This window comes from Erythrobacter sp. EC-HK427, assembly GCF_902498745.1.
In the GTDB taxonomy this organism is placed as follows: Bacteria; Pseudomonadota; Alphaproteobacteria; order Sphingomonadales; family Sphingomonadaceae; genus Alteraurantiacibacter.
The window spans coordinates 114,619-342,370 of the sequence record NZ_LR701479.1 but is presented as its reverse complement, the minus strand read 5'-3'; the positions used below and the strand labels follow the sequence as shown (position 1 = coordinate 342,370).

At 63.4% G+C, this 227,752-nt stretch carries 209 protein-coding genes, 4 tRNA genes, 1 other RNA gene and 1 pseudogene (2 of these 215 running past the window's edge); 123 read left to right on the top strand and 92 right to left on the bottom strand.

The genetic code is table 11. From position 1 onward, the window contains the following. The 3 genes from GC121_RS01685 to GC121_RS01675 all read left to right on the top strand — a co-directional run. Positions 1-112 carry the end of an amidohydrolase family protein gene (locus GC121_RS01685; RefSeq protein ID WP_151972462.1) on the top strand. Its footprint begins 1,205 nt before the window's first position, so only the last 112 of its 1,317 coding nucleotides appear in the window; its start codon lies beyond the left edge, outside the window; it ends in the stop codon at positions 110-112. After that, positions 109-1,323 carry an amidohydrolase family protein gene (locus GC121_RS01680; RefSeq protein WP_151972461.1) on the top strand — a complete coding sequence of 405 codons (1,215 nt, stop codon included), beginning with the start codon at positions 109-111 and terminating at the stop codon, positions 1,321-1,323. Before GC121_RS01685 ends, GC121_RS01680 begins: the two co-directional genes overlap by 4 nt. Before the next feature lie 69 nt (positions 1,324-1,392). After that, on the top strand, positions 1,393-2,712 hold the full coding sequence (locus GC121_RS01675) for a hypothetical protein (RefSeq protein WP_151972460.1): 1,320 nt from the start codon (positions 1,393-1,395) through the stop codon (positions 2,710-2,712). Between the two features lie 183 nt (positions 2,713-2,895). Here GC121_RS01675 and rimO read toward each other — a convergent pair whose 3' ends face one another. From rimO to serS, 4 genes are all read right to left on the bottom strand, one after another. Further along, positions 2,896-4,263, bottom strand: a complete 1,368-nt coding sequence (rimO, locus tag GC121_RS01670) for a 30S ribosomal protein S12 methylthiotransferase RimO (RefSeq protein WP_151972459.1) — start codon at positions 4,261-4,263, stop codon at positions 2,896-2,898. Positions 4,264-4,299: 36 nt separating this feature from the next. Further along, positions 4,300-5,385, bottom strand: a complete 1,086-nt coding sequence (locus GC121_RS01665; protein ID WP_151972458.1) for a TrkA family potassium uptake protein — start codon at positions 5,383-5,385, stop codon at positions 4,300-4,302. A gap of 7 nt (positions 5,386-5,392) precedes the next feature. Beyond that, positions 5,393-6,160, bottom strand: coding sequence for a 5'/3'-nucleotidase SurE (surE, locus tag GC121_RS01660; protein ID WP_151975535.1), 768 nt, complete (start codon positions 6,158-6,160; stop codon positions 5,393-5,395). A gap of 133 nt (positions 6,161-6,293) precedes the next feature. Continuing rightward, a complete protein-coding gene (serS, locus tag GC121_RS01655) occupies positions 6,294-7,574 on the bottom strand; it encodes a serine--tRNA ligase (protein ID WP_151972457.1) in 1,281 nt (426 codons plus the stop codon). Positions 7,575-8,031: 457 nt separating this feature from the next. Between serS and GC121_RS01650 the strand changes: the two genes are divergently transcribed. From GC121_RS01650 to GC121_RS01630, 5 genes are all read left to right on the top strand, one after another. After that, positions 8,032-9,510: a DUF11 domain-containing protein gene (locus tag GC121_RS01650; protein WP_199857702.1), complete on the top strand. Its 1,479-nt coding sequence runs from the start codon at positions 8,032-8,034 to the stop codon at positions 9,508-9,510. A 35-nt stretch (positions 9,511-9,545) separates the two neighbouring features. Continuing rightward, a complete protein-coding gene (locus GC121_RS01645; protein WP_151972455.1) occupies positions 9,546-11,189 on the top strand; it encodes a CshA/CshB family fibrillar adhesin-related protein in 1,644 nt (547 codons plus the stop codon). A gap of 64 nt (positions 11,190-11,253) precedes the next feature. After that, positions 11,254-13,839 carry a DUF11 domain-containing protein gene (locus GC121_RS01640; protein ID WP_234421296.1) on the top strand — a complete coding sequence of 862 codons (2,586 nt, stop codon included), beginning with the start codon at positions 11,254-11,256 and terminating at the stop codon, positions 13,837-13,839. 89 nt (positions 13,840-13,928) lie between these two features. Then, positions 13,929-16,106 (top strand): DUF11 domain-containing protein, encoded by a 2,178-nt coding sequence (locus GC121_RS01635; protein WP_199857700.1) that lies wholly within the window; start codon positions 13,929-13,931, stop codon positions 16,104-16,106. A gap of 5 nt (positions 16,107-16,111) precedes the next feature. Then, positions 16,112-20,365 (top strand): hypothetical protein, encoded by a 4,254-nt coding sequence (locus tag GC121_RS01630; protein ID WP_151972452.1) that lies wholly within the window; start codon positions 16,112-16,114, stop codon positions 20,363-20,365. A 7-nt stretch (positions 20,366-20,372) separates the two neighbouring features. Here GC121_RS01630 and virB11 read toward each other — a convergent pair whose 3' ends face one another. The 10 genes from virB11 to sppA form a co-directional block, all read right to left on the bottom strand. Next, positions 20,373-21,347, bottom strand: coding sequence for a P-type DNA transfer ATPase VirB11 (gene virB11 / locus GC121_RS01625; protein WP_151972451.1), 975 nt, complete (start codon positions 21,345-21,347; stop codon positions 20,373-20,375). Continuing rightward, the gene (locus GC121_RS01620; protein WP_151972450.1) at positions 21,347-22,408 is read right to left on the bottom strand and encodes a TrbI/VirB10 family protein; all 1,062 of its coding nucleotides are present in this window, start codon (positions 22,406-22,408) and stop codon (positions 21,347-21,349) included. Before GC121_RS01620 ends, virB11 begins: the two co-directional genes overlap by 1 nt. Continuing rightward, positions 22,405-23,118: a TrbG/VirB9 family P-type conjugative transfer protein gene (locus tag GC121_RS01615; RefSeq protein ID WP_151972449.1), complete on the bottom strand. Its 714-nt coding sequence runs from the start codon at positions 23,116-23,118 to the stop codon at positions 22,405-22,407. Before GC121_RS01615 ends, GC121_RS01620 begins: the two co-directional genes overlap by 4 nt. Further along, a complete protein-coding gene (locus GC121_RS01610) occupies positions 23,115-23,855 on the bottom strand; it encodes a virB8 family protein (protein ID WP_151972448.1) in 741 nt (246 codons plus the stop codon). The genes GC121_RS01615 and GC121_RS01610 overlap by 4 nt, the downstream gene beginning before the upstream one ends. After that, on the bottom strand, positions 23,852-25,090 hold the full coding sequence (locus GC121_RS01605; RefSeq protein ID WP_151972447.1) for a type IV secretion system protein: 1,239 nt from the start codon (positions 25,088-25,090) through the stop codon (positions 23,852-23,854). The genes GC121_RS01610 and GC121_RS01605 overlap by 4 nt, the downstream gene beginning before the upstream one ends. Further along, on the bottom strand, positions 25,090-27,465 hold the full coding sequence (locus tag GC121_RS01600; protein WP_370513760.1) for a VirB4 family type IV secretion/conjugal transfer ATPase: 2,376 nt from the start codon (positions 27,463-27,465) through the stop codon (positions 25,090-25,092). The genes GC121_RS01605 and GC121_RS01600 overlap by 1 nt, the downstream gene beginning before the upstream one ends. Then, positions 27,444-27,731, bottom strand: coding sequence for a type IV secretion system protein VirB3 (locus GC121_RS01595; RefSeq protein ID WP_151972445.1), 288 nt, complete (start codon positions 27,729-27,731; stop codon positions 27,444-27,446). Before GC121_RS01595 ends, GC121_RS01600 begins: the two co-directional genes overlap by 22 nt. 136 nt (positions 27,732-27,867) lie before the next feature. Further along, positions 27,868-28,203, bottom strand: coding sequence for a TrbC/VirB2 family protein (locus tag GC121_RS01590; protein ID WP_151972444.1), 336 nt, complete (start codon positions 28,201-28,203; stop codon positions 27,868-27,870). A gap of 71 nt (positions 28,204-28,274) precedes the next feature. Next, a tRNA-Val gene (locus GC121_RS01585) sits at positions 28,275-28,349 on the bottom strand. Positions 28,350-28,422: 73 nt separating this feature from the next. Further along, entirely contained in the window at positions 28,423-30,327 is a 1,905-nt protein-coding gene (sppA, locus tag GC121_RS01580; protein ID WP_151972443.1) for a signal peptide peptidase SppA, read from the bottom strand. Between the two features lie 115 nt (positions 30,328-30,442). Here sppA and GC121_RS01575 point away from each other — a divergent pair, with 115 nt between their 5' ends. The 4 genes from GC121_RS01575 (at position 30,443) to GC121_RS01560 (ending at position 33,896) form a co-directional block, all read left to right on the top strand. Beyond that, complete coding sequence (locus GC121_RS01575; RefSeq protein ID WP_151972442.1) at positions 30,443-31,474, top strand: aspartate carbamoyltransferase catalytic subunit; 1,032 nt, start codon at positions 30,443-30,445, stop codon at positions 31,472-31,474. Beyond that, positions 31,465-32,700, top strand: coding sequence for a dihydroorotase family protein (locus GC121_RS01570; RefSeq protein WP_151972441.1), 1,236 nt, complete (start codon positions 31,465-31,467; stop codon positions 32,698-32,700). The genes GC121_RS01575 and GC121_RS01570 overlap by 10 nt, the downstream gene beginning before the upstream one ends. Beyond that, positions 32,693-33,454, top strand: coding sequence for an SDR family NAD(P)-dependent oxidoreductase (locus GC121_RS01565; RefSeq protein ID WP_151972440.1), 762 nt, complete (start codon positions 32,693-32,695; stop codon positions 33,452-33,454). Before GC121_RS01570 ends, GC121_RS01565 begins: the two co-directional genes overlap by 8 nt. Before the next feature lie 154 nt (positions 33,455-33,608). Next, complete coding sequence (locus tag GC121_RS01560) at positions 33,609-33,896, top strand: hypothetical protein (protein ID WP_151972439.1); 288 nt, start codon at positions 33,609-33,611, stop codon at positions 33,894-33,896. A gap of 316 nt (positions 33,897-34,212) precedes the next feature. On the opposite strand, the gene GC121_RS01555 is transcribed toward GC121_RS01560, so the two are convergent. The 3 genes from GC121_RS01555 to GC121_RS01545 are packed head-to-tail and all read right to left on the bottom strand — an operon-like array spanning position 34,213 to position 36,904. Then, the gene (locus tag GC121_RS01555; protein ID WP_151972438.1) at positions 34,213-35,712 is read right to left on the bottom strand and encodes an SPOR domain-containing protein; all 1,500 of its coding nucleotides are present in this window, start codon (positions 35,710-35,712) and stop codon (positions 34,213-34,215) included. 17 nt (positions 35,713-35,729) lie between these two features. Further along, entirely contained in the window at positions 35,730-36,194 is a 465-nt protein-coding gene (locus GC121_RS01550) for a hypothetical protein (RefSeq protein ID WP_234421059.1), read from the bottom strand. Then, on the bottom strand, positions 36,194-36,904 hold the full coding sequence (locus GC121_RS01545) for a ParA family protein (protein WP_151972437.1): 711 nt from the start codon (positions 36,902-36,904) through the stop codon (positions 36,194-36,196). The genes GC121_RS01550 and GC121_RS01545 overlap by 1 nt, the downstream gene beginning before the upstream one ends. A 292-nt stretch (positions 36,905-37,196) precedes the next feature. Here GC121_RS01545 and GC121_RS01540 point away from each other — a divergent pair, with 292 nt between their 5' ends. The 4 genes from GC121_RS01540 to bfr all read left to right on the top strand — a co-directional run bounded on the left by GC121_RS01540 (position 37,197) and on the right by bfr (position 40,630). Next, a complete protein-coding gene (locus tag GC121_RS01540) occupies positions 37,197-38,348 on the top strand; it encodes an SPOR domain-containing protein (RefSeq protein WP_151972436.1) in 1,152 nt (383 codons plus the stop codon). A 64-nt stretch (positions 38,349-38,412) separates the two neighbouring features. Continuing rightward, positions 38,413-39,693, top strand: a complete 1,281-nt coding sequence (locus GC121_RS01535) for a DUF418 domain-containing protein (protein WP_151972435.1) — start codon at positions 38,413-38,415, stop codon at positions 39,691-39,693. 104 nt (positions 39,694-39,797) lie between these two features. After that, positions 39,798-39,992 (top strand): bacterioferritin-associated ferredoxin, encoded by a 195-nt coding sequence (locus tag GC121_RS01530; protein ID WP_151972434.1) that lies wholly within the window; start codon positions 39,798-39,800, stop codon positions 39,990-39,992. A 155-nt stretch (positions 39,993-40,147) separates the two neighbouring features. Next, positions 40,148-40,630, top strand: coding sequence for a bacterioferritin (gene bfr / locus GC121_RS01525; protein ID WP_151972433.1), 483 nt, complete (start codon positions 40,148-40,150; stop codon positions 40,628-40,630). Between the two features lie 23 nt (positions 40,631-40,653). Here the strand turns inward: bfr and der are convergent, their stop codons facing one another. From der to GC121_RS15180, 4 genes are all read right to left on the bottom strand, one after another. Continuing rightward, a complete protein-coding gene (gene der, locus GC121_RS01520) occupies positions 40,654-42,168 on the bottom strand; it encodes a ribosome biogenesis GTPase Der (protein WP_151972432.1) in 1,515 nt (504 codons plus the stop codon). Positions 42,169-42,229: 61 nt separating this feature from the next. Then, on the bottom strand, positions 42,230-42,667 hold the full coding sequence (locus GC121_RS01515; protein ID WP_151972431.1) for a VOC family protein: 438 nt from the start codon (positions 42,665-42,667) through the stop codon (positions 42,230-42,232). Between the two features lie 112 nt (positions 42,668-42,779). Continuing rightward, a complete protein-coding gene (locus GC121_RS01510) occupies positions 42,780-43,529 on the bottom strand; it encodes a TorF family putative porin (RefSeq protein ID WP_151972430.1) in 750 nt (249 codons plus the stop codon). Positions 43,530-43,664: 135 nt separating this feature from the next. Further along, positions 43,665-43,817, bottom strand: a complete 153-nt coding sequence (locus GC121_RS15180) for a hypothetical protein (protein WP_199857699.1) — start codon at positions 43,815-43,817, stop codon at positions 43,665-43,667. Here GC121_RS15180 and GC121_RS01505 point away from each other — a divergent pair. Further along, entirely contained in the window at positions 43,816-44,631 is an 816-nt protein-coding gene (locus GC121_RS01505; RefSeq protein WP_151972429.1) for a metallophosphoesterase family protein, read from the top strand. The genes GC121_RS15180 and GC121_RS01505 overlap by 2 nt on opposite strands. A gap of 49 nt (positions 44,632-44,680) precedes the next feature. Here GC121_RS01505 and rnpB read toward each other — a convergent pair. From rnpB to GC121_RS15170, 7 genes are all read right to left on the bottom strand, one after another. Continuing rightward, positions 44,681-45,110: RNase P RNA component class A (rnpB, locus tag GC121_RS01500), an RNA gene on the bottom strand. A gap of 62 nt (positions 45,111-45,172) precedes the next feature. After that, positions 45,173-45,892 (bottom strand): aquaporin Z, encoded by a 720-nt coding sequence (gene aqpZ, locus GC121_RS01495; RefSeq protein ID WP_151972428.1) that lies wholly within the window; start codon positions 45,890-45,892, stop codon positions 45,173-45,175. 83 nt (positions 45,893-45,975) lie between these two features. After that, positions 45,976-46,341, bottom strand: coding sequence for a carboxymuconolactone decarboxylase family protein (locus GC121_RS01490; protein ID WP_151972427.1), 366 nt, complete (start codon positions 46,339-46,341; stop codon positions 45,976-45,978). An 89-nt stretch (positions 46,342-46,430) separates the two neighbouring features. Further along, positions 46,431-47,069 carry an N-acetylmuramoyl-L-alanine amidase gene (locus tag GC121_RS01485; protein WP_370513759.1) on the bottom strand — a complete coding sequence of 213 codons (639 nt, stop codon included), beginning with the start codon at positions 47,067-47,069 and terminating at the stop codon, positions 46,431-46,433. Between the two features lie 75 nt (positions 47,070-47,144). Further along, positions 47,145-47,798 (bottom strand): histidine phosphotransferase family protein, encoded by a 654-nt coding sequence (locus GC121_RS01480; protein WP_151972425.1) that lies wholly within the window; start codon positions 47,796-47,798, stop codon positions 47,145-47,147. Between the two features lie 172 nt (positions 47,799-47,970). Next, the gene (locus GC121_RS15175; protein WP_234421058.1) at positions 47,971-48,357 is read right to left on the bottom strand and encodes a Mov34/MPN/PAD-1 family protein; all 387 of its coding nucleotides are present in this window, start codon (positions 48,355-48,357) and stop codon (positions 47,971-47,973) included. Continuing rightward, positions 48,350-48,706: a GIY-YIG nuclease family protein gene (locus GC121_RS15170; RefSeq protein WP_199857697.1), complete on the bottom strand. Its 357-nt coding sequence runs from the start codon at positions 48,704-48,706 to the stop codon at positions 48,350-48,352. Before GC121_RS15170 ends, GC121_RS15175 begins: the two co-directional genes overlap by 8 nt. 60 nt (positions 48,707-48,766) lie before the next feature. Here GC121_RS15170 and GC121_RS01470 point away from each other — a divergent pair, with 60 nt between their 5' ends. Next, positions 48,767-49,732: an RluA family pseudouridine synthase gene (locus tag GC121_RS01470; RefSeq protein ID WP_151972424.1), complete on the top strand. Its 966-nt coding sequence runs from the start codon at positions 48,767-48,769 to the stop codon at positions 49,730-49,732. A gap of 123 nt (positions 49,733-49,855) precedes the next feature. Continuing rightward, positions 49,856-50,758, top strand: a complete 903-nt coding sequence (gene rpoH / locus GC121_RS01465; protein WP_151972423.1) for an RNA polymerase sigma factor RpoH — start codon at positions 49,856-49,858, stop codon at positions 50,756-50,758. Positions 50,759-50,818: 60 nt separating this feature from the next. On the opposite strand, the gene GC121_RS01460 is transcribed toward rpoH, so the two are convergent. After that, a complete protein-coding gene (locus GC121_RS01460) occupies positions 50,819-51,613 on the bottom strand; it encodes a hypothetical protein (RefSeq protein WP_151972422.1) in 795 nt (264 codons plus the stop codon). Between the two features lie 81 nt (positions 51,614-51,694). On the opposite strand from GC121_RS01460, the gene mtgA reads away from it, so the two are divergent. From mtgA to GC121_RS01420, 8 genes are all read left to right on the top strand, one after another. Next, entirely contained in the window at positions 51,695-52,366 is a 672-nt protein-coding gene (gene mtgA, locus GC121_RS01455; protein ID WP_151972421.1) for a monofunctional biosynthetic peptidoglycan transglycosylase, read from the top strand. A gap of 5 nt (positions 52,367-52,371) precedes the next feature. After that, the gene (locus tag GC121_RS01450) at positions 52,372-53,325 is read left to right on the top strand and encodes a cation diffusion facilitator family transporter (protein ID WP_151972420.1); all 954 of its coding nucleotides are present in this window, start codon (positions 52,372-52,374) and stop codon (positions 53,323-53,325) included. Continuing rightward, positions 53,322-53,609, top strand: coding sequence for a hypothetical protein (locus GC121_RS01445; protein ID WP_151972418.1), 288 nt, complete (start codon positions 53,322-53,324; stop codon positions 53,607-53,609). The genes GC121_RS01450 and GC121_RS01445 overlap by 4 nt, the downstream gene beginning before the upstream one ends. Before the next feature lie 40 nt (positions 53,610-53,649). Beyond that, a complete protein-coding gene (locus GC121_RS01440) occupies positions 53,650-54,390 on the top strand; it encodes a polysaccharide deacetylase family protein (protein WP_151972416.1) in 741 nt (246 codons plus the stop codon). A gap of 177 nt (positions 54,391-54,567) precedes the next feature. Further along, positions 54,568-55,146: a sigma-70 family RNA polymerase sigma factor gene (locus GC121_RS01435; RefSeq protein WP_151972414.1), complete on the top strand. Its 579-nt coding sequence runs from the start codon at positions 54,568-54,570 to the stop codon at positions 55,144-55,146. Further along, positions 55,143-55,889 (top strand): anti-sigma factor domain-containing protein, encoded by a 747-nt coding sequence (locus GC121_RS01430; protein WP_151972412.1) that lies wholly within the window; start codon positions 55,143-55,145, stop codon positions 55,887-55,889. Before GC121_RS01435 ends, GC121_RS01430 begins: the two co-directional genes overlap by 4 nt. Before the next feature lie 255 nt (positions 55,890-56,144). Then, on the top strand, positions 56,145-56,696 hold the full coding sequence (locus GC121_RS01425) for a fasciclin domain-containing protein (RefSeq protein WP_151972410.1): 552 nt from the start codon (positions 56,145-56,147) through the stop codon (positions 56,694-56,696). Between the two features lie 228 nt (positions 56,697-56,924). Then, complete coding sequence (locus GC121_RS01420; protein WP_151972408.1) at positions 56,925-57,824, top strand: hypothetical protein; 900 nt, start codon at positions 56,925-56,927, stop codon at positions 57,822-57,824. Positions 57,825-57,978: 154 nt separating this feature from the next. On the opposite strand, the gene GC121_RS01415 is transcribed toward GC121_RS01420, so the two are convergent. From GC121_RS01415 to GC121_RS01405, 3 genes are all read right to left on the bottom strand, one after another. Beyond that, positions 57,979-58,230 carry a hypothetical protein gene (locus GC121_RS01415; RefSeq protein WP_151972406.1) on the bottom strand — a complete coding sequence of 84 codons (252 nt, stop codon included), beginning with the start codon at positions 58,228-58,230 and terminating at the stop codon, positions 57,979-57,981. 18 nt (positions 58,231-58,248) lie between these two features. After that, entirely contained in the window at positions 58,249-59,526 is a 1,278-nt protein-coding gene (gene clpX, locus GC121_RS01410) for an ATP-dependent Clp protease ATP-binding subunit ClpX (RefSeq protein ID WP_151972404.1), read from the bottom strand. 212 nt (positions 59,527-59,738) lie between these two features. Next, positions 59,739-60,428, bottom strand: coding sequence for an ATP-dependent Clp protease proteolytic subunit (locus GC121_RS01405; RefSeq protein WP_151972401.1), 690 nt, complete (start codon positions 60,426-60,428; stop codon positions 59,739-59,741). Positions 60,429-60,627: 199 nt separating this feature from the next. Here GC121_RS01405 and GC121_RS01400 point away from each other — a divergent pair, with 199 nt between their 5' ends. From GC121_RS01400 to GC121_RS01390, 3 genes are all read left to right on the top strand, one after another. Beyond that, a complete protein-coding gene (locus tag GC121_RS01400; RefSeq protein WP_199857695.1) occupies positions 60,628-62,727 on the top strand; it encodes a TonB-dependent siderophore receptor in 2,100 nt (699 codons plus the stop codon). Between the two features lie 89 nt (positions 62,728-62,816). Further along, positions 62,817-64,337 (top strand): amidase, encoded by a 1,521-nt coding sequence (locus tag GC121_RS01395; RefSeq protein ID WP_151972397.1) that lies wholly within the window; start codon positions 62,817-62,819, stop codon positions 64,335-64,337. 78 nt (positions 64,338-64,415) lie between these two features. Next, positions 64,416-66,503 (top strand): TonB-dependent siderophore receptor, encoded by a 2,088-nt coding sequence (locus tag GC121_RS01390; protein WP_151972395.1) that lies wholly within the window; start codon positions 64,416-64,418, stop codon positions 66,501-66,503. Positions 66,504-66,566: 63 nt separating this feature from the next. On the opposite strand, the gene tig is transcribed toward GC121_RS01390, so the two are convergent. Together tig and GC121_RS01380 are read right to left on the bottom strand one after the other, a co-directional pair. Next, positions 66,567-68,102, bottom strand: a complete 1,536-nt coding sequence (gene tig / locus GC121_RS01385; RefSeq protein WP_151972393.1) for a trigger factor — start codon at positions 68,100-68,102, stop codon at positions 66,567-66,569. Positions 68,103-68,161: 59 nt separating this feature from the next. Next, positions 68,162-68,246, bottom strand: a tRNA-Leu gene (locus GC121_RS01380). Between the two features lie 153 nt (positions 68,247-68,399). On the opposite strand from GC121_RS01380, the gene GC121_RS01375 reads away from it, so the two are divergent. Continuing rightward, on the top strand, positions 68,400-68,735 hold the full coding sequence (locus GC121_RS01375) for a DUF3297 family protein (protein ID WP_151972391.1): 336 nt from the start codon (positions 68,400-68,402) through the stop codon (positions 68,733-68,735). A 64-nt stretch (positions 68,736-68,799) separates the two neighbouring features. Here the strand turns inward: GC121_RS01375 and nhaA are convergent, their stop codons facing one another. Continuing rightward, positions 68,800-70,056 carry a Na+/H+ antiporter NhaA gene (nhaA, locus tag GC121_RS01370; protein WP_151972389.1) on the bottom strand — a complete coding sequence of 419 codons (1,257 nt, stop codon included), beginning with the start codon at positions 70,054-70,056 and terminating at the stop codon, positions 68,800-68,802. 167 nt (positions 70,057-70,223) lie between these two features. Between nhaA and GC121_RS01365 the strand changes: the two genes are divergently transcribed. The 5 genes from GC121_RS01365 to GC121_RS01345 all read left to right on the top strand — a co-directional run bounded on the left by GC121_RS01365 (position 70,224) and on the right by GC121_RS01345 (position 76,457). Further along, on the top strand, positions 70,224-71,645 hold the full coding sequence (locus tag GC121_RS01365; RefSeq protein WP_151972387.1) for a glycosyl transferase family protein: 1,422 nt from the start codon (positions 70,224-70,226) through the stop codon (positions 71,643-71,645). After that, positions 71,642-72,808 (top strand): hypothetical protein, encoded by a 1,167-nt coding sequence (locus GC121_RS01360; RefSeq protein ID WP_151972385.1) that lies wholly within the window; start codon positions 71,642-71,644, stop codon positions 72,806-72,808. Before GC121_RS01365 ends, GC121_RS01360 begins: the two co-directional genes overlap by 4 nt. A gap of 54 nt (positions 72,809-72,862) precedes the next feature. Further along, entirely contained in the window at positions 72,863-73,780 is a 918-nt protein-coding gene (locus tag GC121_RS01355) for a sulfite exporter TauE/SafE family protein (protein ID WP_151972383.1), read from the top strand. Positions 73,781-73,899: 119 nt separating this feature from the next. Then, positions 73,900-74,634 carry a TIGR02186 family protein gene (locus tag GC121_RS01350; protein ID WP_234421057.1) on the top strand — a complete coding sequence of 245 codons (735 nt, stop codon included), beginning with the start codon at positions 73,900-73,902 and terminating at the stop codon, positions 74,632-74,634. A gap of 83 nt (positions 74,635-74,717) precedes the next feature. Continuing rightward, positions 74,718-76,457, top strand: a complete 1,740-nt coding sequence (locus GC121_RS01345) for an ATP-binding protein (RefSeq protein WP_370513725.1) — start codon at positions 74,718-74,720, stop codon at positions 76,455-76,457. Here GC121_RS01345 and GC121_RS01340 read toward each other — a convergent pair. Together GC121_RS01340 and GC121_RS15595 are read right to left on the bottom strand one after the other, a co-directional pair. Next, entirely contained in the window at positions 76,454-77,188 is a 735-nt protein-coding gene (locus GC121_RS01340; RefSeq protein ID WP_339389824.1) for a 7-carboxy-7-deazaguanine synthase QueE, read from the bottom strand. The two genes, GC121_RS01345 and GC121_RS01340, sit on opposite strands and share 4 nt — an antisense overlap. Positions 77,189-77,333: 145 nt before the next feature. Beyond that, complete coding sequence (locus GC121_RS15595) at positions 77,334-80,282, bottom strand: valine--tRNA ligase (protein WP_234421055.1); 2,949 nt, start codon at positions 80,280-80,282, stop codon at positions 77,334-77,336. Positions 80,283-80,368: 86 nt separating this feature from the next. Between GC121_RS15595 and GC121_RS01325 the strand changes: the two genes are divergently transcribed. The 4 genes from GC121_RS01325 to GC121_RS01310 are packed head-to-tail and all read left to right on the top strand — an operon-like array spanning position 80,369 to position 83,900. Further along, on the top strand, positions 80,369-81,478 hold the full coding sequence (locus GC121_RS01325; RefSeq protein ID WP_151975531.1) for an ABC transporter permease: 1,110 nt from the start codon (positions 80,369-80,371) through the stop codon (positions 81,476-81,478). Then, the gene (locus GC121_RS01320) at positions 81,475-82,338 is read left to right on the top strand and encodes an ABC transporter ATP-binding protein (protein WP_151972379.1); all 864 of its coding nucleotides are present in this window, start codon (positions 81,475-81,477) and stop codon (positions 82,336-82,338) included. Before GC121_RS01325 ends, GC121_RS01320 begins: the two co-directional genes overlap by 4 nt. Before the next feature lie 10 nt (positions 82,339-82,348). Further along, entirely contained in the window at positions 82,349-83,299 is a 951-nt protein-coding gene (locus tag GC121_RS01315) for an MlaD family protein (protein WP_151972377.1), read from the top strand. 16 nt (positions 83,300-83,315) lie between these two features. Then, complete coding sequence (locus GC121_RS01310) at positions 83,316-83,900, top strand: ABC-type transport auxiliary lipoprotein family protein (protein ID WP_151972375.1); 585 nt, start codon at positions 83,316-83,318, stop codon at positions 83,898-83,900. Positions 83,901-83,906: 6 nt separating this feature from the next. On the opposite strand, the gene GC121_RS01305 is transcribed toward GC121_RS01310, so the two are convergent. Genes GC121_RS01305 through crcB form a run of 5 tightly spaced genes read right to left on the bottom strand, consistent with a single transcriptional unit; the run spans position 83,907 to position 87,036 of the window. Then, positions 83,907-84,605 carry an ATP12 family chaperone protein gene (locus GC121_RS01305; protein ID WP_151972373.1) on the bottom strand — a complete coding sequence of 233 codons (699 nt, stop codon included), beginning with the start codon at positions 84,603-84,605 and terminating at the stop codon, positions 83,907-83,909. After that, positions 84,602-84,829: a hypothetical protein gene (locus GC121_RS01300; RefSeq protein WP_151972371.1), complete on the bottom strand. Its 228-nt coding sequence runs from the start codon at positions 84,827-84,829 to the stop codon at positions 84,602-84,604. The genes GC121_RS01305 and GC121_RS01300 overlap by 4 nt, the downstream gene beginning before the upstream one ends. Next, a complete protein-coding gene (locus GC121_RS01295) occupies positions 84,822-85,472 on the bottom strand; it encodes an HAD-IA family hydrolase (RefSeq protein WP_151975530.1) in 651 nt (216 codons plus the stop codon). The genes GC121_RS01300 and GC121_RS01295 overlap by 8 nt, the downstream gene beginning before the upstream one ends. A 5-nt stretch (positions 85,473-85,477) precedes the next feature. After that, positions 85,478-86,626 (bottom strand): RluA family pseudouridine synthase, encoded by a 1,149-nt coding sequence (locus GC121_RS01290; protein WP_151972369.1) that lies wholly within the window; start codon positions 86,624-86,626, stop codon positions 85,478-85,480. Then, a complete protein-coding gene (gene crcB / locus GC121_RS01285) occupies positions 86,623-87,036 on the bottom strand; it encodes a fluoride efflux transporter CrcB (protein ID WP_151972367.1) in 414 nt (137 codons plus the stop codon). Before crcB ends, GC121_RS01290 begins: the two co-directional genes overlap by 4 nt. Positions 87,037-87,245: 209 nt before the next feature. Here crcB and rpsU point away from each other — a divergent pair, with 209 nt between their 5' ends. The 6 genes from rpsU to GC121_RS01255 all read left to right on the top strand — a co-directional run bounded on the left by rpsU (position 87,246) and on the right by GC121_RS01255 (position 93,516). Beyond that, the gene (gene rpsU / locus GC121_RS01280; RefSeq protein ID WP_120048079.1) at positions 87,246-87,452 is read left to right on the top strand and encodes a 30S ribosomal protein S21; all 207 of its coding nucleotides are present in this window, start codon (positions 87,246-87,248) and stop codon (positions 87,450-87,452) included. Between the two features lie 139 nt (positions 87,453-87,591). Next, a complete protein-coding gene (locus tag GC121_RS01275) occupies positions 87,592-88,185 on the top strand; it encodes an FKBP-type peptidyl-prolyl cis-trans isomerase (RefSeq protein ID WP_151972365.1) in 594 nt (197 codons plus the stop codon). A gap of 95 nt (positions 88,186-88,280) precedes the next feature. Then, positions 88,281-90,059 carry a DUF4153 domain-containing protein gene (locus GC121_RS01270; RefSeq protein WP_151972363.1) on the top strand — a complete coding sequence of 593 codons (1,779 nt, stop codon included), beginning with the start codon at positions 88,281-88,283 and terminating at the stop codon, positions 90,057-90,059. A 37-nt stretch (positions 90,060-90,096) separates the two neighbouring features. Beyond that, positions 90,097-90,399 carry an Asp-tRNA(Asn)/Glu-tRNA(Gln) amidotransferase subunit GatC gene (gatC, locus tag GC121_RS01265; protein WP_151972361.1) on the top strand — a complete coding sequence of 101 codons (303 nt, stop codon included), beginning with the start codon at positions 90,097-90,099 and terminating at the stop codon, positions 90,397-90,399. 128 nt (positions 90,400-90,527) lie between these two features. Then, positions 90,528-92,009: an Asp-tRNA(Asn)/Glu-tRNA(Gln) amidotransferase subunit GatA gene (gene gatA, locus GC121_RS01260; protein WP_151972359.1), complete on the top strand. Its 1,482-nt coding sequence runs from the start codon at positions 90,528-90,530 to the stop codon at positions 92,007-92,009. 358 nt (positions 92,010-92,367) lie between these two features. Beyond that, the gene (locus tag GC121_RS01255; protein ID WP_151972357.1) at positions 92,368-93,516 is read left to right on the top strand and encodes a glycosyltransferase; all 1,149 of its coding nucleotides are present in this window, start codon (positions 92,368-92,370) and stop codon (positions 93,514-93,516) included. On the opposite strand, the gene GC121_RS01250 is transcribed toward GC121_RS01255, so the two are convergent. Further along, positions 93,513-94,307 carry an FkbM family methyltransferase gene (locus GC121_RS01250; protein WP_234421054.1) on the bottom strand — a complete coding sequence of 265 codons (795 nt, stop codon included), beginning with the start codon at positions 94,305-94,307 and terminating at the stop codon, positions 93,513-93,515. The two genes, GC121_RS01255 and GC121_RS01250, sit on opposite strands and share 4 nt — an antisense overlap. Before the next feature lie 88 nt (positions 94,308-94,395). Here GC121_RS01250 and gatB point away from each other — a divergent pair, with 88 nt between their 5' ends. The 5 genes from gatB to GC121_RS01225 all read left to right on the top strand — a co-directional run bounded on the left by gatB (position 94,396) and on the right by GC121_RS01225 (position 98,651). Continuing rightward, positions 94,396-95,892, top strand: a complete 1,497-nt coding sequence (gatB, locus tag GC121_RS01245) for an Asp-tRNA(Asn)/Glu-tRNA(Gln) amidotransferase subunit GatB (protein WP_151972352.1) — start codon at positions 94,396-94,398, stop codon at positions 95,890-95,892. A gap of 31 nt (positions 95,893-95,923) precedes the next feature. Next, a complete protein-coding gene (locus GC121_RS01240; RefSeq protein ID WP_151972349.1) occupies positions 95,924-96,649 on the top strand; it encodes a hypothetical protein in 726 nt (241 codons plus the stop codon). Between the two features lie 129 nt (positions 96,650-96,778). Then, a complete protein-coding gene (locus tag GC121_RS01235) occupies positions 96,779-97,525 on the top strand; it encodes an OmpA family protein (RefSeq protein WP_151972347.1) in 747 nt (248 codons plus the stop codon). 114 nt (positions 97,526-97,639) lie between these two features. Continuing rightward, positions 97,640-98,155: a hypothetical protein gene (locus GC121_RS01230; protein WP_151972344.1), complete on the top strand. Its 516-nt coding sequence runs from the start codon at positions 97,640-97,642 to the stop codon at positions 98,153-98,155. A 40-nt stretch (positions 98,156-98,195) separates the two neighbouring features. After that, on the top strand, positions 98,196-98,651 hold the full coding sequence (locus GC121_RS01225; RefSeq protein ID WP_151972342.1) for a tRNA (cytidine(34)-2'-O)-methyltransferase: 456 nt from the start codon (positions 98,196-98,198) through the stop codon (positions 98,649-98,651). Here GC121_RS01225 and GC121_RS01220 read toward each other — a convergent pair. From GC121_RS01220 to GC121_RS01205, 4 genes are all read right to left on the bottom strand, one after another. Then, complete coding sequence (locus GC121_RS01220) at positions 98,648-100,000, bottom strand: AarF/ABC1/UbiB kinase family protein (protein WP_151972339.1); 1,353 nt, start codon at positions 99,998-100,000, stop codon at positions 98,648-98,650. The genes GC121_RS01225 and GC121_RS01220 overlap by 4 nt on opposite strands. A gap of 81 nt (positions 100,001-100,081) precedes the next feature. Beyond that, positions 100,082-101,269 carry a chromate efflux transporter gene (gene chrA / locus GC121_RS01215; RefSeq protein ID WP_151972336.1) on the bottom strand — a complete coding sequence of 396 codons (1,188 nt, stop codon included), beginning with the start codon at positions 101,267-101,269 and terminating at the stop codon, positions 100,082-100,084. A gap of 23 nt (positions 101,270-101,292) precedes the next feature. Next, on the bottom strand, positions 101,293-101,601 hold the full coding sequence (locus GC121_RS01210; protein WP_151972333.1) for a hypothetical protein: 309 nt from the start codon (positions 101,599-101,601) through the stop codon (positions 101,293-101,295). Between the two features lie 36 nt (positions 101,602-101,637). After that, positions 101,638-104,532, bottom strand: a complete 2,895-nt coding sequence (locus GC121_RS01205) for a pitrilysin family protein (RefSeq protein WP_151972331.1) — start codon at positions 104,530-104,532, stop codon at positions 101,638-101,640. Between the two features lie 181 nt (positions 104,533-104,713). On the opposite strand from GC121_RS01205, the gene clpB reads away from it, so the two are divergent. Beyond that, positions 104,714-107,293: an ATP-dependent chaperone ClpB gene (gene clpB, locus GC121_RS01200; RefSeq protein ID WP_151972329.1), complete on the top strand. Its 2,580-nt coding sequence runs from the start codon at positions 104,714-104,716 to the stop codon at positions 107,291-107,293. A 171-nt stretch (positions 107,294-107,464) separates the two neighbouring features. Here clpB and GC121_RS01195 read toward each other — a convergent pair whose 3' ends face one another. Next, positions 107,465-110,737: a TonB-dependent receptor domain-containing protein gene (locus GC121_RS01195; protein ID WP_234421053.1), complete on the bottom strand. Its 3,273-nt coding sequence runs from the start codon at positions 110,735-110,737 to the stop codon at positions 107,465-107,467. A gap of 509 nt (positions 110,738-111,246) precedes the next feature. Between GC121_RS01195 and GC121_RS01190 the strand changes: the two genes are divergently transcribed. The 4 genes from GC121_RS01190 (at position 111,247) to GC121_RS01175 (ending at position 117,060) form a co-directional block, all read left to right on the top strand. Continuing rightward, the gene (locus GC121_RS01190) at positions 111,247-114,684 is read left to right on the top strand and encodes a TonB-dependent receptor domain-containing protein (RefSeq protein WP_151972325.1); all 3,438 of its coding nucleotides are present in this window, start codon (positions 111,247-111,249) and stop codon (positions 114,682-114,684) included. Between the two features lie 142 nt (positions 114,685-114,826). Next, positions 114,827-115,612 (top strand): SDR family NAD(P)-dependent oxidoreductase, encoded by a 786-nt coding sequence (locus tag GC121_RS01185; RefSeq protein WP_151972323.1) that lies wholly within the window; start codon positions 114,827-114,829, stop codon positions 115,610-115,612. Between the two features lie 15 nt (positions 115,613-115,627). Further along, complete coding sequence (gene mtnP, locus GC121_RS01180; RefSeq protein ID WP_151972321.1) at positions 115,628-116,515, top strand: S-methyl-5'-thioadenosine phosphorylase; 888 nt, start codon at positions 115,628-115,630, stop codon at positions 116,513-116,515. A gap of 68 nt (positions 116,516-116,583) precedes the next feature. Beyond that, positions 116,584-117,060 (top strand): MarR family winged helix-turn-helix transcriptional regulator, encoded by a 477-nt coding sequence (locus tag GC121_RS01175; protein ID WP_151972319.1) that lies wholly within the window; start codon positions 116,584-116,586, stop codon positions 117,058-117,060. A 93-nt stretch (positions 117,061-117,153) separates the two neighbouring features. Here the strand turns inward: GC121_RS01175 and GC121_RS01170 are convergent, their stop codons facing one another. From GC121_RS01170 to GC121_RS01140, 7 genes are all read right to left on the bottom strand, one after another. After that, positions 117,154-118,194: a type II secretion system F family protein gene (locus tag GC121_RS01170; protein WP_151972317.1), complete on the bottom strand. Its 1,041-nt coding sequence runs from the start codon at positions 118,192-118,194 to the stop codon at positions 117,154-117,156. 13 nt (positions 118,195-118,207) lie between these two features. Next, positions 118,208-119,179 carry a type II secretion system F family protein gene (locus GC121_RS01165; RefSeq protein ID WP_151972315.1) on the bottom strand — a complete coding sequence of 324 codons (972 nt, stop codon included), beginning with the start codon at positions 119,177-119,179 and terminating at the stop codon, positions 118,208-118,210. An 89-nt stretch (positions 119,180-119,268) separates the two neighbouring features. Beyond that, positions 119,269-120,567, bottom strand: coding sequence for a pilus assembly protein CpaE (locus tag GC121_RS01160; protein WP_151972313.1), 1,299 nt, complete (start codon positions 120,565-120,567; stop codon positions 119,269-119,271). A 1-nt stretch (position 120,568) separates the two neighbouring features. Then, positions 120,569-121,231 carry a CpaD family pilus assembly protein gene (locus GC121_RS01155; RefSeq protein ID WP_339389816.1) on the bottom strand — a complete coding sequence of 221 codons (663 nt, stop codon included), beginning with the start codon at positions 121,229-121,231 and terminating at the stop codon, positions 120,569-120,571. Between the two features lie 5 nt (positions 121,232-121,236). Beyond that, the gene (locus GC121_RS01150) at positions 121,237-122,787 is read right to left on the bottom strand and encodes a type II and III secretion system protein family protein (RefSeq protein WP_234421052.1); all 1,551 of its coding nucleotides are present in this window, start codon (positions 122,785-122,787) and stop codon (positions 121,237-121,239) included. A gap of 65 nt (positions 122,788-122,852) precedes the next feature. Next, positions 122,853-123,914 carry a Flp pilus assembly protein CpaB gene (cpaB, locus tag GC121_RS01145; protein ID WP_151972309.1) on the bottom strand — a complete coding sequence of 354 codons (1,062 nt, stop codon included), beginning with the start codon at positions 123,912-123,914 and terminating at the stop codon, positions 122,853-122,855. Between the two features lie 75 nt (positions 123,915-123,989). Next, positions 123,990-124,499 (bottom strand): prepilin peptidase, encoded by a 510-nt coding sequence (locus tag GC121_RS01140; protein WP_151972307.1) that lies wholly within the window; start codon positions 124,497-124,499, stop codon positions 123,990-123,992. A gap of 152 nt (positions 124,500-124,651) precedes the next feature. Between GC121_RS01140 and GC121_RS01135 the strand changes: the two genes are divergently transcribed. From GC121_RS01135 to GC121_RS01125, 3 genes are read left to right on the top strand one after another with little or no spacing between them, the layout of a single operon-like run. Then, positions 124,652-125,569 (top strand): alpha/beta fold hydrolase, encoded by a 918-nt coding sequence (locus GC121_RS01135; protein WP_234421051.1) that lies wholly within the window; start codon positions 124,652-124,654, stop codon positions 125,567-125,569. Further along, entirely contained in the window at positions 125,569-126,675 is a 1,107-nt protein-coding gene (locus GC121_RS01130; RefSeq protein WP_199857693.1) for an FAD-binding oxidoreductase, read from the top strand. The genes GC121_RS01135 and GC121_RS01130 overlap by 1 nt, the downstream gene beginning before the upstream one ends. Positions 126,676-126,732: 57 nt before the next feature. After that, positions 126,733-126,909 carry a YegP family protein gene (locus GC121_RS01125; RefSeq protein WP_151972301.1) on the top strand — a complete coding sequence of 59 codons (177 nt, stop codon included), beginning with the start codon at positions 126,733-126,735 and terminating at the stop codon, positions 126,907-126,909. A gap of 75 nt (positions 126,910-126,984) precedes the next feature. Here the strand turns inward: GC121_RS01125 and rnhA are convergent, their stop codons facing one another. Genes rnhA through ispH form a run of 3 tightly spaced genes read right to left on the bottom strand, consistent with a single transcriptional unit; the run spans position 126,985 to position 129,378 of the window. Further along, positions 126,985-127,425, bottom strand: coding sequence for a ribonuclease HI (rnhA, locus tag GC121_RS01120; protein WP_151972299.1), 441 nt, complete (start codon positions 127,423-127,425; stop codon positions 126,985-126,987). Next, complete coding sequence (gene thrB / locus GC121_RS01115) at positions 127,422-128,393, bottom strand: homoserine kinase (protein ID WP_151972297.1); 972 nt, start codon at positions 128,391-128,393, stop codon at positions 127,422-127,424. Before thrB ends, rnhA begins: the two co-directional genes overlap by 4 nt. Before the next feature lie 10 nt (positions 128,394-128,403). Next, positions 128,404-129,378 carry a 4-hydroxy-3-methylbut-2-enyl diphosphate reductase gene (gene ispH / locus GC121_RS01110; RefSeq protein WP_151975528.1) on the bottom strand — a complete coding sequence of 325 codons (975 nt, stop codon included), beginning with the start codon at positions 129,376-129,378 and terminating at the stop codon, positions 128,404-128,406. Between the two features lie 104 nt (positions 129,379-129,482). Between ispH and GC121_RS01105 the strand changes: the two genes are divergently transcribed. Continuing rightward, entirely contained in the window at positions 129,483-130,133 is a 651-nt protein-coding gene (locus tag GC121_RS01105) for a hypothetical protein (RefSeq protein ID WP_151972295.1), read from the top strand. A gap of 6 nt (positions 130,134-130,139) precedes the next feature. Here GC121_RS01105 and GC121_RS01100 read toward each other — a convergent pair whose 3' ends face one another. Continuing rightward, entirely contained in the window at positions 130,140-130,358 is a 219-nt protein-coding gene (locus GC121_RS01100; RefSeq protein WP_151972293.1) for a hypothetical protein, read from the bottom strand. 126 nt (positions 130,359-130,484) lie between these two features. On the opposite strand from GC121_RS01100, the gene argS reads away from it, so the two are divergent. From argS to tatC, 8 genes are all read left to right on the top strand, one after another. Next, on the top strand, positions 130,485-132,233 hold the full coding sequence (gene argS, locus GC121_RS01095) for an arginine--tRNA ligase (RefSeq protein WP_151972291.1): 1,749 nt from the start codon (positions 130,485-130,487) through the stop codon (positions 132,231-132,233). Between the two features lie 3 nt (positions 132,234-132,236). Continuing rightward, entirely contained in the window at positions 132,237-132,977 is a 741-nt protein-coding gene (locus tag GC121_RS01090) for an SPOR domain-containing protein (protein ID WP_151972289.1), read from the top strand. Between the two features lie 85 nt (positions 132,978-133,062). Then, positions 133,063-134,082, top strand: a complete 1,020-nt coding sequence (nagZ, locus tag GC121_RS01085) for a beta-N-acetylhexosaminidase (RefSeq protein WP_151972287.1) — start codon at positions 133,063-133,065, stop codon at positions 134,080-134,082. Between the two features lie 23 nt (positions 134,083-134,105). Beyond that, positions 134,106-134,897, top strand: a complete 792-nt coding sequence (locus tag GC121_RS01080) for a ScpA family protein (RefSeq protein WP_151975527.1) — start codon at positions 134,106-134,108, stop codon at positions 134,895-134,897. Then, positions 134,894-135,556: an SMC-Scp complex subunit ScpB gene (gene scpB / locus GC121_RS01075; RefSeq protein WP_151972285.1), complete on the top strand. Its 663-nt coding sequence runs from the start codon at positions 134,894-134,896 to the stop codon at positions 135,554-135,556. The genes GC121_RS01080 and scpB overlap by 4 nt, the downstream gene beginning before the upstream one ends. A 34-nt stretch (positions 135,557-135,590) precedes the next feature. Continuing rightward, on the top strand, positions 135,591-135,836 hold the full coding sequence (tatA, locus tag GC121_RS01070) for a twin-arginine translocase TatA/TatE family subunit (protein WP_151972283.1): 246 nt from the start codon (positions 135,591-135,593) through the stop codon (positions 135,834-135,836). Between the two features lie 24 nt (positions 135,837-135,860). Further along, on the top strand, positions 135,861-136,322 hold the full coding sequence (tatB, locus tag GC121_RS01065; protein WP_151972281.1) for a Sec-independent protein translocase protein TatB: 462 nt from the start codon (positions 135,861-135,863) through the stop codon (positions 136,320-136,322). A gap of 3 nt (positions 136,323-136,325) precedes the next feature. Beyond that, on the top strand, positions 136,326-137,162 hold the full coding sequence (gene tatC / locus GC121_RS01060) for a twin-arginine translocase subunit TatC (protein ID WP_151972279.1): 837 nt from the start codon (positions 136,326-136,328) through the stop codon (positions 137,160-137,162). Positions 137,163-137,270: 108 nt separating this feature from the next. Here tatC and GC121_RS01055 read toward each other — a convergent pair whose 3' ends face one another. The 3 genes from GC121_RS01055 to GC121_RS01045 form a co-directional block, all read right to left on the bottom strand. Continuing rightward, positions 137,271-137,510 carry a hypothetical protein gene (locus GC121_RS01055; protein ID WP_151972277.1) on the bottom strand — a complete coding sequence of 80 codons (240 nt, stop codon included), beginning with the start codon at positions 137,508-137,510 and terminating at the stop codon, positions 137,271-137,273. An 83-nt stretch (positions 137,511-137,593) separates the two neighbouring features. After that, entirely contained in the window at positions 137,594-139,300 is a 1,707-nt protein-coding gene (locus tag GC121_RS01050; protein WP_151972275.1) for an amidohydrolase, read from the bottom strand. Further along, positions 139,297-140,190, bottom strand: a complete 894-nt coding sequence (locus GC121_RS01045) for an NAD(P)-dependent oxidoreductase (protein WP_151972273.1) — start codon at positions 140,188-140,190, stop codon at positions 139,297-139,299. The genes GC121_RS01050 and GC121_RS01045 overlap by 4 nt, the downstream gene beginning before the upstream one ends. Before the next feature lie 120 nt (positions 140,191-140,310). Between GC121_RS01045 and GC121_RS01040 the strand changes: the two genes are divergently transcribed. The 4 genes from GC121_RS01040 to GC121_RS01025 all read left to right on the top strand — a co-directional run bounded on the left by GC121_RS01040 (position 140,311) and on the right by GC121_RS01025 (position 148,965). Beyond that, positions 140,311-141,531: a threonine ammonia-lyase gene (locus tag GC121_RS01040; RefSeq protein WP_151972271.1), complete on the top strand. Its 1,221-nt coding sequence runs from the start codon at positions 140,311-140,313 to the stop codon at positions 141,529-141,531. A gap of 189 nt (positions 141,532-141,720) precedes the next feature. Next, positions 141,721-142,572, top strand: a complete 852-nt coding sequence (locus tag GC121_RS01035; protein ID WP_151975526.1) for an arginyltransferase — start codon at positions 141,721-141,723, stop codon at positions 142,570-142,572. Then, positions 142,517-144,733, top strand: coding sequence for an autotransporter assembly complex family protein (locus tag GC121_RS01030; RefSeq protein WP_151972269.1), 2,217 nt, complete (start codon positions 142,517-142,519; stop codon positions 144,731-144,733). Before GC121_RS01035 ends, GC121_RS01030 begins: the two co-directional genes overlap by 56 nt. Beyond that, positions 144,733-148,965, top strand: coding sequence for a translocation/assembly module TamB domain-containing protein (locus GC121_RS01025; RefSeq protein WP_199857692.1), 4,233 nt, complete (start codon positions 144,733-144,735; stop codon positions 148,963-148,965). The genes GC121_RS01030 and GC121_RS01025 overlap by 1 nt, the downstream gene beginning before the upstream one ends. Here the strand turns inward: GC121_RS01025 and GC121_RS01020 are convergent. Continuing rightward, complete coding sequence (locus GC121_RS01020; protein WP_234421049.1) at positions 148,962-149,585, bottom strand: lysozyme; 624 nt, start codon at positions 149,583-149,585, stop codon at positions 148,962-148,964. The genes GC121_RS01025 and GC121_RS01020 overlap by 4 nt on opposite strands. 137 nt (positions 149,586-149,722) lie before the next feature. On the opposite strand from GC121_RS01020, the gene GC121_RS01015 reads away from it, so the two are divergent. From GC121_RS01015 to GC121_RS01000, 4 genes and pseudogenes are all read left to right on the top strand, one after another. Beyond that, positions 149,723-149,929: a helix-turn-helix transcriptional regulator gene (locus GC121_RS01015; RefSeq protein ID WP_151972265.1), complete on the top strand. Its 207-nt coding sequence runs from the start codon at positions 149,723-149,725 to the stop codon at positions 149,927-149,929. Then, positions 149,926-150,603, top strand: a complete 678-nt coding sequence (locus GC121_RS01010; RefSeq protein WP_151972263.1) for a hypothetical protein — start codon at positions 149,926-149,928, stop codon at positions 150,601-150,603. The genes GC121_RS01015 and GC121_RS01010 overlap by 4 nt, the downstream gene beginning before the upstream one ends. Before the next feature lie 39 nt (positions 150,604-150,642). After that, positions 150,643-150,840, top strand: a pseudogene (locus GC121_RS01005) (helix-turn-helix transcriptional regulator); the annotation flags it as partial. A gap of 5 nt (positions 150,841-150,845) precedes the next feature. Beyond that, positions 150,846-151,493 (top strand): hypothetical protein, encoded by a 648-nt coding sequence (locus GC121_RS01000; protein WP_151972259.1) that lies wholly within the window; start codon positions 150,846-150,848, stop codon positions 151,491-151,493. 79 nt (positions 151,494-151,572) lie between these two features. On the opposite strand, the gene GC121_RS00995 is transcribed toward GC121_RS01000, so the two are convergent. Further along, entirely contained in the window at positions 151,573-152,523 is a 951-nt protein-coding gene (locus tag GC121_RS00995) for a calcium/sodium antiporter (protein WP_151972257.1), read from the bottom strand. Between the two features lie 295 nt (positions 152,524-152,818). Between GC121_RS00995 and GC121_RS00990 the strand changes: the two genes are divergently transcribed. Beyond that, positions 152,819-154,741: a hypothetical protein gene (locus GC121_RS00990; protein ID WP_151972255.1), complete on the top strand. Its 1,923-nt coding sequence runs from the start codon at positions 152,819-152,821 to the stop codon at positions 154,739-154,741. 164 nt (positions 154,742-154,905) lie between these two features. Here GC121_RS00990 and glnA read toward each other — a convergent pair whose 3' ends face one another. The 5 genes from glnA to GC121_RS00965 all read right to left on the bottom strand — a co-directional run bounded on the left by glnA (position 154,906) and on the right by GC121_RS00965 (position 159,764). Beyond that, complete coding sequence (gene glnA / locus GC121_RS00985; protein ID WP_151972253.1) at positions 154,906-156,315, bottom strand: type I glutamate--ammonia ligase; 1,410 nt, start codon at positions 156,313-156,315, stop codon at positions 154,906-154,908. Positions 156,316-156,373: 58 nt separating this feature from the next. After that, positions 156,374-156,712, bottom strand: coding sequence for a P-II family nitrogen regulator (locus GC121_RS00980; protein ID WP_151975524.1), 339 nt, complete (start codon positions 156,710-156,712; stop codon positions 156,374-156,376). 292 nt (positions 156,713-157,004) lie between these two features. Further along, positions 157,005-157,931, bottom strand: coding sequence for an N-acetyl-gamma-glutamyl-phosphate reductase (argC, locus tag GC121_RS00975; RefSeq protein WP_151972251.1), 927 nt, complete (start codon positions 157,929-157,931; stop codon positions 157,005-157,007). After that, positions 157,928-158,287 carry a hypothetical protein gene (locus GC121_RS00970; RefSeq protein WP_234421048.1) on the bottom strand — a complete coding sequence of 120 codons (360 nt, stop codon included), beginning with the start codon at positions 158,285-158,287 and terminating at the stop codon, positions 157,928-157,930. The genes argC and GC121_RS00970 overlap by 4 nt, the downstream gene beginning before the upstream one ends. 82 nt (positions 158,288-158,369) lie before the next feature. Then, positions 158,370-159,764, bottom strand: a complete 1,395-nt coding sequence (locus GC121_RS00965; RefSeq protein WP_151972249.1) for a M17 family metallopeptidase — start codon at positions 159,762-159,764, stop codon at positions 158,370-158,372. Positions 159,765-159,813: 49 nt separating this feature from the next. Between GC121_RS00965 and GC121_RS00960 the strand changes: the two genes are divergently transcribed. The 3 genes from GC121_RS00960 to GC121_RS00950 all read left to right on the top strand — a co-directional run bounded on the left by GC121_RS00960 (position 159,814) and on the right by GC121_RS00950 (position 161,978). Further along, a complete protein-coding gene (locus tag GC121_RS00960) occupies positions 159,814-160,647 on the top strand; it encodes a DUF4163 domain-containing protein (RefSeq protein WP_151972247.1) in 834 nt (277 codons plus the stop codon). 69 nt (positions 160,648-160,716) lie between these two features. Continuing rightward, positions 160,717-161,544, top strand: coding sequence for a type I methionyl aminopeptidase (gene map / locus GC121_RS00955; protein WP_151972245.1), 828 nt, complete (start codon positions 160,717-160,719; stop codon positions 161,542-161,544). Between the two features lie 62 nt (positions 161,545-161,606). Further along, on the top strand, positions 161,607-161,978 hold the full coding sequence (locus GC121_RS00950; RefSeq protein WP_234421047.1) for a c-type cytochrome: 372 nt from the start codon (positions 161,607-161,609) through the stop codon (positions 161,976-161,978). 4 nt (positions 161,979-161,982) lie between these two features. Here the strand turns inward: GC121_RS00950 and GC121_RS00945 are convergent, their stop codons facing one another. Together GC121_RS00945 and ccmA are read right to left on the bottom strand one after the other, a co-directional pair. Beyond that, a complete protein-coding gene (locus tag GC121_RS00945; protein WP_234421046.1) occupies positions 161,983-162,633 on the bottom strand; it encodes a heme exporter protein CcmB in 651 nt (216 codons plus the stop codon). A gap of 8 nt (positions 162,634-162,641) precedes the next feature. Beyond that, complete coding sequence (gene ccmA, locus GC121_RS00940) at positions 162,642-163,226, bottom strand: heme ABC exporter ATP-binding protein CcmA (protein WP_151972241.1); 585 nt, start codon at positions 163,224-163,226, stop codon at positions 162,642-162,644. Positions 163,227-163,279: 53 nt separating this feature from the next. Here ccmA and GC121_RS00935 point away from each other — a divergent pair, with 53 nt between their 5' ends. From GC121_RS00935 to GC121_RS00925, 3 genes are read left to right on the top strand one after another with little or no spacing between them, the layout of a single operon-like run. Beyond that, positions 163,280-163,573 (top strand): 4a-hydroxytetrahydrobiopterin dehydratase, encoded by a 294-nt coding sequence (locus GC121_RS00935; protein WP_151972239.1) that lies wholly within the window; start codon positions 163,280-163,282, stop codon positions 163,571-163,573. Then, positions 163,570-164,727, top strand: coding sequence for a hypothetical protein (locus GC121_RS00930; protein ID WP_151972237.1), 1,158 nt, complete (start codon positions 163,570-163,572; stop codon positions 164,725-164,727). Before GC121_RS00935 ends, GC121_RS00930 begins: the two co-directional genes overlap by 4 nt. Beyond that, the gene (locus GC121_RS00925) at positions 164,724-165,230 is read left to right on the top strand and encodes a DUF1697 domain-containing protein (RefSeq protein WP_151972235.1); all 507 of its coding nucleotides are present in this window, start codon (positions 164,724-164,726) and stop codon (positions 165,228-165,230) included. The genes GC121_RS00930 and GC121_RS00925 overlap by 4 nt, the downstream gene beginning before the upstream one ends. Here GC121_RS00925 and GC121_RS00920 read toward each other — a convergent pair. The 4 genes from GC121_RS00920 to GC121_RS00905 all read right to left on the bottom strand — a co-directional run bounded on the left by GC121_RS00920 (position 165,227) and on the right by GC121_RS00905 (position 169,823). Further along, complete coding sequence (locus GC121_RS00920) at positions 165,227-166,057, bottom strand: SDR family oxidoreductase (protein ID WP_151972233.1); 831 nt, start codon at positions 166,055-166,057, stop codon at positions 165,227-165,229. The genes GC121_RS00925 and GC121_RS00920 overlap by 4 nt on opposite strands. Before the next feature lie 128 nt (positions 166,058-166,185). Continuing rightward, positions 166,186-167,001, bottom strand: coding sequence for an SDR family oxidoreductase (locus GC121_RS00915; protein ID WP_151972231.1), 816 nt, complete (start codon positions 166,999-167,001; stop codon positions 166,186-166,188). A gap of 59 nt (positions 167,002-167,060) precedes the next feature. After that, a complete protein-coding gene (locus GC121_RS00910; RefSeq protein WP_151972229.1) occupies positions 167,061-169,013 on the bottom strand; it encodes a S9 family peptidase in 1,953 nt (650 codons plus the stop codon). 183 nt (positions 169,014-169,196) lie between these two features. After that, entirely contained in the window at positions 169,197-169,823 is a 627-nt protein-coding gene (locus GC121_RS00905) for a TetR/AcrR family transcriptional regulator (protein ID WP_151972227.1), read from the bottom strand. 109 nt (positions 169,824-169,932) lie between these two features. Between GC121_RS00905 and GC121_RS00900 the strand changes: the two genes are divergently transcribed. From GC121_RS00900 to GC121_RS00890, 3 genes are read left to right on the top strand one after another with little or no spacing between them, the layout of a single operon-like run. Beyond that, positions 169,933-172,275 carry a TonB-dependent receptor gene (locus GC121_RS00900; RefSeq protein ID WP_151972225.1) on the top strand — a complete coding sequence of 781 codons (2,343 nt, stop codon included), beginning with the start codon at positions 169,933-169,935 and terminating at the stop codon, positions 172,273-172,275. Between the two features lie 27 nt (positions 172,276-172,302). Then, positions 172,303-173,172 carry an alpha/beta hydrolase gene (locus GC121_RS00895; protein WP_339389806.1) on the top strand — a complete coding sequence of 290 codons (870 nt, stop codon included), beginning with the start codon at positions 172,303-172,305 and terminating at the stop codon, positions 173,170-173,172. Beyond that, on the top strand, positions 173,169-174,452 hold the full coding sequence (locus GC121_RS00890) for an MFS transporter (protein WP_151972223.1): 1,284 nt from the start codon (positions 173,169-173,171) through the stop codon (positions 174,450-174,452). The genes GC121_RS00895 and GC121_RS00890 overlap by 4 nt, the downstream gene beginning before the upstream one ends. 13 nt (positions 174,453-174,465) lie before the next feature. On the opposite strand, the gene GC121_RS00885 is transcribed toward GC121_RS00890, so the two are convergent. Both GC121_RS00885 and GC121_RS00880 read right to left on the bottom strand, forming a co-directional pair. Continuing rightward, positions 174,466-175,221, bottom strand: coding sequence for a ferredoxin--NADP reductase (locus tag GC121_RS00885; RefSeq protein ID WP_151972221.1), 756 nt, complete (start codon positions 175,219-175,221; stop codon positions 174,466-174,468). A gap of 80 nt (positions 175,222-175,301) precedes the next feature. Further along, positions 175,302-175,919 (bottom strand): DNA-3-methyladenine glycosylase, encoded by a 618-nt coding sequence (locus GC121_RS00880; RefSeq protein WP_151972219.1) that lies wholly within the window; start codon positions 175,917-175,919, stop codon positions 175,302-175,304. 77 nt (positions 175,920-175,996) lie between these two features. On the opposite strand from GC121_RS00880, the gene GC121_RS00875 reads away from it, so the two are divergent. The 32 genes from GC121_RS00875 (at position 175,997) to GC121_RS00720 (ending at position 209,236) form a co-directional block, all read left to right on the top strand. Next, on the top strand, positions 175,997-176,314 hold the full coding sequence (locus GC121_RS00875) for a 2Fe-2S iron-sulfur cluster-binding protein (protein WP_151972217.1): 318 nt from the start codon (positions 175,997-175,999) through the stop codon (positions 176,312-176,314). A gap of 216 nt (positions 176,315-176,530) precedes the next feature. After that, entirely contained in the window at positions 176,531-177,544 is a 1,014-nt protein-coding gene (locus tag GC121_RS00870) for a cysteine synthase A (RefSeq protein WP_151972215.1), read from the top strand. Between the two features lie 19 nt (positions 177,545-177,563). Continuing rightward, the gene (locus GC121_RS00865; protein ID WP_234421045.1) at positions 177,564-177,953 is read left to right on the top strand and encodes a hypothetical protein; all 390 of its coding nucleotides are present in this window, start codon (positions 177,564-177,566) and stop codon (positions 177,951-177,953) included. Between the two features lie 4 nt (positions 177,954-177,957). Continuing rightward, positions 177,958-178,782: a DUF4350 domain-containing protein gene (locus GC121_RS00860; RefSeq protein ID WP_151972213.1), complete on the top strand. Its 825-nt coding sequence runs from the start codon at positions 177,958-177,960 to the stop codon at positions 178,780-178,782. 197 nt (positions 178,783-178,979) lie between these two features. Continuing rightward, complete coding sequence (locus tag GC121_RS00855; RefSeq protein WP_151972211.1) at positions 178,980-179,486, top strand: division/cell wall cluster transcriptional repressor MraZ; 507 nt, start codon at positions 178,980-178,982, stop codon at positions 179,484-179,486. Further along, the gene (rsmH, locus tag GC121_RS00850; protein WP_151972209.1) at positions 179,483-180,433 is read left to right on the top strand and encodes a 16S rRNA (cytosine(1402)-N(4))-methyltransferase RsmH; all 951 of its coding nucleotides are present in this window, start codon (positions 179,483-179,485) and stop codon (positions 180,431-180,433) included. Before GC121_RS00855 ends, rsmH begins: the two co-directional genes overlap by 4 nt. Next, complete coding sequence (locus tag GC121_RS00845) at positions 180,430-180,993, top strand: hypothetical protein (RefSeq protein ID WP_151972207.1); 564 nt, start codon at positions 180,430-180,432, stop codon at positions 180,991-180,993. The genes rsmH and GC121_RS00845 overlap by 4 nt, the downstream gene beginning before the upstream one ends. Then, a complete protein-coding gene (locus GC121_RS00840; RefSeq protein WP_370513724.1) occupies positions 180,990-182,750 on the top strand; it encodes a peptidoglycan D,D-transpeptidase FtsI family protein in 1,761 nt (586 codons plus the stop codon). The genes GC121_RS00845 and GC121_RS00840 overlap by 4 nt, the downstream gene beginning before the upstream one ends. Beyond that, positions 182,750-184,219: a UDP-N-acetylmuramoyl-L-alanyl-D-glutamate--2,6-diaminopimelate ligase gene (locus tag GC121_RS00835; protein ID WP_151972205.1), complete on the top strand. Its 1,470-nt coding sequence runs from the start codon at positions 182,750-182,752 to the stop codon at positions 184,217-184,219. Before GC121_RS00840 ends, GC121_RS00835 begins: the two co-directional genes overlap by 1 nt. Continuing rightward, a complete protein-coding gene (murF, locus tag GC121_RS00830; RefSeq protein ID WP_199857690.1) occupies positions 184,186-185,673 on the top strand; it encodes a UDP-N-acetylmuramoyl-tripeptide--D-alanyl-D-alanine ligase in 1,488 nt (495 codons plus the stop codon). The genes GC121_RS00835 and murF overlap by 34 nt, the downstream gene beginning before the upstream one ends. Before the next feature lie 24 nt (positions 185,674-185,697). Continuing rightward, positions 185,698-186,768 (top strand): phospho-N-acetylmuramoyl-pentapeptide-transferase, encoded by a 1,071-nt coding sequence (gene mraY, locus GC121_RS00825; RefSeq protein WP_151972201.1) that lies wholly within the window; start codon positions 185,698-185,700, stop codon positions 186,766-186,768. Then, positions 186,765-188,144, top strand: coding sequence for a UDP-N-acetylmuramoyl-L-alanine--D-glutamate ligase (murD, locus tag GC121_RS00820; protein WP_151972199.1), 1,380 nt, complete (start codon positions 186,765-186,767; stop codon positions 188,142-188,144). The genes mraY and murD overlap by 4 nt, the downstream gene beginning before the upstream one ends. Then, complete coding sequence (locus GC121_RS00815) at positions 188,144-189,373, top strand: FtsW/RodA/SpoVE family cell cycle protein (RefSeq protein WP_151972197.1); 1,230 nt, start codon at positions 188,144-188,146, stop codon at positions 189,371-189,373. The genes murD and GC121_RS00815 overlap by 1 nt, the downstream gene beginning before the upstream one ends. Next, positions 189,370-190,644, top strand: a complete 1,275-nt coding sequence (gene murG, locus GC121_RS00810) for an undecaprenyldiphospho-muramoylpentapeptide beta-N-acetylglucosaminyltransferase (RefSeq protein ID WP_151972195.1) — start codon at positions 189,370-189,372, stop codon at positions 190,642-190,644. Before GC121_RS00815 ends, murG begins: the two co-directional genes overlap by 4 nt. After that, on the top strand, positions 190,641-192,077 hold the full coding sequence (gene murC / locus GC121_RS00805; protein WP_151972193.1) for a UDP-N-acetylmuramate--L-alanine ligase: 1,437 nt from the start codon (positions 190,641-190,643) through the stop codon (positions 192,075-192,077). Before murG ends, murC begins: the two co-directional genes overlap by 4 nt. A gap of 68 nt (positions 192,078-192,145) precedes the next feature. Continuing rightward, positions 192,146-193,039, top strand: coding sequence for a UDP-N-acetylmuramate dehydrogenase (murB, locus tag GC121_RS00800; protein ID WP_151975518.1), 894 nt, complete (start codon positions 192,146-192,148; stop codon positions 193,037-193,039). Continuing rightward, positions 193,009-193,995 (top strand): D-alanine--D-alanine ligase, encoded by a 987-nt coding sequence (locus GC121_RS00795; protein WP_151972191.1) that lies wholly within the window; start codon positions 193,009-193,011, stop codon positions 193,993-193,995. Before murB ends, GC121_RS00795 begins: the two co-directional genes overlap by 31 nt. Beyond that, positions 193,995-194,909, top strand: a complete 915-nt coding sequence (locus GC121_RS00790) for a cell division protein FtsQ/DivIB (RefSeq protein WP_151972189.1) — start codon at positions 193,995-193,997, stop codon at positions 194,907-194,909. Before GC121_RS00795 ends, GC121_RS00790 begins: the two co-directional genes overlap by 1 nt. After that, positions 194,906-196,201, top strand: coding sequence for a cell division protein FtsA (ftsA, locus tag GC121_RS00785; RefSeq protein WP_151972187.1), 1,296 nt, complete (start codon positions 194,906-194,908; stop codon positions 196,199-196,201). Before GC121_RS00790 ends, ftsA begins: the two co-directional genes overlap by 4 nt. Before the next feature lie 124 nt (positions 196,202-196,325). Beyond that, the gene (gene ftsZ / locus GC121_RS00780; RefSeq protein WP_151972185.1) at positions 196,326-197,966 is read left to right on the top strand and encodes a cell division protein FtsZ; all 1,641 of its coding nucleotides are present in this window, start codon (positions 196,326-196,328) and stop codon (positions 197,964-197,966) included. A gap of 75 nt (positions 197,967-198,041) precedes the next feature. Continuing rightward, complete coding sequence (locus GC121_RS00775) at positions 198,042-199,634, top strand: lipopolysaccharide assembly protein LapB (RefSeq protein ID WP_199857689.1); 1,593 nt, start codon at positions 198,042-198,044, stop codon at positions 199,632-199,634. A gap of 161 nt (positions 199,635-199,795) precedes the next feature. Then, positions 199,796-200,302 carry a YbjN domain-containing protein gene (locus GC121_RS00770; RefSeq protein WP_151972181.1) on the top strand — a complete coding sequence of 169 codons (507 nt, stop codon included), beginning with the start codon at positions 199,796-199,798 and terminating at the stop codon, positions 200,300-200,302. Between the two features lie 49 nt (positions 200,303-200,351). Next, positions 200,352-201,155, top strand: coding sequence for a pyrroline-5-carboxylate reductase (proC, locus tag GC121_RS00765; RefSeq protein ID WP_151972179.1), 804 nt, complete (start codon positions 200,352-200,354; stop codon positions 201,153-201,155). A gap of 129 nt (positions 201,156-201,284) precedes the next feature. Further along, positions 201,285-202,058: a Bax inhibitor-1/YccA family protein gene (locus GC121_RS00760; RefSeq protein WP_151972177.1), complete on the top strand. Its 774-nt coding sequence runs from the start codon at positions 201,285-201,287 to the stop codon at positions 202,056-202,058. A gap of 163 nt (positions 202,059-202,221) precedes the next feature. After that, on the top strand, positions 202,222-203,172 hold the full coding sequence (locus GC121_RS00755; RefSeq protein WP_151972175.1) for a hypothetical protein: 951 nt from the start codon (positions 202,222-202,224) through the stop codon (positions 203,170-203,172). A 105-nt stretch (positions 203,173-203,277) separates the two neighbouring features. Beyond that, a tRNA-Ala gene (locus tag GC121_RS00750) sits at positions 203,278-203,353 on the top strand. Between the two features lie 157 nt (positions 203,354-203,510). Further along, on the top strand, positions 203,511-204,578 hold the full coding sequence (gene obgE, locus GC121_RS00745; protein WP_151972173.1) for a GTPase ObgE: 1,068 nt from the start codon (positions 203,511-203,513) through the stop codon (positions 204,576-204,578). A gap of 81 nt (positions 204,579-204,659) precedes the next feature. Then, the gene (gene proB / locus GC121_RS00740) at positions 204,660-205,793 is read left to right on the top strand and encodes a glutamate 5-kinase (RefSeq protein ID WP_151972171.1); all 1,134 of its coding nucleotides are present in this window, start codon (positions 204,660-204,662) and stop codon (positions 205,791-205,793) included. Beyond that, positions 205,790-206,698, top strand: a complete 909-nt coding sequence (locus tag GC121_RS00735) for an NAD(P)-dependent oxidoreductase (protein ID WP_151972169.1) — start codon at positions 205,790-205,792, stop codon at positions 206,696-206,698. Before proB ends, GC121_RS00735 begins: the two co-directional genes overlap by 4 nt. A 140-nt stretch (positions 206,699-206,838) precedes the next feature. Then, on the top strand, positions 206,839-207,231 hold the full coding sequence (locus GC121_RS00730; RefSeq protein WP_151972168.1) for a hypothetical protein: 393 nt from the start codon (positions 206,839-206,841) through the stop codon (positions 207,229-207,231). A gap of 85 nt (positions 207,232-207,316) precedes the next feature. After that, complete coding sequence (locus GC121_RS00725; RefSeq protein WP_151972166.1) at positions 207,317-208,519, top strand: cupin domain-containing protein; 1,203 nt, start codon at positions 207,317-207,319, stop codon at positions 208,517-208,519. Positions 208,520-208,648: 129 nt separating this feature from the next. Further along, the gene (locus tag GC121_RS00720; protein ID WP_151972164.1) at positions 208,649-209,236 is read left to right on the top strand and encodes a hypothetical protein; all 588 of its coding nucleotides are present in this window, start codon (positions 208,649-208,651) and stop codon (positions 209,234-209,236) included. A 10-nt stretch (positions 209,237-209,246) separates the two neighbouring features. Here GC121_RS00720 and GC121_RS00715 read toward each other — a convergent pair whose 3' ends face one another. The 9 genes from GC121_RS00715 to GC121_RS00675 all read right to left on the bottom strand — a co-directional run bounded on the left by GC121_RS00715 (position 209,247) and on the right by GC121_RS00675 (position 217,012). Then, positions 209,247-210,032: a phosphoadenylyl-sulfate reductase gene (locus tag GC121_RS00715; RefSeq protein ID WP_151972162.1), complete on the bottom strand. Its 786-nt coding sequence runs from the start codon at positions 210,030-210,032 to the stop codon at positions 209,247-209,249. Beyond that, entirely contained in the window at positions 210,025-210,480 is a 456-nt protein-coding gene (locus tag GC121_RS00710) for a DUF934 domain-containing protein (protein WP_151972160.1), read from the bottom strand. Before GC121_RS00710 ends, GC121_RS00715 begins: the two co-directional genes overlap by 8 nt. Next, on the bottom strand, positions 210,473-212,155 hold the full coding sequence (locus GC121_RS00705; protein ID WP_151972158.1) for a nitrite/sulfite reductase: 1,683 nt from the start codon (positions 212,153-212,155) through the stop codon (positions 210,473-210,475). Before GC121_RS00705 ends, GC121_RS00710 begins: the two co-directional genes overlap by 8 nt. Next, positions 212,155-212,451: a DUF2849 domain-containing protein gene (locus GC121_RS00700; protein ID WP_151972156.1), complete on the bottom strand. Its 297-nt coding sequence runs from the start codon at positions 212,449-212,451 to the stop codon at positions 212,155-212,157. Before GC121_RS00700 ends, GC121_RS00705 begins: the two co-directional genes overlap by 1 nt. Then, positions 212,448-213,203 carry a uroporphyrinogen-III C-methyltransferase gene (cobA, locus tag GC121_RS00695; RefSeq protein WP_151972154.1) on the bottom strand — a complete coding sequence of 252 codons (756 nt, stop codon included), beginning with the start codon at positions 213,201-213,203 and terminating at the stop codon, positions 212,448-212,450. Before cobA ends, GC121_RS00700 begins: the two co-directional genes overlap by 4 nt. Before the next feature lie 69 nt (positions 213,204-213,272). Further along, complete coding sequence (locus GC121_RS00690) at positions 213,273-214,391, bottom strand: mechanosensitive ion channel family protein (RefSeq protein ID WP_151972152.1); 1,119 nt, start codon at positions 214,389-214,391, stop codon at positions 213,273-213,275. Between the two features lies 1 nt (position 214,392). Beyond that, positions 214,393-215,649, bottom strand: a complete 1,257-nt coding sequence (gene metC / locus GC121_RS00685) for a cystathionine beta-lyase (RefSeq protein ID WP_151972150.1) — start codon at positions 215,647-215,649, stop codon at positions 214,393-214,395. After that, positions 215,601-216,443 (bottom strand): sulfurtransferase, encoded by an 843-nt coding sequence (locus tag GC121_RS00680; protein WP_151972148.1) that lies wholly within the window; start codon positions 216,441-216,443, stop codon positions 215,601-215,603. Before GC121_RS00680 ends, metC begins: the two co-directional genes overlap by 49 nt. Positions 216,444-216,454: 11 nt before the next feature. After that, positions 216,455-217,012: a hypothetical protein gene (locus tag GC121_RS00675; RefSeq protein WP_151972146.1), complete on the bottom strand. Its 558-nt coding sequence runs from the start codon at positions 217,010-217,012 to the stop codon at positions 216,455-216,457. Positions 217,013-217,090: 78 nt separating this feature from the next. Between GC121_RS00675 and queF the strand changes: the two genes are divergently transcribed. From queF to GC121_RS00660, 3 genes are all read left to right on the top strand, one after another. After that, positions 217,091-217,555, top strand: coding sequence for a preQ(1) synthase (queF, locus tag GC121_RS00670; protein ID WP_151972144.1), 465 nt, complete (start codon positions 217,091-217,093; stop codon positions 217,553-217,555). Between the two features lie 75 nt (positions 217,556-217,630). Further along, positions 217,631-218,935 (top strand): UDP-glucose/GDP-mannose dehydrogenase family protein, encoded by a 1,305-nt coding sequence (locus GC121_RS00665; protein WP_151972142.1) that lies wholly within the window; start codon positions 217,631-217,633, stop codon positions 218,933-218,935. A gap of 64 nt (positions 218,936-218,999) precedes the next feature. Next, entirely contained in the window at positions 219,000-220,403 is a 1,404-nt protein-coding gene (locus tag GC121_RS00660) for a class I SAM-dependent methyltransferase (protein WP_151972140.1), read from the top strand. Positions 220,404-220,655: 252 nt separating this feature from the next. Here GC121_RS00660 and GC121_RS00655 read toward each other — a convergent pair. The 3 genes from GC121_RS00655 to GC121_RS00645 form a co-directional block, all read right to left on the bottom strand. After that, positions 220,656-220,731 (bottom strand) — tRNA-Thr (locus GC121_RS00655). Positions 220,732-220,845: 114 nt separating this feature from the next. Continuing rightward, a complete protein-coding gene (locus GC121_RS00650) occupies positions 220,846-221,715 on the bottom strand; it encodes a hypothetical protein (RefSeq protein WP_151972138.1) in 870 nt (289 codons plus the stop codon). Beyond that, on the bottom strand, positions 221,708-223,027 hold the full coding sequence (locus GC121_RS00645; RefSeq protein WP_151972136.1) for a replication-associated recombination protein A: 1,320 nt from the start codon (positions 223,025-223,027) through the stop codon (positions 221,708-221,710). Before GC121_RS00645 ends, GC121_RS00650 begins: the two co-directional genes overlap by 8 nt. A 122-nt stretch (positions 223,028-223,149) precedes the next feature. Here GC121_RS00645 and GC121_RS00640 point away from each other — a divergent pair, with 122 nt between their 5' ends. Both GC121_RS00640 and GC121_RS00635 read left to right on the top strand, forming a co-directional pair. Beyond that, positions 223,150-224,028 carry a PadR family transcriptional regulator gene (locus GC121_RS00640; RefSeq protein WP_234421043.1) on the top strand — a complete coding sequence of 293 codons (879 nt, stop codon included), beginning with the start codon at positions 223,150-223,152 and terminating at the stop codon, positions 224,026-224,028. 71 nt (positions 224,029-224,099) lie between these two features. Continuing rightward, positions 224,100-224,558: a hypothetical protein gene (locus tag GC121_RS00635; protein ID WP_151972134.1), complete on the top strand. Its 459-nt coding sequence runs from the start codon at positions 224,100-224,102 to the stop codon at positions 224,556-224,558. Here the strand turns inward: GC121_RS00635 and GC121_RS00630 are convergent. The 3 genes in view from GC121_RS00630 to bchE are tightly spaced (at most 53 nt apart) and all read right to left on the bottom strand, a layout consistent with a single transcriptional unit that may run on beyond the window. Beyond that, positions 224,550-225,701, bottom strand: coding sequence for a glycosyltransferase family 1 protein (locus GC121_RS00630; protein WP_151972132.1), 1,152 nt, complete (start codon positions 225,699-225,701; stop codon positions 224,550-224,552). The genes GC121_RS00635 and GC121_RS00630 overlap by 9 nt on opposite strands. 53 nt (positions 225,702-225,754) lie before the next feature. Continuing rightward, on the bottom strand, positions 225,755-226,357 hold the full coding sequence (gene bchJ, locus GC121_RS00625) for a bacteriochlorophyll 4-vinyl reductase (protein ID WP_199857688.1): 603 nt from the start codon (positions 226,355-226,357) through the stop codon (positions 225,755-225,757). Position 226,358: 1 nt separating this feature from the next. After that, positions 226,359-227,752, bottom strand: partial view of a magnesium-protoporphyrin IX monomethyl ester anaerobic oxidative cyclase gene (gene bchE, locus GC121_RS00620; RefSeq protein ID WP_151972128.1) — the 3' portion only. 238 nt of this gene lie beyond the right edge of the window; the window shows 1,394 of its 1,632 coding nt (coding positions 239-1,632); the start codon falls outside the window, past its right edge — the gene reads right to left on this strand; its stop codon occupies positions 226,359-226,361.

The following is a 227,752-nucleotide window of genomic DNA, read 5'->3' as shown; positions in this document are numbered from 1 at the left end:
CGACAATCCCGATCACCTTGTCCACGCCACAGGCGGCTTTGGCGCGGGCAATCCGCAGATGAACACCCATGTCCTCGAAGGCGAGGCACGTATGCAGGAGGCCGCACGATGAGCATTCTGAAAGCAACCCTCGCCGCTGGCCTCGCGCTCGCCGCCTTCACCGGCACCGCCGCCGCGCAGGATGTTGCGGTGCGCGGGCAGCAGGTGTGGACGATGGGGCCGCAAGGCGTCATCACCGATGGCGTCGTCGTGATCGAGGACGGGCGCATCACCGCTGTCGGCCCGGCGGCCAGTACGCCCATTCCGCAAGGCATGGAAGTGCTGACCGCGCCCGTCGTCACGCCAGGACTGGTGGACGCGCATTCGACCGTCGGCCTCACCGGCTATCTCAACCAGTCCGAAGATCAGGACCAGCTGGACGACAGCGCGCCCGTGCAGCCGCATCTGCGCGCGATTGACGCCTACAACCCGCATGACCGGCTGGTGACCTGGCTGCGCGAGCTCGGCATTACCACCGTCCACACCGGCCACGGCCCCGGCGCGCTGGTGAGCGGGCAGACCATGGTGGTGAAGACACGCGGCAACACGGTAGAGGCGGCGCTGGTCGAAGACGGCACGATGATCGCCGCCAATCTCGGCGCATGGGCGCTCGACCGCGAGGGCTCGCCCGGCACGCGCGGGCGGCAGATGGCGATGATCCGGCAGGCGCTGATCGGCGCGCAGGCGAGCATGGATGATGATGATACGGACGAGGGGGGGAGCCGCGATCTCGTCAACGAGGCGTTTGTCGAAGTCCTCCGCGGCGAGACCCCGCTGCTCATCACCGCCAACCGGATGCAGGACATGCAAAGCGCGCTGCGGCTGGCCGAGGAATTCGGCATCACCGTGATCCTCGACGGCGCGGCAGACGCGCATATGATGCTAGACGAGCTGCGCGCATGGGGCGGACAGATCATCCTCCACCCAACCATGGCGCGCAATGAAGGCGAGCTGCAAAACGCCGCCTTCACCACCGCCGCCGTGCTGGCAGAGGCAGGCATCCCCTTCGCGCTGCAATCGGGATACGAGGCCTATGTGCCCAAAGTGCGCGTGGTGTTGTGGGAAGCAGGCTTCGCGGTCGCCAACGACCTCGCCCCCGAAGCCGCGCTTGCCAGCATCACCATAGACGCCGCCCGCATCATCGGGATGGAGGAGCGCATCGGCTCGCTGGAAATCGGCAAAGACGGCGACGTGGCACTGTTTGACGGCGATCCGTTTGAATATACGAGCCACACGATTGGCGTTGTGATCGAGGGTGAGGTTGTGAGCCGGGAGGTTAGGTAGGTGCGTTTTACTGACTTGCCAGAATTGCTTTTTTCATAAAGACTTGTCACTCCGCAGTCGGGGGATGACATGAATTCGCTAGAGGAAATTGGTGGTACCGGTGAGGTGGCTCGTCTCTTCCCTGTCTTGGCGGAGACATCGAAAGAGGGAAGGACACTCTCAATCCTTCTCGCTAGCCTCATTGGCGTCCCCGAGTTCGCTAATTCGATGCTCAAGCCGATTGGACGGGCAGTCGGAAAACGGACTGTCGTTGAGGCCTATACCGAGGTCTGCTTCGCAAAAAGCCAAGAGGGGAAATGCCGGCCGGACGGTTTGATCGTGGTCCGCACGGGGCACAAGATTTGGCGTGCACTAGTAGAAGCGAAAGTTGGAAACTCGAATCTTACGTCAGAGCAGGTGTCCAGCTATTTGAGATTGGCTAAAGAGACGGGCATTGATGCTGTCATCACTATTTCGAACGAGTATACATCAGGGCCAGATCATCACCCGCTTTCTATCGACAAGAGACTGACCAAGAAGGTCGATCTGTTCCACTTTTCTTGGTTTGATTTCCTCACCGCTTTGAACCTTCTTAGCGAGGGCGAAGACGTCGACGATCCTGAGAAGCAATTCCTCCTCAATGAGCTAGAACGCTTCTTGATCCATCCAAGTGCCGGTCTACAGCGCTTCACCAGCATGAGCGATGCTTGGGGGAAGGTTCTCGATCGGTTGCGAAGTGGTCTAGCGCTTTCCAAAACATCGTCGGAAGTCTGCGACGTCGTTACTAATTGGCATTCTGAGCTCAACGATTTGTGTCTACTCTTGACTCGGAAGACTGGCTCGATCGTTGAGGTCAAGCTCCCGAATAAGCTTAAGGGAAATGCGGACTTTCGTTTGCAGGCAGATTGTAATGCTCTTGCTCAGACAAACGTACTCAGAGCTCAGCTTCAGGTGCCTGACGCGGCTGCCACACTTGATCTCGAAGCAGATGTGTCTTCGCGCACAATCAGAGTCGAGTCGATTGTCAACGCTCCAAAGGACCGGGTTAGACAGTCATCACGGCTCAACTGGCTTCTGCGCCAATTCGAGGGAGATTTAGATCAGCGTTTGCGTCTCCAATCCCACTGGCCGGGCAAAGCTCCCGTGATTGAAACCAGCTTGCAAGAGGCTGCAAGCGAACCATCAGCGCATTCCCACCCTGACAGTTCGATGCTTCCTCACAAGTTCGCAGTAGCCATGCGAATGGAAGACGGAAGGAAATTTGCGGGACGGAAAACCTTCATCTCTGAGCTTGAGGAAGTGGTACTCGCTTTTTATGAGCACGGCCTAAGTCATTTGCAGGCTTGGCAGCCACCAGCTCCAACACTTAGGAGGGCGGTAGAGGAAGCTGAGGAAACTGAAGAGGACTAAACTCTTCCCTACAGCCCGACGCCCTGCCTAGCTTCGCTTCGCCCAACTTCACCCGTCGGGCAGGCTCTTTCTCCGCGTCGATCCCCAACCGCCGCGCTGCGAAAGTTTTGCGGTGTTTCACACGGACGAAATTCGTGAAATTCCGCGCCCTTGTTCAGGCTGGCACGGCTTAGGCTGAACGAATTAGGCGGCAGGCACACCAAACAGATCGTGCGCGTCGGCGTCCTCGATCTCGACATCGATGATGTCGCCAGCCGCCAGCGTCGCGGGCACGTTGCGCAGGAACACCGCGCCGTCGATCTCCGGGGCGTCGGCCTGGCTGCGGCCCGTCGCGCCGATGTCGCCATCCTCGTCTGGCTCGCCCACCTCGTCGATGATGACGGGCAGCGTGCGGCCCACCTTCGCGGCGAGCTTGGCAGCGCTGATCCGCTCGGTCACTTCCATCAGCCTTGCGTATCGTTCCTCCTTCACCGCTTCGGGCACCGGATCGGGCAGGGCATTGGCCGCCGCGCCCTCGACCGGCTCGAAGCGGAAGGCGCCCACGCGGTCGAGCCGGGCTTCCTCCAGCCAGTCGAGCAGGTACCGGAAGTCCTCCTCGGTCTCGCCCGGAAAGCCGACCACGAAGCTGGAGCGGATGGTGAGATCGGGCGCAATGGCGCGCCAGCTCTTGATGCGTTCGAGCACCTTCGCCTCATTGGCGGGGCGGCGCATGGCTTTGAGCACTTTGGGCGCGGCGTGCTGGAACGGGATGTCGAGATAGGGGGTGAGCAGCCCTTCGCCCATCAGCGGGATCACCGCATCGACATGGGGGTAGGGGTAGACATAGTGGAGGCGCACCCACGGCGGCGAGCCTTCGGGCGTGCGCAGCTGGCCGAGTTCGCGGGCGAGGTCGGTCATATGGGCGCGGACGGGGTGGCCCTTCCACTCGCGTTCCTCGTGGCGGGTGTCGACGCCATAGGCGGAGGTATCCTGGCTGATGACGAGCAGTTCGCGGGTGCCCGCCGCGACCAGCTTCTCCGCCTCGCGCAGCACCGCGTCGATCCGGCGGCTGGCGAGCTTCCCACGCAATTGCGGGATGATGCAGAAGGCGCAGGAGTGGTTACACCCCTCGCTGATCTTGAGGTAGGAGTAGTGGCGCGGAGTGAGCTTGATATCGGGCTGGGGGATCAGGTCGATGAACGGCCCTTGGGTCGGCGGAGCGGCTTCGTGCACCGCCTCGACCACGTCCTCATACTGGTGCGCGCCGGTGATGGCGAGGACTTGCGGGAAGCGGGCGCGGATCAGCTCCGCCTCTTCGCCGAGGCAACCGGTGACGATGACGCGGCCATTCTCGTTGATGGCCTCGCCAATGGCTTCGAGGCTCTCCTCCTTGGCGGAGTCGAGGAAGCCGCAGGTGTTGACCAGCACCACGTCGGCCCCGGCATAGTCGGCGGACATGGCATAGCCATCGGCGCGCAGGCGGGTGAGGATGCGTTCGGAATCGACCAGCGCCTTGGGGCAGCCGAGCGACACCATGCCGACGCGCTTCTGGTCAGGAATGAGGGTAGCCATAATGCCGCGCGCCTTACACCGCGCGGGGGCGAGCCGCTAGGCTCTTTCGGGCACAGCGTTTTCGCCGTTGGTTGCGGCGGGGTCGGACGGGAGGATTTCGACCACGATGTCGCCCGCTTGCAGGCAGTCGGCCTCGTGCTCCCAAAAACCGCAGGCGCCGCCATTGCGGTAAATGCGCAGCCCCCGCCCGCCCGATGCGAGCTCGGACAAGGGCTTGCCGATTTCCTCGGGCATGACCTCGCGCTCCACCAGCTGGACGCGGCCGGTCACCGATGCAAGGTCGGACATGTAGTCGGCGATATGCGCCCCGCGCGCGCTGCCCGCCAACAGCAGGCCGGTGAAGCGCACGGGGTTGATGACATTGTCCGCTCCCGCCTGCCGCGCCAGCAGCTCGTTATCGGCGGCGCGTACCACCACGCTAATCGGCACGTTGGGGGCAAGATGCCGGACGGTGAGCACGATGAGGATCGAGCTGTCGTCCCGTCCCGCGCTCACCAGCACGGCCTGCGCTTCGGCAATGCGGACGGCTTGCAGGTTCTCGTCACGGGTGGCGTCGGCCTGGATGACATTGCACCCCATCGCCTCGGCCAGCGCGAGCCGGTCTTCGCCGGGGTCCATCACCACGATGGTGGCGGGATCGGTGCCGCGCTCGATCAGCTCGCCCACCGCTTCCGCGCCGGAGACGCCGAAACCGAGCACCACGATGTGATCCGAGAGCTTTTCCTGAATCCGGGCCATGCGCCATTTCTCCCAACTGCGTTTGAGCACAAAACTGTAAGCCGCGCCCACGAAAATGAAGATCACCGCGACGCGCACCGGCGTCACGACAATCGCCTCGATCATCCGCGAACGGTCGCTCACCGGGGCGATATCGCCAAAGCCGGTGGTGGTGACCGAGATCATGGTGAAATAGATGACATCGGTAAAGCTGACATGGCCGTCGGCATTGTCGACCAGTCCCGCCCGGTCCCACCAGTGGATCATGATGACGGCAAAGATCAGGAACAGCGCGAGCCCCAATCGCAGGCCGAGATCGCCCCAAACGGGGATCTTGACCGCGCGCCGCAGCGGGGCCGGGCTCAAATCGGCATTGCCGCGCTTCCTGGTGGCCCTCAGCCGCATCGCTTCCTCAGCTCCCGTCCCCTTCGGCAAACTGCGCTGCCAGCGTGTCGATCGCCGCATAATGCGTCAGATCGAGTTGCAGCGGGGTCACCGCGATATAGCCGTCCTCGACCGCTTCCAGGTCGGTGCCGTGATCCAGCGTGTGTTCGGCATCTTGCAGGCCGAACCAGAAATAGGGCCGCCCGCGCGGGTCGGTCGCTTCGACCAGCGAGCCGCGCGAATAATCATGGAAGCCCTGCCGCACCACGCGGATGCCGCGCACTTTGTCGGCAGGGAGGGCGGGGAAGTTCACATTGACGAGCGTGCGCTTCGCCATGGTGAGTTTGACCAGCGCGGCAAGCACTTTCGCGCCCCAGCCTTCGGTGGCCGAAAAGCTCGGCCCGTTGTCGCGGAAGGCCTGGCTCAGCGCGATGGCCGGAACCCCCGCCAGCGCCGCTTCCATCGCTGCCGATGCAGTGCCCGAATAGGTGATGTCGTCGCCCAGGTTCTCGCCTGCATTGACGCCGGAGATGACGAGATCGGGCATGCCCTCGGGAAACAGCTTGCGCAGCGCAAGGTTCACGCTGTCGGTCGGCGTACCGGTGACCGAGAAGCGCCGCCCGCCATGCTCGCGCAGCCTTACCGGCGCGTGCAGGGTGAGCGAGTGCCCCGCGCCCGATTGCTCTTCGGCAGGGGCGCAAACGGTGACATCATCCGACAGCGTGCGCGCCAGCTTCTCCAGCACGGCAAGGCCGGGGGCGTGGATGCCGTCATCATTGGTGAGGAGGATTTTCAGTGCTTTTTCCATAGTCCGACTGGGCTGAGCTTGTCGAAGCCCTGCTTTTCACTTTTGCACCAAGCCCGCAAGAAGAAGTGCAGCCGTAGGCCTTTGGCCAGCTTCGCTTCCGACAAGCTCAGGGCAATGGGTTTCAGGGATTGGGCGTGAGTTTCTCGACACCGCCCATATAGGGCGCGAGCACATCCGGAACCAGCACCGAGCCGTCCTCCTCTTGGTAATTCTCCATCACCGCTACCAGCGTGCGGCCAACCGCGAGGCCGGAGCCATTGAGCGTGTGGACGAATTCGGTCTTCTTCTCGCCTTCAGGCCGGTAGCGCGTGTTCATCCGCCGCGCCTGGAAATCGCCGGTGTTGGAGCAGGAGCTGATCTCGCGGTACGCGCCCTGGCCGGGCAGCCAGACTTCGAGATCATAAGTCTTGCGAGCGCCAAAGCCCATATCGCCGGTGCAAAGCAGGACTTTGCGGTAAGGCAGATCGAGCGACTTCAGAATGCCCTCGGCGCAGGCGGTCATCCGCTCATGCTCGGCATCGCTGTCTTCGGGGCGGCAAATGCTGACGAGCTCGACCTTCTCGAACTGGTGCTGGCGGATAAAGCCGCGCGTGTCCTTGCCTGCCGCGCCCGCTTCGCTGCGGAAGCAAAGCGTGTGCGCGGTGATGCGGATGGGGGCGGCAAGATCGGGCAGAATTTCGCCCGCGACCGAGGCGGTGAGGCTGACTTCGGAAGTGGGGATGAGCCAGCGATCATCGGTTGTGCGGAAACTGTCCTCGGCAAACTTGGGCAGCTTGTCCGTCCCGTACATCGCATCGTCATTCACCAGCACCGGCGGATTGCATTCGGTGTAGCCGTTTTCGCGCGTCTGCGTGTCGAGCATGAACTGCGCCAGCGCGCGGTGCAGTCGGGCGATATCGCCGCGCAGGAAAGTGAAGCGCGCGCCCGAGAGCTTCGCGCCGGTCTCAAACTCCATGCCCAAAGCGGGGCCAAGATCGGCGTGTTCCTTTGGCGTGAAAGTGAAGTCGCGCTTCTCGCCCCAAACCGCAACTTCGACATTCCCCGCCTCGTCTTCGCCTTGCGGAACATCGGCGGCGGGGAGGTTGGGGATGGTAGCGAGCACCATCCGCAATTCATCGCCCAGCGCGCGTTCGCGGTCTTCCAGCGCGGGCATATCGCCCTTGATCTGCGCGACTTCGGCCTTCAGCGCCTCGGCCGTGTCACGGTCGCCCTTGCCCATCGCCTGACCGATGGCCTTGGACGCCTCGTTGCGGCGGCTCTGCATCTCTTGCAGGCGCGTCGTCACGTCGCGCAATTGCGTGTCGAGCGAGAGGATGGCGGCGCTCACTGGCTCCAGCCCGCGCCTTGCCAGCGCGTTATCGAAGCCTTGCGGATTGTCTCTGATCGAGCGGATATCGTGCATGGCCAGCGCCTATGCCCGCAGGCGGGCGGGCTTGTCCAGCATGGTGTAGACCGGTGGCTGCGGGGCTAGGTGATATTGCTTAATTCCCCGCCCGATTTGTTAACCAGATCACCGCTGCTTGCCGCTGCACCATTAACCCGCGACTCCGCAGGCAAGCTTGTAAAATCGCGTAACGGACCAGTTTCTGCAAATAGTTGTTAACCAATTTCGATCAGGAATGCCCTCAATTCCTTTGCGGGCCTCAATTCAAGTGCTCGGCCCGCAGGGGAGTTGGTGGACTAACCAGCTAGGACGAGTTTCTAAAATGCGAGCAAGTGCTCAATATAGAAAGCGGATGAATGGCGGCGCAACTGGCGCTCGCTGCAAATCCTTCGCGCGTCCTGTGCTGTCCTCACTCGCCTTTTTGGCTGGCCTGACCGCTACCAGCGGAGTTGCTTCCGCCCAGTCCTCTTCCGAAATGTTTGCCGGGAGCGGCAGTACGGCTGCAGCAGCTCCGACGCAGGGGCCGGTGACGGTGAGCCTGCGGGCCAACCCAGACAATCCGACGGGCACCACCTCGGCGGCGATCTCGGCTCCAGCGCCTACTGTCAGCCTTCGCGTGCTCAACCAGCAATATGCGAACTCCACGAATTTCACCACCAACGGCCTGATGATTGGCGGCACCTTTGTGGGTGATCCGCACTTTTCGCCGATGAACTTCTTCGGTGGTGCGCAGAATACCCATTTCACGTCGCTGCCATCGCTGTTGCCCGGCACGGGCATCTCGGCGAGCGTGAACTATGCCTTCATGCTGGAAGCGCGAACCGCGGGTTTGGCAGCGGCAGGCGCACCGCAAACAGGGCGGTTCTATTTTGCTGACATCGAGCTGGTGTTCAGCAGGCCGATTTCGAACACGGTCGTCCATATTGCCGGGCTTGGCGGCAGCGCGGGCGGCAAGGAATTTTCCGTCGAGCTGGACTACATCCAGGCAAGCTCCACTGGCGCGACGGGCGTAGCCCTGCTTTCGGGCAATGGTTTGCTGACGCTTTCCGGCAACCAGATCAACAACGCCTATAATACCGCCAGTGGCGGAACGCCGGGGAACTGCGGCGCGCTCACCGCAGCTTGTGGCAGCGTGCGCATCCAGGGTGACGCCGTCACCAGGGTCTATTTCCGCGTCTATATGCGCAGCAGGAATGCGGTTGCTTGGCCAAGCGGCGCGTCCAACGGCTCCGAAGGCGTGTTTATCGGCGTATCCGGCCAAACTGCTGATATGGTGCCGCAATTGTCGGGCCTGCCTGCAACGATTGAGAAGGGCACGACCTACTCCGGGTTGACGCTCACCTGCAGAAACAATGGGCCAAACGCGGCCTCGGTTGCGCAGTGTCTGCCTTCAGCATCCGAAGGGACGGTTTCAAACATCGTCTGTAACCCGGCGCTGCCAGCAAACGTGTCGGAACTGGCGGGCTCCAACCAGATCGGCTGCACATTCGATTACACCATGCCGCTCATCGTATCGTCGAGCGCGATCAACATCATCGGGCAGACCGGCGCTGCCAATGACAGGATCGGCGGCACTGTCCTGACGGCCACGAATAACCAGACCTCGACTTCTGTGACTGTGCAGAACGCGGCTGATCTTTCGGTCACCAAGACCAACACGCCCGGCGTGAACGGCGATGTGGATCAGGCGAGTGATACCGTCAATTCGGGCGCGATCGTCACCTACACCATCCGCGTGACCAATAACGGGCCGGACGCCGCCACCGGTGCCACCGTGATCGATACGCCCGGCGCTGGGCTAACCTGCAATGCCGCCAATCCTGTGACGATCGCGGGCAGCGGCGTGCCTGCCGGTTCCTTCACGGTCGGCAACCTGACCGGAGCGGGCATCACGCTGGGCACGCTCGCCAATGGCCAGAGCACCACCCTGACCTATTCGTGCGAGGTGGACTGACCGTGGCCCGTCCTCGTAACTCCCTTGCTTGGTTGTTGTCCGACAGCTCCCGGTTGGTGCCCGTCGCAATTGCGCTGGCAGCGATGGCCGGGCCGGTCGCGGCGCAGGCGCAGACGGCGACCAATACCGTTAATGTCAACGGCCCGAGTGGCTTGACCGATCCCGTCGCGGCGAACAACAGCGCGACTGATAGCGACACCATTATTGTGGCGCCCTCCGCGGGCCCTGGCACGATGTCCTACGCCACCAGCGGCAACGGCCTGCACCAGACCAGCATCGCGATCCTCGACTGGTCGACCAGCTCGATCGTCGACGGCATCCAGAACGGCGACGTCGTCAATTTCGCACTGACCGGCTGCCGCACGGGCACGCTGACCGCGACCTTCAGCAATGTCGTAAATGCGGGCGCGATGGACATTCGTGACATGGAGACCTGGGTCGGGTCTTCGGCTTTTCAGGCCTATAATGGCCCCGGCGCAGGTGAGGCAATCCACACCATTGTCGATGATCTGGGCTTCACGATCAACTGGTCGCTTATTGTCGGCGGGCAGGCGCAGCCGCTCGATCTGATTTTCTTCGATGCCGAAGCCACCAATGTCACCAACGAGTCGATCACTGCCACCACCAATGGCGGCGGCTGGGCGCTGATCGAGAACGTCGGCGGCACCGGCTACACAATCGCCGGCGTCGGCAGCCAGACGATCAGCATCACGCAAACCGAGGGGCCGTCAAATTCCCCCGTGCTGCTTACGAAGTCCGCGAGCCGGACTGACGTTTCCATCGTCGCTGGCGGCAATCAGGCAGTCGCGTTCGGCGTGCTGTTGCCTTGCGATTACAGCGATGCGCCTGCATCTTACGGTTCCGCCGCCCACGCCTTCCGGGAGGATGCCGCTTCGTCCGGATTGGGTCTGGTGGCCGATGCCAGCCAGCCCATTCTCGGCACCGGCATCGATCCGGAATTCAGCGCGCAACCGAGCGTCAATGCCGATGGCGATGACACCGACACGCAAGGCGATGACGAGAACGGTGTTTCGACCTTCCAGACGCTGACTCGCGCTACCACGACTTACACGCTTCCTGCTGCCAACTTCACGGTATCGGGGTCGGGCAATCTTTACGGCTGGGTCGATTTCGACGGCAACGGCACCTTCGATACGGACGAGTTCGCCTCGACGACGGTGACCGGCGGGGTTCCGGCCAGCGATCTGGTGTGGGCGGGCGTTTCGGGCGTCACCTCCGGTGCGAGCACCTATGTACGTCTGCGGTTCACCGCCGACACGCTTACCGCCTCCGGCGCCACAGCGACTGCAGGAAGCGGCGAGGTCGAGGATTACCTCGTCACGTTGACGACCGCAGTCGATCTTGCGCTGACCAAGACCAACACGCCGGGCGTCAACGGCGAAGTCGATCAGCTGGATGACACGCTCATTTCGGGTTCGACCACCACCTACACCATTCGCGTGACCAATACCGGCCCTGACGATGCCGTTGGTGCCATCCTTACCGACACACCCGGCGCGGGGCTTACCTGCGATGCCGCCAGTCCCGTGACGATCACGGGCGACGGTGTCCCTGCCGGTTCCTTCACAATCGCAGACTTAACCGGTGCGGGCATCACGCTCGGCACTCTCTCTACCGGTCAAACGACCACTCTCTCTTACTCTTGCCAGGTGAACTAACATGATGAACTCAGTATATAGCATTGCAGCTCCACCGTCTGCGTTCCCCATCGGCAACTTGCCTATGCGCAAGATGCTGACGAGTGCGCTCCCCTTTATCGCTGTTGCCGTTCCCGGCACGGCCTATGCGCAGGTTGACCCGTCGAACACGGCGTCGATTTCGGTGCCGAGTGGCGCGGTGGATACCGATCCCACCAACAATTCGGCGACCGATACCGATACGCTGCTTGCGGCGATCCTCGCCAATGATGACACCGCTTCGGGTGCCTTCGGCTTTGCCGGGGCGACCGATGTGCTCAGCGTCCTCGGCAACGATACCAGCAATGGCGCGGCGGCGACGACCGGCAATGTGACCATTGCGGTTGCCTCGGGCTCCTCGGTTCCAGCGGGCCTTACCTTCGATACTGCTGATGGCACGATTGACGTGGCTGCGGGCACCGCCAGCGGCGTCTACACCTTCGATTACACGATCTGCGAAGCCGGTCAGCCAACGAACTGCGACACGGCAACCGCGACCGTTACCGTCACCGATCCGGCCATCGTGGCCGATCCGGACAGCGCCACCGGCGTGGACGGCGTGGCGGGCGTGGCCGATGTGGTCAACGTGCTCGATGGCGACACTATCGACGGCGTGGCGGCGACGACCAGCAATGTCGTCATCACCGTTGCGAGCGGATCCTCTGTCCCCGCAGGTCTCACCTTCGATACGACCGATGGCGGCGTCAGCGTCGATCCGGGTACTCCGGCGGGTGTTTACACCTTTGACTACACGATCTGCGACGCGATCAATCCGTCGAACTGCGACACCAACACGGTCAGCATCACGGTTGATGCACCCACGATTGTCGCCGATCCGGACTCGGTTACCGGCGTGGACAGCCTTGCGGGCGGCACCGATGTGCTCAACGTCCTCGACGGCGATACCATCGGCGGCAATCCGGCGACGACCGGCACTGTCACCATCAGCGTGGCCAGCGGTTCGTCGGTTCCGGCCGGTCTTACCTTCGACACCACCGATGGCGGCGTCAGCGTGGCCCCGAATACGCCGGCGGGTGTTTACACCTTCGACTACACGATCTGCGACGTGCTCAATCCGACCAATTGCGACACCAATGCGGTGAGCGTGACGGTGGAAGCGCCGACGATCCTGGCCGATCCCGACAGCGCCACCGGCATTGACGGCGTGGCGGGCCAGACCAACGTGCTCAACGTGCTCGATGGCGACACGATTGGCGGGGCTGCGGCAACGACCAGCAATGTTGTCATCACCGTTGCCAGCGGTTCGTCCGTCCCGGCAGGTCTCACCTTCAACACTGCAGACGGTTCGGTCAGCGTCGATCCGGCGACCCCGGCAGGTGTCTACACCTTCGACTACACGATCTGCGATGCGGTCAACCCGTCGAACTGCGACACCAACACGGTCAGCATCACGGTTGATGCACCGGTGATTGTTGCCGATCCCGATACGGTTACCGGCATCAATGGCGCCGATGGCGGCACCGATGTGGTCAATGTCCTTGACGGCGACACGATTGGCGGCAGCCCTGCCACCCCGTCCACTGTCACCATCACCGTGGCGAGCGGTTCGTCGGTTCCCACCGGACTTACCTTCGATACGGCCGATGGCGGCGTGAGCGTCGATCCGGGAACGCCGGCGGGCGTCTACACCTTCGATTACACGATCTGTGACGTGCTCAACCCGACCAATTGCGAAACCAATACGGTCAGCGTGACGGTTGATGCACCGGTGATCGATGCGATCAATGACAGCTCGCTCGACATCAACGGCGCGGATGGCGGCACCAATGTCATCAACGTGCTGGACAACGACACACTGAATGGCGGCGCGGCTACGGTCAGCAATGTCACTCTTGCTGTGGCGGCCACCTCCAGCGTGCCGGCAGGCCTTACATTCGACATTACCGATGGCTCGGTGGATGTTGCAGCGGGCACTCCGGCAGGGGTCTACACCTTCGATTATACGATCTGCGAAGTCATCAACCCGACCAACTGCGATACCGCGACGGCCACCGTCAACGTGGTGGCACCGGCGATCACGGCGGATGATGACAGCGTCACCGGCCTCAGCGGCGTGGCAGGCTCTGCCGATGTGCTCGACGTGCTGGCGGGCGACACGCTCAACGGCGTGCAGACCGACATCACCGAAGTCAGCATCTCCATCGTCACTCCGGCGAGCGGCAGCGGGAACGTGCCGTTTATCGACCTGACGACGGGCCAGGTGCAGGTTCCGGCGAACACGCCCGGTGGCACCTATACCATTGTCTACGAGATCGAGGACCGCAACAATCCGGGCAACACCGCGCAGGCCACGGCCACGGTTACCATTGCCCCGACGGTCGACCTCTCGATCACCAAGACCAACGGGGTCACCACTGTCCAGTCGGGCGATGTGGTCACCTACACGCTGGTTGTGTCCAACGCTGGCCCCGATGCGGCGGTTGGCGCGGTTGTGACCGACGTGCCGGGTGCGGGTCTCTCCTGCCCGGTCGGCAATACCGTGACCCTGACGGGCGACGGCGTGCCGGTGGGGAGCTTCACCATCGCCGATCTGACGGGTGCGGGCATCACGCTCGGCTCGCTGGCGGCCGGTGAATCGACCACGATCACCTACAGCTGTTCGATCGACTGAAACTGAGAACCGGACGGAAGCGCGAGGCGGTCAAGTCTATGTATACCCTTCAGAACAATCTGGGTTTGCCAGGCTTGCCGCTTGCGCGGATGTTTACCAGCATCCTTCCGTTCCTTGCGGTGGCATTGCCCACTGGCGTGGTGTTGGCGATGGATCCTGTCACCAACACCGCCAGCATCGCGCCGCCCACCGGGTCGTTCGATCCCGATGGCGGCAACAATACCGCAACGACAATCACCGCTGTCGAAGCGGTGATTGTCGCCACGCCCGATGAAGGGCGCGGGATCAACGCCGCGGTTGGTGGAACGGGCGTGGTCAACGTCTTTACCGGCGACACTATCGATGGCGGCCCGGCGACACGCGATAATGCTGTGCTATCGCTTGCGCCGGGCTCCAATCTCCCGACGGGTATTACCTTCGATACGGTGACCGGCAATGTGAATGTCCCTCCGGGAATGGCTCCGGGCGAATACACCTTCGAATACCAGATTTGTGAAATCGCGATCCCGACCAATTGCGAAACCGCTTTGGTCACGATCGAGATCGTTACCCCGATCAGCGCGCTGTCGGGCACGGTCTATCTCGACAATAATGGTGATCGCCAGCTTGATAACGGCGACACACGGCTTGGAGGCTGGATCGTCGAGGCGCTGTCCGGCGGCAATGTTATCGGAACACAAGTTACCGGCAGCGACGGCTCTTACGCCTTCCCCAGCCTCCCTGGAGGAACTGAATACACCATCCGCTTCCGCAGCCCGGATGGCGGCGTGGTCTATGAGGAAATCACCGGCATCTGGCTGGAGGACGCGACGACGCTTCCCGACCAGAACCTGCCAATCGATCCATCGGGCATTATCTACGATTCGGTTACCCGATTGCCGGTGGCTGGAGCAACCGCGACGCTGGTCGATTCCAACGGCATCCCGCTGCCCGACGATTGCTATGTCGATGCATCGCAAAGCAATCAGGTTACCGGCGCCAGCGGGGCCTACCGCTTTGACGTGGTGCCCGGCGCTGCGACCGCGTGCCCAACGGGCGAAAGCGAATACACGATCCGCATCACGCCGCCGCCCGGCTACAGCTTTACGTCTACCGTCTTGCCGCCGCAGAGCAATGCGCTCGATCCGACCGGTCGCGGCTCTCCGCTGGCGGTCAGCCCGTCACCTGATGTGCCGACCGGCAACGCTCCGGTCTATTTCATCAGCTTCGAGCTGGAGACGGGCGATCCGGATATCATCAACAACCACATCGCGCTCGACCCCTTCCTCGCGCGCGACGGGCTTGTGGTGACCAAAACCTCCACGCGCCGCGCGGCCAGTACCGGCGACCTTGTCCCGTACGAAATCACCGTCCGCAACACCGAGAATGTGCAGCGCGCAGGCGTCGACGTGGTCGATGTGCTGCCGCCGGGTATGACCTATGTCACCGGCACCGCCCGCGTGAACGGGGTGGCGGCAGAACCGCAATTCGAAAACGGCAATCGCGAGCTGGTGTGGCCGGGGCAGATCATCCCCGCCAATGGCGAAGTCACCTACCAGCTGGTGCTGGTCGTCGGCGCGGGTGTTACCGAAGGGCAGGCGGTCAATACCGGCCTTGCCGAAAACGGCCTCGACGGCAGCGAAATCTCCAACCGCGGCACCGCCACGGTCATCATCACGCCGAGCACCGTGTTCGATTGCACCGAACTGATCGGGCAGGTGTTCGAGGATTATGACGGCGATGGCTATCAGGATGATGGCGAACCCGGCGTCCCGTCCGTGCGCCTCGCCACCGTCAACGGCGAAATCATTACGACCGACGAATTCGGCCGCTACCACATCCCCTGCGCTGCCGTTCCGGACGCGCGGATCGGTTCCAACTTCGTGCTCGAAGTTGACGAGGCCTCGCTGCCGCAAGGCTGGATGATGACGACCGATAATCCGCGCTCGATCCGCCTGACGCGCGGCATCATGGGCGTGCTCAATTTCGGTGCGAGCGAAGCCGACCTTGTGCAGCTCGATATCGGGGCCAATGCCTTTGACGCGGCGGGCAATCTGAAGCCCGAGGTGCAGGAGCGCCTGCGTGCGCTCGCCACGGGCGAGGAGACGCATATGCTGGTGCGCGCCACCTACGCCATCGCGCCGGGCGAAAGCGAGGCGCTGATCACATCCCGCATCACCGCCATCCGCGCCGCGCTGGAAACCGTCTTCGCAGAAGGCCGTGACGGCCCGCCGCCAACAATCCAGGTGGACGCATCCCGCGCCCGCGCCGCGTCAGGAGGGGAGTAAGCGCCATGACCCAGACTTTCTTCCCGCACATTCCTGCAATCACCTCCGCCAAGTCGCGCATTTTGCTCGCTGGCGTGTCCGGCCTCGCGTGTCTCGCGGCGGTTCCGGCACAGGCGGGCGAACTGACGATCCCGGTCGAGTTTGCCCAGCTGGTGGAAGCCGTAGAGCGCGGCCCGGATACGGCACAGCAGCAAAAGGCGCCTGCGCTTTCCGATTACTCGGTCAGGCCTGCGTCCCGCGCGATTGCGCCGGTGCTCTCGCTCGGCCTGATCGGTTCGCAAGACACGGTGCAGCGTGGCACGCCCGCGCGCTTTCTTGGTTACTCCAATTATCCTGCTTTCGTCGAGCGCGCCGAGCTGCGGCTGTTTGCCAAGGGCAGCGATCTGTCGGGCGTTCCGCACGAAGTCGTCCCCGCCAATGCTGACGGGGTGATGCAGTGGATGCCCGGCACCTATGCCGCGGCGCAGATGGTGGCGGTGTACCGTGTGTATGATGCGCAGGGCCAATTCGACGAGACCGCGCCGCAAACGCTGACAGTGATTCCCGCCGCGCAAAATCTGCCGCGCGAAGCGGTGAGCCGCCCGGAATTCGGCGTGGTGGACAGCGCCGCCGCGCGCGCCATTCCGCTGACGACCGCGTTCTCCGCCGAAATTAGCGGTGTGGTGCATGGCGATGCCACGAGGCTCTATCTTGGCGGACAATTGCTCAGCCATGACGCGAAGAGCGGCGAATTTGCCGCCGCGCAATTGCTGCCCTTCGGCTGCTTGCCAGAGGTTGTCGCGACCGATTCTTGCGGGGTCAGCCACACGCTCGCCGCCGATCCGGTCACCGATCCCGACGATGGCGAGGCAGACGGGCTGGTGATTACCCGCAGCCTTGCGGGCGAGGATAACCGCGCCAATGCCGATGCCGCCGATCCCGATGATCACGCGATCGACATCCGGGTGGAGGAACGCCGCGCCGATCCGGTGCTGGCAACCGGCCTTGCCGAAAGCCTGCGCATCGTGGTGCGCGGCGAGGCGGCAACCTTTGTCACCTACGCCAATTATCCGGCGTTGATCGAGCGCGGCGAAATCCGCCTGTTCGAAGCCGGGGCTAATCCCGATGCAGTGCCCTTCGCCACACTTCCTGCCGATGCAAATGGCGTCGTGCGCTGGCCGGTGGCGGCGGAGGCTCCGCAAGATATGTTCTACACCTTCCGCGTCTACGATACGGATGGCCGGTTCGACGAGACCGCACCGCAAGAACTCACTGTACTGGACGAGCGCCCGATTGCCGACGAGGCACCCGCGCGCGAATTGTTTGGCACGCAGGATGAAGCGGCCACCCGCACCATTCCGCAGCGCCGCGTGTCGACCGTAACGGTGACCGGCCTTGCCGATCCCGCCGCTGATATTGTGCGCGTTGGTGGCCAGATCGTGCCGGTGGATGAAACAGGCCGCTTCGTCAGCGAGCAGATCGTGCCGCGTGACATGGAGCAGATCCTGATCTCCATTGGCCAAGGGGATGCGCTGAACTTTGTCGCCATGCGCGATCTGGAGCAGAACGGCGATGACTGGCTGATTGTCGGACAGGGCGAAGTCACTGTCGGCACCTCGATTTCGAGCGGCCCGGCAGAACGCGTCAGCGGCTCCAGCCTTGCCGAGGGCGATTACGCGATTGGCCGCGTCGCCTTCTACGCCAATGGGCCCGTCGGCGGTGATTGGGAATTGACTGCTTCGCTCGACACCGGCGAAGCTCTGCTCGAGGACCTTGTGAGCAATCTTGATCGCAAGGATCCGCGCACGCTGCTGCGCCGCCTCAATTCCGAGCAATATTACCCGACCTATGGCGATGATTCGACGCTGGTCGAGGATGCGCCAACGCAAGGGCGCTTTTATGTGCGGCTGGAAAACGGCCTCAGCCAGGCGATCATCGGCAATTTTACCGCGCAGGCGAGCGGTTCCGAACTGGTCGAGCTGGATCGCGGGCTGTTCGGCGCGCTGGTCGATATCAATTCGGCGGGCACCACCAGCTTTGGTGAACGCACCGCGCAGGTGCTGGCCTTCGCCTCCGATCCGGGTACGGTTCCGGCGCGCGAGGAATTCCGCGGCACGGGTGGCTCGCTCTACTTCCTGCAGCGGCAGGATGTGACGGTCGGCAGCGAGCGTGTGCGTATCGAAATCCGCGACCGCGAGACGGGCATTGTGCTGGAAACGCGCAATCTCAATCCGCGCCAGGACTATGATTTCGACCCGTTCAGTGGCCGCCTTACGCTGCTGCGCCCGCTCGGCTCTTTCGCCAGCGGCGGCGGCACGGTGCGCGAAGGCAGTGCGCCGGGCGATGTGCCGGTGCTGGTCGTGCGCTACGAATACACGCCCACGGTCGGCGAGCTCGACGGCTATACGCTGGGCGGACGCGGCACGGTGTGGCTGGGCGATACACTCCGCTTGGGTGCGACCGGCCAGATCGACACGGTGGAACAAGCCGACCAGACTTTGTTCGGGGTCGATGCGCTGCTGCGCCTGACCGCAGGCACCTATCTGAAGGCGGAATTCGCGCAGAGCGATGGGGCGGGCTTTGCCCAGTCGAACTCCATCGATGGCGGGTTGAGCTTCCTCGACATCGCCAATCCGGGCGCGAATGTTACCGCCAATGCCTATCGCGCCGAAGCGGCGGTGAATTTCGCCGAACTGGCCGGGCGGCAGGGCGATCTGGGCACGATCAACGCCTTCTACGAAAACCTTGAAGCAGGCTTCAGCGCCGCCGGTCGGCTTGCGCCGGGCGCTATCGAGCGGTGGGGCGTTGCCGCCGATATTCCGCTGGGCGAAACGGGCAATATCGCTGCAAGCTACGACGAATTCACCGCCGAAGGGCGGGGCAGCAACCGCACGGCAGAGCTTGACCTGTCGAACCGCTTCGCGCTCACCGCAGGGCAGCTGACCGCCAGCGCAGGCGTGCGGTATGACGCGCTGTCACCCAACACGCTGTTCAACGCGGTGCAGGATGGTAGCCGCACCGATGCCGCGCTGGAGCTGGCGTTCCAGCCCACCCGCGCCAATTTTACAGGCCGTGCTTTCGGGCAAATCACGCTCGACCACGATGCGAGCCGCCAGCGCAACAACCGCGCCGGAGTGGGGCTGGAAGCCGAGATTTCAGAACGCACCACGCTGTCGGGCGAAGTCTCGGGCGGCGACGGCGGGCTGGGCGCGGATGCACGGGTCAATTACCGGCTGGGCGAAGGTTCGGAGGCCTATGTCGGCTACACGCTGCTGGCCGATCGCACCGATACCGGGCTGGAGCCGCAGAACCTGTTCACTGGTCGCCCTGGCGGCGCGCTGGTGGTTGGCGGGCGGCAACGCTTCACTGACAGCCTGTCGGTCTTCGGCGAAAACCGCGTAAGCGTGGGCGGCGATACGCCAACCCTGTCGCGCAGCTTCGGCCTGCAATTCGAACCGAGCGAAGAGGTGAGCATCAGCGGCACCTTCGAAAACGGCCGGATTGAAGACCCGAGCACCGGCGTCTTCCGCCGCACGGCGGGCTCGGTCGCACTGGGCTACACTGCAGAGGATGTGCGCGCAGGCGCCGCCATTGAAGTGCGCAACGAAACCGGCCTCAGCACGACGGTTGCCGGCGCTGACCAGACCGTATGGCTGCTGCGCTCCAACTTGAGCTATGCGGTGAACCCGGACTGGCGCTTTGTCAGCCAATTCAACATCGCCCGCGCCGACACTGACAGCACATCGATCCGCGCGGCCGAATTTACCGAAGCGATTGCCGGCTTTGCCTATCGTCCGGTGGACAATGACCGGCTGAACGCGCTTGTCCGGTTGCACTATTTCGAGGATCTTGGCCCCGTTGGCCAGATCACCGGATCGGGCCAGATCGAAAGCCCCAAGCAATCGAGCACGATTTTCACGGTTGATGCGAATTACGACCTGACCGACCGCCTCACCATCGGCGCGCGCTACGGCTACCGCGATGGCAGCGTCTCGCTGGGCCGCGACTCGGACGAATTTGTCAGCTCCGACGCGCATCTTGCAGTGGTGCGGCTCGACTATAACGTGCTGCGCGAATGGGATGTGCTGGCCGAAGGCCGCGCGCTGTGGGTGAGCGAGGCCGACGATTTGCGGCTGGGCGCGCTGGGCGCGATCTACCGTCATGTTGGCGACAATGTGAAGGTCGGCGTCGGCTATTCGTGGAGCGATTTCTCGGATGATTTGACCGACCAGAGCTATTCCAGCCACGGGCCGTTCCTGAATATCCTCTCGCGCTTCTAGTCGGGTCTCACACCCGTTCGGTCACCATCACCTGCGCGATACTGCGCTTGCCGTTGTGGCGTGAAAGCTGGACGAACACGTCCACGCTTTCGCGCACATAATGCCGCACATCGTCGCGGTTCAGGCGCGTGCCCGCTTGCAACACCAGCAGCGTCAATTGTTCGATAGCGCGCGCGGGGGTGTCGGCATGGATCGTGGTCATGGAACCGGGATGCCCGGTATTGACCGCGCGCAGGAAGGTGAACGCCTCCTGCCCGCGCAATTCACCCAGGATGATCCGGTCGGGCCGCAGTCGCAGCGCGGCAATCAGCAGGTCTTCGGCGCTGACTTGCGCTTCGCTCATTTGCCCGCGCGCCGCGATCAGGCCGACGGCGTTGGGATGCGCCAGCTTGAGCTCTTCGGTATCCTCGATCAGCACGAGCCGTTCGTCGCGCGGGATTTCCGCCAGCAGCGCGTTGAGGAAGGTCGTTTTGCCGGTGGACGTGCCGCCCGCCACCATGATGTTGCGCCGTTCGCGCACCGCCTGTTGCAGCGCAGCGGGCGCTTCGTCCGGCCCCAGTGTGCGATGGCTGAGCTTCGGTTCCAGCGCCGCCTCGCCCGAAGCCAGCGCATCAAAAGCACCCTCGGCTTGCCAGTCCGCCAGCGATAGTTCGGGCGCGACGTGCTTGCGGATCGCAATGATATGGCCGCCGCGCGTCGCGGGCGGGGCGACCACCTGCACGCGGCTGCCATCGGGCAGGCTGGCGGCGAGCAGTGGCTGCGCGCGGCTGATCCCTTGCGAGGAATGCGCCGCCATCTGCCGCGCCAGTCGGGCGAGCGTCACTTCGTCCAGCCCATCGACCTGCTCGCAGGAAATGCCACCGCCCAGATGCTCGAACCACACTTCGCCGGGGCGGTTGATCCAGATATCGGTCACATCCCCGCGTCCCAGCCACGGGGCGAGCGGGGCGAGGAAGCTGTCGAGATAGTATCCGCTATCCATCAGCGATCGACGCTGGAGAAATCGAGATCGCGCGCGACATAGACCGAAACGCTGGTGCCGTGCGCGATCTGCAAGACGGGCCGGGGACCGCGCGATCCGCCTTCGGCAATGTTCTGCGTGCTGCCGGGCAGGGCGAGAATCGTGCTGCCGCCCGACGCTTCGCCCGCGATTACCCCCACGCCTAGGCCCAGCACCGTGTTGAGCAGACCGCCGCCCAAGCGTTCCCAGAAGTGGCTGTCGACATCGCCTTCCACGCCGCCGCGCCCCAGCGGGTCGGATGCAGGGCTGTCCAATGAAATGCTCACCCCGTCGGGCCGCATCAGCCGTGTCCACTGGATCATCGCGCGGCTTTCGCCCGGCGCAAGCCCTGCCTCATATTCGCCGAACAGCCGGCTGCCGCGCGGCACCAGCACGCGCCGTCCGTCGAAGGAATGCACGTCGCGCTGCACAAGCGCGCGCACGCGACCGGGGCGGGTGGAATCGAACGCGGTTTCCAGCACGGCGGGAATGATCGTGCCCTGCGGCACGGTGTAAGACGGGTTAGCGAGCCGCGTGGCGTTAACGCCGCCGCCTGTGACATCACCGTCCCCGGCACCATCCTCTGCAGTGCGGCGGGGCGGCTGCATCGCGCGGTCGAACACGATTGCTGGCCCGAACGGTTCGCTGAGTACCGGTGGCGGGGCGCTTGGCGGGCTGTAGCTTTGCGCTTGCGGCGGAGGGGGAAGCGGCATCGGTGCGGGTTGCAGCATCACCGCTGGGCCGGAAGGCGGGGCGGGCAAAGCGCCTTGCCTGCCTGCCTGAGGATCGCCGAGGTCGGTAGGCAGTCTTCGTTCCCCTTCCGGCAGGCTGAGCGGTGCGGGGGACGCGATGCGGCCCACCCCTTCGCTCACCGGCAAGGTGCTACCCTGCTCCGCATTACCAGCAGCATTCAAGGTGCTGAACAGCCAGAAGCCCCCCAGCGCGAGGATGGCGATAAAGGCGTAAAGCCCCCAATTGCCCGCACCCGAAGTGGCGACGACGGGGCCGATATCGTCAGCCTCGCGAATACCATCCTCGCTCATCCGCCTTGCTCCCTGTCCGGACTGGCATTGCGCTGGGCGCGCAGGCGTTCGTCATCGAGCCGGAACACCAGCTCGGCATAGACCCGGTCGATCACAAACTGCTCGCCGCGCATATGGCCGTTTACCAGCTCCTCATCCCCGGTCTGGCCGATGGCGAAGACCGCAGGCAGCGCCTGTTCGGGGTGATAGGTGATGTAGGTGCGCTCCCCGTCATCACTGATCCGGAGTGGCCGCACCGTGTCATCACCGCGCAGGCGGTAAGACCAGCTTTGCCTTGGCAAAGGCGCTTCGGGAGCAGCCGCCACTGCGCCTGCGGGCGGCAATTCGCCATAGGTAAAGCGCACGAGATAGGCGGCGGTCAGTCCCTCTCCGGTGCGCAGCGCGAAGGGATAGCGGCGGCGGTCCGTCTCCACCAGCATCGTGCTTTCTTCCGCCTGGTGATCGGCGAGCACCAGCAGGCTGTTGCCTTCGGGCGAAACCCGCACCGAATAGTCGAATTCGCTGCCCAGTGTGACCCTTGCGATCACTTCGCCCGGTTCCAGCATGATCGTGGTTCCCGACCCCGGCATGATTGTGAGCAACACCGATGCACCCTCGGCATAATGCACGCGCTGTATGCGCGGATTGTCGAGCTGCACATCGGGCACGGTCTGCGCGCCCGCCGGAAAGGCCGCGAGCAGCAATAGGGGTAGGGCGAGTGCGCGGATCATTCGCTGGCCTCGTCTCCGGCAGAGCGTTGCAACTGCACGGCCTCTTGCGCTTCCATCACTTCGGGCAAAGTCTCGGCATCGCGGCGATAGCGCGTTACTTGGAAGCCCAATGGATTGAGATAGCGGTCCGCCTCGTTCATCGCTGCTTGGCTGAAGGTGTAGTCGATCACGGCTGCCCAATGCTGCGCTGCTTGTGGTTGCCCGCCCGCATCGGTTTGCACGGTGGAGAAGCGCACCAGTGAACGGTCTGCCGCAAGCGAGGAGACGCTGCGCACTTCCACCGTTACCCTGCTGGTGCTGCCATAGGCATTGACCGGACTGCCGGGCGTATCGGCGGCCATCATGTTTTCGTACAATCGCCACGCCTCGCCCGTGCTCCACAGGCCGACCTTGCGATAATCCTCGTTGAGATCGGCGTAGTCATAGCTTTCGCGCGCGGTGACATATTGCACCAGAAAGCTGCGGGTGAGCGCGGCATCGGGCGCGATCATCGTCTGGTCGAGCGGCGCCAGTTCCTCGACATGGCCTGTCTGCCGGTCAACCAGCAGCGTGTAGGGCACGCGCTCTTTCAGCGGCAGCATGATGACGATGGCCACGGCGAGCAGGATCGCCACGGCAGCGGACACGCAGGCCACGATCCACGCATTGCGGCGCGATTTTTCCAGCTGCTCGGTCACGCTTTCGCCCCAGCTATCGGCGATGGCGTAGCTTTCATCGAAGGGCTCGTGCGCGCTCATGTATCTCTCCTGCGGCTCGACAGCGACCGCGCATGGCTGCTGCGGCGATAGGAATTGCCCAACCGCTCGAGCGAGGGGGTGCGGGCTTCGCTGCGATTGGCGGAAGCGGCCGCGCCGGAGCCGGACGTTCGCGCCCCTGCCGCCGCTCCAGCCATCCCGCTGCTACCCGCCGGTGCAGTGTTGCCGGGCAGGCGCATCAGACGGCGGTCTTCAAACCGCATCCGGTTCTCGACATTCTGCGCAATCCGCTCCGCGCGGTTGACGGGGCCGATGGTAATGCGCTGCATCGCCGGGGCAGGAGCGCCACCAAAGCCATCCGCCGCGGGCAGGGCAGGAAGTCGCAGCGCCTCCGGCCAGCCGCGCATGAAGGCGACCTTTGCGAGCAGCCAGATGCCCAGCAATTGCACCATCGTAAATCCGGCGACGATGGCGAACAGTTCGATCGGCGCACTGGGGGCGGCATAGCCGTTGGCGCGCACAAGCAAAGCATCGCGCAGGAAGGGCTCCAGCACCGCCAACTCCACCGCGAGGATGGCTGTTACGCCCACCGATCCGAATACGGTCAGCACCAGCCCGCGCAGCCAGCCAGCAAAGATCCCGCGCGTCGCCTCGAACAGCAGCAGGCCAGCGGCGAGTGGTGCCAGCGCCAGCAGCAGCCCCGCCAGCAGCCGCAGCAGGCCGAGCGAGCCGATCAGTCCCGCAAGATAGATCAGCCGCGCCCAGCCCAGCGCCGCATCATCCTGCAAGGCGGTTCCGGCAAAGCTGGCATTGCCCGCTTGCCCTTCGAGCAATTGCTGCGACCAGCGCCCGGTGCCCTGATCGATCAGCGCGAGTATGCCGTTATCGACACCTTGCAGCCGTTCGATGAAATTGCCGCCCGCGCTGGTCGCGCCCGGATTGGCGAGCGCGGTGGCGATTTGCGCGGGGCCATCCAGCACCAGATCGTGCACCACCGTGCGGAAGGCGGGCCAGCTGAAGGCAAGCGTCAGTACGATCCCGACCTTGAGCACATCGCCCATGACATCGCGCCCTTGCGGCACAAAGCCGAACGCGATGCGGAAGCCCCAGATGGCGACAAACAGCGTCAACAATCCCGCCATTGCGGTCGCGGCGAAGGAGCCGGGGTCGCTCAATGCGCTATAGCCATAGCTGCCGAGATAGCGCGCCTGGCAATCGATATGCGTCACCACGCGCGTCACAAATTCGCCGCCGGTCAGGATTTGCGGGCAGGCCATTATGCCGCGCGCTCCAGCAATTTGTGCATCCACGCCTTGGGATCGGGGCCGGTTTCGGCCACCAGCTCGTCAAACAGCCGCACCGTGCTTTCGCGGCCCGAAAGGATGGTGAGCAAATCGCGCTCGCCCGACAGATCAAGCCGCGCGACGACGCTGTCATTGCCGTGCTTGATCAGGAAACAATGCGAATTGTCTGGCAGGCTGCGAACAAGATCAAATTCGTGCCGGGTGAGGCCGAAGCCGTTCATGTAATCTTCCGCGCGCGCTTTCGGGTTGATCATGAAAATCTGCGTTGCCGCCTGCTCGATAATCGCGCTGGCGATCCGGCTTTCCAGCGCATCCTGCGCGCTCTGGGTGGCAAAGCCGACAATGCCGTTCCTTTTGCGGATGGTCTTTTCCCAATCCTTGATCCGCCGCACGAACACATCGTCATCGAGCGCCTTCCATCCTTCATCGACGACGATGATGGCGGGCGTCCCGTCGAGCCGTTCTTCCACGCGGTGGAAGAAATACATCAGTGCCGGCGTGCGCGCGGCGGGATCGTCAAGAATGCTGGTCATGTCGAAGCCGACCGCCTTGGCGGACAGATCGGTCTGGTCTTGCAGATTGTCGAACAGCCATGCGCGTTCGCCATCGCCATGCCATGAGCGCAGACGGGCGTGCAGATCGCGCGCATGCGGCCGTGCTCCGCCGCGGAACAGCTCGACCAGAAACCGCAAGCGCCGCCGTTCCATCGGCTGCCCGAAATTGGTGTCGATAGCATCGCGGATGGCCTCGAGTTCTTCCTCGTCCACCCCGCCCGCCAGCAAGCCTAGCCACTCGATCAGGAATTGCCGGTTCGCAGGTGTATCGTCCATTTGCAGCGGGTTGAGGCCCGACGCATGGTCGGACGAGAGACGGTCATACTGCCCGCCGATGGCGCGGATAAACAGTTCCGCCCCGCGATCCTTGTCGAAGAAAATGATGCGCGGATCAAACCGCCGCGCCTGCGCCAGCAGGAAATTCATCACCACCGTCTTGCCGCTGCCCGAGGGGCCGATCACGGTGAAATTGCCCAGATCACGCTGGTGGAAGTTGAAGTAGTATGGGCCAGCCGCCGTCGTCTCGAACAGGGTCACGGCATCGCCCCAGTGATTGCCGCGCGCGCGCCCGGTGGCGAAATTGTGCAGGCTCGCGAGTCCTGCAAAATTGGTCGTCGAGACGAGCCCGCGCCGCGCGATATATTTGAAATTGCCGGGGAAGCGCGCCCAGAAGGTTGGCTCCAGCGCCAGATCCTCCCGCACGGCGGTTATGCCCAGATCGGCGAGCAGCGCGATGACTTCGGCGGTTTGCCCGTCGAGCAGGCCCAGATCATCGGCGTGAATGGTGATAGTGGTGTGATGCTCGCCAAATCCGGCGCGGCCTGCGGCGACTTCGTCTTTGGCATCGACCAGCTCGTCGCGCAGCGACAGCGCCTCGTCCTCCGCCGAGCGCATCCTTCGCAGCGCCAGATTCATCCGGTCGAGCGCGGCCGCGCGTTCGACGAAGGCGAAACTTTGCGTCACGTCGAGTTCGAAGGGCAGGCGATACAGCTCGTCGAACATTCCCGGCATGGTGCGGCCGGGATAATCCTTGATCGAGATCAGCGCCATGAACCGCCGCCCCAGCGCGCCCGCTGGCCCCAGCTCCGCCGTGTGCGTGCCGAAACTGATGCGGCGCGCAGGGATATGCAGCCCGGCATCACCATGCGGCACCGCAACGGGCCGCATATTGGCATTGTAGAGATAGGAGAGAAATTCGAGCGGCTCCGACCGCTCGCCATCCGCCGTGTCATACCGGGTGAGCAAATGCGGATCATATTGCCGCAGCGCCGAGACCACCGCATCCCGCGCATTGTCGAGCGCCGCCTTCTCGCCCGCAATCAGCGCGGCATTGCGGCTGCTCTTCTTCGTGAACCAGTTGCCAATCCGCTCCGCCCAGCCGACGCGGCCCTGCAACGGACGCCGCACGATGGTGAGGAACAGGTCGTTGACATAGAGGTTCTTCGCCCCGAGCCGCTGCCGCCAACGCGCATCCAGCCCTTGGCTGAAACGATCCTGATATTCGCCGTCCAGCTCCACATCGGCGCGGCGGCGCACGACATGGTGATAGACGGCAAATCGCGAATTTCCGAGCGCGCGCAGCATCGCATCGCGCAATTCGGTGCGGTAATTCAGCTCCTCGCTATCGGCGGTTTCGAAATGGAATCCGGCAATGCGGATCGTCTGCAGCAGCAGCCCGTCGCGCGTTTGCAGCGTCGCCGCGTCCAGATGGCGGGCATAGGGGAGATGCATCCCCGCCGGCGCTTCCCGCCGCACCAGATCGCGCCGCTTGCTCATGCGCGGTACGAATTGCAGCCCCAATGGGCGTGGTTTTTGACGCGCGGGCAATGCCGCATCCGCGTGAGCCACAGCTCGACAATGCGCGGCTCCCGCAGCGAAAGCACCACGCCAGCACCATGGATCGCCAGCGCGAGCGGGATGATCCAGAAGCTGCCGAAAATCAGGAACAGCTCCACGCAGATGATGGCGTTGATGACAAAGAAGGAGAAGGTGACGCCCGCAAACATTTGCGGACGGGTCAGCGCCAAGAACAGCGTATCGCTGCGCAAGCTGTCTGCCATGTCATCCCCCTGTTCCGCGTGGGCCGTTGCCGACGGCGCATCCGCAAAAATACCAAGCGCGCTTTATTGCAAGGCTTGCGGCGCGAGTCGAGCCTTCGCGCAAGGAAGTGTGCCGCATTGTAGCGGTGGGCGGGCGTCAGGGTGTGGGCCGGGCGGCGGTGTCGTCTGCCGGTTGCAGGGGTTCGCGCGGCTGCGCCTCGTAGACGACGGTTGGCCGCGCCTCCGGTTGGCCACCCCCGCCATCCGCCAGCGCCAGCAGATTGGCGGCGATCACCGGCGCGCCCAGCAGCAGGAAGCAGCCGAGAATAACCTGCCCGCCCCGCCGCAACGAAACGCGCCCCGTCAGCATAGAAAACCCGACAAAGGCGACCGCCAGCACGCACAGCGTAACCGCCAATTCACCGAGCATGGTGCCGGTGATCCAGCCAATCGAACTGGCAAACGGGTCGTCGCTGGCGGAGGCGTTGAACATGGCGTGAGGCTAGCGCATTTGCAGGCGCGCTGCCAATCGTCTTGCGTGAGTGCCGGGAAGACTGCTGCAGATGGTGGGCGCGGCAAGGATTGAACTTGCGACCCCACCCGTGTGAAGGGTGTGCTCTACCACTGAGCTACGCGCCCGCCGATTCTTGGCAGGGGCGCGCCTTTGCCACGGGTGCGCGGCGAAGGCAAGCGCCTCTCGTCCACCTGATCGTCAGTCGGCGAAAAAGCGGGCGGCGAGGCCCATCCAGCCGCTTTCCGGCACTTCGGCCACCCGCGCTTCGGGCTGCGCGCCCAGTACGCTGCATTCGAGGCAATGCGCCTGCACGCCCTCGCGGCCCATCAGGTCTTCGAAATCGCCCAGAATGCTGGCGATCCGTGCCATCTCGCGGCGCGCGAACATGGCGGCCAGATCGGGGCTGCCGCTTTCGCCAGCGGGGCTTTCGGCAGCGAGCAGATTGGAGAGGAGCGAACCATACTGGTCGGCGCCTTCGCCCAGATAGACCACGTCATAGCTGCCTTCGGCCAGCTCGGCCTGCTCGGCGGCCCAGACAATCGCCGTATCGAGCCCGCCGAACTGGTCAACCAGCCCAAGCTGCCGCGCCGCGCCGCCATCCCACACGCGGCCCTGCGCCAGCTCGTCGGCACGCGCGAGGCTGAGCGAGCGGCTTTCGGCCACGATGCCGAGGAAGCGGGCATAGATGTTCTCGACATTGCCTTGCAGCAGTGCATCGACTTCGGGGGTGAGGCCACCCAGCAAATCGGGCTGGCCGGAAAGGCCGGTGGTGCGCACGCCATCAGTGGTCACGCCATATTCGGTGAGCACGTTTTCGAAGCTGGGGAAGACCGCAAACACGCCGATAGAGCCGGTCAGCGTCTCGGGTTCGGCGAAGATGCGGTCGCCCGGCGTTGCCACCCAATAACCGCCGCTCGCTGCGTAATTGCCCATGGAGACCGCGATCGGGATGCCCGCATCCTTGTACCGCAAAATCGCCTGCCGGATGGTTTCCGAGCCCGTGACCGATCCGCCGGGCGAATCCACCCGCACAACCAGCGCATCTAGCTCTGTATCGAGTGCAGCATCGAGAATGCGCTCGATCCGCTCCGCGCCGGCCGAGCCGGGGCCGACATCGCCGTCGGTTATTTCGCCGGCAATGGTGACGACACCGATTTTATCGCCGCCGACCCAATCGAAATTGGCATCGACATCGGCGAGGAAAGCATCGAAGTCGGTCGCGGCGAAGGCACCGGGTTCGCTCGTCCATTCGTCGGCACCGGCCGCTTCGGCCACCCGCTCGCCCCACTCGACGCGTGTGCCGATGCGGTCGGCGAGGCCTGCCGCGAGTGAGGCTTGGGCGAGATCATTATTTGATGCAGCGAGCCAGGCGGCGACGTCGCCCGTCACCAGATCGATATCGGCATCGGGCCGCGCGGCGGCAATATTGGCGCGCCATTCGCCCCAGATGGTGGAAAGCAATTGCGCCATATTCTCGCGCGCCTCTTCGGACATGGCGCTTTCGGTCCACGGCTCCACCGCGCTTTTATACGTGCCGACGCGGTAGACATTGGCGGTGATATCGAACTGCTCAAGCGCGTTGGCGTAATACAATTGCTCGCCGCCCGGCCCGGTGATCGCCGCGCCGCCCAGCGGATTAACCCAGATTTCGTCCGAATGCGCGGCCAGCATCAGCGCGTCATCGCTCATTGCGAAGGCATAGGTGTAAACCGGTTTCTCGGTCGCCTTGAAGCGTTCGACCGCGTCCGATAGCTCCTGCATATGCACATAGCCGCCGCCAAGGAATGCGGTGAGATCGAGCGCGAGGACATTGATGCGCGGGTCTTCTGCCGCGGCATCGATTGCGCGCACCAGATCGCGCACGGCATATTCGCGCACTGGCATCGACTGGCTGAGCAGCGCCGCAATCGGATCGACCGGAGCGACTTCTTCCACCACCACGCCGTCCAGATCGAGCAGCAGCGCGCCATCGCGGACAAGGCCGGGATTGGGCCGCACGCTCAAAATGCCGAACAAGGCGACGAAGAACAGCAGCAGGAATATGAGCGCCAGCGCATCCTTGACGCCGACCAGCAGCTTCCAGACCTTGCGTGCAAAAACCATAAAGCCAATTTCCGTTCAAACCAGAGATGCTCCGCCACACTTAGGGCGGCTTGGCGCAAACGCCAGCACTAACCGCTTGAGAAGCGCACCGGTCTCGACTAACGGCTTGGCTTTAATGACTTCGGCGACACCTTCCCCCGCATCCTCCCGCTTTCCGGCGGGCAGGCGCGCTTTTCCGCATCGTGACCTGATCGCCATCGGCAGTCTGGAACGGCACGAAATCCTCTATCTGCTGGCCGAGGCCGAGCAGTATGTCGCCTTCAACCGGCAGGCGGCCAAGCACGCGGAGACGCTGGCGGGGCTGACCATCATCAACGCCTTCTTCGAAAATTCGACGCGCACGCTGCTCAGTTTCGAGATCGCGGGCAAGCGGCTGGGCGCTGATGTGGTGAATATGCACGCCGCGCAATCCTCTGTAAAAAAAGGTGAAACGCTGATCGATACGGCGGTGACGCTGAACGCGATGCGGGCCGATGCGATTGTGATCCGGCACGGTTCCAGCGGGGCGACGCAGCTTATTGCGGACAAGGTCGATTGCCCGGTTTTGAACGCCGGAGACGGGCAGCACGAACACCCGACACAGGCCCTGCTCGATGCGCTGGCGCTGCGCCATGCGCTGCGGGCGAAAGGGCACGTGGCGGAGGATTTTACCGGCCTGACCGTGACCATTTGCGGCGATATTCTACATAGCCGTGTGGCGCGTTCGAACATCCTCTGCCTGCAGGCGATGGGGGCGACCGTCCGGCTCTGCGCACCGCCTGCGCTGATCCCGCAAGGCGTGGAAACGATGGTTGCAGAGGTGCATAATCGATTCAACGCCGCTTTGGCGGGCGCGGATGTGGTGATGATGCTGCGGTTGCAGAACGAGCGCATGGATGGCCAGTTTATTCCGAGCCCGCGCGAGTATCGGCACCTTTATGGTTTGACGCAGGATCGGCTGGCACTGGCCGCGCCCGATGCGGTTGTGATGCATCCCGGCCCGATGAATCGCGGGATCGAGATCGATAGCGATGTGGCGGATATGCCGGGCCGTTCGATCATCACCGGGCAGGTGGAAATGGGTGTCGCGATGCGCATGGCCTGCCTTGACGTGCTCACCCGCAAGGCGCGCGGGGTTGCGGGGTGGGGAGACGGCGAATGGCTGTGAGCGAAACGGCTGGTCTGGCCATCACCAATGCCCGCATCGTTACTCCTGCAGGCGTGACCGGAGGCGCTCTGCGTTGCGAGGGCGGGCGGATTGCTGCTGTTGGCGAAGCCGGTCCGCTGGACGGTGACGTGGTGGTGGATGCCAAGGGCAAATTGCTCGCGCCGGGGCTGGTCGATCTCGGCGTGTTCGCGGTTGACAGTCCGGCGTTCCATTTCGGCGGGATTACCCGCGCTGCACTGATGCCCGACCAGTCGCCGCCGCTCGACCATCCCGCGCGCATCCGGTTTGCGGCCTATAGCGGCAAGCCCGATCTGTGGGTGCACCCGCTCGCCGCCGCCACCGCCGGGCTGGCGGGCGGGCAATTGGCCGAGCTGGCGCTGATGCAGGAAGCGGGCGCGAAGGCAGTGGCGACCGGGCGGCAGTGGATCGGCGATAGCGGGGTGATGCTGCGGCTGCTGCAATATGCCGCGATGCTCGATCTGGTGGCCATCACCCATGCCGAGGATGCCGCGCTGGCGGGCAATGCCGCGGCAACGGCGGGTGAAATGGCCACCCGCCTCGGCCTGCCGAGCGCGCCTGCGGAAGCCGAGGCGCTGGCGCTGGCGCGCGATATTGCGCTCGCCGAAATGAGCGGGGCGCGGGTGCATTTCCGGCAAGTCACCACAAGCGCCGGCCTTGCGCTGGTGCGGGCGGCCAAATCGCGCGGTGTGAACATCACTGCTGGCGTAACGCCTGCGCATTTCATGCTCTCCGATCTCGCGCTGGGCGATTACCGCACCTTTGCCCGCCTCTCGCCGCCCTTGCGCAGCGAGGATGACCGGCAGGCGGTGGTTGAGGCGATTGGCGATGGCACGATTGATGTCATTTCCAGCGGCCACGATCCGCGCGGGCCGGAGGACAAGCGTCTGCCCTTTGCCGATGCCGCTCCCGGAATGGCGGGTGCGGAAACGCTGCTGCCCCTCACGCTGACACTGGTGCGCGACGGGGTGATCGATCTGCCCCGCGCGTTCGATCTGCTCGCCCGCAATCCCGCCCGCCTGCTGGGCGTAGAGGCTGGCGAACTGGCAGCGGGCAGGGAAGCTGATCTGGCGATTATCGACACCGAAGCGCCGTGGATTGTCGACCGGCGGAAAATGGCGGCGCTGGCGGGCAATACCCCGTTTGACCGACAACCCGTGCAGGGCCGTACCACCGCGCTGTTCAAGGGAGGAAAACGCATTGTCTAAAGATTTCAGCGGCAAAACCGCGCTGGTTACCGGCGCCGCATCGGGCATTGGCGCGGCCTGCGCGCGGGCTTTGGCAGAGCGCGGCGCGGCCAGGCTGATCCTCGTCGATGTGCAGGGCGACGTGCTGGAAGCGATGGAGCTGGATTGCGAGACGCAAATCCACGCGGGCAGCGTTGCGGACGAGGCGCTGTGGGATGCCATTGAGGCAAAAGGCGAGACCATCCATGTCTCGGTGCTCAATGCCGGGATTGCGGGCGATGCGGCGCCGGTGATCCAGCATAGTTTCGACAACTGGCGCAAGATCATGGCGGTCAATCTCGACGGCGCGTTTCTGTCGCTGCGCACCGCCATGCGGATGGCGGAGCGAGGCAGCGCGATTGTGCTGACCGCTTCGGTGACGGGCGTGAAGCCGGAAAAGACCATAGCCGCCTATGCCTCGTCCAAAGCGGCAGTGATCCAACTCGCCAAAGTGGCCGCCAAGGAAGCCGCGCCGCATGGCGTGCGGGTGAACGCGATAGCGCCGGGCGGCGTCGATACCGCGATCTGGGACGGCGCGCCCTTTTTCGAAGACCTGGTCGCCAAGCACCAGGGCGACCGTGCCGGGGCGCTGGCGGCGATGGCGGCACAGGCAACCCCCATGGGGCGCTTTGCAACGCCGGAAGAGATCGCCGGACAAATTCTGTTCCTGCTCTCTGACCACGCGATCGGGATTACCGGATCAACGCTGGTAAGCGACGGCGGGTTTAGGCTTTAGTCACAAAGTCTCAAAGGTTTGGGGGTATGCCGACGCCATGTTTAGGTCCGCTAAATTTGTGACGAAATCGTGCGCTTTGGGGCCTTTGGTTCTTCTTGCCGGTTGCAATTCGGGCCCACTGGACAGCAGCGATGATTACCATTGCGCATTTGCGATGCACTTGGTTCTAAGTAATCCGGAAAACTCCCATTTTACCGATGAAGATGTCGAAGTATTCGAAGCGGTCAGATACTGGTTCGGCAAGGACAATCGTGATCGTGTTGAGTTAGAGCATGATGAGATGATGCAACGCGTTAGTGGAGACCCAAGCAACGTCGTTTCTACAGCCCAGCAGTGCTATGTCCGCGCTTTCGCAGACCACGGGTTCCGCGCGCTACCGCCTGTGCGTGAAGCTATCGCAACGCGCCGCGACGAGATCGAGCAACGCCTCAGCTCTTGGTGAGCGATGGGGGTTTTCGGCTTTGAGGCACTCGGCAATAGGCACTAGGCACTAGGCATTAGGCACAAGGGACAACCCACGACCCGATCATCCTGAGCCTGTCGAAGGATTGCACTTTTCTTTGCAGCTTGGCGCATTCCAGAAGGAGAAACAGTCCTTCGACAAGCTCAGGACAAGTGGGTTCAGCCAAATTCTATTGCCTATTGCCTATTGCCTAAAGCCTGCCGGAAAACAAAAAACCCCGCCCGGGGGAGGGCGGGGTTTCCTGTTTGTCTCTTGTGCGTCAACAACAGGAGACGGGGGTTCAGAGCGGTGAGGCTTAGCGGCGGGCCATCCGTACGCCGGTGTCCACGGCACCGGGCAACGGGCTCGATGCGGCCCAGCTGATGCAGCCGTCGCCGTTCGAAGTATTGACCCGGCCACACATCGCGCGGCTGCCATTGCGGTCGAAACCGCCAGCCGACACGCGCCAGTAATTGCGGCCGTTCACCACAGCCTGCGTGATGACCATCTCGCGCTCGGCGAGTTCGGGATAACGGCTGACATAAATGCCCCAGGCGCGCTCGGCCCCCGCTTCGCTGGCAAAGCTGCCGAGCTGGACGAAGTGCGTTGCGTTGCCGCTGGCATTGGCCGGCGCGGTAGCAATCGCCGGGCGGGCAATCGGAGGCGTCACCGCGTTGGCCGAACCGCGCGGAGCTGGCGCAGCAGCGGCACGCGCAGGCGTTGCCGCCGGAGCCGCAGCGACGGGAGCGGAACGGGCCGGAGCGGCAGCGACGGTAACAGGCGCAACCGGAGCGGCAGCGGTAGCAGGCCGATCAAGCGGTGCGAGCGCGGGCGCTTGTGCGGCAACCGCCGGAATGGCCGGAGCCACTTCGGGCAGCGCCGGGGCGGGCGCGGCGCGCGGGGCTTCGTTGACAAAGGCCTCCGCAAAGCTGGTGGGCGCGGGGCTGCGCGGAACATCGTAACGCGGCGCAGGTGCACCGACCGGCGGCAATTCGCCGCCAGTCGCAGGAACGCTCATCCGCTCACCCGGAGCCATCGCCATGGCCGGTGCCGGAGCGGTGGCTTCGGCAGCCAGATGCTCGGCGCTCGGCGAGTTTACCAATGCCAGATGCACCGGCTGGCCGCCGTCGCGGACATTGGCGGGCACGCCCAGCAGACCGGCAACGCGGGCATTATACGCTTCGGCATGGGTCATCTGCGCCCATTCGGCCATGCGGGTGCCGACTTCGTGCGCGGGCACATCTTGCGCCACCATCATGCGCGACTCGCGCCAGCGACCGGCAACGGCGTAGGCATAGGCCAGGTTCTGGCGGGTTTTCACCGTGTTGTCCCCGCCACGAATGGCGTTAGTCAGCACGTGGATGCCGCGTTCGGGCTGTCCGGCCAGCGCATAGGCAAGACCAAGGTCGGAAGCGGCGATTTCGCCCTGCCAGTCATTCAGCAGCGAGGAGGCTTCGGCGTAGCGGGCCTGACCCGTCAGCGAAAGCGCAAGGCTGAGCGCGGCACGCGGGCTGCGTTCCCCCAGCGCCATGGCGTCTTCAAAGCTGGTCGATGCGGCTGCGAAGCGGCCTGCTTCGAGATAGGCATTGCCCAAAGTCATGCGATATTCGGAATTGCGCGGATCAGCGGCAACGGCGGCTTCGGCCGACTGGACAGCGGAAGCGTGCTGCCCATTGGCAATCGCCAGCTGCGCATCGGCAGCGGCAACGCTTGCTTGCGGGCCGGGATTGGTCGCACAGCCGCTCAGCATCACTGCGGCCATCGCCGTGGTGACACCAAGGCCGATCATCGGATTGCGCTTCTGCAACGTATCCATCGCGTCAGTCCTCTTCTTCAAGACTTGTGTGTGCGCCGCATTTGCGCGGCAAGGGTATCGAGTTCAGGATATTGGGCCAGGAACGCATCAAGCGCCTGGGTAACGAGCGTTTGCGCGCTGCAATCATGCATCGTGCTCGCCAACCGCAACTTCAGATGGCGTTCGGCATCCAGCCGCAGGGTAAACGCGGCGCGCTTGCCCTTGACAGTGGCCGTTTGCGGCATCTGCGAAGGCGTAATCGGCGCGCGCTTGTGGGCGAGGGGCAGCGAAACGACCGAAGTCGGTGCGTCATCGCCCATATCGTTCCAACCGAGCGCATCCTGGCTGCTCGCCAGCTCGTCAAAATCGTCGCTGAGCTGGGCCATCCGCGAATCGGTGCCCAGCTGCGCGCGCATGGCGGGCTTGGCCGTACCCTTGCGGGCCAGCAGCATCGGGCCGAGCGATGCGAAGCGGCTTTCTTCGGGCATCGCCGCGCTGCTCATTACTGCGCCGCCCGGCGACCGAAGCCGCCTTGCTGGGTGGGAGCCACCGCCATCCGGCCACCCGGAGGGGCAAAAACGGTGCGGCGGAAGTTCTTTTCCAGACGATCCGCAACATAATGCCACAGCGCGGTGACTTCCTGCGCGCTGCGACCTTCGGGATCGACTTCCATCACCGTGCGGCCATCGATCATCGAGGCGGCAAAATCGGTGCGGTGGTGAACGGTGATCGGGGCGACGGTGCCGTGCTGCGACAGCGCGACAGCAGCTTCCGACGTGATCTTCGCCTTGGGGGTAGCGGCGTTGACCACGAAAATCAGCGGCTTGCCGGCACGCTCGCACAGATCAACCGTGGCGCCGACAGCGCGCAGATCGTGCGGGCTGGGACGGGTCGGCACGACCATCAGCTCGGCCACCGAAATCACGCTCTGGATCGCCATGGTGATGGCGGGGGGCGTGTCGATGACGGCGAGCTTGAAGCCCTGCTGGCGCAGGATCGCAAGATCATTGGCAAGGCGCGCGACCGTGGTCTGCGCAAAGGCCGGAAATTCCGCTTCGCGTTCGTTCCACCAATCGGCGAGCGAACCCTGCGGGTCGATATCGATAAGCACGACCGGGCCGGCGCCGGCACGTTGTGCCTGCACTGCCAGATGTCCGGCGAGAGTGGTCTTACCCGAACCACCCTTCTGCGATGCCAAAGCTAGAACGCGCAAGGCTGTTCCCCCTTGAAGTCAACTGACCCCGACCGGAGATGGTCTGACGGGTCTTGCGTCATGGATTTCGCAGGATACCGTTTATTTTGGGTTAATTTGGCACGGCGGTTTGTAAGGAAAATTGTCAGCGGCTGCGGCCATGCGGGCGGTGGCTGCCCCCGCGACAATCGCCTGTATTGCGCGCCTTACGGCTTGCGCATTGGCGATTGTGGCGGTCATAAACGCTTTGCTAATGGGCCATTTACTATAGCAGCGTTGAAAACGCGTTTCAGACGAGCAGGAATTTTCGCCAATGCCGCAGACAAAATCACGCTGGTTGACAAGTGCCGTGCTGGCCATCGCCGCCGGACTATCGCTGCCCGCCGCCGCGCAGAGCGTGGAAGCGGGCGTCGAGGCGTGGACGCGCGGAGACTACGCTGCTGCCGTGTCGCAGTGGCAGGGACCTGCGGCTGCGGGCGATCCCGATGCGATGTTCAATCTGGGGCAGGCCTATCGTCTTGGGCGCGGCGTGCCGATGGATATGGCGCGGGCGGAGGGCCTGTATGAACGCGCCGCACAGGCAGGCCATGTGCAGGCCGCCGATACCTATGGCCTAATGCTGTTCCAGGATGGCCGCCGTGAGGCCGCGTTGCCATTTGTGCAGGCCGCGGCGCGAAGGGGCGATCCGCGCGCGCGCTATCTGCTCGGCATCGCGCATTTCAACGGCGACCTTGTCCCGCGCGACTGGGAGCGCGCCTATGCGCTGCTGTCGCTGGCGCAGGCGGCGGGCCTTCCCAATGCGCAATCGGCGATTACCGAGATGGACCAGTATATGTCGCTCGAACAGCGGCAAAGCGGCGTCGCGCTCGCCCGGGTGATGGAGGATGAGGCGGTGCAGGCGCGTTCGGCAGAGCTTGCCGCCTTCGATCTGGGCACCGCCGGCCCGCCGCGCGCCACCAGCGCGCCGCCCGCGCGCCCTGCCGCGACCCCGCAAGTGCCGCGCCCGATCCCGACCGTCGCCGTCTCGCCCTCGATTGCCGCCGCACAGGATGCAGTGAACCAAGCACGGCAAGCCACGGGCACCGAGGATCCGGGTCAGGCCGGGGCGAGCTTCGCCAATTCGAGCCGCCCGGCAACGCGCCCCGCGCCGACACCGGCTCCTACACCGGCACCCGTTACGGTGGCCGCCGCTCCTACTCCTTCACCTACACCGGCTCCGGCGCGCGATCTCACCAGCGGCCCGTGGCGCGTACAGCTGGGCGCGTTCGGCGTGCAGGGCAATGCCGAACGGCTGTGGGAACGCCTGTCCTCGCGTTCCGAGCTGCGCGGGCGCGAGCGGCTGCTCGTCCCCAGTGGCCGCGTGACGCGTCTGCTGGCGGGCGGCTTTGCCACACAGGCCGAGGCGCAGGCGGCGTGTTCCAGCCTGCAACGCGCTGGCCAGGATTGCCTCGTCACCCGCAACTGATTTGCCGCTTCCCTGTCACGCGTCGTCAGCTAAGGTCGCGTGCGGGACGTTTGGGGAATCAGACATGAGCAACGCTGCCGCCGTTTTTGGCGATACGCCCGATACACTCGAACCGGTGACCGGCGGCAATCGCCTCGCCAATCTTGACCTGATCCGCGGCATCGCGGTGCTCGGCATTCTGGCGGCCAATATCGTCTTCTTCGGCCAGCCGATGATGGCCTATATGTGGCCGGAAGGCTTTGTGTCCGAAGCGGGCGACCCCGATTACTGGATGTGGATCGCACAATATGTGCTGATCGACGGCAAGATGCGCGGGCTGTTCACGCTGCTGTTCGGGGTCGGACTGGTGCTGTTTGTGGAGAAGGCGTGGGCGCGCGGTTCGGGCCGCTGGCTGCTGGCGCGGCGGCTCTTCTGGCTCTTGCTGTTCGGTTACGCGCATTTCCTGTTTATTTGGCGCGGCGATATTCTGATGCCCTATGCGGTGGGCGGGCTGCTCGCGCTGCTGTTTCTGCGGATGCAGGCGCGCAATCTGATCGTCGCGGGGCTGCTCGGCTATCTCCTTGGCGGGCTCGCCTATCTGGCCGCATATGTCAGCCCTTCGCTGGTGGCGGACACGGAGTTTGGTGACCAGCCCGAATTTGCCGAGATGCGCAGCGAACTCGATCGGGCGCAAAGCGAGATGCTGGCGGAAGACGCGGTCGAGACGGCGATTATGACGCAAGGCAGCTATGCCGATTTCGTGGCGCACAATGTTGGCGAGCACATTGCCGACCCCTTCGCCGATTCGGCGATGATGCTGCTGTTCGAAACCGTGCCACTGATCCTGATCGGGATGGGGCTGTATCGCTCAGGGTTCTTCAGCGGCGGTCTCAACCGGCGAAAGCAGCTGTTCTGGGGGTGGACGGGGATCGTCGTAGGTTCGCTGGTGACATTGGTTGCGGCCTGGGCACTGACGCGCGGTGGGCTGACCTTCTGGGAATCGATCGCCGCCTTCATGGCCTATGCCCATTACCCCAAATTACTCGTCATTTTCGGGCTTGCTGCCGTTCTTGCGATCTACGGAGCGAATGCGAGCGGCTGGCTGGCCGAGCGGCTGACGGCGGCGGGCAGGGCGGCCTTCACCAATTACCTCGGCACCTCAGTGCTGATGATGCTGATCTTCCACCCATGGGCAGGCGGGCTTTGGGGCGAGCTTTCGCGGGCGGAGCTCTATCTGGTCGTCGCGCTGGGCTGGGCGGTGATGCTGTGGTGGTCCAAACCGTGGCTGGAGCGGTATCGCTACGGCCCGCTCGAATGGCTGTGGCGCTGCCTGACCTACGGCAAGCTGTTCCCGTGGAAGCGGTGAGGCATCTGCCCTAAGTTTCTTTTGAGAATAGTTCGCATTAGTATTGCTATTGCAAACGACTCGCACTACCATGGGTGTATCAGAACGAAAGGTCTGCTCCGCCCATGTATACCTGCATCTGCAATGCGATCACCGAATGCGAACTGCGCAAGGCCGCGCGGCAGCATCGTGCGGGCGGCGCGGAAACGGTGTATGCCAAACTCGGCAAGCGTCCCAATTGCGGCACCTGCCTGGAAGAGGCGGAAGACATCATCCGCGAAGAGCGCGAGGCGCTGCTGGAGCCCGCCCACGCGGCCTGACGAGCGGGTTAGGTCGCGATTTGAGGTATCCTGCTACGCATTTGCATTAGCGCGGATTTCTGCGGTTTTTGGTGCGTCTTGATGCCGCTTTTGCTTGCCTTCCGGCGGCTTTCCAGCGTTAGTCTGCGGTCATAGCTAGCAATGGAGACACACCCATGAAGGGCGACCCCAAAGTCATCGAATTTTTGAACGCCGCGCTGACGAACGAGCTGACCGCGATCAACCAGTACTGGCTGCATTACCGCGTGCTCGACGATTGGGGCGTGACCAAACTCGCTGCTTACGAGCGCAAGGAATCGATCGAGGAAATGGAGCACGCCGACAAGCTGGCGGCGCGCGTGCTGTTCCTGAACGGCCTGCCCAATTTCCAGGCGATCCACAAATTGCAGGTTGGCGAAACGGTCGAGGAAATCCTGAAGGCCGACATGGCGCTGGAGGAAAAGGCCATTCCGCTGCTGCGCGATGCCATCGAATATTGTGAAAGCGTGCGCGACTATATCAGCCGCGATCTGTTCGCGCATATCCTCGACAATGAGGAAGAGCACGTCGATTTCCTCGAAACCCAGTTCGACATGATCGCGCGGATGGGGCTCGAAAATTACGTGCAGCTGCAAAGCAAGGCTGCGGGCGACGAGTAGGCCCGCTGCGGGGCGAGGGCGCTTTAGTCGCGCCCTTCGCCGCCGCTGAATTTGCCGCCACCGCCACGATTGGAATCGTAGGGGTTCTTGGGGCTTTTCAGCGTCAGCCGCACCGGCACCGCGCCAAAGCCCAGCTGCTTGCGGATGCCGTTCAAGAGATACCGTTCATAGCTGGTCGGCAGATCGAACAGGCGGCTGCCGAAAATCACAAAGCGCGGCGGGCGGGTGCCGACCTGCGTGATATAGCGCAGCTTGATCCGGCGACCCCCAGGCGCAGGCGGCGGGTTGGCCGACAGCGCATCATCGAACCAGCGGTTAAGCGCCGATGTCGGCACGCGGCGGCTCCAGTCATCGCGCAGCTTGAAGGCAGCACCGAGCATGGTGTCGAGGCCCTTGCCGGTTTTGGCGCTCACCGCGAAAAGCGGCACGCCGCGCAGCTGCGCAAGCCCTTCGTTCAAGGCTTCCTTGATGCCGTTGAACAGCGCGGACGCATCATCGGTGCCCACGGTGCCCGCCACGTCCCACTTGTTAATCGCGATCATCAACGCGCGCCCTTCTTCGAGCACCTTGTTGGCGATTTTCAAGTCCTGCACTTCCAGCCCGCGCGTCGCATCGAGCAGCAGCACGACAACCTCGGCATAGTCCACTGCACGCAGGCCGTCGGACACCGAGAGCTTCTCCAGCTTGTCGACCACTTTGGCGCGCTTGCGCATTCCGGCGGTGTCGATCAGCTTGATGATGCGCGTCTCCCCGCTCGCCGGATCGTGCCATTCCCAATCCACTGCGATGGAATCGCGGGTAATGCCCGCTTCCGGCCCGGTCAGCAGCCGGTCTTCACCCAGCAGCCGGTTAATCAGGGTCGATTTGCCCGCATTGGGACGGCCCACAATGGCGAGGCTAAGCGGTGCGGCGGGGTCAGTCTCGACCAGCTCGCCACCCTCTTCCGCCTCGCGCTCTGCCGCCAGCGCGGCGGCACGGTCGGCAGCGATGGCGGCCTCGGCCTCGGCTTCCAGCTCCAATTGGTCGGCCTTGTCGGCGATTAGCGGAACCAGCGCGGAATACAGATCGGCCACGCCTTCGCCGTGCTCGGCGCTCACCGGCACCGGCTCGCCCAGCCCCAGCGAATAACATTCCAGTATGCCGCTTTGGCCCGCATTGCCTTCCGCCTTGTTGGCGACCAGCACTACGGGCACTTCCTGCTGCCGCAGCCAGCGGGCGATTTCCTCGTCGAGCGGGGTGAGGCCTGCGCGGCTGTCGATCACGAACAGCGCGGCGTCCGCGCCTTTCAGCGAAACCTGCGTTTGCGCGCGCATCCGCCCGGGGAGAGAGGCATCGTCCTCATCCTCCCACCCGGCGGTATCCACCGCTTCGAATTCCAGCCCGGCAATCCCCGCATTGCCCATCCGCCGGTCGCGCGTAACCCCGGGCTGATCGTCGACCAGCGCAAGGCGCTTGCCAACCAGGCGGTTGAAGAGAGTCGATTTGCCGACATTGGGCCGACCGATGATGACGACCTGGGGGAGTTTGCGAGCGGGCATGATGCGGCGTCAGGTGGCGGTTTGTTGGCGGAATGGCAAGCGAATCGTCAGCGCACCCCGCTTACCAGCTTCCCGTATTCTCCATGCTCGCCCAGGGTTCCTGCGGGTCGAGATAGCCCTCCTGTAGCAGTTCAATGCTGATCCCGTCGGGTGTGCGGACAAAGGCCATGTGCCCGTCGCGCGGCGGGCGGTTGATCGTCACGCCTGCATCCATCAGCCGCTGGCAGATGTCGTAGATATTATCGACGCGGTAAGCGAGGTGGCCGAAATTGCGCCCGCCGGTGTAGTGCTCCGGCGCGCTGCCGTCGGCAGGCGGCCAGTTATAGGTCAGCTCGACCTCGGCCACGCCTTCTTGCCCCGGTGCAGCGAGGAAAATGAGCGTGAAGCGGCCCTTCTCGCTTTCCATCCGGCGCACTTCCTCCAGCCCGATCAGCTTGAAGAATTCGACCGTCGCATCCGGATCGGCGACGCGGATCATCGTATGAAGATATTTGACCATGGGAGGGCTCCTGCATCTGCTTGGAGCCTACCCATGTAGGCACGCCGCCGCAACGCGAAAGGACCCGCTCCGTTTCCGGCGCGGGCCCTCCCGTTCCTCGCTTTGGCGAAGGTCAGAAGCTGGCGGAGAGCGTCAGCACCACCGAATCGTCGGTGAAAGTGCCGTTCGGATCGACCAGCACATCGCCTTCCACGCCCACAAACGCCGCACCGATCGAGACCGGCGTGCCGGGGATCGCGGCTTCAGCGCCGATCGAATAGTCGATCGCTTCGCCGTCATTGGTGAAAGTCAGGAAGCCGTCGGTATAGCCGACATGGCCGGTGACGGTCAGCGGCGTGCCCGGAACGCCAAGGCCGAGATCGCCATAGACATAGAAGTTGTCGGTTCCGCCCAGCGAATCCTGGTCGGGTGCATAGGCGACGCCCACGGTCGCATCGAACGGTCCAAGGCCGACGCCCACCGAGCCGTAGAATTCGACATAGTCGGTCGAACCGCCAGCCGCGTTGGGATAGGCGTAATAGATCACGCCGACATCGGTCGACACATTGCCGAATTCGCCAGCCCAGCCGCCATAAATGTCGAGCTCGGTATGGCCGAAGCCGACCGTGTCTTCATCGAGCGAAGAGGCCCAGGTGCCGATGTAGAAACCGGCAGGCAGGCTGACATCAACCCCGCCCTGGATGGCGAGATCGCCGCCCGACAGGTTGACACCGCGGAAGCGGTATTCGCTGACGAGGGCAACATTGGCCGAAACCTCGACACCGATGCCTTCATCTTCTTCCTGCGCCATGGCAGGAGCGGCCGACAAAGCGGCGATGGCAAAAAGAGATACAGCCGAAAGGCTGCGAACGGACGTAAGCATGGGCAATTTCCTTCAAATTGCTGTGGTGAACTATGCTTCGTCCCACCTGCGCATCTGCACGTCCGGCATCTTTTTGCGTGCCGATTTGTGCGAAAGCGAAACTATCATGCACAATCGTGCTGCACTGCACAAGATTTATTGCGTAGATTCTCCACCGCCCGCATCAGTGTGTGAATTTTGCACCACATTCAGCGGTGCGACAGGTTTTTGCGCCACAGGCTGGATTTGCACCTGCGCGCCTTTGCGCTTCTGTGTGTAACCGCTATCTGCCCTGTCTTTTGCACCCATGATCAAGTATTTCGACACCATGTTCACCTTCTCCAAAAAGAAGAAGGATCTTCCGCGAATTCCCAAGGGCCAGCGTGTCTATGCGGTGGGCGATATTCACGGGCGTGCGGATTTGTTCGCGCAGCTGGTGGCCGCGATCGAGGAAGAAATCTTGGTGGCTGCGGCCAATGGCGTGGAATGCCAGGTGATCCTGCTTGGCGATCTGGTCGACCGCGGGCCGGACAGCGCGGGCGTGATCGACCTTGCCAAACGCTGGGCGAAAACCCGCAATGTGCGCGTGCTGTGCGGCAATCATGAGGAGATGTTCCTCAAGAGCTTTGACGACAAGGAAATGCTCAAACACTTCCTGCGCCACGGAGGGCGCGAGACGCTGATGAGTTATGGCGTGGATCGTAAGACTTTCAGCAAGCTCGGCGTTGGCGAATTGCAGGCGCTGATGCAGGATGTGGTGCCGGGCAAGCATCGCAAGTTTATGGCCAAATTCGAAGACATGATCCGCATCGGCGATTTCGTCTTCGTCCATGCGGGGATCGAGCCGGGCGTTCCGCTCAGCGCGCAAAAGGCGCGCACCTTGCGCTGGATTCGCGAACCCTTTCTCAGCCACAAGAAATCGCATGGCGCGGTGGTGGTTCATGGGCACACGATCACCGACGAGGTGGTGGATACGGGCAACCGTATTGGCGTTGACACCGGTGCCTATGCCACGGGTCGGCTGACCGCGCTGGTGCTGGAAGGCAGCACCCGCCGCTATCTCGCTGCGGAGGAGACAAAAGCGGGCGCGATAAAGATCAAGGGCGCAGCAATGGGCGGGTGATGGCACCGGCGAAGCATTGCTTGCCTTTCGTTGCTGTAGGAAAGTCCAAAGTGCCGGGGAGCCTGTAAGCCGGGTTCTGTCCTGCCGACGGTATCCCAAAAGGGACCGTATCGGCAGGGGCAGCCATTCATCTAGGCATTGGATTGCTCCAATGCTCCAGCAACCAACCCGGGTCTCATGGGAGCGAAACACTCCTGCCCGTAAGGCGCGAGACCCCTATGCGGTCTTGCTCCGGGTGGGGTTTGCCATGCGGGCGCTGTTACCAGAACCCCGGTGCGCTTTTACCGCACCCTTTCACCCTTGCCTGTGCCCCCAATCTCCAGAAGGAGCGCGGGCCATCGGCGGTATACTCTCTGTGGCACTTTCCCTAACCCCGGAACACGTCCGGAGTCGGCGGGCGTTACCCGCCACCCTTGTTTCGTGGAGCCCGGACTTTCCTCGGCCCCCATAAAGAGGGACGCGGCTGCCCGGCTCCCCGGCACAGGCCAGCATATAGGCCGGGCGACGGCGTAAGGAAAGCCGCCGCCCGAACCATAAGCGATTACTCGCCTTTGCCGCCGATCTGGTCGAGCGTCTCGTCGGGCGACAGAACAAGTTTCCAGATCAGCGCGCCTAGCGCCGCGCCGACCAGCGGGGCGACCCAGAACAGCCAGAGCTGCGGCAAGGCAGCGGTCTCGGCGTAGAAAGCGACGCCCGTTGAGCGCGCCGGATTGACCGAGGTGTTGCTGACCGGAATCGAGATCAGATGGATCAGCGTAAGGCCCAGCCCGATGGCAATCGGCGCAAATCCCGCGGGAGCCTTGGGGGACGTTGCGCCCAGAATGATGATCAGGAAGAATGCTGTCAGCACCACTTCGGCGATCAAAACGGCTTGCATTGAAAAGCCGCCGGGCGACAGCTCGCCAAATCCGTTGGAGGCGAAACCGCCCGCGCTCCAGCCGTCCTGACCCGAGGCGATCAGGAACAGGGTTCCCGCTGCGCAGAACGCGCCGAGCAATTGCGCCACCCAATAGCCGGGGAGCTCACCCCAGGAAAAGCGACCGCCAACCGCGAGGCCGAACGACACCGCCGGATTGAAATGTCCGCCCGAAATCCCGCCCACGGCATAGGCCATGGTCAGCACGGTCAGACCGAAAGCCAGCGACACCCCGGCAAAGCCGATGCCGAGTTCCGGAAACGCCGCCGCCAGCACTGCTGAACCGCAGCCGCCGAACACCAGCCAGAATGTGCCGAAAAACTCGGCGCCCAATTTGCGTATCATTATTACCTCTCCCCTGATTGAAGGCAGGGCAATGCTACCGCGAAACCGGGCAAAGGCGGTGTAAAATCTTTTCCGTGCCGAGCTTAGCCCGCCGCGGCCTCGGCATATTGGTCATAGGCTTCAAGCGCTTGTGCAGCATACATCGCGCTTGGCCCTGCGCCCATATAGATCGCAAGCCCCAGCGTTTCGGCGATTTCCTCGCGCGTTGCGCCGTGCTTGCGCGCGCCTTCGACATGGTAGGTGATGCACGGATCGCAGCGCACCGCCACCGAGATGGCCACCGCGAGCAGTTCCTTGGTCTTGGCATCCAGCGCGCCGCCGCCATGCACGGCCGCACCCATTTCGCGGAAAGCCTTCATCACATCGGGCTGGCCTTTGTGCAGGGTCTTGATCGCGGGGAGGAGAGCGGTGGCCATTCCCGGCCAGTCCTTGAAGTGCGATGCAGTCATTGATCGGATTCCTTGTTTATCATTGCCATTGCGGGCCTTTGCCGCGCCGCGCACCGGCCTGCATTGCGCCAGATCAAATCCCGGCGATGCTAGCGCGCCAGTCCCCGATCCCGATCGAGCAGCAATTGGAACAGGATCGCGCGCACTTGCCCGTCGATCACGCCGTCGATCCGCTCGGGCCGCCAGCGGCGCTGGAACGCCTCGACCGCCTTGCGCCCGTCGGTAATCTCGTAGCCGAAGCGTTCCAGCGCGAGATAGAAGCTCGCATCATTGCCGAACACGTCGCCTTGTTCGAGCTTCTCCGGGCGGGCGAGGCACAGGCCGCATCCGGCCAAGCGATCCCAAGGAAACAGCTCGCCCGGATCGACCTTGCGCGCGGGCGCGACATCCGAATGCGCAACCACATTGGCGCGCGGCACGTCATATTGCTTCACGATCCGGTGGAGCAGTGGCACCAGCGCGTCGATCTGCGCTTCGGCAAAGGGCCGGTAGCCGAGCGCGTGGCCGGGATGGTCAAGCTCGATCCCGATGCTCGCCGAATTGACATCGCGGTTCCCCCGCCAATAACTCGCCCCCGCGTGCCAGGCGCGCTTGTCTTCATCGACCAGCCGGATCACCTCGCCATCCTCGGTGATGCAGTAATGCGCGCTCACCTGCGCTTCCGGATCGCACATCCGTTCCAGCGCGCTCTCCACCGGTTTCATTTCGGTATAGTGGAGCACCACCATCGAGACGGGCAATTTCCGCTCGTTGAAATTGGGCGAGGGATGCTCGCGGTGGACGAGTTCGTCAGTCAATAGCGCCTATCCAATCATGCCTTCGCCATCGGGCAATACCGCGCCCAGCACCAGCGCTTCGGGCGTGTGCGCGTGCTGCACGCCGCCGCCTTGCTCCTGCACCAGCATCTGCACCATATGCGCCGGCGCGGTGCGCCCGCTGAGGTCAGCCACCGGCAAGCGGCCGGCCAACGCCTGACCCAGCATCGGATCGAACGCAACCTTGGGCCCTGCCGCGCGGATTGCGATCTCGGTCGTCCCGCCGCGCGATTCCGCGCCCACTTCCAGCGTGCCGCCGCGCACCAGCGCGTCGAGGCCCATCGCGGCGAGGTTGAGCAGCACTTTGACCGCAGGCTTGGACAGCGTGGGCTCGGCGACGCTCCATGCCAGCGTCAGCCGTTCGTCATTGGCGGTGAGTGCCTGGAGCAATTCCTTCGGCTCTTCGGCGGGAACACGGTCGCCAAACCCGCCCGCCGCGCCGAATGCGAGGCGGAAGAACTTGAGCTTGCTCGCCGAGGTGCGCGCGCTTTGTTCGAGCAGTTCGATGCACCGTTTGCGCATTTCCGGATCGCTCTCGTCCGCGAGCAGTTCCAAGCCATTATTGAGCGCGCCCACGGGGCTGAGCAGATCGTGGCACAAGCGCGAACAGAGCAGGGCGGCGAGATCGGTTTGCGAGGTCATTCAGATTTGGGCCGTTCAGTATGAATTTCAAAGGTGACAAAGTTGACACCGCGTCAACCTGTTGGCGTTAGCACATATATCTGATAAAAAAGGCATTTTCGTGGTTTTTGCCGAAGTTGACACATGGGTGTGGGCCCCGGTCCTTCTCCTCTTACCAGATTTGACCACTGCTTTAGCTATGCGACACCGTGTAGGGAAGCGGTGTAAACTGGTTTTCGTCGTCCCGCCACAACGTCACATCCAAATCCTTCCCGATAATGGCCCAAATGCGCCCGTCGCCTGAGGCTTGCGCCCGATCTTCAGTCGATGGTCTGGCAGGGCCATCGGGGTGCGAGTGGTAGTAGCCGAGCACTTGCGCGCCGCCTCCGCGCGCCGCGCGGTGAGCGGCGATGAGGGCAGCGGGGTCGATCTCGAAATGCGATTCGGGGGAAGGGTGGACATTCGCGGCGGGCTGCGCGGCGGTGATGCGGTTGGCAGTGCCGGTGAAGATGCCGCAGCATTCTTGCGGGGCAGAGTTGGCGGCGTGGGTGCGGATTTGGTCGAGGACAGCTTTATCCAACAAAACACCGCTCTCCTTTTCCGATTGCCCTGAGCTTGTCGGAAGCGAAGCTGGCCAAGGGCCAACGGCTGCCCTTGCTTTTGGCATAGCGCGACACCGCATCCCAATCGCCACGAATAAGTGCTAGCTTCTTCTTCCTTGACCAACCCTTGATCTGCTTTTCCGCCGCCTTCGCCTCCTCGCGCGTCACAAATTCCTGCGACCAGACCAGCTTTACGGGGCGCCAATCGCGCGAGAATCCGGGCAACAGGCCTTGTTCGTGCTGCCAGACCCTGCGCTCCAAATCGTCGGTATGGCCGGTATAAAACTTGCCGGTGTGGCAGTGCAGGATGTAAGTCCAAAAGGGCATGGTTCGGTCTAAAGAGAAAAGCAGCCCTTCGACAAGCTCAGGGCAGTCGGTGGAGGGGTTGTGACCGAAGGCGAAACACGCACAGGAATTATCCAGACCCCCGCCCGCCTCGACAAGGCGCTCGCTGCTGTCACCGATCTCAGCCGCGAGCGGATCAAGGCGTTGATTGCGGACGGGAAAGTGCTGATTGACGGCAAGCCCGCCACCAGCCCCTCGGCCAAAGTTCAAGCGAACTCCAGCTTTTCTATCCACATTCCGCCCCCGGATAATCCACAGGCGCTTCCACAGGATATCCCCGTCACCGTGGTGTTCGAGGACGCGCATCTGATCGTCGTCGACAAGCCTGCGGGCATGGTCGTCCACCCTGCGGCAGGCAATCCCGATGGCACGCTGGTCAATGCGCTGCTGCACCATTGCGCCAAAGACGGCAAAGGCTCGCTCAGCGGCATCGGCGGCGTCGCGCGGCCCGGCATCGTCCACCGGATCGACAAGGACACCTCCGGCCTGCTGGTGGTCGCCAAAACCGACAAGGCGCATGAAGGGCTGGCGCGGCAATTCGCCGACCATTCGCTCGAACGCGCCTATTTCGCGGTCTGTGGCGGCCACCCGAACCCCGCCAGCGGCACGGTGGACGCGCGGCTGGGCCGTTCGGACGCCGACCGAAAGAAAATGGCGGTGCTGCCCAAGGATTCCTTGCGCGGCAAAACCGCTGTCACCCATTACACAACCATAGAGCGGCTCGATCACGCCAGTCTGATCGAATGCCGCCTTGAAACAGGGCGAACCCACCAGGTGCGGGTTCACCTTGCTTCAATTGGTCATTCGTTATTGGGAGACCCTGTTTATGGACGCACACCTGCACCCCTCAGGGCCACGCTGAAAGCGATGCCGTTCACCCGTCAGGCGCTCCACGCGGCGATTCTCGGCTTCGAACATCCGGTGACGGGTAACTTTTGCCGGTTCGCAAGCGAAATTCCCGCCGATATGTTGGAACTTATCGACCAACTGGGTGGTTCTCATCGATGAAATGCACCCTATATCTCCCCAGTGCGTGTATAAGCAAAGCGCACCAACAATGTGGCCGCTAAGGCCGGGTGCCCAGCAGGGGCCTGGAAGCTGCGGTCGACGCAAGAAAGGTTTGGGACTAACATGAGTAATCGCAGGCCGAATGTGCCAGCACTGAGCGGTGAGCAGAGCCTCAACCGCTATCTTTCCGAAATCAAGAAATTCCCCGTGCTGACCGCCGAGCAGGAATATATGCTCGCCAAGCGCTATGCCGAGCATGAGGACCAGGACGCGGCCGCGCAACTGGTGACGAGCCATTTGCGCCTCGTTGCCAAGCTGGCGATGGGCTATCGCGGCTATGGTCTGCCCGTTGCGGACCTCATTTCCGAAGGCAATGTCGGCCTGATGCAGGGCGTGAAGAAGTTCGAGCCCGATCGCGGCTTCCGCCTCGCCACCTATGCCATGTGGTGGATCAAGGCGAGCATCCAGGAATATATCCTGCGCTCGTGGAGCCTTGTCAAAATGGGCACCACCGCCGCGCAGAAGAAGCTGTTCTTCAACCTGCGCCGGATGAAGAAGCAGCTGGAGGCCTATGAGGATTCCGACCTGCATCCCGACGATGTGACCAAGATCGCCACCGATCTGGGCGTGTCGGAGCAGGAAGTGGTCAATATGAACCGCCGCATGATGATGGGCGGGGACGGCTCGCTCAACACCCCCATGCGCGGCGGCGAGGAAGGTTCTGGCGAATGGCAGGATTGGCTGACCGATGACCGCCCCTTGCAGGACGAAACCGTGGCCGAGGCCGAGGAAGCCGATGTCCGCCGCGAAATGCTGGTGGAAGCGATGGACGCGCTGAACGACCGCGAGAAGCACATCCTGACCGAACGCCGCCTGACGGAAAACCCGCAGACTTTGGAAGAGCTCTCGCAGGTCTACAACGTGAGCCGCGAACGCATCCGCCAGATCGAAGTGCGCGCTTTCGAGAAGCTGCAGAAAGCGATGCAGCGGATTGCTGGCGAGCGGTTGCTGCCGGTTGCGGCTTAGGCAGTAGGCAGTAGGCAGTAGGCAATAGAGGGGCCGGGCGGCGACGCTCGGCCCTTTTTACTATTGCGGAGTAGAAGTCAGCCTTTCGAGTAGCCACGAACCGTCTTCGGGTTCAGGTTCCGGCTCTGGTTCCGCATCCTGCTCTTCTGCCTCAGGCGGTGCCACCCAATCGCTGTTTCCAACGCGCGTCAGTGTCCCAAGAGGCTGATAGTCGAGCATTTCCACAGCGAGCGCCAACAAGTCCTCTTGGCTGTTGATTGCGCAGTAGTCGGTTCGAAAGATACCTAAACCTCCTTCGAGCTCCCTCATCGCACCTGCCGGGCAGCGGCTTTGTAAAGCAACAAAAGAGTCGACTATCCCATCGGCAGGTTCGCGAGCCCAAAGGGAGTATTTACTTCCCGGATAGAAGCCTTCCTGAATGGCCCAGAGCTCGACGATGCTGCCAGCCCTCTCGACCTCACCCAATTTGACAAAGAAGCCGACCTCAGATCCCTCAGTTTCAAATTCGTCAGTTTCTGAGAGGCTCTCTTTGGTTTCAGCGTAGCGAAAACCAGCGGAACAATGTATAACGCCGTTGAGCCAAATGCGTGTCCAGCCAGAAGCCCCAAAGGCGTCGTTGCGATTTGGAGTAAAAAGCCAATCGCCAGGCTCTACCCGCGATTCACAACCAAAATACTGCTCCCTGTGAAAACTTCTCGGCCAGAACTCCACCCATGCCGACGTGTACAAAGGCAAGTCTGAGCGGACGCGCACTGCTTGGAAGTCCGTTTCTGGATCAGATGTCTCAAATTCAACTTCTTGCGCTGCGGCTGTGACTGTAAGGGCCTGAGCCAAAATGAAAGCCGTCCACCTCATCTCGGAAGGATACTCCCACCAGATACTAGTGACAAGGAAAACAGATTGGCTGGACAGGACGATCCAGAGTAAGAGCCACCCATGCCCCTCCGCATTCTCAAATTCTTCGCCAAGGCGGTGATCTGGTGGCTTGTTATCACCGTTTCGATGGTGCTGCTGTTGCGCTTTGTCCCCGTCACCTACACCGCGACCATGCTGATGGACGAGCGCTCGGTCACCCGCGATTGGGAGCAGCTCAGTAGCATCGACCGCAACATGGTGAGCGCCGTCATCGCGGCGGAGGACAGCAAGTTCTGCACCCATAACGGCTTCGATGTCGAAGCGATCGAGGAGGCGTTGCAGGAGCGGCTGGCGGGCGAGCGGGAGCGGGGAGCCTCCACCATCAGCCAGCAGACCGCCAAGAACGTCTTCCTCTGGCAAGGCGGCGGCTGGTTTCGCAAGGGGCTGGAGGCCTATTTCACCTTCCTGATCGAGAACCTGTGGGGCAAGCGGCGGATCATGGAAGTCTATCTCAACGTCGCCGAGACGGGGCTGGGCACTTACGGCGTCGAAAGCGGGGCGCAGCGCTATTTCGGCCACTCCGCCGCGCGCCTCTCCGCCGACGAGGCGAGCCGCATCGCCGCCGTGCTGCCAAGCCCGAAAACGCGCGAGGCGGTGAACCCCGGCGGCTTCACCCGCCGCTATGGCAATACGATAGAAGCGCGCATCGGCGTCGTCAGGCGTGACGGGCTCGATGCTTGCGTCTATGAGTAGCACGAATGGGCGCAGGGCATTCTCACAGCCATGATCACGGGCATGACCACGGGCACGGGCACTCGCACGGCATAGGCCATGGCCACGCGCACGCGCCCGCCGATTTCGGCCGCGCCTTTGCCATCGGGATTGTGCTCAACACCGCCTTCGTCGTTGTCGAGGCGACATACGGCTTCCTCTCCGGCTCGATGGCGCTGGTGGCGGATGCGGGGCACAACCTCTCCGATGTGCTCGGCCTGATTATCGCGTGGGGCGCGACCATCGCGGCGAAACGTCCCGCGACTACGCGCTTCACTTATGGCCTCAAAAGCAGCACGATTCTGGCGGCCCTCGCCAACGCGATCCTGCTGCTGATCGCCATCGGCGCGATCCTGTTCGAAACGGTGCACCGGTTGATCGACCCCGTAGAGCCGCAGGGCTGGACGATGATCTGGGTGGCGGGCATCGGCATCGCCATCAACACCGCCACCGCGCTGATGTTCATGCGCGGGAGGAAGCACGATCTGAATATTCGCGGCGCCTTCCTGCATATGGCGGCGGACGCGCTGGTGAGCGTTGGCGTGGTGCTGGCGGGCGCGGCGATCCTCTTGACCGGCTACGCGGTGATCGACCCACTGGTGAGCCTCGCTATCGTGGCTGTCATCGGCTGGGGCACTTGGGGCCTTCTGAAGGACTCGGTCAAAATGGGCCTGCTCGGCGTGCCCGACAGCATCGATTGCGACCATGTGCGCGCCGATCTGGAGGCGCTGCCGGGCGTTACCGCCGTGCACGATCTCCACATCTGGCCCATGAGCACGACCGAAACCGCGCTCACTGCGCATCTGGTGATGCCCGAAGGCCATCCCGGCGATGCCTTCCTGCGCGATGTCGCGCATTCGCTGGAGCACGATCACGGCATCCAGCATGCTACCATTCAGGTTGAGACTGATAGACAATGCGCGAAAGGGAATTGCGCATGAGAATACTCGCGATTGGCTTGGTGGCATGGGGGCTGGGAGCCTGCGCATCGCCCGATCATCAGGTGGCTGAAGCCCGTGACCCGCTCACCGCACCTGCTGGCCAGAACGAAACGCTCGGCGAGGAAATCGCAAGGCAAGCGGGCGATGGCTGTCTTGGTGCGGGCAATGCCGGGAGCAGACGCCCCGAGTGCCGCGCATTAAGAGAGGCCATCGCCCCGCCCGAAGCGCCGGTACCGATACCTCCGCCACCCCCGCTCCCCACGCAACCGGACAGGGACGATTGATCTGCGTCCGCTTTTCCCTTCGCGAAGCAAGGCAAGGCCTATGATCGGGAAAATCGTGACGCTGGCGAAATGGAAATTCGTTGTCGGAGGAATTGTGCTGCTGCTGCTGGCGGCGGGAGCGACCCACAAAATCTCCAAGGCCCGCTGTTTCCAGCTAGTGGGAGAGGCGATTTGCCGGGTCGAGACCGACCGCAAAATTGTCGCCCTCACATTTGACGACGGGCCGACGCCTGAAGGGGTGGACGCCGTGCTGCCTGTGCTGGAGGAATTCGGAGTCCAAGCGACCTTCTTCCTCATCGGCAACCGGCTGGAACGGTTTCCGGGGCAGGCCGAGCGGCTGCTGGAGGCGGGCCACGAACTGGGAAATCACACCTATAGCCATGAGCGCAATCTCTTCCGCTCGCAGGATTTCTACCGCAGCGAGGTGCGCGAGGCGGACAGGTTGCTGCGCGAGGCCGGCGCATCGACCGACCTGTTCCGCCCACCCTTCGGCAAGCGACTGATCGGCCTGCCGCTCGAGGTCGAGGATGCGGGCTATCGCACCATCATGTGGGACGTGGAGGATCGCCCGGAGGATTTCACCGATCCGGCGCTGTTCGCGCAGGATATTATCGACCGTGTCGAGCCGGGCTCGATCATTCTGATGCACCCGATGTATCGCCACAATGATACGGCGCGCGCGGCGCTGCCGATTGTACTGCGCGAATTGCAGGCGCGCGGATACGAGATTGTTCCGGTGGGCGAATTGCTGCGGGCGGGGGAGATGGTGGCGGAGCGATAAGTTTGGAGTTTGTCTCTACTAAGCCCTTCCCTTGGGGGAAGGGTTGGGATGGGGGTACTTGCGCCAATAACGTCGAACCCCCACCCCCGGCCCCTCCCCAAGGGGAGGGGAGGCGCGTTTGTTGCTGGACGACACCCAATTCCCAATCCCGCCTCTGCGCGCTATGCACGCGAGGCAATGCGCGAATCCTCCCACAGCCCTTACACCGCCCGTGAGGCATTGTGCGCCAACATCGCGCGGCTGGCGGCGGGGGAGGGCGATGCGCTGGCGGCGATCTATGCTGCGACGTCGGCGAAACTTTACGGCATTTGCCTGCGTATCTTGGGTGACGAGAAAGAAGCCGAAGATGCGCTGCAAGATGTCTATATCGATCTGTACCGCCGGGCCGACCGGTTCGATCCGGCGCGCGCCAGCCCGATCAGCTGGCTTGCCTGCATGGCGCGCAACCGCGCGGTGGACCGGCTGCGCGCGGGCGGCAAGGTGCGCGGCGGGGCTGTTCCCGAGGACGAAGCGCATAGCGTTGCCGATGGCGCGCTGGCGGCGGACGAGCGCCTGCTGCTGGACGAGCGCGATGCACGCATTCACCACTGCCTCGAAACGCTCGACGCCGCGCAACGCGGTGCGATCCGCGATGCCTTTTTCGGCGGCGCGACCTATGCTGCGCTGGCAGAGGGTGCCAATATGTCCGTAAGTGCCATCAAATCGCGGGTCCATCGCGGGCTCGCCAAACTGAAGATCTGTCTCGAACGCGAATGACCACAAAAGCCGCCTCTTTGCCTCCGCGCGAAACGCTCGCCGCCGAATTTGTCCTAGGGCTTGCCGAGGGCGAGGAGCTGCTGCGTGCGCGGGCGATGCTGGCGCGCGATCCGGACTTTGCGGATGCGGTGGCGCGCTGGGAAGAGCATTTCGCGCCGCTGCTCGACACGCTGGACGAGGCTGCGCCTGCGCCCGAAGTCTGGGCACGGATTGCGGCGGCGACGGTCGCAGCACCGGATGACGCGCCGGTGGCTACGGCCGAGATCGTCGCACTGAAAACGAGCCGCGATCGCTGGCGCTGGTTCGGCGGGCTGTCAGCCGCGGCGGCAGCGGTGCTGGCGATTGTGGTGATGACAGGGCCGGTGCGCGAAGCGGGCTCACCCGTCGCGCCCGCGCCTGCTGAAAGCGCGCTGCTGGCGGCGAATATTCCCATCGCCGACACCGGCCTGCGGCTCGCGCTGACTTACGTGCCGGACCGCGATGTGATGACCGTCTCCTCCGCAGGACTGACCGCTGACGGGGTGCACGATCACGAGCTGTGGCTGGTTGACCGCGCGGGCGAACTGCATTCGCTGGGCGTGATTGTGCCGGGCGAGGAAGCGCGGGTGGCGGTGGCTCCCGAACTGGCAGGCGAATTTGTCGAGGGCTCACGCCTGCTGCTCACGCGCGAGCCGCTGGGCGGCAAGCCCGAAGGTGTCGATGCGGGGCCGGTGGTGGCCGAGGGCGCTTTCCGGGCGATTTGATCCCCCTCCGTTCGTACTCGGTGCGTAATGTTTGCCTACATACCCCATGATCCGACTGCCCTGAGCCTGTCGAAGGGCTGTATTTCCCTTTTGCGCAAGGCCAGAAGGAAAGCAGTCCTTCGACAAGCTCAGGACAAACGGTCTGTGGGTGGTGCGAAAAGATTCCCCAAGAACCTGCAACCATCCGCCAATACCTCCCGTAACTCTCCATGCAAGGCAGGACGGGGCCTGATGCACACACAGGAGAGATTACCCATGTTGAAGACCACTTCGCGCATCGCCGCTACGCTTGCAGGGGCCGCCGCGCTTGCATTCGCCGTGCCTGCCATGGCGCAGCATCATCATTCATCGAACGACACGCCCAACATCGTCGAGACCGCCGCATCGGTGGATGATTTCAGCACGCTGGTTGCCGCTGTGCAGGCTGCCGATCTGGCGGGCGCGCTGTCGGGCGAAGGCCCCTTCACCGTGTTTGCGCCGACCAACACCGCGTTCAACGCGCTGCCCGCCGGAACGGTCGAAACGCTGCTCCAGCCCGCCAACCGCGACACGCTGACTTCGATCCTGACATATCACGTGGTGGCCGGCCGGGTGAGCGCAAACGACCTCATCGGCATGATCCGCGCGGGCAACGGCCATGCGCGCATCACCACGCTGTCGGGCGAAACGCTGATTGCGCGGCTGAACAATGGCACCGTTGTGCTGACCGACCAGGCAGACCGTCAGGTGCTGGTGACGCAGACCGATATCAACACCGCGAACGGCGTGATCCACGTGCTTGACCGCGTACTGCTGCCGACCGGCTAAGCCGACTTACAGTCCCCCCAGAGCAGCGCCGCGCCTCCCCCTCGGCTAATGGCGCTCTCGGCCCCGTCCGGCTTTCCCAGCCGGGCGGGGTTTTGTGGTTTTGGCGCGAGGTGCGGCCCGCCTCGCAATGGCTTGACGCAGGGCGCGCCAGCGCCGAAACCTGCGCCAACAAAAAGAAGATTCGCGGTCGCAACGTCTGGCTAATCAGCCGAGAGGGGGAAAACGATCGTGCCTGTTATTGCCTATCAGTCATTTAATGCGAATGCGAGTTCGAACCACAATCTCGCCAGCATCTCGCAGCAATACTTCACCCGCCGAACCAATCGCCGCGTCACCGATGCGGGGCATGAGGCGCTGGTGCTACCTTTCAACCCGGGCGATTTGCGTACTCCGATCCATGGCCCTGCACGTTTGCAGAGCATCGAGGTGCTTGCGAGCGACACGCACACCGTGGAGCTATTCGGCGCTCAGATCGCGCTTTTGTGGCAGAATCTCTATCGCGCTATCGGACAGATGCCGAGCATATTTGTGGTGGGAGAACTCGATGCAGAGCATTCCGACTTTTCGGGCATGATCCCTGATGGCGGGGTGACGATCCGCTCGCACGGTTCAAGCCGGGCGTGCCAGTGCTTCACCGCGATAAGCCAATCGTCGCTTGCGAGCGGGATTAGCCTCTTGGGCGCAGGTGAGGGTTACGTTGCCTATGAAGTCGATGGCTTCACCTGCGTGTTCGTCCACGTCCCGAACCGAATTGCTAGCAGCCGTGGTGCGACCGAGCAGTTTTATTATGGCATCTTCCATAGTCTTGGCCTGTCCGGCAGGACGATCGACCTAGTGATTGGCGACACCAACCAGAGTTCGTTCAACGTCACCGCCAGCTCGCTTAACGTGGCCAGCGGCACAGGGAATTACCGTAACGCCTCGACCAATGCGGGTATCGAGCTGATCGACAATTATAATGTTCACGAATTCGGCACCAATTCAGCAGGAACGCAGATGTTTGATGTCGCCGTTTACAATTCCGCGCGGGTGCGACTGGTTGGCAGCGTGGCTTATGTATCGCAATCAGCGAACGCAGTCACCGTGACCGACCACTGTGGACTTGGCGTTGTAATTGAGGCGGTTTAGCGCGAGGATAGGCGGAGAGGGAGCAACGCGCACCTAATCCCTACGCCGCTGCTTCCTTCTTGCCCTTAGCATTATCATTGTCGAAATCGCGGAAGCAGGTGCCTTTGGAACCGGCGGTCCTCGCCTTCTCGTCGACCACGAGACCCTGACTTTCTCAGCTGTTGATGAGCACGGTTGCCATGAACATCATCAGGATGAGCACGATAGCAATCACGGCCAACAGAGCGAGAGGGAAAAACGTCCCAGCGCCATCATCCGCTACCATAACGCTGCCGAGGAAAGCGAGAACCGCAATTGCTAGGGCCACACCGGGGCCAACAAACAAAGCAGCGAGCCATGCGCCGCCGCAACCGAGCGAAATGCCGATCCCGAACCGGCGTAATCGGACTTTGCCGCTAGCAACCATCACACGAGATGATTTCTATCACGCCGCTGCTTCCTTCTTCGCCTTGCCATTATCGTTGGCGAGCACGCGGACGGGTTCCTTGCGGCCTTCTACGACATCGCCATCGACCACGACTTCGGTCACATCGTCCATGCCTGGCAGATCGAACATCGTATCGAGCAGGATCGCCTCGACAATCGAGCGCAGGCCGCGCGCGCCGGTTTTGCGCTTGATCGCCTTCTTGGCGATGGCGGTGAGCGCGTCGGCGGTAAAGGTCAGCTCCACATCTTCCAGCTCGAACAGCTTGTGATACTGCTTCACCAGCGCATTCTTCGGCTCGCAAAGGATGGTGACCAGCGCTTCTTCGTCCAGATCGTGCAGCGTGGCGATCACCGGCAGACGGCCCACGAATTCGGGGATCAGCCCGAATTTGAGCAGGTCTTCCGGTTCGCACTTTTCGAGCAGCTCGCCGATGCGGCGCTTGTCCGGCTCTGCCACATTGGCACCGAAGCCGATCGAACGCTTCTGCAAGCGATCACCAATAATCTTGTCGAGCCCGGCAAAGGCGCCGCCGACGACGAAGAGGATATTGGTGGTGTCGACCTGCAGGAATTCCTGCTGCGGATGCTTGCGACCACCCTGCGGCGGAACCGAGGCGGTGGTGCCTTCCATCAGCTTCAGCAGCGCCTGCTGCACGCCTTCGCCCGATACATCGCGGGTGATGGAGGGGTTTTCCGACTTGCGGGTGATCTTGTCGATCTCGTCAATATAGACGATGCCCTGCTGCGCCTTTTCGACATTGTAGTCCGACGATTGCAGCAGCTTGAGGATGATGTTCTCCACATCCTCGCCCACATAACCGGCTTCGGTCAGCGTGGTGGCATCGGCCATGGTGAAAGGCACATCGAACGTGCGCGCCAGCGTTTGCGCCAGCAGCGTCTTGCCCGAACCGGTCGGGCCGACCAGCAGGATGTTCGATTTCGCCAGTTCGACTTCGTTGCTGCCCTTGCCGCTGTGCTTCAGCCGCTTGTAGTGGTTGTGCACCGCAACCGAGAGCACGCGCTTGGCGCGATCCTGCCCGATCACATAATCGTTGAGCACATCGCAGATTTCCTGCGGGGTGGGCACGCCGCCATCCTTGCGACCGGCGAGACCTGACTTGGCTTCTTCGCGGATGATGTCGTTGCACAGCTCCACACACTCATCGCAGATGAACACGGTGGGGCCGGCAATCAGCTTTCGCACTTCGTGCTGCGATTTGCCGCAGAAGCTGCAATACAGCGTGCTCTTGCTATCGGATCCGCTCAATTTCGTCATAACTTTCTATCCACTGCGCCTTTTTCGTCTTTGGGGCAAGACGTTCCCGTCCGGCGCGGAGACTCGACCGCCCATGGTAAGCACCACAGGCGCGAGATCAATCATTCCCATGCTTAACATCCCCGCCTTGCTCCAGTGTGAAGGTGCAGGGTTGCCAAAATGCTACAATCGCAGGCGACTTCCTTTCCCCTCTGGGGGGAAGGATGGATGCGTCATCCTGCGTCCGGTGCGCCGCCGCTGCCCGAGGCATCGCGGCCTTCATCGTCCTTCGGGCGATGCGCGAACACCGCGTCAACCAGGCCGAATTTCTTGGCTTCATCGGCTTCGAGGAAGGTGTCGCGGTCCATCGCCTTCTCGATATCCTCCAGCTTCTGGCCGGTATATTGCACATACAGATCGTTCATCCGTGCGCGGATGCGCAGGATTTCGCGGGCCTGGATTTCGATATCCGACGCCATTCCGCGCGCCCCGCCCGAAGGCTGGTGGATCATGATCCGCGCATTAGGCAGCGCCACGCGCATCCCCGGCTCGCCCGCCGCCAGCAGGAACGATCCCATCGAAGCCGCCTGACCAATGCACACGGTGCGCACCTTGGGCTTGATATATTGCATGGTGTCATGGATCGCCATGCCCGCCGTCACCACGCCGCCGGGCGAGTTGATATACATGCTGATGTCGTTGCTGTTCTCGGATTCGAGGAACAGCAGCTGGGCGACGATCAGCGAGGCCATATTGTCTTCCACTTGCCCTGTAACGAAGACGATGCGTTCGCGCAGCAGGCGGCTGAAAATGTCGAAGCTGCGCTCTCCGCGGCTGGTCGATTCGACAACAACGGGCACAAGCGCGCCGGTGACGGGATCGGTGGTGAATTGGTCTTGCTTGTCGCCGAACAGGTCGAACATCGGAGCGCATTCCTCTCGTCTCGGGATTAGAGCGGCCTATGTCGCCTCACACCGCAACAAGTTCAAGGGGCGCGACGAAACGAATGCCCGAATCCCTTCATCGGCAGGGATATGTCGCTGGTCGATGATAGCGCGAAAGGGTCGCAATAATCGTCTCTGCCGAAACGACTACATTTGTCGTCATGGGATGGGAACGAAATTGCGACACTATCTTATCAGCACCGCTTTTGCGGCTTATATCGCTGTTTTTGCTGCAAATGCCGATGCGCAGGAAGCGGCTGACCCGGAAGCGGCAGAGGCCGCCGCACCCGTCGCGACCACCACGGCAGCCAGCGGCACGCGGGTGTTCACCCCCGCCGATTTCGCCCGCTTTGCCCCGCGCACCGCGCTCGACATGATTGGCGAGATTCCCGGCTTCACCCTGCGCGGTGAGGATAACCAGCGCGGGCTGGGGCAGGCGAGCGCCAATGTGCTGATCGATGGCGAACGCATCACCAACAAATCCGAAGGCGTGTTCACCCAATTGAGCCGCATCGCCACCGACCGGGTGGAGCGGATCGAGATTGTCGATGGCGCGACGCTGGGGATTCCCGGCCTGTCCGGGCAGGTCGCCAATGTCATCACCCGCCCGAGTGATATTTCAGGCCGCTTCACCTACCGCGCCAGCTTCCGCCCGCGCTATGCCGAACCCAGCTTTATCGGCGGCGAGGTCTCGCTGAGCGGATCGGGCAATACGCTGGACTGGACGGTCGCGCTCGCCAATGGCGTGGGCCGCGGCGCGGCGGGCGGGGGCGAGTCCTTCATTTTCGATGCGGATGGCAACGTGCTGGAAAGCCGCGATATCGAAATCCAGTTCATCGCCGACAATCCGCGCATCTCGGGCAGCGCGCAATGGACAAGCCCCGGCGGCACGGTGGTGAATGCCAATGCCAATTACAGCCGCTCTTACATAAATTTCCGCGACACCCAGTTTCGTGACCTGACAACCGGCGTTGACCGCCTGCGCAGCTTCGAGAACCGCGATCGCGGCTATTCCTACCAGATCGGCGGCGATGTCGAATTCGGGCTGGGGCCGGGCCGCCTCAAGCTGATCGGGCTCGAGCGGTTCAGCAGCAGCAATTCGCGTTCGGATTCGATCAATGAATTTGTCGACAATTCGCCTGACACCGGCAACCGCTTCGCCGCGCAGGCCACCAGCGGGGAACGGATCGGGCGCGGCGAATACAGCTGGACTATGCTCGGCGGCGATTGGCAGTTGGCAGCCGAAGCCGCGTTCAACCGGCTCGACCGCGAGGCGCAATTGTTCGAACTGGATACAGGCGGGCAATTTGTCGAGCTGGACTTCCCCGGCGGCAGCGGCGGCGTGACCGAGGATCGTTATGAAGCGATCCTGACCCACAGCCGCCAGTTGCGGCCCAACCTCTCGCTGCAATTGGGCGCGGGCTACGAATATTCGACGCTGGCACAAACCGGCGCGAATGGCCTTACCCGCAGTTTCTGGCGGCCCAAGGGCTCGGTCAATCTCGCGTGGCAGATCGAGGACGGGCTCGACATTTCGTTCGAGCTGGCCCGCCGCGTGGGGCAATTGAGCTTCGGCGATTTCCTCGCCAGCGTCTCGCTCCAGCAAGAGCAGGAGAATGCCGGCAATGTCGAACTGGTGCCGCAGCAGAGCTGGGAAGCGCAGATCAATGTCACCAAGAGCTTGGGCCGCTGGGGCAGCACCGAATTGCGGCTCTACGGCCAGGAAATCGAGGATTACCTCGAATTCATTCCCGCCCCCAATGGCGGCGAGACCATCGGCAATATCGACAGCGCTAGCGTCTATGGTGCCCGCTCGAACAGCACGTTCCAGCTTGCCCCGCTGGGGCTTAACGGAATGCAGCTCGAACTGACGCTGGATTTTGACTGGACGAGCCTCACCGACCCGCTCACTGGCGAAACCCGCAAGTGGAGCGACAACCGCGATATCGAAGTGGATGCGCTGCTGCGGCACGATATTCCCGGATCGGACTTGGCGTGGGGCGTGGGCCTCGATTATGACCGCGCGCAGCGATATTACCGGCTGGGCGAGGAAGGCTTCAATTACGAAGGGCCGGTCTACACCTTCGCCTTTATCGAGCACAAAGACGTGTTCGGCATGACCGCGAACCTCACCGTGTTCAACCTAACCGACGGCCGCGCGCGGCAGGACCGCTTCGTCTATGAAGGCTACCGCGACCGTTCCGCGCTGCTGTTCCGCGAAACACAGGATCTGAGCGTGCAGCCGATTTTCAGCTTCCGCCTGAGCGGGGATTTTTAATCTCTTCGTCACCCCGGACTTGATCCGGGGCAGGGCTTCCTTCTGCTTCACCGTTGCCATTCATGCGACGGCGGAGCAAAAGGTGTGTTATGAAAAAGCTGCTCCTTACCTCCGCTTTCGCGGTGCTTTCTGCTTTCCCTGCCGCCGCGCAGGATGTCGATCCGGAGGTCATCTCGATCGCGCATCCAAGACCCGTGTTTGACCGGGCGCAAGCCTATATCGACAGGATCGAAGCTATCGATGACGCTGGGCCTATGCTGAACGCGGTGATAGCGTATGATCCGGACGCAGCCCTGCTAACGCTTGCCAATACGGAGCGATTGCTTGAAGGCCGCACCGTCCTCGTCAAAGACAATATCGAAACGCGCGAATTTCCCACCACTGCGGGCAGCCTCGCGCTTGCCAATAACAACACCGGCCGCGATGCGCCGCTGATCGCGCGGATGCGCGAAAACGGCGGGGTGGTGCTCGGCAAGACGAACCTCTCCGAATGGGCGAATTTCCGCTCCTCCGAAAGCACCAGCGGGTGGAGCGCGGTGGGCGGGTTGACGCGCAACCCATACGCCACCGACCGCAATTCCTGCGGCTCGTCCTCGGGCAGCGGCGCGGCGGTCGCGGCGGGCTTCGCTTGGGCCGCCATCGGCACCGAGACCGACGGATCGATCACTTGCCCCGCCAGCATCAACGGCGTGGTTGGGTTCAAGCCCACCGTCGGGCTCATCAGCGGGGAGCTGATCGTGCCCATCAGCCACAGCCAAGACACCGCCGGGCCGATGGCAAACAGCGTGGCCGATGCGGCGCTGCTGCTATCGGCCATCGCAGGCCCGGATTACGGCGACATGGGCGCGGGCGATCTCGCCTACGACTTCACCGCCGGGCTTGCCGACTATTCGCTCGCCGGAGTGCGCATCGGCGTGATGCGCGAACGCTGCGGCAATTTCGCTCCGCTCTGCGCGGTCTACGATCAGGCCTTGGCCGACCTTGCCAGCGCGGGCGCGGTGCTGGTCGATGTGACGTTCGCAAGCGACCCGGCGATGTTCGGCGACGAATACACCGTGTTGCTGTACGAATTCCGCGAGGGGATTAACGCCTATCTCGCCGGTTCGCCCGCCGATATTCCGGTGCGTTCGCTGGAAGACCTGATCGCGTTCAACATCGCCAATGCCGACACCGAAATGCGCTGGTTCGGGCAGGATATTTTCGAACTCGCGCTGCAAACCACCGACAGCGCCGCCTACGAAGCCGCGCGGGCGAACAGCTTCCGTCTTGCGGGGCCCGAAGGGATCGACGCGATGCTGGCCGAGCACAATGTCGCCTTCCTCGTCGCGCCCACGCGCGGCCCGGCCTGGGTGAGCGATCTGGTGAATGGCGACAATTTCCGCGGCGGGATCGGCATCGGTTCCTTCGCCGCGATTGCCGGATACCCGCATCTCACCGTGCCGATGGGCGCTATCGAAGGGCTGCCTGTCGGCCTCTCCTTCATCGGCACCGCGTGGGACGATCACCTTGTCCTGCAAGCAGGCGCGGCGTATGAGCGGGCGCGCAGCGTAACCTTGCCGCAGCCGACATTGGCCCCTTGGGAACCTTTGCCAGCTACGGGCGCTGACTGACCACTTATCCCGGCGCCGTTCCGGCGCGCTTTTGCTGCTTCCGCCTAGGCGGAGCCTTTCGATCCGGAGACCTTCCCTTTGGCGGCGCGTATTCCTTCGCATCACTGCGGATGGCTGGCCTTGGCGGCGGCGCTGGCCAGCTTGCCGATGGCGGCGCAGGCGCAGGAGGCCGCCAGCGATCCGGCGCCGGTCGATGTAACCGCGCCGCGCGAGGTCTACACGCCCGCCGATTTCGCCCGCTTCGCCCCGCGCAATGCGCGCGATCTGGTCGAGCGGATCCCCGGCTTCACGGTGAATGAAGGTGGTGACGGGCGCGGTTTCGGGCAGGCGTCGGAGAACCTGCTGATCAATGGTGAGCGGCTGTCGAGCAAATCGAACAGCACCGCAGACCAGCTGTCGCGCATCAGCCTTGCCGCGGTGGTGCGGATTGAAGTGGTGGACGGGGCCACGCTCGGCATTCCCGGCCTTACTGGCCGCGTCGCCAATATCATCGTCGAACAGCAGGGCGCGACGGGCCAGTTCCGCTGGCGGCCCGAATGGAACACCGGCAGCGCGCCCGCGCAATGGTTCGAAGGCGAACTGTCGCTCACCGGCAGCACGCTGGGCGTCGATTACACCTTCGCGCTGGAAAACCGCGATTTTGCGCGCGGGCGGCTGGGGCCGAATATCATCACCTTCGCCGATGGTACGGTGGATGAGCGGATCAACCGCGCCTCCAACCTGTTCAACCGCCCGAACCTCAACGCCTTCCTCGCCTTCACGCCTGCGCCGCAGGTTGCGGTCAATCTCAACCTCACCGGCGGGATCGAGATTTTCAACTCGGACGAGGAAGAAACGCGCGTGGCCGCTTCTCCGCTCGCCCCCTTTGTCGAGCGCTTTGACACCGATAGCGACGAATGGTTTTACGAACTGGGCGGCGACGTGACCTTCCCGGTGGGGCCGGGGTCATTGAAGCTGATCGTGCTGGAAAGCTACGATTACCGGGAACGGCGCGACAGCTCGCTGCTCGATACCGCCAGCCTGCCCACCAGCGGTTCGCAATTCATCCGCGTTGCGGAGGACGGCGAGCGGATCGGGCGGGGCGAGTATAGCTGGGCCATGCTCGGCGCGGACTGGCAGCTTTCCGCAGAGGCGGCGTTCAACCGGCTCGATCAGACCGGGCGGCTGTTCGATTACGATCCGGCGCGTTCCGATTACGTCGAAGTGGCCTTTCCCGGCGGCGCGGCCAATGTGCGCGAAGACCGGTATGAGGCGCTGCTGAGCGTCGGTTTCCCGCTGGCCGCGAACCTGACCGTGCAACTGGTCGGCGGCGCGGAATATTCGGATATCCGCCAGACCGGCGACAATGCCCGCTCGCGCAGCTTTACCCGTCCCAAAGGCTCGCTCAATCTGGCCTGGGCGCCTGCCAGCGGGCTCGATGTGAATTTCGAAATCGCCCGCCGCGTGGGCCAGCTCGATTTCGGTGATTTCCTTTCCAGCGTCGATCTGTCGGACGAGCAGGAGAATGCGGGCAACAGCGATCTGCGCCCGCAACAGAACTGGGACGTGACGCTGGAAATTGCCAAGAATCTGGGCGCATGGGGCTCAGCCACGCTCACCCTGTTCGATGAGCAGATCGACGATCTGATCCTTGTGCTCCCGCTCGACAATGGCGGCGAGGCGCTGGGAAATATCGATTCCTCGCGGCGCACCGGGCTCAATTTTCTCGGCACATTCCAGCTCGCGCCGATCGGCATTGCGGGCGCGCAGCTCGATGTTGCGATTGACTGGGAAACCTCCTCTGTGATCGATCCCGTCACGGCGGTGGAGCGGCGTTTTGACGGTAATGATCCGTTGGAGCTGGCGCTGGACTTCCGCCACGATATCCCGCGCACCGATATCGCCTGGGGTTGGGGCTTCCTCGCCACTGAGCGGGATCCGTCCTTCCGCACCCGGCAGGAAATCTTCAATCACGGGCCGAGCACTTCGGCATCGGTGTTTGTCGAGCACAAGGACGTGCTGGGCGCGACCGCCAATTTGCGGCTGGGCAATCTGATCGATGACGAGGATGTGCTTTTCCGCACCGTTTACGACGGGCTGCGCGGCTCCTCGCCCGTGCGCTTTACCGAGAACCGCCGCCGCGATCTCGGACAGACGATCACGCTGACGCTGACGGGGAGTTTCTGACGCGCATGAAAAAGCCCTCCACAGCTGGTGCCGGGAGGGCTTTTTCCATTCAGCGCAGGGCGCTTATTTCTTTGCGGCAGGCTTCTTGGCCGGAGCCTTCTTCTTTGCGGCAGGCTTTGCCTCGCCATCGTCTGCCTTGGCGGCAGCCTTCTTCGGCGCAGCCTTTTTGGCCGGAGCCTTCTTCGCAGCAGGCTCTTCGTCCTTCGCAGCAGCCTTCTTGGCGGGAGCCTTCTTCGCTGCGGTCTTCTTCTTGACGTCAGCCGGAGCCGCTTCTTCGGCCTCGATCGCTGCTTCCAGTTCCTCGCGCGTCACGTCGCGTTCGGTCACTTCGGCCTTGTCGAACAGGAAATCGACGACCTTGTCTTCATACAGCGGCGCGCGCAGTTGTGCCTGCGCCATCGGCTCGCTGCGGACATAGTCGACAAACCGCTGGCGATCTTCGGGGCGGTATTGCTGCGCTGCCTGCTGGATCAGCATTTGCATTTCCGCCGCGGTGATTTCCACGCCGTTCGCCTGGCCGATTTCGGACAGCAGCAGGCCGAGCCGCACGCGGCGTTCGGCGATGCGCTTATAATCGTCCTTCTCGGCTTCGATTTCCTTCATCGCCGCCGCCGGATCTTCCTCGCGCGCCGCTTCCTGCGTCAGCTGGTTCCAGATCTGGTCGAATTCGGCTTCCACCATGCTCGGCGGCACGGCGAAATCATGGTCGGCGGCCAGCGTGTCGAGCAGCTGGCGCTTCATCTGCGTGCGGGTCAGCCCGGCGCTTTCCTGCTCCAGCTGGCCCTTCACCAGTTCCTTCAGCTTGTCGAGACCGTCGAAACCCAGCTGCTTGGCGAAGTCTTCATCCACCTTGGTTTCGGTGGGGACTTTGACCTGCTGCACGGTCACGTCGAATTCGGCTTCCTTGCCCGCCAGATGCTCTGCCGGATAGTTTTCGGGGAAGGTGACGGTGATGGTCTTCGCATCGCCCGTCTTCACGCCCGTCAGCTGCTCTTCAAAACCGGGGATGAATGCGCCTGAACCGATAACCAGCGGCGCGCCTTCGGCCTTGCCGCCTTCGAATTCCACGCCATCCACGCGGCCGACGAAGTCGATGATCAGCTGGTCGCCATCGGCTGCCTTCTTGCTCTTGGCGGCATCCTTGTAGCTCTTCTGGCCTTCGGCAATTTTGCCCAATGCTTCATCGAGCTGCGCGGCGCTGACGGGCACGTTCAGCTTTTCCAGCTTGAGGCCGTCCACCGAGGGCGCTTCGATATCGGGAAGGATTTCGACTTCCACGGTCAGCTGGGCATCCTTGCCCTGCTCGTATCCGTCGATCATTTCGACCTTGGGCTGGAGCGCGGGGCGCAGCTTCTTGTCGCGGATCAGGCCGTCAACCGAATCGCGCAGCGCCTTGTTCAGCACATCGGCGTGCAGCGCTTCACCATGCATCTTGCGCACGAGATTGGCGGGAACCTTGCCCGGACGGAAACCCGGCATCCGCACCTGCGGAGCGACCTTCTTCACCTCGGCATCGATTTGGGTTTCGATATCCTTGGCGGTGATGGTCAGGGTGTAGGCGCGCTTGAGGCCTTCATTGGTGGTTTCGACGATCTGCATTATCAGCCTTTACTCAAATCCATTTACCGGTTCGTGCCGGCCATCAAGCCAAGCGAAACTGGTGCGGGCGAAGGGACTCGAACCCCCACATCGTAAGATACTGGTACCTAAAACCAGCGCGTCTACCAGTTCCGCCACGCCCGCGGCCAAGCGAACCGTGCAAGCGAGGACGCCTGCGCACGAAGCGCCGCCCTTAGAAGGGGTGGGAGAAAAGGGCAAGATGGAGTCTCGCCAATTCGCGCCAATTGTGGGGCAATGTGATTGCTTTTTGTGGTGGCACGGCTATCGGGCAGCGCCATGAGCGATACAGACACCGATCAAACCCCCGAAACCACTCCTGCAACCACCGGCGCAAGCACTGGCCCGGATGTGCCGCCCGACCAGCTGGCGATCGATCCGCGCAGCCCGCATTTCGATGCGGAGAAGCTGCAACGTGGCGTCGCGATCCGCTTCAAGGGCCGCGTGCGCACCGATATCGAAGCCTATTCGATCCCCGAAGGCTGGGTGCGCGTGCAGGCGGGCAAGACGATGGACCGCAAGGGCCGCCCGCTGACGATCAAACTGAGCGGCCCAGTCGAAGCATGGTACGAAGATCTTGGCGAGGATGCACCGGTCAACCGCAAGGCTGACTAAACCGTTTCGCTAGAACCACCCGAAGGGCGGAAACGGGCTGCGGCCCCTTTCCGCCTTTTTCGTATCAGACGACCGGATCGTTCGGATCGTCTTTCTCGTCCGGATGCGAGGTCGTCATGCGCAGGATCGTGTAACCGAGGATCGCCGAGATCAGCGAGCCGGTGAGAATACCGATCTTCGCCTCGTCACGCAGGAAGCGCATTTCCTCCGCCGCGCCGGGGAAGGCAAGCTCGCCGATAAACAGGCTCATGGTAAAGCCGATCCCGCAAAGCACCGAAACGCCCCAGATTTCCGGCCAGCTGGAATTGGCGGGCTTTTCGACGACTTTCAGCTTCACCGCTGCCCAGACCGCTGCGAAAATACCGACCTGCTTGCCGATCACCAGACCTGCCGCGATGGCCAGCGGCAAGGTGTCGGTTAGCGCGCTCAAACCCAGTCCCGCAAGGCTGACCCCGGCATTGGCGAAACCGAAAATCGGCACCACGACATAGGAGTTCCACGGCACCAGCGCGTGCTCCATATCCTCCAGCATGGTGCTGCCGTTCTTGCAGCGGAAGGGAATCATGAAGGCTGCCAAGACCCCGGCAATCGTCGCGTGGACGCCGGAATTGAGCACGAGATACCACAGCGTCACGGTGAGCACGATAAATGGTAGTTTTGAGGAAACGCCCGCCCGTCCCAACACATACATCGCCAGCAGCACGCCAAGCGAGCCGAGCAGCCACATGAATTTGGGATCGCTGTAAAACACCGCGATAATCGTCACCGCGCCGATATCGTCGACAATGGCCACGGTGAGCAGGAACAGGCGCAGGGCCGACGGAACGCGCGTTCCCAGCAGCCCGACCACACCCATGGCAAAGGCGATATCGGTTGCCGCCGGAATGGCGAGTCCGGCGATGTACTGCGGCTCACCACCCGAAACGAGGTAGTATACGCCCATCGGCGCGACCATGCCCGCTATCGCGGCGATAATCGGCAGGTTGCGGGCCTTGGGATCGGACAGGTTCCCCGCGATGATTTCACGCTTCACTTCCAGGCCGACGACGAAGAAGAAAACCACCATCAGGACATCGTTGACCCAGCCCTTAATGGTGTCGAGATACATCAGCTTGTCGGTGTTGCCGGGAACCTGCTCCCAGAACTCCCACCCGAAAAGTGAGCTTTCGAACAGGCCGAAATAGGCCGCAGCCGCGCCCGAATTGGCCACCACCATCGCAACAATGGCGACAGCGATCAGCAGGATACCCGAAAAGGCATCCGCTTTGAACAGCGTCTTGAAGTTGCGGACGGTCGAAACGAGGAAATTGGGTTGTGCCATATTGCGCCTCCATTTCGCGATTTGGCCGCGCAATGCAAGCCCGCTGGCGCGAAACCTTGCCAATCGCGCACCCGCAAAGCAGCGCTTGGCCGCGCCACACGCTTGCAAAGCCTATTGTAAAATGTAGATTTACGCGAAATCACCTAATGTGCGGGGGCAATACGGTAATGGAACTGGGCGCGTTGTCCCTGCTGCAATGGCTGGCGGTGATCGAGCACGAATTGCTGCTGTTTGCAGGTGTGTTCTTCCTGATCGGCGCGTTGGACGAAATGGCTGTCGATAGCCTCTGGCTTTGGCACCGCCTTCGCGGAAAGCTGGTAACACACAGCGTTTCGCGCGCGGATTTGCGCCATCGCCATCTTTCCGGCCCCACCGCTGTCTTCATCCCGACCTGGCAAGAGCAGGAGGTGATCGGGCCGACGCTCAGCCATGCGCTGGCGGCTTGGCCGCAGAAAGACCTGCTGTTCTATATCGGTTGCTATCGCAACGATCCCGCCACCTTGCAGGCGGCGATGGGGGCGGCGGGCAATGATCCGCGCGTCCGCCTGATCGTGCATGACGTGCTAGGGCCGACCACCAAGGCGGATTGCCTCAACCGGCTTTACCGCGCCATGCAGCAGGACGAGCGGCGGCGCGGAAGCAAAGTGCGCGCTGTTATCCTCCACGATGCCGAGGACGTGGTCGATGCAGCAGCGCTTTCGCTGATCGATCACGGGCTCGAGCATAACGATTTTGTGCAACTGCCCGTGCTGCCATTGATTGATCCGCAAAGCCGTTGGGTCGCCAGCCACTATTGTGAGGAATTTGCCGAAGCGCATGGCAAGGCTCTGGTGGTGCGGGATATGCTGCGCGTCGGCATACCGGCGGCGGGCGTGGGCTGCGGGTTCCGGCGCAGCCTGCTGGGCAATCTGGCGGCGATGCGCGGGAGTGATGCCGGCCCCTTCAGCGGGCAATCGCTGACCGAGGATTACGAACTGGGCCTCAGCGTGACCGCGCAAGGCGGGCGGGGCCGTTTCCTGCGCGTGCGCGGAGAGGACGGCTCGCTGGTCGCGACGCGCAGCTATTTCCCCGCCGACCTGCCCGCCGCCGTGCGGCAAAAGGCGCGCTGGATGCACGGGATTGCCTTGCAAGGCTGGGACAGTCTCGGCTGGAGCAACCGGCTGGCGGAAAACTGGATGCGCCTGCGTGACCGGCGCGGCCCGCTCGCGGCGCTGGTGTTGCTGGCAGGCTATGTGCTGTTTGTCCTTGCCGGGATGCTGATGCTGCTCGACCTGTTCGGTTTCGAGCGGACGACAAGCATGACGCCGCTGCTGTGGACGTTGCTCGTGCTCAATTTTGCCGCTTTGCTGTGGCGGATGGCGATGCGCTTTGCCTTTACTGCGCGCGATTACGGCGTGGGCGAGGGGCTGCGCGCGGTGCTGCGGATGCCGGTTGCCAATGTCATCGCCATCATGGCCGCCCGCCGCGCGCTGGTGGCCTATGGCAAGACCTTGCTCGGCCAGAGCGTGGTGTGGGACAAGACCGTGCATGATCGCCACCCGCTCGATGCCGCCGCGCCACCGCGTCTGGCGGCGGAGGGCGGACAATGAGCGCCAACCGCGCCTCCGCCCAAAGCGAAGCGCCGCTGCCGCGCGGGCGCGGGCTGTTGGCTATCGGACTGGTCGTGGCCGCGTGGGGCATAATGCGCGTGGCCTTGTGGGAATCGCCGCTGCTGCCCGAAATCCTGCCGCCCTTGGCCGCTTCCGATGCCAGCGGTCGGGAAGCGATGCCCGCTCCGTCAGAGACGCAGCCGCTGACGGAGTGGGTTGTACCCGTCCCTGTCCATTGGGAAAGTGACCGCGTGATCGCGCCCCTGCGGCCTGCACTTGCGCCTCCGGATTGGCGTTCTCCTGCAACCCCGAACGCGACGCGCGGCCCGGTGTTGCAGCGGGAGGCTTACGGTTCCAACCGCGTGCTTGGCCATGCCAATCTCTTGCGCATGGGCTTCGGGATGCGGCCTTCGGCTGCCGCCGTCCCGTCGCCGGTTTTGGCACCGCGCAGGGCCGGTCTGGCGATTTACGATGCCCCCGCCGCCGCGCGCGAATTGCGCGCCACGCCTGCGCCGCCGCGCTGGTCGCTCGATGCTTGGGTGCTGTGGCGCGAGGGCGGCAATGCGCCGCTGGTCGCGGGCCTGCCGAGCTATGGCCGTAGCCAGGCGGGCGCGGTGCTGCGCTACGCTCTGGCCGAGGCGAGTGGACACCGCCCGCAACTCTATCTGCGCGCCACGTCGGCGCTTGAGGGCGCGCGCGAACGCGACATCGCCTTCGGGGCAAGCGCCCACCCGCTTCCCGCATTCCCGCTCCGCTTGGCTGCCGAGACGCGGCTGAGCGAGACCGCCAGTGGCACCGAATGGCGCGCGGCAGGCTATGCCGTCACAGAACTGCCGCCGCTCGCGCTTCCCGGCGGATTGACCGGCGAAGCCTATGCGCAGGCGGGCTATGTCACCGGCAATGCCGCGACGCCCTTTGTCGACGGGCAGGCGCGGATCACCCGGCCCGTGCTGCGCCGCGACGACTTCCGTCTGGAAGCGGGAGCGGGCGCGTGGGGCGGGGCGCAGGACGACGCGCAAAGGCTGGATATCGGGCCGAGCGCCGCGCTGACGTTCCGCCTCGGCGAAACGCAAGGCCGCCTTTCCGCCGACTACCGTTTCCGCGTAGCAGGAGACGCGGAGCCGGAAAGTGGCCCGGCGATCACCTTATCGGCAGGTTTTTAAGCGCAAACGCGCATTGATCTTCAAACCCGGCGCGCCATGGGTTAGGCGCTATACATGGACGTATACCTGCCCATCGCCAATCTCTCGATCAACGGACTGTGGATCGTGTTGCTTGGCGCGGCAACGGGGGTGCTGTCCGGACTGTTCGGTGTAGGCGGCGGGTTCCTCACAACACCGCTGCTGATCTTTACCGGCATCCCCCCCACGGTCGCCGCCGCCAGCGCCGCGACGCAGGTGACTGGCGCGAGCGTTTCGGGTGTGCTGGCGCATGGCAGGAATAACGGGGTCGACTACCAGATCGGCGGCGTGATCGTGGCGGGCGGGATGCTGGGCGCGTTGATCGGTGCGGGGTTGTTCAACCTGCTGTCCGCCATCGGCCAGATCGATGTGGTCATCAACGTGCTCTATGTCCTGCTATTGGGCTCCATCGGCGGGATCATGTTGCGCGAGGCGCTGCAATCGCTGGGCTATGTCTCGGCCGACGGGAGCAAGCCCCGCGCCGCCAAGCGCCGCCACCACCCGTGGATTGCCGCGATGCCCTATCGGTGGCGCTTCTACCGTTCGGGCCTTTACATCTCCCCCATCGCCCCGCTCTTGCTGGGGCTGGTGGTGGGCATCCTCACCATGCTGATGGGTGTGGGCGGCGGCTTCCTGATGGTGCCTGCCATGCTGTACATCCTCGGCATGAGCGCGAAAGTCGTTGTCGGGACGAGCCTGTTCAACATCCTCTTCATCACCATGCTGGTGACGATGGTGCACGCTTTCACTACGCGTGCGGTCGATATCGTGCTGGCGGGCCTGCTGCTGCTGGGATCGGTGCTCGGCGCGCAGTTCGGCACGAGCATTGCGCAAAAGCTCAAACCCGAATTGCTGCGGCTGGTGCTCGCCGCCATCGTTGTCGCGATTGCGCTGCGCATGGCCTATGGGCTGATCCTGACACCTGACGAGGTGTACACGGTCGTGCCATTATGATGGTCTCCTCGCTGCTATTCGCTTCGCCGGGACTGCGTTCCGGCTGCGCGGCAGCTGCGGGCGCGCGGTCGCGCTTGGGCTCGCTTGGGCGAGCGATATTGGCGCTACTTTTCGGCCTTTTGATTGCCGTCCCAGCGCAGGCGCAGAACCGTGAGCCGGTGCTGGTGCCCGATATTTCCGAGCATGACATTGTTCTGCGGCAGGGCTTTACCGGTGCCGATCTGCTGCTGTTCGGCGCCATTCTCGATCCCGATGGCGGGCAGGCGGGCGCGGCCTATGACATAATCGTGGTGCTGAAAGGCCCCACCGAGGAAATCCGCATCCGCGAGAAGGAACGCTTCCTGGGAATGTGGGTCAATGCTGACAGCGTGGAATACCGCTCGGTTCCCAGCTTCTACGCGCTGGCCAGTTCGCGGCCCGTTGCCGAGATCGTGGACGAACAGACGGCGGCGATTTTCGAGCTGGGCCTGCCCTATTTGCAGTTGTCTCCGAGCGGCTCGATCGACCCCGCGGAACAGGCGCGCTTTTCGGCCGGGTTGGTCGATCTGCGCCAGCGGCAAGGGCTCTATGCACAATATGAGGATGGCGTTTCGGTGTCCGAAGGCGTGCTGTACCGCGCCCGGCTGCCGATCCCGTCCAATGTCCGCGCGGGGCGCTATGTCGCGGAAACCTTTGCCATTTCCAATGGCCGGGTGATTACCTCTGCCACCTCCGAAGTGCAGGTGCGCAAGGAAGGGTTCGAACGGCGGGTGGAGCAGGGGGCAGAAGACTATGCGCTGTTCTACGGTCTGCTTGCGGTGGGGCTGTCGGTCGGCATGGGCTTTGCCGCAGGGCGGCTTTTCGCACTGATATAAAGGGCTTTGTCGCAGTATTGACCCGATCTTAACCCTGTCGGACTAGGCCATCGGGACGTGCAACATCCCTGTGAGCCGCCTGTATGAATGATATGTCCGGTATGCCCCGCTCTGCGCCCGTCCACAGCAATGGCGCTGCTCCCGTAGCCGCGCAACCGCGTGACCGCGCGCCCCAGCATGATCCGGCGCTAGAAGCGAAACGGGCACAAAGCGTCGAATGCGCGCGCCAGCCGATTGGCGTGGTGCTGGAAATCGCCGGTTCGGGCTCTGCTATCGCGCTCGACCTGATGCGTCTTAACGAATGCATGGCCGATGCCGACCCCTCGATTGCGCTGGCCGGGCAAGTCGGCTCGCAAATCAAGATCAAGACCAATGATGGCTGGCTGCTCGCCAGCGTGCGCAACCAGCGGCAGGATCGCCGGGGCGAGGGCAATTCGGTTATCGCCAATATCGACTTCATGGGCGAAGGCATGGAAGAGAAGCTGACGGGCAAGATCCACAGCTTCCGCCGCGGTGTGACCCGCTATCCGATTCCCGGCGCGATGATCTATCCGGCCACCACCGAGGATTTGCGCCAGATTTACGCCAGCGATGGCCGCAGTGCGATCCAGATTGGCACCGTCTATCCCACCAGTGATATCCGCGCCGGGATGTATATCGATGCCATGCTGGGCAAGCACTTCGCGCTGCTCGGTTCCACCGGTACCGGTAAGTCGACCAGCGCCGCGCTGATCCTCCACCGCATTTGCGAGGCCGCGCCGCAGGGCCACATCCTGATGATCGACCCGCATGGCGAATATTCCGCCGCTTTCCGCAATACGGGCATGATCTTCGACGTGTCGAACCTGCAAATGCCGTATTGGCTGATGAACTTTGAAGAGCACTGCGAAGTGCTGCTGAAATCCTCCGGCAATGATCTGCAGAACGACCGCGATATTCTCGCCAAATGTCTGCTGCACGCCCGTTCGAAGAACCGGCTGGCCGAGCAGATGGGCAAGATCACGGTGGATTCGCCGATCCCCTATCTGCTCAGCGATCTGACCAATATGATCCAGGACGAAATGGGCAGGCTGGACAAGGCCACCAACACCGCGCCCTATATGCGGATCAAGACCAAGATCGACGAGCTGAAGGCCGATCCGCGTTACCAGTTCATGTTCTCCGGAATGCTGGTGGGCGATACGATGGCGGACTTTATCTCCAAGATCTTCCGGATGCCGTCGGCCGGCAAGCCGATTGCGATTATCGACGTGTCGGGCGTGCCTTCGGACATCACCAGCACCGTGGTCGCGGTGCTCAGCCGCCTTGTCTTCGACTTCGCAATCTGGAGCCGCAACGAAAGCACCAGCCCCATCCTTCTCGTCTGCGAGGAAGCGCACCGTTACGTGCCCAACGAACGCAATGCCGATGGCAATTCGGTCGGCACCGTGCTCAGCCGCATCGCCAAGGAAGGGCGGAAATACGGGATCAGCCTTGGCCTGATTACGCAGCGGCCCTCCGACCTTGCCGAAGGCGTGCTGTCGCAATGCGGCACGATCATTTCGATGCGCCTCAACAACGACCGCGATCAGGCCTTTGTGAAGGCCGCCATGCCCGAAGGCGCGCGCGGTTTCCTCGATTCGATCCCGGCCTTGCGCAACCGTGAATGCATCGTCTGCGGCGAGGGTGTCGCCATCCCGATGCGCGTGGCGTTCGACAATCTCGAAGAGAGCAAGCGCCCGGCATCCGAAGACCCGAGCTTTGTCGACCTGTGGAACCAGGGCGGCGGCGAGGAAGACCTGGTACACCGCACCGTGCAACGCTGGCGCGCGCAGGGAAGTTAGGTTCCTCTGGTATCCCCAAACAGGTGGATATGCAGGCGGTCGGTCAGGCGATAGCCTTTCTGGATGCAGATCGGGGCGAGCCACTTGGCCCGCGCGTGCAGAACCTGCGATTCGCGCCCTTCGGGCATCAGCAAAACCGCGCCGGGGTGAATGCTGAAACGCTGCACCAGCGCATCAACGTCAAGCACGTCTTCCGGGTTCGCGATGACGAATTTGAAAATCGCGTGTCGTGACTGCGCCCAATGCGCCATGGCCTCGAAAGGCAGGGCAAGCGCAGGGTCGTTCCCGCTGTGCGCCAGCTTCGGGCTGACCGTATATTCGAAGCGGTGCGGCTGTTCGGGCAGCACGGTGCCGTTTGTTTCCACCGCATAGCTGAAGCGATAGGGCGCCATCTCGTCGAGTAGATCGGCGAGCGCCAGTAGCGCCTTTTGCTGCATCATCGGCTCGCCCCCCGTGAACACGACATCATTCGGCGGCAACGCGCAGACGCGGTGGGCGACCTCCGCGATATCCAGCGTCACCTGATTGGCCTTGCGGTCAAAGGTGACGCCGTCAGCATGCGGGCGCGGATCGCCCTCCCAATGCCAAGTATAGGGCGTGTCGCACCACGTGCAGGCGAGGTTGCAGCGCGACAGGCGCACGAAGGTTGCGGGCCGCCCGATGGCGGTGCCTTCGCCTTGCACGGTGGCGAAAATCTCCGGCCCGCCCGCGTCGTCTGTGGCTAAAACCAATTTCAACTGAGCCCCCTCCTCTTCAGAGGAGGGGGTTGGGGGTGGTAGCGAACGCAGTGAGCAAATCCGGTGCGACCTTCTGATCGCAAAACCGCCCCTCGATCCGCTCCTTTGAAAAGGAGGGGAGGGGAGCCAATGACCGCAATCACCCCAATCGCTCCAGCGCGCCTGTCAGCCGTGTGACTTCGCCCTGGTGATGCGCCAGATCCTCGCGCGCTTTCTCCACCGCTTCGGGCTTGGCGCGCTCGACGAAGCTGGCATTGCCAAGCCGCCCTTCAAGGCTCGCCGCCTCCTTTTGCGAGGCGGTGAGCGCCTTGGTCAGGCGGGCGCGTTCGGCTTCGATGTCGATCACGCCTTCAAGCGGGATAACGAACACATCCTCTCCCGCCGTCACTTGCATCGCCGCACCCGCCGGGGCTTCGCCGATAGTCACCGGCGTGAGGCGGGCAAGCCGTTCGATGGCGGCGCTGCTGCGGTCAAGCACGCGGCTAGCCACCGGCGAGGGGTTCGCCACAAAGGCCGCCAGCTTCTCGCCGGGCGAAATTCCCAGTTCGTTGCGCGCACCGCGCGTCGCGGTGGTGAGCGCAATCGTCCAGTCAATCGCGTCGGTCGCTTCCTTGGAAACTTCCGCACGCGGATCGGGCCATTTGGCGAGGATCAGGTCGTGATTCCGCTCACCTTGCGCGTGCCACAACTCTTCGGTGATGAAGGGCATGAAGGGGTGCAGCATGACAAGGATCTGGTCGAGCGCCCATCCGGCCACTTCGCGGGTTTCTTGGATGGCTGACCAGTCCCCCTCCCGCTCGCGGGAGGGGTTAGGGGAGGGCGTGTCACCGTCCGATGTTTCAGGCCCTCCCCCAGCCCCTCCCGCAGGCGGGAGGGGAGAAAGCACCGGTTTGATCAGCTCCAGATACCAATCGCAGAACCGGCTCCAGGTGAACTGGTAGATGGTGTTGGCAGCGGCATCGAAGCGCAGATCGGCCATCGCTGCATCTAGCGCTTCCACCGTCTGCTGCACTTCGCCGATGATCCATTGGTTGGCCGCGAGCCTTGCTGCGGGAGCCTTCACCGTGTTGCTTTTGCCGATGCCATTGGCCTGGCAGAAGCGCGTCGCGTTCCACAGTTTGGTGGCGAAGTTGCGGTACCCTTCGACGCGCCGCTCATCCATCTTGATGTCGCGGCCCTGGCTTTCCATCGCCGCCATAAAGAAGCGCAGCGCATCGGCGCCATATTGGTCGATCAGGCCGAGCGGATCGACCACATTGCCCTTGGATTTGCTCATCTTCGAGCCATCCGCCGCGCGCACGAGGCCGTGCAAATAGAGCTTGTCCCACGGGCGCTCACCCATGTTGAAATACCCCGCCATCAGCATCCGCGCATCCCAGAAGAACAGGATGTCAAAGCCGGAGATGAGCAGCGAGTTGGGGTAGTGCTTTTCGAGCAAACTGGCCCCCTCCCCTTGCGGGAGGGGGTTGGGGGAGGGGTCTGCCGCGCAAGCGGCGACTGGCGTCGTCGACCCCTCTCCTTCCGGCGCTGACGCGCCTCCCTCCTCTCCCGCAAGGGGAGAGGAATTTTCGCCCGGCCAGCCGAGCGTGGCGAAGGGCCAGAGCGCGGAGGAGAACCACGTGTCGAGGACGTCTTCGTCGCGGGTAAGAGCAACGCCAACACCAGCCAGCGCTTGCGCTTCTTCCTCGCTCATCGCCACATAGGCATTGCCATCGGCATCATACCAAGCCGGAATCCGGTGCCCCCACCACAGCTGGCGGCTGACGCACCACGGCTGGATATTCTCCATCCAATTGAAGAAGGTCTTCTCCCACGTCTTCGGCACGATCTCGACTTCGCCGCTGCGCACCGCCTCGATAGGCTTTTTCGCCAGTTCGGCGGCATCGACATACCATTGGTCGGTCAGCCAGGGTTCGATCACCACGCCGCCGCGATCACCGAAGGGCGTTGCGATCTGGCGCGGTTCGGCGTCGAGTTCGATTTCCTCGCCCGCCTTGTTCTTGGTGATATGCGGGATCAGGAAGCCCGCTTCCTTCATCCGCTGCACCACCAGTTCGCGCGCGCCGTCCACACCCCCCCCATTTTCACTGGCGCGCTTGAAGCGGTGGAGGCCGATAAATTCCGCCGGAACCAGCCCGTCCGCCGTCTGGCAAACATTCGCCTCGGCATCCAACATATTGAGCATTTCGCCCGCCGCGATTCCGGCGCGTTTGCCGACTTCGAAATCGTTGAAATCATGCCCCGGCGTGATCTTCACCGCACCGCTGCCGAGTTCGGGATCGGCGTGCTCGTCCGCCACGATGGGAATGCGCCGACCGGTGAGCGGCAGGATGATGTGCTTGCCCACGACGCTGGCATAGCGTTCGTCCGACGGATGCACCGCCACCGCCATATCGGCGAGCATCGTTTCGGGCCGGGTGGTGGCGACTTCGATATAGACCTGTCCGCTATCCAGTGTTGCTCCGTCGGCCAGCGGATATTTGAAATGCCAGAAGCTGCCCGCAACCGTCTGCTGCTCGACTTCGAGATCGGAAATCGCGGTTTTCAGCTTCGGGTCCCAATTCACCAGCCGCTTGTCGCGGTAGATCAGGCCCTTGTTGTAGAGATCGACAAACACCTTGAGCACCGCGTTCGAGAAGTGCTCGTCCATGGTGAATTGCTCGCGGCTCCAGTCCATCGAGCAGCCGAGGCGGCGCAGCTGGCGGGTGATTTGCCCGCCGCTTTCGGCCTTCCAATCCCACACCTTCTGGACAAATTCCTCGCGGCTGTAATTGGTGCGCTTATCCTGCCGCGCTTCCAGCTGGCGTTCGACCACCATCTGCGTCGCAATTCCGGCATGGTCCATGCCCACCACCCACAGCGCATCCTTGCCGCGCAGTCGCTCGTAACGGATGACGATATCCTGCAAGGTGTTGTCGAGCGCATGGCCGATATGCAGGCTGCCGGTGACGTTCGGCGGCGGATTGACGATGGTATAGGGCTCCGCATCGGGGCGTTCGGGCCGGAACGCGCCGGTTTCTTCCCAGTGGGCATACCATTTCGCCTCTATCGCGGCGGGATCGAAAGTCGTTGCAAGCTCGGTGGTCATAGCCCGCGCCCTGCCACCGTGTTGTCGCCTTTTCAACACGGGAAACGGTTGCGGGCCTGTGCTTTTGTCCGCATACCATGGCGGCAATGCGCGAATGGGCCGAATATAGCTTGGAAGAGCGCGAAGGGCGCGTCACCGTCTCGCTGACCGGGCCGCTGACCGTATCGGGGATCGGCAGGCTCGATCCGGCCCTGCGCGGGCTGGATGATGCGGTGCAGGCAGTGGATATTGCCGGGGCCACCCATATCGACACGGTCGGCGCGTGGATCGTGCATCGTTTTGCCGAGGACAAGGGTGCCGAGATCACCGGCGCGAGTGAAGCGGCGCAAGTGCTGATCCACGCGGTGGCCCAAAGCGCCAGCCGCGCCCCTATTACCCCGCCGCGCGGCTATGTGTTTGGCCGGGTGACCGAAAGCGTCGGGCGCAAGGTGTTCGAGATGGCGGGAGGCATCCGCCGCTATATCGGTTTTCTCGGCGCGATTGTGGTCACCTTTTTCGGCATCATCCGCCACCCCTCGCGTTTTCGCGTGCGGGCACTGGTGCGGCAGATGGAGATGGTGGGCGTCAACGCGCTGCCAATCATCGGACTGATGAGTTTTCTGATCGGCATTGTCATCGCGCAGCAGGGCGCGGTGCAATTGCAGCAATTCGGGGCCGAGGCTTTCACTGTTAATCTGGTGGGCCGGATCACCCTGCGCGAGCTGGGCGTGCTGATGACGGCGATTATGGTGGCGGGCCGTTCGGGTTCTGCCTTTGCCGCGCAGCTCGGCACGATGAAGCTGACCGAGGAAGTCGATGCGATGCGCACTATCGGCGTCTCGCCCATGGAGGCGCTCATCATTCCGCGCATCCTCGCCGCCGTGCTGATGATGCCGCTGCTGGGCTTTTACGCCAGCGTGGTGGCGATTATCGGCGGTGCGGTGATTGGCGATGCGATGCTGGGCATTCCGTTCCTCACTTTCCTCGCCCGCGTGCAGGAAGTGGTACCCACGCAGGATTTCTGGGTCGGGATGATCAAGGCGCCGGTCTTCGGCCTCATCATCGCACTGTCGGGCTGCTATCAGGGCCTGCAAGTGCGCGGCAATGCCGAGGAGGTCGGTTCCCGCACCACCATGGCCGTGGTGCAGGCGATTTTCCTAGTGATCGTGCTCGATGCCTTCTTCGCGGTCTTCTTTTCGAGCATCGGCTGGATATGAGCGAACACGCTACTGATCTTGATGGACCCGACCTTGAATGGGACTGCTATTGCAGCGAGCACCCGATTGTCATTCGCGGGCTGACCAACCGCTTCGGCGATTTTGCGGTGCACGAGGATCTCGATCTCGACGTGCGGCGCGGCGAGATTTTGGGTGTGGTCGGCGGATCGGGGACGGGCAAATCGGTGCTGATGCGCTCGATCATCGGGCTGCAATTCCCCGACGAGGGCTGCATCACCGTGTTCGGCAAGGACATTACCGGCGCGGAGCCCGACGAACAGATTGGCGTGCGCAACCGCTGGGGCGTGCTGTTCCAGGGCGGGGCGCTGTTTTCCACGCTGACCGTGGCGGAAAACGTGCAGGTTCCGCTGAAGCAATATTACCCCGAGCTGTCGCAAAAGCTGCTCAACGAAATCTCCCGCTACAAGACCGTGCTGACCGGCCTGCCGGAGGATGCGTGCAGCAAATATCCCAGCGAATTGTCGGGCGGGATGAAGAAGCGCGCTGGACTGGCCCGCGCGCTGGCGCTCGACCCCGAATTGCTGTTTTTGGACGAACCGACCGCAGGGCTCGATCCCATCGGGGCGGCCAAGTTTGACGAGCTGCTGCGTGAGCTGACCGATACGCTGGGGCTGACCGTGTTCCTCATCACTCACGATCTTGATACGCTTTATGCGATTTGTGACCGGATCGCGGTGCTGGCGGACAAGAAAGTGGTGGCGGTGGGCACCATTCCGGAACTGCTCGCCACCGATCATCCTTGGATTCAGGAATATTTCAACGGCCCGCGGAGCCGCGCCGCCGCGCAAACGCATGAGGCGGGGAAAGCGTTAGACAAGCAGGCGGCCGAGGGTTCATAGGACAAAGCATATGGAAACACGCGCCAATCATGTCTGGGTCGGGGTGGTCACGCTGTTGCTGCTGGTGGGCGCGGCGGCGTTTTTCATCTGGCTGGCGCGGCTAGGGGAAACCAACCGGCAGGAATATGATATCTTCTTCGCACAATCGGTGGGCGGCGTCGCCGAAGGCTCGGTCGTCACTTATAACGGCGTGCCGGTGGGCGAAGTGACCGATATCTCGATCTGGGAAGAAGACCCTGAATTCGTGAAGGTGCGCATCCGCCTGAGCAAGGAAACGCCAATCCATGTCGGCACCGAAGCGACGGTTTCCGCCAGCTTTACTGGCAATTCGAACATTTCGCTTTCCGGCGGGCGCAGCAACCAGCCGCTAATCGATTGCGATACTACTGATTGCGTAGAGGACGGCATTCCGGTTATCCCGCCCGCGCCCGGCGCCATCGGCGAAATCCTCGCCAGCGCACCGCTATTGTTGCAACGCCTTGCTACGCTGACCGACCGGCTGACCCGCGTGCTCGATGATGACAACCAGAATTCGATTGCTGGTATCCTGCGCAATACCGACGCGATCAGCAGCGAACTGGCGGCGACATCGCCCGAAGTGCGCGATACGCTGATCGAACTGCAGGGGACGCTGAACCAGTCCACGCAAACGCTCGCCGCCTTCGAGACGACGCTGGAGCAAGTGAACGCCACGGTCGAGCGCGACGGGCGCACGCTGACCGCCGATTTGCAGCAAACGCTGGCCTCGGCGCGCGATGCGGCGGCGGCGCTCGAAGCCTCGCTCGCCAATGTCGAGCCGCTGACGCAGCAATTGTCGCGCGAGACGCTGCCCGCCGCTTCCGCCACGATGGAGGATTTGCGCGTAACGTCCGAAACGCTGCGCAACCTCACCGAGCGGTTGGAAACGCAGGGCGTGGGCTCGCTGCTTAACAGTCCGCCGCTGCCCGATTACGAACCTTGAGCGGGAGAAACAGACCATGATCCGCACACCCGTTCTTTCCGCCATTGCCGCGAGCCTGCTTTTGGGCGGCTGCATCAGCCTGACGCCCGAAGCGCCCGCGCAATTGCTCACCCTCACCAGCAGCGCGCAAGTGCCAGCGGGCCATGCGCGCGAAGGCGATCCCGCCGCCGCGCTGGCGGTGCGCACCCCGGCGGTGACGCAGCGGCTGAATGTCACGCGCATTCCGGTCATCACCAGCGACAGCTCGCTCGCTTATCTTGCGGACGCGTATTGGGTGGAAAAGCCCGCGCAATTGTTCGCCAATATGCTCGCCGAAACGATCCGTTCGCAAGGCAACCGGATGGTGGTGACGGGCGGAGCAATGGAATACACCGCCGCGACGCAGCTTTCGGGCGAGCTGGCGGCGATGGATTACGATGCGGTCTCCGGCAGCGTGATCGTGCGCTATGATGCAGTGCTGCAATTGGCCGAAGGCCGTGTGCTGACCCGCCGTTTCGAACACCGGATTGATGGCATTCCAGCCGAAGCGAACGCCGTGGGCGCAGCGTTGAACGAGGCGGCGAACGTAGTGGCGGATCAGGTTGCGGAGTGGGTGGGTTAGGACAGCCTAACCGCGCACCGCCCGCGCAAATTCGGCGGCTTTTTCGAACGCTTCCAGCCGCGCTTTGCGGGTGCGCTCGGCAGCTTCGTCCCAGCCCCACAGCTCCGCCTGCCAGTCTTCCTCGGCATTGGCCGCGGCGAACAGGGTCGCCATGTCCTGCTCCTCGTCGAGCACGGCGAGCGGCACCACGATTGACGCGGCGAGCGATGCCAGTGTCACCAGCGCAGCCAGCGTGAACGCGTCCTCTCCCGCCAGCCTATTGCGCAGAACGGCCATCGTTTCTTCGGGCTGCGGGCGGGCGATAATCCCGCTAACCCGCGTCACCTTGGCATCGTGGCGCTGCTCGAAGGCGGAGACCAGCGGCTCCCACACGCTCTGCTGGCGCTTGTAGAGCGGTTCGTCCGGATCGGCGCGGTAGCACAGCGTGTCGGTGGCGGCATATTGCAGCAGCTTGTCCACCGTCGCGCTGCAATCGGGCTGCACCACATCCACGGCGAAATCGGCCAGATCGCGGAAGACAAAGCTTTTGGGGTCGATTTCCTCGCCTTGCGCGCGCCATTCTCCGGCGAGCAATTCGGCGGCGGCTTGCGTCGGAACAATCTGCGGGAGTTGCCGCCCCTGCGTCTTCAGCGCGCGGCTATCGAGCATGACCTGCCAGCCGCCATCGACCACGGCGATGGTTACTTCCGAATAGAAACGTTTCATGGCCTGCGCTTGCTGCTCCACTTTCGCGCGAGCACTTGGGGAATGACCAGCGCCTCGACAAGTCCGAGCGCGATCAGCACGTAGGCGATGACGCGCGGAATGTCCCATTCGCCCACCGCAATCGCGATGCCAATCAGCACCATGATCACGCCGCCCAGCCGCACGGCGTTGAGGATGAGGAAGCGGCCCTGCGCTTCGGTTTCGCTTGGGGAATTGTCAGCCATTGAGCAGCGCCTCCAGCGCGGCAATATCCTGCGCCACGGCTTCCGCGCCCGCGTGCAGCAATTCGGCAGGCTCGTGATAGCCCCAGGCGACCCCGATGGCGCGGGTGCCGGCGGCCTTGGCCATGTCGATATCGAACACGGTATCGCCGATCATCACCGTCTGCGCAGGCTCTGCCAGCGTATCGGCCATCGCCGCCTGCAACATGGCGGGATGCGGCTTGGACGGGTGGCGGTCTGCGGTATGGGTGGCGGCGAAAAGTTGCGTCAGCCTGTTCGCGGCGAGGGTGGCTGCCAGCCCGCGATCCGATTTTCCGGTGGCCACCGCCAGCGTCCAGCCTTGCCCGTGCAACCGGTGGAGCAGATCGACAATGCCGGGATAGAGCGGCTCGCGCAGAGACCCATCTTCGCGCGAGGCGCGGAAGGCCGCCTTGTAGGCTTCGACCGCCGCCGCCTGCTGCTCCGGCGCGGCGTCGGGCGCGAGGTGGCGGACCGCCTGCGGCAGGCTCAGCCCGACGATGCGGCGCACCTGATGCTGGTCGGGCGCGGGGAGGCCGGCGACGGCAAAAGCTGTATCCATCGCATGGCAAACGCCCGCCTGCCCGTCCGACAGCGTGCCGTCGCAATCGAACACGGCGAGGCGGATGGCGCTCACCGCGCCCCCTTCGGCTTGGGGCCGGGCCGCTTCTTTTCCGTAGAGACGCCGCGCGATTTGCGTTCGCCGCGGCGGGCCTTGCGGTATTGCTTGGCGTGCTGGCGGGCGGCCTGCTTCTTTTCTTCTTTGCTGCGTTCGGGCGGTGGGGTTGCGACCGGCCCGGCATCGCTCAGGTTCTCGTCAAATCCCAATTGCTCCATCGTCGCGGCGAAATGTTCGGGCAGCGGAGCGGTCACATCGATCATCTCGCCCTTGGGAGCATCGATGATGAGGCGGCGCGCGTGGAGGTGCATCTTGCGGCTGACGCTGCCGGTGAGGAACGCTTCCTGCCCGCCATATTTGCCATCGCCGACAATCGGATGGCCGATGGCCGCCATATGCACGCGCAGTTGGTGGGTGCGCCCGGTGAAAGGTTGCAGTTCGACCCAGGCCGCGCGATTGCCCGCGCGCTCGACCACGCGGTAGACCGTCTTGGCGGGCTGGCCGTTCTCGGTGTCGATATGCATCTTCTCGCCGCCGCTGCCCGGTTGCTTGCTGATGGGCGCTTCGATGGTGCCTTCGCGCACTTCGGGCACGCCGACGATGAGCGCCCAGTAGATCTTCTTCGCGCTGCGACCGGAAAACCGCTTGGAGAAAAACGCCGCGCTGCCTGCGGTGCGCGCGACCAGCAGCACGCCCGAGGTGTCCTTGTCCAACCGGTGGACGAGGCGCGGGCGCTGTTCGTCCTCGCCCGCAAAGGCATCAAGCAGGCCGTCGACATGGTGCTTCGTCTTGGTGCCGCCCTGCGTTGCCAGCCCCGGCGGCTTGTTGAGCACCAGCGCCGAATTCGTCCGCGAGATCAGCATGTCCTCTGCCTCGGCCACTTCCGCTTCGGTCAATTCGCGCCGCCCGCGCTGGGTGCGCCCGCCATCTTCTCCGCCCGGAGGAACGCGCAGCACTTGCCCTGCGGCGATCCGGTCTTCGGGCTTCACCCGCTTGCCGTCTACCCGCAGCTGGCCAGTGCGCGCCCAGCGGCTGACTGTGCCGAAACCGACCTGCGGCAGATGCCGCTTGAACCAGCGATCAAGCCGCACGCCGTCATCATCGGCCTCTACCGTAAACTGGCGAACCTGATCGGTGGCCTGATCTTTCCCGTCCCCGCTCATGCCAAAAGCCTCGTCATAAACAGGCCGAACAGGAACCCGCTCACGCCCAGTCCGATGCTAAGCATGATATAGGTGCCTGCCACCAGCACTTGCCCACGCTGCACCAGCATCGCGAGTTCGAGGCTGAAGGCGCTGAAGGTGGTGAAGCCGCCCAGCAGGCCGACGCCCAAGAGCAGGCGCAGTTGCTCGGCATTTTCCGGCGCGCTTTTCACCAGCCATCCGGCGAGCAATCCCATGGCGATGCTGCCCAGCGTGTTCGCCGCCAGCGTGGCCCATGGAAAGAAAGTCATCATCTGCGGCCCCATCCACGCGGTCATCGCGCGGCCGAGCTGGTAGCGCGCCAAAGCGCCGACCCCGCCGCCCAGCGCGACCATCAGCGAGGCCTGTAATTGTGGTGTGGTGTTTGCCATAGCGGCGGCTCTAGCCGTTGGGGCGGGTAAGGCAAACCGCAAAAGCGCGTCCGTTTCGCTTGCTTTTCCACCCGCTTTGGCATATCCGCCCCCTCAGCGAGCCGATCCCGAGAAGGATTCGGCGCATTTTCGTTTGGAATTTGCGGTGCACCCCGCGCCTTGATCCGCGGGCTCTGATCGTTTTGACAAGATAAGGTGGCAAGAATTTTATGCAGATCATCGTCCGCGATAACAATGTCGAGCAGGCCCTGCGCGCGCTCAAGAAGAAGCTGCAGCGTGAAGGTGTCTATCGCGAGATGAAGCTGCGCCGCCACTACGAAAAGCCGAGCGAAAAGCGCGCCCGTGAAAAGGCCGCCGCTGTCCGCCGCGCCCGCAAGATGGAGCGCAAGCGGATGGAACGCGACGGCATCAAATAAGCCTGCGTTCGGGGTAATCCGAAGGGCGCGCTTGAAAGCGCGCCGCAGCTAAGCCAAAGGGGCGTGAGAAGTTCGGCTTCCGCGCCCTTTTTGCTGCGCTGAAACCTGCGTGGAAGCATTTGCAAGGATTGAGAGAATCATGACCGAAGTCACCCGCGTTCCATTGCGCCCGATTGCCGGGGGATCGCTCGTCAAATTATGGCTAGGCGTGCTCGCCGCCGTGCTGCTGGCGGGCGGAATTGCCTGGGCGGCCATGCCCAAGGGCGTGACGGTGGACACGGTTACCGCAGGCGAGGGCGAAGGCCCGCAGCAGGGCGATGTCGTCTTCGTGCGCTATTCGGGAATGCTGGAGGACGGAACGGTGTTCGACCAGTCGCAGCCCGCGCAATGGCCGATCCCCGGCCTGCTGCCGGAAGGCACGCCGATGCTGCTGGAGCCCGATGCGCTGATTGTCGGCTTCTACGAAGGCCTGCTGCAAACGCAAAAGGGCGGTACCTATGAAATCTTCATCCCGGCGGAAAAGGCCTATGGCGCAGAGCCGCCCGAAGGCGCACCGATTCCGCCCAATGCCGATCTGACCTTCAACGTCGAAATCGTCGACTTCATGCCCGAAGCCGAAGCGCGCGAGCGGTTCCAGGCGATGGAGCAGATGCTGATGCAGGCTCAAGGCGGCGAAGGTGGCGAGGGTGCAGGCGGCGCGGCAACCCCGCCGGCCGAAGGCGCTCCGCAGTAAAAATCCGCCAAGCGGGCATTGCTCACCTTTTGCTCATGACGGCAGCGCGGCGAGCTGGCATGATCTGCTGACTGTGCAACAGGGGTGATAACAGCATGGACGAAACGGCGGATGCGGTAACACGGGTCGAAGGGGAAGACTGGGCGCTGCGCCCGTGGCTGCTCGCCGCGATTGGCGGGGTGGCGGGTTTGCTGCTCTACCACCTGCTCGACGGATGGGACAATGACGCGCCGCAGGCGTGGCGGCCCGCACTCTCTGCCTTCTGCTTCTTCGCCGCGGCCGCCGCCGGTTTCGTGCTGCGGCCGGTAAGGCTGGCCGAATCCTTGGTGTTTGCGCTTGGCCTTGGCGCGGTGATGGGCGGGATTGCCTGGCTCGCCGCCAATGCCGCCGAAAGCCGCGCTGCAACCGACTTCGCCTTTGCGGCGGGCGTGTTCTTCTCGCTGCTGGCGATCCCGCTGTTCCAAGCGGGTTTCCACCGCACCCGCTGGGCCACGCCCTATCTGCTCACCCATTTCCATGTGTGGACGGACGCGGTCAGCGCGGGCGGGGCGGTGCTGTTCATGGGGCTGAGCTGGCTGCTGCTCTGGCTGCTCCACGGCCTGTTCAGCCTCATCGGCATCACGGTGATCGAGGAGCTGATCCAGGAAGGCTGGTTCCCCGCCATCTTTATCGGCGCAACCCTCGGCGCGGCTTTGGGCGTGCTGCGCAACCAGCAGAGCATTATCGGCACCTTGCAACGCGTGGTGATGCTGGTGTTCGCGCTTCTGGCCGTGCCCTTTGCCGGTGCGATCCTGATCTTTGTCGTCATTCTGCTCGCCTCGGGCGGCAGCGCGCTGTGGGAAGCGACCGATTCGGCAACGCCGGTGCTGCTCGCCTGCGCGGTGATTTGCTTCATCCTGACCAATGCCGTGGTGCGCGATGACGACGAATCGCGCAGTGCCAACATCGTGATGCAAGCAGCCGCGCTGGTGCTGGCGCTGTGCATTCTGCCGCTGACCGTGTTCGCCGCGATCAGCATGGGCATCCGCATCGACCAGTATGGCCTCGCGCCCGAGCGCATCTGGGCCCTGATCGCGATTGCCATTTCGACCGCTTACGGGCTTGCCTATTGGGTCGGCGTGGCGCGCGGGCGACTGGCGGGCTGGAGTGCCAATCTGCGCCGCGCGAACTTGCATCTGGCAGTGGTGACCTGCGGCATCGCGCTGTTCCTCGCGCTGCCTTTCCTCGATTTCGGCGCGATTTCGACGCGCGACCAAGTGGCGCGGCTGGAAAGCGGAGCAGTGGCTCCGAGCGCGTTCGATTACACCGCGCTGCGCTGGGATTTCGGCGATGCCGGGCGCGCGGCTTTGGCGGAGCTGACGGAGAGCGAAGACGCGACAATCGCGCAATATGCGAGCGAAGCGCAGGCGCAGACGGAGCGGCCTTGGTATGGCGAGCGTCCGCAGCAGGAACTGGCGGGTATCGCGGAAAACGTCGATCTTGCCGCATTTGACGAAGCCACCGCAAGCGCGATCCGCGCTTACATTCGCGAAGAAGGCTATTTGTGCGAAGCGAGTGAAGGCACCGATCCGTGCCGGGTCGAATTGTTGGCAGAAGCGCCACAGGGCAAGTTGTTGGCATTGATCCCCGCAGACGACTACGCCAGCAATCCCCGATTGCTGTTGGTTAGACCCGGGGCTGTCCGCGCGGTTGAACAATATAGCCGCAACGGGGTGCTGGCCGACAACACCGCGACTGAGGTGCATAGTTCTACGGATGCCGAAGGGGTCGAACTGCGCCCCTATCAGGGGCAACAGCTCTTTATCGACGGCCAGCCTGTGGGTGATCCGTTCCGCTTCGAAGCGCGCCCGGAAACCACCGAACCCACCGAATAGCTTGAAGCACGCCCCCCGCATCGCTATCGGCTAGGCTATGTCCGTAACCCGAGAAGATGTGGCGAAAATCGCCAAGCTGGCGCGTATCGCGATGGACGAGCAGGAGCTCGACCGGATGGTGCCCGAATTCAACAATATCCTCGCCTGGGTCGAGCAATTGGGCGAGGTCGATACCGCCGGTGTCGAGCCCATGACTGCGGTCATCCCGCAAGCCCTGCGCCTGCGCGACGATGTGATCGATGCCGATCCGCAAACCGGCGGCGGGCGGCAGGACGATGTCCTCGCCAACGCGCCCGTGGCCGAGCACGGGTTTTACGGCGTGCCCAAGGTGATTGAGTGATTTTGCGTTTGGCGCGACCTGTTCCCCTCCCGCCTGCGGGAGGGGTTAGGGGAGGGCCTGTAATTTTGACCACCGCGTGCGGACAGGCCCTCCCCCGGCCCCTCCCGCAAGCGGGAGGGGAGATTTAAGTGACTGATCTGACATCCCTAGGCGTCCGCGAAATCCGCGATGGTGTGGCCGCTGGCAATTTCACCGCGCGCGAAGTCGCGGAGGCCTTCAACGCTGCGGTTGAAGCCGCAACCGCCCTCAATGCCTTCATCGTCACCACGCCGGAAAAGGCGCTGGAAGCCGCCGATGCGGTCGATGCCGCGCGCGCCAAGGGAGAAACGCTCGGCAGCATGGCGGGCGTGCCCATCGGCATGAAGGATCTGTTCGCCACCGATGGCGTGCAGACCACGGCAGCCAGCCACATCCTCGAAGGCTTCACCCCGCGCTACGAAAGCACCGTCTCGGCCAAGCTGTGGGAAGCGGGCTGCGGGATGCTGGGCAAGCTCAATCTTGACCAGTTCGCGATGGGTTCGTCGAACGAAACCTCCTATTTCGGCAATGTCTGCTCACCATGGCGCAAGGAAGGCTCGAACGCCGCGATGAGCCCCGGCGGCTCTTCCGGCGGCTCCTCCTCCGCCGTGGCCGCACGTATTGCGCCCGCCGCGACCGGCACCGATACCGGCGGCTCGATCCGCCAGCCCGCCGCCTTCACCGGCATTTGCGGGATCAAGCCGACCTATGGCCGCTGCTCGCGCTGGGGCGTGGTGGCCTTCGCCAGCTCGCTCGATCAGGCCGGGCCGATGGCGCGCAGCGTCGAGGATTGCGCGATCATGCTCGGCGCGATGGCGGGGTTCGACCCGAAGGACGCGACCAGCCTTGATGCGCCCGTGCCCGACTGGTTTGGCGGCCTCAACGCCGATTTGCGCGGCAAGAAAGTCGGTATTCCCAAGGAATACCGGATGGACGGCACGTCGCAGGAAATCCTCGATAGTTGGGAAAAGGGCGCAGAATGGTTGCGCGATGCCGGGGCGGAAATCGTCGAGGTTTCGCTGCCGCACACCAAATACGCGCTGCCCGCCTATTACATCGTCGCGCCTGCCGAGGCATCGAGCAATCTCGCCCGCTATGACGGCGTGCGCTACGGCCTGCGCGATCTGCCCGAGGGCGCTGGCCTGCAGGATATGTACGCCGCCACCCGCGCCGCAGGTTTCGGCGACGAGGTGAAGCGCCGCGTGATGCTGGGCACCTATGTTTTGAGCGCGGGCTTCTACGATGCCTATTACACGCAGGCGATGAAGGTGCGCACGCTGGTGCAGCGCGATTTCGACGCGGCTTTCGGGCAGTGCGACGTAATTCTCGCGCCCACCACGCCCACGCCGAGCTTCCCGCTGAATTCGCTGAACGACGATCCGCTGACGATGTATCTGAACGATGTCTTCGCGGTGCCCGCCTCGCTGGCGGGCCTTCCTGCGATGAGCGTCCCGGCAACGGTGACTGCGGACGGCCTGCCGCTGGGCCTCCAGCTGGTAGGCCGCGCGATGGACGAGCAGGGCGTGCTGAATGCGGGCTTGGCGATAGAGCAGCGCGCGGGGTTCGTGGCGAAGCCGGAGCGGTGGTGGTAATGAGGCTAAAGGTCACGCCCATTTATGGTTGGGGCTGGCCAGACGGCTCCGATGTTCCGGCGCCTTTCGAAGCTGATCTCGCGCAAGTTGATAATCGGCTATCCGGAACTGTGCTTCTCGGCGAATACGCCGGTTGGCAAATCGGATTGAGCAAGCGGCACGCTGGCAATTTCGATGGTTACTGCAATTTGCTGCTTACTTCGGAGGATCGCCAGGTTGCGGGTTACGCGAAGATCGCGGCTGACGCGGTTGCGCTTTAGACCCAAACCCTTTCGTTTGTCCCAATCCGCGCCAAAAAGCGCCCTTGGCTCACGCCAAATAGTGGCAACCTCCCCACCCTCAAGCTAAACGCAGCCCCATGCCGCTTCGTTGCCTCGTCTATCTGCCGCATAGCTATACCGGGCGCGGGCCGGCGGAGAGTTGTGTGCAGATCATCCGCTATTTTCGCGCCGGGGGGGTAGAACCTGAACTCCATGTCGGGCGCGTGCGGCGGGCGCTGCCTGACACGGTGACCGCCCGTCCGGCGCTTTCCGGTCTGTTCAAACTGCTGCCGTGGCGCTCGGTGCAGCGTCTGGCGATGCGCAGAATCGACACGCAGTTCCGCGCCGCCTTGGCTACTGGTGAGCCGGGGATTGCCTATTTCTGGCCGACACCCGATCCCGCCCTGGTCGCGGCGGCGAGGGATGCGGGCTGGGTGACGGTGCGGGAAATGACCAACCGCACGCTCGCTGCGGCCAAGGCCAGTCTGGACGAAGGCTTTGCGCGCGCGGGGGAGAGCCTCCCGCACCATATCAGCGAAGCGCGCGTTGCGGCCGAGCGGGCCGAGCTGCCCTTCTACGATCTGGTCTTCTCCTCGAACGCGGATGTTGACCAATCGCTGCGCGAGTTGGGCGTGGAAGAAGCGCAGATTCTCCAGACGACCTTCGGCTGGCCCGATGCGCTGACCGCGCCGCCGCGCCGTGCTGCCGGAGGGACGCTCACAGTCGGCTATCTCGGCACGCTCTCCATAGGCAAGGGGATTCCCGACCTGCTCGATGCGTGGGCGCGGTTTGATGGCGTGGGCGAGTTGCATCTGGCGGGGCCGGTCGACTGGTCGGTCGAGGCGCACGTGAACGCCGCGAAGCAGAATGACACGCGCATCACGCTGGCGGGCTATCTTGCGGATGTGGGAGCGTTTTTCGCCGCTTGCGATGTGGTGGTCATCCCCACGCTCGACGAAGGCGGGCCGCAAGTGACCTATGAGGCGGCGGCGACGGGCGCGGCGATCATCGCCACGCCGATGGCGCGGGCGCGGATGCTGGAGCATGATCGCAACGCGCTGATCGTGCCGTGCCACGATCCGATTGCGCTGGCTGCGGCGCTACAGGCTTTGGCGGGCGATGTCGCTCTGCGTCAGCGGCTGGGCGAACAGGCGCAGGCCGATGCGCAGGCGTTCCGCTATAGCGCAGTGGGACAGAGCCGCGCGGAAATGCTGCGCGAGCGGGTGCAGGCGCTGCGGGGTAACTAATCCCGCCAAATCACCGTCTCGAACGGTTTTTCCGGCTCTCCCTCCGCCATCGGCACCAGCCGCGCCTCCTGCTCCCCGTGCAGATAGGCCGCGAAGGCATAGCTGTTGGGCAGATAGGCGACCTCGCAGCCCAGATCGGCAAACGCACGTACCGTGTCGGCAGCACCGTCCAGCACCTCGGCCACGATGGTCACGCGCGCCAATGGATGCGCCGCCATCCAGCTTAGCAGCTCGGCCAGCACCGGCCCCTCTGCGCCTTCGATGTCGATCTTGAAGAACAGCTCCGCCGCAGGATCAAGCTGCACCAGCGACAGCAAGGGGGCTGCGCGCACCACCGCGTGCACCGCGCCGCTGGTCTTCACCACGCTGCGGCTGCCGGTATTGGTCGCGCCGGAAACGTCGTGCAGCGCCAGCTCGCCTTCCTCCGCCGCCAGCGCGACATTGTGCACCACGCCGGCAAAGCCCGCCGCGCGCAAATTCGCCTGCGCCAGCTGCGCCATTTCGGGGGAGGCTTCGAACCCCGTCACCCGCGCACCCAAATTCGCCGCCAGCACGCTGAAATAGCCGATATTCGTCCCGCAATCGTAGAACTGCGTGTCCAGCCCCACGCGCGCTTTCACAAGGGCGGTGAGGTTCGGCTCCCATGTGCCGAAGGTGTAGATATAGCGGCTCACCATATCACGCGCATTGCCGTGCAACGCGAAGCCGTGGCGCGTTGTGAGGCGCGAGGTCGCGCGCACCCGCCCCAGCAGCGAGGCGACATAATAACGGGCTTTCCAGAACGGCAGCATCGGGATGCCTTTTCGCTTATCGCGCGCGATCAGAAAAGCCCGCAAAGCCCCTTTTCCTTTGCGCGCCGCTGGCTTATTCGCAATGGCCATGAGCACTTACACAATTCAGGGCGCAACGGGCGAGTGGGAAGTCGTGATCGGCCTCGAAGTCCATGCGCAGGTCACTTCCAACGCCAAGCTGTTTTCCGGCGCGGCGACCGCGTTCGGGGCGGAGCCGAACAGCCAGGTTTCTCTGGTCGATGCGGCGATGCCGGGGATGCTCCCCGTGCCCAACCGCGAATGCATCAGGCAGGCGGTTCGCACCGGCATGGCGATTGACGCGCAGATCAATGCGTGGAGCCGGTTTGACCGGAAGAACTACTTCTACGCCGATTTGCCGCAGGGCTACCAGATCAGCCAGCTCTATCACCCCATCGTCGGCGAAGGTTCGATCACCATCGACGCTGACGAGAAAGCGGGCATTCCCGAAGACAAGGTGATCGGGATCGAGCGCATTCACGTCGAGCAGGATGCGGGCAAGCTGATGCACGACCAGCACCCGACCATGTCCTATGTCGATCTCAACCGCACGGGCGTGGCGCTGATGGAGATCGTCTCGAAGCCCGATATGTGCTCGCCTGCGGAGGCGGGGGCCTATGTGCGCAAGCTGCGCGCGATCCTGCGCTATGTCGGCAGTTGCGACGGGAATATGGAAGAAGGCTCGATGCGCGCGGACGTCAACGTCTCCGTGCGCAAGCCGGGCGAGGAATTCGGCACCCGCACCGAAACGAAGAACGTCAATTCGGTGCGCTTCGTGATGCAGGTGATCGAATATGAAGCGAACCGCCAGGTCGATCTGATCGAGAGCGGCGGCACGGTCGATCAGGAAACGCGGCTGTTCGATCCGGGCACCGGTACTACGCGGACGATGCGTTCCAAAGAGGACGCGCATGATTACCGCTACTTCCCTGATCCTGACCTGCTGCCGCTGGAACTGGACGACAGCTTCCTTGCCGAATGCCGCGCCAGCCTGCCCGAGCTGCCCGACGCCAAGCGCGCACGGTATGAAAACGAGCTGGGCCTGACGCCCTATAATGCGCGCGAACTGACCGCCGAGGTGGAAACCTTCGCGCGGTTTGAAACGCTGCTGGCGGAAACTGCCAAGGCGCTCGGGAAAAGCGAGGCGAAGGTGGCGACGCCGGTCGCCAACTGGGCGCTCTCGGTCGCGCCGGGCGTGATCAAGTCGCTGGGTGACGAGGCCGATGCGAGCCACGCCACCGCCGCGCGGCAGGCGGCAATCCTGAAGATGCAGGATGCGGGCGAGATTTCGGGCGGTCAGGCGAAGGAAATCTTCGAAATCGTCCTGAAAACCGGCCGCGAACCCGACGAGATCGCCGAGACTGAAGGCTTGAAGCAGGTGAGCGATACCGGCGCGATTGAGGCGGCGATTGACGCGATCATCGCCGCCAATGGCGACAAGGTGGATGAATATCGCAGCGGGAAAGACAAGTTGTTCGGCTTCTTCGTCGGCCAGACGATGAAAGCGATGCAGGGCAAGGCAAATCCGGCTGTGGTGAACCAGATTTTGAAGGACAAGCTGGGGTAGGATTGCGCCAGCTTCTTGCTAAGCTAACCTCATGTTGTTGGTAAATGTCTTTTCGCCGGTTTGCAGCTTGGGTGCTTTATTGTTGCTCGCCGCTTGCGCCGAAACCGAGCCTGACACCGTGGAGCTTGATCCCTTCTTCCCCGAAGATGCCGGAGCAATTATTGCTCCAGTGCCTCTTGCCGAGGCTAGCGAATTAGACGGTCAGCTTTTTCCTTCCTATCTTTTGACCACCCAGAGTGGCTGCAGTTATCCTGCAATCGACAATCCAACTATCTTGGATGAGTTTTCGGCCGAGTGGTACGGCTCTCATTTGAATGCAGCGGGCGAACCGCCTCTGACAGAATTGGCCGCAGGCTCTCCTGAGCGACTGCACATCAGATTTATCTGGCTGCGAACCTTCGATCAGCCAATGATTGTGAGGATTCACGAGGATGGGCCAGGTCAAGCGAGCATAGAGGCGAAGCGTCTTTCCGGGGCTGGAGGTTACGAGCCCGGGGAATTCCTTAGAACTTTGGAGCGCGAATTGTCCTCTGCCGAATGGGAAGATTTGATGGCAGTTATTGCCGAGAACGATTTGGAAAACGAAGCGGCGGTATCTTGTAATATCGGTAACGATGGAGCGCAGTGGATTCTCGAAGTCGTCGAGAACGGCGATTACTCGTTTTACGAACGGTGGACTCCCGAAACTGGCAATGTGCGGAATTTGGGTTTGCATCTGTTGCAGCTTACGGGATGGAACCTCGAGCCAATCTACTAGAGCTGGCTATTTGCGCTGCTATGATGCTTCGCTCCAGGATAAATTTTGTAAAATCATCTCAGCCCATCAGCATCTCCCTTTACGACCAACGGAATCTCCGTAAGCAGCGTGGTGAAGGGGACGTTTACCATGACAGGATTCGGCAAGTTTCTCGTCGGCGCGGCGGCTACGTCGTTGCTCGCTTGGGGGGCGCACGCGATGACGGGCGCGGAGTATATCGACGGGCTGGAAAGCTCGGCGCAAAGCACATTGGATGGCCTCGGCCTGCCCGATGGCGCGACGCTCGCGATGAAGCGCGATCCGCTCGCCCGCGTGGCGGTGATTTCGGGCGTGACCGATCCGGCCGAGCGGGAACGCATCCGCGCGGCGCTGCTCGCCATTCCGGGTATGGGCGGGGTCGAGTTTACCGATGCTGCTGATGGTTCCGGCGAAGCGGCTCCGGCGGCGGACGCCGGTGAAGCGACCGAAAGCGCCGAGGTCGTCGCCTGCCAGTCGGATATCGACGCAGTGATGGCGGGCAAGGTCATCAATTTCCAGAGCGGCAGCGCCTATATGCCTGACAGTTCGCTCGCCGTGGTGGCCGAAGTCGCCGAAGCGCTTGGCAATTGCCCCGATCTCGCGGTGGCGATTGAAGGCCATACCGATGCGACCGGCAGCCCGGCGGTCAACCAGACGTTGAGCCAGGCGCGCGCTGACGCGGTTGCTGCTGCGCTGACCGAACGCGGGATTGCCGCAGCACGCATCTCCGCGACCGGCAAGGGATCGAGCGAACCGGTGATGGAAGGCGCGTCGGCAGAAGCCAACGCCGCCAACCGCCGCATCGAATTCGACATTTCCGGCGGCACCGCCCCGGCCACTCCGGCAGAGGGAGAATAATCATGCCGCTGCTTATGGAAAGCTGGCTCCTGCTCATCATCGCCTTCCTGCTTGGCCTTGGCATTGCCTGGCTGATCTGGGGCCAGAAGTAACCCGCACGGGAAGGATGACGCGATGTTTGAACTGATTTTTGACAATCCGATCCGTTTCCTGCTGGCGATTGCCATCGGGTTTGCCACCGGCTGGTGGATCTGGGCGCACATGCAGCGCGTGACTGGCGCGGCTGAACCTGCGGCTGCTCCGGCACCGGCTCCCGAGCCTGCGCCTGCGCCCGAACCCGTAGCCGAACCAGAGACGGTTGAGGCTCCGGCATCAGAGCCGATGGCCGCTGCGGCACCCGTCGCCGCCGCCATGGCTGCGCCCAATATCGCCGCTGCAGTGGGCGAAGATGATGATCTCACCAAGATCAACGGCATCGGCCCCAAACTCTGCGCGCTGTGCAACAGCTTCGGCGTGCGCCGGTTTGACCAGATCGCCGAATGGGGCGAGCGCGAAGTCGCCGAAGTCGATGCGCATCTCGGCAGCTTCAAGGGCCGCATCACCCGCGATGAATGGGTCGAACAGGCGAAACTGCTCGCCGCCGGTAATCTGGCAGAGTGGGAAGCGCGCTTCGGCTACAAGGCGAAGTAAGGCTGGCATCATGGCGTGGCGGCGGTAAGGCACGTCCGCCATGACCTCTATCGTCCTTATCCAGCCGGAGATTCCCGGCAACACTGGCGCGGTCGGGCGCACCTGCGTGGCGCTGGATATGGAGCTGGTGCTGATCCATCCGCTGGGCTTCACCATTACCGACAAGAGGGTGAAGCGGTCGGGGCTGGATTACTGGACCCATGTGCGGCTGGCGGAGTTTGCTTCATGGGAGGCGTTCCTCGCGGAGCGGCAACCGCGCGAAGGCCAGCTGTTCCTTTTCGAGGAATTCGGTAGCACCAGTTTTTACGAACCAGACTATCCCGATGATGCGCTGCTGGTGTTCGGGCAAGAGACGAAGGGCATTCCGCGCGCGATTATCGAGCGGCATCCGGGCCGGCTGTTCCACCTGCCGATGCGGTCGGAACACATCCGCTCGCTCAATCTGGCGAACACGGTGACAGCGGCGGCGTATCAGGCGCTGCGGGGGAAGATTTAGGCCGCCTCACTCTCCACTCCGCCCGCCACGTAAGGCCGCAACAATTCGCGCACTTCCACCTTCGCCTTCAGCCGTGCGCAAAGCAGCGCGGTGCCGCTGATCTTGCGCTGGACGAAGAGCGTTTCCACCGGCGGGATGTGCCACGCGCTGCGGTCTTCGGCGATGGCCATGCCTTCGTCCCGGATGACGGAGACAAAAGCGCGGTCGCCGAAATCGAACGGGCCGGGGCGGTTGAGTTCGGTGATGATGATGTCGGCGATCCGGTCAAACCGCGCGCCTTGCGAGGCGAGCATGGCATTGCTGATAAAGCCCGCCTCCAGCGCGGCGGCGCGCACGGCATCGCGGTCTTGCGCAAGGCCCGCCACCAGCAAGCCGCGATAGCTTTGCACCACCGCCGGATCGACCACGCGGGTTGCGCCAAAATCGAGCAGCACCAGTTTGCCGGTATCGGGCTGATAGCGATAATTGGCGAAATTGGGATCGGTCTGCATCACGCCGAACTCGAACATTTCGCGCAGCACCAGCGCGATGATGGTGCGGGCGATGCGGTCGCGTTCGTCCTGCGCGGCGGATTCCGCTTCCTCCACCGGTCGACCGGGGATGAAGTCCATGGCGAGCACCCGCCCGGTCGAAAATTCCTCCGCCATGGCGGGGACCACGAAGCCATCCTCGCCCGACAGCCGCTGCCGGTAGAGCATCATTTGCTCGCCCTCGCGCACATAGTCGGCTTCTTCGTGCAATTGCCGCTTCGCCTCTTCCAACAGCACGCTCATGTCGAGTTCGGCGGGCAGCAGTCTGGAGACGCGCAGCAAGGTGGCGACATTGTCGACATCGGCATCAATGCTTTCCTTGACGCCGGGATATTGCACCTTGATCGCCAGATCGCGCCCGTCCTTGGTCGTCGCCTTGTGCACCTGGCCGATGGAGGCGGCGGCAATCGGGCGCGGGTTGAAGTGCTTGAAACGGGCGAGCCAGCCTTTGCCCCATTCGGCATCGAGCACGTCGCGCAGCTGGTTCGGCGGCATCCGGTCGGCTTGCTCGCGAACGCGGGCGATAATCTGGGCGAGCTCGGGCGGCAGCATATCGCCCGCATCCATGCTGATCATCTGCCCCATCTTCATCGCCGCACCGCGCAGGTGCGACAGGCGATCCGCCAGCCGCGCTGCATTGGCAGGGGTGAGCATCGCATCGCGCAGACGCGGACGCTCGCCGCGCGCCAACCGCCGTGCACCTTCAGCCAGCACACCGCCCGCAACGCCGCCCGCCAGTCGCCCGAACGCGCCGAGCCGCGCGGCACGGCTGCTGGGCACCGCTCGGCTGCGGTAATTGTCGGGGGCGTCGTCATCCATGGCGGGGGCTTTCTCGTGGGCAGTGCAGACAGAAGGAACGAGGTGCCCTGCTGGTTCCCGTATTCTCCCGACAGTTGCAGCCTACAAATTGCCGCCCAGCAAAAGCCCCGCCATCGCGCCCGCTCCGATCAGTGCTGGGGCAACCCATGCGCCTTTCAGCCGGTAGGCGCCCGCCAGCACCGCCAGGAACATCGCTCCGCCGACCAACGACGCTGTCATGCGCTCGTGCAACACCAAGGCGAGATCCACCAAAGTCGCGCCGATCACGCCGACTGCCGCCGCCGCCACGCCGTCGAGCAGGCTGTGCAGCCGCGGCTGGGTGAGCAGCGCCTCCATCCGCTCGAAGAACAGCATCGAGAAGGCAAAGGCAGGCAGGAACATCCCGGCGGTGATCGCCAGCGCACCAGCAAAACCGCCTGCGACATAGCCGGTAAAGGTGGCGAAAATGACCAGCGGCGCGGGCAGGGCATTGGCAATCGCCACCCCGTCGAGAAATTGTGCATCGTCGAGCCACCCGCGCCCGACCGTATCGGCGCGGACATAGGGGATGGCGGTATAGGCCCCGCCAAAGGTGAGCAGCCCGCCCTTGAGCCCCGCCAGAAACAATGCGAGCGGCGCGGCGGCACCGGTCGCCATCGTCTGCACGATGCCGGTATCGGGCGAGGCAGGCAGCAGCGCGCAGGCGGCGAGCGAAACCAGTGCGAGGATGATCGGCGCAGCGCCCCTCGGCAGATTGGCCGCATAGGCGAGGCCAGCGACCGCGAGGGTAATCCAGAACGGAACGCCTGCCACCGTCGCGACCAGCGCGACAAGGCCGATCCCCCACAGATCTGCATTGGTCAGGATGTGGCCGCCGATCTTGTGGATCGCCCGCAGGATGATCGCCAGCACCGCAATCTGTACGCCAGTCAGCAGCGTCACCAGATCGGCATTGCCCGCGACAAAGCGCATATAGGCCCAGCCGCAGGCGAGCATCAGCAGAAAGCCGGGCAACATGAAGCCAAGGCCTGCCAGAAGCCCGCCCAGCCTCCCGCGCGCCACGATGCCCATATGCACGCACAATTCGTGCGCTTCGGGGCCAGGCAGCGCCTGCATCACCGCGAGCAGGCGATTGAAGCGGTCGGAGGAAATCCAGCCCAGCCGGTCAACCAGTTCCTCGCGCACCATGGCAATCTGCGCGACCGGCCCGCCAAAAGCGAGCGCGCCAAAGCGCAGGAATTTGCCGAACAGTCCGGGCAGCGAAATGGTGATGGGCGGAGGAGCGGTCACCGTCCGGTGCCGCGCTTCTGGGATCAGGCCTTGCGCGTTGCGGTCAGCGCCATTTTGCCGAGCATACCCGCATCGATAGTGCCCTTTACATCGTCACCAGCAACGGTGGCTTCACAATCGAGCGTCATCGGCAGCGGCATATTCATTTTCATCTTCCAGTTCAGCGTATCCCCGCTGATCGTGCCGTCGCGGATGTCCATTTGCCCCAGCGTGCCGGTGAGCGAACCGTTAAAGCCGGTTCCGTCATCGTTGGGAACGATGGTGATTTCGCCGGTCTGTTCGCCCATGGGGGTGTTCACGACGAAATCATAGGTGCCGCCAACGGTGCTCATAACTCTCTCCTGAAAATGACTGTGCGCGCCGCGCTGTTACAGGTCTTCGGCGTCGATATAGGTGATATCCATGCCCAGCGTCTCCAGCTGCGGATCGATGGTCGCGCGGTCACCCACCACCACGATCACGAAATCATCGGGCTGGAGATAGGTGGCCGCGGCCGCATTGATCGCATCGGCATCCACCGCGCGGTAAATGTCGGGCAGGCTCAACTGGTAACGCAGATCGCGGCCCAGCAGGATGTTGGAAACAAGCGCACCCAGCACCTGGCTGTTGGTTTCGAAACGGTTGGGCAGGTTGCGGATATTGCCATCGGTCACGCGCTGGAATTCCACCGCATCGACGGGGCGGGTGGCGGGGAAAGCGGCCATCTGGTCAAGGATGACGCGGATCGAATCCGCCGTGCGGTCTGCCTGCACCTGCGTTTGCACCTGATAGCGGCGCGGCCCTTCGGCGGTCGCGATGAAGCTGCTGATGCCGTAGGTCCAGCCGCGCGTTTCGCGCAGATCGGTGTTGAGCCGCGAGAGGAAACCGCCGCCCATCACTTCGTTCGCCAGTTCGATCGTCTCGAAGCCCTCGGGCTGGCCGCGGAACGGCGTCAGGCGACCGAGCACGAGATAGCTGGAAGGCGAGTTGGGCCGGTTTACCACCACCAGACGGGTGGCGGGGGCCGGAACCGGCGCGTCGATATTGCGCGGCGAGGGCGCGTTGGCGGGTGCTTCCCAATCACCGAACACCCCTTCGAGCGCGCTGGTGAGCTCGGCCATGCTGACATCGCCGACCACGGTGATGGTGGCGAGATCGGGGCGGAACCATTCGGCGTGTTCAGCCGCAAGGTCAGCCGGAGTCAGCGCCGCGACCACGTCCGCATCGCCAGCCGTCGAGGCGAAGGCATAGGGATGGGCGGGGCCATAGACCTGCTGCAGGAAGGCCCGCGAGGCGAGCCCGCCGGGATTGGCAAGCTGCTGCTCGATACCGGCGATCCGCTGGTTCTTAACCCGCTCGACATCGCCCTCGGCGAATGCGGGGTTGCGCACCACATCGGCCATCAGCGCCAGCGAGGGGCGCAGATTGGCGGTGAGCGCGGTGAGCGACACAGTGGTCGTTTCCGCTCCGGCACCGGCACCAAGGAAAGCGCCGAGCGCCTCTTGTTCCTGCGCGATTTGCAGCGCGCTGCGGCTGGTCGTGCCTTCGACCAGCAGATCGACCATGGTTTCGTGCACGCCCGCCTGCCCGATGGGATCGGCGACCGAGCCCGCTTCGAAAATCATCGCCAGCGAGACTTGGGGTACGGCCTCGCGCCGCGCCAGCACCACTTCGATGCCGTTCGACAGCGTGGCGCGCTCGACATTGGGGAAAGTCAGCGCGCCCACCGGTTCGGGTGCGGGCAGAGCGCGTTCGGGGCCGGTGCGGGCGACCGCGACGGCGCTGCCGGCATCGGGTTCGGGCGCGGGCGTCGTCGCCTCGTCGCCCCAGCCGCCGAGCAGTGCACCGTCGAGCGTGCGCTCACCCGGGCTGACCACCAGCGTCATGGAGGGGCGGGTCAGCCAGCGTTCCATCGCCGCGCGCACGTCTTCGGGCGTCAGCATCGCCATGCGTTGCAGTTCACCGATGAAGAAGCCGGGGTTGCCCGTGTAAAGCAGTCCTTCGGCAAGCATTTCGCCCTTGCCGCCGAAGTTGCCCACGCGCTGCTGCGAACCGATGGCGCCTGCCGCGATCTGCGTGACCGCGCGGTTGATTTCCTCCTGCGTCGGCCCTTCGGCGATCATGCGGGTGATTTCCGCTTCGAGCGCGGCCTGCGCTGCCTCGCGCGAAACGCCGCTTGCCACATCGACCTGCGCTTGCAGGAAGGAAAGCTGTTCGTGCTGCTGCGAATAGGCAAAAACGCTGGTCGCCAGCTCTTCGCCGCGCACCATGCTGTTATCGAGCCGCGAGGAATTCAGTCCGCCAAGGATCGACATCCCGATTTGCAGCGGCACGGCATCGGGGTGTTCCATGCCGGGGCCCGTCCACGCCTGATAGACGCGGGTCAGCGGCACCTGATCGGTGATCTCGCGGACAATCGGTGCGGCCAGCGTGACCGGCCCGGCCTCTGGCGTCACGACATCGGGCCCGCGTTCGATATCGCCGAACCAGCGTTCGACCATCGGGCGCGCGGTGGCCGCATCGATATCGCCAGTCAGCGCGAGGACGACATTGTTCGGCCCGTAATTGTCACGGAACCAGCTCTGCACGTCTTCCAGCGAAGCGGCGGACAGATCGGCCATCGAACCGATCGTCGAGTGGCGATAGGGGTGGCCGACGGGCAGCAGTTCTTCATTGATGACGTAATCATCAAGGCCATAGGGGCTGTTATCGCCCTGCCGCTTTTCGTTCTGCACCACGCCGCGCTGGTTATCGAGCTTCTCTTGCGTCACCGCACCGAGCAGATAGCCCATACGGTCGCTTTCCATCATCAGCGCCAGATCGAGCGCGCCGGTCGGCACGACTTCGACATAATTGGTGCGGTCATACCAGGTGGAGCCATTGGTGCTGGTGGAGCCTGCCGCTTCCAGCGGAATGTCGAAATTCTCCACATTTTCGCTGCCGCCGAACATCAGATGCTCGAAGAGGTGCGCAAATCCGGTGCGCCCGCGCGGTTCGTGCTTGGATCCCACGCGGTAGTAGGTCGTGACGCCGACAATGGGCGCCTTACGGTCAGTATGCACCACCACTTGCAGGCCGTTTTCCAGCGTGAAGGTTTCATACGGAACCTGGAAATCGGCGATAATCGCTTCGAGGCTGGCAGGTTCAACTTCGGGCTCCGCTGCAGGCTCGGCCACCACCGGATCGGAGACGGCGACGGGCGGCGCTTCGACAGTGGCACAGCCGATCAGGGCCAAAGCAGCGGTTGCGGGAAGGAGCGAGCGGAGCGTGGTGCGGAGTCTCATGGGCGCGACTGTTAGCACGATCATTGCACAGGGAAAGCCGTTTCACGCGCAACCGGCTTTGCGCGTGGTTGCAATGGCAATATTTTCGACCAATGATCGAAAAATGCGGGCCAACGCCCCTTGTGTTGCGTAAGTGCAACACTATGTGTCGAGGGTAATTCCGAGAGGGGACAACACGCACATGAATCTCGAAAAATTCACCGACCGCGCCAAGGGCTTCCTGCAAAGCGCGCAGACCGTGGCGATCCGGATGTCGCACCAGCGCATTTCGCCCGAGCATATTCTGAAGGCTCTGCTGGAGGACTCAGAAGGCATGGCCGCCGCGCTGATCCAGCGCGCGGGCGGCAATCCGGGTGTGGCGGTGCAGCAGGTTGACGCGCTGCTTGCCAAGGTGCCTGCAGTCAGCGGAACGGGCGCGCAGGCGACGCCGGGGCTCGACAATGATTCGGTGCGGCTGCTCGATAGCGCCGAGCAAGTGGCGGACAAGGCGGGCGATTCCTACGTCACCGTCGAACGCCTGTTGCTCGCTTTCGCGCTGGCTAAGGAGACCAAGGCTGGCAAGGCACTCGCCGATGCGGGGATCACTCCGCAGGCGCTCAACACGGCTATCGAGGAGCTGCGCAAGGGCAAGAATGCCGACAGCGCCAATGCCGAGGCGACCTATGACGCGATGAAGAAATATGCCCGCGATTTGACGCAGGCAGCGCGGGACGGGAAGCTGGATCCGGTGATCGGGCGGGACGAGGAAATCCGTCGCGTCATCCAGATTCTCGCCCGGCGGACGAAGAACAATCCGGTGGTGATCGGCGAACCCGGCACCGGAAAAACCGCGATTGCAGAGGGACTTGCGCTGCGCATCGCCAATGGCGACGTGCCCGACAGCCTGAAGGATCGCCGCCTGATGGCGCTCGATCTCGGCTCGATGATCGCGGGCGCGAAATATCGCGGCGAATTTGAAGAGCGGCTCAAATCCGTGCTCGACGAGGTGAAGGGTGCGGACGGCGAAATCATTCTTTTCATTGATGAAATGCACACCCTCATCGGCGCGGGCGCGTCCGAGGGAAGCATGGATGCGTCCAACCTCCTGAAACCCGCATTAGCGCGCGGTGAGCTGCACACAATTGGTGCAACCACGCTCGACGAGTACCAGAAATATGTCGAGAAGGACGCGGCGCTCCAGCGGCGTTTCCAGCCGGTCTATGTCGACGAGCCGAGCGTCGAGGATACGATTTCGATCCTGCGCGGCATCAAGGAAAAATACGAACTGCATCACGGCGTGCGGATTACCGATGGCGCGATTGTTGCAGCGGCCAAATTGTCCGAACGCTACATCACCGACCGTTTCCTGCCCGACAAGGCGATCGACCTGATGGACGAAGCCGCCAGCCGTATCCGCATGGAAGTGGAATCGAAGCCCGAGGAGATCGAGAATCTCGACCGGCGGATTATCCAGCTCAAGATCGAGGAGCATTCGCTTACCAAGGAAAGCGATACGGCATCGAAGGAACGGCTTGTTGCCTTGCGCGAAGAGCTCGCCAATCTGGAGCAGCAATCGTCAGAACTCACCACCCGCTGGCAGAACGAGCGCGACAAGATCCACGCCGAGGCGAAAATCAAGGAAGACCTTGATGCCGCGCGGATCGAACTCGACCAGGCGCAGCGCAGTGGCGATCTCGCCAAGGCGGGCGAGCTGCAATACGGCACCATTCCGGCGCTTGAAAAGCAGCTGGCCGAAGCCGGCTCGCACACCGAGAATGCGCTGCTCAAGGAAGAGGTGACCGAGGATGATATCGCCTCCGTCGTCAGCCGGTGGACGGGCATCCCCATCGACAAGATGATGGAAGGCGAGCGCGAAAAGCTGCTCCAGATGGAAGAGGCGCTGGGCAAGCGGGTGATCGGGCAGGAAAAGGCGATTACCGCTGTGTCCAAAGCCGTGCGCCGCGCGCGGGCAGGCTTGCAGGATCCGGGGCGGCCGATGGGCAGTTTCCTCTTCCTTGGGCCGACGGGCGTCGGCAAAACCGAGCTGACCAAGGCGCTCGCCGCCTTCCTGTTTGACGACGACAACGCGATGGTGCGCATCGACATGAGCGAATTCATGGAGAAGCACGCAGTCGCCCGGCTGATCGGCGCGCCTCCCGGCTATGTCGGCTATGACGAAGGCGGCGTGCTGACCGAAGCCGTGCGGCGGCGGCCCTATCAGGTCGTGCTGTTCGACGAGGTCGAGAAGGCGCATCCCGATGTCTTCAATGTGCTGCTGCAAGTGCTCGACGATGGCCGCCTGACCGACGGGCAGGGGCGCGAGGTCAATTTTGCCAACACGCTGATTATCCTCACCAGCAATCTGGGCAGCCAGTATCTGTCCAGCCTCGGTGCGGAGCAGAAGGTGGAGGAGGTGGAGGATCAGGTGATGGAAGTGGTGCGCGGCCATTTCCGCCCCGAATTCCTCAACCGGCTGGACGAGATCGTGCTGTTCCACCGGCTGGCGCAGGAGCACATGGCCCCCATCGTCGATATCCAGGTGGCGCGGGTGCAGAAGCTGCTGAAAGACCGCAAGATCGTGCTCGACCTGACCGAGGGCGCAAAAAAGTGGCTGGGCCGCGTCGGCTATGATCCGGTGTATGGCGCAAGGCCGCTGAAGCGCGCGGTGCAGCGTTATCTGCAAGACCCGCTCGCTGAAAAGCTGCTGGCAGGCGAAGTGCCCGATGGCTCCACCGTCCGGATTGACGAAGGCGAGGGCGCGCTGGAGATGGTTGTCAGCTGAACACCATTGTTGTGGCCCAAAAAAGCCCTTCCCCTTGGGGATGGGTGGGGATGGGGGTTCGACGGCAATGATGTCGCACACCCACCCCCGGCCCCTCCCTCAAGGGAGGGGAGAAAAAACAGAAAGGGCGGGGATCGCTCCCCGCCCTTTCAGTTTGCGATGATCGCGCGCTTAATTGCGCACCGAAATCCCGATAAAGTAGTAGCTGCCATACGGGTTCACCGGATAGGCGAAGTTCGTCGGATAAGGCCGCTCGTCGGTGAGGTTGTTCACCCCGCCATAGATCGAGATGCTGTCGCTCGCGTCGTAAGTGATCGCCAGATCGTGGATGAAATATTCATCCGCGAAGCCTGCTGGGCCCACCTGTGCATCGGCGGTTTCGATCTCGATGCCCGAGAACGCAGTGCTGCCGACATATTGCAGGCCGTAACGCAGCGTGACATCGCCATAGCCAATGCTGACCGAGCCGACGCCCGCCCATTCGGGGCGCTGCTCTTCGCGCAGTTCCGGATCGACATTCGTCGGATCGGTCGGATCGAAGAAGAAGTCGAGATAATCGACCCAGTTGACCGAAGCCCGCGTGCCGATATCGAACTCGCCGATATTGAAGCGGTAGGCGATGGTGCCGTCGATACCGGCAGTTTCGATCTTGCCGAAGTTCAACTGCGTCTGGCTGAGGAAGTTGAAGCCGAGGAAAGTCGGGCTGCCGGGATCGTCGTTGCGGGTAAACTGGCCGCAGAACTGGTTCGGGAAAGCGGTCGAATCGTAACACGTATCGACAATGTCCTGCGCACCAACGGCGGAAATCGCGTCTTCAATCACGATGTTGTAATAGTCCGCGGAAAGCGTCAGGCCCGGAATGAAGCGCGGCTGGATGACTGCACCGAAGGTGTAGGTCGTTGCCGTTTCCTCGTTCAGCGCCGGGTTGCCGCCGGTTGTGCCGGAGAAGCGCGCCGTTAGCGGATCGGCATAATCGTATACGCCGTTGGTGGAATAGGCGCTTGCCGCAGCGCCCAGCGCCTGGAAGTCGGCGATACAATTGGCCTGCCGGTTGGCCGCCGCCGCCGTATCGAGCACCGCGATCTGCGAGACGTCACACGGATCTGCCGGGCGGAACACCGTGCCCTGTTGCGGGCTGAACAGCTCGTTGATGTTCGGTGCGCGCACTGCCTGCGAATAGGTGCCGCGGAAGCGGATGTCTTCCACCGGTGCCCAGATACCGCTCACGCTCCAGGTGAAGGTGCTGCCGACAGTCGAATATTCCGAGAAGCGCGCGGCGCCCGACACTTCGAGTGTATCGAAGAACGGCACGGCCGACAGGATCGGAATGTTGATTTCGCCGTAGATCTCCGCAACGTCGAACTGGCCGCCCGAATTGAACACCTGCGTCTGCGCGTCGAAAACCAGCTGCTGGTTGCCCGAGACATCCCCGATGAACTGGCCGGCATTGATATCCGGCGTAGTGATCTGCGCGATGCCTAGCGTCAGCGGATCGAATTCGAAATTGCTGCGCTCCTCGCGGTATTCCGCGCCCACCGCGAAGGCGACTGCGCCGCCCGGCAGTTCGAAGAAGCTGCTTGTATCGCCGACAAGGCTGGCACTGAAAACCAGCTGTTCGAGCGTGGTGGTGTTGACGGTCGTTTCGGTGATGAAATCCACCGCCGCGGCGCTGACCGAATTTGTGCCGTTGAACAGCGAGGAGGGGACGCAGCTGCCGTCGTCCGGGTTGAAGGTGAAGAAACCACCATCGATCACCGGGAAGAACTGGCTGCCCGGGTGGCGGGCGTTGGGATCGAGAGACGAGCGGCAAACGATATTGCCGTTGGCCCGGCCATTGAGAAACTCGCCTTCATCCACCGCGTCGATCGAGGCGAACAGGCGGTCGGGCAGAACGGTGTTTTCGTTCTCGATCCGCGATTCGAAGCGGCCGTAATTTGCCGAGACCTGCCATGCGAATTCGTCGGTGCCGCCGAATTCGCCGCGCAGGCCGGCAACCGCGCGATAGGTCTCGCGCTCGGCCAACTGGCGGGCAAGGCCGAGGTCGGTGAAGTCGCGGCTGACGCGCAGGCCGCCCGCATCATCCGCATCGGCTTGCAGCACATCGGGAATGTAGGGGTTGTCGGCAAAGATCAGCAGCGAATCGTAGAAGGTGTTATAGGGATTCTGCGATTCCGTGTAGGAATTCACATACTTGGCATCGACGAAGAATTCGACGCCAGGCGTCAGCTCGTAATTGGCGAGCAGATTGGCGTAGACGCGCTCATTGCCGGGAATCAGCGTGGCGCCGCTCAACCGTTCGGGCGCGCCGTCGCCGCCGAACTGGTTGCCCGAGCTGGCAATGATGCCGTCCTCGAAAATCTTCACGCCGCCGCCGGGGGTGGAGACATAACAGCCACCGCCGCCGAAGCCGGTGAGGCCGATGAAGCTTTCCTGACAGTCATTGATGCCGTTCGCGTTGATGTCGGCATCGAAGAAGCCGAAATCGCGACGGAAGATCAGCCCGGCATCGGACGAAATCGCAAAGCGTGGATCGGACTGGTAAGCCAGCGCAGGCGCATTGGTGGCGCGGTCGATCAAAGCCTGCTCGGCCGCTGTCGGGGTGACGCCGCCGGTGAAGATCGCGTCATAATCCGCCGAGCCCGGCAGCGGAATGCGGAAGCCGATGGGGAAGCTGAAATTGGCGATGCTGAAGAAATCGCGGAAATTCGGCGTGGCATCGCTGATGTCACCGCGCTGGAAGCGCAGCAGCGGGCTGGGATAGGTCGTGCCGGTGTTGAAGCGGCCGTTATTGGCGAAAAACTCGCGGTCGCCCTGCAGTAATTGCTGGGTGTTTGAGTAACCGACTGCCAGCGTGACATTGCCGCGATTGCCGGCAAAGTTCATGCCGTATGCGCCATCGATCGACGTGGTGAAGCCGTCGCCATTGCCCGACAAGCCGGCCACGCCATCGAGCAGGAAGCCGTCGAGATCGTCGCGCAGCACATAGTTCACAACGCCGGTCACAGCGTCGGCACCATAGACTGCGGACGCGCCGCCGGTGAGCACTTCCACCCGCTCGATCAGGCCGGTGGGGATGGTCGACACGTCGACGATCTGGCTGCCCGCCACACCGGAAACGTGGCGCTGCCCGTCAACCAGCACAAGCGTGCGAACCGCGCCGAGACCGCGCAGGTTCAGCGTCGCCTGGCCGATGCCGCCTGCACCGTTCTGCAGCGAGTCGGCGACGGTGCCCGAGTTCGAAAGGGCGGGAATCTCGCGCAGCGCATCGGTTGCGTCGATCACGCCGGTTTCGCGGATGTCGGCGACGGAAACCGTGGCGACAGGGGCGGCGGCGGCTTCGTTCGCGTCGCGCTGGATGCGCGAGCCGACCACGACAATCGGATCGCCTTCGGGATCTTCCGAAGCTCCCGCAGCGTCCTGCGCAAAGGCTGGTGCCGAACACAAGGCAACCGAAATAGCGAATGGTGCGCAAGCCGCGCGGAGGGAGGATTGGAATTTCACAACAAGGAGCCCCTTCTGGCTGAACAAAACTGTCTCACGGAGGGGAAAGCCTGTTGGAAAACGCCCATTATTGCAATTTGGAGACGCCCGGGTTGCCGATTTTGGTGCGACTATGTTGCACTGCAACAACAGGTGGGCAACCAATCGACAGGTGCCGCGACGCGGCTGGGGGTCTGCGACGCCAAAGCATGCACTCCGCGCAATAAAATTGCGCAACATGCCGAAGTGTGTTTTTTCAGCCACAGATCGTTTCTAATGTGAGGAAATGCGCCAAACTGCCTGCATGGCATTTTGACATGTTGCAGACTGTATTGCAGTCATGCGTCACAGCGTGAATCAATCGCAGCTTACCCCTGCAGATCGTTTCCCGGCGCTGTTGGAGCCCCGCACCTTTGCTCCGGCGCGCTGAACGGTTTGTGAATCGAAGTTCTCTCAAGGTGGATGGGACACACATGAAAAAATTTCAGAAGAACGCCCTTTCGGGTCTCGCACTGTCGGTTTCGGCAGTCGCGTTGCTGGCCGGTGGCTCGGCCTTTGCGCAGGAAGTTGATCCTGAAGACGAAGAAGAGGTTTCGGTCGCCGATCCGGAAACCGCAGCACCGGAGCAGCGCATCGTTGTTACCGGTTCGCGTATCCGCACCGACACGTATAACAGCATTTCGCCGCTGCAGGTGCTCGACAGCGAAGCCGCGCGCGACGTTGGTGAGTTCGATGCTGCGGAAATCCTGCAGCGTTCGGAAGCTGCCGCCGGTACGCAGATCGATGCGACCTTCCAGGGCTTTGTGCTGAACAACGGCCCGGGTTCGCAAACTCTCGACCTGCGCGGTCTGGGTGCTGACCGTACGCTGCTCATGATCAATGGCCGCCGCCTCGCACCTGCCGGTGTGGAAGGCGCGCCGACCAACCCGTCGATCAACCTGCTGCCGACTTCGCTGATCCAGCGTTACGACCTGCTGCTCGACGGTGCGTCGTCGGTGTACGGCTCGGACGCTGTGGCCGGTGTGGGTAACATTGTGCTTCGCACCGACATTGACGGCTTCGAGTTCTTCGCCAGCGGCAACAAGAACGAACAGAGCAATGGCGGTGACGACTACACCATCTCCGGCGCTTGGGGCACCACCTTCGATCGCGGCTTCTTCGGTATCGGTGCGGAATATTCCCGCCGTGACGAAGTGCTGAACGGCGATCGCGATTTCTTCCGTGGCTGTAACACCCACTACGAATTCGACCAGGCTGGCAATATCTACCGCGATGACGTGGCAACGGCCGCTCGCAACGAGCAGATCAGCGTCAACGAACTCGGAACCCGGATTACCTCGCTCGTCCAGCCCTGTAAGCTAGAGCGGATCACCGGCCGTATTTTCGTCAACAACACGTTTGGCGGTTCGCTCTATATCGACGATCAGGATCGTGGCCTCGGACTCGGCTTCCCCGGCAACTATTACATCCCGTTCCTGTCGGAAACGAACGACGCGCTGGGTGTGCCGGTTGACGCCGATGGTGACGGTTTCCAGGACGTTGATCTGGCGACCCGTACCATTAACGGTAACGACCCGAACCAGTCTTTCATCAGCCCGCAGAGCCTGTACAACGTCATGGCCTATGGCGAATACAATCTCGGCACTGATCTGAACATCACGCCGTTCTTCGAAGCGCTGTACAGCCGTGCCGAAGTGACGGTGGCGAACAGTGGTGCGCCGCAGTTCTTCCCGTGGGTTCCGTCGACCAACGCGTTCAACCCCTGTAACTTCATCAGCAATCCCAATGGTGTGGATTGCCGTGCCGGGGAAAATGCTTACTTCACCAACACCTATGGCTTCGGTCCGGTGAACAGCACGGGCTTCCGTCTGCCGGTGCAGCCGATCCCGTCGATCATCGGCGACCGTAACAACGTGGAAAGCGTGCAGGAACAGTATCGCGGCGTCTTCGGCGTCCGGCTTGATCTGCCCTTCATCGGTGACAGCTGGAGCTATGAAGCGTCGGTCGTCTATTCGCGTTCCGAAGGTACTTCGCTGCGTCGCGGTATCCGTGAAGACTTCCTCGCCCACGCTCTCGGTATCGACCCGACCGCCGACTTCAACGGCGACGGAATCGTCGACAACAACGGCAACGGCGTGGCGGATGATTACATCTCGCGCACCGTCTCGCCGATGCTGGCAGACGGCCCTTGCGGCACTGCCTTTGCCAACCCGCAGCTGCTTGCACCGGGCATCGGTCAGGGTTGTGTTCCGGTCAACCTTTTCGCCACCTCGCTGTATCTCCCCGGCCCCGCCGGTGATTTCGCGACGCAGGCAGAACGTGACTACCTGTTCGGTGAACGTACCTTCGACACCACTTACGAGCAGGTTGTCGCATCGGCGTTCATCACCGGTGACTTGTTCGAGCTTCCCGCCGGCCCGCTTTCGGTCGTGCTCGGCGGCGAATACCGCGTGGACTCGCTCGACTCGCAGCCCGGACTGGTTGCTTCGGACGGCCTGTTCTGGGGCTTCTTCGCCGACCAGGGTGCGCAGGGTAGCAAGTACATCCTCGAGAGCTTCGCTGAAATCAACATCCCGGTCTTCGAATCCGACACCTTCGGTACTTTCGATCTGAAGGCTGCTGGTCGTGTCAGTGACGAAGAGTTCTACGGTACCAATGCCACCTACTCGCTGGGTGCCGGATGGCAGCCGATCCCGCAGGTTCTGCTGCGTATGACCTACGGTACGTCGTTCCGTGCGCCCAACCTGCGCGAGAACTTCCTCGCCGGTCAGTCGGGCTTCGGCGGGATCTTCGACCCGTGCGCCGTTCCTGCAGCGGCCTACACCTCGCCCTCGCTTCCGGGTGGTACGGGCTATCGTCCGGGCGACGATACCCGCGAGCCGTTCGTGCTCGCAAACTGCCGCCGCGAAGGGCGCGATCCGACCACCGTCGGTATCGATAGCTCGGGTATCAATACGTTCCAGACATCGAGCACCGAAATCACTTCGGGCGGTAGCCTCGATCTCGATCCCGAAACCTCGGAATCACTGACCGCAGGTATCTCGATCAACGAACGTTTCGGTGATTTCGATCTCTCGTTCGGCTTCAACTACTTCAACATCGAAGTGTCGGGGGCGATCATTGAACCGACCGGCCAGTCGGTGGTGAATGGCTGCTTCCTCAGCGAGAATGCCGAACGCAGCAATCTGTGCGACTTCATCGGTTATGATGGTGACCCGAGCGGCCGCCGTTTGGTGAATGAAGTCTTCGCCGGCTTCATCAACGTCAACCAGGAAACGGTTCGCGGTATCGATCTGAACGCCAACCTCGCTTACGAGCTTGCGCTCGGAAACGAAACGCTCGATCTGTCGGTCAACCTGCGGGCCAACCACCTGATCCGTCGTGAGACGATCTTCCTCGATGATGCAGGTAACGAAGACTCGTTCGAGGCAGCTGGCACCTTTGGCTTCCCGGCTTGGACTGGCCGTGCGACCTTTGCAGCAGCCTATTCGGACTTCGTCCTGACCTGGTCGACCCGTTGGATTGGTGCAACCTCAGCCTTCAATGCGACCGATCCGTTCGTTGACGTCTGGGGTTACAACGAAGCTGGCGAGTTCACCGGCGTGTTCTCCGACACCTGTCTTGGTGCCGGTTCGCGCGACGCCGCAGGCAACCTTGACGGGATCGTGGCAGGCGACGGCAACTATTGCGCCGACGTCGACTTCGCTGACGATTACTTCGTGCACACCGTTTCGCTGCGCTACGACTTCAACGACGACATCACACTCCGCGCCGGTGTGACCAACGTCTTCAATGACGCACCGCCGCTGATCGATACCTCGGAAGTGTTCGGCCGTTCGAACGTTGCCATTGGTAACGGTTATGACCTCAACGGTCGTGAATTCTTCGGCTCGATCAACTTCCGCTTCTGATCGCTTGATCGCACCGAAACGAAAGGGCCCCGCAGTTCGCGCTGCGGGGCCTTTTTCTTCTGTGGGCACCGCGCCGCTCGCTTGACCGCGCCCCGCCATGGCGTAGGACGCTTCCAACACAGTATGGGAGCAAGCCACAGGCATGATTATCGACTCCACCATCGCCGCCGTCGTCACCGGCGGTGCCTCGGGCCTCGGTGAGGCCACCGCCCGCGCGTTGGCCGCCAAAGGCGCCAAGGTTGCACTGTTCGACATGAATGCAGGGCGCGCCGAACAGGTCGCTGCGGAGATCGGCGGGATCGCCTGCATGGTCGATGTGACCGTCGAGGCTTCGGTTGACGCAGGCTTCGCCAAGGCCCGCGCCGCACACGGGCAGGAGCGGGTGCTGGTCAATTGCGCCGGCATCGCCACCGCCGCAAAAACGGTGAAGCGGGATCGCGACACGGGCGAAATCAGCCACCTGCCGCTCGCCGCCTTCGAAAAGGTCATCCGCATCAATCTGATCGGCACCTTCCTGTGCTGCGCCAAATCGGCCGCGGGCATGGTGACGCTCGATCCGGTGGGCGCGCATGGCGAGCGTGGCGCCATCGTCAACACCGCCTCGGTCGCGGCGGAGGACGGGCAGATCGGCCAGATCGCCTACGCCTCCTCCAAAGCGGGGGTGAAAGGCATGACCCTGCCGCTCGCACGCGATCTGATGGGTGAGGGCATTCGCGTCAACGCCATCCTGCCGGGCATTTTCGGCACGCCGATGCTCGCCGGACTGCCCGAAAAGGCGCAGGCGGCGCTCGCCGAAGCGGTGCCGTTCCCCAAACGGCTGGGCGACCCGGCCGAATATGCCGCGCTCGCCTGCTTCATGATCGAAACCGGCTATTTCAACGGCGAATGCGTCCGCCTCGACGGGGCCATTCGGATGCCTCCCAAGTAGGCGACGGAGAACCCCATGGCACAATGGCATATCGGCGTAATCGGCGGCTCCGGCCTGTATGATCCGGGCGCGTTGACCGATGCGCAGGAAATCGAAGTGGGCAGCGCCTTTGGCGCGCCTTCGGGGCCGGTGACCACCGGCTTCATTGGCGGTGTGCGCTTCACCTTCCTCGCGCGACACGGAAAGGGGCACCGCTTTTCGCCGAGCCATGTCAATTACCGCGCCAATATCGATGTGCTCAAACGCTGCGGCGTTACCGATGTGCTGGCGATCTCGGCCATCGGCAGCTTGCAGGAACGCTATGCGCCGGGCCAATTCGTGGTGGTTGACCAGCTGATCGACCGCACCACGGGGCGCGAGCGCAGCTTCTTCGGCCAAGGCATCACCGCCCACGTGCCGCTGGCCGATCCGGTGTGCCCGCGCCTTTCCAGGCTCGCGGCGAAAGCGGCAGAGAATGCCGGTGCAACGACGCATCACGGCGGCACCTATGTCGCCATCGAAGGCCCGCAATTCTCCACCCGCGCGGAAAGCACGCTCTACCGCGCATGGGGCGCTGATGTGATCGGCATGACCGCGATGCCCGAAGCCCGGCTCGCACGCGAGGCCGAGCTGCCCTATGCGCTGGTCGGCATGGTGACCGATTATGACTGCTGGCGCGAACCGGACGGCGATGTCGATGTCGCGGACATCCTGCGCGTGATGGCAGGCAATGCGGAAAACGCACGGGCGATGCTTGCAGAGCTTGGTGCAGCTCTGCCCAAGACGCGCAGCGCCAGCCCGATCGACACCGTGCTCGACACCGCGATCATCACCCCGCAGGAGGCTTGGGATCCCGCACTTGCCGCGCGGCTCGACGCGGTGGCAGGGCGGCTGCTTGCACAAGTGCCGGAACAGGACGATTGATGCGGCGGAGGCGCTGCAAACATTAACATCCTTGCCAAAATGGCAAAATGCCAACAATGTTGTTGCTTATGCAACCAACCAGCACACTCGCCCGCTTTCTCCCGTATCAGCTGTCCCTCGCCTCCAATGCGGTGAGCGGACGGATCGCTATGGAATACCGCCAACGCTGGGGTCTCAGCATCCCCGAATGGCGGGTGATGGCGGTGCTTGGCGATGCGGGCGCGCTGACGCAGCGCGATCTCACCAAGCGCACGCTGATGGACAAGGTGGCGGTCAACCGCGCGTGCAAGGTGCTGGAAGAGCGCGGTCTTGCGCAGCGCCGCCCCAACGAACAGGATGGCCGCTCGCACCTGCTCGACTTGAGCGAGGACGGCGTGGCGATGCATTCCGAAATCCTGCCGCTGGCGCTGGAAATGGAACGCAAGCTGTTTGCGGGCTTTTCACCCGAGGAGCTCGACCTCTTCCGCTCGCTTCTGCAGAAAGCCCGGCATCAGGCAGAGGATCTGTCCGAGGCCAGCTTTACCGGCGGCTACGGTATTCGTTAGGCGGCATCCGCTAAGCAATCTCTCAGCAAACAAAAAACCCCCGAACGGCCAAGGCTGTGCGGGGGTTTCTTTTGGCCGAAGCCAGGTGAAAGTTTAACTCGGTGGCGGCGGGTTGCTGCCTGGGCCGTCGCCGGAGAAGGCGTCGCCGATCGAACAGGCCGCAGGGCCAAGGATCACGATGAACAGCACCGGCAGAATGAACAGGATCAGCGGCACCGTCATAATCGCGGGCAGACGGGCGGCTTTTTCTTCGGCGCGCATCATCCGCTCGTTGCGGAATTCGGCCGAAAGCACACGCAGCGCGGAAGCGAGCGGTGTGCCGTAGCGTTCGGTCTGGATCATCGTCGTCACCACCCCGCGCACCGCATCCAGATCGACGCGATAGGCAAGGTTTTCGAACGCCTGACGCCGTTCGGTGAGGAAGGCGAGCTCGATGGCGGTCAGGGCGAATTCGTCACCGAGTTCGGGGTAAGCGCGGCCCAGTTCGCGGGCGACGCGGTTGAAGGCGGCGTCCACCGTCAAACCGGCTTCGGCGCAGATCACCAGCAGGTCGAGCGCGTCGGGCAGGCCCTTCTGGATCGCCTTGGTGCGCTTGTTGGCGATGTTCTTCAGATAGACTTCGGGGCCCTTATATCCGGCAATCACCATCGCCGCGAAGCCGCCAAAGCGCTTCATGCTGCCCCATTCGGGGAAAGTATCCGTCCAGTAGAATACCACCACGCCAAGCAGGCCGAGCACAATCGGCAGGATCATGCGCGCGAAGATGATGACGACGGCGTATTCCTTGTTGCGGAAACCGGCCTGCGCCAGCTTCTGCTGAATGACTTTCACCTGGTCTTCCTGCAACACGCGCATACCTTGCAGCGTGTCTTTGACCTTCTCGGTCGTATCGGTCTTGCGCACCAGGCTCTGACGCTTTTTGGACGTCTGGGTGAGCATACCGGTTTTCAGCTCGGCACGGCGATCATTCAGCGCCTTTACGCGCTTGGCCATCGGGTCTTTCACCGTGACGGCGGCATAGATCGCAAACATCGTGGCCGCAGCGGCAATCCCTGCGAGGATTGTGCCGACCAGAATAACATCCACGCCAAGTAGGGTGGGGCCGGATGCGGGGGCGAAGCTCAAAAGGGTCATGTCGTCCTCCGCCTTAGATTTCGAAGCTGACCATTTTGGCCATGATGCCCGCGCCGATGGCCATCCACACGAGGCCGAACAGGCCGGTGGCGATCAGCCGGTCATCGGAGAAGAAGCCGCCGATATAGCTCGGGTTGATCCAGTAGATCATGCCGAAGACGATAAAGGGCAGCGCGCCGACGATGTAGGCAGACGCCTTCGATTCCGAGCTCATCGCCTTGATCTTCAGCTTCATCTGCGCGCGCTTGCGCAGCACGTCGGACAGGTTGGAAAGCGTTTCGGCAAGGTTGCCGCCCGTCTCGCGCTGGATCGCCAGCGTAATGACGAAGAACTGGAATTCGGCAGTGCCCAACCGGTCAGCGGTTTCCTGCAAGGATTCTTCCATGGTGCGGCCGATCTTGATGCGTTCCACCACCTGGCGGAATTCGACACCCACGGGGCCGGGGACTTCCTGCCCGACAACGGTCAGCGTTTCCGCCACCGGCAGACCCGAACGCAAGCCGCGCACCAGCAATTCGATGGCATCGGGGAATTTCGCGTTGAAAGCGGCGGTGCGGCGCTTGATGAAGCTGCCCACCACAAGGTGCGGCACACCCGCGCCGATCAGCAGCCCGATGCCGAGCGACAGCAGCGCCGCGCCGGTTTGCAAATACAGCAGCGCAGTGATGCCCACGGCAATGCCGACCGATGTGTACATGTAATTGCTGACCGTCCAGCCCTTGCCGGTGCGGTTCAATCGAATCGCCAGCGCCTGGATGCGCGAGCCGGAACCAGCAGCGACAAACCGCTTGGGCTTGCGCGCGGCAATGGCCTTTTTCAGCTGGCTTTCGACCTTGTCGATCGTGCTTTCGGAATGGCGGTGGCGCAGCGATTCAAGCCGGCGCTGGCCTTCCTTGGCAGGCGATTTGCCGTTCATCAGCAAATAGCCGAGGATCATCAAACCCATCAGGCCACCGGCCACAAGCACGAGCTGGATGATGTTCATGATCGCTCTTCTCTCACCTAAAAAGTGTCAGTCCGTGTGCCCGAGTTCGGGCGGTGGCAGGGGCGGGGGAGGCCCGCCCCTGTACCCGTTTAGTCTGCGTCAGCCGCTTCTTTTGCTGCGGCCTTCTTCCCGCCGCCGAGCAGCGATTTCAGATCGAAACCGCTGAGCATCGAGGGCTTCTTGCCGAGGTTTTCGAGGCTGGCACCGTCATCTGTCGCAACGCCGACAATCGTCTTGGCGATTTCACGGATCGGCGCGACCGCGCGGCTGCCCTTGTTGGCTTCGGCGAAGGTCTGGCCCAGCTTGGCCGCATTGGCCGCCGCCTTCTGGTCGAACGGAATCTGGAAATTGATCGGGCGTTCGATGGAGGCTTCGAAATCGGCCTTGCTGATTTCCGCCGCGCCGGTCTGCATCTTGTTGCAAACGATCATCGGGTGGGCACCCGGCGCGTTTTGCTTGAGCCAGGATAGGATGCGGATCGTATCGCGGGCAGAGGCGAGCGTCAGCTCGGTCACCAGCGTCACCACATTCACATCCTGCAACAGGTGGGGGAAGTTGATCAGCATATTGCGCGGCAGATCGATCACCGTCATGTCGAAGGCTTGGCGGAATTCTTCCTCCAGTTGCAGGAAGGCCGTGCCGTCGGTCATCAGCGGCGAGTTGATCGGAGCCTCGGCCGACATGATGGCAAGGTTATCGTTGGCGCGGATCATTGCGCGTTCGATAAACAGGCCGTCGATGCGGCTGGGATTGTCGATCGCGTCGGTCAGGCCGCGGCCCGGCTCCAGATCGAGCGACAGCGCGCCGGTGCCGAAATGGACATCCAGATCGAGTAGCGCGGTCGAACGTTCGTGCTCGATCGAGAACAGCCAAGCGAGCGAGGTTGCCAGCGTCGAGGCACCAACGCCGCCGCGCGTACCAACAACAGCGGTGGCGACGTGCTCATGTTCCTGATCGCCATCGCCGCCATTGCGGGGCGAGGAGAAAACGGCCTGCGCCTGCGTCAACGAATCGCGCAGCTGGCTGGCCGATAGCGGCTTCAGCAGGTAATCGTGGATGCCGCTGGAGAGCAGGTCGCGATAGAGGCGCACATCGTTCACCTGACCCACCGCGATCACCACCGTGCCGGGTTCGCAAACCTCTGCCAGCGCGTTGATATCGTTGAGCGGGTCACCGCTTTCTGACAGGTCGACCATCAGGATGGCCGGGCTGGCAGCGATAGACAGCGACTGGATCGCGTTGCGCAGGCCGCCTTTGTTGCACTTTTCGATCTGCCAGCCCATTTCGATCACGACCGGGCGCAGCGCATCGAGCGCGCCATCGTCGCAAATATAGGCCGAGAATGGATCGCGGTTGCCGAGCGGGCCGGGTTTCCAGGAATTGCTCATTTTATTCACCCCCTCCGCCGGTAACTTCGGGCAGCGTGGTGCCGCCTGCGCCCGTGGGCTCGGCATCACGATAGGCACCGATTGCGCGGTTGGACGTCTGGACAACGGTGTTGCCGGTGCCGCTTGCGCCGTTGAGCAGGTGCTCGGGATCGGCGATCATGGCGGCCATGTTGCTGTTCACGGCGCAACCATAGCCGGGCGAGGTCTGGTTGCCCTGGTTGAAGCCATACTGGTCGCGCCAGTCGGGGCATCCGGGAACATGCGCGCTGGACCGCGTCACCACCACCCGGACATTGCCCGGATTGACATAACCTTCGGTGATCGGCGCGCCTTCGCTCAGCAGAATGCCGAAGCGGCTGGCGACGGCAGCGACGTCTTCGGTCACTGCGCGGCTCGCCATCGGATCGTCGATGGCCACGCGGTCGCCATATCCCAGATCAAGCGTCTCGAACCAGTCGGCAAGCCGCGCCTGTTCGGGAACGCTCAGCCCGGCGCCATTGGCGGCGAGATCAAGCGCGAAGTTCTGGCGCTCAACAACCGGCTGGTGGACGCTGTAAAGCGTCATGTTCTGTGGGCCTTCATTCAGCGTGCCGCAGGCCGACAGTCCGGCACCAAGCGAGAGAGCAAGCGCCGTCATGGCGATGCGTTTTGCAGGATACATCATGGGGATCACTCTCCGTTGTTGAAGCTGAAGCCGGGCAGGGCGGAGGCGCTGGCCGACTGGGCCGGCGCGCCTTGCGGCTGCTGGCCACCGGCAAGCGCGGTGCCCGTCTGGTCGATCAGGCTGAGATCGGGGCCATTGGGGCCGCCATTGGCGGGACGCGGCATCGGGCGTTCGCCCGGCTGGTTGCTGGTTTCGCGGCCGAACAAGGTCTGTTCGGCAGCACCCGGCACGCCATAGCCATCGGTCGGCAGGCGGATGTCACGATCATTGACCGGCTGCACCAGATACGGCGTCACCACGATCACCAGCTCGGTTTCGCCGCGGCGGAACTCGGTCGAACGGAACAGATTGCCGATGATCGGCATATCGCCCACGCCGGGGATCTGGTCGACCGTGCTCTGCGAGCTGTTCTGCATCAGACCCGCGATCATGAAGCTCTCGCCCGAGCCGAGCTCGATCGAAGTTTCCGCGCTGCGGATCGTCAGCGCCGGGATCTGGAAGCCGTTGAGGACAACCGCGCCCTGCGTTGACAGCTCGGAGACTTCCGGACGCACGCGGATCGAAATCCGGCCATTCGAAAGCACGGTCGGCGTGTAAACCAGGCTGACCCCGAAATCGCGATACTGGACGGTGGTGGTGCCCAAGCCCTGACTCAGCGGGATCGGGAACTGGCCACCGGCATGAAACTGCGCGGTTTCCCCCGACAACGCGACCAGCGTCGGTTCCGACAGCGTCGTCACCAGCCCGCGGCGTTCGCCAAGGTCGAGCGCAGAGCCGATATCGAGGCCGAGAAACTCGCCAAAGGCAGCCAGCGTTGAACCTGGCGAAATCTGGTCGACGATGTTGTAGCCTTCGCCTTCCAGATTGCCGCCCACAGCGACGGGTGCGCCGCCCGGGGTAACCTGCGAGAAGGGCGAACGGCCCTGGCCGAGCCCGAAGCGGAAGCCGTCCGTGCTGTCCACAGTCGACAGGTTCATGCCGATATTGCGCACCAGCGAGCGGCTGACTTCGGCAAAGCGGACACGCAGCATCACTTGCAGCGGCGTTGCCATGCGCAGGCGGGAAATCACATTGGCGTCCTCGCCCACGAAGGCCTGCACCAGCCGTTCGGCTTCGGCGGCGTCTTCCGGCGCGGCAACCGTGCCGGTCAGCAGCACAGTGTTGCTGCCCATGGTGGAGACCGAGATATTCGCTTCGGGCATCGCCAGCGACAGCATCTGGTCGACGCTATCGATGTTTGATCCGACGCGGATATTGGCCGACCAGATAATATCGCCTGCGGAATTGCTGGCGTAAATCGTGGTCTCACCCCCGGCGAGGCCGAAGACATAAAGCTGCCGTTCCGACCGCACCTGCACATCGGCGATGGTGTTATCGGCAACGAAGATGTCGGCCATATTGCCGGGCACAGTCACCAGTTCACCGCGACCGATCGACAGGACGAGATCCTGTGCCGGACGGATCGTCTGGGCCTGGGCCTGCGTGGCCGGCAGCATTGCCAGCGGCGCGAGTGCCACAGCGGCGCTCATAACTGTCTTCATAAGACGGCTGGTCATAATCTTGCCTTTCGAAACGGAGGCGGTGGATTGGCGTGTCACGTTAAGCGTGCGGATCATGGCGGTTACCGACCCCCCTGCCGGTCAAGCAGACGGCCTTCGCCGCGATTGACGGGTTCGACGGTGGTGGCCGTACCGCGGCGGACGCGCACGGTGGGGCCAGCGGGCGCGGCGGGTGCCGCATTTCCACCCTGAACCTGCACCTGCACCGGAGCGGCGGGAGCTGCATCACGCACAGCCGGAGCGGTCGGCACCGTGCTGCGCTGGAAGCGCGACACATCACCGCCGGTCACGAAAGTCGTGCCGCCTTCACCCGGGCGGGCGACGGCACTGCGAAGCAGGGCTTCTTCCTCTTCCGGCGAAGCGTTTTCGGGCAGGTTGATGTCACCCGAAGCAAGGGCGCGGTCGAGCTCGGTCTGGTTGTCGGCAATCGAGCGCAGCGACAGGCTGATCGTGCCGATGGTCTGCGCCACGGCGATCTTTTCGGCGATGCGCGGAGTTACTTCGAGCGTCACCGTGCTGAAAGCGCGGACAACCGTGCGGCCTTCTTCATCGGAAGTGGTTTCAGCCTGCTGGTCGGTGGCGAGCACGCGCAGATTGGTCAGGATCGTTTCCGAGGTTTGCAGCGGTGCGCCTGCACCGCCTTCACCAGCCACGGTCTGCGTCAGCACCATATCCACCCGGTCACCCGGGAAGATGAAGCCAGCCACACCCGTACGGGCGGAAACGGGGATCGTCACAGCGCGCATACCCGGCCCAAGCGCAGCGGCAAGGAAGCCGCGGTCGCCAGGCGAGACGAGCGAGCCCTGCGTTACCGGCTCACCAGCGGTGATCGGGTGACGCACCACCGTACCGAGCAGCGATTCCATATTGGATTCGCCGTCGATGAAGTAAGCGTCCTGCACCAATTCCTGGGGCCACAGTTGATAGGCCATGGCATCGGCGGTGATGATCGTGCCGACCGGCAGGTTGCGCTTAGCTACCAGCACCTTGGGGCCTTCCGGCTCCGGCGCAGCGGCTTCAACCTCGGGCGTTGCGGCACCGGCGAACATACTCCGGGCAGCAAGAGCTGTGCCGATCGCTATGACCAGCGCTCCTACCAGCAAAATGAGCTTCTTCTTATCCATGGTGCGTCAAGCCCCCTCAGTTGGATCTTGCAGTAACGGTTGCGCCGGATAGCGCGGCATTGGTTAAAATGAGGTTCACCCCGTCACTCCCGCGATGGCAGAAGCAGGGATGTAAAAGCTGCCGATGCTCCACAGACCGGCGAGCGCGATGGCCACGCCGTAGGGGATCGTCAGCGGATTTTTCTCGCTGCTTTTCGCATTGCGGCGCGACATCACGTTCCAGGCACCGAAAATCAGTGTCAGAACGCCGCCCAGCAGCGCCATCATGATAAGCAGTTTCAAATAGACCGCGGGCGTCATCCAGAGCGCCAAAGCGGTCAGCAGCTTGACATCGCCGCCGCCCATCCACTTCATCGCGAACAGGGCGGAAAAGCCCAGAAACGCGGCAACGCCCAGACCCAGCTGGATCGCCATGTCGGGCCAGATGCTCATGCCGCTGGCAAACCAGTACAGCGGAGCGCCCAGCGCAATCGCGAGATTTAGCCAGTTGGCGATGCGGCGGCTCTTGAGATCGGTGAAGGCTGCGATAAGCAGCGCAATTGCCAATGCACCGAGCAGGCCGTATTTGATCGGATCGTCCAACATGATGTCCCCAAAGTGATCTGGAACATCGTGCTAGCGCGTATCACTTACTAAAAAGTAACCACAGGCAGGAGGTTGAAATTAGCCAAACAGCAAGCCTTGTCGCCGGCGATGCCGTTCCTGCCTTTGACAGGCGTTCTATTCCCGCCGCTGCGGTGGAGGGGACGTGGCGCGCGGCAGACGGACACGCGATCCGCCATATCACCTGGCCTGCGCCGCCTGCGGAGACCGCGGGGCGCGGGGCGACGCTGTTTATGGCAGGGCGCGGTGATGCCTATGAGAAGTATCTCGAAAGTTTCGAACACTGGCGGCTGAAAGGTTGGCAAGTGCAGGCGGCGGACTGGCGCGGGCAGGGCGGCTCGGGCCGGCTCGGCAATGACAACCGTACCGGCCATATCGATGATTTCGCGCTGTGGATTGCCGATCTCGCCGATTACTGGCGTGGCTGGGCGGCCAGCCAAAAGGGCCCGCTGGTGCTGGTCGGCCATTCGATGGGCGGCCATCTGTGCCTGCGCGCGGTGCTGGAAAAAGTGCTCGACCCGATGCCCGTAGCACTGGTGCTGTCGGCCCCGATGCTCGACGTTTCGCCCGAATTTGTGCCGATGCCGCTGAAGCGCGGTTTCGCTAATGTGATGGCGCGGATCGGCGATCCCAAGCGTCCGGCATGGAAGATGAGCGAGAAGCCGGGTGTGACGCCCAGTATGCGCCAGCTGCTGCTGACCCACGACAAGGCGCGGTATGAGGACGAGCTGTGGTGGCGGCGCACGCGGCCCGAGCTGGAGCTTGGCCCGGGCAGTTGGGGCTGGGTGCGCGGCGCGATGCAAAGCTCTACTGCTATGTTCGCACGCGGCGCGCTGGAAAGCGTCGCGACGCCGACCTTCATTGTCGCGACCGATGCCGACAAGCTGGTCAGCCCCGCCGCCATCCGCAGTGCGCTGGCGCGGCTACCCAATGTCGATTCGCTGGTGTTCGGGAGCGAGTCCGCGCACGAAATCCTGCGCGAGGCTGATCCGGTGCGTGACAGGGCGCTGGCCGCGATCGATGCCTTTCTGGACAAGGAAGCGCCCGCCTGATGAACCGCTTTGACGTTGTTGTAATCGGCGCAGGCATCGCAGGCGCGAGTATCGCTGCCGAAATCGCGCCGCATCTTTCCGTGCTGCTGGCCGAGGCGGAGGATATGCCCGGCTACCACACCACCGGCCGTTCCGCCGCCTTTCGCGAGGAATGTTATGGCGGGCCCGACGTGGTGCCGCTGACGCTCGCTTCGGGCGATTATCTGCGCGATGGTGGTTTCCTGACGCCGCGCGCGGGCCTTTATATTGCGCGCGAAGGGCAGGAGGCGGCGCTTGCCGCCTTCATGCACCAGTTCCGCGATGCCGGGGTGACGATCCAGCCGCTGGGCCGGGCGCAGCTCGAAGCAAGGCTCCCTGGCGTGCGCGGGGAATGGACGCAGGCGCTGCTCCAGCCCAATTGCGCCGACATCGATGTGGGCGGCTTGCACCAGCATTATCTCGCTCTCGCCAAGCGCGGCGGGGCAGAACTGCGGGTGCGGCACCGGCTCGAAGCGGCGGAGCGCGAGGGCGACGCATGGCGGCTTCATTTCGGTGCGGCGGGTGAAGTCCGCGCGGATGTGGTCGTCAACGCAGCAGGCGCGTGGGCCGATCCGGTGGCGAGTGCCTGCGGTGTCGCGCCGCTAGGCATTACCCCCTATCGTCGCACCGTGGCGCAATTGCGCACCGATCCGCCCGCGCCCGCCGAACTGCCACTGGTGATCGATCTGGAGGGCGCGTTCTACTTCCGGCCCGAACACGGCAAGCTATGGCTCAGCCCGCATGACGAGACCCCGTCAGAGCCGTGCGACGCCGCGCCGGAGGAACTCGACATCGCTCTCGCCATCGACCGGTTCGAGCAAGTGGTGGACTGGCGGATCGCGGCGGTGGAGCGCAAATGGGCCGGGCTGCGCAGCTTCGCGCCCGACCGGCTGCCGGTTTACGGCTATGATGCGGAGGTGACCGGCTTTTTCTGGTTCGCGGGGCAAGGCGGTTACGGCATCCAGACCGCGCCCGCGGCAGCGCGGCTCGCGGCGCAATTGCTCACCCATACCCCGCGCCACGGCATGACTGCGGAGCTTGATGTAAAATTATACACCCCCGCCCGCTTTGCCCCCGTCATGGTCTAGCCAAGCGGGCGATGTTTGGTATGTAAACCGCAGACCACACCAAGGAGGACGCTTTCGATGGCTCACCATTTCCAGATCTACAAGGACAAGGCAGGCGAGTTTCGCGTGCGCTTCAAGTATAATGACGAGATCATGTTCTCGACCGAGGGCTACGCCTCGAAGGCGAGCGCAAAGAATGCCATCGAATCGATCAAGAAGAACGGCCCGGGCGCCGATGTGGTGGATGAGAGCTAAGCAGGCCTAACTCTGCAAAACAAAAGGGCCGGTCCGCGAAGGACTGGCCCTTTTTCGTGTCAACCGCTGTTCGTATCAGCTTGCGGCCACCGCCTCGGCGGCATCGCTGGCGAGCTTGTCCACGCGGTCGTTTTCGGGGTGGCCGCTATGGCCCTTCACCCATTGCCAATGGATGGTGTGGCCGCCCGCCACTTCGATCAGATCATGCCACAAATCGGCATTGCGCACCGGCTTCTTGCTGGCATTGACCCAGCCGTTCTTCTTCCAGCCGTGCACCCATTTGGTGATGCCATCGATCAGATATTTGCTGTCGGTATAGAGCGTCACTTCGCAGGGCTCGATCAGCGCGCCCAATGCACGGATCGCGGCGGTCATTTCCATGCGGTTGTTGGTGGTTTCCGCCTCGTTGCCCGATAGCTCTTTCTCGTGCCGACCCATGCGCAGCAGCGCGCCCCAGCCGCCGGGGCCGGGATTGCCTTTGCAGGCACCATCGGTGAAAATCTCGACCCGCTTCACCCGAAGGCACCCCTTCCTTCGCGCCGGTAGAATGCACAGCGGCGCATAAAATCCATCGGATCCTTGCGCGTCACCAAGGCATCGGCGGGCGTATCGATCCAGTCCTGCGCGCGGCTGGAGACAAAGCGCATACACGCACCCTGCGCCAACACCGGCAAGGCTTCGGCCTCGGCCTGTAGCAGCGGGCGCACCGACTGGTATCCGGAGATCAGCGCCTGTCCGATTTCGGGGCGGAAGCTATTGCCATCCTTGGTAAAACTCCATGCCGCATGGGTCACCGCAAGATCATAGGCCATTGCGTCATTGCAGGCGAAATAGAAGTCGATAAGCGCGCTCACCCTGTTCCCCCGCATCAGCACATTGTCGGGAAACAGGTCGGAATGGATCACCGAACACGGCAAAGTTTCCGGCCAAACATCCGCAATTTGACGGGAGATATCTATCGAGTCCGGCAAGTCCGCATCGATTTCCGCCAGCGCCGCCGCGCCGCAGTCTGCCAGCACCTGCGCCGAGGCTCGGGGGCCAAGATCATTCACGCGGTTGGCGGGATAATCCAGCGCCGCCAGATGCATCTCAGCAAGCGCCACGCCCACGCTCTGCGCTTGTGCAACAGTCGGATGATCGACCGAGATGCCGGGGAGAAATTCGATCAGCGCCACCGCCTTGCCGTCAATGTTGCGCGAGGCATGGCCTTCGCGGTCGTGAATCGTGCGCGGCACCGGCGCGCTTTTGGCCGCCAGATGATCGAGCAGGCCGAGGAAGAAGGGCAGTTCGCCGATGTCGATCCGCCGTTCATACATGGTGAGGATAAAGCGCGCGCCATTGGCCGCGCTGCCGCTGGTTTCGATCAGCCAGTTGGAATTGGAGACGCCCTCGGCAATGCCCTTGGCCGAAACGAGCTCGCCCACGTCATAGCAGGCAATCAGTTGGGCCAGGCTCTCGGCGGAAAGCTGGGTGTAAACGGCCATCGATGCCGCGTTAGTCGGTCAGTTCGCGGGGGAGCTTGAAGGTCATCTTTTCTTCGGTCGTCTTGACCTCCTGCTCTTCGATAGCGCGCCATTCAGCGAGCCTCGCCACCACTTCGCGCACCAGCACTTCGGGAGCGGAGGCGCCCGCGGTGACGCCGATGGTGCCGATTCCGTCGAGCCATGCCGGATCGATCTCGTCCGCGCGCTGGATCAGATAGGAGGTTGTGCCCAGCCGCTCCGCCACTTCAACCAGCCGCAGCGAGTTGGAGGAATTGGGCGCGCCGATCACCAGCAGCAGATCGCAGGAATCGGCCATCGCCTTCACCGCTTCCTGACGGTTCGAGGTGGCGTAGCAAATATCCTCTGCCTTGGGCGCGACGATTTGTGGATAACGCGCCATCAGGGCCGCAACGATTTCGGCGGTATCGTCCACCGACAGCGTGGTCTGGGTAAGGAAAGAGAGGCTGTCTTCCTGCGAGAAGGTCAGCTTGCCCACATCTTCGATGGTTTCGACTAGTGTCATCCGGCCTTCGGGCACTTGCCCCATCGTGCCGATCACTTCGGGATGGCCGGCATGACCGATGAAAATGATGTGCTGGCCCTTTTCGATCTGCCGTTCTGCCTGACGGTGGACTTTGGACACCAGCGGGCAGGTCGCATCGAGATAGACCATCTTGCGCCGCTCGGCCTCTGCAGGCACCGATTTGGGCACGCCGTGCGCGCTGAACACCACCGGCGCATCGTCGGGCACTTCGTCCAGTTCCTCGACAAAGATCGCGCCCTTTTCGCGCAGGCCTTCCACCACAAAGCGGTTGTGGACGATTTCGTGCCGCACATAGACCGGTGCGCCAAAGCGCTCGATGCTCTTTTCGACAATGTCGATGGCGCGATCGACACCGGCGCAGAAGCCGCGCGGGGCGGCGATCAGCACTTTGAGCGGCAATTTCTCGCCATTCACGGGCGATTCCTGAAAGGGGGCGTTCATAGTCATGGCTCTAGCGGTTGTCGGGCTCTGGTGAAAGGGCTAGGGGGCTTGCAAAGGTCTCTGGCGTTCATGTCGCCATTCCTGTGCCAGTATCAAGGACGTTTATGCAGTTTCGATCCGCCTGTTTTGCTCTCGCCGCTTCCGCCACTTTGCTCGCGGGCTGTGCTTCGGATGGCGAGCTTGTTGTCGATCAGGGCGTCGGCATCACCGCGCTGCGTTCGGTCTGCCCGGCAGTGGGCGTGCCCGATTATACCGGTGATGTGACGCTGTTCAGCCGCGAAGGCGCGCGCACGGCGGATGCGCTGGATGTGTCTGCGGCGATCACCAATGTCCGCTCCACTTGCAACGATCAGGGTGATCTGGTGTATACGAGCGCTACGTTCAATGTGGTGGCGATGCGGCGCGACACGCGCGGCGCGCGGACTGTGGAACTGCCCTATTTCTCCACCGTGATGCGCGGCGGCACCTCGGTGGTGGCGAAGCGCGTGGGCACGGTGACGCTGACCTTTGCTGACGGGCAGGAACGCGCGCAGGCCAGCGGCGCGGCAGAAAGCTATGTCAGCCGTGCCGAGGCTACTTTGCCCGAGGATATCCGCGAACGCATCACGCGTCGACGACGCGCGGGCGACCAGTCCGCCGCGGTTGATCCGCTGTCCGAACCCGATGTCCGCGCCGCCGTGGCGCGCGCCACGTTCGAACTGCTGATCGGCTTCCAGCTGACCGAAGAGCAGCTAGCCTACAACGTCACGCGATAGGTAGCGTTAAACCCATTCGGTGCAATTTATTCGGACAGTGTAGCTGCCGGACAGGGAGCAATAACGAATGCGGCCATCGGACGCGTGGAGATATTCGTTCTCACCAATGTTGAGGATGCTCTCTCCAGAGGAAAACTCTGCCGGACCGGCCGCAACGCTCGCCGCGCCGAGGCCGACAAATCCGCCGACCAAGCCGATGGCGAATGGTTTGAGAATACGAAGCATAGAAAATCCCCCTTTTTAGACGCAGGTTATCGATAGCCAAACCCGCTCTGTGCGATCCTAGATCATTCGCCAGATAAGTCAGCGATTTCTTTGCCTCCGGATGCAAACACGCTAACGGCGCTCCCCATGACCACTTCACAAACCTTGTATGTCGCCTTCGCGGCCAAAATCGATGCCATCCTTGCCACGCTGGAAGCCGAAGCCGTGCTTCCCGCAGGCAGCCCGCGCGGCAATGTCAGCGTGGAGCCGCCGCGTGATGCCGCGCATGGCGATCTGGCGACCAATGCCGCGATGGTGCTGGCGAAGCACGCCGCCACCAATCCGCGCGCGCTGGCGGAGAAAATCGTCGACCATCTCACCCGCGATCCGCTGATCGAAAGCGCGGAGATTGCCGGGCCGGGCTTCATCAATCTGCGCCTTGCACCTGCCGTGTGGCGCGAAGAAATCGCCGCGATTGCCGCGCTGGGCGATAGCTACGGCAAGTCGGACATGGGCGCGGGCACCACGGTGAATGTCGAATATGTCTCCGCCAATCCGACCGGCCCGATGCATATGGGCCATTGCCGCGGCGCGGTGGTGGGTGACGCGCTGGCGAGCCTGCTCGAATTTGCCGGGCACAAGGTCATCCGCGAATATTACGTCAATGATGCAGGCGGGCAGGTCGATACGCTCGCCCGTTCGGCGCATTTGCGTTACCGCGAGGCGCTGGGCGAGGACATTGGCGAGATTCCGGAAGGGTTTTATCCCGGCGCCTATCTGATCCCCGTTGGCGAAGCGGCGGCGCAGGAATTCGGCGACCGTTACCAGCGCGCTGACGAAGCCGAGTGGCTGGCGGTTTTCCGCGCCTTCGCGGTCGAGCGGATGATGGCGGTGATCAAATCCGATCTGGCGCAGCTCGGCATCAAGCATGATGTGTTCTCGTCCGAAGCGGCGCTGCAAGCGGCGGGCAAGCCCGAAGCTGCCGAAGCGTGGCTGCGGGCGCAGGATCTGGTCTATGATGGCGTGCTGGAAGCACCCAAGGGCAAGGCGCCCCCCGAAGACTGGGAACCGGTCGAGCTGCCGCTGTTCCGTTCGACTCAATTTGGCGACGATCAGGATCGCCCGATCAGGAAGTCCGACGGCAAGTGGACCTATTTCGGGGCCGACCTCGCCTATCATATGCAGAAGGCCGAAACCGCCGATGCGCTGATTGACGTTTGGGGCGCTGACCACGCGGGCACGGTCAAGCGGATCAAGGCGGCGGTCGCCGCGCTGTCGGCTGGCAATGGTGATGTTACCCCCTTCGATGTGAAGCTGGTGCAGATGGTGCAGCTTCTGCGCGATGGCGAGCCGGCGAAAATGTCCAAGCGTTCGGGCAACTTTATCACCATCGCCGACATGGTGGAGGAAGTGGGCAAGGATGTGGTGCGCTTCACCATGCTCACCCGCAAGCCCGAAGCGCAGATGGATTTCGACTTTGCCAAAGTGGTGGAAGCCTCGAAAGACAATCCGGTCTTCTATGTGCAATATGCCCATGCGCGTATCTGCTCGACGCTGCGGAAGGCGGCGGAAGCGGGGATTACCCCGTCAGATACGCATCTGGATTTGCTGACCGAAGCCGATCTCGCGCTGGTCAAGCAAGCCGCGCAATTCCCCCGCGAAGTCGAGGCGGCAGCGCGCGCGCGGGAGCCGCATCGCATTGCGTTTTACCTCTACGATCTGGCCGCCGCGTTCCACGCCTTCTGGAATCTGGGGAATGACAATCCGGAAAAGCGGTTCATACTGGAACATAAAGCGGATGTATCGGCGGCAAGGCTTTTTCTCGCGTCCCAAATCGGGCAGATAGTACGAAACGGCTTGGCCATTTTGGGGGTCGAAGCGGTCGAGGAGTTGTGAGCGATGAATAATCCGGGCGATCGGGACGAGGACCTGGAATACCAGGACGGCGAAATCGAAGCGACGTGGGAGGAGGAAGAGCAGCTCGACCTTACCGACGAAGACGAAGATTTGCCGTGGCTGGAAGCCGACGAGTATGAGGAAGAAGGCGGGTTCGATTTCCGCCTGATCTGGATCACGCTGATCGGCCTCGCTGCCATCGCGGCGCTGCTTTACGGCCTGTGGTGGCTCACCAAGGATCGTCCCGACCCCGAAATGGTGCCCGATGGCTCGACCATCGAAGCGCCCGAAGGGGCCTACAAGGTCCGGCCCGAGGAAGGCGCTGATGCCGAGGTCGAAGGGACCGGCAGCCAGGCGTTCCAGGTTGCCGAGGGTGAGCAGGATCGCGGTCGTGTGGCAGGCGAGGACGGCGGCGACAGCCCGCGTCCGACCATCGATGTCGATCAATCGGGTGACGACGCTTCCGGCGCTGCTGGCGGGGCCGCTGCAACGCCTGCGGCAACCAGCGGCAGCAATGTCTATGTCCAGATCGGTGCGTTTGGCAGTCAGGCCGACGCCGAAGCGGCTTGGCGCAGCGCCACGGGCCGGTTCAGCGTGCTTTCCGGAATGCGGTATCGCGTGGTGGAAGGCGATGTGAACGGTGCGCGGGTTTATCGCTTGCAAGCCATCGCGGGAGACCGCGCCACTGCCGATGCCACCTGCCGCGCGATCCGCAATGGTGGCGGGGACTGTTACATCCGCTAGCAGGGCCGGTTTTGCCGGTCTTTTCCCCCGCCCGCTATCCGTAAATGCTTGCGTGATGCGGCGAATTCGGGCGTAGATACTGGCGATGACACCCGCGATTTTCGGCCTGTCCGGTCTCACCCTGACCGATGATGAACGCGCTTTCTTCACGGAGGCGGATCCGGCAGGCTACATCCTGTTCGCGCGCAATTGCGAGGATCGCGAGCAGTTGCGGGCGCTGACCGATGATCTGCGAAGCCTGCACGGGCGCGAGAATCTGCTTATCAGCATCGATCAGGAAGGCGGGCGCGTCACCCGCATGAAGCCGCCCGTGTGGGACAAATACCCGCCGCAAGGCGTGTTCGCGCAGCTTTACGGCATGGCTCCGGCCAGCGCGATCCAGGCGGCGCGGGCAAATGCTCAGCTGCTTGCGCTGGATTTGCAGGAATGCGGCATCACGGTCGATTACCTCCCGCTGCTCGACGTGCGGCAGGCAGGCGCGCATGATGTGATTGGTGATCGCGCTTTGGGCAGCGAACCGATGCAGGTCGCCGCTTTGGGCCGCGCCGTGCTCGACGGGCTGAAGCGCGGCGGAGTGGCGGGCTGCATCAAGCATATGCCCGGCCACGGCCGCGCGCTGGTGGACAGCCACAAGGATTTGCCCGTCGTCACCGCCTCCGACGCGGAACTCGCCACCGATATCGCTCCCTTCGCCCAGTTGACCGATGCACCCATGGCGATGAGCGCGCATATCCGCTTCACCGCGTGGGATGCGGATCGTCCCGCGACTTTGTCGGAAAAGGTGATCGGGCGAATCATCCGCCAACGTATCGGCTTTGATGGCCTGCTGCTGACCGATGATATCGATATGGAAGCGCTCGACGGTACCATTCCGCAGCGCGCGGCAGCGGCGGTGGCGGCGGGCTGCGATATCGTGCTCAATTGCTGGGCGAAAATCGACGACATGGCGGGCATCGTGGCGGCGCTTCCGGCGATGTCCGATACCACCGCCAAACGGCTGGAGCGCGCGCTGGAGAGTGTCGGCGTGATTGCGGACACCACGCCGCGCGAAGAACTCCTCCGCACCCGCGACGCGTTGTTGAAGCTGGTCGGGGCCGAAGCGTGAGTGAGGAAGACCTCATCCTGCGGATGGCTGCGCCAAGCGAGGGAACGGTCGCCGATGAATGGCGCGGCATCGCTGCACCTTCTGCGGACGATTCGAACGCGCTCTATCTCGAACTCGACGGGTGGGAGGGGCCGCTCGATCTGCTGCTCGATCTGGCGCGGCGGCAGAAGGTCGATCTCAAGGCGATCAGCATTCTCGCGCTGGTTGACCAGTATATCCTCTATATCGAGCGGGCCGAGGCGCTGAAGCTGGAAATTGCCGCCGATTACCTCGTGATGGCGGCGTGGCTTGCTTATCTCAAATCGGCGATGCTGCTGCCCAAGGAAGAGCAGGAAGACCCTTCGCCCGAAGAACTCGCGCTGCGGCTGCAATTGCGGCTGCAACGGCTGGGGGCGATGCGCGAGGCAGGGGCGCGGCTGATGGCGCGTGACTTGCTGGGGCGCGATGTCTTTGCGCGCGGCGCGCCCGAGGGGCTCAAAGTTCTGCGCAAGAATGCCTGGCAATGCGACTGGTTCAGCCTTGTGCGCGCCTACGGGCAGGTGAAACTGCGCACCGAACCGGTGGTGCATATGGTGGCAGAGCGCCCGGTGATGACGCTCGATTCGGCGCTCCAGCGCGTGTCCGCCATGCTCGGCGTTACGCTGGACTGGATGGAACTTCGCAGCTTCCTGCCCGCCAATGCCGAACCGCGCCTGCGCAAAAGCGCGCTCGCATCAAGCTTTGTCGCCGCGCTGGAACTGGCGCGTATGGGCAAGGCGGAAATCAGGCAGGAGGACGCCTTTGGCCCGCTGGAACTGCGGCGGGTGGTGGCGTGACCCAAGTCTCCGACCTCGCCCGCGCGGTGGAAGCCTGCCTGTTCGCGGCGGAGGAGCCGCTGACGGCGGAGGCGATTTCGGCGCATCTGGGTGATGCCGATGTGCGCGCGGCGCTGGCCGAATTGCAGGCTGCCTATGCCGGGCGCGGCGTTGTGCTGGTCGAGCGCGGAAAGCGCTGGCAATTCCAGACCGCGCCCGATCTGGCGCATTTGCTGCGGCGGGAGAAGGAACAGGTGCGCAAGCTGAGCCGCGCGGCCACCGAAGTGCTGGCGATCATCGCCTATCACGAACCCGTCAGCCGCGCGGAAATCGAATCGATTCGCGGGGTGCAGACCAGTCCGGGCACGCTGGACGTGTTGATGGAGGCAGGCTGGGTGCGGGCAGCGGGCAGGCGCGAAGTGCCGGGGCGACCGGTGATTTACGCCACCACGCCCGATTTCTTGAGCCATTTCGGCCTCGAATCGCGCAAGGATTTGCCGGGGCTGGACGAATTGAAGGCCGCGGGCTTGCTCGATCCGGTTGACGATGCCTACGAGGACATGGTGGCGCAGAAGGAAGAGCAACTCGCCGCCGAAGAGGCTGCTGCCGCCGCTGCTGCTGCAGAAGGCGATGCGGGCGATCACGAGGAACCGCTGGAAATGCCCGGCGATAGCGCCTAAGTTACACGGGTAAAGCGTTCACAAGGAAATTCTCATGCAGCCGGGTATTTGGCAGATCCTGATCATCGCCGTCGTCATCCTTGTCCTGTTCGGCCGTGGCCGGATTTCGGAGATGATGGGCGATTTCGGCAAGGGAATCAGCAGCTTCAAGAAGGGCATGAGCGAGGAACAGCGCGGCACTGCGGAGCCCAATGCACAGATCGAAGCGCCTGCTCCGACTCCTGCCTCCACCACGAGCGACACGACCGAGACGACCTCGGGCGACACCCCCCGTTCCTGATCTGCCTAGCGAGCGCCGCGCATTATGTTCGATATCGGCGCCACCGAACTTTTGATGATCGTCATTGTGGCGGTGCTTGTCATCGGCCCCAAGGATATGCCGCTCGCCTTCCGCACGGCGGGGCGCTGGGTGGGCAAGATGCGCAAACTTTCTGCCCATTTCCGCACCGGACTCGACGCCATGGTGCGCGAGGCGGAGCTGGATGACATGGAAAAGAAGTGGAAGGCGCAGAACGAAAAGATCATGCGCGAACATCCCGATGGCGCACCGCCCGAGATGGAGCCGACCGGCGCCTATCCGCCGCGCCAGCTAACGGCCGAGCAGAAGGCGCGGCTGGAGGGACTCTCGCCCGAAGAGCGGATTGCCGCGAAAGAAGCGGTTGCGGCGGAAGCAAAATCCGCAGCGCATGCCCCAGCGCCGCAGCCGGTGGACGCGCCCGAAACTGCGCCCGAGCTCCCGCTCGATCCGCCCGCGAAAGACAGCTGAGCGATGGGCATTATCAAGGATCTGGACGATACGCAGGCCCCGCTGCTCGATCACCTGATTGAATTGCGCGGGCGGCTGGTGAAGGCCGTGGCGGCGCTGATGGTGGCGTTTGTCATCAGCTTCTATTTCGCCGACCAGATTTTCGGCCTGCTGGTGCAACCGCTGACCAGCGCCTTTCCCGAAGGGCAGGGGCAGCTGGTCTACACGCAGCTGTACGGCGCGTTCTTTGTCGAGATCAAGGTCGCGCTGTTTGCGGCGTTTTTCATCAGCTTCCCGATTATCGCCAACCAGCTTTGGGCGTTTATCGCGCCGGGGCTTTACGCCAAGGAAAAGCGCGCCTTCCTGCCATTCCTGCTGGCAACGCCCATTCTGTTCACCATGGGCGCGGCGCTCGCCTATTTCGTGGTGATGCCGCTGGCGTTCGAGTTTTTCCTCGGGTTTGAAGGCGAAGCGGGCGGGTTGCCGGCCAATGCGCTGCCCGAAATGGGGCAATATCTCGATCTGGTGATGCGCTTCATCCTGGCATTCGGGATCAGCTTTTTGCTGCCGGTGCTGCTGATGCTGCTGAACATGGCGGGGCTGGTGACGCGCGAGCAGCTAGTATCGGCGCGGCGCTATATTATCGTTGCGGTTTTCGTTGTGGCTGCGCTGATTACGCCGCCCGACGTGATCTCGCAGCTCATGCTGGCGCTGCCTCTGCTGCTCTTGTTCGAAGGCTCGCTGCTGTTGATGCTGCTGAGCGAACGCAAGCGGGCGAAGGAAGAGGCGAAGGCCGAAGCTACCTCGGGCAGTCCGCTTGAGGAAGCAGCCGACGCCGCTGCGGACGAACCTACCAACTAAACTGCACTGCGCTCTCCGCAAGAGAGCAAGTCCCAAGCATACTGACCGCACAAAGAAAAACGGGGCCGCAAGCAACCCCGTTTTCAAATCCGGTGATGTGTGATCAGCTTACGGGCTGGTCGGCAGGACTTCGTCTTCGCCTTCCTGACCGGCAGCGATCAGGATTGCAGCGATGATTGCAGCGAGCGCGGCGATGGCGAGCAGCAGGCCCGGGCCATTGTCGTCAATCTGCTCGGCCTGCGCATCGATCGGTGCCGGAGCACGATCAAATTGGCTTTCCTGCGCCAGAGTCGGCGTAGCCGACAGGGCGATTGCGGCGGCGGCGGTTGTGAACAACTTGGCAGTCATCGCGGGTAAAATCCTCACTATTTAATCCCTCGTTGGAACACCCCTAACGAGTCTTTGCGTTAATGGCGAGCTAAAATTGGGTATCAATCTGTCACAATTACGCCCTGTGGTGGGCTATCGGCTGGCAGGCGTTGCATATCTGCATCATAAACCAGCCGACCGGCTACCCATGTCTGCTCGACCGCGATTCTACGAATCTGTTCCGGGCTGGACATCAACGGGTCGGCAGACAGCACCACGAAGTCGGCCCGCTCGCCCGGTGCCAGCGTGCCGAAGCGGCCTTCGGCAAAACCGGCATAGGCGGCATTGGCAGTGTAGGCGGCCAGCGCCTGTTCGCGGGTAACCGCTTCCTCGGCCCGCCAGCCGCCGAAGGGCTCGCCATCGGCATTGGCGCGGCTGATCGCCACAGCAAGTCCTGCCAACGGGTCAACCGGCTCCACAGGCGCATCAGTGCCGAAAGCCAGCGTGCCGCCCGTATTCAGAATGGTGCGCCAGGCATAGGCGCCGCCCAGCCGGTCATCCCCCAGCCGCGCTTCGGCCATGAACATATCGCTGGTCTGATGCACCGGTTGCATAGAGGCGATGATGCCGTGCTGGCCGAAGCGGGCGATATCGACCGGATCGACGATTTGCGCGTGTTCGATCCGCCAGCGCCGATCGCCGGAAAAGTCGGCGGACAGTTCCTCGATTGCGTTCAGCGCCTCGGCGTTGGCGGCATCGCCAATCGCGTGGACGGCGACCTGATAATTGCCGAGCGCAGCGCGGCTCATCAGATTGCGCAGTTGCGCCGGGGTGAGCAGCGGAAGGCCGCGATTGCCGTGATCGTCCTCGTAATCCTCTTTGAGCAGCGCCCCGCGCGAGCCAAGCGCGCCATCGAGATAGAGCTTCACCCCGTTCAGCCGCAGCATATCGTCATACAGCCAATCGGTGGGCCGCTCGCCGCCGATCAGCAGCATCGTTTCCACCGAATCAGCATAGGCCATCACCCGCACGGAGAGCCATCCGGCATCGCCCGCGCGGCGGATGGTCATCCAGTCTTCCAGCGTAGTGCCCATGTCCGCCATCGCGGTAATGCCGTAGCTCAGCAGCAATTGCTGCGCGTTGTAGAGCGCCTGTTCGCGGTCGCGCGCGCGGGGTGGCGGCACCTGTGCGCCGACCATTGGCATGGCGGCATCGACCAGCACGCCCGACGGCGCGCGGCTGCCGGGCAAACGCTCGATCCGACCGCCGGAGGGGTCTTGCGAAGCAGCCGTCACGCCGCCTGCCTGCAAGGCAAGCGTATTTGCCCAGCCCGCATGGCCGTCCACCCGTTCGAGCCAGACAGGACGGTCAGACACCACTGCGTCCAGTTCGGCAGCGGTCGGAAAGCGCCCGAGGCCCCAGATTTCCTGATTCCAGCCGCGTCCGATAATCCACGGGCGGTCGGGATATTCCTCGGCATAGGCGGCGATAGCGGCGAGTGCCTCTTCCAGCGAGCGGGTGCCCGACAGATCGAGCACCAGCGTGCCGAGGCCGAGCCCCATCAGATGCGCGTGCGCGTCGATAAAGCCGGGGATGACCACCCGCCCTTCAAGATCGTTGCGGTATTGCACGGTGATCGTCGGGTCGTCGCCGAAATCGAGCAATTCTACCACGCGCCCGTCGGCATCGATCACCATGCCGACGAAGCGATCAACATTTCCTTCGCGGTCGATGGAAATGCCGTCGACATTGTCGATCCAGGTTTGCGCCAGCGCGGGGGTGGCGGTGAGGAGGGCAGCACTGGCTGCCAGCGTGGCGAGTAACTTCACTTGGAATTGACCTCCGGCAAATGGCGGATAAGCGCGCTGGTATCCTGCCGGGCACCGCCCGCAGCTTGCACCTGCGCATAGAATTGATCGACGAGCGCGGCGACGGGGAGGGACAGGCCTTCCGCCTTCGCTTCGCCAAGCGCGATGGCGAGATCCTTGCGCATCCAGTCGATGGCGAAACCGAAATCAAACTCGCCGCGCACCATCGTTTGCCAGCGGTTTTCCATCTGCCAGCTCTGCGCGGCGCCGCCGCTGATCGCTTCCAGCACCTTGTCGGTATCCACGCCCGTCGCCTGCGCCAGCCGTACGCCTTCGGCCAGACCCGCCAGCACGCCCGCGATGCACACTTGGTTGACCGCCTTGCACGCCTGCCCTGCGCCCGGCCCGCCAATATGCACGATCCTCGCGGCATAGTTGTCCATGACCGGTGCGGCCTTCGCCATCGCCGCGTCCGATCCCCCGCACATAATCGCGAGCCGACCGTTTTCCGCGCCCGCCTGTCCGCCCGACACCGGCGCATCGACCGCGTGGAGGCCCAGCCGCGCGCATTCTTCGGCGATCCGGCGGGCGAGAGCTGGCGAGATGGTGGTGTGATCGACAAAGGTCGCGCCCTTGCGCATCGCCGCCAGCACGCCGCCTTCTCCCAGCAGCACTGCGGTGACATCCGCGTCATTGCCGAGGCAGGCGAGCACCACGTCCTTGTCCGCCGCAGCCTGCGCCGCATCGGCTTCAATGCTGACCGACGGGCCTTCGCCCGCCAGCGCCTTTTGCCACGCTTCTGCCTTGGCGAAGGTGCGGTTGTATCCGGTTACAGCAAACCCGGCGCGGGCGAGATGTCCGGCCATCGGCGCTCCCATCACGCCAAGGCCCAAAAAAGCGATTGCAGTCATGGCGCGGATAGGTGCCGTGTTCGACCGCCAAAGGCAATGCGTCTGAAAGGCAATCTTTCACGGGAGGATAGTTTGCACCCTATTCCCCTTCGCCGTTCCAGCCGCTAGGCGCTCTTCCCCATGACCGAGCCGACATTGACTCTCGCCGATATCGAAGCAGCCGCGCAGCGGATCGCAGGAGCGGTGGTGCGTACGCCCACCATGTATTCGCAGACGCTCTCCAAGATTACCGGCGCGCAAATTTGGCTCAAATTCGAAAACCTGCAATTCACCGCGGCGTATAAGGAGCGCGGGGCGCTCAACGCGCTGCTGCAATTGACCGATGAACAGCGCGCGCGCGGCGTGATTGCGGCGAGCGCGGGCAACCATTCGCAGGGCCTCAGCTATCACGGCACGCGGCTGGGCGTGCCGGTCACCATCGTCATGCCGCGCACCACGCCGGTGGTGAAAGTGATGCAGACCGAGGCAGTGGGCGGCAATGTCGTGCTGGAAGGCGAGACGTTTGACGAGGCGAGCGCCCATGCGCGCACGCTGGAGCAGGAGCTTGGCCTCACTTTCGTGCACCCCTTCGACGATCCCAAAGTCGCCGCAGGGCAGGGCACGGCGGCACTCGAACTGTTTGCCGATGCGCCCGATCTCGATTGCATTGTCGTGCCGATTGGCGGCGGCGGGCTGATTTCGGGCATGGCGACGGTGGCCAAGGCTATGCCCGATCCGATCGAAGTGATCGGGGTGGAAGCGCAGCTTTTCCCCTCATCTTACAACGCCTTCAAAGGCGAGGATCTGCCCAGCGGTGGCGACACGCTGGCCGAAGGGATTGCGGTCAAGCAGCCGGGCAAGTTCACCCAAGTGGTCATCAACCGGCTGGTCGATGATATCGTGCTGGTGGACGAACCGCATCTGGAAGAAGCGGTCAGCCTGCTGTTGCAGATCGAAAAGACCGTGGTGGAAGGCGCAGGCGCGGCGGGGCTGGCGGCGATCCTCTCCTACCCAGAACGCTTCCGTGGCAAGCGTATCGGACTGGTGCTGTGCGGCGGCAATATCGACACCCGCCTTCTCGCCAATGTGCTGCTGCGCGATCTCGCCCGTTCGGGCCGTCTCGCCCGTTTGCAGATTACCTTGCAGGATCGCCCCGGCGCGCTGTTCAAGGTGATGCGCGAGTTCGACGCGCACAGCGTCAACATCATCGAGATCTATCACCAGCGGATTTTCACCAATCTGCCGGCCAAAGGTCTGGTGACCGATATCGAGTGCGAAGCGCGCGACAAGGCGCAGCTCGATGCGTTGGTGCAGGCGCTCACCGCCAAGGGTTACGCCGTTAGCCAGGCGGAATTGAACTGACCCGATACGGGATGCTTTGCCACTGCTGGCAAGGGACTTGTGGAAATTATTGCTCCCCAAGCGGCTTTTTTTGGTTAACATGGTTCTATGAGCGATTCAGCCGTGCAACAGATGCGGCAGAGGCAATCGCCCGTTCGCAGCGCCCCGTTGGCGCAGGATGCACCGGAATCGAAAGGATCGACCAAGACCGTGACGGCCCCCGTTCGCTTCCCCCGATTCTTCGTCACGAGCCCCGCGCCTTGTCCGTATCTTGAGGGCAAGACCGAACGCAAAGTCTTTACCGAGCTGAAAGGCCCGCACGCCGAACAGTTGAACGATGCGCTGGGCCGCATCGGTTTCCGCCGCAGCCAGACAGTGGCCTACCGCCCGTCCTGCGCCGATTGCCGCGCCTGCGTTTCGGTGCGCGTGTCTGCCTTCGATTTCCGGCCATCGGCATCGCAAAAGCGCATTCTGAAGCGCAATTCGGATTTGATCGCCACCGAATGCAAGCCGTGGGCGACGGCCGAGCAATTCGAGCTGCTCCAGCATTATCTCGAATACCGCCACCCCGGCGGCGGGATGGCAGCGATGGACGAAGTCGATTATGCCGACATGGTCGAACACACCGCCGTGTCCAGCTTTGTCGTGGAATACCGGGAACCGTCCCCCACGGGCGGGGTTGGACGTCTGGTCGCTGCGTGTTTAATGGATCGTCAGGCAGACGGGCTTTCGATGATCTACAGCTTCTTCGATCCCGATCACAAGGATCGCAGCGGACTTGGTACCTACGTCATTCTTGACCATATTCGCCGCGCTGCACGCGGGAAGCTGCCTTTCGTCTATCTCGGCTATTGGGTCGAAGGCAGTGCGCGGATGCAATACAAGGTGCGCTTCCGCCCCTTGGAAGTGCTGGGGCCGCAGGGATGGCGGCGTTTGGGGGATGATGAGCAGCGCGCGCTTATCGACAAGTTCACGCGCGACGGGGGCGAAAGGATTCCTGCTCCCGATGGCGGATCAAAAGACAATACGCCGGGCTTGCAAGCCGAATACAAGCTCGCCTGAGCGCGCGCTTGGCCGCGTTGCCGTGCTGGCGGCGCTGGGCGCGTGCAGCCTCGCCGCGCAGCCTGCACTGGCGCAGGATGCGCAAGGCAGGGTGCAAGATCGCTCGCTTGAAGACCTGATCCCCGATGCAGCGGTGGCCGATCCGGAGGCGTGGGCGGCGCAGGGCGTGCCCGATGCCCAACTTCAGGTGGGCCTCGACGAACTGCTGTCTCTGCCGCCGATTGATGCCTCCTCTCCACTCGCCGATTTGCCCGAGATCACCATCCCCTGGCCCGATGCGATGGAGCGTCCGCAGCTCGCGCCGCTTGCGCCGGATGAGGAGCCCATCGAATTCGCCACCTTCGATGACGAAATCCCGCCACTGCCGCCCGGCAGCGAGGAACGGATTTCGGACGAGCTGGTGCTGGTGTTCCCCAGCGAGCGGGCGCTGTTCCCCGAACGCTATGCCTTCCTCGCCCGGTTCGAGGCGCTGTCCAGCATCGCACTGCTGGACGATGACGGCAATCTTGCCCGCCTCGCCGCGCAGGCGCGTGATGACGAGGTCTTGCTGAACGAGCTTTTGCGGGTTTACGGCTATTACGACGCGCAAGTGATCCGCAGCATTGGCGGTGCTGGCGCTGAAGACGAAGGCGCTGACGAAACACCCACCGCGCGCTTCGATATAATCCCCGGCCCGCGTTATCGCTTTGGCGCGGTCGATCTGGGCAGTCTGGTGCTGGCAGGCGCGGCCTATGACGATTTGCGCGAAGCCTTCGGCGTCTATCCGGGCAATTTCATCTCGCTCGACGCGGTGACCGACGGGCGCACTGCCCTAGAAGACGGACTGGCCGAAGGCGGTTTCCCCTTCGCCGTCGTGCGCGATCCCGAACTGGAGATCGACCATGCCCGTATCGAGGGCGATCTCACCATGCAGGTGAAGCCCGGCGGTGTCTTCGTCATGGGCGAGGTGGTGAGCGAGAACGAGGATTTCCTCTCCGGCGAGCATCTGACGCGCATCGCCCGCTGGCATCGCGACGATCCCTACCAACGCAGTGACGTGGTCGATCTGCGCCGCGCGATACTCGCCACCGGCATTGTTGGCGCGGTCGATCTTCAGCCGGTGGTGGTGGCAGAGCCTGACGGCGATCAACCCGGCGTCGTCAACATCGCCGCTTCGCTTACGCCCGCACCATTGCGCACGCTGGCGGGCAGCATCGGCGTTGGCACCGAGGAAGGCATCCGGATCGAAGGGATGTGGGAACACCGCAACCTCTTCCCGCCCGAAGGCTTGCTGCGCGTGCGCGGTGTTCTCGGCACGCAGGAACAATTGGCGGGCGTTACCTTCCGCCGCAGCAATTTCACCGGGCGTGACCGCATTCTGACGGTGGATGCCTTTGCCAGCACTATCGATTACGAAGCCTATGATGCGCAAACGCTTTCGCTGACGGGCAGTTTCGAGCGGGTGAGCAACCTCCTGTTCCAGAAGGAGTATAGCTGGTCGGTCGGCATCGAATTGGTGGCGACGCGCGAAAGCGAATTTGACGTGAACCGGGTCGAATTGCCGAGCGAGGACTATTTCATCGCCGCGCTGCCGCTGTTCGGGCAGATCGACGAATCGGACGATCTGCTCGATCCCACAGAAGGCTGGCGCGCATCCTTGCGGCTTTCGCCCGAAGCCTCTGACAATGACGGGGTGCAGAGCTTCTATCTGCGCAGCCAGGCCGACTTTTCCTATTATCAGCAAGTGGGCGACGATACGGTACTGGCCGGGCGGCTGCGTCTGGCCAGCACGCCGGGCAGTGCGCTGGATGGCATTGCCCCCTCGCGGCGGCTCTATGCCGGCGGCGGCGGATCGGTGCGCGGCTACGGCTACCGCCAGATCGGCCCGCGCACCGACGAGGGCGATCCGGCGGGCGGGCGCAGCCTGGTTGAGATTTCCGCCGAAGCGCGCATCGGCACGCCGTTCTTCGACGGCGCGCTGAGCGTGGTGCCGTTCTTCGATGCAGGCTCCGTCGGCGAGGACGAGCTGCCCGATTTCGGCAATATCCAATGGGGCGCGGGCGTGGGCGTGCGCTACGAAACCGAGTTCGGCCCGCTGCGCCTTGATGTCGCGGTGCCGCTTAACCGGGGGCCGAACGATGAATGGATCGCGGTCTATATCGGGCTGGGTCAGGCGTTCTGATGACGGGAGAGGAAACAGGCACCCCGGAAGCCGAAGCGCCCGCAGACGCTGCGCCCGCGTCATCGACGCTGCGCGACTTCTGGGCCTTTCGTGCGGTGCGCTGGCTGGTCTACGCGCTGCTCAGCCTGCTGCTGCTGTTGCTACTGTTCATAGCCTTTCTGCACACGCCGCCGGGCCGCCAGTTTATCGTCGACCAGATTGGCAAGGTTGCGCCCGCCTCGGGATTGCAGATCGATGTTGGCGAAATCGAAGGCTCGATCCTGTGGAGCGCGACGCTGTACGATGTCGAATTCCGCGATGCCAATGACACGCTGTTTCTGGAAGTGCCCACCGTCGATCTCAACTGGCGGCCGCATAAGTGGCTGTTTAGCGGGCTGGATATCCGCCACCTCGTCCTCAACGACGGGACGCTTTACGCGGCTCCCGTGCTCGATGAAGGCGATCCCGACGCGCCGATCCTGCCCGATTTCGACATCCGGATAGACCGCTTTGCGATCGACAATCTGACCGTTGCGGAAGGGCTGATCGGCGAGGAACGGCTGGTCAGCTTCGCGGCGGAAGCCGATATCCGCGACGGGCGGGTATTCCTCGATGCGGGCGGTGAACTGGGCGGCGCGGATGTGTTCACCGCGCTGATCGACGTGCAGCCCGATGGCGATGTGTTCGATATCGCGGTCGACTATCAAGCTCCGGCGGGGGGAGTGTTGGCGGGGCTGGTCGGGGCCGAGCAGGATCTTGCGCTGCAAGTTGAAGGCGATGGCAGCTGGACGCGCTGGGAAGGCGACATTCGGGCGCTCCAGGGCGGGCAGGAGCTGATCGAAGGGCAATTGTTCAACGAAAGCGGCGAATACCGGCTGGTCGCCCGCATCAACCCGCTCGCCTATGTCGAAGGGCTGACAGCGAGGGCGCTGGGCGAAACGGTGATGCTGACCGCAACGGGCGCGCTGGAGAGTAGCGTGGCGACAGGCGGTTTCGTGCTGCGCGGGCGTGGGCTCAATGCCGACGGGGCAGGCGCGATTGACCTGGCCGATAACCGCTTCGAGGATCTGGTGATCGCCGCGCAACTGCTCGACCCGCAGCTGTTCAGCGAGACGATTGCCCTCAATGGCGCGAGTATTACGGGCACGCTGGCGGGGGATTTCGGCGATTTCACTATGCCGCATGAATTGCGCGTGGCCGAAATCGATCTGGCAGGCACGATTGTCACCAATGTGCTCCAGCGCGGCACGCTCGCCTATGACGGCACGCGCTTCACCTCCAGCCTCGATGCCGCCATCGGGCGCGTGGTGAGCGGCATCGAACTCGCCGATCCGCGGCTGGTGGACGGGCGCGTGCGCGGCAATGTGGCGCTGGCAGGTGGCACGCTCACTTCCGACAATCTCGATGTGCAGTTCCAGCGGCTGAGCGCGCAGCTTGGCCTCTCCAGTGATTTCAACACCGGCGTCACGCGGGTGACGGGGCCGGTGGATATGCAGGACTTGCTGTTCGACGGGATCGGTGAAATCGACGGCGGCGCGCAAATCCGCTTCGTGATCGGCGGCGGCAATCCGTGGCAGCTGCAAGCCGATGTCAGCGGCGTGGTGTCGCGGGTGACCAATGCGACGCTCGCCAATTTGTCGGGCGGCAATATCCGCTTCGGAGGCGGCGTGCGGCTGGGCGAGGGCACGCCCATCGCCTTTGACCGCTTCAGCGTGGTGTCGACCAAGGCCAATGCCATCCTCTCGGGCGATATCGATGGCGGAACCACAACGCTGGCGGGCAGCGGACGCCATGTCGAATACGGCCCGTTTACGGTGGAGGCGGAGCTGGCGGATGACGGCCCGCGCGCGGTGCTGGTGTTCGCCGACCCGCTGCCTGCCGCGCGCCTCAGCAATGTGCGCGTCGCGCTCGCGCCCACCGATGACGGGTTCCGGATAGAGACCGAAGGCGGATCGCTGCTCGGCGCGTTTGACGGTGAACTGCTGCTCAATATCGCCCGCGACGGGACGACGACTTTCGACATCACGCGCCTGACCGTGTCCGAAACGCAGCTGGCGGGCGTGCTGACGCTGGTCGAAGGCGGGGTCGAGGGCAATCTTAATGTCGGGCGCGGCGGACTTGACGGGACGATTGCGCTGGCGGTGCGCGATGGCGGGCAGGGCTTCGACATCGATCTGGCCGCGCGCTCGGCCCGCTTCGAAGGGGCGACGCCGCTGCTTATCCATAGCGGGACGATTGATGCGGCGGGGGTTTTCGCCGATGGCGCTGTGAGCCTCAATGGCAACGCCAATCTCACCGGCCTCAGCTATGGCCAGATCTTCATCGGTCGCCTTGCCGCCCGCGCGCAGGTGACGGACAATGTCGGCCGCTTCAACGCCGCGTTGACGGGGCGGCGCGGTAGCCGCTTCGAATTGCGCGTCACTGGCGATGCCAGTACCGAGCGGATCGCGGTGGCGGTGGATGGTTCCTACGATAACCGCCGTATCTCCATGCCGCGCCGCGCGGTGTTCTTGCCGCTCGAAGATGGCGGCTGGGAATTGCAGCGCAGCCAGCTTTCCTTCGGCAACGGCTTCGTGCTTGCCAGCGGACGGTTCGGCGGCGATTTGCCGATGCAGGGCCGCCTCTCGCTCGTTGATATGCCGCTGGGCCTTTCCGATGTGCTGACCGGCGAGCTGGGCGTGGGTGGCACCGTGTCGGGCGTGGCCGAGATCACCGCCGGGCGCGGCAGCCTGCCGACCGGCGAAGCGCGGCTCATGATCGAGGGGCTGACCCGTTCGAGCGCGCTGCTGACTTCCGAACCGATGGACATTGCGCTGGTCGCCGACCTCTCCGAAACGCTGTTCCAGGCGCGCGCGGTGATGGATGACGGCAACGGGCTCGACGGGCGCTTGCAGGCGCGCATTGCCGGGCTGCCCGCCAACGGCACGCTGACCGAGCGGCTCTATCGCGGCAATCTGTTCGCACAGCTGCGCTACAACGGCTCGTCTGCCGCGCTGTGGCGGCTGGCGGCGATCAGCCTGCTCGATGTGACCGGCGATGTCGCGGTAGCCGCCGATATTCGCGGCACGCTGGAGAACCCGCGCGTGGTGGGCTCGCTCGCAGGCGGCGGCTTGCGGGTGCGCAGCGGGCTGATCGGCACCGATCTGAGCGATGTCTCCGCCGCCGGTCGCTTCACCGGTTCGCGCTTCAACCTCACCCGCTTCAGCGGCACCGCGCCCAATGGTGGCACGGTGAGCGGCAGCGGCTATATCGACCTGTCGAACATCAGCCGCACGCGCGGGCCGAGCATGGATTTGCGCATCGCCGCACGCAGGGCAGAACTGCTCGATCTGCCCAATATGGGCGCGGTGATTACCGGGCCGATGCGCATTATTTCCGACGGGCGGGGCGGCACGATCGCAGGTCGCCTCACCGCCGATAGCGCGCGGTGGCGGCTGGGCACGGCGGCCGAGGCGATTGCCGAACTGCCGCAAGTGCTGACGCGCGAGCGCAACGTCCCCGGCGATATCGCCCCCATTGCCACAACCACGGGCCGCTGGCGGTATCTGATCGATGTCGGCGCGCCCGGCGGCATCGAGGTCGACGGGCTGGGGCTCGACAGCCAGTGGCGCACCGATAATCTGGAGATCCGCGGCACCACCGCCGATCCGCGGCTGGGTGGCACGGTGGTGGTGGTGCCGCGGCAGGGGTTCTACTCCTTTGCCGGACGGCAGTTTGCGATCACCCAAGGTATCATCCGCTTCAGCGCAGCCGAGGCGCTTGATCCGCAGATTGACCTGGTGGCCGAAACCCGCGTGGACGGGCTCGCGGTGTCGGTCGACATTGTCGGGCGCGCCAGCCAGCCGCAGATCAGCTTCACCTCCAACCCTTCGCTGCCGCAGGAGGAATTGCTGGCGCGGCTGTTGTTCGGCGGATCGATCTCCAACCTCTCCGCCACCGATGCGCTGCAACTGGGTGCGGCGGTGGCGAGCCTGCGCGGCGGCGCAGGGCTCGATCCGATCAACCAGTTGCGCTCGGCAATCGGGCTCGACCGGTTGCGGCTGGTGCCTGCCGATACCGCGCTGGGGCGCGGCACAGCGATTGCGTTGGGACGGAATTTCGCCAACCGCTTCTATGTCGAGATCATCACCGATGGCGCGGGCTATTCCGCCACCAATGCCGAGTTCCGCATTTCCAACTGGCTGAACCTGCTTGCCACGGTGAGCACAATCGGACGGCATAGCGCGGCACTGGAATACCGGCGGGACTACTAGCCCTCCCGATACAGCGCTGCTTCCGCCGCGCGCCGCCGGACGAGGCCTTTGAGCACGCGCCCTCCGGCATAGACCCAGCGGTCAAACTCGCGCGCCGCGCCCGCATGGTCGCCTGCGATATGCTTGCGCGTCAGCGTCGCCTTGCCGATGGCGCCGGTGTTGTAATGGAAGCTGACCAGCGCATCGAACTGGTTCTGCGAGCGCGGCGCATCGCCCAGCGCGCGGGCTACTTCCGCCGCATAGCGCGCCAGATCCGCCGCCAGCCGCGCATCGCATTGCGCCTGCGTCCACACCGTCCCCTTGGCGATACGCCCGCCATGGAACCCGTCCTTGCCCGTCGCGCCCCAGCCGATGGTCCACGGATCACCGCCGGTGCCGGGATCGGGATAGGCCTCGATCATGCCATCCGCCCGCTTTTTCGCACAGCCTTCGAAGTGTTGGATCAGCGCGATGCCCTTTTCCCCGATCTTTGAGGGGTTTGGCGGCGAACCTGTTACACCTGTTACACTGTCCTGAGGGGAAAAATCGGCGTGCATTCGGGCAGCCCCCTGAAGGGCGGGCCGGGGGGAGGCGTGGCGGCGCAGCTTGCGGAAAAATTCGAGCATGGCGGCATAGGTCATAACAGTTTCCTCGCGTCGTGTGGGAGAGACAGCAAGGGCTAGGGCGACAGTTCGCGTGTAGGAAAGGGTGACAAGAGCTCTTGACTGACAAGACCTCTTTACAGTAAAGAGCTCTTGTCAGGCAGAAAGGTGATTCGGTGCAGAACCGGTTGAAGGAACACCGCGAGAAACACGCGTGGAGCCAGGGCGAGCTTGCCCGGCGGCTCGGCGTGTCGCGGCAGACGATCAATGCGGTGGAGACCGACAAATACGATCCGTCGCTGCCGCTGGCATTGCGCATGGCGAAGCTGTTCGGCGTGAGCGTGCCGGACTTGTTTATCGATGATTGGGAACCTGTAGAATGATGACCGATGGCAATGCGCAACCGCGCGGCAAATGGCGACCCAAAGGCCTTACGGGTGCGGTAATTATTGGCTTTTTCGCCGGTTTGGTCGGCTATGGTGTCGGGAAATTTGCAGCCACCAGGAGTGGATGGGATATCGACACCTCCATGCTGGACGCACTCGGCCTGTCGGGCGTTGTGGCGCTTAGTATTGGGGGCTTCTACCTGCTCGTTGGACTGGTCTTGCTGGCAGCACTTGCCGCACCCAAAGTGGGACAGGGCCTCCTTACGGGCCCGAATGCACAGGACCTTGTGGATTCCCGTTCGCTTTATCTCATGCAAACTGCGGCAGTCGTATTTCTGGGGCTGGCCCTGATCGTCCTGACGCTATCAGGCCCGAACGTCTGGCTGAATCCGGTGGCCGGCGGGGCAATCTTCTTCCTGCTGATGATCGCGGGTCTGACGTTCTGGATGAAGAGCCTGCCATTTATGGACGAACTTATGCGCGCGGCGAGCCTTGAATCGGCGGTCTGGACTTATGGCTTCATGCTGGCAATCGGCGGCAGCTGGGCAGCGGTGGGATATCTCGGTCTCGTCCGCGCGCCCTATGCGCTGGATTGGCTTAGCCTGTTCTGGGGGTTCTCGCTTGTGGGATCGACTGTTGCGGCGAACAAGCGGGGGATGCTCGATGAATGAGCCGCGCGCCAACCGGTCTCACCGCAGGGTAAGGAACACCGCGAGAAGCACGCGTGGAGCCAGGGCGAACTGGCCCGCAGGCTCGGCGTGTCGCGGCAGACGATCAATGCGGTGGAAACCGACAAATACGATCCCTCGCTGCCGCTGGCATTGCGCATGGCGAAGCTGTTCGGCGTGAGCGTGCCGGACTTGTTTATCGATGATTGGGAACCCCAAGCACAGGAAGGTTCGGAGTAATGGATATGGCTAACGAACAAAAGTCGGGCAGCAAGACCCGCAAGCTGGTGATTTCAGTAGGTGTTGGCGCAGCGATTGGCTTGGTCACAACCCGCATCCTGGGGGGCGTTATCGAAAGCGGTGCATTGGGCTCCATCGGGCTGTCGCGCGAAATCGCCGCGACAATCGGATTGCTTTACGTCATTGTGGGATTGATGGCAGGCGTGGGCGTCATCAGCCCCAAGGTGGGCGCGAAGTTTCTCAATGTCGAAGACCCGGAGGAGCTGATGGAGCAGCGCAAGATCCTCTTCTACAGCACCATCAGCATGGTGCCCTTGGGCGCAGCGCTGATGTTGCTCGCTTTTGCGCAGCCGCTCGGCCCTGTTCCCGCTGGCGTTGCCCTTGCTGTGCTGGTGGCCGCTTTGATCGGTAGCTGGTGGGCGGGCAACCGCCAGCTCAAGCTGATGGACGAAATGATGCAACAGGTGAGCCGCGAGACCGCCGCTACTGCCTTCTATCTCGTCATGACGATCGGCGGCGGCTGGGCAACGGCAGCGCATCTGGAATATGTGCCTGGCCCCGCCATGCTCGACTGGATGACGATGTTCGCTTCCTTCCTGCTGATCGCTGCCTTCTGGTCGACCGGCAAGCGCGGGCTGCTCAAGCCCCGCTAGACGCGCTAGTCAAAACGATTGTCCCGAGGCGCGGCGGAGACCACTGGCTTTCCGCAGCGTTTTCGTATCCGCTTGGCGGTTACCGCATCAACAGGAAAGCGGTATAGGCGACATAGAGCGCCACTAGCACACCGCCTTCCATGCGAGTGATCTTCCACCCGGTGCGCAGCATCACAAGCAACAACGCGGTGGTTCCGGCCATCACCCAGATATCGACCTGTGCGATTTCAGCAGGGATCGCGAGCGGATGGATAATCGCGGTAAGGCCAAGAATACCGAGCACGTTATAGATATTTGATCCCACAATATTGCCCAGCGCCACTTCCGAATGGCCGCGATTGACCGCGACGAGGCAGGCGATCAGTTCAGGCAGCGACGTGCCGACCGCTACGATGGTGAGCCCGATTACCGATTCGGACATCCCCGCACTGCGCGCAAGGATCACCGCGCCATCAACCAGCAGCCCTGCGCCGAAAATCGCGGCGGCAAGTCCGGCGACGACCATGCCGAGCAGGATCGGCGTGCTGTGCGTTTTGGGCGCGGTATCCTCGACCTCAGCGATATGTCGCTCTTCCTCCGCACCGCCGCTGTCCTTTTCCGAGCGATAGGCCCAGATGACATAAGCGACGAGGCTGGCAAGCAGGACGATCCCCGCCAGTGCGCCGATTGCGCCAAGCATCACCGCACCCACGCACAAAGCGGTCGATCCGGCGAGCGCAATCGCGTCGCGGGCAAACGCATCGGGTCGCACCGCAAGCGGCAGGAAAACGGCACTCACTCCGAGAATAAAGAGGATATTGGCGATGTTGGAGCCGATGACATTGCCCACTGCAATCCCGGGCGAACCGGCAAAGGCGGCCTGGATGCTGGTCGCCAGCTCGGGTGTCGAGGTGCCGAAGCCGACAATCGTCAGGCCGGCAAGCAACGGGGAAATGCGCAGGATGGCCGCCAGCCCCACCGCGCCGCGCACAAGGAGTTCGCCTCCGATGGCGAGAAGGGCAAGGCCGCCCAGAATAAGCAGAGCAGTCATATGATCGAAAATCCGCCGGAAAGCACAAGCAATCCCGCCGACATCGCGAGCGCTCCGGTAGCGCGCGCCAGAGGGGCCCGGTGGTGGCGCAGCATTTGCGCGCGCGGCGCGGGATGTTCAAGCGGAATGTGGGGGTGTGGGTGGACGTGTGGTGAGGAAGGGCTGGCCTTTCACCTTGCTTTTGTTAGCATTGCTGCCCAGCAGCGCGAGCCACAAAGCTTTTGTCGTAGTTTTTCGTGATCGGGAATTTGGAGCGGATATGGACATCCGGACGTCGCCTATAGACAGCTGTGGGTTGACTGCTGTCGAAGTCAATTCTGGCACTCCCGAAGCGTGGTATTTTCTCCCCTTTGAGAATTTCCCCGCCAAAATGCACAACCTCGACGAACGGTATGTCCTTGCTGTCGGCCGCTATTCGCACCAATCCCAGTTGGCCATCTTCGATACGGTGGAGCGCAGACAAACCAGTTTTGCTTCGAACCCCGAATTCTTTTTCCATACCAAGAACAATTACCGGCTATCCTGGTGCTACTCAGAAGCAAACCGGTCTGTTTTCGTTTCTGAGCTTGATAGAGAGTTGTTGAAGATCCGCGGCCAAGGCGGCGAAATGGCAGACCGTGCGTCCCATATCTGGCAATTCTCTGTCGATGGCAAAATAGGCAGGCGTTTACAGATACATCCAGAGTATTCTGGCCTCACAATCGCACCGCGTGCAGATGGAAAGCTGGTATGTATCGGTCGGGTTGCTTCTACTCCGGCGATTGCGATCTTCGATCCCGAAACGCTGACGGCGGAGCTGCAGACAGGTTTACCGGAAGTGCTGCGTGGCTTTTACGGACCAGAAATCGGCTTTTTCAGTCCCGATGGGCAATGGGCCTTGGCGACGCATCGGAAAATGTTTCCGGATCGGCCACAATCGCCGCTCAAAGGGCTGTTGAACGTTTTGAGTTTCCCTCGCGGAAACAGGAGGCCGGCTCGCGTTCCGGTCGGTCGCGGCGTCGATCTCTACCGCCTTGACCCGTTTGAGCGGATTCAAGAATTTGTTGTCCGGCATGACGAGGTATTCGAGGATAAATTGCCTATACTAGAGCACCTCGGAAGCTTGGAGAGCATGGAGGAATTTAGTGAATACCTTTGGTCGGCCAAAAGAGTGAACGGGTTCTCTTCCGAGGATAGTATGGAGCGATGGCTTTATCACTGGATCGAGAGAGTCGATTGGGACGACGATTCGGAAGGCTTTACGGTTGTTTGGAGGAATGAATCTGCGCGGAAGTCCCGTTCAGGAATGGTGCCAGACCCCGACAGTGCTGGTGGTTACCGGTATGTGGAGCACAAGTACCATCGCCATGCTTCGATCAACGGAACACTAGACGAATTGCGACCCGTTGACGAAGCATCTTCACGCTACAAATCAATCAGCCCGGAAGCATATAGAGACATCAATGCCTATGTCAGGCAACGCTCGACACAGGTCTTCGAATGCGATGACTGGAGCGGGCAGAGCGTTGCTGCGGCATTTGCGCAAATGCGGAGCAGGCTGGAAGAAGAGGGTTTGAAGAAACTGATCTTCGGAGACCAGTTCGCTCTAAGAATCCGTATCGACAAAAAGCGCATTGGCGAGAAAAAGTTCTGCGAAACTATCAGGAAGCTTGACGCGGATCAGGTGGCAATCTTCCTGCCGGAATTGCGCGCGCTGTTAATGGCTTATGGCAGGCAGGCCGCTGCCTTATACGAGGAACGTTCGGTGTCGCCGAAATCGGGGCCATCGGATCACAGTCCGGGCGCTTTGTCCGAAACGGCTTTGACGCTTGCGATGCTGGACGACGCCGGATTTGATGCGCTGCGCGAATGGGTAAAGATCATCGATCAGGAACATGATTACTTTGCAGCCCGGCGCGTCTTTCCTGCAATGGCCAAACGGACGGGGTTTGCGACGCCTGAAGCATTGCGTTTCGGAATATGGTTCTTTCTGCAGCAGTGGCAAACCGTGTCTTACGAAAAGTCATGGCATGGATTGTTCAAGGAAGCCCCCAACGTTCTGAACCCTGCCGAATTTGTCGCAGCTTTGCTGGCTGAAGCGGAGGACGTTGATACGTTTTGCTCTGATACTAGCGTCGAAGCCGGCATCGAAAATGTGATGGAAAGGCTCGACAAGTCGCTCTGGGGTAGGTCGGTCTACAAGCAACTGGATGGCATTCTGGCGGAAATGGATAGCTAGCAAGTAACAAAAAGCCGCCCGGATCGCTCCGGGCGGCTCTACTTTCTACCTATCGCTTCGTTACTTGAGGGCGGTTGCTTCGGTGTCGAAAGCACCGCAAGGCCGACTGGCCGCCCGCAGCGAAGCGAGGAGGCGAGGGGCCGGATGGCCCCTCGCACATCACATTACGCGCTGTAATACAGGTCGAATTCGACCGCCGTCGGGGTCGTTTCCACGCGCATCACTTCTTCCCACTTCAGTTCCATATAGGCTTCGATCTGGTCCTTGGAGAACACATCGCCTGCCAGCAGGAAGTCGTGGTCTGCCGCCAGCGAATCCAGCGCCTCGCGCAAGGAACCGCACACGGTCGGCACTTCGGCCAGCTCTGCCGGGGGCAGATCGTAGAGGTTCTTGTCCATCGCCTCGCCCGGATGGATCTTGTTCTGGATGCCGTCCAGACCCGCCATCAGCAGCGCGGCATAGGCGAGGTAGGGGTTGGCCATCGCGTCGGGGAAGCGGAATTCCACGCGCTTCGCCTTCTCGCCCGAGCCGTAGGGAATGCGGCACGATGCCGAACGGTTGCGCGCCGAATAGGCGAGCAGCACGGGCGCTTCAAAGCCCGGCACCAGTCGCTTGTAGCTGTTGGTGGTCGGGTTGGTGAAGGCGTTCAGCGCCTTGGCGTGCTTGATCACGCCGCCGATGTAATAGAGGCAGTTGTCCGACAGACCGGCATAGCCATTGCCCGCGAAGGTCGGCTTGCCATCGGCCCAGATCGACATATGCGTGTGCATCCCCGAGCCGTTATCATCCTTGATCGGCTTGGGCATGAAGGTCGCGGTCTTGCCATAGGCGTGGGCCACCTGGTGCACGACATATTTGTAGACCTGCATCCGGTCGGCGGTTTCCACCAGCGTGCCGAAGGTCAAGCCCAGCTCGTGCTGCGCGGCGGCGACTTCGTGGTGGTGCTTGTCACAAGGTAGGCCCATTTCGAGCATGGTCGAGACCATCTCGCCACGAATATCGACCGCGCTGTCCACCGGCGCGACGGGGAAATAGCCGCCCTTGACGCGCGGACGGTGCGCCATGTTGCCGCCTTCGATTTCCGCGCCGGTATTGGTCGGCAGTTCGATATCGTCGATCTGGAAGCCGCTGCCGGCATAGCCGTCTTCAAACCGGACATCGTCGAACATGAAGAATTCGGCTTCGGGGCCGACATAGACGGTATCGCCGATGCCGGTGGTGGCGAGATAGGCTTCGGCGCGCTTCGCAGTCGAGCGCGGATCGCGGTTATAGCCTTCGCCCGTGCTCGGCTCGACGATATCGCAGCAAATGACCATCATCGGCGTGGCGCTGAACGGGTCCATATAGGTCGCGTCCAGATCGGGCTTCAGGATCATGTCGGATTCGTTGATGACCTTCCAACCAGCGATCGAGGAGCCGTCGAACATCAGGCCTTCTTCCAGCTGGTCTTCATCGAGCGCGCTGGCGACCATCGTCAGGTGCTGCCACTTGCCCTTGGGGTCGGTGAAGCGGAGATCGACCCATTCGATTTCCTCGTCTGCGATCTGCTTCACGATGTCTGCTGCGGTTGCCATTTTGGATTGTTCTCCTGAGGTAAATTAGTGTTGGGTAAGGGGGTGTGCGAAGGCCGGGTTACAGCGCGTCGTCGTCGCGTTCGCCGGTGCGGATGCGGATGGCGGTGGCGATGTCGGAGACGAAGATCTTGCCATCCCCGATCCGCCCCGTTTGCGCGGCGGCGGCGATGGCTTCCACGGTCTTGTCAGCCAGCGTGTCGGGCACGATCACCTCGAGCTTCACCTTGGGCAGGAAATCGACGACATATTCGGCCCCGCGATACAGCTCGGTATGGCCTTTCTGCCGGCCGAAACCCTTCGCCTCGGTGACGGTGATGCCCGACACGCCGACTTCGTGCAGCGCATCCTTCACTTCATCGAGCTTGAAGGGTTTGATGATGGCTTCGATCTTCTTCACAGGGTGTGCCCGTCCTTCGTAATTCTCTTCCGGTGCGGTGGCTCTATCGACATCAGGCGGCCACCTGTTTCGCTTCATGCAACTCAAGAATCGTGCCAAAGCTGATAGTATCGGGCCTAGCGGTTTGTGTGCGGGTGCGAAAGGGCGCTTTCGCAACATTTGCGCAGCGCAGCACGGCGTGCGCGGAATATGCTTGCGCAAAACGGCTGCGCGGGATTCGCTTTGCGTGGTGAATTAGGAGGCAGGCGTGCCCAAAAGCTGGGCAGTTAGAGCGCAAAAAGGCGCCGGGAAATCAGACCCGCAGGCCCGCCAGCGGATCGCATCCGGCCATCAGGTTGAGCGATTGCACCGCTGCACCCGCTGCGCCTTTGCCGAGATTATCGAGCCGCGCCACCAGCCGCGCACTGGTGCCCGCTTCGTCCGCCATCACCCACAGGTCGATCCGGTCGGAAGCAGGTTCGTCCGCGCGCAGCAGCAGTTCGGCGGGCCGGTCTTCGTGGACGGTGACGAGCGGCGCATCGGCGTAATAGCGGGCGAGTTCGGCGCGCAACTTGTCTGCCGAAGCGGCCGTGCGCATGGCGGAGAGGCCGAGCGGTATTTCCACCAGCATCCCGCGAAAGGCGGGCACCACGGCGGGTGCGAAAACCGGCGGATACTGCAATCCGGCATTTTTCTGCATTTCCGCCAGATGCTTGTGATCAAGGCTCATGCCATAGGAGCGGAAGGCGATATCGCCTTCTTCCTCGAAGCGGGCGATCAGGCCTTTGCCGCCCCCCGAATAGCCCGACACCGCATTGACCGAATACGACCAGTCGCGCGGCAACAGCTTGGCGCGCACCAGCGGCGCGAGCAGAGCGAGGAAGCCGGTGGGGTAGCAGCCGGGATTGGCGACCCGCTTGGCGCCTGCCACCACGCTCGGCCCGACCAGTTCGGGGAAGCCGTATATCCAGCCCGGCGCGGTGCGGTGCGCGGTGGACGCGTCGATCACGCGGGTGCCACTGTCCGCATCCAGCATCGCCACCGCTTCCCGCGCGGCATCATCGGGCAGGCAGAGAATGGCGAAATCGGCGAAATTGAGCGACGTGCGGCGGCAATCGGGATCCTTGCGCTCGGCATCGGACAGGCGGATGATATCAAACTCCGCGCGCCCTTCCAGCCGCTGCGCGATTTCAAGGCCCGTCGTGCCTTCAGCGCCGTCTATAAAAACGGTGTAGGTCATGCGATGAGCGGTTCCAGCAGGCCCACGCGGACATAGCCGACCGGCCCTTCTACGCCGAGGCAGCCCCAGGCCCAATCGCCGGTCACATCGAGCACTTCGAAACTGTCGCCTTCCATCAGCACGCACAATTCCTCTGCACCATCCCGGTTTTCACGCAGCAGCGGCGCGCCGCCGGGCAGCACCGTGCGCGGCTGGGGAACGGCATAATGCGGCACGAAATAGCGTCCGGCGAGCGCGATATGCGCCAGATCGCCGCGCAGGGGCACCGATGCCGGATCGGGCCGCGCAACAGGCCCCGCAAGGATAAACGGCCCCTGCGGCTTACTGCCCGCCTCTATTGCATCACCCGATGGCAACCCGAGATGTCCTCTCCAGCAAAATACGTGGCGCGCTTAGCTGCGTCACGCGCTTTGGGCAAGTTGCCCGAACAGCGGTGCGTTAACCGTAGCGGCCACGCAGCATATGGAAGGCCGCGCGCAGGCCCAGCGCCGCGCCGCCCTTGGGCCTGCCGGGCTTGGGCACGGGCCGCCAGGCGAAGGTATCGAAATGCGCCCAGTCAATGTCTTCGCCCACAAACCGGTCGAGGAAGCTCGCGGCAACGCTGGCCCCGGCAAAGCCGTTGGTGTGGGTGTTGTTCATATCGGCGATGTCCGATTTCAGCCATTCGCCATACGGCTCCCAGATCGGCAGGCGCCACGGCTCGTCATCATGCGCTTTGCCTGCGGCGATCAGTTGCTCGGCAGTCTGGTCGCGGCGGGTGAAGAGCGCGGGCAAATCCGGCCCCACCGCCACGCGGGCGGCTCCGGTGAGCGTAGCAAAGTCGATCACCAGTTCGGGCTCGTGCTCGCTCGCCAGCGTCAGCGCATCGCCGAGGATGAGGCGACCCTCGGCATCGGTATTGCCGATTTCCACGGTGATCCCCTTGCGGCTTTTCAGCACGTCGCCGGGGCGGAAGGCGTTGCCCGCAATCGCGTTTTCCACCGCCGGAACGATGCAATGCAAATGCAGCTTGAGGCCCGCCTGCATGACCAGCTCGGCCAATGCCAGCGCGTGCGCAGCGCCGCCCATGTCCTTCTTCATCAGCAGCATTCCGCTCGCCGGTTTGATGTCGAGCCCGCCCGAATCGAAACACACGCCCTTGCCGACAATCGCCACTTTGGGATGCGCCGGATTTCCCCAGGTGAAGCGGATCAGCCGCGGCGCATGGCTGCGCGCGGCTGCGCGGCCCACCATGTGCACCATGGGAAAGCCGGTTTCGAGCGCATCGCCGCGAATGACCTCAAGCTCTGCCTTGTGCGCCTTGGCGATCCGTTCCGCCTCGGCCTCCAGCGCGGCAGGGCCCATGTCTTCGGCGGGCGTGTTGACGAGCGTCGCCACCAGCGCGCAGGCCTGCGCCTCGGCAACAGCGAGGTCGATCTTGGCGACATCCTCGGTCAGCAGGACACGCGGTCCCTCGGCATCGGGGTTGTCGGTGTAGCGGGTGAAGCGGTATTGCGCGCTCTGCCAGCCGAACAGGGCCGGGCCGGGCTGGCGGCCATGCAGACGATAGGTGCCTTCGGGCAAGTCTTCCGCCAGCTTGGCAAGGCACCAGCTGGACAGTTCCGCCGGATCGGCCACGCCGCCGACTGCAAACCAGGTGTCGTCTTCGGCGCTTTTGGCGGGCACAATGCCCACCTGATAGCCGCTGCCGTTGAACTTCTGTGCCGCCAATGCCGCGCGTTGCGGGCCGGAGAGGCCTTTGGCGAATTCCTCGAACCCGGATTTGTTGACGAGATGGATGGCGACGGCGTCCTGCCCGCGGTCCGGCTGGATCAGATCTGTTGCAATGCTCATAGAATAACGCTTGCCGTTTTCGCTCGCGTTTGGAAAGGCTGCTCGCGTGATGATCCGACGATTCCTGTGCCTTGCGGTTCCGGCGCTCGCTGTGGCGGGTTGCGACGCATTGGGTGGCGGGGAAGAGCCGGTGGCCGAGGCTTCGGCCACGCCGTCGCCCACTGCCAGCGCTTCGGCCAGCGGCACGCCCGCGCCCGATGCGCCAACCGGCGGCGCGCGTGAGATCACCGAGGAAACCGACACCTTCCTGTTCGAATACGCCTATCCGCAGGAAGCGGGCGAGGAGCCGGGCCTTGCCGCATGGCTCGACGAACGGATGGATCGCCAGCGCGCCACGCTGGAGCGCGAGGCCAATGAAGGACGTGACGAGGCGCGCGACAACGGTTTTCCGTTCAACAAATATTCCAGCAGCACGGTGTGGGAAGTCGTGGCCCAACTGCCCGGCTGGCTCAGCCTCTCCGCCGCGCTCGATACCTATTACGGCGGCGCGCATCCCAATTACGGCTTCGATTCGATTGTCTGGGATCGTGAGAACCGGCGCGCGCTGGAACCGCTGGCGCTGTTTACCTCCGCAGAGGCGCTCGATAGCGCAATGGGAGACCGCTTGTGCGAAGCACTGAACGCCGAGCGGGCGGAGCGGCGCGGCGATGCGGTCGAGCCGCAACCGGACGATCCCTATCAGAACTGCGTGGCGCTGGAAGATACCAATGTCCTGCTTGGTTCGAGCAACCGCCGCAATTTCAACCGGATCGGCGTGCAGATCGCGCCCTATGTCGCGGGGCCTTATGCCGAAGGCGCGTATGAGTTCACCTTCCCGGTGGACGAAGCGGTGCTGGCGGCGGTGAAGCCACAATATCGTTCAGCCTTTGCGGTTGCCGAGTAAGGGACAGTGTGAGCGGCGGGGCGAAAGCCTGCCTCGCATTTTGCCCGTTTCGACGCTATATGGCAGCGCATGACGCAATATCAGCACGTAACCGCCGACACCTCGGTCTATCGCGACGGCACCATCAAGCTCCACGGGCCCGAAGGCTTTGAAGGGATGCGCAAGGCCGGGCAATTGGCCGCGCAGATCCTCGATGAATTGACGCAGCGGGTCGAGCCCGGTGTTTCCACCGAAGAGCTTGACCGCGTGGTGCGCGAAATGACGCTGGATGGCGGCGCAGTGCCCGCAACGCTCGGCTATCGCGGCTACACGCATAGCTGCTGCATCTCGATCAACCATGTGGTGTGCCACGGCATCCCGTCGGACAAGCGGCTGAAGGATGGCGATATCGTCAATATTGACGTGACGCCGCTTTTGGATGGCTGGCACGGCGATACCAGCCGGATGTTTTTTGTCGGCGAGCCTTCGCTGAAGGCCAAGAAGCTGGTGGAGGTTACGTATGAATGCCTGATGCTGGGCATTGCGCAGGTGCGCCCCGGCGCGCGGCTGGGCGATATCGGCGCGGCGATCCAGCGGCACGCGGAAAGCCACCGTTATGGCGTGGTGCGCGATTTCTGCGGGCACGGCCTTGGCCGCCTGTTCCACGACGCGCCCGAAGTCGTCCACGCCGCGCGCGCTGGCACCGGGCCGGAGCTGAAAGCGGGCATGTTCATGACTATCGAACCGATGATCAATCTGGGCCGCCCGCACGTAAAGCTGCTCAATGACGGCTGGACGGCGGTGACGCGCGACAAGTCCTTGTCGGCGCAGTTCGAACACTCGATCGGCATTACCGAAGACGGCGCGGAGATTTTCACCGCTTCACCCAAGGGACTGCACCAGCCGCCCTATTTTTGATCTGGCGCAAATTCACGCGGGCCATTTGCTGCTATAGCCTCCTTCCAACAGGGTGAGGGAGAATGACAATGCACCGGAATATCGCGCTAATCGCCGCTTGCACCGCGCTGCTCGCCGCGTGCCAGCACACCGCGCCCGACCCCGCCGCGTCCGCGAACCCGCAAGCCGGAACCGAGGCGCACGCGCTGGCGCAGGCGGCGTGCTCGCAGTGCCACTCGGTCGAACCCTATGGCCTCTCGCCCAACCCGAATGCGCCCGAATGGGCCGTGATCGCCAACACGCCGGGCCTGACCCGCGAAACGCTGACCAGCTGGCTGACCGAGGCGCACAACTACCCCGAACAAATGGATTTCTATCTCGTAGATGACGAGGTGGAGCTGCTGGTCGATTATATGCTGACCCTGCGGCGGGCGGATTACCAGCCGGTGGAGTAGGGGCTTACCCCTCCCGCGTCGCCCGGATTGCCGCGCCGCCGGCAAAGGGTGCTATCGCCACCAGCACCAGGCTGATCGCTCCGGTCAACGCCAGCCCGCCTTCGCCGCCGGTCGAGAGCGCGCCTGCGCCGAAAATTAGCAGCGGCACGGCGAGCGGGATCATCAGCAGGCCGGACAATGCCGCGCCGCCGCTGCGCAGGCCTACGGTCACCGCGCTGATGATAATGCCGATCGCGGCCAGCCCCGGCGTTCCCGCCAGCAGGCCGAGCAGGACGGTGTGCAAGGTAGCTCCATCGATGCCGAGCAGCGCGCTCGCGGGGAAGCTGGCGAGCAGGATGAAGGGGCCAAAGCTCAGCCAATGGGCGAGCAGGCGCACGGCGACGATCACTTCCTCGGTCACCCCGCGCAGTGCCCATTGATCGAAGAACCCGCTTTCGAGATCGGGCGCGAGCAGACGGTCCAAGGGCAAGATCGCGGCGAGCAGCGCCGCCACCCAGATCATCCCGCCGCCCGTTGCGCCAAGCAGCTCGGCATCCGGCCCCACGGCAAAGGGAAACAGCATCGCCACCGCCAGGAAGAAAAGGAGCGGCAGCAGCGAATTGCCGCGTGAACTGCCCGGCATCAGCGCGGCCAGATCGCGTTTGAGGAGAGTCATCACCACGCTCATGCGATGAAATCCGGCAGATGCAGCTTGCGGATATCGGGCACGGCAAAATCCTGATGGCTCGCCACCAGCGCGATTCCGCCGCCGCCGCAATGCTGTGCCACCAGTGCTTCGACTGCGCCCTTGGCCTGTGTATCGAGGCCGTTCAGCGGCTCGTCCAGCAACCAGATGCGCCGCCCGCTATTGAGCAGCCGCGCAATCGCCGCGCGCTTGCGCTGGCCGGTGGAAAGATAGCGCACCGGGACATCGAGCAGATGCGCGATCTGCATCGCCGCGATGGCTCCGCTGGCATCGCTGCACCGGTCAATCCGCTCCCAAAAACCCAAGGCCTTGCCCAGCGGCAAATGCTCGTCCAGCGCAAGGCGTTCGTCCACCAGGCCCATGCTGCCCGTGTGCGTTACTTCGCCCGCAAAGGGGCGCATAAGCCCTGAAAGAATGCGGATCAGCGAGCTTTTCCCGATGCCGTTCGGCCCCGTCACATGGCAGGCCTCGCCCGTCTCCAGCGCGAAAGCGAGGCCGGAAAACAGCACGCGGTCGCCGCGGCGGCAGGCAAGGTCACTCGCGGCTAATCGACATGGTTCCATTGCGCGAAGCGTTAGGGCATGAAGGGGCGAACACGCAAGCAGGGGGACACAGGATGACCGTTGAAGCTTTGGGCAGGCGCGAGGCCGAATTGCTGGTGGATGCGCTCGACGGATGGGCTTTCACCCGCGATGGCGATGCCATCGGTCGCACGTTCGAATTCGGCGATTTCAGTCAGGCGTTCGGCTTCATGGCGCAGGTCGCGCTGCTCGCCGAAAAGCACGATCATCATCCCGAATGGTCGAATGTTTACAACAAGGTGCAGATCGAACTGACGACGCATGACGCGGGCGGGCTTTCCATGCGGGACATGAAGCTGGCGCGCGCGATCGAGGAGCTTCTGGCGTGAACGCGCTGCGACTGGCCACGCTGGGTATCGCCGCTTTTGTGAGCCTTCCGGCAACAGCGCAGTCTGCGGAAGAGCCGCTCTACGGCGTTTGGGAAGGCACGCTGGGTGACAGCCCGATCCTCGCCTGTTTCAACGGCAATGGCGTGTTCTATCGCATGGACGATATGCGCCTCACCATGCTGATCGAAGAGGACGGCGGTTGGCGGCAGATGGGGGCGGGCGCTGCGGATAGGGACGATTCGCTCTTGCCGATGTGGCAGCTGGGCGAGGCCACCGGCGATACGCTGCTCGGCAGTTGGCGCGAAGGCGACGCGGTGCAGCGCGTCCGGCTGGAGCGCCGCGAAATTGTGCTGGCCGACGAATATGCGAGCCCGTGTTCGAGCGAGGCCTTTATGGCCCCCCGCTTGCGCGGGGGCACTGTTACGCAGAACGCGGCGGTGTTCGATGGCACCAGCATCGTGCAATATACCTATCTTGCGCCTGAGCATCTGCGCGAGGAGGCGATTGGCGGATATGACGCAGTGCAGATCAGCACCTTCACCATTCCGCCCGAACGCTATTACGACAACTCCATCAACGCTGCGCTGCGGGCGGTTCTGCCTGCGGGCAATATGGGCGACGCCCATGCCGAATGTCTGGCAATGGTGGCCGACCGCGCGATGAACGGCGAATATGGCCGCCATCTGCAACCCGAACTGCTGACCTATCGCTGGCTGGTCGCGCTGGAATCGAACGGGGTCTATTGCGGCGGTGCGCATGGATCCTATTGGAGCGAGCGGCGCGTGTTTGATCGCAATTCGGGCGAGGAGGTCGATCCTGCAAGCTGGCTCAACGAAGCGGCACTGGCGAGCGAACTGGTTGAAAGCGGGGTGGATAGCTACGTCTATCGTACTGCGACCGAACCGTTCCTCAATGCCCTGCGCCCCTATGCCGGATCGGCAATCGGCGCGGAGTGCGAGGAGATGCAGCTTTCCGCAAGCAGCTGGAATGTCGGGCTGGCGCGGGAAGGCGTCGCGATGATTCCGATCCTGCCCCATGTCGCCTCTGCCTGCGCGGAAACCATTGTGCTGCCATGGGAGGAAGCGCAGCCGTTCCTCTCGCTGGAAGGGCAAGCGGTGCGGCTGTCGATGGTCGCGATGATCGAGCCCGAATGACCCGCTGGGTCGCGCTGCTGCGCGCGGTGAACGTCGGCGGCACGGGCAAAATCGCGATGGCTCCCCTGCGCGCGGCGGTCGCGGCGGCGGGCTTTGCCGATGTGCAAAGCTATATCGCCAGCGGCAATCTGGTGTTCACCGGGCCGGATGGTTCGGAGGCGGTACGGGCCACGCTGACCGGCGCGATTGAGGCAGAGTTCGGCGCATCTCCCGCCATCCTTTTGCGCACCGGAGCCGGGATGGCGGCGGTTGTCGCGCGCAATCCCTTTCCCGATGCGGTGGGCAGTCAATTGCTGGTGATCTTCACCGATGGAGCGCCGTCGCTGGACGGCGTGCGGCATCAGGCGGACGAAGAACTGGCGCTGGGCGAGCGGGAGATTTTCATCAACCACCCCAGCGGCATGGGGCGTTCCAAGCTGGTTGTCCCGGGCGCAAAGCTGTGCACGGGGCGCAATATGAATACCGTGCGCAAGCTGGCGGCGATGGCGGCGGCTACCCCCTAAGCGTTCGCCGGCCGCCCCTCGCTCTTTTCGTGCGCCTGCGCCAGGGTCTTGGCGCGCTGGCGCAGTTTGCCGGGGAACCATTTGCCGATAAAGCCCATCTTGCGCGCGGTTTTGCCGACGAGCACGTGCACCTTGTCGCCATGCACCGCGTTCCACGCTTCTTGCGCGACTTCCTCTACTGGCGTGAATTCGAGGCCCGCCTTGATAACCGAGTCGCGTATCGGCGTGTTGCGGCTGCGGTTGGGTGGGTTTTGCAGCAGCGGGGTATCGATGAAGCTGGGCATGATCGAGCGCGCCTTGATCCCGTAGGCTGACCATTCTGCGTCCAAGCTCTCGGTCATGCTGCGCACGCCCGCCTTGGTCGCGCCATAGACGCTCTGGTTGGCCATGCCGTAAATCGCCGCCGCGCTGGCGGTGTTGAGCAAGCAGGCATCGGGCGCAGCGGCTTTCAGATAAGGGAAGGCGGCCTTCGCGCCGTAAAACAGCGCGCGCAGGTTCACATCGATCAGCAGGTCGATTTCCTCATGCGTGACTTCGGTCAGCGGCCCACCCGACGGCAGGCCAGCATTGTTGGCGAGGACGTTCAGCTTCCCGCCGGTGATGCGGGTGAAATCGGCGAGGGCATCGTCCCATGCAGCGATATCGGTGACGGAGAATTTGTAGGTTTTGCACTGGCCATCGGGCAGCAGGGCCTTGGTTTCGTCCATACCCTGCTGGTTGAGATCGGAAATGCCGACCATCCAGCCCTGCGCGGCGAAATGCTGCGCCATGGCACGGCCAATCCCGCTGCCGCCGCCGGTGATGAAAATGCTTTTGCGTGTGCGCATCTGGCCCTCCCTTAGCGTCCTCTTGCCTACCGTCCTGAGCCTGTCGAAGGACTGCTTTTTCTGTTCTCTTCGCGCTTGAAGAGCAAATGTAGCCCTTCGACAAGCTCAGGGCAGTCGGAATTTGCAGGTCAACCCATCGGTTTCAACCCGCGCTCGGCCAGATCGCGCGATTTGCTGCGGATGTAGGAGGGGAGCCAGCGCGCGGCAGTTTCGATCTTCTTCGCGGTTTTGCCCACGGTATTGTGCAGCTTGTCGCCATGCACCGCGCGCCAGAAAGTTTCCGCAACCTCCTCGACCGGCGTAAATTCCAGACCCGCAGCAGCAACGCGGTCGCGGATCTGGGTGTTGTCACCATGGTGGCTCGATTGCGCGAGCAAAGGCGTGTCGATGAAGCTGGGCATCACATCGGTGACGCGAATGCCGTCCGCCGCCCATTCGACATCGAGGCTTTCGGTAATCGCGCGCACGCCGAACTTGCTCGCGCAATACACGGTCATGCCCGCCTGCCCGTAAAGCCCCGCCGCGCTGCACGTATTGACGAGGCAGGAGCCGGGCGCGGCTGCTTTGAGATAAGGATAGGCGGCGCGTGCGCCGTAGATCACGCCATTGAGATTGATCGCCAGCGTACGGTCGATTTCTTCGATAGTGAGATCTGCCAGATCGCCGCCCAGCGGGACTCCGGCATTGTTCGCGAGCGCATCAATCCGCCCGCCGCAGGCTGCGTGAAAGTCCTTGAGCGCGCTGTCCCATTGCGCCGGATCGCGCACGTCGAGCACGTGCGCCGACCACGTGCCTTCGGGCAGCAGCGCGCCGGTTTCGGCCATGCCCGCCTCGTTGATATCGGCCAGCCCGACAAACCAGCCCCCGCGCGAAAAACGCTGCGCCACAGCACGGCCAATACCCGAACCGCCGCCGGTGATGAGGATGCTCTTGTAGTCTTTCATGGGGAGATGGATAGCGTTGCTGACATTACTGTCAATTAAAACTTCGGCTATCCGGGGTGCTACAGCCCCACATACTCCTTGCCCGCGAGGATATCTGCGGTGGAGGCGGCCAGCACATCGCCCACCCGTTCGGCCCGTCCGCCTAGCACTTCGGCGAGGAAGTTTTCGGCGATCGCGTTGAAAGCGATGTTGTTTTCGGGGCGGGCGAAGCCATGGCCTTCATCGGGGAAGAGGACGTAGGTGACGGGCACCCCGTCGCGCTGCATCGCCTCGACAATCTGGTCGCTTTCCGCCTGCTTCACGCGCGGATCGTTTGCGCCCTGGCCGATCAGCAGCGGCTTCACGATATCCTTGGCGCGGTAGAGCGGGGAAATGTCCTTCAGGAACTGCTTTCCTTCCGCCGTCGTCGGATCGCCCATCCGCTCGTGGAATTGCTTCACCAGCGGCTCCCAATAGGGCGGGATCGTTTCCAGCAGCGTTTCAAGGTTTGACGGGCCGACAATGTCCACCCCGCAGGCGAACAAATCGGGCGTGAAGGTCAGCCCGACCAGCGTGGCATATCCGCCATAAGAGCCGCCCATGATCGCCACCTTGTCGCGCATCGCAATGCCCTCGGCAATCGCCCATTCGACCGCGTCGATCAGATCGTCATGCATCTTGCCCGACCATTGCTTGTTGCCGGCGCTGATGAAGCTCTTGCCGAAGCCGGTCGAGCCGCGGAAGTTGACGCTCAGCACCGCATAGCCGCGATTGGCGAGCCATTGGTGGGTGCGGTTGAAGCCGTAAGCGTCGCGCGCCCACGGCCCGCCATGCACCAGCAGCACCATCGGGACGGGCGCATCGGGCACACCGTCTGCATCGGGATCAACCTGCGGAGGCAGCGTGAGATAGCTGGGCAGGGTCAGCCCGTCGCGCGCGGTGATTTCGCGCGGATGCATCGGCTGGAGCGGCGCGCCTTCCAGCTCCGGCTTGGTGACGAAGAACAGCGTCAGCGATTCCGCCTCGCGGTCGTACAGATAGCAGGCGATGGGGCCGGTCAGCGGGTCGTTCCATACCAGCCAGCGCAGATCGTCATCGGTGCGCGATTGGACGCCGAAATCGCCTTGCAGCCGCTCGCGCAGCCAGGCGAGCGAAGCGCCGATGCCTTCGTGAATCGCGTGATGCTCGGTGCGCAGATAGGTGACGCTATAGGCCTGCACCTCGCCCGTTCGCGTATCGCGCATGGTGCCGCCGATATCGGCCTTGGCGTGCTCGGCGATGAGAGTGCGCTCGCCAGTCTTGGTGTCCTCGGCATAAAGTGCGGCGGTGTCACGCCCGCGGCTGTCGAGCCAGTATAGCGTGCTGCCATCGGTCGTGTAGCCCGCCATGCCGGTGGTGAGCGCATCATCAAGGCCGGTGCTTTCGCGCGGGGTCGCAGCCACGACGCCGTCGACGATCTCGTGCATATCGGTGCCGCCCGATGCGTTCTGCCGCATGGCCCAGCGCAGCGTCAGACTGTCATCGGCGGAGAGGGCTGCCCAGGCATTGTTCTCGAATACCAGTTCCAGGGCGCCGGTTGTGAGATCGAGCAGATGCACATCGTGGAAGCGCGGATCGCGGTTGTTCACGCCGACCAGTATCTTGTCCCTGATCGTGTCCGACCCGCCCACCAGCTGGACGCGGGTGTTGGCGAAGGGGGTCAGGCATTTTTCCGCCTTGCCTTCCAGATCGACCTGATAGAGCAGGAAATTCTCGTCCCCGTCCTTGTCGCGGATATACAGCAGGCTTTGGCTGTCGGGCGCCCAGAGATAGGTGGGGATGGGGCGATCTGTCACGCTGGTCATCCGGCGTGGGTTTTCGGGATCGTCAAAGGGGGCCATGAAGATGTTCATCACGCCTTCCCACGGCGCCATCCAGCTGACCCACTTGCCATCGGGACTGATCCGCCCGGCCGCGCGGGACGGATTGCCGAATAGCGCGTCACGCGAAATGAGCGGGGTTGCGGCGATGCGGTTTGCGGCGGTGGTGGTCATGAATGCTCCCAATTGGTCCCGAGCGGGAGAGGTAGGGAGTGACGCCGCCTTTCACAACACAGTGGATGGGTGAACCGTCATTGCGAGGAGCGAAGCAACGCGGCAATCCAGAGTGGCGCGCGCCAGTGCGGATGCCGTACCCCCACCCCCAGCCCCTCCCCACGGGGACGGGAGTATTTTGCGCTAGTCCTCAGACCGCGCACCAATCCCCGTCCGCAGCATCGCATTCGCCAGTGCCGACACCCGCTCGGCCTCGTCGCCGTCCGACCACACGGCGTAGCGCAGGCCGAGAAAAACGTTCATCCCCATCAGCGCCCAGGCGTGCGCTTCTTCCAGCCCGTCGCGGAACTCTCCCGCCGCTTCGCCCGCCTTGAGCCTTTCGAGAATGCGCGCGGCGGTGGCTTCGTAGTGCTGGCGATACCCCGCCGGATCGACGAATTCGGATTCGTCGATAATGCGGTAGATTTCCTTCTTCTCATGCGCGAATTGCAGGAAGGCGCGCAGAGCCGCTTGTTCGATCGCGAAGGCGCTTTGCTCCGGTGCAATCGCCTCGCGTGCGCGCGCCGCGACTTGCCCGCTCATGTCCTTCACCAGCGCACGGAACAGCGCATCCTTGCTGTCGAAATAGGTATAGAAACTGCCCAGCGCCGTGCCCGCCCGGCGAGTGATGCTGCTGATCGAGGCTTCGTGAAAGCCCTTCTCGCCAAACTCTTTCGCCGCCGCATCCAGCAGCTTGCGCAAGGTCTCGCGCCCGCGCGCTGTGCGCGGGGGTTTGTGATCGGGTTCCGAGACGGCAGGCGATGCAGGCATACAACACCGCTAACGGCAATGGGGGCAGTGTGCAAAGAAAAAAGTTGAAAGGTGGTTCAACTTTCAATATCGACGCGAGATAGAAAAAAATCACCTTGGGAGAGTATCGATGTCGAAAGCCGCTCTTTGGCAGTCCACTGCCGCCGCACTTGTGCTCACTGCCTTTGCCACGCCCGCTTATGCGCAGGTTGCAGAGGGCGATCCCGAAGCGGAGGATACGGTCAGCGGAGGCCGCATCGTCGTTACCGCGCGCCGTCGTGACGAGAATCTGGTCGATGTGCCGATTGCCGTCACCGCCTTCGGAGCCGAGGAGCTGGCGCGTCGCGGTTCGTCCGACATCACTGATATCGCGCAGATCACGCCGAACACCACGCTGGAGGAATCGCGTGGTACCAACTCCACCCTCTCGGCCTTTATCCGCGGCATCGGCCAGCAGGATCCGGTCTCCGGCTTCGAGCAGGGCGTCGGCATCTATCTCGACGACGTGTATCTCAACCGCCCGCAGGCTGCCGTTCTCGACATTTACGATATCGAGCGGATCGAAGTGCTGCGCGGCCCGCAGGGCACGCTGTATGGCCGCAATACGATTGGCGGCGCGGTGAAATATGTCACCCGCGAACTGCCCGACGAATTCACTCTCAGCGCCCGCGCGACCTATGGCTCGTTTGACCGTGCCGAGGGTGTCGTGTCGGTTTCGGCCCCGCTGGCCGATCCGGTGCGCATCGGCGCTTCAGTTGCCCGGCTTTCGCGCGGGGGCTTCGGCGAAAATCTCACCACGGGCGAAGACAATTACAACAAGGATATCTGGGCGGCACGCGGCACGCTGGAAATCGGCGGGGGCGGGGAACCGGTCTTCGTGCGCATTTCGGGCGACTACACGCATGACCGCAGCAATGCGCGCGGCGGCCACCGGCTGATCCCGGGCGCGCTTTCGGGTGCGCCGGTGCTGGACAATGTGTTCGATACGCGCGGCGGGCTGGTTGATCCCGTGCAGGATGTGGAAGCATGGGGCATTGCCGCCAATATCCGCTTTGACCTGTCCGATGCGCTGACGCTTCGTTCGATCAGCGCCTATCGTGCGGATGAAAGCGCGAGCCCGATTGATTTCGACGCGCTGCCTGCCGTCGATCTGGACGTTCCCGCCTTCTATTCGAACGAACAGTTGAGCCAGGAAGTCCAGCTGTTGTGGGACGATGGCGGGCCGTTCACCGGCTTGATGGGTGCCTATTACCTCGACGCGCGCGCGGACACGCAGTTCGACGTGCGCCTGTTCACCACCTTTGCCGGTTTCACCGCGTTCACGCAGGCCAATGTCGATACGCAGACCTTCGCCGTGTTCGGCGACTTCAGCTACGACATTACCGACCAGCTGAGCCTTTCGGTCGGCGGCCGCTATACGTGGGACGAGCGGACGGCGGACATTCTGCGGCAGAATTATCTCGGCGGCGGTTCGCCGGTTTTCGGGGGTGCGGGCATCGCGTTCGGCGCGCCGAGCACCAATTTCGAAGGCTCGGAGGAATTCAACAAGTTCACCCCGCGCGTCTCATTGAGCTTCCAGCCGACGCCTGACCACAATATCTACGCCAGCTTCTCGCAAGGCTTCAAAGGCGGCGGTTTCGATCCGCGCGGTGTCGGCGTGAACGCGCCTGCCGCAACCCCCGGCGCACCGACCGATGACGAGATCGCCGACTTCCTCAGCTTCGCGCCGGAAAGCGTCGACAGTTATGAGTTGGGGTACAAGGGCGATCTGCTGGACGGCGATCTCTATATCGCGGTGGCCGCCTTCTATGCCGATTACACCGATGTGCAGATTCCGGGTTCGGTCGCCTGCAATGTCGGCGGCATCCAGACCTTTTGCGGTGTCGTGTCGAATGCCGGTGCAGCGGAGTTCTACGGTCTCGAATTCGAAACCAACGCGGTGCTCGCCCGCGATCTGCTGGGCAGCGGGGACGAGCTGCGCTTCCAGGGCGCGCTCGGCTGGATCAATGCCGAATATACCCAGTTCATCACCAATATCGGCGGCGTGCCGACCGACGTTTCCGAATTCCGCGAAGTGCAGAACACGCCCGAATGGAGCGGCGCGGCGACGCTGGGCTATGCGACCCCGCTGGCCAATGGGGAGCTGTATCTGGGCAGCACGCTGTCCTTCCGCAGCTCCACGACGCAGTTCGAAGTTCCCAGCCCCTTCCTCGATCAGGATGGCTATGCGCTGCTCGATGCCAGCATCCTCTACACCGACGATAGCGGCTGGAGCCTCGGCCTGTATGGGCGCAACCTGACCGATCAGGAATACCGTACCTCGGGCTACACCTTCATCGCGGTCAACCCGACCACGGGTGAGCCGATCCTGACCGGCGGCCAGCCGACGGGCAATCTGGGCCGCGAAGGCACGCTGACGGCCTTCTACGGCAATCCGCGCCAGGTATATGTGACGGCCACCATCGAATTCTGATCCGGTTCCCACCGGTTCAGGAGGGTGATGATGGATTATCGCGAGCACCATTATGATAGCGCGTGCGGGCAGCTGCAGCTGTTCGCCCGCGACTATCGGGGCGATGGCCAAAATGATCGCCAGCCGCTGCTGCTGATGCACGGGCTGACGCGCAACAGTGCCGATTTCGCGCTGCTGGCAGCGCATTTGGCGGGCCAATACCGGCTGATCGTGCCCGACCAGCGCGGCCGTGGGCTGTCGGATTATGACCGCGATCCGGCCAATTACCGCCCTGATGTTTACGCCGCCGATATGTTCGCGCTGCTTGCATCGCTGGGCATCGAGCGCGCGGGTATCATCGGCACGTCGATGGGCGGGCTCATAGCGATGGTGATGAACGCGATGCAGCCGGGCGCGTTTCCGCTGATCGTGTTCAACGATATCGGCCCGGTGCTTTCGCAAGAGGGGCTGGATCGCATTAAGGGATATGTCGGCGGCGGGACGGTGTTTCCCGATTGGGACGCGGCGGCGAAGGCTTGCGCGGCAATCAACCAGTCGGCCTTTCCCGATTTCGGCGAAGCGGACTGGCTCGGCTGGGCGCACCGCACCTGTCGTGAGACGGTGGACGGCATCGCCTTCGCCTATGATCCCGCCATCGCACAGGGTTTTTCCGAAGACGAGAGCCAGCCGCAGCCCGATATGTGGCCCTTGTGGGAAATGCTGGGGCAAACGCCTGTGCTGGCCATTCGCGGCGAATTGTCGGATTTGCTTGACCGCGATACGCTTGCTGCCATGCAAGCCCGACACCTTGGCCCCTTCGCCAGTGTGGAGGTTCCCCGCAGAGGCCATGCGCCTTTGCTTGATGAGCCCGCCGCGCTGGCGGCGATCACCGCTTTTCTGAAAGACCACGCGCAATGACCACGGCCACTGCAGCCAAGCCCGATCCCAACCGCAATGTCGTGTTGGGGATGCTGCTGGTGGTCTATATCTTCAACTTTATCGACCGGCAGATCCTCTCGATCCTCGCCGCGCCGGTGCAGGCCGATCTTGGCCTAACCGATGGCGAATTGGGGCTGCTGGGCGGCATTGCCTTTGCCATCCTCTATTCGACCATGGCGGTGCCCTTGGCGGCGCTGGCTGACCGGACGAGCCGCAGCTGGGTGATCGCGGTCTCACTCTTCGCGTGGAGCGGGTTCACGGCATTGTGCGGCCTTGCGCAGAATTTCTGGCACATCTTCCTCGCACGGCTGGGTGTCGGCATTGGCGAGGCGGGCGGGGTGGCCCCCTCCTACGCACTGATCGGCGACTATTTCCCCAGCGAGCAGCGGGCGACCGCGCTCTCGGTCTATTCGCTGGGCATCCCCATCGGATCGGGCCTTGGCGTGCTGCTCGGCGGCTATATCGCGGCGACGGTGGACTGGCGCACGGCCTTCTTCACGGTTGGACTGCTCGGCGTGCTGATTGTGCCGGTGTTCAAGATACTGGTGCGCGACAAGGCCAAGCCGGTTGTCTCCGTGGACAATCCTGCACCGCTTCCGGTCCAGCCCAAGCTGGCGGAGACCGCTGGCATTCTGGCGCGCAAACGCTCGTTCTGGTTCCTGTCCTTTGGCGCGGCGATGTCGTCCATGCTCGGCTACGGTATCGCCTTCTGGCTGCCGAGCCTGCTGATGCGCAGCTTCGGTTTCGAGCTGGTCGAAGCCTCGCAATTCTTCGGCGCGATCCTGCTGATCGGCGGGGTGATCGGCGTGCTGGCGGGCGGATTGCTGGCCGACCGGCTGGGCGGACGCGATCGAGCGTTCTACGCTTGGGTGCCCGCCGTGGCCTTCTTCCTAGGTGCGCCGCTATTCGCCGCCGGGATTACGAGCAGTGACTGGAAACTTGCTTTCGTGCTGTTCCTGCTGCCCCAAGCGCTTGCCTATATCTGGCTTGGCCCGGTGCTCTCGGCGATCCAGCATCTGGTGGTGCCCGCCGCCCGTTCGACCGCGTCGGCACTGTTCCTGCTCATCAACAATCTGATCGGCCTTGGCGGCGGGATTTACGCGCTGGGCGCGCTGTCCGATTTCCTCACTCCGACCTATGGCGACGAGGCCTTGCGCTATTCAATGCTTTACTCGCTGGTGCTGTATGGCGTCGCCGCGCTGCTGATGGCGCTCGCTGGCAAGTCACTGCGCAAGGATTGGGTTGCGGAGACGGCCTAACGGGTCGTAGCCCTCAGCCCGCAAAGGCGCGCTCCAGAACGTAGGTGGCCGGGTGCGACAGCGTTCCTTCCACAAAGCCCATTTCATCGAGCAATTTCGAGCATTCCGTGATCATCGGCATAGAGCCGCACAACATCACCCGGTCGGTTTCCGGATTGAGCGGGTAGCTGCCGTCGCGAATACGCTCTGTAATACGGCGCGGATCACCATGGCTGCTCTTCGCCACGCGCGTGGCGACCCAATCATAGACAAGCTGCTCGGCGGCCATTTCGCCGACCAGCGGATCATTGGCGAGATGCGTGTCTAGCAGGGTGAAATAGGCCCTGTCCTCCACATGGCGCACGGTGTGCTGCACGGTGACACGGTCGAAGCGCTCATACACCTCCGGATCATGCACCAAGCTGATCCAAGGCGCGAGACCGGTGCCTGTGCCGAAAAGATGGAGATGCTTGCCCGGCACCACGGCGTCGATGACCAAGCTGCCGACGGGCTTTGCGCCCAGCAAAATCTCATCGCCCGGCTGGATATGCTGAAGGCGCGAGGTCAGCGGTCCATCGGGCACGATGATGGAGAGGAACTCAAGCTCCTCCGCATAGTGTTGCGAGGCAATGGAATAGGCGCGTAAGAGCGGTTTGCCATCCACCATCAGGCCGAGCATCACGAATTGACCGGACAGGAAACGGAAGCTTGGTGGCCTGGTTATGCAAAAGGAAAACAACCCGTCATTCCAGTGCCGCACACGCAGCACCTTCTCCATGGTGTAAGCCATCGCCCCATACTCCTGTTGTCATAGTTGCGCCCATACTACGGGCGAGATGGCGAAAAGTGTCCGGCCGGGATGTTAAGACCCTAAAGCGCCGGATTGTTGTAGCAGTGCCACGTGAAGATCGCGGTCGCGCCGCGATGGGGGCGCCAGGGTTCGGCGAGCGCGCGGGTGGCCTTTTCGTCGGGGCGTTCTTCCAGCCCGAGGATTTTGCCCAAGCCCGCCATCACCGCCAGATCGCCCGCGGGCCAGATGTCGGGGCGGCCCTCGGCGAAGAGCAGATAAATCTCGGCTGACCAGCGGCCTATGCCCTTGATCTTGGTCAGCTCGGCAATTGCTTCCTCGTCATCTGCGGGAAGGTTGTCGAAATCCACTTCGCCCGCGCTCACCAGCTCGCACAGGCTGCGGGCATAGCCCTGCTTTTGCCGCGACAAGCCGCAGGCGCGCAAAGTATCGAAATCGCGTTCCAGCAGGCAGGCGGGGGTAAAGTCTTCGCCCAGTTCCGCCTCCAGTTTGTTCCACATCGAGGATGCCGCTGCGACGCTCACCTGTTGACCGACAATTGTGCGCAGCAGCGTCATATAGCCACGCGGGCGGATGCGCGGTTCGGGATAGCCTGCCTTCTCCAGCGCAGCGGCAAACGCCGGTTCGCGGCCCGACACTTCATCAAGCGCGTGCTTGATCTGCGCAGCTGTAAGCCCCATCCCAACGTCCATCCTTGCCAATGCGGGCGCGATTGCCTAGCTCCCGCCTCGCTTTAGTTGAGAGGAATTGCAAGCCCATGCCTAAACTCACCGTCGTCAATCGCGCAGGCGAGGAATCCACCATCGAGGTTGAAAGCGGCCTGACTGTGATGGAAGCGATCCGCGACAATGGTTTTGACGAGCTGCTGGCGCTGTGCGGCGGCTGCTGTTCGTGCGCGACGTGCCACGTCCATGTCGACCCGGCCTTCGCCGAAAAGCTGCCGCCGATGGGCGAGGACGAGGACGATCTACTCGACAGCAGCGACCACCGCGCGCCGACCTCGCGCCTGTCGTGCCAGATACCGTTCACCGATGATTTGAGCGGGTTGAAAGTGACGATTGCCGAGGAAGATTGAGGATCTTGCCCTCTCCCCTTGCGGGAGAGGGTTGGGAGAGGGGTTGCGAGCGAATGCTCGCACGCGGCGCCCTCTGAACTGCGACTAGGCAGCAAGCTGCCAAGTCTTCGTATCTCTCCCGAAATGGGAGAGATTTTTTGTTCCGAAACCAACCTTGGCAAACCGCAAGAAACCTATCGCATTGCGCTTCGCAGTCGCTCGCCCTAATTCCCTTCCATGATCAACGCCCCCGTCCGTAGCGACACGCTCGACCTTATCGGCAACACGCCGCTCGTCCTCTTGTCCGGCCCGAGCGAGGCGGCGGGGTGCGAGATTTGGGGGAAGTGCGAGTTCGCCAATCCGGGCGCCAGCGTTAAAGACCGCGCCGCTCTGTGGATCATCCGCGATGCTGAGGCGCGGGGCGAGCTGCAGCCGGGCGGCACGGTCGTCGAAGGCACGGCGGGCAATACCGGCATCGGGATTGCACTGGTGGCCAATGCGTTGGGCTACAAGACCGTGATTGTGATGCCCGACAACCAGTCGCGCGAGAAGATGGACACGTTGCGGGCATTGGGTGCGGAGCTCGTCACCGTTCCTCCGACCAAATTCGCCGACCCCAACCACTTCGTCCATACCAGCCGCCGCATTGCCGAGGATATGGAGAACGCGGTCTGGGCGAACCAGTTCGACAATGTCGCCAACCGCCGCGCGCATATCGAAAGCACTGCGCCCGAAATCTGGGAGCAGCTGGAAGGGCGGGTGGATGGTTTTACCTGCGCGGCGGGTACGGGCGGTACGATCTCGGGCGTGGGCATGGGGCTGAAGGCGATGGACGAGAATGTCCGCATCGCGCTCACCGACCCGCACGGCGCGGCGCTCTATTCCTATTTCGCCACGGGCGAGTTGAAATCGGAAGGCACTTCCGTCGCCGAGGGCATCGGGCAGGGCCGCATCACTGCCAATCTGGAAGACGCGCCGATCGACACGCAATTCCGCATTTCCGACGAGGAAGGGCTCGAATGGGTCGCGCGGCTGCTGCGCGAAGAGGGGCTGTGCCTTGGCCTTTCCAGCGGCATCAATGTTGCGGGCGCGGTGGCGCTGGGGCGGCAATTGGTCGCCGAAGGGCGGCAGGATGCGCGGGTGGCGACAATCCTGTGCGATACTGGCTTCCGCTACCTCTCCACGCTCTACAACGCCGAATGGTTAGCGAGCAAAAACCTGCCCGTATTCGACTGGCTAGGTTCATCTTGATCGTGTAGCTTGCTGTCCCATGGCGTTTGATCCGCGAGAGTATCTGAAACGGCGCAACGCGCATCCAGAGCCTGCGTCCGTGCCCGTTGGTGGCCCGCTGGGCGGTTCGCGTTCCGAACGGATGCAGCGGCTGCAAGTCGGCGGGCTGGGCATTCTCGGCATGGTGTTGCTGATCGGTCTGGCGGATGTGATCGGCAACCGGGTGCAGGAAACCGATGCTTCTGTGGTTCCCGAAGCCGCGCCGACGGTCGAGCCAAGCGGAACGCCCACCGCTGGCGCTGATCCGCTGGTGGAGGCAGGGGTGGCTCCGGCCTTGCCCGCAACGCCTACGCCATCCGGCTCCTCCGCGCCGCAGACCCAGCCGACCGGCGATGTTCCTGATCCGACTTCCAATGCGCAATTGCAGTAAGGCCTTGCTGGCCGCTGCATTGCTGTGCGGGGCGATGCCGGTAATGGCGCAGGAGCGGGAGCAATCGTCGGTTCCGCAGCTTGCGGTGATGGGCACTATCCCGCTCGTCTGGGGCGAGGCTGCCGGTATCGAAGACATTCTATCCGGCGCAGCGGAACCGCATTGGGCGCGTTCGCTGATCGAACAGCGCGCGCAGCTGGCACCGCTTGATTATCTCTCGGCAGACGCCCTCGCGCCGCACACCATGCTGTTGCTGGCGCAGCCGCGCGGGCTGACGGGCGAGGAGAATGTTGCGCTTGATAGCTGGGTGCGCGCAGGCGGGCGCCTGCTGCTGTTTGCCGACCCCATGATGACCGGAGAATCGCGCTTCGGCCTTGGTGACCGGCGGCGACCGCAGGATACGGTGCTGCTCTCGCCAATCCTCAATCATTGGGGACTGCAACTGCGCTTTGACGACAGTCAGGCCGAAGGCGTGCGGCATAGCGGATTTGACGGGACGCAGGTGCCGGTCAATCTCGCCGGAGAATTCGCCGCGACGGGTGACGGCTGCACGCTTGAGCATCACGCCGTGATTGCCCGCTGCACGCTAGGCGAGGGCGAAGTGCTGGCAATAGCCGATTCCGCCATGCTCGATTTCCACGGCCCGATAGAAGGCGCGCCTGAGGCGCTCTTCGCGCTGGCGGCAGCGATTTTTCCCGGATTCGGGGATAGCGCGGGAAATGGGCCCCCGATTCCACACTTTGTGGGCGAGTCTCAGTCAGATACGGACGGTGTATCACCCTCAACCATGGATGAGGTAACCATAACCGGAGGCATTCCGCCTCCGTAAAAACAGTGACTTACGTGACTATCCCACAATTTCCCGTAATTTCCCCTTCCATCCCGCGTTAACCCGCGTTATTCACCCATTTCATCGGACAACAAGCCCGTGCTGCGTCCCGTTTTCGGGGCGGTCTGGTCGCGTCTGCGCGCGGCCCGGAGCGGGGGAGATGTGTCCACGGGGAAGTCAGGACGGGGAATCGGAACGTGTCGCAGCGGCCGACAGGATACAGAGGGCAGGGCTTTTCGCTTCGCGGCGAAAAGGATCGCTTCGTCCTGCCTCCGCTGTTCCGCAAGGTCTTTGCCGAGTTGGGCGATGAAGGCACTTTGTGCATCGGCACCCACCCTGACTACAAAGCCCTGCGCGCCTTTGGCCTTTCGCGCACCGCACTGTTCGAGGATATCCTCGACAAGGAAGAGGACAACGCCGTCCGCCGCGGGCAGGATTACAACCGCGAAGTGCGCTCCACCAAAATGTGGGTCTTTACCGAGGTCCCCTATGACAAGAGCGGTCGCTTCGTGCTGCCGCCCAAGTTCTGCAAAGTGGGCGGGATTGGCGACAATATCTGCTTCCTTGGTGGCGGCAATTTCATCACGCTTTGGGATCTCGACCAGCTTGGCGCGATGGGCAGCGACTGGGAAGACCAGTACGAGCTGTGCCTTGCCGAAGCCGAAGAGGCGCGCGCCAAATCCGCGCGAGGAAAAGGCGCATGATCGCGCCCGCCCCGCATATCCCCGTGCTGCTCGATGAAGTGATCGACGCGCTCGATCCGCAGCCCGGCGATGTCATAATTGATGCAACCTTCGGTGCGGGCGGTTACACCCGCGCCATTCTGGAACGCGGCGCCATCGTGCACGCTTTCGACCGCGATCCCGATGCGATTGCGGCTGGCCGCGAGTGGCCGGAAACCCAAGGCGATACCCCGCGCCTGGTGCTGCATCCGCGCCGCTTTTCCGAAATGGTCGAGGAGATGGCGGAAGCGGGCATTGCGCAGGTGGACGGGATCACGCTCGATATCGGCGTCTCCTCGATGCAGCTCGATCAGGCCGAGCGCGGTTTTGCGTTCAGCAGCAATGGCCCGCTCGACATGACGATGAGCCGCTCGCGCCCCAATGCCGCTGACTTCGTCAACGAAGCTGCCGAAGCCGATATTGCCGATGTGCTCTACAAATATGGCGAGGAGCGCCAGTCGCGCCGCGTCGCCCGCGCGATTGTGGCCGCCCGCCCCCTGACCACGACCGGCGAATTGGCAGAAGTCGTGCGCAAGGCTTTGCGCTACCGCCCCGGCGACAAGAAAGACCCGGCGACCCGCAGCTTCCAGGCCATCCGCATCCATGTGAATGGCGAGCTTGACGAGCTCGACGCCGCGCTCGCCGCCTCCGAAGCGCTGCTGAAGGAAGGCGGGCGGCTTGCTGTCGTCAGCTTCCACAGCCTTGAAGACCGCATGGTCAAGACCTTCCTCCGCGATGCTGCGAACCAGAACCCCCGCAGCTCGCGACACCTGCCCGAAACGCAGTCCGTCCCCTCGGCGCGTTTCGGGCACCTGTCGAAAGCGATCCGGCCCTCCGCTGCCGAGCTGGATCGCAATCCGCGCGCGCGTTCCGCCACTTTGCGCGCCGCCATCCGCACCGCCGCCCCGGCACGGGAGAACGCCGCATGAGCCAGCTTCCTGTCACGCCGCCCAAGCCCGTCCGCCGCATCGGCTGGATTGCCGCGCTGGGCATTTGCTTTGTCCTCTACATCATGCTGCATCTGCGGGTGACCGCCGTGCACGCCGAAGTAGTGCAGGCGGAGCGCGAGATTGTGCAGCTGGAAGAGCACAAGCTGCTGCTGGAAACTGAATTCCTCACCCGCGCCAACCATGTGCAGCTGGCCGCTTGGAACCGCGTGGACTTCGGCTTCCAGGCCCCAGAGGCTGACCAGTTCATTGACAATCCGCGCCAATTGGCGAGCTTCGGCGTGCCGCGCTCGGCCGATGCGCCTGCGCCGATCCGGCTTGCTGGCCTGCGTTCGGGCGAGGATCTGCCTGAATTTCCGCAGCTGGTGTCGCCGCTGACCGGCGAGCCGGTTGATCCCGCCGTGCTCCAAGGGGCGGAAGCCCACGAGGACAATGGCAGCGGGCTTGCCGTTACCGTCATCTCCAATCCGCTCGCCGCGCCGGTGAACCGCGCATCGCAGCGCGCTACTGTGATCGCCAGCGCGGGAGCTGCCGGGAATTGAGCGCTTTCGCCGCCCCCCGCACGATCATTGCGACCCAGGCGGGGATGGTGGACTTCCGTCGCCGTTCGCTGCTGCAAGCGCGGCTGCGGCTGCTGCTGGTCATCCTGATCTTCGCGCTGCTCGGGCTGGCGGCGCTGGTGCGGCTGACCTTTATTGGCGCGGTCGAGCGCGGGCCAGCGCAGCACAGTCTGGCCGATGCGCTGCTGCCGCCGCGCGGCGAGATTACCGACCGCAACGGCGTGCCGCTGGCGCGCGCGTTCCCCGCCTATGCGCTGTGGTATAACCCGAATGCGATGAGCGAGGGCGGCGACGGCGGCCCGCCGCTGGTGCGTTCACCTGAAGCGGTGGCGCGGGAACTCGCGGCGATTTTCCCCGATCTCGACGTGGTCGATACCGCGCGCATCCTCGCCGAAGGGCGGCCCGCCTATATCCGCCGCCGCATCCTGCCCGAGGACGCAAACCGCGTAATGCAGATCGGCGAGCTTGCGCTCGAACTGCCGCAAGAGGAAGACCGCCACTATCCGCAAGGCTCCATGGCGGCGCACGTGCTCGGCTATGTCGGTTCGGACGGGAATGGCCGTGTCGGGATGGAACAAGTCCTCAACGACCGGCTGCTCGATCCCGCGACACGCGGTGAACCGGTGGCGCTCAGCATCGATATGCGGGTGCAGGGCGCGCTGGAAGAAGAACTGCGCAGCGGGATGCTGTCGGTCAACGCCACCGGCGCGGCGGGGATTGTGCTCGATGTCGACACCGGCGAAGTGCTCGCGCTCGCTTCGCTGCCCGAATTCGATCCCAATGCCGTGACGGCTGACGATGTGCGGGTGACAGACGAACAACACGCGCGCGGCATCACTGCGCCCGCGTTCAACCGCGTGACCAATCAGGTCTATGAATTGGGCTCTACCTTCAAGCCGCTCACCGTGGCTGCCGCGATCGATAGCGGCGCGGTGGTTGATATGCGGCGGCGCTTTGGCGCGACGCCCTACGAAGTGCAGGGCCACATGATCCAGGACAGCCACCCGCTGGGGGCCTCGCTCAACACGCCCGAAATGCTGATGCATTCGAGCAATATCGTCACCGGCCACATCGTTGACGAAATGGGCGCTGCGACCCTGCGGCAATATATGGTGGAGCTGGGCTTTAACGAACGGCCCTATATCGAACTGCCCGCGCGCGGCTTTCCGATCTGGGAAGCGGGCGATTGGCAGCGCATCCGCGCGATCACCGTCGGCTATGGACACGGCATTGCGGTGACGCCGCTGCATCTGGCCAGTGCCTATGCGGCGATGGTGAATGGCGGCATCTGGCGTCCGGCGACGCTCAACCGGATTGCGCCCGGCCAGGCCCCGCGCGGCCGCCGCGTGTTCAAGGAAAGCACCAGCGCGCGAATGAACCAGCTGCTGCGGATGATTACCGCCTATGGCACCGGCCGCAACGCCGATACGCCGGGCTTCCGCGTCGGCGGCAAGACCGGAAGCGCGGAAAAGCCCGGTGTGGGCGGGTATCGCCAGACGACGCTGGTCTCCACCTTCGCTGCCGCCTTCCCGATGGACAATCCGCGCTATGTCATCATCGCCATGCTCGACGAACCGCAGGGCACCGCCGCCAGCAGCTTCCAGCGCACCGCAGCGTGGAATGCCGCGCCGATTGTCGGTCGGCTGGTGCCGCGCATCGGGCCGCAGCTGGGCATCTATCCCGACGAAAGCCGCGATATCGATCTGACTGATCTGCGCCCGCTGGTGGGAGGCAATTGATGCGGCTGGTCGATTGCGCAGCGATTGCCGGAGCGGACGCGGGCGATACCGGCGATGTGCGCATCACTGGATTTGCCATAGACAACCGCAAGATTGCGCCCGGCAATGTGTTCGGCGCGTTTCAGGGCAGCGCGGTGAATGGCGAAGATTTCATTCCCGCCGCCATTGCCAGCGGCGCGGTCGCCGTGGTGGCACGGCCCGAAGCGCGTGTGGCGGGTGCGCTGCATCTTCCCAGCGACAATCCGCGCCGCCTGTTCGCGCAGATTGCCGCGCGGTTCTTCCAACCGACTCCGCACACTGTCGTCGCGGTGACGGGAACCAATGGCAAGACCTCCTGCGTTGAAATGACGCGGCAAATCTGGCGGATGTGCGGGGAGCGGGCGGCGAGCATCGGCACGCTGGGCGTCACCACGCCCGAAGAAAGCGTCTCCACCGGCCTCACCACGCCCGACATCGTCACATTCCTTGCGAACATGACCGGCTTGGCGCGCGAAGGGGTGAGCCATGTTGCCTATGAGGCATCGAGCCACGGCCTCAGCCAGTTCCGCAATGAAGGCCTGTCGGTAAAAGCGGGCGGCTTCACCAATCTCAGCCGCGACCATCTCGATTACCACACCGATATGGAAGACTATTTCGCGGCCAAGATGCGGCTGTTCACCGAAGTGGTCGACGATGATGGCACGGCGGTGATCTGGGCGGATGACGAATGGTCTGCGCGGGCCATCGCTGTCGCCAAGGCGCGCGGTCTGAAGGTGTTCACGGTGGGCGAGCAGGGCGCGGATATCCGTCTTGTCGCGCGCACGGCCACCCCATTGGGGCAGGAACTGACGGTGGAGCATGAGGGGCAGGAGCGGCGCTTCCGCCTGCCGCTGATCGGTGCCTATCAAGTGGCGAACGCGCTCACTTCGGCGGGCTTGGCGCTCGCAACCGGATCGAACCCCTCGCAGGTGTTCGATGCGGTGGCGCGGCTGCAACCCGTGCGCGGGCGGCTGGAGCGCGCGGTGATTACCGCCAGCGGCGCGCCGGTCTATATCGACTACGCCCACACGCCCGATGCGCTTACCGCCGCGATTGCCGCCTTGCGGCCGCACGTGGCGGGCAGGCTTATCACCGTTTTTGGCGCGGGCGGGGATCGCGACACCGGCAAGCGCGCGCCTATGGGCGAAGCGGCCATGGCAGCGAGCGATGTGGTTATAGTGACCGACGACAATCCGCGCGGCGAAGACCCCGCAGCCATTCGCGCCGCCGTACTCGCAGGCGCACCCGGCGCGCAGGAAGTCGGCGGGCGGCGCGATGCCATCCGCGCTGCTATCGCGCAGGCGGGCAAGGACGATATCGTGCTGGTCGCGGGCAAGGGCCACGAGCAGGGACAGATTGTGGGTGCAGGAGAAACTATGCGGGTGTTGCCGTTTGACGATGTGACCGTGGCCCGCGAATGCGCGGCGGAACTGGCGGGAGGCGCACAGTGAACGCACTCGCGCACACGCTGCGCTGGCCGCGCGCTGCATCCGATGACACCCGCTTGGCGCTGTGGACGGCGGACGAGATCGCTGCGGCTACCGGCGGCACCGCATCGGGCGCGTTCCAGGTCAGCGGTGTGGAAATGGACAGCCGCGATGTGCAGGCGGGCGATCTGTTTGTCGCGCTGAAGGGCGAGGCGATGGACGGCCATCGCTTCCTCGACGCCGCTTTCCGCAACGGCGCGGCAGCCGCGATTGTCGACCGTCCGGTCGATTACCCGCACGTGCTTGTAGCGGACACCGGCAAGGCGCTCCACGCGCTTGCCGCGGCCGCGCGGGCCCGCGTGACCGCGCGGATTGTCGGCGTGACCGGCTCGGTCGGCAAGACGGGTGTGAAAGAGGCTATCTTCACCGCGTTGGAACGCACCAGCAGAGGCGCGACGCATCGCTCTGTGCGCAGCTACAACAACCATGTCGGCGTGCCTTTGAGCCTGTCGCGGATGCCGCCGCGCAGCCGCTATGGCGTGTTCGAAATGGGCATGAACCACGCGAACGAAATTCGCGGGCTGACGACCCAAGTGAAGCCTCATGTGGCGGTCATCACCACGATCGCGCCCGCGCACATCGAGAACCTCGGCAGCATGGAAGCCATCGCCGATGCCAAGGCGGAGATTTTCGACGGGCTGCAAAAGGGCGGAACTGCTGTGATCCCCGCCGATAGCGAGCATTTCGAACAATTGCGCGACGCCGCTCTGGCCCACGGCGCAAGAGTCCTTTCCTTCGGGCGCAAGCCCCATGCCGACATGCGGCTGCTGGATGCCATCCCGCAGGCCAATGGCGGCGCGCTGGTCACCGCGAGCATGGGCACAATCGGCTTGTGCTACACCGTCTCCGAACCCGGCGAGCACTGGATCGACAATTCGCTCTGCGTTATGGCGGCTGTGCACGCGGCGGGCGGCGATCTGGGCGCGGCGGGCCTTGCGCTGGCCGAGATGGGCGGCCTGAAAGGGCGCGGCGCGCGCTTCCGTGTGGCGGCACCCGGCGGCCATGCACTGCTGATCGACGAAAGCTACAACGCCAACCCCGCCTCGATGCGCGCGACCCTGCAACAGCTCGGCCAGACACCCGCCAGCCGCCGCATCGCGGTGCTCGGCAGCATGAAAGAACTGGGCGATTTCGCTCCCGCCTTCCATGCGCAATTGCTGGAGCCGGTGACCGCCGCGAAGGTCGATTACGCCGTGCTGGTGGGCGAGGAAATGACCGCACTCGCCCGTGAGATGGGGAAAGCGCACACCGAATCGCTTGGCAACGCTCCCCAGTTTGCGCATTGCGCCAATGCGGGTGAAGCCATCGCAGCGTTGCAGGAATACGGACTGACGGGCGGCGATGCGGTGCTGGTGAAAGGCTCCAATTCGGTGGGGCTTGCCCGTGTGGTGGATCACTTCACCGCAAGGACAAGCTGACAGCAAAGGCCAATGCGCTAACCCATGTTCTATTTCTTCGCCGAAATGCTTGAATTCGAGGGGCTTTTCAACCTCATCCGCTATCAGACGTTCCGCGCCGGCGCGGCGATGATGACGGCGCTGTTGATCGGCCTGATTATCGGCCCGAAATTCATCAATATGTTGCGGGTGCGGCAGGGCAAGGGCCAGCCGATCCGTGCGGATGGCCCCGCCAGCCACCAGGCCAAAGTCGGCACGCCGACCATGGGCGGGCTGATGATCCTGATCGCGCTGACGATTTCCATGCTGCTGTGGATGGACTTGTCGAGCCCGTTTGTCTGGGCTTGCTTGGCGGTGACCATGGGCTTCGGCCTGATCGGCTTTCTCGACGATTACGACAAGGTGACCAAGCGCAGCCACGCCGGGCTTTCGGGCCGCATCCGGCTGCTGGGCGAATTTATCGTGGCCGGCATCGCCAGCTATCTGATTGTCAGCCAGATCAACACCGATCTGTATGTGCCCTTCTTCAGCGATGTGCAGATTCCGCTGGGGCCGTTCTATTACGTGTTCGCCGCCTTCGTGATCGTGGGTGCGGGCAATGCGGTGAACCTGACGGACGGGCTGGACGGCCTCGCCACCATGCCGGTGGTGATCGCGGCCGGGGCCTTCCTCGTGATCTGCTATCTGGTGGGGCGCGTCGATTTTTCCGAATATCTGGGCATTCCGCACGTGCCGGGCGCGGGGGAACTGGCCATTTTGTGTGCCGCGATCATGGGCGCAGGGCTCGCTTTCCTGTGGTATAACGCGCCGCCTGCGGCGGTGTTCATGGGTGACACCGGCTCGCTGGCACTGGGCGGCGCGCTGGGGGCGATTGCCGTGGCGAGCCACCATGAGGTCGTGCTGGGCATTATCGGCGGGTTGTTCGTCCTCGAAGCGGTCAGCGTGATCGTGCAGGTTTTCTGGTTCAAGCGGACGGGCAAGCGCATCTTCCGCATGGCGCCCATCCACCACCATTTCGAACAATTGGGCTGGAGCGAAAGCAAGGTCGTGATCCGCTTCTGGATCATCGCCATCGTCCTCGCGGTGATTGGCCTTGCGACTTTGAAGGTTCGATGATTACCGCGCGCGCCTTTTCCGGCAAGCAATACATGGTGCTCGGGCTGGCGCGCAGCGGCATGGCCGTGGTGGAGAGCCTGCTGGCGAGTGGCGCGCGTGTGACTGCATGGGATCGCCAGCTCGAACCGCGCGAGGCGCTGGCGGGCCGCGCGGAGATTGCCGATCCGCTGGAGATACCGCTGGAAGGGTTTGACGCGATTGTCGTCTCCCCTGGCGTGCCGCTCAACACCCATCCGCTGGTGCCGCGCGCGAAGGCGGCGGGCGTGCCAGTGATCGGCGACATCGAGCTGTTCGCCCAGGCGCGGGCGGAACTGCCCGAACATTTTGTGGTCGGCATTACCGGGACAAACGGCAAATCAACCACCACTGCGCTGGTGCACCACATTCTGAAGTCTGCGGGTGTGTCCACGATCATGGGCGGGAATATCGGCCTGCCGATCATGGCGCAGCAGCCGCTGGAGGCTAACGACGCGGGCTTGCCGGTCTATGTGTTGGAGCTGTCGAGTTACCAGATAGACCTCACCTACTCGCTCAAATGCAAAGTGGCGGCTCTGCTCAACATCACACCCGACCATCTGGATCGTTACGAAAACTTTGCAGCCTATGCCGCCGCCAAGGCGCGGCTGATGTGGATGCTGGATGATTTCGGCGTCGCGCTGCTGCCGGAATCTGCGGCGCACTTGCCAGCCATCGCTGCGCTCAGGGGAGCAAATGCTCCGTTCGAATGGCTTGGCCCCGACTTTGATGACGCCGGGCAAGCGGATTGGCCGACGCTGCAAGGCCCGCACAATCTGGAGAACGCGGCATTTGCTGCGCGGATTTGCGGGGAACTGTTCCTCTCCAATGGGCAGATCGCCGACGGCCTGCGCAGCTATCCCGGCCTCCCGCACCGGATGGAGCGCGTGACCACCCGCGACGGTGTGCTCTATGTCAACGACAGCAAGGCCACCAACCCCGCTTCCACCGCGCCCGCGCTCGCCGCGTTCCCCCCGGAAGAGGGCCGCAAGCGCATCCACTGGATTTGCGGCGGGCTGGCGAAGGAAGACAATCTGAACGATTGCGCGCCGCATTTCGGCAATGTCGCGCGCGCTTACACGATTGGTGAGGCGGGGGCGCTGTTCACTCGTCTGCTCGAACCGCATATGCCGGTGGAGCCGTGCGAATTGCTGGCGCAAGCGGTCAATAAAGCGCGGCAGAACGCGGTGCCCGGCGATGTCGTGATGCTGAGCCCGGCCTGCGCCAGTTTCGACCAGTTCCGCGATTATGAAATTCGCGGGGACACCTTCAAGGAACTGGTCGCGCAATTGTGCTGTGACGGGGACAGGGAAGCGTGCGGGCTGGACGAGCCGGCGGGCGAAGCGGGGAGCATGGGCTGATGAGCGGCGGCGAAATCTACATTCCGCGTCCCGGTGAAAAACTGGCCCTGCCGCGCGGTGCGGGCAAGAATTTCGATTGGCAGCACGAATTGCGCGTCTGGTGGCGCGAAGTTGACCGTGTGCTGCTGGCGCTGGTGATCGCACTGATGCTGATCGGCACGCTGGCGGTCGCAGCGGCGTCTCCGGCGAGCGCAGCACGCCTGTCCACGCCCGAGACAACACTCCCCGATCTGTATTTCTTCCAGTCGCATATCGTCCTGCAATTCATGGGGCTGGGCGTCATGATTGGCACCTCGCTCATGCCGATGCAGCTGCTGCGCCGCGGATCCATCGTGCTCGCCGCTGTTATGCTGTTCCTGATGTGTCTGGTGCCGCTGATCGGCCATGAAGTGAACGGGGCCAAACGCTGGCTCAATATCGGGATGTCGCTCCAGCCGAGCGAGTTTCTGAAACCCGCCTTCGCCATCAGCATGGCGTGGATTCTTTCATGGAAAGTGCGCGACCCGAAGATTCCGGTGATCGGCGCATCGGGCGCTTATGTGGCGATGATCGGCGCGCTGTTGATGCTCCAGCCCAATCTGGGCGATGCGATCCTGTTTATCGGCGCGTGGTTCGTGATGGTGATGCTGGCGGGGTTGCCGCTCCAGCGCATCGGCATGCTGGTGGGCGGCGGTGTGGCGCTGCTGGCGGCGGCCTATATGTTCTACGACAATGCCCGCAACCGCATCGACGCGTTTCTGGGCGGACCGACCGCTTACGATCATGTCGATCTTGCCAGCCGCACGTTGCAGGCGGGGGGCTGGTTCGGCAGCGGGTTCTGGCTCGGCGAGCAGAAAATGCGCCTGCCCGAAGCGCATACCGACTACATTTTCAGCGTGATCGGCGAGGAATTCGGACTGGTTGTGTGCGGGCTGATCGTGGTGCTCTATCTCGCCATCGTGCTGCGCGTGCTGGTGCGTATGGTGGAGGAAGACCGGCTGTTCATCATCCTCGCGGCGAGCGGGTTGACGGCGCTGTTCGGCGGGCAGGCTTTCATCAATATGCTGGTCAATCTCCAGCTCTTCCCCTCCAAGGGGATGACCTTGCCGCTGATCAGCTATGGCGGGTCGTCCACGCTGGCGATCTGTTTCACCGTGGGACTGTTGCTGGCGGTGACTAGGCGGAACCCCTATCTCCAACGAGAGCCTTTCGATCTGAAAGCATCGTTTGAGAGTGAGGACGCAAAATGACCGGATCATCGCGCCATTTCGTATTGGCCGCAGGGGGCACGGGCGGGCATCTGACGCCCGCTTTCGCTTTGGCGCATGAGCTGGAGCGGCGCGGGCACCATGTCGCGCTGATCACCGATGATCGCGGCGCGGCCATTCCCGGCAAGCCCGATTTCCTCACCGCGCACGTTTTGCCCGCAGGCCGCTTCGGCAAGAACCCGCTACGCTGGCCGTCGGGTATCAAGGCGGTACTCAAGGGCCGGAGCATGGCCAAGCGCCTGTTCGAGACATTTGAGCCGAGCGCGGTGATCGGCTTTGGCGGCTATCCCGCTCTGCCCGCGCTGTTCGGCGCGCAGTCGATGAAAATCCCCACCGTCATTCACGAACAGAACGCGGTGTTGGGCCGCGTCAACCGGCTGATGGCGGGGCGGGTGGATGCGATCGCCACCGCCTATCCCGAAGTCAGCCGTTTGGATGCCAAGCATTCGCGCAAGACGCATCTGGTGGGCAATCCGGTGCGCCCGAACGTGCTGGCTTTGCGCGAAGAGCCGTTTCCGCCCTTCACCGAAGACGGGCTGTTCCGCGTGCTGGTGACCGGTGGCAGCCAGGGCGCGCGGGTGCTATCGCAGATTGTGCCGCTGGGCCTTTCGATGCTCCCCACCGCTTTGCGCAGCCGTTTGCAGGTAACGCAGCAATGCCGCCCCGAAGATCTGGAAGGCGTGCGCGCAACCTATGCGCAATATGACATTCCGGCAGAGCTGGGCACCTATTTCGAGGATATGGCCGCGCGGCTGGCTGATGCGCATCTGTTTATCGGGCGCGCGGGTGCTTCGACCATTGCCGAACTGACCGCTGTGGGTCGCCCCGCAATCCTGATCCCGCTGCCCATTGCGACCGACGATCACCAGACCGCCAATGCGCGCGAAATGGTGAAGGCGGGCGGCGCGCGGGCGATCAAGCAGCCGATGAGCACGGTGGCCGATCTCGATCTGGCGGATGGTTCGACGAAGGCTAATGCCGAACGATTGAAGCAATCGGACACGCTGGAAAAAATGGCGCGCGATGTTAGCCGCCAGATTCAAGCTATGGCGCAGCGTCCTGACACGCTTGCCAATGCGGCGCACGCGGCGTGGAATTGCGGCCGTCCCGATGCGGCGAGCGATCTGGCCGATCTGGTCGAGAGCTTTGGCGGTGCGGATATGATGGACGTCATCCGCGTGGGCGAGGGCGCGCAGCGCGCCAAGGCGCAGGAAGCAGCCGTCAACGGCTCGGCCAAGGAACGCAGCGAATGAAGGCCATCGGCACCGATATCGGGACGATCCATTTCGTCGGTATCGGCGGGATCGGTATGTCCGGCATTGCCGAAGTGATGCACAATCTCGGCTATACGGTGCAGGGCAGCGATATGGCCGAGAGCGCCCGCGTGCTCGCTTTGCGCGAAGCGGGGATGCAGGTGTTTATCGGGCATGATGCGGCGAACTTGGGCAATGCGGTGGTGGTGGTGACCTCCACGGCGGTCAAACGCACCAATCCCGAAGTCGCCGCCGCGCTGGAAAACCGCATTCCCGTGGTACGCCGCGCCGAAATGCTCGCCGAGCTGATGCGGCTGAAGCGCACCGTTGCGGTGGCCGGGACGCATGGGAAGACGACGACGACCAGCATGGTCGCGGCGCTGCTCGATGCAGGCGGGGTTGATCCCACGGTTATCAATGGCGGGATTATCGAAAGCTACGGTTCCAACGCGCGGTTGGGCGCGTCGGACTGGATGGTGGTGGAAGCGGATGAAAGCGATGGCAGCTTCCTGCGGCTCGACGGCACCATCGCTGTTGTCACCAATATCGATCCCGAACATCTCGATCATTACGGCGATTTCGAAAAGGTGAAGGACGCCTTCGTCCAGTTCATCGAGAACGTTCCGTTCTACGGCGCGGCGGTGCTGTGCCTCGATCATGACGAGGTGCGCAATGTCATCGCCAAAGTGCGCGATAGGCGGGTGATAACCTACGGCTTTTCCACCCATGCCGATCTGCGCGCGGAGAATATCGTGCCCAAGGGCGGCGTCACGCATTTCGATGCGGTTTCGCGCGACCGTGACGGCAGCGAGACGCGGATCGGGAATATCGCGCTCCCCATGCCGGGGCGGCACAATGTGCAGAATGCCTGCGCGGCGATTGCTGTGGCGCTGGAAATGGGCTGCACGCCCGAAGCCATCCGCGACGGCTTCGCCCGGTTCGGCGGGGTGAAGCGACGCTTTACCCGTGTCGGAGAGATTGCCTTTGACGAGGGCGATCCGGCCATCGTGATCGACGATTACGCGCATCATCCGGTGGAAATCCGCGCCGTGCTTTCGGCAGCGAGAGACGCTGCGCAAGGGCGTGTGATCGCGGTCGTGCAACCGCATCGCTACACCCGCCTGCGCGATCATCTCGAAGACTTTCAGGGTGCTTTCAGCGATGCCGATCTCGTCTATGCCGCGCCCGTCTATGCGGCGGGTGAAGACCCGATCGAGGGTATCGATTCCGGCGCGCTGCTCGCCGGATTGAAAGCGCGGGGGCACCGCCATGCGGAAACTGTGGATGGCCCTGCCGATCTGGCGGAAAAACTCAGCGCAGAACTTGCGCCCGGCGATATGGTCGTGTGCCTCGGCGCGGGCGATATCACCAAATGGGCAGCCGGCCTCGCCGCCGATATCGCCGCACGGCGGGCCACGGAGAATGGCGCGTGAGCGGCGGATTGCAATTTGGCGAAGGGCGGCGCGTCAGCGGTGCTCCGGGCGGCGGGGAGGAACCTTCGATGGGCGGCCTTATCCCCACCGATGTGCGCGGCGATCTGAAGAAGGACGCGCCGCTCGCCAAGCTGGTCTGGTTCAAAAGCGGCGGCGCGGCGGACTGGCTGTTCGAACCCGCAGACCTGCAGGATTTGCGAGCGTTTCTGGCGCAGCTTGAACCCGGTACGCCGGTAATGGCGCTGGGGCTCGGCAGCAATCTCATCATCCGCGATGGCGGGGTTCCGGGCGTCGTGATCCGACTGGGCAAGGCGTTCAGCACGGTCGAAGTAAAGCGCGATTGCGTGATCGAATGCGGCGGCGGCGCACCGGGCATTCTGGTATCGAGCACGGCGCGCGATGCGGGGATTTCGGGGCTGGAATTTCTGCGCGGTATCCCCGGCACGGTGGGCGGCTTCGTCCGCATGAATGGCGGTGCCTATGGACGCGAAGTGGCGGACATTCTGGTCGATTGCGATGTGGTGATGCCCAATGGCGCGCTGCTGACCCTGCCGGTGGGCGATCTCGACTATTCCTACCGCCATTCGCGGCTGACCGACGGGGCAATAGTGGTCGCCGCGCGGTTCAAGGGCGAGCCGGGTGATCCCGCAGCCATCGGCGCGGAGATGGATCGCATCGCCGAAGCGCGCGAAACGTCGCAGCCGTTGCGCACCAAAACCGGCGGATCGACCTTCAAGAACCCGCCGGGCAACAGCGCGTGGAAACTGGTGGACGAGGCAGGATGTCGTGGCCTCACCATGGGCGGCGCGCAGGTGAGCGAGAAGCACACCAATTTCCTCATCAACACCGGCAATGCCACCAGCGCCGATATCGAAGGTTTGGGCGAGGAAGTGCGGCGGCGCGTATCGGAGAAAACGGGCGTGAGCCTCGAATGGGAAATCAAGCGGGTGGGCAGGCCGTGAGCATACTTTCGCAAAAATATCACATCCTCGTCCTGATGGGCGGCTGGGCGAACGAGCGGCCAGTCTCGCTGATGTCCGGCGAAGGGGTGGCGGGCGCGCTGGAAAGTGCAGGCCACCGCGTGACGCGGCTCGATATGGGCCGCGATGTTGCCGCACGCATTGCCGAAGCCGCGCCCGATGTCGTGTTCAATGCGCTGCACGGCGTGCCGGGGGAAGACGGCACGGTGCAGGGAATGCTCGATCTGATGGGCGTGCCCTACACGCATTCGGGCCTCGCCACCTCGGTTGTCGCTATCGACAAGGAACTGACCAAGCAGGCGCTCGTCCCGCATGGCGTGCCGATGCCGGGCGGGCGCGTGGTCAAATCGGCAGAGCTTTTCGACGGCGACCCGATTGCGCGGCCTTACGTGCTCAAACCCGTCAATGAAGGCTCCTCGGTCGGCGTGGCGATTGTGACAGACGAGAGCAATTACGGTAATCCGATCAGCCGCGATGCGACGGGGCCGTGGCAGCAATTCGAACAGCTGCTCGCCGAACCCTATATTCGCGGCCGCGAACTGACGACGGCGGTCATTGCGACCGAGGATGGCCTGCGCGCGCTGGGCGTGACCGAGCTGATAATTGACAGCGGCTTCTACGATTTCGAGCACAAATATACCGACGGGCGCACCACCCACGTCTTCCCTGCCGATATCCCGGAGAACATCGCCGCCCTCTGCCGCCATCATGCCGAGCAGGCGCACCGCATTCTCGGATGCCGTGGTGCTAGCCGGACGGACTTCCGCTGGGATGACGAGCAGGGCGAGGCCGGGCTCTTCGTGTTGGAGACGAACACGCAGCCGGGCATGACGCCGCTCAGCCTGGTGCCCGAACAGGCGAAGCATTGCGGCATCGAATATCCCGCTTTGTGCGAAATGATCGTGGCCGACGCGCTCCGGCATTTCGGGACAATCTGATGGCGCGCAAGGTCACCCGCAATACCAAAGGGGTACGGCGGCAGGCCCGCGCGCAGGATACCCGCCAGCGCGCGCGGCGGGCGCGCAGCACCGGCCAGTCGATTATCGGGCGCGGGCTTGCACTGCTGCCTTTTACCGAAGCACAGTTGCAGAAGACTTTCACCCTCTTCATCCTTGCCGCAGCGGCGGCACTGGCGCTGTTTATCGCCAATGTCTCCGGCGCGACCACGGTTGTGTCCGAACGCTTCGCCCATGTCGCTTCCAACGCCGGATACAAAGTGCAGCACATCCAGCCGCGCGGCGTCGAGCGGATGAATGTGCAGACGGTGTATGAGCGCGCGCTTGGCCAGCAGAACCTCGCGATGACCCATGTCGATCTGCAGGGCCTGCGCGAGGAATTGCTGGAACTGCCATGGGTGCGCGATGCGCGCGTGTCGCGGCAATTGCCCGATACGCTGGTGATCGACATTATCGAGCGCGAACCGCACGCCGTATTGGCGCGGCCCGACCGGCTGATGCTGATCGATCCTACGGGCGTGGAGCTGGAACCGATTTCGGGCGAAGCGGCTTCCGAATATCTCCGCATCGAAGGGCCGGGCGCACAAGATAGGGTGGAGGATCTCACCCGCTTGCTCGATGCAGCACCCGCCTTGCAAAGCCAGATTACCGGCGCCGAATGGATTGGTAACCGCCGCTGGAACCTGACCTTCGCCACCGACCAGCGCCTCGCGCTGCCCGAAGGCGAGGATCGCGCTGCCGCCGCGCTTATCAGCTTTGCCCAAGCAGACGGGGTGCACCGGCTGATCGGCGGGCAGGCGGCGAGCTTCGATATGCGCAACGCGCCGCGCATGTATATGTCGATCCCGGGCCGGTCGGAGGCGCAGGAAGTCTCCATGGAGGAGGAAAGCTCATGAGCAGCCAGCAACGCATCACCCGTGTCTTTGGCGCGGTCAATATCGGCTCTTTCCGTATTTCCGCGATGATCGCGGCGCTGATGGAAAATGGCGAGATGCAGGTACTGGGCAGCGGCCACCGCGCCAGCCAGGGCATCAGCCGCGGCTATGTGGTGGATATGGCGGCGGCAACCTATGCCGTGCGTGACGCGCTCGACCGGGCCGAAAAGCTCGCCAATACGCGGGTCGACAGCGTGTGGATCGGCTGTTCGGGCGCGGGCCTTGCCAGCGAAATCCGCCCGATTGAAATCGCCATTGGCGGCAGGCGGATCGAGGAGGAGGATATCGAGGCGCTGCTGGTGGCTGCGCGCGATACCATCCGGCCCGATGGCCGCACTGTGCTCCATGCGCAGCCCGCCTGCTATTTCCTCGACGGCGCGCACGGCGTCGCCAATCCCAAAGGACTGCATGCAGACCGGCTGGGGGTCGATGTCCATGTGATGCAGGCCGATGGCGCGCCGATCCGCAATGTCACCGAAGCAGTGCAGAACGCGCATTTCGATGTTGAAGGCGTGGTCGCCAGTCCGCTGGCCACCGGTTACGCCTGTCTCACCGCAGAGGAACGCGATCTGGGCGTGGCGATGGTCGAGTTTGGCGGCGAAGTGACCAATGTCTCGGTCTATGCCGCCGGAATGCTGGTGGGCTTGCGGGCAATCCCTCGCGGATCGAGCGACATTACCGACGCCATTGCCAGCGCCTTTTCCATCCGCCGCTTCCAGGCCGAGCGGCTCAAATGCGTCAACGGCTCGGCGATTTCGCGGGCGAGCGACACGCGCGAAATGATCGCGGTGACCGCGCCGGGCGAAGAAGGGCGCGGGCCGGTGGCGCGCGGTGCGGATGATCGCAACCAGGTGCCGCGAGCCGAACTGATCGGAATTATATCGGGCGAGCTTGACCAGTTGCTGCGCGAGATCGCCAATGCGCTGGAAGACATGGGCTATATCAGCCGCAACGCCGGATCGGGCGCGCGGCAGATCGTGATTACCGGCGGCGGCGCGGAATTGGCCGACCTTGCCGATTACGCGCAAAGCACGCTGGGCGTGCCGGTGCGGATCGGCCGTCCGGTGGCCTTGCGCGGCCTGCCCGAAGCGCATTCCGCCCCCGGCTTTGCTACGTTGCTCGGCCTTGTGCTTTATGCTGCGGAAGACCCGATCGACATCCGTTCGGTCGGCTCGCGCTTCACGCAGGCCGGCAGTTATGGCCCGCTGGCAACGGTGATGCGTGTGTGGACTGCGATGAAGGAGTATTTCTGATACTTATGCACAGTTGTGGATAGTGTCATAAATGCGTTCACGCAGCGGGAAACTTTATGGCAAAACATACGGTAATCAATTTTTTGTCTTCGCACTTCGCGTGTCTCCCTGAGGGAACTGACCAATGAGCATCAATATCGGCCCGCCTTCGGTGGAGGAACTGCGTCCCCGCATCACGGTTATTGGCGTGGGTGGCGCAGGCGGCAACGCTATCGCCAACATGATCGACGCCGATATTGAAGGGGTCGAGTTCATCGTCGCCAACACCGATGCGCAGGCGCTGAACACGTCCGCGGCGGAACACCGCATCCAACTGGGGCCCGATATTACGCAAGGCCTGGGCGCAGGTTCGCGTCCCGAAGTGGGCCGGGCAGCGGCGGAAGAGACGGTCGAGGAGATCGAGCGCGCGCTGGAAGGCGTGAATATGTGCTTTATCGCCGCCGGTATGGGCGGCGGTACGGGCACGGGCGCGGCTCCGGTGATTGCCAAGATTGCGCGGGACAAAGGCATTCTGACCGTCGGCGTCGTGACCAAGCCGTTCCTGTTCGAAGGCACGCGCCGGATGCGCAGTGCTGAGGCCGGGATCGAAGAACTGCAAAAGAATGTCGATACGCTGATCGTCATTCCCAACCAGAACCTGTTCCTTGTTGCCAAGGCGGAAACGACCTTCAAGGAAGCGTTCCTGTTAGCCGACGAAGTGCTGCAGCAGGGCGTGCGCTCGATTACCGATCTGATGGTGATGCCGGGCCTGATCAATCTCGACTTTGCCGACGTGCGTTCGGTGATGGGCGAAATGGGCAAGGCGATGATGGGCACGGGCGAGGGCGAGGGCGAGAACCGCGCGCTCGAAGCTGCCGAACGCGCCATCGCCAACCCGCTGCTCGACGGTGTGTCGATGCACGGCGCGAAGGGCGTGATCATCTCGATCATCGGCGGCGAAGACATGAAGCTGCTCGAAGTGGACGAGGCCGCGAACCACATCCGCGAAATGGTGGATAGCGAAGCCAACATCATCTGGGGCAGCGCGTTCAATCCCGAACTCGACGGCAAGATCCGCGTCAGCGTGGTGGCGACCGGGATCGAAACGTCGGGCGAACAGATGGCGGAACCCGCCCGTTCGATCGACCTGTCGGCATCGCGCGGGCCTGCCCGCCCATCAATCCCGATCCCCGCAGAGCCGGATATGGTTGAAGACGAGGACGATGCGCTCGATCTGGGCGCAGCGGACTTCGCAGCCGAGGAAGAACCGCTTCCCGAACCCGCTGCGGACGACCATTTCGGTGCCGGGGCCAGCGATGGCTATGGCGCCGGGAGCGATGGCTACGGCGGTGACGCGCTCGACCTTGAGGAGGACGCGGTCGCGTCCGAACCCTATGCGCCTGCACCCGAAGCTGTGCAGCAACCCGCACCAGCAGACCTGATCGATGACGATGAGGGTGAGGACGAGCTTTTGCTCGATGCGTCGCGGCTCGCCGATGCGGACGAGCCGGTGCAACCCGCTGGCGGTCGCCGTGCGCGGATGCTGGGTGCAGCCGCCGCCGCGCAGGACGCAGGCGAAGGCGAGGCATCGGGCGGCCAAGCCGCTACGCCCGTTGCGGGCGGTGGCGGCGGCGCACCGGCATCGACCGGGGGCAGCACCTTGTTCGAACGCATGGCCAATCTCTCGCGCCAGGGCAAAGCCGGCGACGATGAAGATGACGATGATGATGGCGACGGCGGCTCGGTGCGTATTCCGCGCTTCCTCGGAAGGCAGAACAACCAGTAACCTGTCCAAATATTGACACGGGCGGTCACAAAGCGTCTCGCCCGTGTCGGACGGTGCCGGTATAGGCCCATGCTTATGCGGTTTTCCATTCCTACCATCGCGCTGGCTGCGGCGATCATGCCCGCTATCACCGTGACCTCTGGCGACGCCCGGGCGCAGGAAGTGGTGCAGGCTCTGCCCGATCCGGCGCAGCGCGAACTGTCTGACGCGCTCGCGCGCTTGTCGAGCAATCCGCGCAACGTCCCTGCACTGATCGCGGCGGGCAATGCCTCGCTGCAACTGGGTGATGCGAACGCCGCACTTGGCTTCTTCAACCGCGCGCAAGAGGAACGCCCGAGCGACCCGCGCGTGCTGACCGGGCTGGCGCTGATCGCGGTGCAACGCGGCGAGGCGGTGACCGCCATCCAGCTGTTCGACAATGCCAATCTGCAAGGCGGCTATCTCGCGCCCTATGCGGCGGAACGCGGGCTGGCCTATGATCTGGTCGGCAACAACGGCCGTGCGCAGCGGCTTTACCGGCAGGCCCTGTCGCGTGAGGAGGATGACGAGGTCGTCCGGCGGCTGGCGCTTTCCTACGCGATTTCGGGCGATGCGGAGGCTTCGGAAACCACGCTGCTGCCGCTGCTGCAACGGCAGGACAGACGCGCCTTCCGCACCCGCGCCTTTGCGCTCGCCATTCTGGGGCGAGACGAGGAAGCGATGACGATTGCCGAAACGATGCTGCCGCCGCGCCTCTCGCAGCGCCTCACGCCCTATTTGCAATATATGCCCCGCCTCACGCCCGCGCAGCAGGCCGCCGCCGCCAATCAGGGCCGCTTCCCCGCCGTGGCGCAGATCGGGCAGGACAGCGCCGAGGTGCTCGCGCTGGCAGATGCGCCAGACAACGAGGTTGCAGAAGTTGCCGCGAATGATCGGCTGACACCGGCGGGCGAGCCGCTCGGCCCGGCGGTGACCGAGACGGTGGTTGCCGCCGTCCAGCCAGTGAGCGTGCCGCCAGTGGTGAGTGAGCCATCGGGCGAATTGCCCGCCCTCGCAGCGGCTGAACCGCCAGCGGTCGAAATGCCCGCTCCGCCGCCGCGCGCGCCGTCGCCAGTCGTGGCGGCAACGCGCGAAGTCGAGGCCTTGGCCGACGCTGCAAGTGTTGCGGATTCATCGCCGCCGATACCCGCAAGCGATACGCCGCGCCCGTCCTTCACCATCACCGAGCCGGTGGCTTTTGCCGAACCGGAGGAACGCACCGGCGAGCAATTGGAACTGGCCGAGGCCTTTGCCGATTTCCGCCTGCCCCCCGGCGGTCTCCCGGTCGTTCCGGCGGCTGGCGCGGTGGACATCACCACGATCGAGCCGGCGCGCCCGGCCCCGCCACCGCAGCCTGCGCCGGAGCCTGCGCCGCCCGCGCATCCCAGCCGCCATTGGGTGCAAGTGGCGACGGGGCAGGACACGGCCGCCTTTCGCTTCGACTGGCGGCGCATCGTGCGCAGCGCGGATGGTCTGCTTGATGGGCGCGATGCGTATAGCGTGCCGTGGAATGCGACGAATCGCCTCGTCACCGGCCCGTTCGAATCGCGGCAGGCAGCCAACCAGTTCGTCAGCGAACTGGCGGCGGCGGGCGTCGATTCCTTCCGCTTCACCAGCGCCGAAGGCGAGGAAGTGCGCGCCATCGATTAGACCCGCTGCGCACCGCATCGCACGGGCGCGGGCGGAGGTTGTGCACATCTTGTAAACAGGCCAGTTGGGTTTTGCCCAGCCGTTTACGGACCCCCCGATTGCGCGGATTATGCTTGCCAAGGCATTAAGCATGGCATGAGTTTACAGCGCAGACCCGCCCGATGAACATTGCCCGCGCCCGGATCGAGGAAGCCGATGATGCGGCGCCTGTCGAAATGCTTTGCGCGCTGTTTGAAGCGCATGGCTGGGCCTATGAACAGACGGTGGAAGAGGAAGTTTCTGCCCAGATTCCGGGTAGTTGGACGACGTACCAGCTGCGCGCCATCTGGCGGCGGGAAGACCGCGTGCTGCAATTGCTCTGCCTGCCCGAAATCCGCGTCAGCGATGAAAAGCGGGCGACCGCGTTTGAATTGCTGGGGCTTATCAACGAACAGCTCTGGCTCGGCCATTTCGATATTTGGTCGCAAGGCGGAATGCTGCTCTATCGCCACGGGCTGATGCTGGGCGATGACGGGATGCTGAGCATCGACATGGCGCAGATGGCCATCGAATCGGCGATTGCGGAAAGCGACCGTTTCTACCCCGCCTTCCAGTTCGTGCTGTGGGGCGACAAGTCCCCGCGCGCCGCGCTGGACGCTGCGATGGTGGATGCCGCCGGAGAGGCTTGAGACTTTCACCGGCTCGGTTATGGCGCATTACGCACATTCTGGAGGGGAAATGGCGGACACAGCGAAAATCCTTCTTGTCGGCTGCGGCAATATGGCGGGTGCGATGCTCGAAGGCTGGCTGGCAGGCGGCGTTCCGCGCGCAAGTTTCACCGTTGTAACGCCCACGCGCGAAAGCGTCCCGGGCAATGTCGAATTGCTCCGCGAGGTTCCCGAGGTGCGGCATTTCGATGCCGTGTTGCTGGGCTTCAAACCGCATATGTTGGCCGCCATCGCGCCGACTTTACAAGGTGTTGCAGGCGAGAGCACGGTTGTCCTCTCTGTCCTGGCAGGGGTGGAGTTGGATGTGCTGCGCCGCCATTTTCCCGCTGCGGGCGCGGTGGTGCGGGTGATGCCCAATCTCGCCTGCGCGCTGGGCAAATCGCCCATGGCGCTGGCGGAGGAAGGGCTGGATGAAGAAGCGCGCGAGGCGCTGTTCGCCTTCATGCAGCATCTCGGCACGCCTGCATGGGTGGGCGAAGATCGCTTCGATCTGGTCACAGCCTTGGCCGGGAGTGGCCCTGCCTTTGTCTATCGCTTTATCGATGCTCTGGGTGCGGCGGCGGTGCGGTTGGGCTTGCCCGAGGATCAGGCGCGCGAGCTGGCGATTGCGATGACCGAAGGCGCCACCGCGCTGGCGGCGCAGTCCGAACATTCGCCCGGCAGGCTGGCGGATATGGTCGCCAGCCCCGGCGGAGTGACGCGAGCCGGCCTGGATGTGCTCGACGATGCCGAGGCGATGACCCAATTGGTGACCAAAACCTTGCGCGCCGCGCGCGATCGCAGCGTGGAAATGGCGCGGGAGGCGCGCGATTGAGCCGATTTCAGGGTTAACATGATACTGTGTGACACGTGTCCGGTTTCCCTTGAAAATCGCTCGCAATATGCCAATATCATCAGCGATCCGGCCCACTATGGGGTGGCCGGGCACAAGGAGTTTTGAAACATGGCAAATTGGAATGACAACCAGACCCGGCAGGGTTTCGGAGTGTCTCCGGGCCAGACGGGTGATGTCACTGGCCGCACGACCTTCGATGCAGGCCTGCGCAAGCATATGCTCTCGATTTACAACTACATGGCGTCGGCAGTGCTGCTGACGGGCATCGTGGCGATGCTGACCGCGCAGAGCGGGCTGGCGATCCAGTTCGCCAGCGGCCCGCTAATGTGGCTGGTGGCATTGTCGCCGCTCGCCATCGTTTTTGCCATGAGCTTTGGCCGAGACCGCTTCTCGACCGGCACTTTGCAGGCGATGTTCTGGGGCTTTGCCGTCCTGATGGGCCTCTCGCTCTCGACGATCTTCCTCGTCTACACCGGGTCATCCATCGCGGCGACGTTCTTCGCAACGGCTGGTGCCTTCGCGGGCCTCAGCCTGTTCGGCTATACCACGCAGAAGGATCTTTCCGGCTGGGGCAGCTTCCTGATCATGGGTGTGATCGGCCTGATCATCGCCAGCGTCATCAACATTTTCCTCGGTTCGAGCACGCTTGATCTGGCGATCAGCTTCATCGGCGTGCTGATTTTCGCAGGCCTCACCGCTTATGATACGCAGCGTTTGAAGACCGAGTATCTGACGATCCAGCAGCTGAAGATGACCAATCCTAGCGTGGCCGCAGCCTACCCGCTGGGCAAGATGGTGATCATGGGGGCGCTGAACCTCTATCTCGATTTCATCAATATGTTCCTCTTCCTGCTGCGCTTCATGGGCGCTGCCCGCGAATAGGACGCGCCGCTGGCGGTCATTCACCGCAAGCCGGATTCGCTTGAACGTGCCCGGGGTGCAAATCTGCACTCCGGGCATTTTCTTTATGGCGTGCGCGCGATAGTCAGCTACGCTTCAGGCACAGCACGGGCATAATGCCCGCATGAGAGGATTTGCGCGTAACATGACGAAGGGCTCTGCATCCCGTCCCCCTCTGACCATCCGCCGGTTGGCGGCCAAGGCGGCTTTCGCAGCGGGCGGTGCCGTTCTGCTCGCCGCCTGCGCGACGACGCCTCCACCGCCTCCTCCTCCCCCGCCGCCGCCTCCGCCTCCGCCGGTGGTGGTGGAAACCGTCCCCTATCGTCCGATCCCGCCGTCACAGGCGCCATACCAGATGGAGTTCCCGCGCAAGGACGCCATGGGCATTCGGCAGACGGTGAATAGCGGGCTGGGCGAGGACGAGACGATCTGGCACTTCCGCTCCGGCTGGAACGTGGCCGCGCTCAATTGCACCCGCGCCGAATATCAGCCGATCGTGGACGCTTACGGCGCGATGCTGCGCGCCGAAGCTCGATTGCTCACGGCCGTCAATTCCCGGCTCGATGCGCGCTATCGCAGCGATGCGGGCGGTGACCGCCGCCGCGCGATCCGTGACCGTGAAACCGAGATGACCGAGGTCTACAACTATTTCGCCATGCCGCCCGCGCGCCGCGATTTCTGTGCCGCCGCGCTCGACGTGGCCAACGCCTATCTGGCGGCTGCGCCCGAAAACTTCTCGCTTTTCGCCGTCGACGGCCTGCAACGCTATGAGCAGGCCTTCGAAGCCTTCTTCTCCGCCTACGAAGATTACGAGGTACAGTCGGCCGCTTGGGATGTGCGTTACGGCACCGAATATGGCCGCTCGCAGCCGGGCTGGGTGGCGATTTACGGCAATACGCTGCAACAGCAGAATGCGGGCGTGGCCGCGCAGGGTTTTGCGCCCGATGCGCTGGTCAGCGTTCCCGGCGACGAATCGGGCGCGGTGATCCCGATCATCCCGGTGGATGAAGGCTCTGTCTCCACGCCGGTGGTGCAGCCCATTCCGGGCGAGGATATCGTGGTCCCGCCAACCGCATCGGGCAGTGACGAAGGGTAACAGTACCGCGTTCGCGCGGGCGAATTTCCCTCTTTTCGGCATCGCCGCAACGGGCTAAGAGCCGCGCCTTCGCCTTGCATGACGCAAAGTGGGGCAAACTGGAACGGGGCCGTAGCTCAGATGGGAGAGCGCGTCGTTCGCAATGACGAGGTCAGGGGTTCGATCCCCCTCGGCTCCACCAGTTTTCCGCTAACGCCCGCATTTTGGCCGGATGCGCAGGCAAGCTGCGCCCGTTGCGGGCGGGCGGTCGCCCTTGCGGGTCGCTGGACGCGGCCCGATACCGCTATTAGAAGCGGTTCAGCGTTCCTTCCGCCTGTCCTTACTTCTGGAGATTTCCGATCCACTTCCTCGATCAAGCCAAAGTCTATCTCAAATCCGGTGGCGGAGGCCCGGGAGCGGTCAGCTTCCGGCGTGAAAAGTATGTCGAATATGGTGGCCCCGATGGCGGCAATGGCGGCAAGGGTGGCGATATCATCATGCGCGCGGTGCCCGGCCTCAATACGCTGATCGATTTCCGCTATACCCAGCACTTCAAGGCCGCGCGCGGCGGGCATGGCATGGGCAAAGACCGCTATGGCGCGGGCGCGGAGGATCTCGTGATCGACGTGCCCGTGGGGACACAGGTCTTGTCTGAAGACAAGGAAGAGGTGCTCGCCGATTTCACCCATGAAGGGCAGGAAATCGTGCTGCTCGAAGGCGGGATCGGCGGACGCGGCAATGCTTCCTACAAAACCTCCACCAATCGCGCGCCGCGCCAGCACCAGCCGGGGATGCCGGGCGAGGAGATGTGGGTGTGGCTGCGGCTGAAACTGCTCGCCGATGTGGGGCTTGTCGGCCTGCCCAATGCGGGCAAATCGACCTTTATCAACGCGGTCAGCAATGCGGGCGCGAAAGTTGGCGATTACGCCTTCACCACGCTTGTTCCGAAGCTGGGAGTGGTGAACCACAAGGGCCGCGAATTTGTGCTGGCGGATATTCCCGGCCTGATCGAAGGCGCGGCAGAAGGGGCGGGGATTGGCGATCGCTTCCTCGGCCATATCGAACGCTGCCGCGTGCTCATCCATCTGATCGACATCGCCGGGGAAGACCCGGTGGAAGCGATGCGGATCGTTGATAGCGAACTCGAAGCCTATGGCGCGGGACTTGACGGCAAGACACGGCTGGTTGCGCTCAACAAGCTCGATCTGGCCGATGCCGAATTGGGTGATGCCTTTGGCGACGAGCTGAAAAAGGCCGGGGCGGATGATGTGTTCGTGATTTCCAGCGCGACCGGCGCGGGAATCCCCAAATTGCTGGACGCCGTCCTCAGCTATCTGCCGGACAAAACCATGACCGAACAGCCCGATACGGTTCCCGATGACGACAGCGAGGAGCCTGCCGAAGCCAAGCCGTGGTCGCCCATCTGATCGCGCGGCCTCATTAGGCGGGATACGCAGGCAGAAAATCCCTCTGGCCCGCATCCGGTGCTTGCCCTAACCCTTTGCCCCATGCCCATTCAAACGCTTCTCGATTTCCGCGATCCGACGATCTGCAAGACGCTGGTCATCAAAATCGGCAGCGCGTTGCTGGTCGATGCGTCGGGGCGGGTGGAGATGGAGTGGCTACGCACGGTCGTCCACGATATCTGGACGGCCCGCGAGCTGGGGATGGACGTTGTGGTGGTCAGCTCCGGTTCGATTGCCATCGGGGCCAAGCGGCTGCAATTCGAAGGCGGCGGGCGCAAGACGCTGACCGAAGCGCAGGCCTCGGCCTCGGTCGGGCAGATCGAACTTGCCTCGGTCTGGGCGAGCCTGCTGGCCGAGCGCAATCTCATCGCCGCGCAAATGCTGCTGACCCTCGATGATTTTGAGAACCGCAGCCGCTATCTCAATATTTCGGGCACGATCCGCCGCCTGTTGAAAAGCGGGGTGGTGCCGGTGGTGAACGAGAATGACACGATTGCGACCGGCGAAATCCGCTTTGGTGACAATGACCGGCTCGCCGCGCGGGTGGCGCAGGCCTGCGATGCCGACGGGATCTTCCTGCTGACCGATGTCGATGGCCTGTATGACAAGCACCCGAGCGAGCCTGACGCCACGCGGCTGGACGAAGTGCGCGGGGTGACTCCGGAAATCCACGCCATGGCCGATAGCGGATCGGGCTCCGGCCTCGGATCGGGGGGCATGACCGCCAAGCTGCTCGCCGCCGAAATTGCCGAGCGGGCGGGCATTGCGCTGGCCATTATCGACGGGCGGAGCGAAATGCCGCTGGCGCGCGCCATGGCCTCGCAAGCGGGCACGCTGTTCGTGCCCCAGCGCGAGGAAAGCGGACGGCGCGGGTGGATCGGCGGGCGGATGCGCTTTAGGGGATCGATCACGGTCGATGACGGCTGTGTTGCCGCCCTGCGCCGCGGCAAGAGCGTGCTGGCGGCGGGCATTACCGGCGTTTCCGGCAATTTCGAGCGAGGCGATATCATCCAGGTGCTCGATCTGGCGGGCGCCGAAATTGCCAAGGGCCTCGTCGAGTATGACGTGGACGATGTCGCGGCGATCAAGGGGCGGCAGAGCGATGCGCTGGAGGCGATCCTTGGCCACACGCCGCGCTCGGCGGTGATCCACCGCGATCATCTGGTGCTGATGTGAGTATCGCGATCACCGGCGGCACCGGCTTTGTCGGGCAGGCGGTGCTCGACGCGGCAGAGCAGGGAAGTCTGGCCGTCAGCGCGCTGACGCGGCGCGAGCAGCCCGACCGCAAGGGCGTGCGCTGGGTGCGCGGCGATTTGTCCGACCAGCCCGCGCTGGCGGAACTGGTGCGGGGCGCTACGGCAGTGGTGCACATTGCCGGCGTCGTGAACGCGCCCGATGCTGCGGGTTTTCGCGCGGGGAATGTGGAGGGCACACAAAACGTCGTTGCCGCCGCGCGCGAGGCCGGGGTCTCCCGGTTCATCCACGTCTCTTCGCTCGCCGCACGCGAGCCGGGTCTGTCGATGTATGGCCATTCCAAGCGGTTGGGCGAGGAAGTGGTGCAAGTGTCGGGGCTCGACTGGACGATCGTGCGCCCGCCCGGTGTCTATGGCCCGCGCGATACCGAAATTTTCGAACTGTTCCGCGCCGCACGGCTGCGGGTAATGCCGATGCCGCCAGCGGGGCGCGCGTCGTTTATCCATGTCGAGGATCTGGCGCGCCTGCTGCTGGCACTGGTCAATGCGGGCGAGGGATCGCGCGAACGGATATTCGAACCCGATGACGGGACGCTGGGCGGCTGGTCGCACACCGGGTTCGCCAAGGCCATCGGCAAGGCCATGGGGAAAGCGGTTTGGGCACCGGCCATGCCCGCAGCCCTGCTGCTGGGTGCGGGCAGACTTGATCGCGCCCTACGCGGTGCCAGGGCCAAGCTGACGCCCGACCGCGCCCGCTATATGGCGCATCCTGACTGGGTGTCCGACCCCGCCCGAGTCGTGCCGCCGGGTGTCTGGCAGCCGGTCGTCGAAACGCAGCGCGGACTTGCGCAAACCGCGCAATGGTATCGCGATAACGGGTGGTTATGACAATTGCTGACATTTTTGTAGGGAGGGCTTGCCATTTCGATTTGTAAATCTAGTATCTCCTCATCAGGGCACCTTGTGGGATAGAGGTGCCTGGGAAACCTTCGGCAGGGACGCCGGGGCATAAGTTGGGGGATTTTCGTATGGCAAAAAGAGCAAAGCCCGTATCGCGTCGTTCGTTTGTGGGCCTGATTACGGGCGCAGCGGCGGCGACTGTTATCGCCGTTCCGGCCATTGCGCAGCAGGCGCGCACCGGCCGCACCGACAGCGATCCGAATGACCAAGCCGGTTACGGACGTACGGGCCTGACTGATTCCGACGCCAATGACCGGGCCGGCTATGGCCGCGGCTCCTCGGGCGTCACCGATTCGGATAGCGGCGCGAACAGCGATTGCGGTGGCCGTGGTCGCGGCGCCAGCAACGGCACCAGCGATAGCGATCCGAACGACCAGGCCGGTTATGGCCGCACAGGCGTGACCGACGCGGACGATAGCGACCGTGCCGGTCGTGGCCGTGGCCGCGGTTCCTGCGCGTAACCTCGCGCATTCACTGAAAACCATATCGGGGGCTGGCATCGCTGGCCCCCGATCTGTTTCTGGCACCTGAAACCGGAATGGAAAAATGAGCCTCGATACTTCGGCGCAAGATGCGCTGGCGATGATGATTGCACCGCTTTCGGCAGATGAATTCTTCGCCGAATATTACGAGCGCAGACATTTCCGCAAGCCGCAGAAGAGCGAGGCCGCGGCTGCTTTGCTGAGCCTTGACCGCATAGACGAGATCCTCTCCGACAGCGAATTGCCGCCGACATCGATCAGCATGGCGAAATCGGGCGAAGGGCTGCCCGAAACCGAATATACCTTTGCCAATGGCGTGGTCGATCGCGGATCGGTGCTCGACAATTTCCGTGACGGCGCCACGATCGTCCTGCCGCAGCTGCATCTGGCCGATGGCAAGCTCTACCAGTTCTGCCTCGCGCTGGAGCGGCAATTCGGCGCGCGCATCCAGACCAATATCTATCTCACACCGCCCAGTGCCCACGGCTTCGGCGTGCATTACGACGATCACGATGTCTTCGTGATCCAGATTTCCGGCGCGAAGGAATGGGAAATCTATGGCGACCGCGATGGGCTACCTTTCAAAGGCGAGAGCTTCCGCAAGGGTGTGCACGATACGGGCGACTTGAAGGAAAAGTTTGTCCTCAACCCCGGCGAGTGTCTCTACGTTCCGCGCGGCACCGCGCACCGCGCGCCCAATCACGGCGACGAGCCTAGCCTCCATATCACTGTCGGCATTCTGGTGCAGACCTGGGCGGAATTCATGCTGGAGGCGATGGCCGAGGCCAGCTTGCGCATCCCCGAAATGCGCCACTCGCTGCCGCGCGACCTGTTTTTCGAAGGCGGCGAAGTGACCGAGCGCCATGCGCAGACCTTTCGCCATCTGGTGAACGAGTTGGCTGAGAAGGCGAGCTTTGATGCGACTTTGGCCGCGTTTTCGGGCAATTTCGTGCGCGGTCAGGGGCCGCGTCTGCGGGGCGCGCTGCTATCGCTCGCCAACGGCATTGGGCCGGACGATCTGCTCACGATCCGCGAGCATATCCTGTTCAGCTTCGAAGCGGCACCGAACGAAGATGGCGGGATCGAACAGCAGATCGTGCTGTCGGGCGCTAGCATTCCGATGAGCGACGAATTGGCGGATCAGCTGCGCGAGAAAATCGCCGCAGGATCGATGCGCAAAAGCGATTTCAGCGTCAGCGATAGCGAAGAGCTGAACGATGTGATCGACACGCTGGTCGCCTACGGCCTGCTGCTGCGCGCGAGCTAGGATTGCACGCTTGAGCCGCACGATTTTTGCGCTGGACTCGCGCCGATTCGCAACGCAAGCTGGGTTTCACGGCCCGGTTAGAGGCCGGACGGGACGCATCCTTGTGGCACGCGTGGGCGGAGGATGGCAGTGGCGACGATCAATGCACAATATCTTCAGCGGGCAGAGGCGCTGCGCGAAGTCGCGGGCGGCAACGTAACGCTCAATCCAGCCAAGCACAGCGACGAAATGACCGGCGGCATCCGCAATCCGCGCCGGGTGGAAATCGCGGCGGGCACCAAGATACTGCGTTTTGGAATCGCGCCCGATGCCAGCCGGGTGGCCAGCGGCAATTGGTGGCTCGACTGGGAGAATTACGCGCAGGTTGAACAGATGGCGGATCGCAAGGGCGGTGGAATCGCGGCCATGGCCCGGCTGATGTGCGGCGTGCCCACCGATTGGGGCGGCGAGCTTGGGATGACAATGCTGGTGCAGGCGAGCGTGAAGCAGCCGCTTTCGGCGTTCCGGGGCGAAGGTGCGGTGGCCGAAAGCGTCAATGTCTATGGCGTCATATCCCGCATTGACCCAGGGCTGTATTCGGATGGCCTGTTCGAACAGCTATATATCCCCGGCCTCGGCAATCCTGATTTGCGCAAAGCGGCGATCCATATTGTCGGTGCGCGCTTCGTCACACCCGGCGAAAGCCGCGACGGCTATACGCCCGAACTCAGCTGGTGAGCGAGCAACCTTACAGGAAGGGCTCGTAACCCGGCGGCAGGTCACTTGCCTGCGATGTGCCACCACTGTCGGTGTGGATGCCGCATTCGGTTTTGTCCCAACCGCGCCAGCGGCCCGCGCGCGGGTCTTCGCCCGGTGCCACTGGGGATGTGCAAGGCGCGCAGCCGACCGAGAGGAAGCCCTTCGCTTCCCGCGGATGGCGCGGCAAATTGCGCTCTTCGAAATAGGCGTCGAGATCGGCCTTCACCCAATCCCCCAGCGGGTTGAGCTTCAACCGCCCGTCCTCGACTTCAAAACGCGGAATGTTCTGTCGCGTGACCGATTGGAACGCCTTGCGTCCCGAGATCCACGCATCGAGCCAGGCCTTGGCGCGCGCCAAAGGCTCCACCTTGCGGATCGCGCAGCAGCCATCGGGATCGTATGACCAGCGCAGACCCGTTTCGTCCTTGGCGCGAAGTGTGTCCTCGTTTGGGGTCACGACGTCGGCATTCTCGATGCCCAGCCGCGCGATCAGCGTCTCGCGATAGGCTAGCGTTTCGGGAAACATCTTCAGCGTATCGACGAAAATCACCGGAATGCTCCGGTCAGCACGGGCGACCAGATCGAGCAGCACCGCGCTTTCGGTGCCGAAGCTGGAAACGACGGCAACGCGGCCCAGCGTGCCTTCGGCAAACAGCGCGCGCAGCATGGTAAGCGTCTCGACACCTTCGAACCGCGCATTCAGCGCGTCCGCATCCGCCTGCATAAACGCAGGGGCGGTGTCGATCACATCCAAGCGGCGAACAGCCTCAGCCATGACGCAGCGTCCAGATCGGAACCGCGCCATCTGTGGTCGGCTGATAGACGGCCGGAAAACGCGCCAATGCCGCTGCGACATCGGCTTCGTCGAGCGGTTTGTCGGGCGCAAAGGCGTCGAACCCGCAGCGGCGCATATGGGCGATCTGGTCTACCCCGACATCGCCCACCGCGCGGATTTCGCCGGTATAGCCGTGTTCGCGCAGCAAGCGGGCGGCGGAATAGCCGCGCCCGTCGCCAAACACGGGGAAGTTCACCTCGACCAGTTGCAGCCGCGCCAGATGCGGCAGAAGCGCGCGCGCATCATCGCCCGGTTCGATCCGCACGGCGGAGGCGTCCTCTTGTTCGAGGAACGAGTCGACAGTCACCTGCGCGCCGTCCGCCACCGGATCATCACGGAAGCGCAGCTGCACGGCATCGGGGCCGGTGCCGAGGACGGGATCAACCATAGAGCGCCTCCTTGAACGGAGCCATGCCGAGGCGGCGATAGGTATCGAGGAAGCGTTCGCCCTCCTGCCGTTCGGCCAGATAGGTGTCGGTGACCTTTTCGACCGCATCGACAATCCCCGCCTCGTCAAAGCCGGGGCCTGTGATCTTGGCGAGCGAAACGTCCTCCGCCTCGCTCCCGCCGAGCAGCAGCTGGTAATTCTCGACGCCCTTCTTGTCGACGCCCAGAATGCCGATATGGCCCGCATGGTGATGCCCGCAGGCATTGATGCAGCCGGAGATTTTGAGCTTCAATTCGCCCAGCACATCGCCCTTGCCGGTCTCCGCAAACCGCCGCGAGATATTCTGCGCTATGGGGATGGAGCGGGCATTGGCGAGGCTGCAATAATCGAGGCCGGGGCAGGCGATAATATCGTCCACCTGGTCAAGATTGGGCGTACCGAGGCCCGCTGCGTACAGCTTTGCGTAGAGTTCGGGAAGGCGGGCGATTTCGACATGGGGCAGCACGATATTCTGCGTGTGCATGACGCGGCATTCATCGAAACTGTATTCGCGGGCGAGTTCCGCCATCAGGTGCATTTGCTCTGCCGTCGCATCGCCGGGAATGCCGCCGACGGGCTTGAGGCTGATGACGGCGGAGGTGTAATCCGGATGATGGTGGGGGTTGAGATTGCGCCGCGCCCATTTCGCAAAGCCGTCATTCCCGCGAAGGCGGGAATCCAGCTTTGCTTCGATCCGCTGCGCAAAGGCAGCGGGGTCCCCGCCTTCGCGGGGATGACGGAGGGGTTCGGGAAGCTCGAAATACCCCTTGATCCGCTCTAGCTCGGCCAACGGTGGTTCGACGCCCTGATCCAGCAGATGCGCGAATTCGGCCTCCACCTGCCGCGCATATTCGTCCGCGCCCAGTTCATGGACGAGGATTTTGATGCGCGCCTTGTACTTGTTGTCGCGCCGCCCGTAGCGGTTGTAGACGCGCAAACAGGCCTCGGCGTAGGTCACCAACTGGTCGAGCGGGACGAAGTCGCGGATCAGCGGAGCGATCATCGGGGTGCGCCCCATGCCGCCACCGACATAGAAGGCCGCGCCCAATTCGCCGCTATCATTGCGGACGATATTGATGCCGATATCGTGCAGCCGCATCGCCGCGCGATCCTTGTCCGACGCGATCACCGCGATCTTGAACTTGCGCGGCAGGTAACTGAATTCGGGGTGGAGGCTCGACCATTGGCGCAGCAATTCGGCATAGGGGCGAGGGTCAACCCGCTCGTCCGCTGCCGCGCCCGCGAAATGGTCGGAGGAAATATTGCGGATGCAATTCCCGCTCGTCTGGATGGCGTGCATTTCCACCTCGGCGAGATCGGCCAAGATGTCGCCCGCATCCTCCAGCTTGATCCAGTTGTACTGGATATTCTGCCGCGTCGTGAAGTGGCCGTAGCCCTTGTCGTATGTGTCCGCGATGTCGGCGAGTGCGTGCATCTGGCGGCTCGACAGCGTGCCATAGGGGATGGCGACGCGCAGCATATAGGCGTGGAGTTGCAGGTAGAGCCCGTTCATCAGCCGCAGCGGCTTGAACTGGTCTTCGCTCAGTCTGCCTTCGAGCCGACGGCGCGCCTGATCGCGGAACTCCGCGACACGGGCATCGACCATCGCCTGGTCATATTGGTCATAAATATACATCAGATCACCCAGTCCCAGCCGCGCTCGGCGGCGGCTTTGTAGCCAAGATCGGGCCGCACCGTCGGGCCAAGGGCGCGCACCCGATCCTTGATGTGCGCGGGGCGCGGGCCGTCATCGGTCAACTCCGCATCGATGGCGTAGGAAGCGTTGACACGGCGCGCGCTCTCCTCGGCGGCGAGGATATCGGCGGCGTGCTCGCCTGCATCAACGGCATCGGCGATATGGAGCGACCAGCCCTGGCCGTTCCACCACACGACCGCGCCGGTTTTGAGATCATTTCCGGTGAGGATTTTCACAAGGCATACTCCGAAGCGACAGCCGCGACGGCGGCATTGGCGCGCGCCGTCACATCGCCGATCACGATCAGCGCAGGGCTTTGCACCTGCTCGGCTTCCACCAGATCGGGCAAGGCCGCCAATGGCCCGCGCAGCACGCGCATTTCGGGGCGGCAGGCGTTCTCGATCACCGCCAGCGGCATATCGGGCGCAAGGCCGTCGGCCATCAGCTTTTCGGCGATCTGCCCAGCGGTTTTGACGCCCATATAGATCACCAGCGTGCGGCCGACGCCTGCGAGGCCCGACCAGTCCTGTTCGGACAGGCCCTTGCATTGGCCGGCGACGAAGCTGACGATGCTCGCGCTATCGCGGTGGGTGAGGGGGATGCCCGCAGCAGCCGCGGCACCATTGGCGGAGGAAATGCCGGGGACGATCTCCACCCGCACACCGGCGGCTTGCGCGTCTTCCATCTCTTCCCCGCCGCGCCCGAAAATGAACGGATCGCCGCCTTTGAGGCGAACGACATCGCGGCCTTTGAGTGCTTCGCGCACCAGCAGCCCGTTGATCTCCTCCTGCGGCAGAGTATGCCGCGCGCGTTGCTTGGCGACCGAGACCAGCTCCGCATCGGGGCGGGCGAGGGCGAGGATGGCGGGATCGACCAGCCCGTCATGCACGATCAATCCGGCGCGTTCTATCAGCCGCGCCGCGCGCAGGGTCAGCAGGTCGGGATCGCCCGGCCCTGCGCCAACGAGGTATATTGTGCCTTTTTGCATGGCGGCCCAGATGGCCGCATCGCGCCGCCAGCGCCAACGAGAATGCTTTGCCGGGGGCGAAGGTGAACTTTACTCGCCCGGCTCGCGCTTGGCTTCCACCCGCTGCGAAATCGCTGCCACCAATTGCTGGAACTGTGCATTGTCGCGCAGATTGAGGTCGCGCTGCGGGTAGGGGATTTCGATGCCGTTTTCCTGGAAAAGATCCCACAACCGGTTGAGCACTTCGGAACGGACATTGCCGACGCCCATTTCCGGGTCTTCGATCCAGCAATGGATGGTGTAATTGACGCTGTTGTCGCCATATTCGGCCATCCACACGGTCGGCTTGGGGGTTTCGAGGACCCGTTTGCAGCTCGCCGCCGCTTCCAGCATCAGTGTCTGCGCCAGCTTCTGATCGCAGCCATAACCGATGCCGACATGCACCTGCATCCGCACCTTGCGGCTGGAATAGGACCAGTTCTCCACTTGATTGACCATCAGGTTTTCGTTGGGAATCAGATATTCGCGTTCATCCCGCGTGGTGATGGAGACGGCGCGGATGCCGATTTTGCGGATTTGTCCGAAGGTTTCATTGCCCGCCTGATCGGCAATCGCGATCACGTCCCCCGGCTTGATCGACTTGTCCATCAGGAGGATGATCCCCGCGATCAAATTGCCGAAGGTCTTTTGCAGGCCGAAGCCGATGGCAAGGCCGAACGCGCCAGAAAAGACCGCGAGCGCCGTCAAGTCGATGCCGAGAATGTCGATCCCGATCAGGATGGCGACAGCCCACAGCGCGACTGTGAGGATCTTCTCCGCCAAGAGCCGCTGCGACACGTCGAGCCTGGTGGCGCGTTTCAGTCCCGATTTGGCGAGCCGCGTGCTGATGCGCGCAAACAGGAACACGCCGACCACCACCAGGATGACAACCAGCAGTGTCCACACCGAAAAGCGCGTATCGGCGACGGTAAAGCCCCAAGCGTCGAGCTGCTCGATCATACCCCCCAGCGTCGCCGAACTGTCGGACACCGAGTCCGCGATAGCGTCCGCGCCGGAGACAGCTTCCTCTGCCGCACTGGCTGGTTCGGGACTCGCCTCAACCGGAGCGGCGGCTGGTTCTGCCGCTGTCGTCTCAGTCCCGCTATCGGGCGTCGCTTCGGTTAGTTCGGCGGCTGGCTCGGTAGCGGGGGCGGCGGTGGGTGCAGTCACATTACGTCTCCATGGCGGCGAAGGCGCGGGTCAGGTCGCGGATCAGATCGCCGGGGTCTTCCAGCCCGATGCTCAGCCGCACACCAAGGCCGCTTCCGGCGTCGGCGTCACTCGGCCAAGCATTGAAATCGCGCACCCGGGCAGGATCGACCGGGATCGCCAGACTTTCATACCCACCCCAACTAAATCCGATGCCGAAGAGTTCCAAACTATCGAGGAAACGGGCGCGCGCCCTCACATCGGCATCGCGCAAGGTGAAGCTGAACAGCCCGCAGCCGCCGGAGAAATCGCGCTGCCAGATGTCATAGCCCGGCGCGCCGGGCAGCATGGGGCAGAGGACGGAGGCGACTTCAGAGCGGCTTTGCAGCCAGTCGGCCACTGCAAGTGCACTTTTCGTCGATTGCTCAAGCCGCACGCCCATTGTCCTGAGGCCGCGCAGGGCCAGCGCGGCATCGTCGGGCGAGACGACTTGCCCCAGAAACTGCGCGTGGTTGCGGATGCGCTCGATAAGCGGTTGCTTGGCCGAGGCGCTGCCCATCATTAGGTCGGAATGCCCGCCCACGTGTTTGGTGAGGCTCATCACCGAAACATCGCAGCCCCGCTCCAGCGCCGGAAATCCCAGCGGCGAGGCCCAGGTGTTGTCGATTACCGACAGCACGCCCTTCTCGCGCGCAATCGCGGTGAGGGCGGGAATATCGCACACTTCCATCGTCAGACTGCCGGGGTTTTCCAGCATCACGAGTTTGGTGGCAGGGCCGATGGCTTGGGCGAAACCATCCACATCGAGCGGATCGAAGGCGCGCGCTGAAATGTCGAAGCGTTTGAGCAGGCCCAAGGCCGCCGTGCGGGTGGGCTCGTAGGCATTGTCGGCGAACAGCAATTCGTCGCCGGGGCGCAGCAGCGCCATCAGCGTGCAGCTGATCGCCGCGACGCCGCTGGGAAACAGTTCGGTGCCATCCGCGCCCGGTTCGAGCGCGGTCAGCGCCTCTGCCAGCGCCCATTGCGTCGGCCCGCCGCGCCTTCCGTAATAGAAATGCCCGTCTGCGTTGGGGCGGCCCTGCGCCAGATCGGCGGTGCTGTCATACAAATGCGTGCTGCTGCGCCAGACCGGCGGATTGACCACGCCGCCCGGCTGGCCTTCAACGCGTGTCCATTGCTTGCGCCGCCCGACTTCGACCAGCCTTGTGGCAGGTTTGTGCGTGTCCTCGCTCAATCCGCGTCTCCTGTTGCCACCGGTAGCGAGGGGTCTGCGCCCCATTCGCTCCAGCTGCCATCATACAGCGCGCCGTCCTTGCCGGTGAGATGCAGCGCCAGCAGCAGAACAGAGGCGGTGATGCCGCTGCCGCAAGTGGCAGTCACAGGCGCGTCGAGATCGATGCCTGCGCCCGTAAAGGCGGCGCGAATGCCCTCCGCATCCTTGAACGTGCTGTCCGCGTTCAGCACGTCGCCGAAAGGCAGATTGCGCGCGCCGGGAATGTGGCCAGCAGCAACACCGGGGCGGAAATCGCCCTCCTCGCCGCGAAACCGCGCTGCGCCGCGCGCATCGACCACCTGCTCGGAACGGCTGTCGATATTGGCGAGCATATCTGCCTTGAACCGCACTTCTCCCGTCCCGCCGCTGGTGGTGAAACGGGCTGGTTCGGCGGTCACTTCGCCGCTCTCGACCGGATATCCCTCTGCCTGCCATTTCTGCATTCCGCCATCGAGCACGTGGAGCGGGCCGATGCCGTAGCGGCGCAGGATAAACCACGCCCGCGCGGCAGAGCGTAGGGCCGAATTGTCATACAGCACAATCGCGCTGCCATTTGAGACGCCCAACGCGCCCAGCCGTGCTTCGACTTGCGCGCGTGTCGGAATGGCCGCGGGTACCGGACTATCGGGATCGTACAGGCCTTTGAGATCGAGGAAGCGCGCACCCGGAATGTGGGCTTGCGCAAACTCCGCAGCCGCATCGCGTCCCGCATCTGGCAAATGCGCCGACGCATCGAGGATCACGAAATCGCGGTTGTCCAGACGGTCTGCCAGCCATTGGGTCGAAGCGAGAATATCCATAGCTTACCGGACTAGGCGGCGTCACTCTCGCTGGCAATGGCGGCGCGGTTCTTCCGGCGTCCGACGGGCGCTGCGACCAGGCTGGAATGGACTTGCAACGCTCCGTCGCAAGCGAGAGCTTCGGGCATGGCATCGTCCTGCACCGCTCGCTTGCCGACCAGATAGGCCTGCCTTGTCGGCAAAATCCCCGCGCCGACCATGCGCAAGCGCACGAGCGGCAGGATTTTTTGCGTGAGGCCCAGAAACGGCACAAACTTGTCGCGCGGCAATTGCCATTCGCCCGAAAGCGCCGCCTCCTCTCCCGGTGCCAGCATCCTGATCTGGTGCAGGCGAGCCTGCATCGTATCGGGGCCGGACAAGTCCTCCCTGTCCGGCGCGGCGGTGCGGGTGCTGACCAGATCGCTCCACACCCGCAGGCCGACAATATGCGCCTCGCCCGCATTGGTGAGCGTCAGCCGCCAGTTCATCCGTGCATTGCCCGGGCCGATTGACAGCCGCAGCGGTTCGAACGCCAGATCCAGCGTACTCCGGGTGATGCCATCATCGGGCGCGATGCTATTGTCGCTCATGCAGGCAGCATAGGCAGCGATGGCACGGCGATAAAGCCCGCTTGTATCGCGGCCTCTCTCGCGGCAAAGGCAGGGCCCATGACCGATACGACCAACAGCCAGCCGCAATTTCTCGGCCAGCAGACTCCGCTCCCCGCCTCGCCAGAGGAGGCGGTGCTCGATTACGTGCCCAATCCGCGCGGCGGAGAGCTGTATCTAGTGCGCTTTGCGGTGCCCGAATTCACCTCGCTCTGCCCCGTCACCGGCGCGCCCGATTTCGCGCATCTGGTGATCGATTATGCGCCCGGCGCAACGATTGTGGAGAGCAAGAGCCTGAAGCTATTTCTCGGTTCCTTCCGCAACCACAACGGCTTTCACGAGGATGTGACCGTTGGCATCGGCCAACGCCTCTTCAGCGAGATGCAGCCCCGCTGGCTGCGCATTGGCGGATATTGGTATCCGCGCGGCGGCATTCCGATTGACGTGTTCTGGCAAAGCGGCGCGCCGCCCGAAGGCTTGTGGCTGCCCGATCAGGGCGTGGCCCCCTATCGTGGGCGCGGTTGAGCCGCCGCACTTGTCTTGTTAACGCCCTGTGGAGTAGGGCGCTCCCCTGACCTTTCACGCTAGGACGGATTTTCTATGCGCATCGTAATGATCGGCACCGGCTATGTGGGCCTCGTTTCCGGCGCCTGCTTTGCCGATTTCGGGCACAATGTCGTCTGCGTCGACAAAGACCAGTCGAAGATCGATGCGCTGCTCAACGGCGAAATTCCGATTTTCGAGCCCGGGCTGGACGAACTGGTGGCGCGCAATTTTGCCACTGGCCGCCTGTCCTTCACGCTCGATCTGGCTGAAGCGCTACCGGGTGCGGATGCGGTATTTATCGCAGTGGGCACGCCCTCGCGGCGCGGCGATGGCCATGCCGACCTCTCCTATGTTTACGCCGCGGCCAAGGAGATGGCACCGATGTTGCCCGCAGGCGTGGTGGTGGTCGACAAGTCGACCGTCCCCGTGGGCACGGGTGACGAGGTGGAGCGGATCATCCGCGAAACCGCGCCCGAGCTCGAATTCTCCGTCGCCAGCAACCCCGAATTCCTGCGTGAAGGCGCGGCGATCGACGATTTCAAGCGGCCCGACCGCGTGGTCATCGGCGTCAATGATGAACACGCCGAGCGGGTCTTGCGCGAAATCTACCGCCCGCTCACCCGCAACGAATCCCCGCTGGTAACGATGAGCCGGCGCGGGGCGGAGCTGACCAAATATGCCGCCAACGCTTTTCTGGCGACCAAGATCGGTTTCATCAACGAAATTGCCGATTTGTGCGAGAAAGTCGGCGCGGATGTGCGCGATGTGGCGAAGGGTATCGGTCTTGATACCCGCATCGGCAACCGCTTCCTGATGCCCGGCCCCGGCTATGGCGGATCGTGCTTCCCCAAGGATACGCTCGCGCTCATCAAGACCGGGCAGGATTACGAAGCGCCGTTGCGGATTGTCGAAAGCGTGGTGGCGAGCAACGATACCCGCAAGCGCAGCATGGGCCGCAAGGTCATCAACGCGATGGGCGGCGGTGAGTTGCACGGCAAGACCGTGGCGGTGCTGGGCCTGACCTTCAAAGCCAATACCGACGATATGCGTGATAGCCCCGCTATCAGCGTGGTGCAGGCCTTGCAGGATGCGGGCATCACGGTGAAGGCGCACGATCCCGAGGGCATGGAGCAGGCGAAGAAGGTGCTCGACAAGGTCACCTATTGCGATGGCCCTTACGAGGCGCTGGACGGCGCGGATGCAGCAGTGATCGTGACCGAGTGGGACACCTTCCGCGCGCTCGATCTGGAAAAGATGAAGGCCCTCCTCAAAACGCCGCTGCTGGTCGATCTGCGCAATCTCTACAGCCGCAGCGATGTCGAAGCGCATGGCTTCACCTACGTCGCAGTGGGGCGCTGATTAGGGGCAAGACACCGGGCATTTGATCGGCTAGCTTCGCCGTCGGCTTGAGCAGGGGAAAGCGATGGGCGAGGCTACGAGTTACGACGCGGTCGAATATCCTGCATCGAGCTATCCCACCACCCATCCGAGCCATCTGGCCGCGCTGGCCGCGCTGCACGGGCTCGCTGCGCCCGACCCGCAAACGTGCCGCGTGCTCGAAATCGCAGGCGGGGACGGGATCAATCTGGCTGCGATGGCGGCTGGGTTGCCGCAGGCGCATTTCACCAGCTTCGATCTGTCCACTGCCGCAGTCGAGCGCGGACGGCGCGTGGTCGCGGCGGCAGGCTTGACCAATGTCGATATCGTATTGGGGGATTTGCTCGATTGGGCCGACGGGGCCGAGGGGCAATACGACTATATTATCGCGCACGGCCTCTATGCCTGGGTGCCCGAATCGGTGCGCGCGGCGATGTGGCGGCTGGTTGCGCGGGTGCTTGCGCCCGAGGGGATCGCCTTTGTTAGCTATAACGCGCAGCCGGGCGGGTATCTGCGGATGGCGGTGCGCGATATGCTGCTTCACGCGCTGGACGGGCTGGAGGGCGATGCGCGCATGGCCAAGGCGCACGCGGTGTTGCAGGCCTACTCCACCCAGCGCGAGGGCGAGCGGCTGACCCAGCAGGCCCTTCGCGCAGTGGCAGAGCCGATGGCGTTGAAGAATGACGGCTCGCTGTTTCATGACGAACTGGGCGAATGCTACGCCCCGCAATCGCTGGTGCAGATGGCTTCGGCGGCGGGGTCGCACGGGCTGGCCTTCCTCAACGATGCGCTGCCCAAAATGGTGACCGACGGGCTGCCGGGCGAAGCTTTGGACGACGCCGAAGTTGTGCGTGCCGCGCAGGCGAGCGATTATGAAGCGGTGACGTTTTTCCACCAGAGCCTGTTCGTGCGCGAAGGCCGCGCGCCTTGCCGAGTGGTGGATCCGGCGGCATTCGGCCACCTGCTCGCCAGCGCCAAGCTGGAGCGGAAAAGCGCAACCGAATTCGTCCATGAGGAAGGGCCGTTCGAGATCGACGATGCGGCGATGGCCGATTTCCTCGGCGAAATGGCGGCGGCATGGCCCGAACGCCTGCCATTGGCGCGTTTTGCCGGGGATGCGGAAAAGCAGGCGGGGGTATTGGAGCTATACCAGAACGGACTGGTGCAGCTTCATGCGGCGCCATTCCCCGGAACCACTGCACCCGGCGACGCTCCCGAAGCGAGCGCGCTCGTCCGTGCACAGGTGGCGCTGGGCGCGCCGATCCTGTTCTCGCTCGATATGCGCGTGGTAACGATGCCGCCCGGCCCGCGGCATTTCCTGTCGTTGATGGACGGCACCCGCAGCCGCGAACAACTGGCCGCTGACTGGGGCAAGAGCGAGTTCGACGATCAGGTGAGCGCAGACGATGCAATTGCACAATTGGCAAAAGCGGGGCTGGTGCTCTCCTGAGCCTACTGGCTGACGCAAGCGCAATGCCAGCGTCCTTCGACAGGCTCAGGACGAGCGGGACTTATCGAGGGAGAGCAGCGCGACGCGCCCGAGGCCACGCGGCCGTCCCGAAGATGCCGCGCAGCCGGAACGCAGTCCCGGCGAAGCGAACAGCATCGAGGAAAATCGCGCGGGTGCGTTGTTAAGGATACAACTGCGCGCGTCAGCGCCCGAGCGCAAGGCGCGACCCGCAGATGCGCGATTTCAAAATGATGGTGCCGGTTAGAGGATTCGAACCCCTGGCCTGATGATTACAAATCAACTGCTCTACCAACTGAGCTAAACCGGCATTCTGTTTGCCCTACCGCTTCGCTGCTTGAGGGCGTGTTGTTTGCCCGCTTGGTCGACACATTCTGTCCTCAAGCAGCGAAGCGGTAGGACGACAACAGGGCGCGCCTTTGCCTTAAGCGGCGCCAAACGTCCAGCCCTCTGTGCGGGCAATCAGCGGGGTGAGACCGGCAGGCGACCATAGTGCCACATCGCCTGCCACCTTGCGCAGCCAGGCTGCCGAAACCAGCGCATCGGTCGCATGATCGTCCACCCCGCCGCTGCGCCCCAGCGGGGGGCTGCCGAGATGAGCCAGCCCTGCGTCAAGCTCTTCCCAGCTGCGTATTTTGCTGCGCGAAGCACTGCGGCCCGCCGCCATCGCTGCCAGCGCGGTGTAAATCTCCACGATCACAGGGCCGTCAAGCGGCAGCGGATCTATGGGCCAGACGGGGACTTTGCCTTCCAGCCGGTGCAAGACGCGCATTCCGGTCAGGCTCGATTTGCCGACCTGCGCCGCACCGACGAGGTTGAAGTTGGAGTAGGGCTTGCACCCCATCAGCGCCTGCGCGCTTTCGGCAACGCGGAAGCGGCCTCTGCCGCCTCCAAACCGCGCACCCTCGCGCCCGCCATGGCGCCGGAAATAGGCGCTTGCTTGCGGGTGATCGACAAAGCTGGAGGCGGAAAGATGCGGGTCGCCTTCGCAAATGCTGTCGATCAGCGCCCAGAGCGCCTTCGCATCGGCGGGCGAGCGTTCCCAGCCGGGGAAGAACGCGCCGTGATCGGCAAAGGGCAGGGCAATCCCCAGATCGAGCCCGACCAGCGCATTGTCCGGCATTTCATCGCGCAGCACCGCCAGCACTTCCTCGCGCGACCAGCCCTTGCGGCGTTCGACCAGCACAGGCGGCCCGCCATCGCGGTGCGCAACCGCCATGGTGATCGCCCGGTGCCACTCCCCCTGCGCGCCAGACCAATCGACGGCGATGAAATGCTCGAAATCCCTAACCACGCCGCTCCTCGCGCAGCCGCGCCAAGTAATCCAGCCGTTCGCGCACCTTCCGCTCGAATCCGCGTTCGACCGGCTTGTAGAACTCCTGCTGCTCCATCTCCTCCGGCCAGTAATCGTCGCCCGAAAATCCCTCTTCGGTATCGTGATCGTAAGTGTAGCCTGCGCCGTAGCCGAGCTTCTTCATCATCCCCGTTGCCGGATTGACGATGTTCATCGGCGGCATCAGGCTGCCCGTTTCCTTCGCGCTGCGATAGGCGGCCTTTTGCGCCATATACACGGCATTCGATTTGGGCGCGGTGGCGAGGTAGATGCAGGCCTGCACCAGCGCCAGCTCGCCCTCCGGACTGCCGAGGAATTGATACGCATCCTTTGCCGCCATGCACTGGGTCAGCGCGGCGGGATCGGCCATGCCGATATCCTCCACCGCCATGCGCACCAGCCGCCGCGCGAGGAACAGCGGCTCTTCCCCCGCCACCAGCATCCGCGCGAGGTAATACAGCGCCGCCTGCGGGTCTGATCCGCGCACCGCCTTGTGTAGGGCAGAGATGAGGTTGTAATGGCCTTCGCGATCCTTGTCATAGACCGCGACGCGGCGTTGCAGGAACTGGCCAAGGTCGGCGGGGTCGAGCGGCGCATCGATCTGCGCGTTGTAGAGCGTTTCGGCCTGGTTGAGCAGGAAGCGCCCGTCGCCATCGGCGGTTGCGATCAGCGCCTCGCGCGCTTCGGGCGTGAGCGGAAGCGGGCCTTGCAGCTCCTCCGCCCGCTCCAGCAATTTGCCCAAAGCCGCCGCATCGAGCCGTTGCAGCACCAGCACTTGCGCACGGCTGAGCAAAGCGGCGTTCAACTCGAAGCTGGGGTTCTCGGTTGTCGCGCCCACCAGCGTCACCGCGCCGCGCTCCACAAAGGGCAGGAAGCCATCCTGCTGCGCGCGGTTGAAGCGGTGGATTTCGTCCACGAACAGGAGCGTGCGTTGACCCATCTTCTGCGCGGTCTCGGCAGCGGCGAAGGCTTTTTTCAGGTCTGCCACACCGGAAAAGACCGCGCTCACCGCTTCGTAGCGCATCCCCACCGCATCGGCGAGCAGGCGGGCAATGCTCGTCTTGCCGGTGCCGGGCGGCCCCCACAGGATCATGCTGGAAAGCTTGGCCGCCGCGACCATCCGCCCGATTGCGCCCTCGGGGCCGGTGAGATGCTCTTGCCCGATCACCTCATCCAGCGCGCGCGGGCGCAGCCGGTCGGCCAAGGGGGCGTCGGCAGGCGGCTCGCCCGGCGAGCGGTCTTGCTGCGGATCATCGGCAAAAAGGTCGGCCATCGGTGCAAGACTTAGGCGAAGGCCGGGGGAGCGGGTAGCGGCGCGCGAAAATTTTCACCGGCCCCTTGTTATGATAGGTCTAAGATATATCTTAACCGTGGGACACCTATGGAGATATGGCAATGGCCAAAAGCAATGACCGCGGCGCAAGGCCGCGTAAGCCCAGCAAACCGGCAAAGCCGCGCAAGCCCGCCGCGCCGACCGAGGAAGTGATCGAGCCGGAAGATATGGAAGCGGTGGACGATGCAGAGGCGGATTTTCCGGAGGGTGAGGACTTCGATGTCGAAGTGGAAATCGAGATCGAGGATGACGCCTTCTCCCCCCGCAGCCGCCGCGCCAAGGTGAAATTCGACGATCTGTTCGGTGCAGACGGCCCGTTTGGCCGCGATGGCCCGTTCGGCCCGGGTGGCCCGTTCGGCGCGCAAGGCCCGTTTGGCGCGCAGGGCTTTTTCGGCCCCGGCGGCATTTTCGGCCAGCGCCGTGGTAGTTCCCCGCGCCGCCGCGCTGTCGACGAGGCGTTTGGCGGCCCGCCGCAAAAGCGCCGCCGTATGTTCGGTTCGGGCGAACTGCGGCTCGTTCTGCTCGCCATGCTGGCCGAGGAGGCACGCCACGGATACGAGCTGATCAAGGCCTTGGAAGAGATGACCGAAGGCGCCTATTCGCCGTCGCCCGGCATCGTCTATCCGACGCTGCAAATGCTCAATGACGAAGGCGTGATCGCGGTCGAGGAATCGGACGATGCGCGCAAGCTCTACAAGGCGACCGACGCCGGGATTGCCGAATTGGAAGACCGCGCCGATGAAGTCGCGCTCTTGTGGGAACGCCTCGGCCGCCGGGCGCAGCGGGCCAAGCCCAAAGCCTCGGCCGATCTGTTTCGCTCGCTGGGCAATCTGGCAACGGTGCTGACGAACAAAGCCTCCAAAGGCGGGCTGAAAGAAATCGACCAGGACCAGATCATTGACCTGATTGACGCGCTCGCCCGCAAGATCGAGCGGATGTAACTTCGTTTACCGGATTTGCCTTTCCGGCAACACATGATACCCCTCTCCGGCGAAGCTCGGGGAGGGGTTTTATGTTGGAAGCTGATACACCGCATACGCCGTGGCATTTGTGGGCAGTGGCCGGTGTCGCCGTGCTGTTCACATCGTTCGGCTGCTATGATTACTTCATGACGCAATCGGCGGACCGCGCCCATGTCGAAGCGGCGATGGCCCCTGCCGGGGTGGATGCCGATGCGGCGCTCGCCTATTTCGACGCGTTTCCTGTCTGGTTGGACGCGATCTGGGCGATTGGCGTTTGGGGCGGATTTGCGGGCGCATTGCTGCTGCTTTTGCGTAACCGCTTCGCCTTTCCCGTTTTCGCCGCCTCGATCACCGCCTTCGTGGTGTCCAATGCCTACGGGATGGCCAATCCGATCCCCGGAATGGAGGATCCTTCGATGGTCTATGTGGTGACCGCGGTGGTGTTCGCCGTCATGCTGTTCCTGACGCTGTATGCCCGCGCGATGGCGGCCAGAGGCGTGCTACGCTGAACCGCGCTCTGCCAGCAGGCGGAGATACTGGTCGGCAACCGCTAGGTTGATCGCTTCCCAATCGTAAGGCTCCGCTTCGCGCGCGGCGGCCTTGCCATGCGCTGCGGCGAGGGCGGGATCGCGGCAATAGGCCTCCAGCGCGTCGGCAAAGCCCTTCGGATTGCCCGGCGGCATCAGCCGGCCGGTGCGCCCGTCTTCCAGCAAGCCGCTGCTGCCCGTCGCCTGCGCGGCGACCACCGGCACGCCGCAAGCCATCGCCTCCAGCGTCACATTGCCGAAAGTCTCGGTCGTGCTGGGGTTGAACAGCACATCCATGCTGGCGACCGCGCGGCCCAGATCAGCGCCGCCCTGAAAGCCGGTGAACACGGCATCGGGCGTCCGCTCGGCAAACCAGTCGCGCGCCGGGCCATCGCCTATCACCATCACCTGATGCGGCACGCCACGCGCGCGCAATTCGGTGAGCGCCTCGGCGAAAATGCCCAGACCTTTTTCCAGCACCAGCCGCCCGAGGAAGCCGATGACCGGCGGTTCGTCCGCCAAGCCGATCCCGCGCCGCCAGTCCAGATCGCGCGCGCTTGGATGAAAAACGGTCTTTTCGACCCCGCGCGACCAGATCGCCACCGCCTCGTTCATCCGCTGCGCTTTCAGCACCGGAACCATCGTGGGGCTGGGCACCAGTAGCAGATCGCATTGCGCATAGAGCGGCCGCAGCCACGCCTCCACCGCGCCTTGCAGGAAGCCCATCCCGTAAAACTCCGGATAGGTTTCGAACCGCGTATGGATGGTGCAGACCAATGGCTTGCCACGCGCCTTCGCCCATTTCGCCGCCTGCCGCGAGGCGCGGTCGGGGCTGGAGATGTGGACGACGTGCGGATCAAACGCCTCCAGATCGCGCAGCGCCTCGCCCGAAAGGCTCCACGGAATGCGGTATTCGCCGCGCCCCGGAATGGCGAAGGAGGGCACCGAAACCAGCGGTCCCGTCGGCGGAAAGGCGGGCTGCTCCACTGTGGGCGCATAGACCCGCACATCCACGCCATGCGCCAGCAGCGTTTCCACCAGCCGGTTCTGCGCCTTGTTCGCCCCGTCGCGGACGTAATTGTAGTTCCCGCTGAACAGCGCGATGCGAAGATCGGACATTTCCATCCGCGCCCCTTAGGCGAGCACGCCATAGAGGGGAAGGGGGAGGGCGTGGCGGATCAGGCGGCAAAGGGTGCGATGCGGTAGACATGGCGGGACAAACCCGGCGCAGCGCCGGGCAATTCTCGACATACGCAATCTGCTCGCACCAGTTGCTGATAGAGCCGCGAGAAGACGGCACCGTACCAAACATAGGCCGTGCGCGGCACCGCTCCTTCGTTCAAGCCAGCTCGGTCAATGCTGAACGACCACGCATCCTCAACGGTAAAGGCCCCCGCGCCCACAAATGTCCATGCATGTCGCCGGATCGCGGCCATCAGCAGCGGCCCGGCAAAGCGGGCGGGCAGCAAGCGCAGAAGGTTGCGGGCGAGCAGGGGGATGCGGTGCGCAATGATATAATCGGCAGTGCGGCTTCCCGCCTCGCGCGCGACAGTTAGCGCATGGCGTGGTGACAGCGCGGACAGCGCCCGGTGCAATTGCAGGGCATCGCGTTCGGGGATCATGGATTGCCCGCTGGGGAGAGCGCAAATCCCGGCGGTGGCCAGAATGATAGCGCTGCTTTCCGCGCCCAATTGCCGCTCCATCGCTGCGGCCATTTGCAGCACGGCATTCGGCCCGATCAGAGCGGGCGCTTCGCCCTGCGGCTGGCGCACCGCGCGCATGTCAGTCTTCCGCCATAGCGGCGCCCACATCGAGCCGGTCGCGCTTGCGCGTCTCCGCGCGGTCTTTCATCTGCTTGTGCACGGCTTCGCGGCGGGCCTTGGCTTGCGCGGCCTTGTCGGCATTGCTCTGCCAATCGGTGGCCGCATCGGCGGCAACCGCGCGGCTTTCATCGAAGTGCCAATCCAGCTGCTTCTTCGTTTGCGGCCCCCAATAGCCTGCTTTGCCTAGATCGTAGAAGGAGCGCTTGAAGCCTGCGCGCAGGAAGGCGTAGAGGCAGCCGAGAAGATAGCGCCGCCGGAAGCCCGTGCCGCGCCACGGATAATGGAACAGCGCCTTCTTCATGTAGAAACGGCGGTAATTCTTCATCACCCCGTCGAGCAGTTCCCCGCGCTCCATTGCGGCGGGTTTCATGATCGGGGTGACGAAATTGTATTTGCTGAAATCGTGGATTTCGACCTGATCCTTGATCTCCTCGAACAGCGGAGTGAAGGGCCACGGCGTATACATCGCCCAATTGGCGAGGTCCGGCTGCCAGTCCCATGCCATCTGGTAGGTTTCTTCCAGCGTCTCGGGCGTTTCATTGTCGAGCCCGACGATGAATTGCGCCTCCACGAAAATGTCCGCTTCGCGCAGCAACCGGATCGCTTCCTTGTTCTCCTCGACCTTGGTTTCTTTGTTGAAACGGTCAAGTTTCATCTGCGCCGCAGCTTCGGTGCCAAGGCTGACATGGACAAGCCCCGCCTTGCGGTAGAAAGGCAGCAGCTCGCGGTCGCGGTAGATATCGGTGACACGGGTGTTGATCCCCCATTTCACCTTGTCGGGCAGGCCGCGATCGATCAGCTCCTGGCAAAACTCGATGAATTTCTTGCGGTTGATGCTCGGTTCCTCGTCCGCGAGGATGAAGAAGCCGACGCCGTGCTTGTGGTGCAGCTCCTCGATTTCATCGACCACATCCTTCGGATCGCGCACGCGGTAATCGCGCCAGAATTTCCATTGCGAGCAGAAGGAGCAGGTGAACGGGCAACCGCGCGCCAGGTTGGGAATAGCGACCCGCGTATTGAGCGGCAGGTAGATGTAGCGGCTCCACTCCAGAATGTCCCAATCGGGCGTGATGGAGGCCATATCCTTGATCGTGTCCGCCGCAGCCGTGGCGACGATCTGGTCGCCATCGCGGAAGGCGAGGCCCTTGATCCGCTCGCGGTCTTGCGGCCAGCGGCCTTCCTTGATCGCGGTGAACAGATTGACCGCAATCTCCTCGCCTTCGCCGCGTACGATGACATCGATATGCGGCGCTTCGGTCAGCACTTGCTGGTACATGAAAGTCGCGTGGACACCGCCCAGCACGCGCACCACATCGGGCGCGACCATGGCGGCGATTTCCAGCACCCGCTCGG

Excerpts from the sequence above, each read along its gene's own strand:
- GC121_RS01680 (WP_151972461.1), top strand. The coding sequence starts at position 109 with ATGAGCATTCTGAAAGCAACCCTCGCCGCTGGCCTCGCGCTCGCCGCC.
- GC121_RS01675 (WP_151972460.1), top strand. The coding sequence starts at position 1,393 with ATGAATTCGCTAGAGGAAATTGGTGGTACCGGTGAGGTGGCTCGTCTC.
- rimO (WP_151972459.1), bottom strand. The coding sequence starts at position 4,263 with ATGGCTACCCTCATTCCTGACCAGAAGCGCGTCGGCATGGTGTCGCTC.
- GC121_RS01665 (WP_151972458.1), bottom strand. The coding sequence starts at position 5,385 with ATGCGGCTGAGGGCCACCAGGAAGCGCGGCAATGCCGATTTGAGCCCG.
- serS (WP_151972457.1), bottom strand. The coding sequence starts at position 7,574 with ATGCACGATATCCGCTCGATCAGAGACAATCCGCAAGGCTTCGATAAC.
- GC121_RS01650 (WP_199857702.1), top strand. The coding sequence starts at position 8,032 with ATGTTTGCCGGGAGCGGCAGTACGGCTGCAGCAGCTCCGACGCAGGGG.
- GC121_RS01640 (WP_234421296.1), top strand. The coding sequence starts at position 11,254 with ATGCGCAAGATGCTGACGAGTGCGCTCCCCTTTATCGCTGTTGCCGTT.
- GC121_RS01635 (WP_199857700.1), top strand. The coding sequence starts at position 13,929 with ATGTTTACCAGCATCCTTCCGTTCCTTGCGGTGGCATTGCCCACTGGC.
- GC121_RS01630 (WP_151972452.1), top strand. The coding sequence starts at position 16,112 with ATGACCCAGACTTTCTTCCCGCACATTCCTGCAATCACCTCCGCCAAG.
- virB11 (WP_151972451.1), bottom strand. The coding sequence starts at position 21,347 with ATGGATAGCGGATACTATCTCGACAGCTTCCTCGCCCCGCTCGCCCCG.
- GC121_RS01620 (WP_151972450.1), bottom strand. The coding sequence starts at position 22,408 with ATGAGCGAGGATGGTATTCGCGAGGCTGACGATATCGGCCCCGTCGTC.
- GC121_RS01615 (WP_151972449.1), bottom strand. The coding sequence starts at position 23,118 with ATGATCCGCGCACTCGCCCTACCCCTATTGCTGCTCGCGGCCTTTCCG.
- GC121_RS01610 (WP_151972448.1), bottom strand. The coding sequence starts at position 23,855 with ATGAGCGCGCACGAGCCCTTCGATGAAAGCTACGCCATCGCCGATAGC.
- GC121_RS01605 (WP_151972447.1), bottom strand. The coding sequence starts at position 25,090 with ATGGCCTGCCCGCAAATCCTGACCGGCGGCGAATTTGTGACGCGCGTG.
- GC121_RS01595 (WP_151972445.1), bottom strand. The coding sequence starts at position 27,731 with ATGGCAGACAGCTTGCGCAGCGATACGCTGTTCTTGGCGCTGACCCGT.
- GC121_RS01590 (WP_151972444.1), bottom strand. The coding sequence starts at position 28,203 with ATGTTCAACGCCTCCGCCAGCGACGACCCGTTTGCCAGTTCGATTGGC.
- sppA (WP_151972443.1), bottom strand. The coding sequence starts at position 30,327 with ATGGTTTTTGCACGCAAGGTCTGGAAGCTGCTGGTCGGCGTCAAGGAT.
- GC121_RS01575 (WP_151972442.1), top strand. The coding sequence starts at position 30,443 with ATGACTTCGGCGACACCTTCCCCCGCATCCTCCCGCTTTCCGGCGGGC.
- GC121_RS01570 (WP_151972441.1), top strand. The coding sequence starts at position 31,465 with ATGGCTGTGAGCGAAACGGCTGGTCTGGCCATCACCAATGCCCGCATC.
- GC121_RS01560 (WP_151972439.1), top strand. The coding sequence starts at position 33,609 with ATGCACTTGGTTCTAAGTAATCCGGAAAACTCCCATTTTACCGATGAA.
- GC121_RS01555 (WP_151972438.1), bottom strand. The coding sequence starts at position 35,712 with ATGGATACGTTGCAGAAGCGCAATCCGATGATCGGCCTTGGTGTCACC.
- GC121_RS01550 (WP_234421059.1), bottom strand. The coding sequence starts at position 36,194 with ATGAGCAGCGCGGCGATGCCCGAAGAAAGCCGCTTCGCATCGCTCGGC.
- GC121_RS01540 (WP_151972436.1), top strand. The coding sequence starts at position 37,197 with ATGCCGCAGACAAAATCACGCTGGTTGACAAGTGCCGTGCTGGCCATC.
- GC121_RS01535 (WP_151972435.1), top strand. The coding sequence starts at position 38,413 with ATGAGCAACGCTGCCGCCGTTTTTGGCGATACGCCCGATACACTCGAA.
- GC121_RS01530 (WP_151972434.1), top strand. The coding sequence starts at position 39,798 with ATGTATACCTGCATCTGCAATGCGATCACCGAATGCGAACTGCGCAAG.
- bfr (WP_151972433.1), top strand. The coding sequence starts at position 40,148 with ATGAAGGGCGACCCCAAAGTCATCGAATTTTTGAACGCCGCGCTGACG.
- der (WP_151972432.1), bottom strand. The coding sequence starts at position 42,168 with ATGCCCGCTCGCAAACTCCCCCAGGTCGTCATCATCGGTCGGCCCAAT.
- GC121_RS01515 (WP_151972431.1), bottom strand. The coding sequence starts at position 42,667 with ATGGTCAAATATCTTCATACGATGATCCGCGTCGCCGATCCGGATGCG.
- GC121_RS01510 (WP_151972430.1), bottom strand. The coding sequence starts at position 43,529 with ATGCTTACGTCCGTTCGCAGCCTTTCGGCTGTATCTCTTTTTGCCATC.
- GC121_RS01505 (WP_151972429.1), top strand. The coding sequence starts at position 43,816 with ATGATCAAGTATTTCGACACCATGTTCACCTTCTCCAAAAAGAAGAAG.
- GC121_RS15180 (WP_199857699.1), bottom strand. The coding sequence starts at position 43,817 with ATGGGTGCAAAAGACAGGGCAGATAGCGGTTACACACAGAAGCGCAAA.
- aqpZ (WP_151972428.1), bottom strand. The coding sequence starts at position 45,892 with ATGATACGCAAATTGGGCGCCGAGTTTTTCGGCACATTCTGGCTGGTG.
- GC121_RS01490 (WP_151972427.1), bottom strand. The coding sequence starts at position 46,341 with ATGACTGCATCGCACTTCAAGGACTGGCCGGGAATGGCCACCGCTCTC.
- GC121_RS01485 (WP_370513759.1), bottom strand. The coding sequence starts at position 47,069 with ATGGTGGTGCTCCACTATACCGAAATGAAACCGGTGGAGAGCGCGCTG.
- GC121_RS01480 (WP_151972425.1), bottom strand. The coding sequence starts at position 47,798 with ATGACCTCGCAAACCGATCTCGCCGCCCTGCTCTGTTCGCGCTTGTGC.
- GC121_RS15170 (WP_199857697.1), bottom strand. The coding sequence starts at position 48,706 with ATGCCCTTTTGGACTTACATCCTGCACTGCCACACCGGCAAGTTTTAT.
- rpoH (WP_151972423.1), top strand. The coding sequence starts at position 49,856 with ATGAGTAATCGCAGGCCGAATGTGCCAGCACTGAGCGGTGAGCAGAGC.
- GC121_RS01460 (WP_151972422.1), bottom strand. The coding sequence starts at position 51,613 with ATGAGGTGGACGGCTTTCATTTTGGCTCAGGCCCTTACAGTCACAGCC.
- mtgA (WP_151972421.1), top strand. The coding sequence starts at position 51,695 with ATGCCCCTCCGCATTCTCAAATTCTTCGCCAAGGCGGTGATCTGGTGG.
- GC121_RS01450 (WP_151972420.1), top strand. The coding sequence starts at position 52,372 with ATGGGCGCAGGGCATTCTCACAGCCATGATCACGGGCATGACCACGGG.
- GC121_RS01445 (WP_151972418.1), top strand. The coding sequence starts at position 53,322 with ATGAGAATACTCGCGATTGGCTTGGTGGCATGGGGGCTGGGAGCCTGC.
- GC121_RS01440 (WP_151972416.1), top strand. The coding sequence starts at position 53,650 with ATGATCGGGAAAATCGTGACGCTGGCGAAATGGAAATTCGTTGTCGGA.
- GC121_RS01435 (WP_151972414.1), top strand. The coding sequence starts at position 54,568 with ATGCGCGAATCCTCCCACAGCCCTTACACCGCCCGTGAGGCATTGTGC.
- GC121_RS01430 (WP_151972412.1), top strand. The coding sequence starts at position 55,143 with ATGACCACAAAAGCCGCCTCTTTGCCTCCGCGCGAAACGCTCGCCGCC.
- GC121_RS01425 (WP_151972410.1), top strand. The coding sequence starts at position 56,145 with ATGTTGAAGACCACTTCGCGCATCGCCGCTACGCTTGCAGGGGCCGCC.
- GC121_RS01415 (WP_151972406.1), bottom strand. The coding sequence starts at position 58,230 with ATGGTTGCTAGCGGCAAAGTCCGATTACGCCGGTTCGGGATCGGCATT.
- clpX (WP_151972404.1), bottom strand. The coding sequence starts at position 59,526 with ATGACGAAATTGAGCGGATCCGATAGCAAGAGCACGCTGTATTGCAGC.
- GC121_RS01405 (WP_151972401.1), bottom strand. The coding sequence starts at position 60,428 with ATGTTCGACCTGTTCGGCGACAAGCAAGACCAATTCACCACCGATCCC.
- GC121_RS01395 (WP_151972397.1), top strand. The coding sequence starts at position 62,817 with ATGAAAAAGCTGCTCCTTACCTCCGCTTTCGCGGTGCTTTCTGCTTTC.
- tig (WP_151972393.1), bottom strand. The coding sequence starts at position 68,102 with ATGCAGATCGTCGAAACCACCAATGAAGGCCTCAAGCGCGCCTACACC.
- GC121_RS01375 (WP_151972391.1), top strand. The coding sequence starts at position 68,400 with ATGAGCGATACAGACACCGATCAAACCCCCGAAACCACTCCTGCAACC.
- nhaA (WP_151972389.1), bottom strand. The coding sequence starts at position 70,056 with ATGGCACAACCCAATTTCCTCGTTTCGACCGTCCGCAACTTCAAGACG.
- GC121_RS01365 (WP_151972387.1), top strand. The coding sequence starts at position 70,224 with ATGGAACTGGGCGCGTTGTCCCTGCTGCAATGGCTGGCGGTGATCGAG.
- GC121_RS01360 (WP_151972385.1), top strand. The coding sequence starts at position 71,642 with ATGAGCGCCAACCGCGCCTCCGCCCAAAGCGAAGCGCCGCTGCCGCGC.
- GC121_RS01355 (WP_151972383.1), top strand. The coding sequence starts at position 72,863 with ATGGACGTATACCTGCCCATCGCCAATCTCTCGATCAACGGACTGTGG.
- GC121_RS01345 (WP_370513725.1), top strand. The coding sequence starts at position 74,718 with ATGAATGATATGTCCGGTATGCCCCGCTCTGCGCCCGTCCACAGCAAT.
- GC121_RS15595 (WP_234421055.1), bottom strand. The coding sequence starts at position 80,282 with ATGACCACCGAGCTTGCAACGACTTTCGATCCCGCCGCGATAGAGGCG.
- GC121_RS01325 (WP_151975531.1), top strand. The coding sequence starts at position 80,369 with ATGCGCGAATGGGCCGAATATAGCTTGGAAGAGCGCGAAGGGCGCGTC.
- GC121_RS01320 (WP_151972379.1), top strand. The coding sequence starts at position 81,475 with ATGAGCGAACACGCTACTGATCTTGATGGACCCGACCTTGAATGGGAC.
- GC121_RS01315 (WP_151972377.1), top strand. The coding sequence starts at position 82,349 with ATGGAAACACGCGCCAATCATGTCTGGGTCGGGGTGGTCACGCTGTTG.
- GC121_RS01310 (WP_151972375.1), top strand. The coding sequence starts at position 83,316 with ATGATCCGCACACCCGTTCTTTCCGCCATTGCCGCGAGCCTGCTTTTG.
- GC121_RS01305 (WP_151972373.1), bottom strand. The coding sequence starts at position 84,605 with ATGAAACGTTTCTATTCGGAAGTAACCATCGCCGTGGTCGATGGCGGC.
- GC121_RS01300 (WP_151972371.1), bottom strand. The coding sequence starts at position 84,829 with ATGGCTGACAATTCCCCAAGCGAAACCGAAGCGCAGGGCCGCTTCCTC.
- GC121_RS01290 (WP_151972369.1), bottom strand. The coding sequence starts at position 86,626 with ATGAGCGGGGACGGGAAAGATCAGGCCACCGATCAGGTTCGCCAGTTT.
- crcB (WP_151972367.1), bottom strand. The coding sequence starts at position 87,036 with ATGGCAAACACCACACCACAATTACAGGCCTCGCTGATGGTCGCGCTG.
- rpsU (WP_120048079.1), top strand. The coding sequence starts at position 87,246 with ATGCAGATCATCGTCCGCGATAACAATGTCGAGCAGGCCCTGCGCGCG.
- GC121_RS01275 (WP_151972365.1), top strand. The coding sequence starts at position 87,592 with ATGACCGAAGTCACCCGCGTTCCATTGCGCCCGATTGCCGGGGGATCG.
- GC121_RS01270 (WP_151972363.1), top strand. The coding sequence starts at position 88,281 with ATGGACGAAACGGCGGATGCGGTAACACGGGTCGAAGGGGAAGACTGG.
- gatC (WP_151972361.1), top strand. The coding sequence starts at position 90,097 with ATGTCCGTAACCCGAGAAGATGTGGCGAAAATCGCCAAGCTGGCGCGT.
- GC121_RS01255 (WP_151972357.1), top strand. The coding sequence starts at position 92,368 with ATGCCGCTTCGTTGCCTCGTCTATCTGCCGCATAGCTATACCGGGCGC.
- GC121_RS01250 (WP_234421054.1), bottom strand. The coding sequence starts at position 94,307 with ATGCTGCCGTTCTGGAAAGCCCGTTATTATGTCGCCTCGCTGCTGGGG.
- gatB (WP_151972352.1), top strand. The coding sequence starts at position 94,396 with ATGAGCACTTACACAATTCAGGGCGCAACGGGCGAGTGGGAAGTCGTG.
- GC121_RS01240 (WP_151972349.1), top strand. The coding sequence starts at position 95,924 with ATGTTGTTGGTAAATGTCTTTTCGCCGGTTTGCAGCTTGGGTGCTTTA.
- GC121_RS01235 (WP_151972347.1), top strand. The coding sequence starts at position 96,779 with ATGACAGGATTCGGCAAGTTTCTCGTCGGCGCGGCGGCTACGTCGTTG.
- GC121_RS01230 (WP_151972344.1), top strand. The coding sequence starts at position 97,640 with ATGTTTGAACTGATTTTTGACAATCCGATCCGTTTCCTGCTGGCGATT.
- GC121_RS01225 (WP_151972342.1), top strand. The coding sequence starts at position 98,196 with ATGACCTCTATCGTCCTTATCCAGCCGGAGATTCCCGGCAACACTGGC.
- GC121_RS01220 (WP_151972339.1), bottom strand. The coding sequence starts at position 100,000 with ATGGATGACGACGCCCCCGACAATTACCGCAGCCGAGCGGTGCCCAGC.
- GC121_RS01210 (WP_151972333.1), bottom strand. The coding sequence starts at position 101,601 with ATGAGCACCGTTGGCGGCACCTATGATTTCGTCGTGAACACCCCCATG.
- GC121_RS01205 (WP_151972331.1), bottom strand. The coding sequence starts at position 104,532 with ATGAGACTCCGCACCACGCTCCGCTCGCTCCTTCCCGCAACCGCTGCT.
- clpB (WP_151972329.1), top strand. The coding sequence starts at position 104,714 with ATGAATCTCGAAAAATTCACCGACCGCGCCAAGGGCTTCCTGCAAAGC.
- GC121_RS01190 (WP_151972325.1), top strand. The coding sequence starts at position 111,247 with ATGAAAAAATTTCAGAAGAACGCCCTTTCGGGTCTCGCACTGTCGGTT.
- GC121_RS01185 (WP_151972323.1), top strand. The coding sequence starts at position 114,827 with ATGATTATCGACTCCACCATCGCCGCCGTCGTCACCGGCGGTGCCTCG.
- mtnP (WP_151972321.1), top strand. The coding sequence starts at position 115,628 with ATGGCACAATGGCATATCGGCGTAATCGGCGGCTCCGGCCTGTATGAT.
- GC121_RS01175 (WP_151972319.1), top strand. The coding sequence starts at position 116,584 with ATGCAACCAACCAGCACACTCGCCCGCTTTCTCCCGTATCAGCTGTCC.
- GC121_RS01170 (WP_151972317.1), bottom strand. The coding sequence starts at position 118,194 with ATGACCCTTTTGAGCTTCGCCCCCGCATCCGGCCCCACCCTACTTGGC.
- GC121_RS01165 (WP_151972315.1), bottom strand. The coding sequence starts at position 119,179 with ATGAACATCATCCAGCTCGTGCTTGTGGCCGGTGGCCTGATGGGTTTG.
- GC121_RS01160 (WP_151972313.1), bottom strand. The coding sequence starts at position 120,567 with ATGAGCAATTCCTGGAAACCCGGCCCGCTCGGCAACCGCGATCCATTC.
- GC121_RS01155 (WP_339389816.1), bottom strand. The coding sequence starts at position 121,231 with ATGATGTATCCTGCAAAACGCATCGCCATGACGGCGCTTGCTCTCTCG.
- GC121_RS01150 (WP_234421052.1), bottom strand. The coding sequence starts at position 122,787 with ATGACCAGCCGTCTTATGAAGACAGTTATGAGCGCCGCTGTGGCACTC.
- cpaB (WP_151972309.1), bottom strand. The coding sequence starts at position 123,914 with ATGGATAAGAAGAAGCTCATTTTGCTGGTAGGAGCGCTGGTCATAGCG.
- GC121_RS01140 (WP_151972307.1), bottom strand. The coding sequence starts at position 124,499 with ATGTTGGACGATCCGATCAAATACGGCCTGCTCGGTGCATTGGCAATT.
- GC121_RS01130 (WP_199857693.1), top strand. The coding sequence starts at position 125,569 with ATGAACCGCTTTGACGTTGTTGTAATCGGCGCAGGCATCGCAGGCGCG.
- GC121_RS01125 (WP_151972301.1), top strand. The coding sequence starts at position 126,733 with ATGGCTCACCATTTCCAGATCTACAAGGACAAGGCAGGCGAGTTTCGC.
- thrB (WP_151972297.1), bottom strand. The coding sequence starts at position 128,393 with ATGGCCGTTTACACCCAGCTTTCCGCCGAGAGCCTGGCCCAACTGATT.
- ispH (WP_151975528.1), bottom strand. The coding sequence starts at position 129,378 with ATGAACGCCCCCTTTCAGGAATCGCCCGTGAATGGCGAGAAATTGCCG.
- GC121_RS01105 (WP_151972295.1), top strand. The coding sequence starts at position 129,483 with ATGCAGTTTCGATCCGCCTGTTTTGCTCTCGCCGCTTCCGCCACTTTG.
- GC121_RS01100 (WP_151972293.1), bottom strand. The coding sequence starts at position 130,358 with ATGCTTCGTATTCTCAAACCATTCGCCATCGGCTTGGTCGGCGGATTT.
- argS (WP_151972291.1), top strand. The coding sequence starts at position 130,485 with ATGACCACTTCACAAACCTTGTATGTCGCCTTCGCGGCCAAAATCGAT.
- GC121_RS01090 (WP_151972289.1), top strand. The coding sequence starts at position 132,237 with ATGAATAATCCGGGCGATCGGGACGAGGACCTGGAATACCAGGACGGC.
- nagZ (WP_151972287.1), top strand. The coding sequence starts at position 133,063 with ATGACACCCGCGATTTTCGGCCTGTCCGGTCTCACCCTGACCGATGAT.
- GC121_RS01080 (WP_151975527.1), top strand. The coding sequence starts at position 134,106 with ATGGCTGCGCCAAGCGAGGGAACGGTCGCCGATGAATGGCGCGGCATC.
- tatA (WP_151972283.1), top strand. The coding sequence starts at position 135,591 with ATGCAGCCGGGTATTTGGCAGATCCTGATCATCGCCGTCGTCATCCTT.
- tatB (WP_151972281.1), top strand. The coding sequence starts at position 135,861 with ATGTTCGATATCGGCGCCACCGAACTTTTGATGATCGTCATTGTGGCG.
- tatC (WP_151972279.1), top strand. The coding sequence starts at position 136,326 with ATGGGCATTATCAAGGATCTGGACGATACGCAGGCCCCGCTGCTCGAT.
- GC121_RS01055 (WP_151972277.1), bottom strand. The coding sequence starts at position 137,510 with ATGACTGCCAAGTTGTTCACAACCGCCGCCGCCGCAATCGCCCTGTCG.
- GC121_RS01045 (WP_151972273.1), bottom strand. The coding sequence starts at position 140,190 with ATGACTGCAATCGCTTTTTTGGGCCTTGGCGTGATGGGAGCGCCGATG.
- GC121_RS01040 (WP_151972271.1), top strand. The coding sequence starts at position 140,311 with ATGACCGAGCCGACATTGACTCTCGCCGATATCGAAGCAGCCGCGCAG.
- GC121_RS01030 (WP_151972269.1), top strand. The coding sequence starts at position 142,517 with ATGGCGGATCAAAAGACAATACGCCGGGCTTGCAAGCCGAATACAAGC.
- GC121_RS01025 (WP_199857692.1), top strand. The coding sequence starts at position 144,733 with ATGACGGGAGAGGAAACAGGCACCCCGGAAGCCGAAGCGCCCGCAGAC.
- GC121_RS01020 (WP_234421049.1), bottom strand. The coding sequence starts at position 149,585 with ATGACCTATGCCGCCATGCTCGAATTTTTCCGCAAGCTGCGCCGCCAC.
- GC121_RS01010 (WP_151972263.1), top strand. The coding sequence starts at position 149,926 with ATGATGACCGATGGCAATGCGCAACCGCGCGGCAAATGGCGACCCAAA.
- GC121_RS01000 (WP_151972259.1), top strand. The coding sequence starts at position 150,846 with ATGGCTAACGAACAAAAGTCGGGCAGCAAGACCCGCAAGCTGGTGATT.
- GC121_RS00995 (WP_151972257.1), bottom strand. The coding sequence starts at position 152,523 with ATGACTGCTCTGCTTATTCTGGGCGGCCTTGCCCTTCTCGCCATCGGA.
- glnA (WP_151972253.1), bottom strand. The coding sequence starts at position 156,315 with ATGGCAACCGCAGCAGACATCGTGAAGCAGATCGCAGACGAGGAAATC.
- argC (WP_151972251.1), bottom strand. The coding sequence starts at position 157,931 with ATGACCTACACCGTTTTTATAGACGGCGCTGAAGGCACGACGGGCCTT.
- GC121_RS00965 (WP_151972249.1), bottom strand. The coding sequence starts at position 159,764 with ATGAGCATTGCAACAGATCTGATCCAGCCGGACCGCGGGCAGGACGCC.
- GC121_RS00960 (WP_151972247.1), top strand. The coding sequence starts at position 159,814 with ATGATCCGACGATTCCTGTGCCTTGCGGTTCCGGCGCTCGCTGTGGCG.
- map (WP_151972245.1), top strand. The coding sequence starts at position 160,717 with ATGACGCAATATCAGCACGTAACCGCCGACACCTCGGTCTATCGCGAC.
- GC121_RS00950 (WP_234421047.1), top strand. The coding sequence starts at position 161,607 with ATGACAATGCACCGGAATATCGCGCTAATCGCCGCTTGCACCGCGCTG.
- GC121_RS00945 (WP_234421046.1), bottom strand. The coding sequence starts at position 162,633 with ATGACTCTCCTCAAACGCGATCTGGCCGCGCTGATGCCGGGCAGTTCA.
- ccmA (WP_151972241.1), bottom strand. The coding sequence starts at position 163,226 with ATGGAACCATGTCGATTAGCCGCGAGTGACCTTGCCTGCCGCCGCGGC.
- GC121_RS00935 (WP_151972239.1), top strand. The coding sequence starts at position 163,280 with ATGACCGTTGAAGCTTTGGGCAGGCGCGAGGCCGAATTGCTGGTGGAT.
- GC121_RS00925 (WP_151972235.1), top strand. The coding sequence starts at position 164,724 with ATGACCCGCTGGGTCGCGCTGCTGCGCGCGGTGAACGTCGGCGGCACG.
- GC121_RS00920 (WP_151972233.1), bottom strand. The coding sequence starts at position 166,057 with ATGCGCACACGCAAAAGCATTTTCATCACCGGCGGCGGCAGCGGGATT.
- GC121_RS00915 (WP_151972231.1), bottom strand. The coding sequence starts at position 167,001 with ATGAAAGACTACAAGAGCATCCTCATCACCGGCGGCGGTTCGGGTATT.
- GC121_RS00910 (WP_151972229.1), bottom strand. The coding sequence starts at position 169,013 with ATGACCACCACCGCCGCAAACCGCATCGCCGCAACCCCGCTCATTTCG.
- GC121_RS00905 (WP_151972227.1), bottom strand. The coding sequence starts at position 169,823 with ATGCCTGCATCGCCTGCCGTCTCGGAACCCGATCACAAACCCCCGCGC.
- GC121_RS00900 (WP_151972225.1), top strand. The coding sequence starts at position 169,933 with ATGTCGAAAGCCGCTCTTTGGCAGTCCACTGCCGCCGCACTTGTGCTC.
- GC121_RS00895 (WP_339389806.1), top strand. The coding sequence starts at position 172,303 with ATGATGGATTATCGCGAGCACCATTATGATAGCGCGTGCGGGCAGCTG.
- GC121_RS00890 (WP_151972223.1), top strand. The coding sequence starts at position 173,169 with ATGACCACGGCCACTGCAGCCAAGCCCGATCCCAACCGCAATGTCGTG.
- GC121_RS00885 (WP_151972221.1), bottom strand. The coding sequence starts at position 175,221 with ATGGCTTACACCATGGAGAAGGTGCTGCGTGTGCGGCACTGGAATGAC.
- GC121_RS00880 (WP_151972219.1), bottom strand. The coding sequence starts at position 175,919 with ATGGGGCTTACAGCTGCGCAGATCAAGCACGCGCTTGATGAAGTGTCG.
- GC121_RS00875 (WP_151972217.1), top strand. The coding sequence starts at position 175,997 with ATGCCTAAACTCACCGTCGTCAATCGCGCAGGCGAGGAATCCACCATC.
- GC121_RS00870 (WP_151972215.1), top strand. The coding sequence starts at position 176,531 with ATGATCAACGCCCCCGTCCGTAGCGACACGCTCGACCTTATCGGCAAC.
- GC121_RS00865 (WP_234421045.1), top strand. The coding sequence starts at position 177,564 with ATGGCGTTTGATCCGCGAGAGTATCTGAAACGGCGCAACGCGCATCCA.
- rsmH (WP_151972209.1), top strand. The coding sequence starts at position 179,483 with ATGATCGCGCCCGCCCCGCATATCCCCGTGCTGCTCGATGAAGTGATC.
- GC121_RS00845 (WP_151972207.1), top strand. The coding sequence starts at position 180,430 with ATGAGCCAGCTTCCTGTCACGCCGCCCAAGCCCGTCCGCCGCATCGGC.
- GC121_RS00835 (WP_151972205.1), top strand. The coding sequence starts at position 182,750 with ATGCGGCTGGTCGATTGCGCAGCGATTGCCGGAGCGGACGCGGGCGAT.
- murF (WP_199857690.1), top strand. The coding sequence starts at position 184,186 with ATGCGCGGCGGAACTGGCGGGAGGCGCACAGTGAACGCACTCGCGCAC.
- mraY (WP_151972201.1), top strand. The coding sequence starts at position 185,698 with ATGTTCTATTTCTTCGCCGAAATGCTTGAATTCGAGGGGCTTTTCAAC.
- murD (WP_151972199.1), top strand. The coding sequence starts at position 186,765 with ATGATTACCGCGCGCGCCTTTTCCGGCAAGCAATACATGGTGCTCGGG.
- GC121_RS00815 (WP_151972197.1), top strand. The coding sequence starts at position 188,144 with ATGAGCGGCGGCGAAATCTACATTCCGCGTCCCGGTGAAAAACTGGCC.
- murG (WP_151972195.1), top strand. The coding sequence starts at position 189,370 with ATGACCGGATCATCGCGCCATTTCGTATTGGCCGCAGGGGGCACGGGC.
- murC (WP_151972193.1), top strand. The coding sequence starts at position 190,641 with ATGAAGGCCATCGGCACCGATATCGGGACGATCCATTTCGTCGGTATC.
- murB (WP_151975518.1), top strand. The coding sequence starts at position 192,146 with ATGGGCGGCCTTATCCCCACCGATGTGCGCGGCGATCTGAAGAAGGAC.
- GC121_RS00795 (WP_151972191.1), top strand. The coding sequence starts at position 193,009 with ATGGGAAATCAAGCGGGTGGGCAGGCCGTGAGCATACTTTCGCAAAAA.
- GC121_RS00790 (WP_151972189.1), top strand. The coding sequence starts at position 193,995 with ATGGCGCGCAAGGTCACCCGCAATACCAAAGGGGTACGGCGGCAGGCC.
- ftsA (WP_151972187.1), top strand. The coding sequence starts at position 194,906 with ATGAGCAGCCAGCAACGCATCACCCGTGTCTTTGGCGCGGTCAATATC.
- ftsZ (WP_151972185.1), top strand. The coding sequence starts at position 196,326 with ATGAGCATCAATATCGGCCCGCCTTCGGTGGAGGAACTGCGTCCCCGC.
- GC121_RS00775 (WP_199857689.1), top strand. The coding sequence starts at position 198,042 with ATGCGGTTTTCCATTCCTACCATCGCGCTGGCTGCGGCGATCATGCCC.
- GC121_RS00770 (WP_151972181.1), top strand. The coding sequence starts at position 199,796 with ATGAACATTGCCCGCGCCCGGATCGAGGAAGCCGATGATGCGGCGCCT.
- proC (WP_151972179.1), top strand. The coding sequence starts at position 200,352 with ATGGCGGACACAGCGAAAATCCTTCTTGTCGGCTGCGGCAATATGGCG.
- GC121_RS00760 (WP_151972177.1), top strand. The coding sequence starts at position 201,285 with ATGGCAAATTGGAATGACAACCAGACCCGGCAGGGTTTCGGAGTGTCT.
- GC121_RS00755 (WP_151972175.1), top strand. The coding sequence starts at position 202,222 with ATGACGAAGGGCTCTGCATCCCGTCCCCCTCTGACCATCCGCCGGTTG.
- proB (WP_151972171.1), top strand. The coding sequence starts at position 204,660 with ATGCCCATTCAAACGCTTCTCGATTTCCGCGATCCGACGATCTGCAAG.
- GC121_RS00730 (WP_151972168.1), top strand. The coding sequence starts at position 206,839 with ATGGCAAAAAGAGCAAAGCCCGTATCGCGTCGTTCGTTTGTGGGCCTG.
- GC121_RS00725 (WP_151972166.1), top strand. The coding sequence starts at position 207,317 with ATGAGCCTCGATACTTCGGCGCAAGATGCGCTGGCGATGATGATTGCA.
- GC121_RS00715 (WP_151972162.1), bottom strand. The coding sequence starts at position 210,032 with ATGGCTGAGGCTGTTCGCCGCTTGGATGTGATCGACACCGCCCCTGCG.
- GC121_RS00710 (WP_151972160.1), bottom strand. The coding sequence starts at position 210,480 with ATGGTTGATCCCGTCCTCGGCACCGGCCCCGATGCCGTGCAGCTGCGC.
- GC121_RS00705 (WP_151972158.1), bottom strand. The coding sequence starts at position 212,155 with ATGTATATTTATGACCAATATGACCAGGCGATGGTCGATGCCCGTGTC.
- cobA (WP_151972154.1), bottom strand. The coding sequence starts at position 213,203 with ATGCAAAAAGGCACAATATACCTCGTTGGCGCAGGGCCGGGCGATCCC.
- metC (WP_151972150.1), bottom strand. The coding sequence starts at position 215,649 with ATGGGGCGCAGACCCCTCGCTACCGGTGGCAACAGGAGACGCGGATTG.
- GC121_RS00680 (WP_151972148.1), bottom strand. The coding sequence starts at position 216,443 with ATGGATATTCTCGCTTCGACCCAATGGCTGGCAGACCGTCTGGACAAC.
- GC121_RS00675 (WP_151972146.1), bottom strand. The coding sequence starts at position 217,012 with ATGAGCGACAATAGCATCGCGCCCGATGATGGCATCACCCGGAGTACG.
- queF (WP_151972144.1), top strand. The coding sequence starts at position 217,091 with ATGACCGATACGACCAACAGCCAGCCGCAATTTCTCGGCCAGCAGACT.
- GC121_RS00665 (WP_151972142.1), top strand. The coding sequence starts at position 217,631 with ATGCGCATCGTAATGATCGGCACCGGCTATGTGGGCCTCGTTTCCGGC.
- GC121_RS00660 (WP_151972140.1), top strand. The coding sequence starts at position 219,000 with ATGGGCGAGGCTACGAGTTACGACGCGGTCGAATATCCTGCATCGAGC.
- GC121_RS00645 (WP_151972136.1), bottom strand. The coding sequence starts at position 223,027 with ATGGCCGACCTTTTTGCCGATGATCCGCAGCAAGACCGCTCGCCGGGC.
- GC121_RS00640 (WP_234421043.1), top strand. The coding sequence starts at position 223,150 with ATGGCCAAAAGCAATGACCGCGGCGCAAGGCCGCGTAAGCCCAGCAAA.
- GC121_RS00635 (WP_151972134.1), top strand. The coding sequence starts at position 224,100 with ATGTTGGAAGCTGATACACCGCATACGCCGTGGCATTTGTGGGCAGTG.
- GC121_RS00630 (WP_151972132.1), bottom strand. The coding sequence starts at position 225,701 with ATGGAAATGTCCGATCTTCGCATCGCGCTGTTCAGCGGGAACTACAAT.
- bchJ (WP_199857688.1), bottom strand. The coding sequence starts at position 226,357 with ATGCGCGCGGTGCGCCAGCCGCAGGGCGAAGCGCCCGCTCTGATCGGG.